We start from the raw sequence: 229,480 nt of genomic DNA, 5'->3' as shown, positions 1-229,480 counted from the left end.
CATGGTGGATTCCGCTGATGGGCACTGGAGTTGCAGGACTTCAGCTCACGGAGAGTTTCACCGTCATCTTCAATGCGCTGATTCGATCAGGGTTTGATCGGCGTCCGGGTATCGCGATCACGATCTCGACCCCTGGACCAGATACCCCAGGGTTCGAGCCGTTATGGGACAGCATCGAAGGGATCGTGGAATCAGCGGAAGAAAACTCCCGGCGATCGTCCACAGCGCCCGCAAACGAGGCCCGTTCTCCCGCCGAAGTCGTGATCGCCGTCGCGGACGCGCTAGCACAATCTCGACAGGACCCTTACCTGACCACCGAGGTATTGCTGTTCGGGATCGTCGACGCCGCGTTTTCCGATGCTCTTGCCAAATTTCAGGGGGATCCAGATACGAGCGCCTTCAGTTCAGCCATTCGCGAACTTGCAGCGGAGCTATACGATTCCGCTTGGCAACAATTGTTCGGGCGCGATCGAGACACGCCGTCGATGTTCACTAGTGTCCGTGAACTTGACCGAACCCGGAACGTGGCCACCATTTTCCGCCGCGCGGAAGCTCGCGCCACGTCAGCGGGGCGCGGCAAACAATACAGCGTGGACGATCTGGTTCGCGCGCTCCTGGAAAGCGAAGGTGAGTACGTCGGCTACCTGAGCATGATGGGAGTGGAGCCTGCCGAGTTGCTCGAAGCCTATGAGGATGTTCGGACCGGCCAGGTGATCATGAATTTGCTCAACGATACGGCGTCGTCCGAAGATCATCTCGGCTACACGGCTTATGCCGACGCCATCTCATCCTTCTTGAAAAGTCCGGGCACTTCGGCACCGCTCAGCATCAGTATTCAGGCACCCTGGGGAGTGGGCAAGTCATCGTTGATGAAGATGATCCGCGATCGCATCGATCGCCAAAAAGCCTCCCCGGAGCTTCGGGACAAGACCACCGAGCGCCAACTCACGCTGGGGCAGGTGATGCGATTTCTCGATCGAAAAAAAGACGCAGATACTCCCGTTTTGCTCGATCCCGCCAACCTGGCAGTAGCCGAGGCCGCTGCTGACGGCTCCTCCCGCCCAACTCCCGCGTCGTGGCGTTGGCGAAATCGCATTCGCGCGGTATTCGCTCCCGTTATTGAGTTTTACCATCAGACCAGCCAGGCGAAAGCCGCCGCAAAGCAGGATTTGCCGGCGCGCAATGCCTTTGCTGCCGGGGACGCCATCCCTTCTGCCTCTCGCGATTCGATGCTCACGATCTGGTTCAACGCATGGAAGTATGAATCTTCCGAGCAGGTGTGGGCCGGATTGGTCGACGCCATCGTCTCGCAGATCAGCGATCGCCTGCCGGTTCGCGAACGCGAGGCGTTCCTGCTACGCCTGCACCTTTCGCGCATCGACGACGGCATCGTGCGCCGCAAGATCTATGACCGAATCGCGACGGTCTGGCTCGCGCAGGCTCGACGGGCCGCGCTGCTCGGGGCGAGCGCCATGCTTTCCTTCCTTGGGTTGGGTGCAGCTCGAGCGGCCTTTCCCGAACTCGGTCCAATCACCAGCCGCCTCAGCCAATACGGTTACCCCGGTGCCATCGCGAGCCTCATCCTGCTGGCGCTCTATCTCGTTGGCCGATATTGGATAACGCAGCGGCAAACGCAAGCGGAACCCGCCAGATTCAGCCTTGCACCATATCTCACCGTCCCCGATTACACGCAATCGGTAGGTGCCATTCATCAGATTCATGCCGATCTGAAGCGCGTTCTGACGGCGGCGCCGAAAGAGAGCTCAGGCGAGCATTCGCCGATCGTCATCTTTGTGGATGATCTTGATCGATGCTCCCCAGCCAAGATCGCCAACGTAGTGGAAGGCGTCAGCATGCTGCTTGCCAGCGACACCTATCGCTGCATGTTCGTGATCGGCATGGACCCGCAGATGATCGCCGCTGCACTCGACAAGGCTCACGAAGACATTCGACAACGCCTGCCGAGCTACGAGCGCGGCGTCCCGCTCGGCTGGCGTTTCATGGACAAGTTCGTCCAGTTGCCCTTCACGATTCCTCCGCAGGCCAAGCTCGACAACTACCTGAAATCGCTCGGCGCATCGGCCAGACATGCGTCGGCGTCAATCACGAAACCGTCCGCATCGGTCGACCCCGATGTCACTCCGCCGGCTGCCTTCATCTCGGCAGCTAGCGACGGCGTCGGCTCCGTCATGCCCTCGGTCTCGCCATCGGCAGCCGTCAAGGCAAGCACACCGGCGGCCGACAGCCGAGATGTCGGTCACATCATTCGAGAGCTTGGACGGCACAGCGCGGGAAATCCTCGTGAAATCAAGAGAATGGTCAATCTCGCGCGGCTCTATCTGTCGCTGCGTAATGCGAGACGGCGCATCGACCCTCAATGGCGCGCGCCGTCCCTAGACCACTACGCCCGATGGATCACACTCACGCTGCGCTGGCCTGACATGATGCGGTGGTTACAGTGGGGGGCAGATGAAGCGCCGCGGCAGGTCGCCGAAGATGCGGCCGCCAATCTGGTCGTGCGCCGGCTCGAAACACTCGAACAAGCCACCCGCGGCACCACCTGCGTAATAGACTGGGCCAGTCAGATCGAGCAGGCGCTCCATCTGAGCCAGGGCGACGCAGTGGAATGGCGCAAGGATTCGAAACTTTTTGAATTCTTTCAGTACTGCGCCCAGCCAGCCTCTGGAAAACGGTTATCGGACTCCGCCCGATCCGGCTTTTGGTGATTTCACGTTAGCGGGTACACACTTTCAAACTTGGGGCAATGGCTTTACTGTGATGCCGCCCCTCAAGGCTGCTTCGCCGTCAGCAGCTCGACGCCAAAACCGACGAACACCAGCCCCGTCATGCGCCGCATCGCCGCCACCGCCCGGCCCGCGCGCAGGCGCCCATGCAGATGGCGCACGCCGGTCGAATAGATCGTGTGCACCACCAGCACCAGCAGCGCGATGGTCAGGTACATCTGCGCGAACTGCAGCGGCAGCGAGCGCTGGTGGTCGATGAACTGGGGCATGAAGGCCGACAGGAAGATCATCGTCTTGGGATTGCTGCCGGCCACCAGGATCGACTCGCGAAACAGCCTGAGGCGGCTGACCGGCACCGCCGCGGGCACGGCCTCGCCCGGGGCCGCCGCGTTCGCCCCGGCGGCGGGGCGCCCGCCCTCGCGCCACTGGCGGATGCCGATCAGGATCAGGTAGGCGGCGCCGGCCAGCTTCAGGGCCACGAACAGCGGCGGCATGGCCGCCAGCAAGGCGCCCACGCCGAGGGCCACCAGCGTCACCACCACCAGTTGCACCAGCAGGTTGCCGAGGATCGAGACCACCGTGCCGCGCGCGCCGTGGCGCACCGTGTTGCGCACCACCAGCAGCACGTTCGGCCCCGGCGTGAGCGTGGTCAGCAGGTAGGCGAAGGCAAACAGCAACCAGGTGTGAACGGACATTCGAGGCTCCAGGCAGGCGATTCGAAACAGGACGGCGAGAATGACAGGTACTGGCAAACGCGACGCGGCAACCGCGGCGCGGCCGGCCTGGCGACGGCATGCGCGCCGGACGGCGCCAGCGCCGATCATGCCACGCCGCCCGATTTCCAAGGCAGCCGGGCCGGCCTGACGTAAAATAGCGCTTTTCCCCAGCGGACACCCTTTTTCTGATATGACGCTCGCCTCCACGCCCGACATCATCGCCGAGCTGAAAGCCGGCCGCATGGTGATCCTCGTCGACGAGGAAGACCGCGAAAACGAGGGCGACCTGGTCGTCGCCGCCGAATTCGTCACGCCGGAAGCGATCAACTTCATGGCCCGCTACGGTCGCGGCCTGATCTGCCTGACGCTCACCCAGGAGCGCTGCAAGCAGCTCAACCTGCCGCTGATGACCTACCGCAACGGCACGCAATACGGCACGGCGTTCACGGTCAGCATCGAGGCGGCCGAGGGCGTGACCACCGGCATTTCCGCCGCCGACCGCGCCCATACCATCGCCACGGCCGTCGCGCGCGACACCCGCGCCGACCAGATCGTGCAGCCGGGCCACGTGTTCCCGATCATGGCCCAGCCGGGCGGCGTGCTGGTGCGCGCCGGCCACACCGAGGCCGGTTGCGACCTGACGGCCCTGGCCGGGCTCACGCCGGCCGCCGTGATCTGCGAGGTGATCAAGGACGACGGCTCGATGGCGCGCCTGCCCGACCTGATCGAGTTCAGCAAGGAACACGGCATCAAGATCGGCACCATCGCCGACCTGATCCACTACCGCAGCCGCACCGAATCGATCGTCGAGCGCGTCTCCGAGCGCACCATGCAGACCGCCCACGGCGCGTTCCAGGCGGTGCTCTATCGCGACAAGCCGACCGGCTCGCCGCACATCGCCCTGGTGCGCGGCACGCCCTCGCCCGAGGTCGACACGCCGGTGCGCGTGCACGAGCCGCTGTCGGTGCTCGACCTGCTCGAGACCGGCGCCTCGACCCACTCCTGGACGCTCGACGCGGCCATGAAGGAAATCGCCGCGCGCGATCTCGGCGCGGTGGTGCTGCTCAATTGCGGCGATACCAAGGAACATCTGGTCGACGTGTTTCTCGCGTTCGACGAAGAGGAGAAGGCGGCCGCGCTCAAGCGCCGGCCGGTCGATTTCAAGACGTTCGGCATCGGCGCGCAGATCCTGCGCGACGTCGGCGTCGGCAAGATGCAGGTCCTCGCGAACCCGCGCAAGCTCGGCAGCATGTCGGGCTGGGGTCTCGAGGTGACGGGCTTCGTGCCGATGCCGGGCGGCGCGGCGTCCGAGCTCTGATGTCGACGCAAGCTGCTGAGCGCCGCTCCCAATCACGCTGAATCCAACCACGGAAAGAACATGGAAATCGGACAATACCAACCGAATCTCGAGGGTGAAGGCCTGCGCATCGGCATCGTGCAGTCGCGCTTCAACGAGCCCGTCTGCAACGGCCTGGCCGATGCCTGCGTCGAGGAACTCGAACGCCTGGGCGTCACCGGCGAGGACGTGCTGCTGGTCACGGTGCCCGGCGCGCTGGAAATCCCGCTGGCGCTGCAGAAGCTCGCGGAAAGCAACCAGTTCGACGCGCTGATCGCGCTCGGCGCGGTAATCCGCGGCGAGACCTACCATTTCGAACTCGTCTCGAACGAAAGCGGCGCCGGCATCTCGCGCATCGCGCTGGACTTCAACACGCCGATCGCCAACGCGGTGCTGACCACCGAGAACGACGAGCAGGCCATCGCGCGCATGACCGAGAAGGGTCGCGACGCGGCCCGCACGGCCGTCGAGATGGCCAACCTCACGATGACGCTCGACCAACTGAGCGACGATGAGGAAGACGAGGACGAGGAAGAAGACGAAGAGGAAAACGAATGAAGAAGAGCGCACGCCGACAATCGCGCGAACTGGCGACGCAAGGCCTGTATCAGTGGCTGCTGTCGAACGCGTCCACCGGCGAGATCGACGCGCAGTTGCGCGGCGCGCAGGGTTACGAGAAGGCGGATCGCGAGCTGCTGGAAACCATCGTGTACGGCGTGGTCCGCGAGCATGCGGACCTGGCCGCGATCCTGGCGCCCAACCTCGATCGCCCGATCGAGCAGCTCTCGCCGGTCGAGCGCGCGGTGCTGCTGATGGCCACCTTCGAGCTCAAGCACCAGATCGAGACGCCCTACCGCGTGGTGATCAACGAAGCCATCGAGCTGACCAAGACCTTCGGCGGCTCGGACGGCCACAAGTACGTCAATGGCGTGCTCGACAAGCTGGCCCTCAAGCTGCGCCCGGAAGAAGCCGCCGCGCGCCGCTCCTGATGTGATCTGCGGCGGGCGCCCCGGCGCCCGCTTTTCTTTACCCCCTCCCCGCTGCCCGACATGAATACCGCTGCCGAATCGCTGATCCGGCTGGCTTCGCGCGTCGACGCGATCCAGCCGTTCTATGTGATGGAAGTCGTCAAGCAGGCCGCGCGGCTCGAACAGGCCGGGCGCGACGTGATCCACATGAGCATCGGCGAGCCGGACTTCACGGCGCCCGAGCCGGTGGTCGAGGCCGCCGCGGCGGCGATGCGGCACGGCGTGACGCAGTACACCAGCGCGCTCGGCATCGCGCCGCTGCGCGAAGCGATCGCCGCGCATTACGCACGCGCCTACGGGCTCGAGATCGCACCCGAGCGCGTGATCGTCACGGCCGGCGCCTCGGCCGCGCTGCTGCTGGCCTGCCTGGCCCTGGTCGGCCGCGACGACGAAGTGCTGATGCCGGATCCGTCCTACCCCTGCAACCGGCACTTCGTGGCCGCCGCCGAAGGCCGGCCGGTGCTGGTGCCGAGCGGCCCCGAGGCGCGCTTCCAGTTGAGCGCGAAGGACGTGCGCGAGCGCTGGGGCGAGCGCACGCGCGGCGTACTGCTGGCCTCGCCGTCGAATCCGACCGGCACCTCGCTCGCGCCCGACGAACTCGGCCGGATCCTGCAGGCGGTGCGCGAGCGCGGCGGCTTCGCGATCATCGACGAGATCTACCAGGGCCTCAGCTACGACGGCCCGCCCGTCTCGGCGCTGTCCTTCAGCGACGAGGTGATCACCGTCAACAGCTTCTCCAAGTACTTCAACATGACGGGCTGGCGGCTCGGCTGGCTGGTGGTGCCGCCGGCGCTGGTCGGCACCTTCGAGAAGCTCGCGCAGAACCTGTTCATCTGCGCCTCGGCACTCGCCCAGCATGCCGCGCTGGCCTGCTTCGAGCCCGACACGCTGGCGATCTACGAGGCGCGGCGGCTGGAATTCATGCGCCGCCGCGACTACATCGTGCCGGCGCTGGCTTCGCTCGGCTTCGAGGTGCCGGTGAGGCCCGACGGCGCCTTCTATGTATACGCGCGCTGCTGCGGCGTCGCCCATCCGGCGGCCGGCGACAGTGCCAAACTGGTCGATGCGATGCTGGAGGATGCCGGCGTGGTGCTGGTGCCGGGGATGGATTTCGGCGTGCATGCGCCGCGCGACTACATCCGGCTGTCGTATGCGACCGCCTACGAGCGTCTCGAGGAAGCCGTCGCGCGGCTGCGCAAGCTGTTCGGCGGCTAAGCGCAGGCCCGCGGCCGGAAACAGAAAGTTGCAAATTCGGGGACGGGAAGCGCCTGGCGCGACCAGCTCCGGAAAACAAACAGGGCGCCCGAGGGCGCCCTGTTTTTTCGTATTCGTCGACCGCGCTTCGCGAGGCGCACCAATAGGCCCGCCCGGCTCGATCAGGTCCCGACTTCCGACGAGCCGTCGTGCTTCGCGCCCGTCTCGTTGCTCGCGTCGGCCTGCGGCGTGGCAGCCGGCTTGGACTCGGCCGGCGCGCTGGTCTTGATGGTGATCGGGTGGGCCCCGTCCAGCGTCGCCTGCACGCGCTTGCCGCCCGAGGAGGCGGTCGAGGCGGTGGTGGTCACCGGCGTGGGCAGCAGCGGCGCGTAGATCGACACGTTGCGGCCGCGCGAGACGTCGCGCAGCCGACCGCGCTCGGCCATCACCTTGGCGCTGTAGCCGCCGTCGTCGGTGCCCGTCACGCCGTTGTAGAGGCGCAGGCCGCCGGCCAGCGAGCCGCCGCGCGCGATGCAGTCCTTCAGCACCAGCGCGCCGACCTGGATATTCACCACCGGGCGCAGCGCTGCATCGGTGCCGCCCGCGTATTCGAACTTGTCGGAATGGATCTTCGACATCACCTGCATCAGCCCTTGCGCGCCGACGCCGCTTTCCGCGTAGGGATTGAAGCCCGACTCGATTGCCATCACCGACAGCAGCAGCAGCGGGTCCAGGCCGATATCGTGGCCGGTCTGGAAGGCGGCCGTGACCAGGCGGCCGACGGGCTCCTGCGCGACGTGGTAACGGCGCGCCAGGTAGTTGGCCACCAGCGACTGCTCGCGGCTGGTGAAGACGCGGTCGCTGCGGGCGTCGAGGGCGACGCGCTGCAGCGGGATCAGCTTGGCCAGGGTGACCGGCGACTGGCTGTTGTGGGCCGCATCGGCGGCGGCCGCGTCGGCAGCGGCGTCAACCGCGTTGCCGCCGGCCTCGTCCGTGGGCTTGTACGAGACCGGCGAGGTGCGGCCGTCGGCGTCGAGGTCCTCGTCGGCATTGCCGGGACCGAAGGCGGGCAGCGGATGCCCGGACAGCAGCCGCGCCGGGCCGGCCTTGACGGCGGCCGACAGCACGGGCATCAGCTTCGCGGCGAGCGTGCCGCGGGCGTTCGGCATCATCCAGAGCGCGAACGCGGTGACGACGGCCAGGCCGCCGACCACGCTGAATAGATGGTGGCTGACACGCGTCCCGCGACGCAGCACTTCGCGCAGCAGCTGCGCATGCCGTTCGTTGGGACGCCACGATAACCAAGCGTTCATTCAGATCTCCCATGAACATGACTCGTGCGGCTCGCTCGACTCGAAGCGAGAAGGACGCGTGGCCGCGGAATCAGGACACCGCTCGCCCGGACGGGGCGGCGACATCGGAGAAACGGTATGTGTACCGTTCGGGGGCCACGGCGGATTGCTTCAGCGCCCGGCGGGCAGGCTGACGCGCGGTGGCTCCCACGCAAAAAACCAGCGTCGCGAAGGCGCTGGCTAGGACGACTACAACCGTCGAGTGCCGTGCAGGTCGCGGCGGACGGCGACGCGGAGCGTCTGAGGAACCGGAGCGGACTGGCTGGCTGCCAGGGCCCGGCGATCAATGTGAGCGGATTCTAGGGACGGTTTTATAGATCGTCAACACTATAAAACCCCGAAATCATAACAAAAAGTAATCATTTATTACGCACCGGATCGAAAAGCCGCGTGCCATCTGGCTTTCACGGACGCTTCACAAATTTTCGGGACACATTCGTCCAAACGCTTCGGCGGGTAGAATCGGTGCTCGATCCGTAGCGCCTGGCGCTGCCTCCCGCATCGCCGGCGCCGCCGGATCCAGCGAACATTTCCATGAAATACAAAGACTTACGCGATTTCACCCAGCGTCTCGAAGGCATCGGCGAGTTGCGCCGCGTCACCCAGCCGGTGTCGCCCGTGCTCGAAATGACCGAGCTGTGCGACCGGGTATTGCGCGCCGGCGGCCCGGCGCTGCTGTTCGACCCGCCCACCGGCTACCGGTTTCCGGTGCTCGGCAACCTGTTCGGCACGCCGCGCCGCGTCGCGCTCGGCATGGGTGTCGACGCCGAGCACGCCGACGACGCCAGCGCCCTCACCTCGCTGCGCGAGGTCGGCCATCTGCTGTCGGCCCTGAAGGAGCCGGACCCGCCCAAGCGCCTGGCCGATGCCGGCAAGCTGCTGTCGATGGCCAAGGCCGTGTGGGACATGGCGCCGAAGACGGTGTCCTCGCCGCCGTGCCAGGAGATCGTCTGGGAAGGCCAGGACGTCGACCTGAACAAGCTGCCGATCCAGACCTGCTGGCCCGGCGACGCCGGCCCGCTGCTGACCTGGGGGCTGACCGTCACGCGCGGCCCGAACAAGACGCGGCAGAATCTCGGCATCTATCGCCAGCAGCTGATCGGACGCAACAAACTGATCATGCGCTGGCTCGCCCATCGCGGCGGCGCGCTCGACTTCCGCGAGTTCGCGCTGGCCAATCCCGGCAAGCCCTATCCGGTGGCGGTGGTGCTCGGCGCCGATCCCGCCACCACGCTCGGCGCGGTGACGCCGGTGCCCGACACGCTGTCCGAATACCAGTTCGCCGGCCTGCTGCGCGGCGCGCGCACCGAGCTGGCCAAGTGCCTGACGCCCGGCGTCGACGGCCTGCAGGTGCCGGCGCGCGCCGAGATCGTGCTCGAGGGCTTCATCCACCCGCAGGACGGCGCGCCCGAGCCGGCGTCGGCCGGCGCGCCGCCGCGCCCGAGCGGCACGCGCGGCGCGGCCGCCTATGAACATGCGCTGGAAGGCCCCTACGGCGATCACACCGGCTACTACAACGAGCAGGAGTGGTTTCCGGTGTTCACCGTCGAGCGCATCACGATGCGCCGCGACGCGCTCTTCCACTCGACCTATACCGGCAAGCCGCCCGACGAGCCGGCCGTGCTCGGCGTGGCGCTCAACGAGGTGTTCGTGCCGCTGCTGCAGAAGCAGTTCGCCGAGATCACCGACTTCTACCTGCCGCCGGAAGGATGCAGCTACCGGATGGCGATCGTGCAAATGAAGAAGAGCTACGCCGGCCACGCCAAGCGCGTGATGTTCGGCGTCTGGAGCTTCCTGCGCCAGTTCATGTATACGAAGTTCATCGTGGTGGTGGACGAGGACGTCGATATCCGCGACTGGAAGGAAGTGATCTGGGCGATCACCACGCGCGTCGATCCGGTGCGCGATACCGTGCTGGTCGACAACACGCCGATCGACTACCTCGATTTCGCCTCGCCGGTGGCCGGCCTCGGCTCGAAGATGGGGCTGGACGCCACCAACAAGTGGCCCGGCGAGACCCAGCGCGAATGGGGTCGCCCGATCGAGATGGACGCCGCCGTGAAGGCGCGCGTCGATACGCTCTGGAGCGAGCTCGGGCTGTCCTGATCTGTCTCGCCTCGACAGGGCCGGCTCGTCCTCTGCCTGGCGCCGGCTCGCTTCATCGCCCGATCCTCGCGGCGAGTGCCTGGTAACAAGCAAGCCGCGGCTCGAGCGCGCTTGCCGAGCCGCGAGCGGCCCTGGTACCGCTCGCGGCCTCGATCATCCACACGTGTTTCCCGAATGACGATGGTGCCTCCCTCCGCTTCCATGCTGTCCGACGGCTTTTTCCTGTCGCTGTCCCTGTGTCTCGACATCGGCCTGGTCAACGTCGCGATCCTCTCGCTCACGCTCTCGCATGGCTTCAAGCCCGGCTTCTGGCTCGGCCTCGGCTCCTGCTTCGGCGACCTCGTCTATGCCGCGCTCGCGCTGGCCGGGATGGCCGTGCTGCTGCAGTTCGAGGCGGTGCGCTGGGTGGTCTGGCTCGGCGGCGGCGCCGTGCTGCTCTACCTGACCTGGAAGATGGCGCGCGAGGCGCTGTTCCCGCCGCCTTCGGCCAACGCAGGCGGCGATGACGCCGACGCCGCGCCCCAGGCCAGCTCGCCGCGCAGTTTCCTGCGCGGGATGTTGCTGGCGATGTCCTCGCCCTCGGCGATCCTGTGGTTCGCCGCCGTCGGCGGCGCGCTGATCGCCAAGGCCGGCGCCACCACGCCCGTCACCGCCTCGGTGTTCCTGGGCGGCTTCTTCCTCGGCGGCCTGGCCTGGACGCTGTTTCTCTGCGGGCTCGCCAGCCAGGGCCGCAAGCGCGCCGGCGCGGGACTGATGCGCGCCTGCCACGTGGTGTCGGCCCTGCTGTTCGCCTATTTCTCCTACAGCGTGATCGTCGGCGGTTATCGCGACCTGATCGTGCACGCCGGCGCCTGATTCCCGCGCCCCAAAAGCAAACGGCGCGGCACGGTTTCCCGTGTCGCGCCGTGTTCACGCGCATCGAGCGCGCGAGGGCTTACCAGCGGCGGCCGTAATAGCCGTGGCCGTAGTAGCCGTGATAGTGGTGCCAGTAAGGCCGGCCGTAGTAACCGCCGACGACCACCGGCGGCGGTGCGTAATAGGCCGGCGCCGGGGCATAGACGACAGGCGGCGGAGGCGGCGCGTAGACGACCGGGGGCGGCGCGGCATAGACCGGGTAGGCCGGGGCGATCGGCAGGCCGATACCGACGCCGATCGAAACGTGAGCCTGGGCGGCGCTCGCGACTCCGAGGCCGAGAGCGGCGGCTGCAACGAAAGGAATGAGCTTTTTCACTTCGATTCTCCTGGCGGCACGTCAAGTTGGCCGGCCACATGAACAGCAAGGAATGCGCTGTTGTATGGGCTCCAATGTAGCGAAATCCCCTCCCGCCGACCAAGCGCATTTGTTGCAAATTGCAATTGCGCCGCGCCCTCGCGCCACGCCCGGCGGGGCTTTTCGCGATGCGGCTTGGCCCGCCGGGCGCGCCGGCCGGACTTCGAACCCTCGATCGACCTGACAAATCGGTCAGGATTTCCGATAGACGGAGTCGAACGATCCTCATCCAGGGTAATGATTGATTACAAATTACCGCCCGATTCGGCACCAATCGCACGGCCGGCGCCGGCGTGGCCGAGGGTTCGGGCGGAATCCCCGGCAGGCGGCACAAATACGGGATACTGACGGCTTGCCGATCTTCGCCGCTTCGCCCATGTCACTTCCGCCCGTTCCCCGTCTCGGTTTCATCGGTGCCGGCCGCCTCGGCCGCTGCCTGGCACGACGCTTCGCGCAGGCCGCTTATCCCGTGGTGGCGGTGGCGAGCCGCTCGCCTGCCCCGGCGCGGGCGCTGGCCGCGCAGATCGACGGCTGCACGGCCGTCGAGAACGCACAGGCGGTGGTCGACGCGGCCGACCTGGTGTTCGTGGCCGTGTCCGACGACGGCATCGGGCCGGTGGCCGCCTCGCTGCGCTTCGATCCCTCGCGCGCGGCCACCCAGGCGCTCGTGCATTGCAGCGGTGCCTCGAGCGTCGACCTGCTGGCACCGGCCGCCGAACAGGGCGTGCAGACCGGCGGTTTCCATCCGCTCTATCTATTTGGCGGCGGCGACGCCGACCTGGCCCGGATCGAGGGCTGCTCCGTGACGATCGAGGCCGGCGGCAGCCTGCGCCCGGTGCTGGAGGCGCTGAGCGGCGCGCTCGGCTGCCATCCGCTGGCGATTCCGGCCGGTGGCCGGATGCGCTACCACGCGGCCGCCAACTACGCGGCGAGCTTCGTGCTGTGCGGCCTGGCCGAAGCGGTCGAGCTGTGGCGCACGCTTGGCATGGACGAGGCAGAGGCCTTGCGCGCCCTGCTGCCGATGCTGTCCGGCACCATCGAGACCGCGCGCGAGAAGGGCCTCTCCAATGCGCTGGCCGGCCCGGTCTCGCGCGGCGACGCCGGCATCGTCGAGCGCCAGCTCGACCTGCTCGACCAGATGGGCGGCGATCACGCCACGCTCTACGCGCTGATGACGCGCCGCGCCGTCGAGCTGGCCAGGCGCCGCGCGACGCCGCCGGCCGGGCTCGACGCGGTGGAACGGGGCGTGGACGCCCTGCTCGATCGGCGGCTCGCGCAGGCTGCCCCCGGGCGCCGCGAGCCGTGATAAGGTGACGCCCGATGCATGCCGCCACGATACGGCGGCCGCACGCTACCCGACTGTCAGACAAGGATTCCAACGATGCTCGGCGAGATCGCCCGCTTTCTGCTCAATACCGTATTCACGCTGTTCGGCGCAGCCCTGCTGCTGCGCGCCTGGATGCAGGCGGTACGCGTGCCGCCGTACAACCCCGTCACGCAGGCCGTGCTGCAGGCGACCAACTGGATCGTGCTGCCGCTGCGCCGCGTCATCACCGGTACGCGCGGCATCGATTGGGCCAGCGTGGTGGCGGCGCTGCTGACCGCCTTCGTCTACGTGGTGCTGATGATGTCGCTGGCCGGCATGGACGTGTTGTCGATCCTGCCGACCATCGTGATCGTCGCGCTGCTGACCATCGCCAAATGGGCGCTCAACCTGGTGCTGTGGATGACGATCCTGATGGCACTGCTGTCGTGGCTGAACCCGCGCTCGCCGGCCATGGCGATCCTGTTCCCGCTGACCGCCCCGCTGCTCAATCCGCTGCGCCGCGTGCTGCCGAATATCGGCGGGCTGGACCTGTCGCCGATCCTGTTGTTCGTGATCGTGCAGGTGCTGCTGATGGTGGTCACGCGCGTGGCGATTTCGATGACCTTGCTGACGATCTGATGGCTGCTTGAGCTGGTTTCGGTTTTGGTGATCGGAAAAGCGCCGCTTCATGCGGCGCTTTTTATTTGTTGCAGGCGCAAGTGCTTGGTCTGCGCTGGGCGCGTTCAGGCCGGGACCAGGAAGGTGCGCGCGGTCCAGATGCCCAGGAAGGTGAGCAGGAAGGAGCCAAGCAGGTGCACGAAGGCGACCACGGCGGCCCAGCCCAGGCGGCCCTCCACGACGTGCGTCATGACCTCGGCGGAATAGGTAGAGAAGGTGGTCAGGCCGCCCATGAAACCGGTGATCACGAACAGGCGCCATTCGGGAGCCAGGCCGGTTTTCGCGCCGAATACGACGATCGCGACGCCGATCAGGTAGCCGCCGATCAGGTTCGAAGCGAGGGTGCCGAGCGGGAGCTCGGGGAGGATGAGGTTCATGCCCAGGCTCAAGGCCCAGCGAAGCAAGGCGCCAAGGCCGGCGCCGATGAAGATCGCGACGAGGGAGAGGAACAAGGGGGCTCCTGGGACGTGGCAGTGAACATGGGTGAAGCAGCGGCTTTCGTCACTTTAGGCGCCCACGGCGGGATATGGCAATCTCGCCGAGAGGGCGACGCACAAGCCGACGCTTAAAGTTGCTCGATTGAGGTCGCGGCGGCCACTTTACTGGTGAGGCCAATCAAACAGCCGCCTGTCATGCATTTTGAAATCGCACTGACAAACCACCGCTTGGCGCGAATGGCTCGAGATGCACTCATCACGAGTAGCCACTGATATGGCTCGCATGGTTCAAGAAAGCTGGCGAAGCGAGTTCATTGTCTTTTACCCTTCGGCTCAGGGCGCTCGTCGACGTACTCCCTGGATGCTTCGGCAAAAGCAGTTCCATCAGGATACACATGCACGGTGAGAACCTTGGCGTTGCCAGGCAACTCCGTCAAAACGGCCGTCGCATGAATTCTCTCGCCAAGCCTTGGCATGCCTTCCGAGCCTCCTAGAGAATATTCGATCCTTATCGGCCCAGGCTTGACTTTGATACAGCAGACAACCGAGCCCCCCGCCCCTCCCGGGTGGTAGGCCATGTAAGCACCGCCGGCGTACTGGCTATTCAGCGCGACATCGTAGATAGCGCGAGGCCAATAGTTATAGATCGCGACATCGAGGTTCATGGATCTTTCGGAACAGGCGGCGAGCAGCAGGAAAGACATCAGAACACTGAGCAAGCGACGAGCCACTGCATTGATTGTGATCCTTGGCCTCGTTTCCATATCGCAAATTCCGTAGGTAGATCGTCAATAAACCGCGCCACCCATCGAAATATCGACGCGATTCCTGGCGAATTGTCGTGTGGCTCCTTGAGTGCGCGGGCATCCCGGAAAACGCGCCACTGACTCGACCGCCTGTCATTCGTCGGGGACAGGTTAACGATCGCCGATTTGGATAGGTGTGACGGTTGCAACGTCCGACTGCGACAGACGCGGCTGCCCTAGAAAGTACTGCGATTCGTCAGGAATGGTGCCATCCGAGTATCGCTTGTCCTCCCACAAAAGCCGCCAGTGCGTCTGGACGACTGTTCTCGATTCATGATTCCTCAGGCCCGGCGCCCTGATATCTCGAATGAAGTAATTGAAGCACCCGCTGCCACGCAAGCTCCGGTTGCCGACTGGTACCATTGATCCTGATCCGCTTGGGTTTTCCAGACCAACCCTAGCGCGAGTTTTCCGGCGTTTTGATCCGCTTGGGTTTTCCAGACCAACCCTAGCGCGAGTTTTCCGGCGTTTCGGGCCCGATGGGGCCCGGCAAAAGCGCCAGCTGACGGGCGAATTCAGCCGGCGCCAAGTCTTTGAGAGCCGAGTGAGGACGGCTCTCGTTGTAGTCCCGCCGCCATGCCTCGATTATCGCTTTGGCTTCGCCCAACGTCTCGAACCAATGTAGGTTCAAGCATTCGTCCCGGAATGATCCGTTAAAGGTCTCAATGTGGCAATTGTCCGTCGGTTTGCCCGGTCGGCTGAAGTCGATTTTGGCCCGATGGTGATACGCCCACATGTCGAGCAGCCGCCCGGAAAATTCACTGCCGTTGTCCACGAACACATGCCGTGGGGCGCCGCGTCGAGCCACGATGCGATTGAGTGCCGATACCACGTGCTCGCCCTTTAGACGCTGTCCGACCTCGATGGCCAGGGCCTCCTTGGTGAATACGTCCACCACGGTCAAGGTACGGAATTTCGAACCATCAGCCAGTTGGTCAGCCACGAAATCCATGCTCCAGGCATCGTTCGGTTTGACTGGCACGATCTTCGCCATCCGGGTCACGACCATCTTGCGACGCTTCGGCAATTTCGAGCGCAACTGCAGTTGTTCCTCGCAATACAGCCTGTAGGCTTGGTTCCTGCCCAACTGCCAACCTTCGCGGCGCAACAGCACGTGGACGCGCCGATAACCATATCGCACCCGGGTGTACGCAATCTCGCGCATGCGCGAACGCAGCTCGGGACGGGGATCCTTGACGCTTCGGTAGTACTGGACGCTACGTGGTTGCTTCAAGAGCCGGCAGGCCCGCCTCATCGTCAATCCGTAGTGGCTCACCACATAGGCCACCACGTCTCGCCTCAGCGCGGGCCGGGCCACTTTTTTGAAGCCACGTCCTGCAGGATCGCCTTGTCCAGGCTCAGCTCCGCAACCAGCTTCTTCAGTCGAGCGTTCTCGTCTTGCAACTGCTTGAGCTCGCGTACCTGATCCGATTGCATGCCTGCGTACTGCTTCTTCCAGCGATAAAACGTCTGCTCCGAAATACCGACCTGGCGGATCAGATCCGCCACCGGCATCCCCAGTTCCGCTTGCTTCAGTACCGCCACAATCTGTTCGATCGAAAAGCGCTTGCGTTTCATGGCAAACCACCTCCTGGTTCAGGGTCAAGTTTGCCGCAAAACTCGCTCTCGGATTGGCCCAGGATTCCTAACGCAGATCACCTTTGCAACCTCTCCGCCTCGTTTACCCGATACCGAATTCGAACGGTTCACAACCTAAGATCACACCGGAAGCTACGCAGCGATACAGGAGCGATTACTAGAAAAATTGTGACATATCCTATGAAGCTGAACCAACTTGAGCAAACAGATCCGAAGGTCGCTGGACAGGCGTGAAAAGCTCATCGTACAGCGCATCGGGCTGAACTTTGAATCGCAATCCGTCCGCAAGACGAGTCAATGCAGAAAGACCAACGATGCACAATCCGAACCGCTCTGTTTCTTCGATAAACGGCTCGATCTCCGCGTCTCCGTGCTTTGTGATGAGAACCCCGTTTACCTGAACGTTTCCGAGTCGCTGTGTGGCAAAGCCGTTCTTTATACGTAGCACACGCTGGTGTAGCTTCGAAAGCTTCTCGGATGAGTTAGTGACGGCAGCCGCGCACTCGATCACTGCGACTCTTCGAGTCGGAGTCTCACAGTAAATATCGGGCGCTTCCTGCAAGTGAGATACCTCGCCAAGATACATACAGTCGAATCCGAGTTCTTCCAAGACGAGCGCCAAAACCCGCTCGAACGAGTGACCACGAGATTCGCGCGACAGCAGTTCTTCACGAAGCTTCGTAAGATCTTTGTCGAATTGCGCAAGAAATGCCGAACGCTGACTTGGCAACCGAGTCGGGTCACCGATCCACCAACGTGAAGCATGATGCCCTGCGTAGCTTAGAAAGACTTGGCATACCGCAGCATCACCAATGTCTTGCTCGACGCGAGCGAAAATCAGGCCATCATCCTGGGCGGTCCAACGGAGTTTAGCCCCGTCTATCGACAACCGCATAGCTCTCTGTGTTTCTGGAGCGAACTTTACGCCGATCTTGAGCAAGAATGGATCAATACGGGGGCTAGCCACGATCTTGGCCGATAGCTTGCTGTCGCTGATCAACGAATCTCCCAGGACAGTCTCGGCCGGTCTCTCGAGCAGTATCTCTATGGCCGCATCCGTACGTTGCACAACAGTGATAGGCAGCAGATGCTCATTCAACAAGTCGGCCATGCCGTCGTATGGAGTGTCGAGAGATCGCACCCGATGTTCAAAGTCTCCAAGCAATCGCTGATCCAAAGTTGGCGACCGGCCGGTTGACAACATCAGCGCGGGCGACCTTGCCTGACTTGGTTGAACTTGAGGGTGATTGTCCACAAAAAAAGTCGCGCTCAACGAATTCCCGTCAGCCTGTGGAAGCACGTAGAACTGTCCGCCGATCTCGATCTCCCCCGCACGAAGGATTCGATCAAGGTCGAAATTTGTACTCGACAAATCGATTGGCAATCGCCCTACAGTAACCTCGTCCAGTTCCACAACGGAAGGTTCGAGCAACGTCGGCCGAACCGTCTCGTAGACGTATCGAACTATCGCCCAATGAAGCCGCTTTGTGCCTGCATCCTCGATAGTCAAGTACGACACAATTACGTGCTGCGCGGCACTCGTCCAATGCTCAGCTAGGGCACGAAATCGATCAATTTCGGATTGCGCGTATGTCGATATTTGGATTGGGACGCTAGTTACCATCATCGCCCGCCACTCATGGCTATAGGTCGTACGATCATACGCCGAATTCTGAAGCTGGCCCCTTCAATGTGGACCACCGGACGTCGTACGGGCGATGCCACCGCTCCACCGAGCGGCCATGCCAGTTTCGCTGCCACCGCCCGAAACCACCTGCTTGCCATCCCCACATCAAACCCTGTAGAATTGCGCGTTCTGCGGGCGTCGTATAATGGCCATTACCTCAGCTTCCCAAGCTGATGACGTGGGTTCGATTCCCATCGCCCGCTCCAGATACGTACCTCTTCGCGGCTCTCTGTCAGGCAACAGATAAAATAGCCCGAAGCGCGCGCGAAGCCGCCTCATGAAGGCGGCTTTTTCGTACCGGGCCGGCGCTCCCGAGCCTCGGCCCCGCCCGGCGGCGAGGCGAAACCGCGCGGCGAGCCGGGCACACCGCGCTGCGCCCCGCACCGGCACCCAGCGCGCGACTCGTCCATTCCGAACACGATGATCCACGATCCCAACGACACCGGCCTGCCGCAAGACGGCACGCCCGACGATGACGGCAGCCATGCCGCTTCCGCCACGCCGTCCAACGACGTCAACCCGCTGCACCTGCGCCGCATCCGCAGCTTCGTGACGCGCGCCGGCCGCGTGTCGACGGGCCAGCGCCGCGCCCTCGACGAGTTCGGCCCGCGCTACGTCCTGCCCTACCAGCCCGAGCAGCCCGACTGGAACGCCGTATTCGGCCGCCAGGCGCCGCGCATCCTCGAGATCGGTTTCGGCATGGGCGGCTCGACGGCCGAGATCGCCGCGCATCGCCGCGACGACGATTTCCTCGGCGTCGAGGTGCACGAGCCCGGCGTTGGCGCGCTGCTGAAGCTGATCGGCGAGCAGGCGTTGAGCAACATCCGCATCATCCAGCACGACGCGGTGGAAGTGCTCGAGAACATGCTCGCGCCCGACAGCCTCGACGGCGTCCACATCTTCTTCCCCGATCCGTGGCACAAGGCGCGCCATCACAAGCGCCGCCTGATCCAGCCGCCCTTCGTCGCGCAGTTGGTGGCGCGCCTGAAGCCGGGCGGCTACCTGCACTGCGCCACCGACTGGCAGAACTACGCGGAGCAGATGCTCGAAGTGCTCGGCGCCGAGCCCCAGCTCGAGAACACCGCCGAGGGCTACGCGCCGCGCCCCGACTATCGCCCCGTCACCAAGTTCGAACGACGTGGCCTGAAGCTCGGCCACGGCGTCTGGGACCTGGTGTTCCGCAAGCGCCCCGGCTGAGCTTCATCCCGGCGCGCCCCTCGAATCGCGAGTAGCCCGAACGAAAAAAGCGGTCATGCATCGACAGGATGCATGACCGCTTTTTCATGTGCGACAACTGCAGCGCCGGCTCAACTCCAGTCGAGCCAACCGCTGTAGCCGACCAGCAGGACCAGCAGCCCGAACACGATCCGGTACCACGCGAACGCCGTGAAATCGTGCGAGGCCACGTAGCGCAGCAGCCAGCGCACGCAGGCGAAGGCACTGACGAAGGCCGCCACCATCCCCACCGCGAACAGCCCGACCGAATCGACCGAGAACGCGTGCCAGTCCTTCACGGTTTCATAGAAGGTCGCGCCGAAGATGATCGGGATCGCGAGGAAGAACGAGAATTCGGTCGCCACGCGCCGGTCGAGGCCGGCCAGCATGCCGCCGATGATGGTCGAGCCCGAGCGCGAGACGCCGGGGATCAGCGCGCAGCACTGGGCGATGCCGACCTTCAGCGCGTCGAGCGGGCTCAGCGCGTCGATCGACATCACGCGTGCCGGCTCGCGACGATCGCGCTGGCGCGCCTCCGCCCACAGGATCACCAGGCCGCCGGCCACCAGCGCGAAGGCCACCGGCACCGGCGAGAACAGCAGGCGCTTGATCGCCTTCTCGAACATCAGGGCCAGCGCGATCGCCGGCAGCGTCGCGATCACCACGTTCAGCGCGAAACGGCGCGCCTCGGGCCGCGTCGGCAGCCCCGCCACCACGGTGCCGATCCGGCGCCGGTATTCCCAGCACACGGCGAGGATCGCGCCGAACTGGATCACCACGTCGAAGGTCTTCTCCTGCTCGGCGTTGAAGTCGAGGAAGCTGCCGGCGACGATCAGGTGGCCGGTGCTCGACACCGGGAGAAACTCCGTCAGCCCTTCGACGACGCCGAGTATCAGCGCCTTGCAGATCAGTATCCAGTCCATCCTTCGCCCGTTCGTCAGAGTTGCAGAAACGGGTCGCCCCCCGTCGATCCAGCACGCGACCCGGCCGGCCGCGCGCTCGATGCCGTCATTTCTCGACGATCTCGACGCGTATGCCGTTTGTAAGGATCGTAATTGTACCGGGTTCGTAGTTAACCCCGGCAAATTGCAATTGTTCGGGCTTGAAGGTGTAGATCGGATAGTTGGTCAGCACCTGCGTGGCGAGCAGCCCGGCAGCCTGCCCGACCTGCGGCGCATAGGCCTGCGCGTCGCCCTGCAGGTTCACGCTGTCCACGGCCGGCGCGCGCAGCACCACCGACAGGCTGGCCGGATCGTAAGCCAGTTGCGCGGATACCGTAAACGTCCCGTTCACCGGCTCGCGCAGGAACGGGCTGGCGAAACGCGCGTCGAGCTGCACGGCGATGCGGTTCTGCTCGGGCAGCAGCCCCACCGCCGGGTTCGCGAGCGCCACGTCGAACACCTGCGAGACGGTGCGCTGGTAAGGGAACTTGCGCGCCACCGCGCGCTGCACGTCGCCCTTCGAGAACGTGTAGTGGTTCGGGATGAACGGAAAGGTGGGCGTCGCGCCGCAGGCGGCCAGCGACGCCGATACGGCCATGGCCGCGAGCGCGGCCGTCACGAAACGACGACGGCCGTTCGCACGGGATGGGGTCATGCCAGATCTCCTGCTCATGAGTCGGGGCGCGTCGCGGTCTCGAGCCGGGTCAGCCAGGCCAGCGCCTCGCCGCGCGAGGCGCCGCACATCTCGGCCTGCGGCTGCAGCCCGGCGCAGCACGCGGGGCGCTCGGGCCGGCCGAAGATCGCGCAGCGCAGGTCCTCGCCCAATTGCACGCAAGGCACGCCGGCCGGCTTGCCGTCGGGCATGCCCGGGATCGGGCTCGAAATCGAGGGGGCGATGCAACAGGCGCCGCATCCCTCGCGGCACGCATGCGCGGCATCCGCCCCTTGCTTGACTGCTACGTTCACGTCGAAAAACCCGCACTGATTCAACCAGGCGGCGAGGGCCGGCCCCAAGACCGGCTCCGCCGCGCGAACCCGCATTGTGCCATCGCAAACTTCGACCAGATCGGCTTATCTCGTTAAGAAGGGAAGCCACTAGACTGAACCGCGTCGCTCGTCGCCTGTCGATTCCTACATGACGTCCTGCTCATCCTCCCCCCTGTTCCGTCCCGATTTGCTGGCGAAATACACGGCGAACGGCCCGCGCTACACCTCCTACCCGAGCGCGCTGCAATTCGACGAGGCCTTCGGGATCGCCGACTACGAGCGCGCGGCGGCCGACCCGGGCGCGGCCTCCAGCGAGCTGTCGCTGTACGTGCACATCCCGTTCTGCGCGACGGCCTGCTTCTATTGCGGCTGCAACCGCATCGCCACCCGCAACCGCGCCCACGCGCGCCCCTACCTGGACCGCCTCAAGCGCGAGCTCGCGCTGCAGGCGCGCTGCTTCGATCCGGATCGCGTGATCACGCAGCTGCACTGGGGCGGGGGCACGCCCACCTTCCTGTCGGACGCGCAGATGGCCGAGCTGATGGCCGCCACCCGCGCCCATTTCCCGATCGCCGCGGACAGCGAGGCCGAGATCTCGATCGAGGTCGACCCGCGCACCGCCACGCCCGCCACCCTCGCCCACCTGCGCATGCAGGGCTTCAACCGGCTCAGCCTCGGCGTGCAGGACGTCGATCCCGAGGTGCAGCGCGCCGTCAACCGCGAGCAGCCGATCGAACTCACCGCCAGCCTGATCTCGGCCGCGCGCCTGGTGGGCTACCGCTCGGTCAGCGTCGACCTGATCTACGGCCTGCCGAAGCAGACCGTCGAGACCTTCGCGCGCACGCTCGCCGCCGTGATCGAGCTGGCGCCGGACCGGATCTCCGTGTTCGGCTACGCGCACCTGCCGCAGTTGTTCAAGATGCAGCGCCGCATCGACGCGGCCGGCCTGCCGCCGCCGGCCGCGCGCGTGGCCCTGCTGGGCCTGGCGATCGAGACGCTCACGCATGCCGGCTACATCTACATCGGCATGGACCATTTCGCGCGGCCGTCCGACGAGCTGGTCGCCGCCCAGCGCAAGGGCACGCTGCAGCGCAACTTCCAGGGCTACAGCACGCGCGCCGACACCGACCTGATCGGCGTGGGCATGTCCTCGATCGGCAAGGTCGGCGACGTCTACGCGCAGAACGCCAAGGATCTCGCCGCCTGGGGCGCGGCGATCGACGCGGGCCGGCTGCCGATCGCGCGCGGCCGGCGGCTGAGCGCCGAGGACCGGCTGCGCCGCGACGTGATCATGCGCCTGATGTGCCATGCCACCCTGCCCTTCGCCGAGATCGAGGTCACCTACGGGATCCGCTTCGCCGATCGCTTCGCCCGCGAACTGGCCGCGCTGCGCGAATTCGAGCGCGACGGCCTGGTCGCGATCGAACCCGGTTGCCTGACGATCCGCCCCGCCGGGCGGCCGTTCGTGCGCAATATCGCGATGTGCTTCGATGCCTACCTGTCGGACGCGATGGCCGGCCGCTGCTCGCGCACGCTCTGAACCGGGCCCGGCGGGCCGCCCGCCATCTGCGCTACAGTGGCGGTTTCCCGCTTTTCGCCGTCCCACCATGCGCACGACCAAAGCGACCCACGCGGTCGAACGCCTGAAGACCCGCACCGGCAATCCGCGTTATGCCGCCGTCAGCGTGCCGGGCGACCTGTTCTACCTGACCGACCGCGCCAGCGGCCGCCTCGAGAAGCTCTGCGCGCCGCTGCCGCCCGACGAGTTCGTGGCCTTCGTCAACAGCCTCTCGCCGCCGGCGCCGCGCAAGGCCAGCAAGCTCGACGAGGCCTTCGAGGACAAGATCCGCAAGGCCAAGGGCTGAGACGGCCGCCGCCGTCGCCCTGCCGATCCGTGGCGCGGGGCCGGCCCGCCGTGGCGTGCCACGGCAGCGCCGCCCGTCTTCCTCGCTCCCCGCCGTCCCGGGCGCCGCGCGGCCTTGCGCGACGGCATCCCACCGCCGCGTCCGGGCGCAGCGATGGCGAGGCGTTTGGTACAATCGGTCACTCAATTTCCCCGCTGACGGCCGCCCTGCGGCAAGACCACCATGAACATCGACAATGCGCGTTTCAACATGATCGAACAGCAGATCCGGCCGTGGGAAGTGCTGGACCCTGAGGTCCTGAGCCTGCTGTCGGTCGTCAAGCGCGAGCTGTACGTGCCGAGCGTCTACCGTGATCTGGCCTTCGCCGATCTGGAACTGCCGCTGCCGGGCGGCCAGAAGATGCTGGCCCCGCGCGTCGAGGCGCGCATGCTGCAGGAGCTGGCGGTCAAGAAGCACGAGAGCATCCTCGAGATCGGCGCCGGCTCGGGCTACATGGCCGCCCTGCTGGCCCATCGCGGCCAGCACGTGGTGACGGTCGACATCGACCCGGCCCTGGTGCAGTTCGCCGCCGACAACCTCCGCGACAACGGCGTGAGCAATGCCGAGGTGGTACTGGCCGACGCGGCGCGCGGCCTGCCCGAGAAGGGCCCCTACGACGTGATCTGCGTCTCGGGCGGCCTGCCGGTGGTGCCGCAGGAGCTGCTGGAGCAACTGAAGGTGGGCGGCCGGCTGGCCGCCTTCGTCGGCTCGCGCCCGGTCATGAAGGCGCAGATCATCACGCGCATCGACGACAAGCAGTTCCGCGTCGCCGACGTGTTCGAAACCTACGTCGACCACCTCGTCAACGCCATGGAGCCGTCGCGCTTCAAGTTCTGATCCACGCCACCCCGATATCCTCATGCCGATGCAGATCCTGACCGCCCCCGCCCTGGCCGCCTGGCTGGCCGATTCGTCCCGCCCCGCGCCGCTCGTGCTCGACGTGCGCGAACCGTGGGAGATCGCCACCGCGAGCATCGCGGGCAGCGTGTCGATCCCGATGCAGCAGATCCCCGCGCGCAGCGAGGAGCTCGACGACGAAGCCGAGATCGTCTGCGTCTGCCATCACGGCATGCGCAGCGCGCAGGTCGCGATGTTCCTCGAATCGCGCGGCTTCACGAAGCTCTACAACCTCCAGGGCGGCATCGACGCCTGGTCGCGCGACGTCGATCCGGCCGTGCCGCGCTACTGATCCGCCAGGCGAGCGCCGGCCCCCTCGCGGGCTTCAGGCAAGCCGTCCCGAGCGCCTCGCTCCCCAACGCCGCTGCCCCAGGCAGCGGCGTTCGTTTTTGTGCGCCGCCGATGCCCGCGCGCGGGGCGCCGCCCCGCCTCTTCCCCTTCCCGATACATCCCGGTGCGTGCGATGCGTCCCGAACGTGCGGGCACCGCACGCATCGCGCACACGCATGATCGTCGGCTGTGCATCGCTCCCCGATGCACCACGATCGGCCGCCCCCTTGCACCGCCGCGGCCCATCGACGTGCCGCGCGCCTGCACCGAGACGGCTCGCCCGGCGAACAAAAAGCCCTGCCGAGCCCCGTCGCCTGGGGATTCCGGGCACGCTGGCACATGCCTTGCGTTATCGCTCTTCGAAGCGCCGGCCCGGCGCAACCATGCCAACACGTCAAGGGGAACTCGATGAAGCGTCGCAGTCTGTTGAAGATCGGATCGATGGCCGGTGCACTCACGCTGGCGGGGCGCCTGCCGCTGGCCAACGCCGAGGACAAGGGGCCGATCAAGGTTGGCGTGCTGCATTCGCTGTCCGGCACGATGGCGATCTCCGAGACCTCGCTGAAGGACACCGCGCTGATGACCATCGCGGAAATCAACAAGGCCGGCGGCGTGATGGGCCGCCAGCTGCAGCCGGTGGTGGTCGACCCGGCCTCGAACTGGCCGCTGTTCGCCGAGAAGGCGCGCGGCCTGCTGACCCAGGACAAGGTGGCGGTGGTGTTTGGCTGCTGGACCTCGGTGTCGCGCAAGTCGGTGCTGCCGGTGTTCGAGGAACTCAACGGCCTGCTGTTCTACCCGGTGCAGTACGAAGGCGAGGAGATGTCGCGCAACGTGTTCTACACGGGCGCCGCGCCGAACCAGCAGGCGATTCCCGCCACCGAATACCTGATGAGCGCCGAGGGCGGCGGCGCCAAGCGCTTCTTCCTGCTCGGCACCGACTACGTGTACCCGCGCACCACCAACAAGATCCTGCGCGCCTTCCTGAAGTCGAAGGGCGTGCAGGACGCGGATATTCAGGAGGTCTACACGCCCTTCGGCCATAGCGACTACCAGACCATCGTCTCGAACATCCGCACCTTCTCGCAGGGCGGCAAGACCTGCGTGATCTCGACCATCAACGGCGATTCGAACGTGCCCTTCTACAAGGAGCTCGGCAACCAGGGCCTCAAGGCCACCGACGTGCCGGTGGTGGCCTTCTCGGTGGGCGAGGAGGAACTGCGCGGCATCGACACCAAGCCGCTGGTCGGCAACCTGGCCGCCTGGAACTACTTCATGTCGCTGCGCAATCCGGAGAACGCCAAGTTCAAGGCGATGTTCGCTGACTGGGTCAAGAAGAACAACCTGCCCGGCGGCGCCAAGCGCGTGACCAACGACCCGATGGAGGCGACCTATGTCGGCATCCACATGTGGAAGCAGGCGGTCGAGAAGGCCAAGAGCACGGACGTCGACAAGGTGCGCACGGCGATGGTCGGCCAGAAGTTCAACGCGCCCTCGGGCTTCGTGCTGGAGATGGACGGCAACCACCACCTGCACAAGCCGGTGATGATCGGCGAGATCCGCGCCGACGGGCAGTTCAACGTGGTCTGGCGCACCAAGACCACGGTGCGCGCCCAGCCGTGGAGCCCGTATATCCCGGGCAACGCGGGCAAGCCCGACGTGGTCAGCTCGATCGGCGACTTCCTGCGCCGCCGCCGCGCCTCCGCGCTGGCGTAATTCGCCGTACCGGGGCATGAGGCTCGGCTCGTGCCGCTCATGCCCCGCGATGTCCTCGCTCGACGGATCCCTCCCATGACACTGCGCCCCTTCCTGCGGATGCTGCTGGTTTGCGCGGCATTCGCGCTCGGCAGCCCCGCCGCCTTCGCCCTAGACGCCGCCGACACGGCCGCGCTGGCCGGCGACGACTTCGACGCGAAACTGGCGGCGATCGATCATCTGGCCGCGGCCGGCGACGCCGCCTCGGTCGGCCTGCTGCACGCGCTGGCCGACGGCACCGCGCTCGCCAGCGACGATGGCAAGCTGCTGCTGCAGGCCGACGACGGCAGCACCAAGGACGCGCTGTCGGGCGCCGCCGTGCAGCCCGGCGATGCCCAGCCGGTGACGCTTAACAACCTGCTGCGCAGCAAGGTCGCCAATGCGCTGTCGGGCCTCGACCTGGCCTCGCCCGATCTCGCCACGCGCACGGCCGCCGTCGATGCCCTGCTGAAGAATCCCGATGCCTCGCTCAAGCCGCTGATCGACAAGGCTCGCGCCAGGGAAAGCGACGCCACGCTCAAGCGCCGGCTCGACGCGCTGTGGGCGATCGCCGCGCTGCACGACGCCGATCCCGCCAAGCGGCTCGAGGCGGTCGAGCTGGTGGCCGCGCGCCACGACCTCGACATGATCGAGCAGTTGCGCCCGCTGGTGGCCAGGCAGGCCGACGGCAGCTACGCCGAGCCCGATGCGCGGGTGCGCGCCGCCGCCCAGCAAGGGCTCGACGCGCTGCACTCGCTGCAGGAGCGCGGCGAGATCGCCAGCACCCTGTTCGCCGGCCTCTCGCTCGGCAGCGTGCTGTTGCTGGCCGCGCTGGGCCTGGCCATCACCTACGGCCTGATCGGCGTGATCAACATGGCGCACGGCGAATTCCTGATGATCGGCGCCTACGCCACCTACGTGGTGCAGACGCTGTTCCAGCGCTACGCGCCGGGCGCCTTCGACTGGTACCCGCTGGTGGCCGTGCCGGCCTCCTTCGTGGCGGCGGCGCTGGTGGGCATCGTGCTGGAGCGCACCGTGCTCAAGCATCTCTACGGCCGCCCGCTGGAAACGCTCCTGGCCACCTTCGGCGTGAGCCTGATCCTGATCCAGGCCACCCGCATGATCTTCGGCGCGCAGAACGTGCAGGTCTCGAACCCGTCCTGGATGAGCGGCGGCGTGACCCTGATGCAGAACCTGATCCTGCCGTACAACCGCATCGCGATCCTGGTGTTCTCGCTGCTGGTGGTGGCGATCGCCTGGGGCGTGCTGACCAGGACCCGGCTCGGCCTGTTCGTGCGCGCCGTCACGCAGAACCGCCGGATGGCGGCCTGCGTGGGCGTGAAGACCGCGCGCGTCGATTCCTATGCCTTCGCCTTCGGCGCCGGCATCGCGGGCCTGGGCGGCTGCGCGCTCTCGCAGATCGGCAACGTCGGCCCCGACCTCGGCCAGAGCTACATCATCGACTCCTTCATGGCGGTGGTGCTGGGCGGCGTCGGCCAGATCGCCGGCACCGTGGTGGGCGGCTTCGGCCTGGGCCTGGTCAGCAAGGCGATCGAGCCGTTCTGGGGCGCCGTGCTCGCCAAGATCGCGGTGCTGGTGATGATCGTGCTGTTCATCCAGAAACGCCCGCAAGGCATGTTCGCCCTGAAGGGCCGCAGCGCGGAGGCCTGAACCATGACCTCGATCACTTCCTCTTCCTCGCTGGCGCCGGCCACGGTGCCCACGCCCGTCGCGGGCGGCGCGCCCGGCTTCGCGCTGGGCCTGCCGCCGCGCGCGGCGCTGCTGTCGCGCCGCGCCTGGCTCGCGCTGATCGCACTGTGCATCGCGATCGGCATCGGCGTGCCGCTGGCCGCGCTGGTGGTACCCGAATCGAGCGCCTTCCACCTGTCCGCCTACGCGATGACGATCGCCGGCAAGTTCATGTGCTACGCGATCGGCGCGCTCGCGCTCGACCTGGTATGGGGCTACTGCGGGATCCTGAGCCTCGGCCACGGGCTGTTCTTCGCGCTCGGCGGTTATGCGATCGGCATGTACCTGATGCGCGAGATCGGCCACGACGGCGTCTACGGCAGCAGCCTGCCCGACTTCATGGTGTTCCTGAACTGGAAGTCGCTGCCCTGGTACTGGAGCGGCTCGGACCACCTCGCGGTGGCGCTCGTGCTGGTGGTGCTGGTGCCGGCCGTGGTCGCCTGGGTGTTCGGCTTCTTCACCTTCCGCTCGCGCGTGAAGGGCGTCTACCTGTCGATCATCACCCAGGCCATGACCTTCGCGGCGATGCTGCTGTTCTATCGCAACGAGACCGGCTTCGGCGGCAACAACGGCTTCACCGACTTCAAGCGCCTCGCCGGCTACGGCATCACCTCGCCCGGCATGCGCACGGTGCTGCTGCTCGCGAGCTTCGCCACCCTGGTGCTGGCCTTCCTCGCCGCGCGCGCGATCGTCACCTCGAAGCTCGGCCGGGTGGTCACCGCCGTGCGCGACGGCGAAACGCGCCTGATGTTCCTCGGCTACAGCCCGCTCGCCTACAAGCTGTTCATCTGGACCGTCTCGGCCGTGCTGTGCGGCATCGCCGGCGCCTTGTACGTGCCGCAGGTCGGCATCATCAATCCCAGCGAGATGTCGCCGGGCAACTCGATCGAGATGGCGATCTGGGTGGCGGTGGGCGGGCGCGGCACGCTGATCGGGCCGATCGTCGGCGCCTTCGCGGTGAACGGCGCGAAGAGCTTCTTCACCGCCTACTTCGCCGAATACTGGCTGTTCTTCCTCGGCCTGATCTTCGTGCTGGTGCCGCTGCTGATGCCGCGCGGCATCGTCGGCCTGGTCGATTCCCTGATCAAACGCGGAGCGCGTCGATGAACGAGAACGGCATGATGCCCGACCTGGCCCAGCCCGACGGCGGCGCCGAGGCGCTCACCCTCAGCGGCGTGGCCTCGATGGCGCGCGTGGTCGAGCCCGGCGCGATCGATACCTCGCACGGCACCATCCTCTACCTGGAGGACGTCGAGGTCAGCTTCGACGGCTTTCGCGCGTTGAGGAAGCTGTCGCTGTCGATCGACGCGGGCGAGCTGCGCTGCGTGATCGGCCCGAACGGCGCCGGCAAGACCACCATGATGGACGTGATCACCGGCAAGACCCGGCCCGACGCGGGCAAGGTGTTCCTCGGCCAGACCCTCGACCTGTCGCGCATGAGCGAGCCCGAGATCGCGCGCACCGGTATCGGCCGCAAGTTCCAGAAGCCGACCGTGTTCGAGGCGCACCCGGTCTGGGAGAACCTCGAGCTGGCGATGAAGACCGACAAGGGCTGGCTGGCCTCGCTGCGCGCGCGGCTCGACCGCTCGGCGCAGCGCCGCATCGAGGAGACGCTCGCGCTGATCAAGCTCGAGGACAGCGCCTACCGCCTGGCCGGCGAGCTGTCGCACGGCCAGAAGCAGCGGCTCGAGATCGGCATGCTGCTGATGCAGCAGCCGGCCCTGCTACTGCTCGACGAACCCGCGGCCGGCATGACCGACCACGAGACCATGGAGCTGGCGCAGTTGCTGAACGCGCTGCGCGGCAGTTGCTCGATGATGGTGGTCGAGCACGACATGGAATTCGTCGCGGCGCTGGCCGGCGAGACCGGCTGCGTGACCGTGATGGCCGAAGGCGCGGTGCTCGCGCAGGGCACGCTCGAGCAGGTCAAGCGCGACGAGGCCGTGATCGAGTCCTACCTCGGCCGTTGACGAATCTGAAGGACAACCTGCTCATGCTGAAGATCGATTCCCTCAACCAGTTCTACGGCGGCAGCCATATCCTGCGCAACGTCAACCTGAGTGCCGAGGAAGGCAAGCTGACCGTTTTGCTCGGCCGCAACGGCGTGGGCAAGACCACCCTGCTGCGCTGCCTGATGGGCGTGGTGGCCGCGAAGAACGGGCAGATCGCCTGGCGCGGCAAGCCGCTCGACGCGCTGGCGCCGCATGCGCGTGTCGCCGCCGGGCTCGCCTACGTGCCGCAAGGCCGCGATATCTTCCCGCGCCTGACCGTGGAGGAGAACCTGCTGGTGGGCGCGGCCAGCCGCAAGGCACCCTCGAAGGTGCCGGATCGCATCTACGAATTGTTCCCGGTGCTGCGCGAGATGCGCACGCGGCGCGGCGGCGATCTCTCCGGCGGCCAGCAGCAGCAGCTCGCGATCGGCCGCGCGCTGATGAGCGAGCCGCAACTGCTGATCCTCGACGAGCCGACCGAGGGCATCCAGCCTTCGATCATCCAGGACATCGGCCGCACGCTGCGGCAACTGGTCGACGAAACCGGGATGACCGTGCTGCTGGTCGAGCAGTATTACGACTTCGCGAAGTCGATCGCCGATCACTACTGGGTGATGAGCCGCGGCGAGATCGTCGCCGGCGGCGCCGCCGACGAGATGGACGCCAAGGGCGTGCGCGAGCTGATCGCCGTCTGAGCCTGCCCCGCCTTCCCCCGCTCCCGGGGCGCCCCCCGCGCCCCGGATTTCCACGACAAGCCCGCCGATCGCGAGCACCTCGCCGGCCGCGACCCCGCCCGCTTCCCCCTTGCCCGTCCCCTCCCCGCCCCGATTCCTTCCCGGGCATTCGGGTTAATGCCAGTTCAATTCCAAATCAATACCACTTGAACACCAATTGGAGTTTTCGTAATATTTCGCGCAAGGCTGACGACAGGCCGCGTCCCACTGAGAGGGGGAGACATGAAGAATTCCGCTTCGGCGCGCCGCGTTGCGCCCCAGGCTTGCCGGCATGCCGGCGGCCGACCCTGCCCCACGCCATTCCCGTAGTTCCGCTGCCGCCGGCACGCGCGCGAGCGCGCCCCGGCGTCCAGCCCGCCTCAGCACCTGCTGCATCCGCCGCACCCGTTTGACGATTGCCGCGCCACCGATCCGCGATGTCCATCGGGCATCGCGCGTGCCGTCGCGCGCCCGTTTCCTGGACACACCGGCCGCCACGATCCCGGGCTCCCGGTCCTTGATTCGCCGCATCCTCTTGGGGAAATCCGATGAACCGAACGCTGCTCCTGAAGGCCGCCCTGATCGCGGCCGCCGTGCTACCGGCCGCCGCCGGCGCGCAATCTGCCCAGACCTTCAACGCGCCGATGCCGGGCGCACCTGCCACGCCCGGCGCGCAGGCCAGGCCGCCGGGCGGCATCCTCAGCCCATTCCTGCTGTCGGCCCAGCTCGGCCGCGACCTGATGCTGCATTACGCGATCGACAACAACAACGCGAACGCGGCCGGCATGCCCTGCGCCGATCTCGGCGCCGATTCGGCCAGCTGCGCCACCGGCCGGCTGATCCTCGAGAATCGCGGCCAGGCGCGCATCAGCGGCGACGGCTGGAAGCTCTACCTGCACAGCATCCGGCGCCTGCTGCGCATCGACCATCCCGGCTTCACGCTGCGCCACCTGACGGGCGACCTCTACGAGCTGACGCCCAAGCCCGGCGCGGTCACGCTCGCGCCCGGCGCGCGCCTGACCGTGCCCTTCGTGGCCGAATACTGGTTCCTGCGCTACAGCGATCTGCTGCCGCGCCCCTACGTGATCGTCTCGGGCGCGCTGCCGACCGTGCTGCGCCACAACGACACCGACGACGAGACGCGCTACGTCGATTCGCTGCCGGCCGACGCGCAGAGCAGCTCGACCGGCAACGCGCCGCCCGCCACGGTCCAGCCGATGGCGTCGCGCGCCCTGCCGAGCGTGAAGCGCGAGCGCCTCGGCAACGACACGGTGGAGCTGCGCGGCGTGCAGCTGGCACTCACCGGCCTCGCGGCCAACCACGTGGCGGCCCTGCGCGAGCGCGCCGGCGAGCTGGGCCTGGGCGGCTCGGGCCTGCCGGTGCGCGGCAGCATCGTGCCGCAGCAACTGCCCGCCGACATCGCGATCCCCGGCGGCTACCGGCTCTCGATCACGCGCCAGGGCGCGAACATCGAGGCCTACGACCAGACCGGCCTCTACTACGGCGTGCAGACGCTGTTCTCGCTGACGCCGGCCGGCGGCGGCCGGATCCCGGCCATGCAGGTGGAGGACGCGCCGCGCTTCCCGCATCGCGGCATGCACGCCGACCTGGCGCGCAACTTCAAGCACGCCGACACGCTGCGCAAGCTGATCGACCAGATGAGCGCCTACAAGCTCAACCGCCTGCACCTGCACCTGTCCGACGACGAGGGCTGGCGCATCGAGATCCCCGGCCTGCTCGAGCTGACGGCGGTGGGCTCGCGGCGCTGCCACGATCCGAGCGAGACGCTGTGCCTGCTGCCGCAGCTCGGCTCGGGGCCGGACAACCGCTCGGGCGGCGGCTACCTGCGCCGCGACGAATACGTCTCGTTGCTGCGCTACGCGGCCGAGCGCTTCGTCGACGTGATTCCCGAGATCGACATGCCGGCCCACGCGCGCGCCGCGGTGCAGTCGATGGAGGTGCGCTACCGGCTGTTCCACGCGCTCGGCCGCGAGCGCGAGGCCAGCGAATACCGGCTGATCGATCCGCAGGACACCTCGAACACGCTGTCGGTGCAGTTCTACGACCGCCGCAGCTACCTCAACCCCTGCGCGCCCGGCTCGCTGAAATTCGCCACCAAGGTGATCCGCGAGATCGCCGCGATGTACGCCGATGCGCAGGCGCCGCTGCCGATCTGGCACTTCGGCGGCGACGAGGCCAAGAACATCCTGCTCGGCGCCGGCTTCCAGCCGCTCAACGGCAACGACCCGAACAAGGGCCGCGTCGACCAGGCCGCGCAGGACCTGCCCTGGGCCCGCTCGCCAATGTGCACCGCCCTGCTGCAGCGCGGCGAGATCAAGTCGACCGAGGAGTTGCCGACGCGCTTCGCGCAGCAGGTCAGCGCGCAGGTCGCGGCCAACGGCATCGGCACCATGGCGGCCTGGCAGGACGGCCTCAAGCATGCCAACGGCCCGCAGGACTTCAGCACCCGCAACACCATGGTGACGCTGTGGGACACGCTGTTCTGGGGCGCCGCCGACAGCGCGCGGGACTGGAGCGCGAAGGGCTATCGCACCGTGCTGGCACTGCCCGACTACCTCTACTTCGACTTCCCCTACACCACCAACCCGCGTGAGCGCGGCTACTACTGGGGCTCGCACGCGACCGACGAGTACAAGGTGTTCTCGTTCGCGCCGGAGAACCTGCCGCAGAACGCCGAGGTGATCGGCGACCGCGACGGCAATCCGTTCGAGGTGACCGGCACCGGCGCCGCGCCGCGCCTGGAAGGCATGCAGGGCCAGGCCTGGGGCGAGGTGATGCGCAACGACAGCGAGTTCGAGTACATGGTGTATCCGCGCTTGCTGGCACTGGCCGAACGCGCCTGGCATCGCGCCGACTGGGAGCGCCCGTACGCGGCCGGCGTGCGCTACAAGCTCGGCGACACGCACCTGGTCGACAAGGACGCGCTGAACAAGGACTGGGCCGGCTTCGCCACCGTGCTCAAGCAGCGCGAGCTGCCGAAGCTGGGGCGCGCCGGGATCGGCTACCGCTCGCCGACCTTCAGCCTGTCCGGCAGTTGATCGGCTCCGATCGGCACGGCGCCGGCCGGCTCCCGGCCGCCGGCGCCGTGCAGGTCACCCCGATGGCGGGCGGCGCCCAATGCCAGCCATCGCGCCCCCGTATTCTTCCCTCACCTGCCCGGCAAGGCCGTCCCGCTTGCCGGGCGCGGTTTTTCCCGCCTCCGCTGTCGTGCATGAAACAGTACCTTGCATAAAACAATACCGGCTGCTACATTGCAGCCCATGGCTCGACGGAACAAGTCCCGCCAACAATCGTGCATTGCAAGGTACCCTGCAATGCACACCAAAGCAGACGGATTCGCATGAAGACCCAGTTGAAAAAGGGAACGCTCGACATGTGCGTGCTGGCCGTGCTGGCACGCGGGGACAGCTACGCCTACGAACTCGTCTCGACGCTGTCGGAAACCATGGAAATCAGCGAGGGCACCATCTACCCGCTGATGCGACGCCTGCAGGCCGAGGCCTGGGTGTCGACCTACTTCGTCGAGTCGAGCTCGGGGCCGCCGCGCAAGTACTACTCGCTGACGGCCGCGGGGCGCAACAGCCTGGCGGGCATGGAACAGGAATGGCGCAGTTTCGTCAATGAGGTCAACGGCGTGCTCGGCTTGCCCGGCGTGCCAACCGCGACAGGGGAGCAGCAATGACGCAGGACGCATTCATCGAGCAATTGCGGCATGAACTGCGGAGTTTGCCGAAGCACGTGGTCGACGAGATCGTCGCCGACTACCGCGAGTACATCGGCGACGCGTTGGCCGCCGGCCGAAGCGAGCCCGAGGTGGTGGCCGCGCTGGGCGACCCCGCCAAGCTCGCCCGCGAGCTGCGCGCGCAGGCCAACTTCCGCCAGTGGGAGACGCGCCGCTCGTTCGGCAACCTGATGCGCGTGTTCGCCTCGATCGCCGGGCTGGGCCTGCTGCAATTGCTGCTGCTGGTGCCCTTCATGTTCTACCTGCTGCTGCTCACCGCCGCATATACGCTGTCGGCGGGGCTGTTCGCCGCGGGCCTGGCGATCGTGCTGATGCTCGGCAGCCATCACCTGTTCGGCTGGCCCTCGGCCGACTTCATCCCGTTCAGCATCGAGGCCGGCTCCGACGACGGCAAGACCGGCGCGAAGGCGGCCGCCGGTCGCGACGTGGATGAAGACGACGACGATGACGACGAGAAATCCGCCGCCGCGAGCGCGCCGCAGGCTCCGCCCGCCCCCGAGGCACCGAAGGTGAGCCAGGCCGGCACCGCCGCGGCGAGCACCGAAGCGCTGCTGGCGCACCTGAACGTGCCCGACCTGCGGGTGGACGGCGAGCGCTTCGTGCTGCGCCCGCAAGCCGGCACGCATGTATCGATCGTCACCACGGCGGGGCCCCTCGAGCTGAACAATCGCGACGGCAAGCTGCGCGTCGAGGCGGTCGGCGGCTCGCGCGCGCTGTTCACCGTCGAGGGAGAAAGCTGGTCGATCCGGCGCGTCGACGTGGTGGCGCTGGAGCTGCGCAACAAGCAGGGCGACAAGGTCTCGGCCGCGCGCGTGGGCAGCAAGCCCGAGTCGATGGCCTGGGACATCCGGGACCGCGACGGCAACATGTCCTTCGTCGCGGGCGACACCCCGCACCTGAGCCTGAAGAGCGGCGAGGACTCGATCGAGATCGACCGCAACCACGTCGCGCTCGGCAGCGGACGCGATCGCCTGGTGATCGTCGGCTCGCACGGCGAGCGCATCGGCACCCTGCTCTACGGCTTCGCGATGCTGGTCAGCGGCCTGCTCGGCCTCTGGCTCTGCCTGCTGCTGACACGCGCCACCTGGCGCGGCCTGGTGCGCTACGTGCGCCGCCAGGCCGAACGCATCACCGAACGACTCGACACCGGCGCGGCCTGACGCGGCGCGCCATCCCCCTGACTCATGCAGTGTTTTTTCATCGAGAGGAAACGGTCATGAACCGGCACATCGCTTCCAGCGCGGCAGCCGTCGCGCGTCCCTACGATCCGCGTCGTCGCGGCACCCCGCGCGGGGTATCGATTCGTCAGTTGCCCGGCTGGCTCGCGCACGGGCTGTCGATCGCGCGCCAGCGGCCCGTCTGGTGGCTGTTCGCGCTGCTCGCCTGCGCCGACGCGGCCACCCTGTTCGAACTCGCGCCGCGCCTCGCGCTGCTCGCGCCGATGGCCGCGCCACTGGCGGCCGCCGTGCTGGTGCTGATGCAGGAACGCGCCACCCATGCGCGAGCCTGGTCGTTCGGCGAAGCCTGGCTGGCGGTGGCCGAGCATCGCAGCACACTGTTCACGATCGGCTGCGCGACGGCCGCGATCGCCGGTGCCGGCTATGCGGCCGCGCATGGCCTGCGCCAGTCGCACCTGATGCCCGCCGACCCGCTCGAGGCCGAAGCGCTGGCGCTGCTGGTGGCGCTGCCCTGCTACGCGCTGGCGCTCGCCCTGTTCTGGTTCGCGCCGGCCCTGGTGGTGCTGCGCCGCGCATCGGCCGGCGAGGCCATGCTGGCAAGCGCGCGCGCCGTGCTGCGCAACCTGCCGATCGCGCTGGTCCATGCCCTCGCGCTGGGCGCCGACGCGCTGGCCGCGCCGTGGCTGCCGGTGGCCCTGCGCGCCCTGGTGGTCACGCCGCTGCTGGCCGCGCTGGTCGTGCTGGGCATGTACGCGAGCTACCGCGCGCTGCTCGGCGATCGCTGGACCGCCTCGCCGGCACGCGGCTGAGCCGGGGCCGCAATATTGATCCGCGCGCGCCGGCATGGCCGCCTGAGGTAGCATGTCGGCGCGCGGCAGGAGCCGCGCCGGAACGCAGTCGAAGCGCAGCAGCCAGGCCGCCGGTTCCGGATTGTCCGGATCGCGCGGCTCGCTCGCCCGGTCCCTTGCCCGATGCCTTCCCGTTCGTTCGATGTCCGCTCACGATCCGCACGCCCCCGCCTCACCCGATAGCGCCACCACCGGTGCCGCCGCGAAGAAATCCTGGCGCGCCACGCTCGAGCTCGGCTTCGAGCGGCAATCCGCGCAGCGCACGGCGCTGGTACACCGCCGCCACGACGGGCCGCTGCGGATCCAGCGGCCCCTCTATCCCGAAGGCGACGCGATCTGCCACGCGGTGATCGTGCATCCGCCCGGCGGCGTGGCCGGCGGCGACCGGCTCGACATCGCGGTGCGCGTCGGCGCCGGCTCGCATGCGGTGATCACCACGCCGGGCGCCACCAAGTGGTACAAGTCCAACGGCCTGGACGCGCGGCAGCGCATCGCCATCGAAGTGGGAGATGACGCCCGCCTGGACTGGCTGCCGCAGAACAACCTGTTCTTCGACGCGGCGCAGGCCTCGCTGGAGTTTTCGCTGACGCTCGGCGAACGCGCCAGCGTGATCGGCTGGGACGTCTCGCAGTTGGGCAGGCAGGCCGCCGGCGAAACCTGGTCGGTCGGGCGCATCGCCTCGTATGCGCGCATCGTCGGCGCCGACGGACAGCCGCTCTGGGTCGAGCGCGCGCACCTGGGCGCGACCGAGCCGCTGCGCGAGACACCGCAAGGGCTGGCCGGCTTCCCCGTGTATGGCACGCTGTGGGCGATCGGTGACGCCTGCACCGACGCGCTGGCGGAATCGCTGGCGCCGACGCTGCCTTTCACCGACACGCTGCGCGCCGGTGCCACCTGCGTCGCGCCGCGCGTGATGCTGGTGCGCGCGCTGGCCGGCTCGGTCGAGGCGCTGCAGCAGTTGTTCGTCGAGCAGTGGACGCGGCTGCGCCCGGTGGTGCACGGCGTCGAGGCGAAACCGCTGCGGCTCTGGCAGACCTGAGGCTCTCGTCCCCTTACCCCTCTTCCCCGCACCATCTCGATGCACCGCACCGGCCCCGCGCACCGGCGCGGTGAGCGCACGCACGCAAACGGGCCGCGCAACGCACTACCGCATGGCACACGGCTTGCATTCAGACAGAACCTCATGCGGGCCACCGGTCGCGATGCTAGGATCGCTTGCCATATCTGCAACACACGCTCGAATCATTACGTCTAGCTAAACATTAGGCTTTCATGAAGCTGACCCCACGAGAGAAGGACAAGCTGTTGATCTTCACCGCCGCGCTGCTGGCCGAGCGCCGCCGCGCCCGCGGGCTGAAGCTCAACTACCCGGAGACGGTCGCGTTCATCACCGCGGCGCTGATGGAAGCCGCCCGCGACGGCAAGACCGTGGCCGAGGTGATGCACTACGGCACCACCCTGCTCACCCGCGAGGACGTGATGGACGGCGTGGCCGAGATGATTCCCGACATCCAGGTCGAGGCGACGTTTCCCGACGGCACCAAGCTGGTCACCGTCCATCACCCGATTCCCTGAGGCCCACCATGATCCCCGGCGAAATCCTCACCGACGACGGCGAGCACGAGCTCAACGTCGGCCGCGCCACGCTCACGCTGGCGGTCGCCAATACCGGCGACCGGCCGGTGCAGGTCGGCTCGCACTACCACTTCCACGAAGTCAACGACGCGCTGTCCTTTGATCGCGCCGCCGCGCGCGGCTATCGGCTCAATATCGCCGCCGGCACCGCCGTGCGCTTCGAGCCCGGCCAGACGCGCACCATCGAGCTGGTCGAGCTGGCGGGGGATCGCATCGTCTACGGCTTCCAGGGCAAGGTGATGGGCAAGCTCTGAGCCCGCCAGGCCGGCCCCCGCGCCCTCTCATCGTTCGCAGCCCGGCCCCGGCCGGGCGCCCCAAGGATTCGACACCATGACACTACGCTTGAGCCGCCGCGCGTACGCGGAAATGTTCGGCCCGACCACCGGCGACCGCATCCGCCTCGCCGACACCGAACTGCTGATCGAGGTCGAGCGAGACTGCACGATCTACGGCGAGGAAGTGAAGTTCGGCGGCGGCAAGGTGATCCGCGACGGCATGGGCCAGTCGCAGCGCGGGGCCGCCGAGGTGGCCGACACGGTGGTGACCAATGCGGTGATTCTCGATCACTGGGGCATCGTCAAGGCCGACATCGCCATCAAGGACGGCCGCATCCAGTCGATCGGCAAGGCCGGCAACCCCGACATCCAGCCCGGCGTGACCATCGCGATCGGCGCGGGCACCGAGGTGATCGCCGGCGAGGGCATGATCGTCACGGCCGGCGGCATCGACACCCACATCCACTTCATCAGCCCGCAGCAGATCGACGAGGCGCTGGCCTCGGGCGTGACCACCATGATCGGCGGCGGCACCGGCCCCGCGGCCGGCACCAACGCCACCACCTGCACGCCGGGGCCCTGGCATATCGAGCGCATGCTGCAGGCCGCCGACGGCTGGCCGATCAACATCGGCTTCCTCGGCAAGGGCAACGTGAGCCTGCCGCAGCCGGCCGAGGAGCAGATCGCGGCCGGCGCAATCGGCCTCAAGCTGCACGAGGACTGGGGCTCCACGCCCGCGGCCATCGACAACTGCCTGACGGTTGCGGACGCAACCGATACGCAGGTGGCGATCCACACCGACACGCTCAACGAGGGCGGCTTCGTCGAATCGACGGTGGCCGCCTTCAAGGGCCGCACGATCCACACCTATCACACCGAGGGTGCCGGCGGCGGCCACGCGCCCGATATCCTGAAGGTCTGCTCGGAGCTGAACGTGCTGCCCTCGTCGACCAACCCGACGCGGCCCTACACGATCAACACGCTCGACGAGCACCTCGACATGCTGATGGTCTGCCATCACCTCGATCCGTCGATCGCCGAGGACCTGGCCTTCGCCGAATCGCGGATCCGCCGCGAGACCATCGCCGCCGAGGACATCCTGCACGACCTCGGCGCGCTGTCGATGATGTCCTCGGATTCGCAGGCGATGGGCCGGGTGGGCGAGGTGATCATCCGCGCCTGGCAGACCGCGCACAAGATGAAGGTGCAGCGCGGCCGGCTGCCCGAGGACGGCGCGCGCAACGACAATTTCCGCGCCAAGCGCTACGTCGCGAAGTACACCATCAATCCGGCGCTCACGCACGGCATCGCGCACGAGGTCGGCTCGATCGAGCCGGGCAAGTGGGCCGACCTGGTGCTGTGGGAACCGGCCTTCTTCGGCGTGAAGCCGGCCATGATCCTCAAGGGCGGCATGATCGCGGTGGCCCAGATGGGCGACCCGAACGCCTCGATCCCGACGCCGCAGCCGGTGCATTTCCGCGAGATGTTCGCCACCCGCGGCGGCGCGCTCGGGCGCACCTCGCTGACCTTCGTCTCGCAGTTGGCGGCCGATCGCGGCGTGGCCGCGCGCTACGGGCTGGCCAAGCAGGTGGTGGCGGTGCGCGGCTGCCGCACGGTGACCAAGGCCGACATGATCCACAACGCCTGGCGTCCGAGCATCACGGTCGACCCCGAAACCTACGACGTGGTGGCCAACGGCCAGTTGCTGACCTGCGAGCCGGCCACGGTGCTGCCGATGGCGCAGCGCTACTTCCTGTTCTGACCGGATTCCGATTACGTTTCATGCGCACTCTCGACAAACGCATTGCCCCGAACGTGAAGCTGGCCGCCTCGCTGGTGGCCCGCGCGCCAACCCTCACGCTGGCCTATGACGCGCGCTGCCGCAGCCGCTTCGCGGCCACGCTCGACAGCGGCGAGGAGCTGGCCGTGGTGCTGCCGCGCGGCACCGTGCTGGCCGATGGCGACGTGCTGGTGGCCGACGACGGCGCGCTGGTGCGCGTGGTGGCCGCCGCCGAGGCGGTGATGCGGGTACGCGCGCCCGACGCGCTGACCTTCACGCGCGCGGCCTACCACCTCGGCAATCGCCACACGCCGGTCGAGATCGGCCTGGACACGCTCAAGCTCGAATACGATCCGGTGCTGGCCGACATGCTGACGCGGCTCGGCGCGCACGTCGAACGCGTCGAGGCGCCGTTCCAGCCCGAGGCGGGCGCGTATGGCGGCGGTCATCGGCACGGCCACGACGCGAGCTTCGCGGAAGACTACGCGCTCGCGCAGCAGGTGTATGGCGAGCATCACGGACATGCGCACGGCCACGATCACGACGATCATGGGCACGGGCACGATCATGCGCATGCGCATGCGCACGGCGCGCACACGCATCAGCATGGCCATGACCACGCCCACCACGGGGCGACTCACGAACACGGCCACACCCATTCGCACGACCACGAACATTCCCACGGCGCGGCCTCGCACGCGCATTCGCACGAACATCGGCACGATCACGAGCACCGGCACGGCGACGACTGCAAGCATTGCCATGACCATGGACACGACTGAACTCGTCGCGCTGCTGCACCTGGCCTCGCCGGCCCTGCCGATCGGCGCCTTCAGCTATTCGCAGGGTTTCGAGGCCGCGCTCGACGCCGAGCTGATCCGCGACGCCGACAGCGCGCGCGACTGGATCGCCAGCGGCCTGGCCGACGTGCTCGCGCTCGGCGAGCTGCCGCTGGTCGCGCACCAGCTCGAACGCTGGCGCCGGCACGACACCGAGGCGCTGCTCGACGCCAATGCGGAATTCATCGCCAGCCGCGAATCGGCCGAACTGCGCCGCGAGACCGAGCAGATGGGCTGGTCGCTCGCCCAGCTGTGCGGCTCGCTCGAATGGGGCGACGCCGCCCGGCGCGCCACGCTGGCCGCGATGCGCCCCATCGCGCTGCCCACCGCCTATGCCTTCGCGGCCGCCGCGCACGATGCGGCGCCCGATGCGACGCTGACCGCCTATGCCTTCGGCTGGGTCGAGAACCAGGCCGCCGCCGCGCTCAAGGCGGTGCCGCTCGGCCAGCTCGCCGGCCAGAAGATCCTGGTCTCGCTGCGCGGCACCATCGCGGCCGCGGTGCGCCGCGCGCTGGCCACGCCGCCCGAGGCGATCAACACCTTCGCGCCGCTGCTCGGCATCCTGTCGGCGCGGCACGAAACCCAGTACTCCCGACTGTTCCGCTCCTGAACGCACGACCATGAACACGCCCTCCGCTTCCTCCCGCCGTACCAAGAAACTGCCGCCGCTGCGCGTGGGCATCGGCGGCCCCGTCGGCTCCGGCAAGACCACCCTGCTCGAGATGCTCTGCAAGGCGATGCGCGAGCGCTACGACCTGGTGGCGATCACCAACGACATCTACACCAAGGAAGACCAGCGCCTGCTGACCGTGGCGGGCGCCCTGCCCGAGGAACGCATCATGGGCGTCGAGACCGGCGGCTGCCCGCACACGGCGATCCGCGAGGACGCCTCGATCAACCTCGAAGCCGTCGATCGCATGCTGGGCCGCTTCCCCGATGCCGACATCGTGTTCATCGAGTCGGGCGGCGACAATCTCGCGGCCACCTTCAGCCCCGAGCTGTCGGACCTGACGATCTACGTGATCGACGTGGCCGGCGGCGAGAAGATTCCGCGCAAGGGCGGCCCCGGCATCACCAAGTCGGACCTGCTGGTGATCAACAAGACCGACCTCGCGCCGCTGGTGGGCGCGAACCTGGAGATCATGGCCTCCGACACGCGCAAGATGCGCGGCGAGCGCCCCTACGTGATGACCAACCTGAAGGCGCTGGAAGGCGTGGCCGAGGTGATCGCCTTCATCGAGAAGAAGGGTTTGCTGAGCGCGTAAACGTGCGAACGGCCGGCAATGCCGGCCGTCTTCGCTCGGGGCGATGCGCCCTCCGATGGCGCGCTCAGGCCGGCTCGACCTCGTCGCGCGCGGCGGTGCCAGGCGGCGGCAGCAGCGCCGTCAGCACGTCGACGGTGCGCGCCGTCGCGCCGCGATGACGCGCGGCGAACGCGGCGCCGGCCGCGCCCATCGCGGCGCGCCGCGCCGGATCGGCGAACAGCGCATCGAGCGTCGTCGCCAGCTCTTCCGGATCCTGGACCTGGGCGGCCGCGCCGGCCGCCACCGCATCGGCCGTGGCCTGCGTGAAGTTGAACACGTGCGGGCCGATCAGCACCGGCACGCCCACCGCGCAGGCCTCGATCAGGTTCTGCCCGCCCAGCGGCAACAGGCTGCCGCCGATGAAGGCCACGTCGGCCGCCGCGTAATAGGCGCCGAGCTCGCCCATCGAATCGCCCAGCAGCACCGTGGTGTCGGCCGCCAGCGCCGCGTGGGCCTGCCCCGCCGCCGCCGCGCCTGCCGCCCACAGCGCCGAGCGGCGTACCACCGCCTGCCCCTCGCGCGCGGCCAGCGAGGCCACCTCGTCGAAACGCTGCGGATGACGCGGCACCAGGATCAGCAGCGCATGCGGCGTGTTCAGCGCCGCGAAGGCGCGCAGCACCAGCGCCTCCTCGCCCTCGCGCGTGCTGGCCGCCACCCACACCGGCCGCGAGCCGATCGCCTCGCGCCAGGCCCGGCCGCGCGCGGCCAGCTCCGGCGGCGTGCTCATGTCGAACTTCAGGTTGCCGAGCACGGCCAGGTTGCGCGCGCCGAGCGCGCCGAGCCGCTCGGCATCGGACGGGCTTTGCGCCAGCACCCGCGAGAAACCGCCGAACACCTCGCGCACCGCCGGGCCGAAACGCGAGGCGCGGCGGAACGAACGCGCCGACATGCGCGCATTGGTCAGCACCAGCGGCACCGAGGCGCGACGACACTCGTCGATCAGCGTGGGCCAGACCTCGGTCTCCATCACCAGCCCGAGCGTCGGCCGCCAGGCGCGCAGGAAGCGGCGCACCAGGTGCGGCATGTCGTAGGGGAGATAGCAGCGCAGCACGCGCGCGCCGAACAACTGCTCGCCGGTGGCGCGGCCGCTCGGCGTCATGTGGGTGAGCAGCAGCTTCGCGTCGGGCCGCGCGGCCAGCAACGCCTCGATCAGAGGCTGCGCGGCGCGCGTCTCGCCGACCGACACCGCATGCACCCAGATCAGCGGCGCCGCGTCGTCGGGCCCGCGTCGCGCGCGCATGGCCGGCGCGAGCTGGCCGAAGCGCTCGCCGATATGCTCGCGATAGCCTTGCTCCTTGCGCGAACGCCAGAACAGCCGCACTACCGCGGCGGGCGCGACGATCCACCAAAGCGCGCGATACACCGCTCTCAACATGACACCACCGTGGTTTGCTCCGTGCCTGCGCGCCCTGCTCAGACGAGCGCGCGCTGCTGCAGCCGCTCGAGGATGCCGAGCGGCGCGCGATCCGGCCGCGCCATCGCCTCGACCGGCAGGAAAAAGGTCTGTTCCATCATGAACTGGCCCGACATGACGGCATGGGACGTCTGGTCCGAGAAGCAGATCCAGACGCTGCCGGGCGGGAACGGCATGGTCTGCTGCGGGCAATCCCGCTGGTAGGCCAGGTCGGCCTTCATCGCGTCGTGCAGGTGCAGCATCAGGTGATCGTAGGCGCTGCGCCTGGACTTGGTGACGTGCAGCAACTCCAGCAGCCAGGCCGCGCCCGGCAACTGCGAGCGAATCCCCGGCAGAAAGCGCCGGGCGACGTCCTCGAACGGCTCGCCGACGCGCCACACGCGCGGCACGCCGGCCGGGTTGACGTTGCTGAACACGCGCAGGATCCGCTCGCCGTAGTTCGGCCGCGAGGGAAAGGCATCGACGTGCAGGCGGCTGTCGTCCTTGCGCCAGGAGCTCTCGCGCGTCTCGACCTGGCGCAGCCGCAGGCTGGTGGGCGCCACGCGCATGCGGCCGCGATACTCGGGGAACAGGCCGTCGACCAGCGAGGCCGCCTGCTGCTGGTAGCGCGCCACCAGCGCGCGCACGGCCGACTGCGTGACCGCGTCGCCGAGCACGCCCGCCACCGCGCCGCCGTTCGGCGCGAGGCTGATGTTCTTGCGCTTGGGATCGGCCAGCGCCGGGTCGAGCAGGGCTTCCTCGCCGCCCTCGATGGCGAAGCGCAGGTTCGGGAAATACAGCACCTTGCCGGTCTCGACGGCGGCGAGCAACTGCTCGCGCGGCATCGACAGTTGCTGCCCGTGCCAGTCGGCCGAGAGGACTTCGAGGATCTGGGATTCGCTCATGATCGCACCGTTACAGGAGGCCGAACGACGCGAGCGCGCCCTTCACCTGGGACAGCGAGGGCGGCGCGCCGGCCGTGCCGAGATTGACGACGTTCGGCGACCAGTAGCCGCCCGTGCGCCATGCGGTGGCGAAATTGTACAGTTCGACCGTCGGGCGCTTGAGCGCCGCCGCGATGTGCACGAGGCCGGTGTCGACACCGACCGTGGCCGCCGCGCCGTCGACCAGCCCCACCACGGCAGGCAGCGACAGCCTGGGCGGCACGATCGCGGCCGCGCCGAACTCCCTGGCCAGCCGCTCGCTGGTGGCGCGTTCGGCCTCGCTGCCCCAGGGCAGCACCAGCGACGCGCCACGCCGCACCAGCGCCTGGCCGAGCTCGATCCAGGCGGCGTCGGGCCATTGCTTGTCGGCGCGCGACGTCGCGTGGACGAAGACCACGTACGGTACCGGAAGATTCAGGTCGGCAGCCGCCAGCGCGCGCGCCGCCTGATGCGTGTCAAGACCGAAATCGAGCGCGTCGTCGGGCGACGGCGCCGGATCGCCCAGCGCCGCGGCCACCAGTTGGCGCGTGCGCTCGACCACGTGGGTGCGCGGCGCGATCGGCACGCGGCGGCGGTAGAAGAAGCGCACCGGCCACTCGTAGCCGGCGCCGTCGGTGCGGTTGGCCAGGCCGGTCAGCGGGCCGCGCGCCCAGCTCGCCACCCAGGCGCTCTTGATCAGCCCCTGGCAGTCGATCACCAGGTCGTAATGCTCGTCGGCGATCTGCCGGCGAAACGCACGGATCTCGCGCCAGGTCCGCGCGCTGCCGAGCGACTTGCGCCAGCGCCGCAGCGAGAACGGCAGCACCTTGCGCACGCCGTGCACCAGCTTCACCAGCTCGACGAAGCCCTCCTCGACGAGCCAGTCGATCTGGGCATCCGGGTGGCGCCGGTGGATGTCGGCGATCACCGGCATGTTGTGCACGACGTCGCCGAGCGACGAGACGCGCACGATCAGAATTTTTTGCACGCTGAAAAAACCGACGAAAGGCCGGTACAGACCAAAAGACGCGATTTTATCGCGTCGGCGGGCTTATCCCGTAAACGGGAGCGGCGGGAGGGGACATGCGGCGGCCGGGGCCGTCGAGCGCGGCGCCGGCGGACATGGCGGGCGGGAGGCCCGGGGTCGCGCGCGGCGCCGGCAAGCCCGACGGAACAACGCGCCGGACCTGCCGGCGCGTCGTCGCGCAAGGCCAGGCCCTCGGCCCGGCCGGCCGTTCATGGCCCGCCAGGCCTCGCGGCCTCAGAACGGCAGCTTCGCGTCGGGCTTGGCGGCCGTCAGCGCGCGGCGGAATTCGCCCTTGATGCGCTCCAGCGCGTCGGCCGAATTCGCCTCGAAACGCAGCACCACCACCGGCGTGGTGTTCGAGGAACGCGCCAGGCCGAAGCCGTCGGGATACTCGACGCGCAGGCCGTCGATCGTGATGACCTCGTCGGCGCCCTCGAACTTGGCGTCCTGGCGCAGCTTCTCGATCAGCGCGACGTTCTCGCCTTCCTCGAGCTTGAGCTGCAGCTCCGGGGTCGATTCGGCGTTCGGCAGGCCGTTGAGCAGCGCGCTCGGATCGGCCACCCGCGCGAGGATCTCGAGCAGGCGCGCGCCGGTGTAGAGACCATCGTCGAAGCCGTACCAGCGATCCTTGAAGAACACGTGGCCGCTCATCTCGCCGGCCAGCGGCGCGCCGGTCTCGCGCAGCTTGGCCTTCACCAGCGAATGGCCGGTCTTCCACATCAGCGGCTCGCCGCCCTTCTCGCGGATCCACGGCGCCAGGTTGCGGGTGCACTTGACGTCGTAGATGATCTGCGCGCCCGGGTTGCGCGACAGCACTTCCTCGGCGAACAGCATCATCTGGCGATCCGGGTAGATGATCTGGCCGTCCTTGGTGACCACGCCGAGGCGATCGCCGTCGCCGTCGAAGGCGAAGCCGATCTCGGCGTCGGTTTCCTTCAGCGCGCGGATCACGTCCTGCAGGTTCTCGGGATGCGCCGGGTCCGGGTGGTGGTTCGGGAAGTTGCCGTCGATCTCGGTGAACAGCTCGACCAGCTCGCAGCCGAGCGCCTTGAACAGGCGCGGCGCCAGTTCGCCGGCCACGCCGTTGCCGGTGTCGACCACGATCTTCAGCGGGCGCGCCAGCTTGATGTCGCCGACGATGCGCTGCAGGTAGGCATCGGCCACGTCGTGCTGCTGGTAGCTGCCGCTGCCCTCGGCGTAATCCTGGGCGACGATGCGGCGGTACAGCGCCTGGATCTGCTCGCCGTAGATCGCCGCGCCGCGCAGCACCATCTTGAAGCCGTTGTAGTCGGGTGGATTGTGGCTGCCGGTCACCACGATGCAGGAATCCACGCGGCGCTCGCCGCTGGCCAGCGGCAGCGGCACGCTGGCCGCGAAATAGCCGACCGGGGTCGGCACCATGCCGACGTCGACCACGTCCACGCCGGCCGCGCGCAGCCCGTCGGCCAGCGCAGCAATCAGTTCCGGGCCGGACAGCCGGCCGTCGCGCGCGACCACCACCGCGTCGCCGCCCTGGGCGCGCACCTCGCTGCCGAAGGCCTGCCCGATCGAGCGGGCGACCGAGGCATCGAGCGTCTTGCCGATCACGCCACGAATGTCGTACGCCTTGAAGATGGATTGGGAAATCATCGATTCACTCTCTGTCGTACATGGAAAAGGGTGCCGCGGCCTCGCACGCCGGCCGGGTGGCGCGTCCTGCGCGAATGTCGGGTTCGGACCCGGACAACTTATAATCGCTGGTTTCGACCCGCCCGGTCGGTGCGGCAGGCATCGCCCACGAGCCGCCCATTCTAATGCGTGCCGGTTGCAGCGCCGCAAATTAGAAAATCGGCGCGGCGGCCGCGGATCGGCGCCGAGCCCTTTTTTTTCGATTTTTTTCATGCTGAAGCTTACGCGCATCGCCAACCCCGATGTCGCCCGGGCCGCCGCCAACCTGGCCTGGCTGGGCCTGGAGCGTCTCACGCAGATCGGCGTCGCGATCGTGATCAGCGGCCTGCTGGCCCGCGCGCTGGGCCCCGACGCCTTCGGCAAGTGGCAGTACGCGAACACGCTGCTGCTGGTGCTGGCGCCGCTGACCTGGGTCTGCGGCGCCGAGATCCTGGTGCCGACCATCGTGCAGCGCGCCCCGGCCGAACTCGGCTCGGTGCTCGGCAGCGCCTTCGCGCTGCGCTTTTCCGTGTCGATCGTCGCGCTCGCGCTGACCTGGGCCGGCATCGCGGCGGGCCTGGTCGATCCGCTGGTCGGCGCGATGCTGGCGGGGCTGGCGGTGACCCTGGTGCTGCGCGAGCCCTTCGTCGGCGTGATCAACGCCTGGCTGCAGAGCATGACCTACAGCAAGCCGCAGTTGATCGCGAGCATGTTCGCCGCGCTCGGCAAGGCCCTGCTGGTGTGGCTGCTGGTGCGCGCGGCCGCCGCGCCGGCCAGCTACGGCTGGCTGTGGGCGCTCGAGGCCGGCGCGATCGCGCTGGCGCTGATGCTCTATTACCGGCGCCGCCACGGCGGCCGGCTCGGCTGGCGCGTGGAAGCGCCGCTGTTCCGGCATTTCGCCTCGGCCGGCACGGTGTTCTGGATCGGCCTGGTCTGCATGTACCTGTTCCTCAAGCTCGACCGCCTGATGCTGGAGCGGCACGTCTCGTTCGCCGAGCTGGGTCGCTACGCCGCCGCCCAGCAGTTGAACGAGAACTGGATCACGCTGGCCCTGCTGCTCGCCCAGACCATCGCGCCGGCCTTCGTCTACCGCGTCTCGGAGCTGCCGCGGCTGCGCCGCAACGTCTGGCGCCTGATCGCCATGACCAGCGCGCTGATGATCGGCGGCGCCGCCGTGCTCGACCTGCTCGCGCCGCTGATCATCGGCCGCGTGTTCGGCCCCGGCTACGAGCAGTCGGTCTCGATCTTCCGCTGGGCGGTCTGGCTCTCGGTGCCGGCCGGCGTCGAGGCGATCGGCAACCTGGTGGTGCTGAAGTTCCAGGCCAGGTTCGTGCTGCTGGCCAAGTGGCTGCTGGCGCTGGCCGTGGCGGCCATCGCCAACGCCATCGCGATCCCCGCGCTCGGCCTGTACGGCGCCCTGGTCGGCCTGGCCGCCGGCTACCTGGCCGCCGCCGCGGTCAATTTCACCTACATCCGCCTGAAGCTGCGCACATGAGCTCCTCCCTCGCCCCCGCCGGCGCCCTCGACGAGGTCGCGGTGCTGATCCCGGCCTACAACGGCCACCACGACCTGGAGCGCAGCCTCGCCTCGCTGGCCGAAACCGCGCCCGTGCACGTGCTGGTGGTCGACGACGGCAGCACGCCGCCGATCGCGCCGGCGCCGCGCGCGGGGCTCGACATCGAGGTGCTGCGCATGCCGCGCAACGGCGGCATCGAGCGCGCGCTGGCGGCCGGCATCGAGGCGCTGGCCGCGCGCGGTTTCCGCTACGCGGCCCGGCTCGACGCGGGCGACCTGGCGGTGCCGGGGCGCCTGGCCAAGCAACGCGCGTTCCTGGCCGCCCATCCGCGCGTGGCCTGTGTCGGCACCTGGACCCAGGTGGTGTCGCGCGACGGCCGCCCGCTGTTCATGCTGACGCCGCCGGCCGATCCGGCCCGGCTGCGCCGCACCCGCTTCCTGCGTTCGCCGCTGGTCCATCCCTCGGTGATGCTCGATATCCAGCGAGTACTGGAGGTCGGCAACTATCGGATCAAATATCCGGCCGCCGAGGACCTGGACATTTTTTTGCGCTTAATGGAACGCTACGATTGCGCGAACCTGCCCGAACTCGGCCTATATTACGAACTGAACGAAGGGGGCATCAGCGCCACCCGGCGGCGCCGGCAGATCCGCTCGACGCTCGCGCTGGTGCTGCGCTACTTCGATGCGCGCAACCCGTATGACTGGGGCGGCCTCGCCAAGTACCTGCTTCATCTCGTGACGCCGTATTCGCTGCTGCACAAGCTGAAACGCCGTTCGTTCGCGCAGCGCCCGCCGGCCTGACGCGCTTCGTCCCGCTTCCCGTCCACTGCTTCGACATGAGTCCTGTTTCCGCGCTGCGCATCGTCCTGGTCTGCAACACCGCCTGGGCGATTTACACCTATCGTCAAGGCCTGATCCGCATGCTGGTCGCCAGCGGCGCCGAGGTCATCGTGCTGGCCCCGCGCGATCGCACGGTCGAGCCGCTCGAGGCGATGGGCTGCCGCTATCTCGAGCTGCGCGTCGCCTCCAAGGGCACCGATCCGCTCGAGGACCTGCGCATGCTGGCCGCGATGCGCCGCCACTATCGCGAGCTGCGCCCGCACCTGGTGTTCCACTACACGATCAAGCCGAACATCTACGGCTCGATCGCGGCCTGGCTCGCGCGCGTGCCCTCGGTGGCCGTCACCACGGGCCTGGGCTACGTATTCATCCGCGAGAGCCGCGCCGCCAGCATCGCCAAGCTGCTCTACCGTTTCGCGTTCCGCTTCCCGCGCGAAGTCTGGTTCCTGAACCGCGACGACCTCGCCACCTTCGAGGCCGGCCGCCTGCTCGCGCATCCCGATCGCGCGCGGCTGCTGCACGGCGAGGGCGTCGATATCGAGCAGTTCGCGCCCGCCCCGCTGCCCGAGCGCGACGGCTTCCAGTTCGTGCTGATCGGCCGGCTGCTGTGGGACAAGGGCGTGCGCGAGTACGTCGACGCCGCGCGAGCGCTCAAGGCGCGTTATCCGCAGGCGCGCTTCGCCCTGCTCGGCCCGGTCGGCGTCGACAACCCCAGCGCGGTATCGAAGACCTACCTGGACGAATGGGTGCGCGAGGGCGTGATCGACTATCTCGGCGAGGCGCACGACGTCCGCCCGCACATCGCGGCGACCGACTGCGTGGTGCTGCCCTCGTATCGCGAGGGCGTGCCGCGCACGCTGATGGAGGCCTCGGCGATGTGCCGGCCGATCGTCGCCACCGACGTGCCGGGCTGCCGCGACGTGGTGGACGACGGCGAGACCGGCCTGCTCTGCACCGCGCGCGACAGCGCGAGCCTGGCCGGTAAGATGGCCGCCATGCTCGACATGCCGGCCGAGGCTCGCCGCGCGATGGGCGAGCGCGGCCGCCAGAAGGTACTGCGCGAATTCGACGAGGCGAACGTCGTCGAGCGCTATCGACAAACCATCCGTGCGCTGACAGGCACGGCACTCTGAGGAGGGCATGACAATGAGCGACAAGGGCACGATTCTGGTGACGGGCGGCGCGGGCTTCATCGGCTCGCATACGGCCGTCGAACTGCTCGGCGCCGGCTACGACGTGGTGATCGTCGACAACCTGGTCAACAGCAAGCGCGAGGCCGTCGACCGGATCGCCAGGATCGCCGGCCGCGCGCCGGCCTTCCACCAGGTCGACGCCTGCGACGAAGCCGCGCTGGCCCGCGTGTTCGACGCGCATCCGATCACCGCCGCGATCCACTTCGCCGCGCTCAAGGCGGTCGGCGAATCGGTCGCCAAGCCCATCGAGTACTACCGCAACAACCTCGACAGCCTGCTGGCCCTGCTCAAGGTGATGCGCGAGCGCCAGGTCAAGCACGTCGTGTTCAGCTCCTCGGCCACCGTCTACGGCGTGCCCGAGCGCTCGCCGATCGACGAGTCGTTCCCGTTGTCGGCCACCAATCCCTATGGCCAGACCAAGCTGATGGCCGAGCAGATCCTGCGCGACCTCGAGATCTCCGATCCGTCGTGGCGCATCGCCACGCTGCGCTACTTCAATCCGGTCGGCGCGCACGAGAGCGGGCTGATCGGCGAGGACCCGGCCGGCCTGCCGAACAACCTGATGCCCTATGTGGCCCAGGTCGCCGTCGGCAAGCTCGAGAAGCTGCGCGTGTTCGGCAACGACTACCCGACCCACGACGGCACCGGCGTGCGCGACTACATCCACGTGGTCGACCTGGCGCGCGGCCACCTGAAGGCGCTCGACGCGCTGCGCCGGCGCGACGCCAGCTTCGTGGTCAACCTCGGCACCGGGCGCGGCTACAGCGTGCTCGACATCGTCAAGGCCTTCGAGACGGCCAGCGGCCGGCCGGTGCCCTACGAGCTGGTGGCGCGCCGCCCCGGCGACGTGGCCGAGTGCTACGCCAACCCGGCGCGCGCCGCCGAGCTGATCGGCTGGCAGGCCGAGTACGACATCGAGCGCATGTGCGCCGACCACTGGCGCTGGCAGGAGCGCAATCCGCGCGGCTTCGCCTGAGGCCCGGCGGCGGATCGATCCGGCAAGGCCCCGCCCCGGCGGGGCCTTGTCGCTTTCCCGGCCGGCAAGCCTCGGCGGCACGCGCGACGCACCTGCCGCCGCTCGGCGCGGCTCGCCGCCGCAGCCGCTTCGAAAGCCTTGCCGCGGCGCCGCAAGGCCTCTCGCAAGTCCTTGTCCGGCAAGGGAAATACCCGCCTCGCCCGCCTTCTGGGACGAACCCGGCTCCGGTATAATCCGCTGTCCCGTTTTCCGGCCCGTCCATGCTCAGCTTCGCCGTTGCGTTCGTCGCCTCCCTGCTCGTCACGCTGCTCATCATCCGTTATGCGCACCTGCACGAGAAATTCTCGATCGACAGCGATCTCGCCGGCGTGCAGAAATTCCACGCCCATCCGGTGCCGCGCGTCGGCGGCCTCGGCATCGTCGCGGGCCTGCTGATCGGCTGCATCCCGCTCGCGCTGCGCTATCCGACCGTGGCCGGCAGCATCGCCGGGCTGGCCGCCTGCGGCATCCCGGCCTTCGCCTCGGGACTGATCGAGGACCTGACCAAGAAGGTCTCGCCGCGCGCGCGCCTGCTCTGCACCATGGCCGCCGCCGCGATCGCGTTCGGCGCGGTGGGCGTGGCGATCACGCGCATCAGCGTGCCGCCGCTCGATTTCCTGCTCGGCTACACGGCGGTCTCGGCGGTGGTGACGGTGCTGGCGGTGGCCGCGCTCGCCAATGCCGTCAACATCATCGACGGCTTCAACGGCCTGGCCTCGATGGTCGCCTTCATGATGCTGGCCTCGCTGGCCTACGTGGCCTTCCAGGTGGGCGAGCCGGTGGTGCTGTCGGCCTCGCTGCTGATGATGGGCGCGATCATGGGCTTCTTCATCTGGAACTTCCCCGCCGGCCTGATCTTCCTCGGCGACGGCGGCGCCTACTTCATCGGCTTCATGCTCGGCGAACTGGCGATCCTGCTGGTGATGCGGCATCGCGAGGTATCGGCCTGGTACCCGGTGCTGCTGTTCATGTACCCGATCTTCGAGACCTGCTTCTCGATCTACCGGAAGAAGTTCATCCGCGGCATCTCGCCCGGCATCCCCGACGGCGTGCACCTGCACATGCTGGTCTACAAGCGCCTGATGCGCTGGGCCGTCGGCACCCAGGTCGCGCACGAGCTGACGCGCCGCAATTCGCTGACCTCGCCCTACCTGTGGCTGCTGTGCCTGATCGCGGTGATCCCGGCCACGCTGTTCTGGCGGCACACGGTGCACCTGTTCGCCTTCGTGCTGGTGTTCGCCTTCACCTACGTGTGGCTCTACGTCAGCATCGTGCGCTTTCGCGCGCCGCGCTGGATGGTGGTGCGCAAGACGCGCGCGCGGCAGCAGCATCGCCATTGAGGCGCCGCGCGCGGCCATGAAAAAAGGCGTCCACTGGACGCCTTTCGTTTTTGCGCATCGACGGCATGTTCGCCGCGGGCTTCGGAGCTTCAGGGTTTCAGGCCTTTGCCCGCCCCGGCACGCTCTGCAAGGTCGGCTTGACGGCCGGCTGGTACTCCGGCACCCAGCGGCGCAGGTCGCGGCGCACCTCGTCGTCGCCGAGCACGCGGTGCTGCATCAGCCAGGGCAGCAACTCGTCGAGCAGGTTGTCGGGCACCTCGCGCGCCTTCGCCGTGCGCAGCTTCGGATGCGGCGTGCGGGTGGTGGTCTCGTCGTCGGCGAGCAGTTCCTCGTAGAGCTTCTCGCCAGGACGCAGGCCGGTGAACTGGATGCGGATCTGATCCTCGTCGAAGCCGTAGAGACGGATCAGGTCGCGCGCCAGGTCGACGATGCGCACCGGCTTGCCCATGTCGAGGATGAAGATCTCGCCGCCCTGCCCCATGCTCGAGGCCTGCAGCACCAGTTGCGAGGCTTCCGGGATGGTCATGAAGAAGCGCGTGATCTCGGGATGGGTGACCGTCACCGGGCCGCCCTTGGCGATCTGCTGCTGGAACTTCGGGATCACGCTGCCGGCGCTGCCCAGCACGTTGCCGAAGCGCACGGTCTCGAACTGCGTGTTCGGGCTGGTCTGCTGCAGCGCCTGGCAGGCCATCTCGGCCAGGCGCTTGCTGGCACCCATCACGTTGGTCGGGTTGACGGCCTTGTCGGTCGAGATGAGCACGAAGTGGCGCACGCCATGCCGGATCGCCGCGCGCGCCACGCGATAGGTGCCGAGCACGTTGTTGCGCAGCGCCTGCCAGGCGTTCAGTTCCTCCATCAGCGGCACGTGCTTGTAGGCGGCCGCATGGAACACGATGTGCGGCGTGTGGCTGGCCATCACGTGATCGAGCAGCAGCGAATCCTTGGCATCGCCGATGATCGGCACCACGTGGCTGGCGGGGAAGCGTTCGCGCAGGTCCTCGGTCAGGCGGTAGATCGCATATTCGGACAGGTCGAATGCAATCAGTTGCGCCGGGGAGAATTTCAGGATCTGGCGGCACAGCTCGGAGCCGATCGAGCCGCCGGCGCCGGTCACCATCACCACGCGGTCATGCAGCAAGGCATCGACGTGAGGGGTGTCGATGCTCACCTCGTCGCGGCCAAGCAGGTCCTCCAGGTCGATCTGGCGTACCTGCGAGAGCATGCCCTGGCCTTGCGGCATGGTGGTCAACGACGGCAGCACCATCGCGTTGACGCCGGCGCGCACGCACAGCGTGGCCACGCGGCGCTGCACCTCGACCGAGGCGGACGGCATCGCGATGATCACGTGCTCGGCCTTGGTGAGCTCGGCCCAGTGGGCGAGTTCGGTGATCGGACCGAGCACCTTGTAGCCATAGACCTCGCGGCCGCGCTTGGCCGGCTCGTCGTCGAGCAGGCCGACCAAGCGCCATTCGCCGGAACGCGACAGCTCGCGGGCCAGGCTCGCGCCCGCGCCGCCCGCGCCCAGCACCAGCACCGGCTTGCCCTGGCCGACCAGGCCGCCGTAGCGGTAGAACTCCTTGGTGGCGCGGTAGAGCGCGCGGGCGCCGCCCATGATCAGGAACAGCAGCATGGGTGAAAGCAGCAGGACGGAACGCGGGATGATCGGCATCGGCTGGAACATCACCGCGCAGGCCATCACGATGCCGCCGCCGCCGACCACGGCCTTCGAGATACGCAGCAGGTCCGGCAGGCTGGCGAATACCCAGAGGCCGCGATACAGGCCGAAGGTCCAGAACATCAGGCCGTAGACCGGCAACACCCAGGCGAGCGCGAGCACGCCCCCCTCGAGGAAGTCGTGCGGAATCATGCCGTTGAAGCGGATCACGTAGGCAACCAGCCAGACGCCCGCAACAGCCAGCAGATCAAACAGGAACGCGCTCAGCGAGAGCCACGACGATTTGAGTCGAACCATGGAGAGCGAGCCTTATTGGAATTGGGATTGCGCCAGAACATGACGCCGCCAGCGAACATCGATCGTCAGCGCCAGCGCGCCAAGCATCGCGTACCACGCCAAAGCGATCAGCCAGGACGTGAGCGCGGAGCGTGACAGCGAGCTCAGCCCGGCAACGGCGCCGGCCGCCATTATCAGATAGGCGCCGCAAGCCAGGCGAATATGTCCTGCTCCCATTCTGACGACACGCTGATAATAATGCTCGCGATGTGGCTGCCAGAATTTCTCACCGCGTAACAAACGTTTCGACAATGTCACAGAGGCATCGAAAATAAAGGGGCCGAATACGATAAGTGGAAATGCGGCGCTCCATGTCCCGGTGCGCCATCCCCAATAACCGAGCGCACCGGCCAGAAAACCGAGCGGAATCGAACCGGCATCGCCCAGGAACAGCCTGGCGGGATGAAAATTGAGCAGCAGGAAACCAGCGGCTGCACCGGCCACGACCGCCGATGCCACCCCGAGCGTCGGTGCGGCCGACGTTCCGAGTGTCGCGACCGTATAGGCACCGAAGCCGCATACCGCCATTCCACCCGCGAGTCCATCGGCTCCGTCCATGAAGTTGTAGAGGTTTATTACCCACAGCAGCGCGATTGCGATGGCGGGCAACATCCACGCCGGCACGGGCGCCGGATAGACGGCCAGCAGTGCCATCACCGCCACGATGTGTCCGCCGAACCTCACCCGCGCCGGCAATCCTCGCCTATCGTCGATCTGCGACATGGCCGCCAGACCGAGCGCCAGCCAGCCAGCCAATGCGAGAGGCGGCGCGGCCAGCACGATCAGGGTGGCCGCCACGGGCACCACGCCCCAGCCGCCCACCCGCGGTGTCGGCCGCTCGTGCAGCGAACGTTCATTGGGTATATCGGTCGCGAGGCGCCAGGCAAGGCCCGTGCGCAACAGCACCCGCAGGATCAACGTGCTGCAGGCACCCGCGACCAGGGCGAACGCCAGGGCGCCGCGCCAGTCCAGATAGGTAAGCGGGAACATGGGGAATTCTACTCGTGACTCATGGTGGATCGATACCATTTGGCAGTGGTCGCAAGGCCCTCCTCAGTGCTCAGGCGAGGCCGCCAATCGAGCGTGCCGGCCAGCGAGGCAGTGCTGACGCGCAGGCTCTGCGTCAGACGGTCAATCTGGGCGCCGCGTCCGCTCAGGCGCCCGATCATGCGCAACACCGGCACCGGAACCGACAGCAGACGCACGGGCCGGTCCAGGTGTCGGCCGATCGCGCGCAACAATTCGGCAATCGTCATCGGATCGTCGTCCGCGACGTGGAAACATCGTCCGGCCGCACGCGCATCGAGCGCGCAACGCGCCAGCGCGTCGGCAAGATTGTCGACGTGGACCAAGCTGCGCCGCGCCTCGATCGCGCCCAGCGGCAACGGCATGCCGCGTGCCACGGCACGCAGCATGCTCTCGAAATTCGCCCGCACGCCGGGCCCGTATACCAGTGGCGGCCGTACGATGACGATCTCCAGGCCGCTGTTCTCGCCGTACTCACGCAATCGCCGTTCGGCCAGCAATTTCGAGCGTCCGTAGGCATCCTCGGGATGCGGCGGCATCTGCTCATCGAGGGGCTGCCCGGCGTCCCGCTCCGCCAGCGCCTTGATGCTGCTCACGAACACCAGACGGCGTACCCCCCGCTCTCGCGCGGCACGCGCCACACGCAGCGCCCCGTCCACATTGCTGGCCTCGAACGCCTGTTGGGCAAGCCCCGGTTCCGATTCGCGCATCACATGCACCCGCGCGGCCGCGTGGATCACCACGTCGACACCTTCGGGAAACGGCGTCGATGCCTCACCCAATCCGGCAAAATCCGCGGCGGGATGCAGCCACTCCTGCACTTTGCCGAGGTTGCCTTGAGGCCGACGCAGCAGCGCCAGCACCTCGACGCCCTGCGCGGCGAGCGTGCCCACCAGCGAGCGCCCGACGAAACCATTCGCCCCGGTCACGACGACGCGCATCACCACCACCGCCAGCCGAAGCGAGTGAAGAAGCGGAACGACGAAGCAGCGAACAGGCGGATATGCAGCCAACCCTTGCGCGCCGCCTGTCCACCGTAATGCGCGGTGCGCACCGACGGCACGTAGGCGATGCGTGTCAGCGCCTGCGTGCGCAGGCTCAGGTCGTAATCCTCGAAATAGAGGAAGTAGCGGGGATCGAAACCGCCCAACGCGGCCAGGATGTCGGCTCGGAACAGCATGAAGCAGCCGCTGACGATGGGCGGATCGAACAGCACATGCTCGCCGTCGACAAGATCCCGCATCTCGTAGTCCGCAAGGCGGGCTGCGAACGGTGCGCGCAGACGCGCCGGCAGGAATCCACGTACAAACAGGCTGAGCACCGTGGGCGGGCGCCGGCAGAGATACTCCATGGCTCCGCTCGGCCCTGCCACATAGGGCGACAGCAATCCGACGTCGGCGTGCGCATCGAGGAACGCGAAGGCCTGCTCCAATGCATCCGGCGCGAGATCGATATCGGGGTTGAGAATCAAGTGGAACCCACTTGCGTCGGGGACGATCGCAAGATTGTGCCCTCGGCCGTAGCCAACATTGCCATGTCCGGCGATCACGCGCGTCTCGATGCCTGCCTCGTCGAGCCGCCGCAGCAAACCGGCGGCGGCCTCGCCCAGGCCCCCGTTGTCCACCAGCACGACGGTGGCCGACAGCGCACCACGGCTCGCGCGCGCCTGCACGATCGCCGCGGCCAGCCGCTCGACGGTGCGCACCAGCACCGGCATGTCGGGCCGGTAGACCACGATCGAGACCCTCAGGTGCGCCGCTGCAGGCGCTGGCTGCTCAAGCTGCCCCGTCATCCCGACCTCTCGGCAAGCTCGATTCGGCGATGGCATGGCCGATGCCCGCCTCAGCCGAGCGCAGCACGAAACGCTTCGGCATGGCGCGGCTCATTCGCGTAGTCATAGAAGGCGGCGCGCGTTGGAAACGCACGTGCCACGGTCTGGAGGAACAGCACCAGCTCCGACAGGTTCTTGTTGGCGAGGAAGCGACGAAACGCGGCGACGTCTTCAGTGCCGAGGCCTGCCGAGAACAGCGCCGGCCCACTCATCTCGAGCGCCTGCGCAATCACGGCCGCGATCTCGATGCGTACCTTGCCGAGATCCTCCTTGATCGTATTGCGCTCGTGGACGCGGTAGACAATGTGTTCGTGACCACGATCGACATGCACCACCGCATGTGCATAGGCGAACATCAGAAAATCCAGATCGTGGCAATAGCGCAGCGGCTGGAAGCCGCCAGCCGCCTCCCACAGGCGACGGCTGAACACCATGTTCGAGGTGGTACCGACGAAATTTTCGTTGAGCAGCGCGAGTTGCGGCAGGCGTGTTTCATCGAGGTAAGCGCGCGCGCGCGCCAGCCAGTCGATCGTCACACCACTGTCCAGACGCGTGCCGTGATCGTCCATGATGCCGATCTCGCCCGCGATCAGTTCGACCTCGGGCGCGGCGGCGAGCACGCGCCGGCAACGCTCGAGCTTGCCCGGCGCGAACACGTCGTCGGAATTCAGCACCGCGAGATATTCGCCGCGGCTGATACCGATCGCGCGATTGATGGTGTTGTGCGCACCGGCGTTTTCCTGACGGAACACCTTGGCATTGGGCATCGACGCGAGTACGCGTTGCGCGATGGCGAAACCGTCATCCGATGAACCGTCGTCGATCAGGATGATTTCGTCGGCGGCCGAGCTTTGCGACAACACGCTCTGCAAGGCGCCCTCGATATAGCGCGCGTGGTTATAGAGCGGGATCACGACCGACAGGGTCACGCCGGACAGTTCACCCGTGTCGGGCACGCTCAGGCCTGCCGGCGCCGCGTCGACGCTTTTGGGCAATGAGCCGGCGACCTGGAAGGAGCGACGGCGAAACGGGAATAGGGACATGATGAGTCATCCGTGAAGACATGAGACGGACCGACGGATGCGAACTCCCGTCACTGAATATCCGTGTCGAAAAACGGGAAGTAGCGCGACCGGTAGCGCAGATCGCGGGAGCGATCCTTGATGAAGCGTGCCGGATTGCCCCCGACGATCGTATAAGGCGCCACGTCGCGCGTCACCACCGAGCCGGCACCGATCACGGCACCTTCGCCGATGCGCACCCCCGGGCAAATGATGGCGCGCGCACCGATCCAGACGTGATCCTCGATCACCACCGGCTTGCACAGGCAGACGAAATCGGGATTCTGCGGATCGTGAGTGAGCGTTTGGATCAGCGTGTAGTGCGAGATGTTGACGTTGTTGCCGATCGTCAGCGGCACCCGGCCGTCCAGATAGGTATAACGGTTCACTACCGTGTTGTCGCCGATCGAGATGTGATATCCGGTGACGAAGCAACCCATCGCGATGCTCGAATCATGGCCGATCCGAACCTGGCAGAAACGCCTCAGGAACGCATGCCGGACCCGGTACGGCATGTAGTTCATGAACAGGTGATTGCCGAGGTAGAAGCATACCGCCGGCTTGAAGCGCCAGCGGACGAAACGATATATCGATTTCAGCCTGGATAGCATGACAGTTCCCTCACCGCGCCGAAGCCCGGACCACGTCCTCGATCAACGCCTCGTAGCGGGCCACGATCTCGGTGAAGTCGTAGTGTGCGTAGATCTTGTCTCGGCCGCGCGCACCGCGCTCTCGCCATTCATCGCGATTCGACGCCATGCGCTCCAGCGCATCGGCCAGGATCGGCGCGGTACGGTACTGATGCGGTGCGTAGGCAAGTTCGTCGAGCCGCTTCGAATTCAGCTCGATGGTATCGCCGTATTCGTTCGGCACCAGGATGCCGATGTCGTCCTGCTCGATCACTTCGGCCGAGGCACCCGTGTCACTGAGCACCATCGGCTTGCGATAGAACATCGCCTCGTTCATCGCGATGCTCCAGCCCTCGATGAACGAAGGCAGCAGGAACGCGTCGGCAATCCGGTGGACCGCGGCGACATCAGCGACGTAACCGGGCATCAGGATGTGGCCGGACAGACCTTGCTCGTCGAGATAGGCGCGCAGCGCATCGACGTGCGGCGGATAAACGACATTGCCGACGCAGAGGATCTTCACGTCGCGTCGACGCGCCAGCAGGTGGCGCATGGCGTCGGCCATCAGATAATGGCCCTTGTGCAGGTTGTAGGACGCGACGTTGGCGAACACGTAGTCCGTGTCGGCAAGCCCGAGTTCCGCGCGCGTCAGCGTTTGCGTCAGCTTTTCGCGTGCCTCGTGCTCCGACAGGATCAGGCCGTTGGGGATGGTCTCGACCTTCGCTTCGGGCACGCCGAGATTGTGGACCGCGAAGCGTGTCGCATTGCGCGACACCGACACGTAGCGTTCCACGTAGCGATCGTTGTCCGCGAACGCGCGCGCCTGGGCCTCTGAGAAGAAGGCATAGACATTGTGGATATAGGTGACGTTCGGAATCCGGAACTTTTCGAACAGCGGATAGCCTGTGTCCGAGAAATGCGACATCGCGATGTCAATGCCGTCCTCGGCCAGCACACGCTCGTAGGCCGACAGCGGATTGCCGGCCGGCAGCCCGACCACGCGCAGGCCTGCATCGCGCGCCACGGTGCCCAGATGCCCGACCTTGCCGGGTGTGACGATCGTCACATCGAAACGGGAACGGTCGAAGGCGATCGCCGAGTCGAGTACGACCTTCTCGAGACCACCCTTGTCGAATGACGCCAGCTCGATCACCACTCCGAGCTTTCCGTCGGTGCGACGGCGACGCTCGGGCGGCGCCTTACGGAACAGGGAAAACAGGGATTGCAGCATGATGGATCCGGAATTCAGGGCAATAGGTCACTGGATGTCGAACACGCCGTCGCGCAACTCGCGCATACCTTCGTTCACGCCGATCGAATCAAGCAGGGTCGCGAGACGGGCCGCCACCGAAGTGACCGAGTATTCGGTCGCCGCGGCCGCGAAGCCGGCGTCGGCGATGCGCTGCCAGAGCGCCGGGTCCTGATAGAGGGCCACGATCGCCGCCGCTATCTCGTCGGCGGTGTCGCCGCTGAGCATCTGCTCGCCCGCTACCAGGCCCATGCCCTCGCTGGCCACCCGGCTGAGTACCGAGGGTAGCCCAGCGAGAAGGCTCGATACCACCTTGCCCTTGATACCTGCGCCGAACCGCAATGGCGCCACCGACAGGCGCGCCACCGAGGTCTCGGTGTCGAGATTCTCGACGAAGCCGACGATCACGACGCCTTGCGTCGGATCCGCGAGCGCCGAGACCTCGGGGGTCACGCCGCTGCCCACGATGCGCAGCTCGATATCGGGCAGCGAACGCCGGACGATCGGCCAGATATCCTTGACCAGGAACAGCACCGCGTCGACGTTCGGGCGATGCGCGAAACCACCCACGAACAACACGCCGGAACGTTCCGCGAAAGTACGCGTGGAACGATTCGGCATGCGCGGGATCGGAATCCGGTGAATATTCGCTGCCGGCACCAGGTCGCGCAGGATATCGGCCTCGATGCGGCTGACGACGATCGTCGCGTCGGCATCGGCAACCGCCTGTAGCTCCGCTCGCTTAAGCATCATCGCCCTATCGAGGGCCTCGGGCGACCGATCGAGCAGTGCCGCGCGCTCCTCGCGCAGGTAGTGCAGGTCGACCGTGCCGAATACCAGCTTGGCCGGCAAAGCCGCGGCATGCAGCGCTTCGAGCGCGTGCCGTGCCACCATGATGCGCTGCGCGATCACCACGCGGGCATCGCTCGCTTCCTCGATCAACAGATCGTGGAAAGACTTCGGGTCCTGGGCGACGCGCACCCGGATGCCCCATCGGCGCAACGCGTTCGCATAGGGATCGTCAACTGCCACCGCCGGCTCGTAGGCCGCCAGGAAGCTGACGTCGAAACCAAATTCGCGCAGGATCCGCAAATACCAGTACACGTCATTCGATCCGGAATCCTGATCGGGTTTCGGCACGAATGCATCGGTGACCACGATCTTCGGACGCGCGGGCAACTCCAGCACGTCGAGGAACGGCCGATCACTGCGGAAAAAGCGCTCGTAGCGCTGACGCACCGCCCATCGCGCATGCGCCATCTCCCATTCGTCCTCGACCGGCGCCTGTTCGGCGGCCGGTGCCTGGACGAAGCGGGCAAACGGCTGCAGCAGCACCTCTTGCGAGCGCGAGGCCAGTTCGAGCGCGGCGGCTGTCAGGTCGAGCCCGTCGCCCACCAAGGTCCCGACCTCGTTGCGCACCTGGCTCCACAGATCCCGCCGGATCGCGACGATCCCCGGGCTCGGCGCCTTCACTCGCTCGACGGCGCCGAGGCGCTCGTCAGCGGGATCTCCCCCTGCCTGATCCGGCGTCAATTGCGCGGTGGCGTCGATACGCGCGCCAGCCGCCTGCACCGAGCCGTCGCTCGCCAGCACGAGGGCCGTGACCGCACTCGCGCCGAAACGGCGAAACGCTTCGTCGAAGGCCTGGATCCAGCCCGGTTGCGGTACCAGATCGGCCGACATCAGCACCACGAAATCGCCCGCCAGATCGGGCAGTTCGAGACGATGCAGAGAGGATTCGATACGCGGGATAACGTCGATACCCGTTCTGGCGACCAGATCAGGATGCGCATCGCCGAGCAAGGCCGCGCGATATGGCACCTCGCTGGTATAGGCGGCGAGCCCGGCAAGCGATTGCGCGGTCGCCGCCGCACTACGCGGGAACACGATGATGGAAGCGCGCGGCGCATCGCTTTGCGCGAGCGGCACCGGCGTATCGCCGGCGGTGGCGAGCCTCGTGGTGTAGCCGGCCGAGGCATGCGCAGGCGCGACAGCGACGCGGCGAAGCGCACGTACTCGGCGCGAGGCGGCGCGCAGCGGCTGCGTCACACGCCAGGACAAGGAGCGCTTGATCAGGTCAAGCTGCTCACGCAATTGATGATTCTCTCGCAGCAATTCGTCCATGGCAGCCTGCGATGGCCCTTGAACGGGCGTGCGCGCCGTCACTCGCCCTTCGCTGAACGCGTCGCGCACCCGTACCGCCAGATCGTCGATGCGGCGTACCAGGGTAGAGGAAATCTGCTTTTGCTCGCCGAGCCGCGTCAGCACGTCAGCAACCGACCCCGAGCGCTCGTCGCGTAGACGCCCTTCGCGCGAATGCGTCTTCGACTCGCTCTCCAGGCGTGCCACGTCGCTTCGCAGCCTGGCGACCTCGGCGTTGCGCTCGGCGACGAATCCGCTCAGGCGTTTCGATTCCGCCGCCAGGCGACTGATCTCGACATCCCGCTTGAGCGTCTCCTCCGTGAGCCGTACCGTCTCGGCCGTCAATCGACCGATTTCCTCACCACGCCCCATCGTCTCGGTGGTCAGGCGCACGATCTCCACCAGTTGTTCACCCAGCTTGGTATTGCGATCGTGGTCGTAGCGAGCGAACGAAACACCGCCGTCGAGCATGTCGTCGTCCGGATTAGGCAATTCCCCGTCCGAAGCGATCGCGATGAAATAGACCGGATCGACCATGCCCGAAGTCGACTGATATTCCCCGACCGTACGCTCGGCCCAGCAGTTGATCTCGCGCAGGCCTTGGCGACCCTCGCGCTGCAGCAGCGAACCCGCCAACGGCTTCTGCTCGTAGAGCACGAAGTTGCGAAAACCGCTGGACAGCCAGGTGGTAAATTCGTCGCGATCGAGTTCACGCACGTGGTACTCGTTCGGAGGCGCGCCCGGCGGCGAATAGATCGGCCGGTTCGGCGTGGAGATGATCATCAGCCCGTTCGGGCGCAGCACACGCTTGGCCTCGCGCATGAAGGCCTCGTGCTCGTGGAAGTGTTCCAACGTTTCGAACGAGTTCAACACGTCGACCGAGGCATCGGGCAACGGAATGCTGGTCGCGCTGCCATGCTCGTAGCGCAGGTTGGCATGCTCCGCATAGCGCACGCGCGCCTTCTCGACGGCAGCGGCATCGATGTCGACGCCGACCACGGAGTGCGCAGCCTGTGCCAGCAGGGCTGATCCGTAACCCTCCCCGGACGCGATGTCAAGCACTTCCTTGCCGGCGACGAGCTCCGTCGAAAACAGGTAACGATGATAGTGCTCGTACTGGATCGGGCCGCCAACCCCCGGCAGATAACGCTCGCCGGTGAATTCGTGGCCGTTTTCCGCACCCTTGAATCGAAATGTCCGAACTGTTTTTGTCATGTCCAAAGATCCTGCTGATACTGATGGCGTGAGGGCGTCCCGCCCCCTGTCGTCGGTAGCCGTGTCGGCCCGGCGAGATCGTCAATGCGCAAGCGGTGATAACTTGACATCCGCCAGCGGCACCCCGACCAGCGCATGCCGCACCCTCGAACTGCTGACTTCGAGCGGTAGCGCGTCGTGAATCCAGTGAAGTTGCACGTGGTCGTACTGCGTGCCTTCGGCCACCGCAACGTTGATGAAGAACTGCCCGATAGGCAGGGTGGGCATCACGAACGAAAACTCGGCGCTCAGCGTATCGCCTGCGCCGCACATGATCGGATCCCCAAGATACGCCGCATAGGTATTTGCTCCGACCAGTTCCTGACCGCGCTCGTTCTTGATGTAAAAGCCCGCGATCGGAGAAATCAGTTCGTCGTCGACCTCGATCGTCACCCGCAGCGTGACCGGCTCGCCACCGACCGCCCATGAGAGTGGATGACGCTCGGCGTCCACCAGCACAGCGTCGACGATCCTGGCGCCGCCGGCGCCGAATGCCTGAGATTCGAGATTGAACGGCAGCACGCGGATATCGTTGCGCAGCGGCGACGCATTGATCGTGTCGCGGCGCACGTCGAGCCGCTGAATGGCGCCCCTGGACCGGCTGTCTTCGGGTATCTGCGCCGGTGCCGGCGCCTCAACGTTGTAACGCGCCTCGAGGTAGGCGGCACAGACCTCGGCAGGCGCGCCCTGCGCGATCACCCGTCCCGCGTCGATCCATACCGCACTGGTGCACAACTTACGGATCGTCGAGGTGTCATGGCTGACGAACAGGATGGTGCCGTGCTGCTTGAACGCATCAAGAAAGCGATAGCACTTCTGATTGAAGAAGGCGTCGCCGACCGCGAGCGCCTCGTCGATCACCAGGATGTCGGCATCGACATGCGCGATCACCGCGAATGCCAGGCGCACGAACATCCCGCTCGAATAGGTCTTGACCGGCTGGTCGATAAATTCACCAATATCGGCAAAGGCCGCGATCGATTCGTAACGAGCGTCAATCTGCGCGCGCGTGAGGCCGTAAAGTTGTGCGTTCAGGTAGATGTTCTCGCGCCCGCTGTATTCGATATCGAAACCCGAGCCCAATTCGAGCAGGGCCGCGACCTTGCCGTTGACGCTCAAACTCCCGGCGGTAGGCGCGAGCGTGCCGCAGACGATTTGCAGCAAGGTGCTCTTGCCCGAGCCGTTGCGGCCGACGATCCCAACCGTTTCGCCGCGACGCACCGACAGGGACACGCCGTTCAGCGCCCAGAAAGTAGCTGCCGGTGCCGTGGCCGGCGCCGCGCCAACGAAGCGGGACGCCACCCTGAGCATACCGCGCTTGAGCCGCTCCGACGGCCTTTCGTACGTGGCAAAACCCTTGGTGATATCGACTGCTTCGATTGCGCTGGCTTCAGACATACCGGTTGTTATGTGCCCGCCCTGGCCCTCGGAATTACACGACGACACCGGCGGCGCGGAGTCAGGTGCGGCTAAGCGGACTAGCTCGTTGTAAAAGTTACGGGATTCTACCTCGTTTTACCTTTTTCACGATGCGAGATGAAACAGTTTTCGGCCACGCGCGCTCGCTCAAAACCCGCTCCGCTCGCCGCCCGCCCCCGCTTCCACGTCGCGCCCTGTCAATCTACCCAATTGCAGTATTTACACTTGGACACACTTGTACGACGCTGTGAAGACAACGGCAAGGAACGAACCGCTGGCGCCGTATGACATAATTCAGCACGCTGCGAACGCGCCGCCCCATTCCAAGATCGCCCGGCGCCTCCGAGGTCCCCGCCAGCCCGATCTCGCCCACGCGGCAACACTTGCGTTCGCGGCCGCGGCACCTGCCGCCTCCGGCCATATTCTTCACTCGATACTATGCAAAGCTTCAGCACCTCGCCGCGCGCCCTTGCCGCGTCGCTGATACGGAATCGCCGTCTGCTGCTGGACCTGGCGCGCCGCGACGCGGTCGGCCGCTACAAGGGTTCGGTCCTCGGCATCTTCTGGTCTCTGCTGACCCCGCTCCTGATGCTGAGCGTCTATACCTTCGTATTCAGCGAAGTCTTCAAATCACGCTGGGGCGGCGCCTCACCGTCTGCCTCGAAGGGCGAGTTCGCCGTGGTGCTGTTCGCCGGCATGATCATGTTCAATCTCTTTTCGGAATGCGCGAACCGCGCACCCTCGCAGATTCTTTCGAATACGAACTTCGTGAAGAAGATCGTGTTCCCGCTCGAAATCCTGCCCTGCGTGACACTGCTTTCCGGGTTGTTTCACCTCTGCGTCAGCGCATTGATCCTGCTGGTCGCCGAATGGCTGATCCGCGGCCATGTGCCGATCACCGCACTGCTGTTCCCGCTGGTACTCGCTCCTCTTTGCGTGTTCATCATGGGCCTGAGCTGGCTGCTGGCAGCCACCGGCGTCTACCTGCGCGACATCGGTCAGACTGTCGGCATCGCGATCACGGCGCTGATGTTTCTCTCGCCCGTGTTTTTCCCAGTGTCTTCACTACCGTCTCGATTCCAGGAATTGGTCTACCTGAATCCGATGACCTATCCGATCGAACAGAGCCGCGACGTGCTGGTGTGGGGCAATCCCATCGACTGGAGCCGCTGGGGACCGTATTGTCTGATGGCGGTGGTCGTCGCCTGGATCGGCTTCGCGTGGTTCCAGAAAACCCGCCGGGGTTTCGCCGATGTCATCTGAGATCGCGGTTCGCATCTCCGGCGTCGCCAAGGGCTTCGAGTCGTATCGCCTGCCTGCCGACCGCCTCAAACGCAGCCTTTATTCGCTACTGGCGGCCGTCACGCCACTGCCCGCGCTGCGGCGTGCCTGGCAAGCCAGGGCGGATAATTGCGTGCGGATGTTCTGGGCGCTGCGCGAGGTCGATTTCGAAATCGCGCGCGGAGAGACGATCGGCATCATCGGCCGCAACGGCTCGGGCAAAAGCACCTTGCTGCAAATCGTCTGCGGCACGCTCGCGCCAACCCGAGGCACGGTCGAGACACACGGGCGCATCGCTGCACTGCTCGAACTCGGCTCGGGATTCGATGCCGAGTACAGCGGGCGCGAGAACATCTACATCAACGGTCAGTTGCACGGTCTCACACGTGATGAAATCGAGGCCCGCGTCGACGACATCATCGCATTCGCCGACATCGGCAAATTCATCGACCAGCCGGTCAAGACCTATTCGAGCGGGATGTTCGTGCGCCTGGCATTCGCGGTGATCGCGCATGTCGATGCCGACATCCTGGTGATCGACGAGGCACTCGCGGTCGGCGACGCCTTCTTCACGCAGAAGTGCATGCGCTTCCTGCGCCGCTTCCAGCAACACGGCACCGTGCTGTTCGTGAGTCACGATTCGGGCGCCGTGCGTAGTCTCTGCGATCGCGCGATCTGGCTCGATCGCGGGGTACTGCGGGAAAACGGTAGTTCGAAGTCCGTCTGCACCCATTATTTCGAGGCCTTCTACCGGCAGCAGCAGGGCGAAGGGCTTGCCTGGGACAAGCAGGCAGGGCACGTCAGGCGAACACACGGCGCACGTCGACGCCTGCCCGCCGTCGACCAGCGCGAGAAAGTCACGGCACGGCCCGCGGTACCCACTCCCGCGTTCGGCGGCACCGACCTCGATCCCCAGGCCTTGCCGGCTCATCGCGAGCGCGAGTTGATCGACGAAGTCGCGTTGCTGGGTGAGTCGGGCAAGCCCATCGCCTGGATCACCGGCGGCGACGCCGTAACGCTGCGCATCGTGCTGCGTGCTCCCGACGTCGGCATGCCGCCCTGTGTCGGCTTCATCGTGAAGGACCGGCTAGGCCAGGCGATTTTCAGCGACGATACCGCGTTCTCACCGGCAAGCGAGGTTACCGCGGGCGATCGCTGGCTGGCCGAATTTTGCTTTGCGATGCCGCTGCTGCCGCCGGGTGACTATGCGATCAGCGCGTACGTGCTGGCCGAAGTCGACGGCGCGGCGCGCGTGGTCGACTGCCTGCACGACGCCTGCATCGTCAAATCCGAATCCGCCCACCTGGCAACGGGGATAGCCGGCACACCGATGACCGCCATCACGCTCGGCATCGACGAACCCGCCGAGCCAGCCTGAGGCCGCCACACGCCTGTCCCGATAGATTCATGACCCACGTCACACCGCCCGATCCGTTCGATCCTCCCGCTGAGCCGACGCGTCCACATGTGCCGGGCAAACTGCAGCGGCTCGCCGCGATCCTGCCGCTCGCGCTGGGAACCGCGCGCCGCCAGGCCAGAACCCACGGCGGCTACGGCCGAGCCCTCGCTTACTGCATACGCACCCTGCGTCGAGAAGGTGTCGCCGGCTTCGCCAGCCGCCTGAGTCGCCTGCCGTTCAGCGCGCGCTATCGCGACTGGGTCGCTCGCTACGACAGCTTCGGCGACGCCGAGAGGGAAGTGGCGCTCGCCGCCATCTCGACCATGCCGACCTTGCCGCGCTTTTCGGTCGTCGTGCCGACCTACAACAGCGATATCGCGTTGCTGGACGCGATGATCGCGTCGATCCAGGCGCAGGTGTATCCACACTGGGAGCTGTGCATCGCCGACGACGCCTCGCCTTCGCCGGCCGTACGCCAGGCGCTCGACGCTCACCGGGCGCGCGACGCGCGCATCCGCGTACTCTATCGCGAGACCAATGGTCATATCTCGGAAGCAAGCAACAGCGCCTTGTCGCTGGCGACAGGCGATTTCGTGGTGCTGGTCGACCACGACGACATCCTGCCGCCGCATGCACTGTTCATGGTGGCGCGATACATCAACCGCTTCCCTCAGGCACGGCTGTTCTACAGCGACGAAGACAAGCTCGACGAGCGGGGCGAACGTACTGCACCCTACTTCAAGTCGGACTGGAATCCGCTGCTGTTTCGCTCGCAGAACATGTTCTCCCACCTCGGCGTGTTCGAGACCACCTTGGTCCGCGAGGCAGGCGGTTTTCGCAAGGGTTTCGAGGGTAGCCAGGACTATGACCTGGCGCTGCGCTGCATCGATCTGGCAGGCGACCACAGCGTGGTCCATATCCCGCACGTGCTCTATCACTGGCGAATCGTGCCCGGCAGCACGGCTGGCGGACGTTCCGCCAAGCCCTATGCAGAGATTGCTGCTCGCCGTGCGCTGCTCGAGCACCTGCAACGCGTGGGCCTGCCCGATGCGACGGTCGAGGAAGTTCATCCCGAGGTCGGCATCATCCGCGTGCGTTATCCGGTACCGAAGCCCGCGCCGCTGGTCTCGATCATCGTCCCGACACGCGACGGCGTCGTCTTGCTGCGCAAATGCATCGATGGCCTGCTGCATCGCACACGCTACCCAAACCTGGAAATCATCGTAGTCGACAACGGCAGCACCGAGCCGGCGACTCTCGCCTATCTCGAGTCGCTCAAGCAGCAAGCGTCGGTTCGCGTCTTCCGCGACGAGTCGCCGTTCAACTTCTCCATGCTGAACAACCGCGCCGCCGCGATCGCACGCGGTAGCTACCTGTGCCTGCTCAATAACGACACCGAGGTCATGAACGAGCACTGGCTCGACGAGATGATCGGTGTCGCTGCCCTGCCCGGGACAGGCGCGGTCGGTGCCGCACTCTGGTATCCCGATAACAGGCTCCAGCATGGCGGCGTGCTGCTCGGCCTGAACGGTATTGCCGGCCATCTGCACCACTTGTTGCACCGCGGCCAGTTCGGTTACGTGAATCGTGCCGTGTCGGTCCAGAACGTCTCGGCCGTCACGGCGGCCTGTCTGCTGGTACGCAAGGCACTCTACGAGCAGGTGGGAGGTTTTGAGGAATCCTTGCGCGTCGCATTCAACGACGTCGATTTTTGCCTGAAGCTGCGCGCGATCGGCTATCGCAATGCATGGACGCCGTTCGCCGAACTCAGACATCATGAATCGGCGAGCCGCGGGTCGGACATGTCCCCCGACAAGCAGGCCCGCTTCGCGGAGGAGGCCCAGTGGATGAAACAACGCTGGGGCGACGCTCTACCGCACGAGCCTGCCTATAACCCGAATCTCTCGCTCGCGGGCGATATGCCGCCATTCTCGTTCGCCGAGCCACCGCGCATCGGCATGCTCGACTGAGCCACCGACGCGAGTACCGCCGCTGCCCGCTCAGCGCGGCCGATAAGCCCCGAGCCTGCCCCGCAAGCCGTCGACGAAACCCTGCCAGGCCATTCGCACATGCTCGCGACGGCGATCGGGGAACAGGCAGTAGATGGCGATACGCACCGGCAACTTGACCAGCTCGGCCGTCTTCCAGGACAGTGGCATCGATCCGCGCATGGCGAGCGCAACGATATTGCGAAACTGGTAGTAATGGCGGATCGGCCCGTGCATGGGATAGTTACGTCCAAGCACGCGCACCGGCTCGCCGCCGAGTTCATGACTCAGACGCAGCCAGGGCACGCCGATCACGCGATAACCGGCCCGCTTGGCCCGCACGCACCATTCAAGATCGACAAAATCGATGAACAGCGCGGCATCCATCGGACCAATCTCACGCCAATAGCGCAGGTTCACGCAGGAACCGGAGGTAATCAGGAAATCAACGTCGATCGGCACCTCGCCCATCGGCGCGATCCGACGGAAACGTCCCCAGCCGAAGCGTACGAACGGGGCCACGCCGCGCAGGCGGGCGTCCTCGTAGGCAGGGCCGCCGAGCGCAACCGGACGCTGCGTCGTATCTGCCGCGGCCACTGCGGCGGGCAGTTCGCCCAGGAGCTTCGAGGTCGGCTCGCTATCCTGATCGAACAGCATCGCCATCGTGAAGCCCTGCTCGATCAACCTCTCGACTCCCTGATTCAGGGCGAGCGCGATACCCAGGTTCTCACCGTTCGGCAGATATTCGATGGCGGGGTCCAGACCGAGCGCGACGGCATCAGCCACCGTTTCCGAATTGTCGACGACCACGCAATGAAGGTTGGCGGCGAGACGATTAGCCCGCGCTACACAGGCGGCATCGGGACGATAAAACACCACCACCGCACCGACACGCGGCGGCATCGGCACCGAGCCGCTCAATCCGTCCTCATACACAAGCGCAATGCCTCTCGCCAATCCGGCACAGTCAAGCCGAAACTGCGTTCGAGCTTGTCCATCGACAGCCGCGAGTTCGAGGGGCGCGTTGCCGGGGTCGGATAGGCGGAAGCGGGAATCGGTCGCACAAGCGGTCGACGTTCGCCGCCCGACTCCGCGAAGATCGCCTCGGCGAAACCATGCCAGGAGGTCTCCCCTGCCGCAGCCAGGTGATAGATGCCGGAGTGGTTTGTCCACCAATCGTCGGACGTGCAGCCCGTCGCGACCGATTGCGCAAGAATCGCCGCCGTCAGGTCGGCGATGGTCCGCGACCACGTCGGCGCGCCGATCTGATCGGCCACCACGTTCAATTCGTCGCGCTCGGCACCGAGGCGCAGCATGGTTTTCAGGAAGTTGCGCCCACGCATGCCATACACCCAGCTGGTACGCAGGATCAGGTGACGGCAACCGGATGCCACGATGGCCCGCTCGCCATCGAGCTTGGTCCGCCCATAGACATTCCGTGGCCCGACGGGATCGGTCTCGACATAGCGCCGCTCGCCTTCGCCGGCATAAACGTAGTCGGTCGAGTAATGCACCAGCGCGGCACCAACCCACTTTGCCTCCTCGGCAAACACCGCCGGTACCTCGACATTCAGGCGCGTGGCGGCTGCCACGTCCGTCTCCGCCTGATCCACGGCGGTATAGGCCGCCGGGTTGACGATCAGTTGCGGCTCGATCTCGCGCACCACGCGGCGAATCGACTCCGGCTCGGATAAATCGAGCGCCTGCCGGTCCAGCGCGATCACGCGCCCCAACCCTTGCAGGCTGCGGGCCAGTTCGTAGCCGACCTGGCCATTGATGCCGGTCAGCAGGATCGTACGTTGCCGTTTTGTCATGGTCGAACTCAGGCGTAAACGTCGGCCTGGGCCAGCCGCGAGCCAGCCGCATCCTTTGCCGCGAGTTGCGGCTCGAAATCGATCTGCCAGTCAATCCCGAGCGCCGGATCGTTCCAGACGATGCTGCGCTCGAATTCGGGGTACCAGTAGTCGGTCGTCTTATAGAGAAATTCGGCTGATTCGCTCAGGGTCACGAAACCATGCGCGAAGCCTGGCGGCACCCATAGCTGGCGAGCATTCTCTGCGCTCAGGCGCACGCCAACCCACTTGCCGAAATTCGGGGAGGACTTGCGGATATCGACGGCAACGTCCAGCACCTCACCTGCAATCACGCGCACGAGCTTGCCCTGTGCATGCTCGATCTGATAATGCAGCCCACGCAGTACGCCACGCGCCGAGCGTGAATGATTGTCCTGGACGAACACCGCCTGCGGGTCGACCTTTTCTGCAAACTCGCGGCCGTTGAAGCTCTCGTAGAAGAAGCCGCGCGCATCGCCGAACACCTTCGGCTCGATGATCTTGACTTCCGACAGTGCCGTTTCGCTTACCTGGATTGCCATGCCACCTGTTCCGTCAAAAGATTCTTCAGATACTGCCCATACGCGTTCTTCGCGAGCGGCTGGGCAAGCTTGAGAACCTGCTCACCGTCGATCCAGCGATGCCGGTAGGCGATTTCCTCGGGGCAAGCGACCACCAACCCCTGGCGCTTCTGCAGTGTCGCGATGAAGGTCGCCGCCTCGATCAGGGAGTCGTGCGTGCCGGTATCGAGCCAGGCATAACCACGCCCCATGATTTCGACGTCCAGCTTGCCGGCCTGCAGGTAGCGCGAATTCACATCCGTGATCTCGAGCTCACCGCGCGGGGAAGGCTTGATGTCGGCAGCGATGTCGCAAACCTGGTTATCGTAGAAGTAGAGCCCGGTAACCGCGTAGTTCGAACGGGGCTTGGCCGGCTTTTCTTCTATCGACAGCGCACGGAAATCCGCATCGAATTCCACGACGCCGTAACGCTCGGGGTCATGCACGTGATAGGCGAATACGGTCGCGCCTTCGATGCGCTCGTCGGCCCGATGGAGCTGCTTGACGAGATCGTGGCCATAGAAAATGTTGTCGCCGAGGATCAACGCCGACGGATCGCTGCCGATGAATTCACGGCCGATCAGAAACGCCTGCGCCAGACCATCCGGCGACGGCTGCACCGCATACTGGATATTCATGCCCCACTGCGAACCGTCGCCGAGCATCGCCTCGAAGCGCGGCGTGTCTTGCGGCGTGGAGATGATCAGCACATCGCGAATCCCCGCGATCATCAGCGTCGACAGCGGATAGTAGATCATCGGCTTGTCGTACACCGGCAGCAGCTGCTTCGACACCGCGTGCGTGATCGGGTACAGACGCGTGCCGGAGCCGCCGGCGAGGATGATGCCCTTGCGTGCCATGGTTTTGCTCCTCGTCACGCGCGCTGCGCGTAGTTCATCTCGACCCACTTGCGGTACTCGCCGGATGCGACTTCCTCGGCCCAGACCTGGTTGTCGAGATACCAGCGCACCGTCTTCGCCATGCCGGTCTCGAAGGTTTCTGCCGGCTTCCAGCCCAGCTCGCGCTCGAGCTTGCGTGCATCGATCGCGTAGCGGCGGTCATGCCCCGGACGATCGGTGACGAAGCTGATCTGCTCGCGGTACGAGGCGCCCGCCTTCGGCTTCAACTCGTCGAGCAGGTCACACAGCACGTGCACCACGTCGAGATTCTTCTTCTCGTTCCAGCCGCCGACGTTGTAGGTTTCACCGGGCACGCCGCGCGCGAGCACTTCGCGAATCGCCGAGCAGTGATCGCCAACATACAGCCAGTCGCGTACGTTCTGGCCATCGCCATAGACCGGCAGCGGCTTGCCCGCCAGCGCATTGGCGATCATCAGCGGGATCAGCTTCTCGGGGAACTGATACGGGCCGTAGTTGTTCGAGCAGTTGGTGGTCAGCACCGGCAGCCCGTAAGTATGGAAATAGGCACGCACCAGATGGTCCGAGCCGGCCTTGGTTGCCGAGTACGGGCTGTTCGGCGCGTACGGCGTGGTTTCCGAGAACTGCGGATCGGTGGCCGACAGCGAACCGAACACTTCATCGGTGGAGACGTGAAGGAAGCGGAACGAGGTCTTCGCGTCGGCATCGAGCGTGTTCCAATACTGGCGTGTCGCCTCGAGCATAGTGAAGGTGCCGACCACGTTGGTCTGCACGAAATCGGCTGGACCGTGGATCGAGCGATCCACATGACTTTCGGCAGCAAAATGCAGGATCGCGCGCGGACGATGTTCGACCAGCAGCGCGTCGATCGCCGCGCGATCGCAGATGTCGACACGCGCGAACACGTGATTCGGATTGTCCTGCAGCGACTTCAGCGTGCCGAGGTTGCCCGCGTACGTGAGCTTGTCGACATTCAGCACCGGCTCGTCGGATTGCGCGAGCCAGTCCAGCACGAAATTGGCGCCAATGAAGCCGGCACCGCCCGTCACCAATATCATGGGATTCCCTTGTCGAAAAACGGAGTCTGATCGAGCCGATGAGCGGAATTTGCCGCCGGCCCCTCGGAGTGTGCGCCGTGAATCGCGTATATCTATTGTTGTTCGGCCATCTGGCGAGCGGCCCCGCCATCAACCCATAGGGACGCAATTATAAGGCCTGTGCCGGCCTAAAAAACATGCCTCTAACATCTTGCAACAGCTTGACAAATGTCGATAAATCAGAGTTTTATGCGAATTTCATTCTAAGAAAATTCCGATTCGCAGGATATTCCCTTCGCATGCTGCGGGAACCGAAGCCCTGAACGACTTGTGGTACCGTGCGTCGGAAGCTTGCGAAACATCGTTAAATCGCACCACATCCATCCCGCAATGACCTTTGCCCCCGGCCCTGTGCCGATCGCCATCGGCGACCTCCAGGGTTGCCACGCCCCCCTCGTCGAGTTGCTGTCCCGCCTGGCGCCCTCCGACGACACCCCGCTCTGGTTCGCCGGCGACCTCGTCAACCGCGGGCCGGCCTCGCTGGCCACGCTGCGCGAGGTGATCGCGCTGGGCGAGCGGCGCGTGGCCGTGCTCGGCAACCACGACCTGCACCTGCTGGCCGCCGCGGCCGGCATCCGCCAGTTGAAGGCGGGCGACACGCTGGCCGAGATCCTGGAGGCGCCCGATGCCGAAGCCCTGCTCGAATGGGTCCGCCAGCGACCCTTCGCGCATTTCGAGCACGGCAAGCTGATGGTGCATGCGGGGCTGCTGCCGCAATGGGATGTCACGCTCGCGCTCGAACTCGCCGACGAACTGCAGCGCGCGCTGCGCGCGCCCGACTGGCGCGAGACGCTGCGCGGCCTGTACGGCAACGAGCCGAATCAGTGGAAGGCGGGATTGTCGAAGCCGGAGCGGCTGCGCGTGGCCTTCAACGCCTTCACGCGGATCCGCTTCTGCACGCCGGACGGCGCCATGGAGTTTCGCGGCAACGGCGGCCCCGATTCGGCGCCGGAAGGTCATCTGCCCTGGTTCGAGGTTCCCGGGCGGCGCAGCGCCGACGTGACCGTGGTGTTCGGCCACTGGGCCGCGCTCGGGCTGATGCTGCGCGACAACCTGGTCGCGCTCGATTCGGGCTGCGTGTGGGGCAATCGCCTGTCGGCCGTCGAACTGAGCGACGATCCGGCCGCGCGACGCGTCACGCAGGTGGCCTGCGAGCGCTGCGGTTCAGGCAAGGACTGAGGAAGGAGGGGCGCCGGGCACGGCGCCTCGCGCGTGATTGGATCGCGCGAGGCGAGGCACATCGATGCCGCCCCGGCCTCGCGCTGCCCGATCGGGCTTCAGGCGTCGCGACGCGCGACCGGCTCGGTCTCGCCCGCGGCATTCGCCGCCACCGTGGACGCCACGGCAGCCTCGGCGGTCTCGGTCGAGGCGCTCGACGCGGCGGCAGCCTCACCACCCGCCGGCACTTCATCGATCGCCAGTTGCGCGAGCGCCTCGGCGCTCGGCCGCCCGCACCCGGCCTGCATCTCGGCCAGCGCATCGGCCACCGCCGCGCGAGCCCGCGCCGACAGCCCGCGCCGGTCCTCACCCGCCTCGATCGGCGCGCCCACGTAGAGATGCGCGACCAGCGGCCGGTCGCGCAGCACGCGATCGAGCGACTTGCCCAGCGACATCTTGCCGGTATAGGCCGGCGCCAGCGACTGCCGGCCCTGCCCGTCCTCGTACATGATGCAGACCGGCTGCACCGGGCTGCCGGCCTCGACGGCGGCCTGGAACAGGTTGGCATGGAAGGGCAGCAGCTCGAGCCCGTTCGAGGTGGTGCCCTCGGGGAACACGCACATCAGCTCGCCGCCGCGCAGCCGCTCGGCCAGCTCGTGCATGATGCGCTTGGCCTCGCTGCGCTTCTCGCGCTGCAGGAAGATGGTGCCGAGCTTCTCGGCCAGCCAGCCCACCACCGGCCATTGCCGCACCTCGGCCTTCGAGACGAAGGGCGTCGGCCGCCAGGCATTGATCACGTAGATGTCCAGCCAGGACACGTGGTTGCCGATCACCAGCGCCCCCGCGTCGAGCCTCGCCTCGTCGTGATGCACGACCAGGCGCATGCCGCACAGCGCCAGCATCTTCAGGGTCCAGCGACGCGTGAGTTCCTGCCGGCGCGCCGGGCTCGCACCGCCGAACCGCAGGGCGATGGTCGCCATGCCGTGCAGCAGGTGCACGATCAGGCGCAGCTTGCGCAACGCTCTCATGATGCCCGCCCCGCTCAGCGACGCTCGAAGGCGACCTGGCCGGCGACGAGGGTCGCGCGCACCCGGGCCGGCAGCTCGTAGCCGAGGAACGGCGTGTTATGGCCCTGGCTCTTCAGGGCACGCGGCTCGACCTGCCAGTGCGCGGCCGGATCGAACACCACCAGGTCGGCCACGCCGCCCGGCACGAGGCGCCCGGCCGGCAGCTTCAGCACGTCGGCCGCGCCGGCGGTGATGCGGTTCAACGCGCGCGCCAGCGGCAGCCCGGCCTCCTGGGCCCACTTGACGGTCAGCGACAGCAGCAGCTCCAGGCCGGTCGCGCCGGGCGTGGCCTCGGCGAAGGGCAGCAGCTTCTCGTCGTCGTCGACGGGGGTGTGATCGGAGCAGATCGCGTCGATCGTGCCGTCCTCGACGGCCGCGCGGATGGCGGCGCGGTCGCGCTCGGCGCGCAGCGGCGGATCGAGGCGGAACTGCGAGTCGAAGTAGCCGATGTCGAGGTCGATCAGGTGCAGGTGGTTGGCGCTGACGTCGCAGGTGATCGGCAGGCCCTCGGCCTTGGCCTGGCGCACCAGCTCGATGCCGGCCGCCGAGGACAGACGCGCGATGTGCACGCGCGCGCCGGTCACGCGTACCAGCTCGCGGAGCGTGTGCAGGGCGATCGTCTCGGCCGAGACCGGCACGCCCGACAAACCCAGCCGCGAGGCGAGCGGCCCGCTGGCGGCGACCCCGCCCTTGGCGAGGAAGGCGTCCACCGGGCGCAGCCAGACCGTGTAGCCATAGGTGCTCGCGTACTGCAGCGCGCGCAGCAGCACCTGGGTGTCGCGGATCGGCACGTTGGCCTGGGTGAAGCCGATGCAGCCCGATTCGGTCAGCTCGACCATCTCGGTGATCACCTCGCCCTTCAGGCCGACCGTCAGCGCGCCGAGCGGATAGACGTGCGCCTGGTGCAGCTTGCTGGCGCGGAACTTCAGCATCTCGACCAGGCCCGGCTCGTCGAGCACCGGGTCGGTATCGGGCTGGCAGACCAGGCTGGTGACGCCGCCGGCCACCGCCGCGGCCATCTCCGATTCGAGCGTGGCCTTGTGCTCGTAGCCGGGCTCGCGCAGCCGCGCCGAGAGGTCGACCAGGCCAGGCGCGACGATCAGGCCGCTCGCGTCGATGGTCCTGGCCGCCTGGAAATCGGCCGGCGCCGCGCCGATCGCGACCACCTTGCCGGCGGCGATGAACACGTCGGACTGTTGTTCGGTGCCGGCGACCGGATCGACCAGCGTGCCGCCCTTGATATGAATCTTCATGTGCTGCCTGCGAATGCGTTGGATGCGTTGAATTCGATGGCCGGCCGGCGTGGCGCCGGGCCGGGCCGGTCAGTCGCTATTGCCCGCGACGATGCCCATCACGGCCATGCGGACCGCGATGCCGAAGGTGACCTGGTTGAGGATCACCGACTGCGGGCCGTCGGCCACCTGCGAGTCGATCTCGACGCCGCGGTTCATCGGGCCCGGGTGCATCACGATCGCGTCGGGCGCGGCCAGCGCGAGACGCTCGGGCGTCAGGCCCCAGCTCTTGAAGTACTCCTGCGCCGAGGGCAGCAGCGCGCCGCTCATGCGTTCGTTCTGCAGGCGCAGCATGATGATCACGTCGACGCCCTTCAGGCCTTCGTCGAGGTTGTGATAGACCTTCACGCCCATCTGCTCGAGCCCGCCCGGCAGCAGCGTGCGCGGGCCGATCGCGCGGATCTCGGGCACGCCCAGCGTGGTCAGCGCGTGGATGTCGGAGCGCGCCACGCGCGAGTGCAGGATGTCGCCGACGATCGCCACGCGCAGCTGCGTGAAGTCGCGCTTGTAGTGGCGGATCGTGTACATGTCGAGCAGGCCCTGGGTCGGGTGCGCATGGCGCCCGTCGCCGGCATTGATCACGTGCACGTGCGGCGCGCAGTGCTCGGCGATCAGGTAGGGCGCGCCGCTCGAGGCATGGCGCACCACGAACAGGTCGGCGTGCATCGCCGAGAGGTTGTTGATGGTGTCGAGCAGCGACTCGCCCTTGCTGGTCGAGGAGGCGTTGATGTTGAGGTTCAGCACGTCGGCCGACAGGCGCGTGGCGGCGATCTCGAAGGTGGTGCGGGTGCGCGTCGAATTCTCGAAGAACAGGTTGAACACCGACTTGCCGCGCAGCAGCGGCACCTTCTTCACCTCGCGGTCCGTCACGCTGACGAACTGCTCCGCGGTATCGAGGATGTGCGTGACGATCGACTTGGGCAGGCCCTCGATCGACAGCAGATGCTTGAGCTCGCCGTTCTTCGTGAGCTGCGGGTTGCCCTTCAGGAAGCCGGGGCGGAAGCGTTGGGCGGGCGCGGCCGCGGCTTGGGCGCCGCTGCGGCCGGAGGTGTCGGTGGTCATGGTGTACGTGAATCCAAGGTGTTGCCGGGGCAGCGCCCGCGCGCGAACACGCGCGGCGGGCGCCGGTCGAGGCGCGCTCAGTGCTCGCGCGCCTCGAGTTCGAAGGTGAAATGGAGGTCGGCGTCGCGGGCCAGCACCAGGGTCGCCTCGGCCGGCACCTCGAGCGTGCCGCCCAGGAAGCGCGCCGCCACCGGCAGCTCGCGCCCACCGCGATCGGCCAGCGCCGCGAGCTCGACCGCGGCGGGCCGGCCGTAGTCGTACAGCTCGTTGAGGGCCGCGCGCACGGTGCGGCCGGTGTACAGCACGTCGTCGACCAGCAGGATGCGGCGGCCTTCCACCGCGAACGGCAGCGAGGTCGGGCTCGCCTGGCTGTGCAGGCCCTTCTTGGCGTAGTCGTCGCGATGCAGGGCCACGTTGACCACGCCGAAGCCCGGCGCCTTCAGGTCGCGCGCCAGCCGCTCGGCCAGCCAGGCGCCGCCGCTGTGAATGCCGGCGATCGCCGGGCCGTCGCTGGCCGCGAAGGCGGCGTCGCCGTAGGCGCCGCGGATCTGGTCGAGCAGCGCGCGGTAGAGCGCTTCGGCGTCAATGGAACTCATGATGGTCGGGCAACTGGTCGAGATAGTGTTGAAGGATCACGCGGGCGGCCTCGGCGTCGATGGCCGCATCGGCCTTCGCGCCGCGCGCGCGCAAACCGGCGCGCGCCTCGACCGACGAATAGCGCTCGTCGATCCAGCTCACGGGAAGGTTGAAGCGGCCGTTCAGTTGATTGCCGAAGCGCTTGGCCTGCTGCGTCATCTCGTGCGGCGTGCCGTCCGGGTGCATCGGCAGGCCGACCACCAGCGCATCCGGCCGCCATTCAGCGATCAGCGCGCCGACGGCCTCGAAACGATATTCGCGATTCAGGTTGGACACGATGACGAGCGCGCGCGCCGTGCGCGTCAGCGTATTGCCGACGGCCACGCCGATGCGCTTCTCGCCATAATCGAACGCGAGCAAGGTGGCCTCGCGCGCGGGGACACCGCTCATGCGTGGCCTGCCTCGCCCGAGAGCATCGTCGAGGACACGCCGAGCAGGCCGAGCGCGGCCTCGAAGCGCTCCTCGGCCGGCGTGTCGAACACCACGCGCGGATCGGCGGCCACCGTCAGCCAGCCGTTCTTGGAGATCTCGTCCTCGAGCTGGCCCGCGCCCCAGCCGGCATGGCCGAGCGTGAGCAGGAAGCGCTTGGGCCCGCTGCCCGAGGCGACCGCCTCCAGCACGTCCTTGGAGGTGGTCATCTCCAGGCCGCCCTCCACCGTCATCGAGGAACTGTAGCTGCTGCCCTCCACCGGCTCGTGCAGCACGAAGCCGCGCTCGGTCTGGACCGGGCCGCCGAAGTAGACGGGGATATGCAGGAGGGGCTCGATCTCGAGCTTGAGGTCGATGCGATTGAACAGCGATTCGAGGTCGATGTCGGTGGGACGATTGATGACGAGGCCCAACGCACCGCGTTCGCTGTGATCGCAAAGGTAGACCACCGTTCCCGAGAAGGTCGGATCCGACATGCTCGGCATCGCGATCAGGAACTGGTTGGTGAGATTGATGCGATCGGAACTCTTTGACATGGTGTGAATTTTAGCAAAGACCTCGCGGCGGGACGCAGCCCGCGAGGGTCGATAAGACGGATCACGTCGCACTCTATCACGCGAGCGGGGCCGGTCGGCAGGCTGGGTGCGAGGCCCGGACGACGCGCCGGGCACGGGCGCAGTCACAAAATGGCCATTGTCCCCGATGTGTTCGAATCGGTTGTGAAACCCGGCCAGATAGCCGCAAACCGATGCGAACGGCGGACCGGGCGAGCCGATGGGGTCCGACGCGATCGAGCCGCAGCGTGCCGGGCCGGTTTGGCTCGGCGGGCACCTCAGGGCCGCGCCGCCTCGAGCGAGGCGCCCAGGGCCGCGCGCGCGGCCGCCAGGTCGGGCGGCGCCACGCCGGCCGCGATCTTGTAGAGCGCCGCGCGCAGCGCATCGGAGCCGGCCGCCAGCGCGGCACCGCCGTCGTCGGGCGGCAGGCTGTGGGTGATGCGCCGCCAGCCCAGCGCCACCGCGTCGGCCATCAGGGCCGTCTGGCCAAGCCCGAGCGCAGCGGCGGCCGAGCCGACGCGATAGGCCGCCGCCGCGGCGCGCCAGGCCTGGCCGGCATCGACAGCGCCCGGCTCGCCGGTGAGCTCGGCCATCGAGGCGTCGGCGGTCTGCAGGAAGTCCTCGTAGGCATGGCCGTTGACGGTCACCACGCCGAGCTGGCGCGTGGCCGCCGCGTCGCGCAGCGCATCGGCCTCGGCGCGCGCGGCGTCGACCTCCCAAAGCATCTCGGATGCCTGCGAGCCGGCCACGTGCCAGTCGACCGTCAAGCCGTAATCGTTGAGCAGCTCGACCTCGGCGGCATCCTCGGCGGCCGCGCCGTACAGCGCGAAATCGCGCCAGACGAGCGCCAGCGTCTCGCGCACCAGCGCCGGGGCGACGACTCGCGCCCCGCCCATCTGCTCGCGCAGCACCAGGTTGCCGCGCGCGAGCCAGCGTCGCGGCGACGTGCCGGACGCGCCCTGCAACGCCCGCAGGCACGCGCGGGCGAGCCGCCAGTAGTCATAGGGATCGGGGCCGGCCAGCGCGGCCAGGCAATTGTCGAGCGCCTCGAGCGCCGCCGCGGGCGGTGCCTCGGGCTCGCGCAGCACGGCCAGCAAGGCCGCCTCGTAGGCCGCGCGCAGATGCGCGAGCCGCTCGGCCGGCAGCGCGGCGAGCGTGGCCGGCGGCACCGGCCGCCCGGCCAGCGCCAGCACCTCGAACGGCGCGGCCTCGGCGGCAGGCGCGCCGGCCAGCCGGCGCAGCGCGCCGTAATGCGCATGCAGCACCGGCGAGCAGGCCAGCTCGCGCAGGTTGCGACGCGCGATCGCCCAGCGGAAGTCGCGCAGGGCCTGGCGAAACTCGGCGGTGATCGTGAGCTGCCCCGCCGCGCCCTCGCTCGCCACCGCGGCCAGCGCCTCGGCGTAACGCAGCCCGGCCAGCCAGCCCGCGTCGCGCAAGGCCGCCGCGACGGTGCGCAAGGCCCGCGGCAGCGCCTCGCCCGACGCCGTGCTGGCCTCGGCGAGCGTCGCCTCCGCCAGCAGCACGGCACCGCCACGCGGATTAGGCAGGGCGTCGGGGATCGGTATTACGGTCGGGGACGTCGTCATGGGCACGCAACCGTCGACGCGGAGAGCTCGAACGCCGCGCGGCCGGACCGCGTGACGGGCCGGCACGCCGGCGCCGCGTCGGACGCGCCGGCTGGCGGCCTCGGGACGTGCCGCGGAAAACCGCTCAGATCTCGCTCAGATCTGCACCATCTCGAAGTCTTCCTTGCGAGCGCCGCATTCCGGACAAGTCCAGTTGATCGGCACATCTTCCCAGCGCGTACCGGGGGCGATGCCCTCGTCGGGCAAGCCCGCCTCTTCGTCGTAGATCCAGCCGCAGATCAGGCACATCCAGCTTTTGTATTCCATCGTTTGCCGCGCAGGGGAAAAAACCATTGTTTGGGGAGACGTGATGGTAACGTGCGGACGGCCGCCCTGCCTAGCACCGCGGCTCTAGCCGGGACTGCGACGTTCTGTCCAGCGGTTTGTCCGGATTCTTGTCCGGGCGCTTGCTCGGGATCGATCGCCGGAGCATCGCCATGGCCAGGCACGCCATCACCGCTCACAGCGATCTTCCCGCCGCCGCTGTGGAGATCCCCGATCCGCACCCGATTGAACTGCCGCGCGGCACGATCGCCGCGATCCTTGCACGGATGCGCGCGCAAGCGTCTCGATCCGCCGCAAACGCCCGCCACACATTGCATTGCGTTAAAAAAAACACTTCATGCACAGGTTTCCAACGCATAATGACCGGCAAGGCGCACCCAGGTGGTGCGCCGCCCGATCGTTCTTCTCTTTCCCCGATTTTTCATGTCCAGCAACGCCCCTCCGATCGTTCTCACCTTCGGTCTGTCCGATCCCACCGGCGGCTCCGGCCTGCAGGCGGACCTGCTGACGCTGGCGAGCATGGGTTGCCACGGCGCCACGGTCCTGACCGGCTACACGGTTCGCGATTCGGCGTCCTGCGATGAAGTGACCGGTCTCGACCCGGACACGGTGGTCGCGCAAGCGCGGATGCTGCTCGAGGACATGCCGGTGGCCGCCTTCAAGATCGGCGCCACCGCGCGCGCCGAGGTGGTCAGCGCGATCGCCGAGGTGGTCGCCGACTACGACGGCGTGCCGCTGGTGCTGGCCCCCGACTTCACGCTCGACGACGAGCATGTGCTGGCCGCCGACGACCTGCGCGAATCGATCGCCGACCTGCTCGCGCCGCAGACCACACTGCTGGTGGCCGACCACGCCACCCTGATCGCGCTGGCCCAGCCCGACGGCGACGCCGAGGCGCCGAATCTCGACACAGCGATCGCCCACCTGCTCTCGCAAGGTTGCGAATACATCCTCGCCACCGAGACCGGCACACACCGGCTGGTCAATACGCTGTACGGCGAGGAAGGGCAGATCCGGCAGGATCTCTGGGAACGCACGCCGCACCGGCTGATGGGCGTGACCGACACGCTCGGCACGGCGATCGCGGCGCTGCTCGCGAACGGGCAGGAGCCGCCCGAGGCGGTGCGCGAGGCGCAGGAATATCTCTACCAGGCCGCGCGCGATGCGTTCCGGCCCGGCATGGGTGCCTGGGTGCCCGACCGCTTCTTCTGGGCACGCAGCAACGAGGAGGCCGCGCAGGCCCAGCCCGCCGCGCCGGCCGCGCCGCCGTTCGGCGCCTCGCGGCACTGAGGCCGACGGCGGGCCGGCCCCGCCCGGGGACCGCAAGCCGCCGCCAGCCGTAAACGACAAAAAACCCGCATCACTGCGGGTTTTTTGTTTTGCAGGACCGGGCGCGCATCGCTGCGCGCCCGTCGATGCGATCGACCGAAGTCGATTACATGTCCATGCCCATGCCGCCCATGCCGCCGGGCATGCCGCCAGGCATCGGAGCATCTTCCTTCGGCAGCTCGGCAACCGCTGCGTCCGTCGTCAGCAGCAGGCCGGCCACCGAAGCGGCGTTCTGCAGCGCGGTGCGCGTGACCTTGGTCGGATCGACCACGCCAGCCTCGACCATGTCGACGTACTCGCCCGTTGCGGCGTTGTAGCCATAGTTACCCGAACCGGCGGCAACCGCGGCGACCACGACGCTGGCTTCTTCGCCGCCGTTCGTGACGATCTGGCGCAGCGGCTCTTCCATGGCGCGCAGCACGATCTTGATACCGGCGTTCTGGTCGGCGTTGGCGCCGGTCAGAGCGGCGATGGCGGTGCGAGCGCGGATCAGCGCGACGCCGCCACCGGCCACGATGCCTTCTTCCACAGCTGCGCGCGTGGCGTGCAGTGCGTCTTCGACACGTGCCTTCTTTTCCTTCATTTCGACTTCGGTCGCGGCACCGACCTTGATCACGGCCACGCCGCCTGCCAGCTTGGCAACGCGCTCTTGCAGCTTCTCGCGATCGTAGTCCGAGGTGGCTTCCTCGATCTGGGCGCGCACTTGCTTGACGCGCGCCTCGATGTTCACGGCTTCGCCGGCGCCATCGATGATCGTGGTGTTTTCCTTGCCCACTTCGATGCGCTTGGCCTGGCCCAGCTCGGCCAGCGTGGCCTTCTCGAGCGTCAGGCCGGTTTCTTCCGCAACCACTTGACCGCCGGTCAGGATCGCGATGTCTTCCAGCATCGCCTTGCGACGGTCGCCGAAGCCCGGAGCCTTGACGGCGACGGTCTTCAGGATGCCGCGGATGTTGTTGACCACCAGGGTGGCCAGCGCTTCGCCTTCGACGTCCTCGGCGATGATCAGCAGCGGACGGCCGGCCTTCGCGACTTGTTCCAGGACCGGCAGCAGGTCACGGATGTTCGACACCTTCTTGTCGTGCAGCAGCACGAACGGGTTGTCGAGGACGGCGACTTGCTTGTCCGGGTTGTTGATGAAGTACGGCGACAGGTAGCCGCGATCGAATTGCATGCCTTCGACGACGTCGAGCTCGTCGGCCAGCGACTTGCCGTCTTCGACCGTGATCACGCCTTCCTTGCCGACCTTGTCCATCGCTTCAGCGATGCGATCGCCGATCGACGAATCGCTGTTCGCCGAGATCGAGCCGACTTGCGCGATTTCCTTGTTGGTGGTGCAGGGCTTGCTGATCTTCTTCAGCTCTTCCACCGCAGCGGCGACGGCCTTGTCGATGCCGCGCTTCAGGTCCATCGGGTTCATGCCCGATGCGACGTACTTCATGCCTTCGCGAACGATCGATTGCGCGAGGACGGTTGCCGTCGTCGTGCCGTCGCCGGCGTTGTCGCTGGTCTTGGAAGCGACTTCCTTGACCATCTGCGCGCCCATGTTCTGGAGCTTGTCCTTCAGCTCGATTTCCTTGGCGACCGACACGCCGTCCTTGGTCACCGTCGGGCCACCGAACGAGCGCTCGAGGACCACGTTGCGGCCCTTCGGACCCAGCGTGACCTTCACTGCATTGGCGAGAATGTTCACGCCTTCAACCATCTTCGAGCGGGCGGAATCGCCGAACACGACGTCTTTAGCTGCCATCTTCTAACTCCTTGGATTCTGGAATGGATTCGCTGGGAAGCGTTACGCGGGCTTACGCCGCGTTGACCACGGCCATGATGTCTTCTTCGCGCATCACGAGCAGTTCCTGGCCGTCGACCTTGACGGACTGGCCAGCGTACTTGCCGAACAGGACGCGATCGCCAACCTTCACGTCGAGCGCGATCGGGGCGCCCTTGTCGTCGCGCTTGCCCGGGCCGATCGCCAGCACTTCGCCTTGATCCGGCTTTTCAGCGGCGGCTTCGGGGATCACGATGCCCGATGCCGTCTTGGTTTCCTGATCCAGGCGCTTGACGATCACGCGATCGTGCAAAGGACGAAGGTTCATGTTCACTCCTCTCTTTCTTGAATGGGACTGAAGTACACAAGGATGCCGACGGGCTGTCGCCCACCGGCGAATTGTTAGCACTCTCGTGCAGCGAGTGCTAATTATATGGACGAGGTTTGACAAATTCAAGAACGGGGGAGCGAGGTTTTTTTATGCAAATATTTAACGATGCGGAGAATATTTTCCCCGCGTCGATCGCGCCCCATTGAGAGGAGGCATGACGGGCGCCGGTTCCGGCGCTGCGTGGTGCTGCGCGGCACGGCTATCGCCGGCACCCGCCGGCAGGGAAATCGAATCCGTTCGAGGAAACGAAGTTGGCGGGCCGGCCAGAAGCCCGTCGGTTTCGAGTCGAGCCGACTGGCCGGCCGCGTGTTCAGTGCGCTTCGTACACGCTCAGCTTGCTGTCCACCGACTGCACGCCCGGCACCTTGGCGGCGATGTCCTGCGCGATCTGGTCCTGCGACGGGTCCATGATCATGCCGGCGAGGATCACCTTGCCGGTACGCGCCTTCGAGAACACCACGATCTCGGTGTCGTTCAGGTCGCTCGACTTGTCGAAGGCCTGGCGCACCTTCTTCGCCAGCGCGTGATTGGCGGCCTTCTCGGCCTTCATCTCGGCGCGGATCTGCTGGCGCGTCGGCGTCGTGGCGTCGCCGGACTGGGCGAAGGCGGTCGAGGAGATCATCAGTACGGCGACGGCGCCGGCGAGGATCGGTTTGCTGAGGGTCATGGCAATCACCTGTGAATGGACCTGCGGTGGGTTGTAATGGCGTGGTACGTCGCGCGTAGGGCCCATCGAGGCCGATTCGCGCTGGTAGACAGCATAGGGCGCCGCCCGTCCCCGCTCCATCGAACCTTCGGTGCCCCGCGCCCATACGAACGGCCATGGCAATACCTACCTTCGGATAGCCCGGCCGCGCCCCGCGCCCTCCCGTCGGCCGCGAACCGCCCGGCTTTTGTATCACAACGTATCCGGCGCGGGCGCCAGACACACGGCCATACAGAAAACGCGCCTCGCCGGCACAAGCCGGATACGTCGGCGCGCTCCAATACCGTCATCGATCGCGCGGCATGCGCCGTCGCTCGCCCTACGGACTCGATCATGACGGAACCCAAGCTCTCCCCGGCCTTCCCCGCCGGCCCAATCAGCAGCGAGATCGCCCGCGACTGCCTGTTTACACGCACACGGCAACTCTCCCGCTTCCTGACCGCGATCTACGACGACGCGTTCCGGCCGTTCGGCATCAACGCGCCGCAGTTCTCGCTGCTGGTGCTGATCGTCGATCTCGGCCCGCTCACGCGCTCCGACCTGGGTCGCAGCAACCAGCACGATCGCTCGACGCTGACCCGCAACCTGCAGCCGCTGATCGCGCAGGGCTGGGTGGAGGAAGCACGCGAGGCGGGCGACCGCCGCATCCGCCTGCTGTCGCTGACCGAGCGCGGCAACGCGCTGCTGCGCGAGGCCGCCTCGGCCTGGCAAGCGGCGCAGGCGCGCGCCAAGGCGCAGCTCGGCGAGCACGGCGCCCGTGCGCTGATGGAGCTGGCGGGCACGCTGCCGCGTCGCGCGGGATAAGCACGTCGCCGTGACTGGTCGAGATGCTCGATCGATAGGGAGACCGAAACGTCATTCGCTCGCGCCTGGCTAGATAGATCGGTCTTATGTAACACGCCACCGGCGAACCCTCGGCCAGGCTCACCACATGGCTCGAATCAGCCCAGCAGTTCGAGCAGCGCGCGCGCCTGCGCGGCGAGTTCGTCCTCGGCCGCCATCGGCCGGAACGCAAAGGCGGTGGCGGTGGCGATCTGGCGGAACGCAGCATGGCTGCTGCGCGTGTAGGCGGGATCGTAATGCTGGTCGATCAGCGACTCGAACAGCTCGCCGCGCGCGCCGACCTCGGCCAGCGCCTGCCAGTCGCGGATCCGCGCATGGCCGTGCAGTTCGGTCAGGCGCGCGAGCTGCTGCCGGAACGCCAGCGGGTCGTCGAACAGATGGCCGTAGTCGCGCAGCAGCAGGGCCACGCGATCCTCGCGCGCGGTCTCGACGGCGACGCAGCGCGCCGCGTGCATGCCGGCCAGCACCGGATCCGGCAAGCTGATGCGCCCGATGCGGCGGCTCTCGGCCTCGACGAACACCGGCCGGGCCGGATCGAAGCCGCGCAGCGCCAGCACCAGCGAGGTATCGAAACCCTTCTGGGTGGGCTGCTGGGCGCCCGGCAAGGCGCCCAGCAGCGAGCCGCGATGCACGGCCAGGCCCTCGAGATCGAGCACCTGCGCGCCGGCCCTGGCCAGCGCACCGAGCAGATGCGTCTTGCCGCTGCCGGTGCGCCCCGTCAGCACGATGTAGCGCAGCCGCGCCGGCAGTTCGTCGAGCTCATCCACCACCCAGCGGCGATAGGCCTTGTAGCCGCCGTCGAGCTGCCGCGCGCGCCAGCCGATCAGGTTGAACCAGGACGTCATCGAGCCCGAGCGCTTGCCGCCGCGCCAGCAGTAGATCAGCGGGCGCCAGTTGATCGGCCGGTCGGCGAAGGTGGTTTCCAGGTGCGCGGCGATGTTGCGCGCCACCCAGGCCGCGCCGACCCGCGTCGCCTCGTAGGGCGAGACCTGCTTGTACATGGTGCCGATGATCACGCGCTCGTCGTTGCTCAGCACGGGGGCGTTCAGCGCGCCGGGAATATGGTCCTCCGCGTACTCGAGCGGCGTGCGCACGTCGATGATTTCGTCGAACTCGTCGACGCGGGACAGCGGAACAAGGAAGGGATTCACGGCGGACAGGCGCGCGCGGCGCGAAGGGCAGCAGACAGCCGCGGATTATCGCATGCGCGCCCGACGCGCCCTGCGCGGCCCGGTCGCGCGGCTGCCGGCGGGCCGGCCCGGGCGCGATCTCGCCAGGGCCGGCCTGACCATGCACGGGCGGGCCGGGATCGGGTTCGAACTCAGTCGCGCAGCGCGTCGCGGATCGCCGCGAGCCACAGGCCGACCGCATGCGCGCCGGGATCGGGATGGCCGAGCGCGCGTTCGCCGAGATAGCTGGAGCGGCCGCGCCGGGGCAGCAGGGTGGCGGTGCCGGCCGCGCCCTCGATCGCGGCCGCGGCGGCCGCGTCGAGCGCCTGCCGCAGGTTGCCGCCGTTCGCGTCGAGCGCGGCGCGCATCGCGCGCGCGGCCGGGTCGAGCGCGTCGACCATGGTGCGATCGCCGGGCCGCGCGCCGCCGATCTCGCTGACGCCCTCGACCGCCGCCACGAAGGCATCGGCCCAGGCCGAGGCATCGGGCCGGGCGGCCGCGTCGAGGCTGGCCGCCGCGCGCATCAGCATCGCCGCGTAAAGCGGGCCCGAGGTGCCACCCACCACGCGCCGCAGCGTCGCCGACATGGCGCGCAGCACCGCGCCCGGGCGCGCCGCGTCGGGCCAGCCGCCGGCCTCGGCCTCGATCGCCTGCGCCGCACGCGACAGGCTGATGCCGAGATCGCCGTCGCCGACCCGCTGGTCCATCTCGGTGAGCAGCGCCTCGGATTCGCGCAGCTTCAGGCAGACCGCCTCGATCACGCGCCGCAGCACCGCGTCGCGCGCGAGCCGCGCGCCCTCACCCTGCGTGCGCCGCGCCGCCTCCGGCGCGGCCGGCACCGGCCTGCTCTCCTGCGGCGCCACGCGGCCGGCCCGCGCCGGCCAGGCCGGCGCCTCGGTCGGCGAGTCGAGCGCGGCAAGACGCGCCTCGTCGACACGCAGCAAGCTCAGCGAGATGCCGGCCATCTCGAGCGCGCTCAGGAAAGTGCCGGCCCAGGCGCGCTCCACCACCGCGCCGCGCGCGGCCAGCGCCCGCAGCGCCGCGTCGGCGACGATATCGAGCTCGCCCGGCGGGGTACCGCCGAGATTGTTGACCAGCAGCGCCACGCGCGCGCCGCGCTCGAGGGCCAGGTCCTCGGCGATGCGCGCGATCAGCCGCGCGGCCACCGCCTCGGCCGATTCGAGTTCGGCGCGCTCCACGCCGGCCTCGCCATGGATGCCGAGCCCCCATTCGATCTCGCGCTCGCCGAGCGTGAAACCGGGCGTGCCGGCGGCCGGCACCGTGCAGGGCGACAGCGCCACGCCCATCGTGCCGAGCGCGGCGGCGGCCTCGCGCGCCTGCCGCGCCACCTCGGCCAGCGGCAGCCCGGCCGCCGCGGCCGCGCCGGCGATACGGTGCACCAGCACCGTGCCGGCCAGGCCGCGCCGCCCCGCATGTTCGCCGCGCGCGGCCAGCGCCACGTCGTCGGCGACGATCACGGTCTCGACGTCGATCCCCTCGGCACGCGCGATCTCCGCCGCGAGCCCGAAATTGAGCCGGTCGCCCGTGTAGTTCTTGACGATCAGCAGCACCCCGGCCGGCCCGGCCACCGCGCGGATCGCGTCGAGCACCGCGTCGACCGAGGGCGAGGTGAACACCTCGCCCGCCACCGCCGCACTCAGCATGCCGGCGCCCACGTAGCCGGCATGGGCCGGCTCGTGACCAGCGCCGCCGCCCGATATCAGCGCGACCTCGCCGCGCGAGGCAGCCTCGGCCGCGTCGGCGCGGACCACGATGGTGCGGCCGGCGAGCAGGGCGAGATGCGGGTTGAGCGCGACCAGCCCGTTCAGCAGGTCGGGCACCACGTGTTCGACATCGTTGATCAGCTTCTTCATTCGGCAGGTCCTCCGGGAGTCTCGCTCCCGTTCGTCTCCAGGGTCGGCGCGGGGAGCGCATGCGGGCGGCGCGGCGCCCGGGCTCGGGTGCGCCACGGGCCGCGCTCGCGCGGGCGTGCGTCACTATAGGACGTTCGCGCGCGGCGCGGTGCCGCACAAACGTTGTGCTTACGCCGGTTCGTAAGCTGCGCCGGCAGCGAGTTCCCCTGATGACAGGCAGCAGCGATGGCACGCGGGCGCGCAAAAAAACGGCACGACCGGAGTCGTGCCGTCCTTGTTGCCGATATCCGCCGCGACGGTCGAGCCATGCGCGCCTGCCTCGACGCGCCGGCCCGCCCTGGCGGCAGGCCGCCCGCTTACTTGTGCGGCACCACGCCGGCCAGCGTCGTGACCAGCGAGGTCACCGGCGAGAGCAGCGTACCAACGCCCGCCGCGCCGCCCGTGCCGGTACCCGTGCCCGAGCCCGACGCGCCGCCCGACGACGGCGTGATCGCGATGCCCGGCAAGGCTGCGCCGACCGCGCCGATGGTCTGCGTCGCCACGTTGCCGACCGCCGCCACCGTGCTCACACCGGTGTTGGCGACCGTGCCGAGCGTCGCCGCGCCGGTGCTCGCCACGTTGCCGAGCGTGGCGCCGGTGGTCGAGGCGAGCGTCGCGCCGACCGTGCCGAGCGCCGTGGTGGCGGCCAGGCCCGTGTGCGCCGCGCTCGACAGCGTGCCCGTTACCGTGTTCGCGACCGTCGAGACCGCGCCCGTCACCGTCGAGACCGGCAGCGCCGTCTGCAGGTTGCCCACCAATGCCGTGATCGGGGCGATCGGGTTGCTCGCGACCACGCCGGTGACCGCGTTGACCACGCCCGTCACCGCCGCCGGCGCGGTGCTGGCGACCGTGCCCGCCACCGTGCCGAGGCCGCCGACCGCCGAGCTCACGCCCGACGAGGCCGCGTTGACCACGCCGGTGACTGCTGCCGTCGGCACCGAAGCCAGGGCGCCGGTGAGCGCCGTGGTCGCATTGCCGAGGCCCGAGGTCGCCGCGCCCAGCACGCCCGTCACGGCCGAGGCCGGATTGACGCTGCCGACCAGGCCGGTGATCGCCGTGGTGGTGGTGCCCAAGCCGCCCGCGACTGCCTGGACGCCGCCCGACAACGCGTTCGCGCCGGCGCCGAGCGCGCCCGAAACCGCCGTCGCGCCGGTGCCGAGGCCGCTGGCCAGTGCGCCGGCCGTGCCGCTCAGCGCCGTGGCGCCGGTGCCCAGCGCACCGGCCACCGTGCCGGTCACCGCGCTCAGGCCGCTGGTCGCCGCGCCGAGACCGCCGGCCAAGGCGCCCGCGCCGTTCGACAGCGCACCGGCTGCCGTGCCCGCCACCGTCGACAGGCCGCCCGCCGCCGCGCCGAGGCCGCCGGCCAGCGCGCCCGCGCCGCTCGACAACGCACCGGCTGCCGTGCCCGCCACCGTCGACAGGCCGCCCGTCGCCGCGCCGAGGCCGCCGGCCAGCGCGCCCGCGCCGTTCGACAGCGCACCGGCGACGGTGCCCAGACCACCGCTCAGCGCGCCCGTTGCAGTGCCGGCGACCGTCGTCAGGCCACCTGCCAGCGACGAGGCGCCCGTGCCCAGCACGCCAGAGACCGCGCCAAGCCCGCTCGACAGACCGCCCGCCACCGCGCCGGCGCCACCCGACAGCGCGCCGGCGGCAGTACCGAGGCCGGTCGACAGGCCGCTGACGACCGTTCCGGTCACCGCGCCCAGGCCGCCCGTCGCCGAACCGAGACCGCCCGCGACTGCACCGAGACCACCGGCGAGCGCACCCGCGCCGCTCGACAGCGCACCGGTCGCGGCACCCAGGCCATTCGACAGACCGCCAGCAACCGTGCCGGCCACCGTGTTCAGGCCGCTCGTTGCCGAACCCAGGCCACCAGCGACGGCGCCGAGACCACCGGCCAACGCGCCCGCGCCGCTCGACAAAGCGCCCGTCGCGGCACCCAGACCGCTCGACAGGCCACTCGTCACCGTGCCAGCCACCGTGTTCAGCCCGCTCGTCGCCGAACCCAGGCCACCAGCGACGGCGCCGAGACCACCGGCGAGCGCGCCCGCGCCGCTCGACAGCGCACCGGTCGCGGCACCCAGTCCATTCGACAGGCCGCTCGTCACCGTGCCGGCCACCGTATTCAAACCACCCGCCGCGGCACCCAGGCCACCGGCCAGCGCACCAGCACCCGATGCCAGCGCGCCCGACACCGCGCCCAGGCCATTCGACAGGCCGCCCGTCGCGGCGCCGAGGCCCGTGGTCAGCGCGCCGGTGGTCGTGCCCAGCCCCGTCGACAAGCCGCTGACGACCGTGCCCGCGACCGCGTTCAGGCCACTCGCCGCCGCGCCCAGGCCGCCGGCCAGCGCACCGGCGCCCGAAGCGAGCGCGCCCGAGGCCGCGCCGAGTCCACCCGCCAGCGCGCCCGCGCCGGCCGAAAGCGCACCGCTCGCGGCGCCCAGGCCATTCGACAACGCCCCCGTCGCGGTGCCCAACCCCGTGGTCAGCGCGCCGGTGGCCGTGCCGGCCACCGTGGTGAGGCCGCCGGCCAGCGCCGTGGCGCCGCCCGACAGGGCACCGGCCGCCGTGCTCGTCACCGTGCCGAGGCCGGTCGTGACGGCCCCGAGGCCGCCCGTCAGGGCGCCCGCGCCGGTCGATAGCGCGCCGGTCGCCGTGCTGAGCACGCCCGTCAACGCGCCGGCGGGATTCGTCACGACGGTCTGCAGTCCGCTGATCACGCCGGCCAGCGGCGTGTTCTGCGCGAGTCCCTCGACCGTGCTCACCAGGCCGCCGAGCGAGGACTTGAGCGGTCCGATGGCGTTGCCCAGCGACAGATCGAGGATGGTGGCGCCATTGGCCGTCAGCCTGAGTTCGGCGCCCACGCTCGGGTTGAGCGCGGCATTCACGCCCAGCGAGGTGCCGGCCAGGCTGCCGAGGGCGCCCAGCGAAGCACCGCTCGCATTGAGCGAGCTGTTCAGATTCAGATTGGCCCCCAGCCCGGTGACGATGTTGCCGACATCGGCCATCGCCGGCGCTGCCGCCGCGAGACCGAATGCCGTCGCCGCCGAAAGCGCGATGCTCGACAACTTGAAGTGTTGTTTCATTTGTGACCCCATGTCAGTTGGTCTTGCCGTCGGGTAAAGCGGTCATGCGGCAGACTGCACTGCAGGGTCCGTGCCAACGCATCGGCGCAATCGACAACTGCGCGTTTCGTCGAACAAATTGCCGGGATTGGACTGCCAAATATCGTCAGAGCAAATTCGCGACGACGAACAGGCCTTGCGCTACGCATCGAGAAATCGTTCGCGTAACGTAACAAGCGAATGGAACGTTACGCCCGGCGCGCGTAACGATTCGAATCCAGGCCGACCAAATTCCCGTAAGAAATTACAGGTCTTTTCCTGGAATTCTCACAAATAATTCATCAAGATCTGCTCATGCACGAGGCTTGACCCGCTCCGCATCGAGGCCAGCCGCCATCTCCCGAGCGCCCGCCCAGTGCGATCGCAGTTCATTCATCAATAAAAAATCCGTGACCGAATAGAATTATTTTTTAAATAAACAACCGAACATACGTTTCAATCATCGCCACCACCTCAATCACGATAATCGACGCGATCAGGCTCCGCCAATTCAAATCGGCGAATTGAATTTTCTTAAACTTCCAACGTTATCGTCGGATCAATAAAGCCGCCCGCCCTTGCGCGAAGCACTCAGGCGGCAGCACGCGAGGCGGCCGCCACGCCGAGCATCGCCTCGACGAAGGCGACGAAGGCCCGCGCGCGCGATGGTGCGAGACGCCCCGCCGGAAACACGGCCCACAGTTCGACGGGCGGCAGCGTCCAGTCATCCAGCACGCTAACCAGGCGAGCGTCACGCAGCGCGTCGGCGAACAGCCATTCCGAGCCGATCGCCAGGCCCAGCCCGGCCAGCGCCGCGGCGCGCACGCCTTCGGCCTCGCGCACGCGCAGCCGGCCCGAGGTCTCCACCGCCAACTCGGTGCCGTGACGCCGGAATTTCCAGGTCGCGCCGCCGGCGCGCCGGTCCAGCACCACCACCTGGTGCCGGGCCAGATCCTCGGGCGTGCGCGGCAGCCCGGCACGCCGTAGATAGGCCTGCGAACCGACCACCCGCCGCGGGCTCTCGCCGATCTTGCGCGAGGCCGCCATGCCGTCGCCCGCGGCATGGCCGATCCGCAACGCGACGTCGACGCGCTCGACAGCCAGGTCGGCACGATGCTCGTCGAGCAGCAGCTCGACCGTGAGATCGGGATGATCGTCGAGGAACCCCTGGATCGCGGGCAGCACGTGCAGGCGCGCGAAGCTGCCCGCCACCAGCACCCGCAGCGTCCCGGTCAGGCCCCCGCCGACGCCGCGCGCGGCCTGCTCCGCTTCCTGCGCGTCGTCGAGCAGGCGGCGCGCGCGCTCGTAATAATGCTGGCCGGCCTCGCTCGGCGCGAGCCCGCGCGGGCCGCGCGAAAGCAGGGCCACGCCGACCTGCCGTTCCAGCCCCGCCACCGCCCGCGAGACCGCGCCCGGGCCGAGCCCGAGCCGGCGCGCAGCCGCCGCGAACGAGCCGGCCTCGACGACGGCGACGAATGTTTCCATGGCGCTCAGACGGTCCATCGAGATGCCCTCCCGCGACGATCGTCAAACCAGCATAGCAGCCGGCCGCGACGATGCACGGCGCGCGCATGCGGGTCCGGCCCCGCCGCCGCGACGGCGATTCCCACGCTGACGCGCCAGTTTTGAGACAATGCCGGGTTCCGACCCGCGCACAACCTTCCGAGCCCCGCCGATGTCGTTTCCCCATATCGATCTGCTGTACACCGTCTCCGGCCTGTTCGTCGGCTTCCTGGTCGGCCTGACGGGGGTCGGCGGCGGCTCGCTGATGACGCCGATCCTGGTGCTGCTGTTCAACGTGCATCCGGCCACCGCGGTCGGCACCGACCTGCTCTACGCGGCCGCCACCAAGGCGACCGGCACCCTGGTGCACGGCGCCAAGGGCACGGTCGACTGGCGCATCACCGGCCGGCTCGCGGCGGGCAGCGTGCCGGCCGCCGCCGTGACGCTGTGGATGCTGCATGCGCACGGCTTCGGCGCGGCCTCCACCAACCGGCTGATCGAGGTGGTGCTGGGCGCCGCGCTGCTGCTGACCTCGGTGGCGCTGGTATTCCGCCCGCAGCTGGCCGCCTTCGCCTCGCGCCACGCGCTCGCCCCCAATCCGCTGCGCACCATCGCGCTGACGGTGCTGACCGGCGTGGTGCTCGGCGTGCTGGTCTCGCTGACTTCGGTGGGCGCCGGCGCGATCGGCGTGACGGTGCTGCTGCTGCTCTACCCGACCCTCGCGACCACGCGCATCGTCGGCTCCGACATCGCGCACGCGGTGCCGCTCACCCTGGTGGCCGGAATGGGCCATTGGCTGCTCGGCTCGGTCGACTGGTCGATGCTGGTCTCGCTGCTGCTGGGCTCCCTGCCGGGCATCGTGGCCGGCAGCCATCTGTCGGCGCGCGCGCCCGAGCGGCTGCTGCGCAACGTGCTGGCCGCCACGCTGGTGCTGGTCGGGCTCAAGCTGGTGACGTCCTGAGGCAGGCACGGCAGGCGGCAAGGCGCGCGAACGTCCGCGGGCAAGCGAAAGGCTGGCGGGACGGAAGCGAGGGGAAACCAGGCGGGAAGCGTGGGCGGGTACTGCGCCCCGAGGGGATCCACGCGGGAAGAAAACTGCAGGGAAGGCCGAGGCCTGAATGAGAGCCGGCGCCCGCCCAGGCGGGCACGGCGCCGGATGCGCAGGCGGAGCGGCCCGGCCGCCCCGCGCGGGAGGCTTACTGCTGCTGCACGGTCAGCTTGTTGTCGACCGAGGTGACGCCCGCCACGCCCTTGGCGGCTTCGCCGGCCTTGTCGATCTGCGACGCGTCGGGCACCGTGCCCTGCAGCGAGATCGCGCCGCCCTTCGAGCGGACGGTGATGTTCGACACGTCGATGCCGCCAGCCTTGGTGATGGCCTTGCGCACCGCGTAACCGAGCTTGCGGTTGTCCTTGCGCGCCGCCTTCTTGGCGGCCTTCGCGGCGGCCGGCGTCGAGGCGCCGGCGGCGGCATCGCTCGCCTGCGCATAGACATTGCCGCAAACCAGCGCTGCCACCACCGCGCTACCCAGTGCCTTCCACACGATCGACTTCATGTTTTCTCCTTGTGATTCCGGAAACGGCCGCACCGAAAAGGCGGCCGCACTACCCCCAGTCAACGGCCGGCGACGAATGCCGTCGGCCGACGTTTTCACGGAGCATGCGAGAGGCGCTGCGTTCGCCCGGCGCGCGCGCGGCGGGCCGGACTGCCGGACCGGCTCCGACGCGCGCCCGGTCTGCTCGAATTTCACGCCGGGTCGCGCCGCGACGGACAGGGTGCGGCTGCGACGCACAATGTAATCCAGCGGCACGCGAAGCGCAAAGGATTTGCGCTCCGGATCAACCCCGCCCCGCCGGGCCATCCGGACCTTCCCGAATCCCGCCACGGGCGTGCCGCAGCGCCGGCGAACTCGGGTACCATCGCAGCCATTCCGGCGCGCCGCGACGCGTCGCGCCATCCCGCCCCCGCATCCAAGCCGATGAACGACCGTTCGCCCCGCTCCCGTCGCCCGCACCGGATCCTGGCCCGCTTCGTCGCGGTGTCGTGGCGCGACCTCGCGATGTCGTTCGGCCCCGCGCTGCTGCTCGGCGCCGCGGCGATCTGGCTCGCGATCCGGCTGATCCAGCCGGCCCCGCCCACCCACCTGACGCTCTCGGCCGGCCCGCCCGGCAGCACCAACTGGTCAGCCGCGCAGAAGTACAAGCACATCCTCGCCAAGAACGGCATCACGCTGGAGGTGCTGCCTTCGGAAGGCTCGGCGCAGAACCTGCAGCGCCTGCTCGATCCGGCCCAGCACGTGGACGTCGCCTTCGTGCAGAGCGGCGTGGAGCAGAAGGGGCAGTCGGACCAACTGGTGTCGCTGGGCAGCGTCGGCTACGTGCCGATCGCGATCCTCTACCGCGGCCCGGTGATCGAGCGGCTCTCGCAGTTCCGCGGCAAGCGCCTCGCGCTCGGCCCCGACGGCAGCGGCTCGCACGAGCTCGGCCTGGCCCTGCTCAAGCTCAACGGCATCGTGCCGGGCGGCGCCACCAACCTGCTGCCGCTGGCCGGCGAGGATGCCGCCCACGCCCTGCTCGACGGCCGCATCGACGCGGCCTTCCTGTCCGGCGACTCGACCCAGATCCCGGTGATGGCCAAGCTGTTCCGCGCACCCGGCATCCATTTCTACTCGTTCGCCCAGGCCGAGGCCTATGCGCGCCGGCTTTCCTACCTGACCGACATCACGCTGCCGATGGGCGTCTACGACCCCGGTACCAACCTGCCCTCGACCAACATCCATACGCTCTCGCCGACCGTCGAGCTGATCGCGCGCGACTCGCTGCACCCGGCACTCTCGGACCTGCTGATCGAGGCCGCGCGCGAGGTGCACGGTCATTCGACGATCCTGCAGCGCGCCGGCGAATTTCCCTCGCCCGTCACGCACAGCAGCATCCCGCTGTCCGACGACGCCGCGCGCTACTACAAGTCGGGCAAGACCTTCCTGTACCGGCAACTGCCGTTCTGGGTGGCGAGCCTGGTCGACCGGCTGCTGGTGATCGTGGTGCCGCTGGTGGTGGTGCTGATCCCGGGCCTGCGCTTCGTGCCGCTGCTGTACGGCTGGCGCGTGCGCTCGCGGATCTACCGCTGGTACGGCGCGCTGATCACGCTGGAGCGCAGCGCGCTGGGCGAGCTGTCGCCGCGCGACCGGCTGGTGCTGCTCGAGAAGCTCGACGACGTGGAGGATTCGGTCAACCGGATGAAGATGCCGCTCGCCTATGCGGGACAGTTCTACGTGCTGCGCGAGCACATCGGCTTCGTGCGCGAGCGCCTGCTCGCGCAGGACGACACGCGCGGCGCGGCGGGCGCCGCCGGGCAGCCGGATGCAACGACGACCGGACCCGAGGCCGATTCCGCGGTCGATTCCCAAGCCGGCCCCGCGCGCGATGCCGTGCCGGCCTTCCCCGCCGCGCCGGGCCCGGCACGGGGCGACGCCTGAGCGGCCATCCCGCCGCGATTGCTGCAATCGCGCTCGCCATTGCGTACCATGACGGCTCGTGGGCCCAGCGGCCCCGCGCCTTTGCACAGGAGATTGCTAGATGACCGTGGGCCACGACGCCAGCCAGCCGCGCTGGTATTACGATTTCCTGTCGCCGTTCACGTACCTGCTGCTCGAGCAGCAAGACAAGTGGCCGAGCATGCCGTTCGAGCCGGTGCCGGTCTCGCTGCCGGTGCTGCAGCATCACTGGGGCCAGCGTCCGATGTACGACGTGCCGGCCAAGCGCGTGTTCACCTACCGCCACGCGCTGTTCCGCGCCGACCAGCTCGGCATCCCGTTCCGCATGCCGCCCGCGCATCCCTTCGATTCGACCCAGGTGCTGCGGCTGGCGGTGGCGATCTCGGCCGATCTCGCCACGGTGCGCGAGATGTTCCGCTTCATCTGGCGCGAAGGGCGCGACCCGACCAGCGAGGAGGGGTTCGCCGCGCTCTGCGAACGGGTGGGCGTGACGCCCGACGATCCGCGCCTGGATTCGGCGCAGACCCGCGAACAGCTCGAGCGCAATACGCGGGACGCGATCGCGCTCGGCGTGTTCGGCGTGCCAACCTTCTGGATGAACCGCCAGTTGTTCTGGGGCGAGGACGCGCTACCGATGGTGCTGTATTGCGCGCGCACGCCGAACTGGCTCGAATCGAAGGAAGTGAAGCGCATCAGCACGCTGCCGCCCGGCCGGCACTGACGCACGCGCGCCCAAGCGCGCCGCCCTGATACTGCGCATAGCGCGTGCCTGGCCGCGCGCGCGAGCGGCTCCGGTATCGTAGGCGCGACGCCCCCCGCTTCCCGCCGATGCCTCCCGACGACGATACCGCCGACAGCCGCACCGCCTCGCTCGACATCTGGCTCGTGCGGGTGCTGCGCACCCTGTTGCTGGAGCGCAGCGTCACCCAGGCGGCGCTGCGCCTGAACCAGACCCAGCCGGCGGTCAGCACCGCGCTGCGACGGCTGCGCGAGATCCTCAACGATCCGATCCTGGTGCGCGGCAAGTCCGGCATGGTGCCGACCGAATACGGCGCCTCGCTGCTCGAGGCATCGCAGCGCGCGCTGCGCGAGGTCGACTTCATCGCCACCCCGCATGGCGAGTTCGATCCCGCCAGCTCGCGCCGCCGCTTCCGGATCGCCGCGCCCGACTACCTGAACGATTTCTTCATGCCGACCCTGATCGCGCGCTTTCGCGAGGCGGCGCCGCTCGCGCAACTGGAGATCGATTCGCTGAATCCGGCGCTCGACCACGCCGCCGCGCTCGACTCGGGCGAGCTCGACCTGGTGATCGCGAACTGGCCGCGGCCGGACCCGCGCTTCGTGCGCAGCAGCCTGTTCTCGGACACGGTGGTCTGCCTGATGCGCGACACGCACCCGCTGGCCGACGCGCCGCTCACCCGCGAAGCCTACGCGGCGGCGGCGCACCTGGCGCCCACGCCCTATACCGGCGCGGCGCGCAATGCGATCGAGATCGGGCTGGCGCGCGCCGGGCTCGAGCGCCGCGTCGTCGCGACCCTGCCCTACTTCGGCGTGGTGCCGCAGGTGCTGCTGCAATCCGACCTGATCTTCACCACCACGCGCCGCTTCGCCACCCACTACGCGCAGATGCTGCCGCTGGTGATCGCCGAGCCGCCGATCCCGTTTCCGCGCATTCAGTGCTACCAGCTCGCGCATCCGCAGCCGGACCGGCCCACCGACCTCGCCTGGCTGCGCGCCCTGGTGCAATCGGTCTCCGATTCGCTGACCGCCGCGCGCAAGCCGCGCCAGCCACGCTCATCGCGCGCCAAGGCCTGATCAGGCCGCAAATCAGGCCGTGACCCAGGTCTCCTGCAGATGGACCCAGCGGATCTCGCTGCCGGCCGATCCGTCGCCCGCCTCGCGCGCGAGCACCGCCGTCGAGCGCCGCGAGCGCAGCGGGCCGCTCGCATCGCGCTGGTGCTCGTCATAGCCGATCGCCGCGCCGCCGTCCCAGGCGGCAATCACGCGCATCGCCGAGAAGCTGATCGCGAGCCCCGGCTTGACGCCGGCCAGCCGCGCGAACAGCGCGCGCGTGGCGGCCCGGTCGAGCTGCGAGCCGTCGGTGCCGACCATCGTGAAGGACGGCGCGAAGCGCGCCATCAGCGCGTCGAGCGCGGCCTCGCCGCGATCGGTGCCGGCCAGCCAGGCCTCGATCTCGGCGCAGCTCGCCGCGATCATGTCGAAGTAGGAAGCGCAATCGCGCATCGGCAGTCCACGGAAAAGACAAGCGGCCGCGCGAGGCGGCCGCCTGGGGTTGAAGGGTACGACAGACGATAGCAGGAATGCGGCGAAGCCTGCGCTCGGCTCAGTGCGCGGCAACCGGATCGAGCCCGGTGGCCTCCACGTCGGCGCGCGCGGCCGGCGAGGCGAGGAACTCCAGCAGCTTGCGCGCCTCGGCCGGATGCTGCGCGCCGACCGGAATGCCGGCCGCGTAGCGGGTCACCGACTGCAGCGATTCGGGAATCCGCCCGGCAAAGCTCACGCCCTGCACCGGCAGCAATTCAGCGACCTGCTGGAAGCCCAGCGCATAGGTGCCGTCGGCCACCTTCGAGGCCACCGGCACGCGCGGCACCTTGGTCGCCTTGGGCTTCATCTGCGCGGCGATGCCGAGCTTCTCGAACAGCTCGCGCTCGATATAGACGCCGCTCGCGCTGTCCGAGTAGGCCACCGAGGGCGCGGCCAGCAGCGCGGCCTTGAGCGCCTCGGGCGTGCTGACATCGGGCACCGGCGCGCCGGCCTTCACCACCGCGCCGATCCGCGAATCGGCCAGCTCCACGCGCGAGTCGGCGCGTACCTTGCCGGCCGCGATCAGCTTGTCGAGCGCGTAGCCGACCATGATCACCACGTCGGCCGGCTCGCCGCGCGCGAGGCGATTCGGGATCGCCTGCGGGGTCTCGCCCATCGAGGGGCCGTAGATGATGTCGAGCGTGTCGCCGCTGGCGGCCGTGAATTTCGGCGCGAGGCGCTGGTAGGCGGCGGTGAAGCCGCCGGAATTCATCACGTGCAGCTCGGCGGCGCCGGCGGAGGAGATCGCGCCGCCGAGGGCGGCGGCCAGGCCCAGCGTCAGCGTGGCGAGAGTAGCGGGCACGGCACGGCCGCGCGGGGAATCGGGATGTTTGGGCATTGTTGTCGGAAGCAGCCGTCGGGGCGGTGTCTGGAAAAGGTGCCGGCTATCTTCGCGAAAATGCGCGGGTTTGAAAAGGGGCGGCTGCGCCGGCATGACAAGCGCCGGCCCGAGCGCGCCGGCCTAGATATCGCCGAGCAGCAAGGCACCCGACAAGTCGGCCGGAACGGCCGCCGTCGGCTTGCGCCAGGCGCGCGCGGCGCCATTGCGGGCCTGCAGCAGCTCGGCGCAGACCGCCACCGCGATCGCCGGCGGCGCCTTGTCGACGATCCCGTTCACGCCGATCGGGCAGACCATGTCGGCCACGCGCTCGGGCGCGACGCCGCGATCGATCAGCCGCCGCTCGAACTTCACGCGCTTGGTGCGCGAGCCGATCATGCCGAAGTAGGCGAAGTCGTCGCGACGCAGGATCCGCTCGGCCAGCGCGAAATCGAGCGCGTGGTTGTGCGTCATGACCAGGAAGCAGCTGCCCGGCGGCGCCGCGTCGACCACCGCGTCAGGCGTGTCGGTCGGCTCGGGCTGCACGTTGGGCGGCACCTCGTCGGGAAAGCACTCGTCGCGCGTGTCGACCCATTGCACCAGGCAGGGCAGGTGCGCGAGCAGCGCGACCAGCGCATGGCCGACATGGCCGGCGCCGAACAGCACCACGTGCATCGGCGCCGGGCGTGCAACCGCGCCGCGCTGCCGGCCGGCCAGCGGCGCCGGCGTCGCGAGGCGAGCGGACGGGTTCATGTGCGCGCCCCCTCGGCCTCGATGCGCGCGGCACGCACCGCCTGCACCGCCTTGAGGATCGCCTCGCCGGTGGCCGGCGCGTTCAGCGGCGGCTGCACGCGATAGTCGCCGACCGCCGCCACCGCGTCGCGCACCGCGAAGAACACCGAGAACGGCAGCAGCAGCGGCGGCTCGCCGACCGCCTTGGAGCGGTGGATGCTGTCCTCGACGTTGCGGTTGCGGAACAGCTCGACCTTGAACTCGGGCGGCGTGTCGTTGACGGTCGGGATCTTGTAGGTCGAGGGGGCATGCGTCATCAGCTTGCCGCCCGCGTTCCACCACAGCTCCTCGGTGGTCAGCCAGCCCATGCCCTGGATGAAGGCGCCCTCCACCTGCCCCTTGTCGAGCGCCGGGTTCAGCGAGGCGCCCACGTCGTGCAGCGCATCGACGCGCAGCACCCGCATCTCGCCGGTCAGCGTGTCGATCACCACCTCGCTGACGGCCGCGCCGTAGGCGTAGTAGAAGAACGGCCGCCCCTGCAGCTTCGCCTGGTCCCAGTACAGCTTGGGCGTGGCGTAGAAGCCGTCGGACCACAGCTGCACGCGCGCCAGGTAGGCCTTGGCCACCACCTCGCCGAACGGCAGCGCGGTGTCGCCGAGCCAGACGGTGTCGTTGACGAAGCGCACCTCCGAGGCGGCCAGCCGGCCCTCGCCGAGCTTCTCGGCGGCGAAGCTCGCCAGCCGTTCGCGCAACTGGCGCGCGGCATCCTGGGCGGCCTTGCCGTTCAGGTCCGAGCCGGTCGAGGCGGCGGTGGCCGAGGTATTGGCGACCTTGCTGGTATCGGTGGCGCTCACCCGCACCCGGCCGAACGCGACGCCGAGCTCATGCGCCACCACCTGCGCGACCTTGGTGTTGAGCCCCTGGCCCATCTCGGTGCCGCCATGGTTCACCAGGATCGAGCCGTCGGTATAGATATGCACCAGCGCGCCGGCCTGGTTGAAGTGCGCGACGTTGAAGGCGATCCCGAACTTGACCGGCGTGATCGCGATGCCCTTCTTCAGCACCGTGTTGGCCGCGTTGAACTCGCGCACCGCGGCGCGGCGCGCGCGATAGCCGCTGGTCGCCTCGAGCTCGCCGAGCAGCTCGTGCAGCACGTTGTCCTCGATGGTCTGCCCGTAGGGCGTGACGTTGTCGGCGTCCTTGCCGTAGAGGTTCCGGTAGCGCACGTCGAGCGGATCGAGATCCAGCGAGCGCGCCACGTTGTCGATGATGTACTCGATCGCGAACGCGCCCTGCGGGCCGCCGAAGCCGCGGAACGCGGTGTTCGACTGCGTGTTGGTCCTGCCGCAATGGCCGGCGATCGTCACGTCGGGCAGCCAGTAGGCATTGTCGAAATGGCAGACCGCGCGCGTCATCACCGGGCCCGACAGGTCGGCCGAGAAGCCGCAGCGCGAGGTCATGTCGACCGACACGCCGTCGATGCGCCCGTTCGCGTCGTAGCCGACCTCGTAGCGGTAATGGAAGTCGTGCCGCTTGCCGGTGATCATCATGTCGTCGTCGCGGTCGGGACGCAGCTTGACCGGGCACAGCAGCTTCCAGGCCGCCACCGCCGCGCAGCAGGCGAAGATGCCCGACTGCGATTCCTTGCCGCCGAAGCCGCCGCCCATGCGCCGGCATTCCACCAGCACGTTGTGCGAGGCCACGCCGAGCACGTGAGCCACCAGGTGCTGCATCTCGCTGGGGTGCTGGGTCGAGCAGTGCACGTGCATGCCGTCGTCGTCCTTGGGCACCGCGTAGGCGATCTGGCCTTCCAGGTAGAACTGCTCCTGGCCGCCCAGCGTCATCTCGCCGGCGTCGTGGAAGGCGGCCGCGGCGGCCCTCGCGGCGGCATCGCCGCGCGCCAGGCGCATCGGCGGCAGCACGTAGGACTGCGCGGCGCGCGCCTCCTGCGCGGTGAGGATCGCCGGCAGCGCCTCGTATTCGATCTTGCCGCGCCGCGCGGCGAGCCGCGCCACCTCGTGCGAGGTGGCGACCACGATGAAGATCGGCTGGCCGACGAACTGCACCAGGCCGTCGGCCAGCACCGGGTCGTCGTGCAGGATCGGGCCGCAGTCGTTGACGCCGGGGATGTCGTCGGCGGTGAATACCGCCACCACGCCCGGGGTGGCGCGCACCGCCTCCAGGTCGGTCGAGACGATGCGCGCGTGGGCCTGGCTGCTGAGCCCGAGCGCGGCATGCAGGGTGCCGGCGGCGACCGGGATGTCGTCGGTATAGGTGGCGCGTCCGCTCACGTGCAGGTGCGCGGATTCATGCGGACGCGAGACATGGACCTGGCGGAAATCGAGATCCTGCAGGAACGGTTCGGCTTGCTGATTCATGATGAAGTCTCCGTATCCTCGGGCTCAGGCGCCGGCCGGCGTGGCGGCCACGCAGCGCACGTTCAGCGCCTCGGGCGCGAGCGGCGCGTCCGGGCGCGTCTCCAGCCAGAAGCGGTAGAGCAGGTTGCGGGCGGCCTCGAGCCGGTAGCTGTTGGTGGCGCGCATGTCGGACAGCGGCGCGTAATCGCGTTCGAAGGCCTGCATCGCGGCCTGGGCGCTGGCCTCGTGCCAGAGCGCGCCGTCCAGCACCGCCTCCACGTGGCCGGCGCGCTTGGGCGTGGCGGCCATGCCGCCGAAGGCGATGCGCGGCTCGCGGATGGTCTCGCCGTCGGCGATGAAGGCGAAGGCCGCGCAGACCGCCGAGATGTCCGAGTCGAAGCGCTTCGAGAGCTTGTAGGTGCGGAACCGCAGCCGCTCGCGCTCGCCGGTGCGCAGCGGCACGCGCAGCGCGGCGACGAACTCGTCGGCGGCCATGTCCTTCTTCTGGTAGGCGAGGTAGAAGTCCTCCAGCGCCAGCTCGCGCGAGGCCTCGGACCCGCGCAGCACCACCCGCGCGCCGAGCGCGATCAGGCCCGGCATCGAGTCGCCGATCGGCGAGCCGTTGGCGACGTTGCCGCCCAGCGTGCCGGCATTGCGGATCGGCAGCGAGGCGAAGCGCTTCCACATCTCGGTCAGTTCGGGATAGTGCCCGGCGAGCGCGGCATAGGCCTGCTCGACGCTCACCCCGGCGCCGATCTCCAGCCAGCCGTCGCGTGCCTCCAGCCGGCGCAACTCGGCCACCTGCCCGAGGTAGATCACGTCGCCGATGTCGCGCAATTGCTTGGTGACCCACAGGCCGATGTCGGTGCTGCCGGCCAGCAGGCGCGCCTCGGGCCTGGCGGCGCGCAGCGCGGCCAGCGCGTCGAGCTCGCGCGGCGCGTCGAAGCTGCGGCCGGCGTGCTCGTAGTGGAAGGTGTCGTCGCGGCGCAGCGTGGCCAGCGTGCGCGCCAGCGCGACCTCGTCGACGGGCGCGGCGGGCGATGCCATCTCGAACATGCGCTCGGCGGCATCGACGATCGGCCGATAGCCGGTGCAGCGGCACAGGTTGCCGGTCAGCGCGTCGGCGATCTCGGTGCGCGTGGGCGCCGCGCAAGCGCCATCGGCAGCCCCGCAGCCACGCGCCGTGCCGCCGTGCTTCTCGTAGAGCGCCCACATCGACATCACGAAGCCGGGCGTGCAGAAGCCGCATTGCGAGCCGTGGCAATCGACCATCGCCTGCTGCACCGGGTGCAGCGAGCCGTCGGGCTGGCGCAGGTCCTCGACGGTGTAGAGCGCGCGGCCGTCGAGGGTGGGCAGGAACTGGATGCAGGCGTTGACGGCCTTGAATTCGACGCCGCCGGCGGCGTTCAGCTCGCCGACCACCACGGTGCAGGCGCCGCAGTCGCCTTCGGCGCAGCCCTCCTTGGTGCCGGTGCAATGCGCATCCTCGCGCAGGTACTGCAGGACGGTGCGGGTCACGTCGGCGCCGCTGACTTCGCGGATCGCCTGGCGATGATAGAAACGGATCGGCTGGCTCATCGGGTGTCGCTGGGTTGGAATCGCGGGGAATCTCGGGCGGCCCGGGCCGGGCCGCAAGGCGGTGGCGCCATTGCCGAGTCTATGCCCCGCAAGCTATCACCGCCGAAATTCGCAACCCATAGCGCGACACGCATGCGGCTCATACTGTCGCGCCAATATCGGGACGCAGCGATCGCGCCACAGCCGGGACGGACGTAACTAAGCGGTCCATGCGCCGGGATCGGTTCCATGCAACAATTCGGGTTTCTACGGACACGCTGTTCTGTCCCTCCCCGCTGGATTCCACCCACATGTCATCCGATTCTGCTTCGACCCCGCGCAGCGGCGCCTCGACGATGCTGCAGATCCTGTCCGTCGTCTCCTTCACCTTCGTCTGCTACCTGACGATCGGCCTGCCGCTGGCGGTCCTGCCGGGCTTCGTGCACGAGGAGCTGGGCTTGTCGGCGGTGATCGCGGGCGCGGCGATCAGCGTGCAGTACCTGGCGACGCTGGCCTCGCGGCCGCTGGCGGGACGCTGCGCGGACACGCTGGGCCCGAAGCGCACGGTGCTGCGCGGCCTGCTCGGCTGCGGCGCGAGCGGCGCGCTGCTGCTGGTGGCGCTGCTGTTCGCGCACTGGCCGGCGGTGAGCCTGGTGCTGCTGGTGGCCAGCCGCCTAGTGCTCGGCGTCGGCGAGAGCCTGGTGGGCACCGGCGCGATCCTGTGGGGCATCGGCCGCGTCGGCGTCAGCAACAACGCGCGCGTGATCTCCTGGAACGGCATCGCCACCTACGGCGCGCTGGCGATCGGCGCGCCGCTGGGCGTGGCGATCGCGCATACGCTCAACGCGGCCCTGCTCGGCGTGCTGATGCTGGCGCTGGCCGCGCTCGGCTACTGGTTCGCGTTGCGCCTGGCGCCGGTGCCGGTGGTGCACGGCGAGCGCATGTCCTATGCCAGCGTGTTCACGCGCGTGCTGCCGCACGGCATCGGCCTGGCGCTCGGCTCGGCCGGCTTCGGCTCGATCTCGACCTTCATCGCGCTCTACTACGCGGCGCGCCACTGGCCCAACGCGGCGCTGTCGCTGACCGTGTTCGGCCTGCTGTTCATCGGCTCGCGCCTGCTGTTCGCCAACACCATCAAGAATTACGGCGGCTTCCGGGTGGCGATCGTCTCCTTCGTGGTCGAGTGCCTGGGCCTGCTGCTGCTCTGGCTGGCCCCGGTGCCGCACGTCGCGCTGGCCGGCGCCGCGCTGACCGGCTTCGGTTTCGCGCTGATCTTCCCGGCGCTCGGCGTCGAGGCCGTGGCCCTGGTGCCGCCGGCCAGCCGCGGCGCGGCGCTGTCGGCCTATTCGGTGTTCCTCGACCTCTCGCTGGGCGTGACGGGGCCGCTGGCGGGCTACGTGGCCGGCGAATTCGGCTATCCGCAGGTATTCCTGTTCGCGGCGGTGGCCTCGGCGGCCGGCGTGGCGCTGTCGATCCTGCTCTACCAGCGGCAGGCGCGTCCCGGCGCACGAACCGGCGCCACCGCCTGACGCGGCGACGGCGGCGGCCCCGAGGGCTCGCCGCCGTTTTTTTTATCGGTGCGCGGGACGGCAGGCGCCGCTCCCTTTACCGCAGGCGCAGGCGCCGGCGCCGGTCATGGCTTACAGGCGGTTCGACAGCGCCTGCTCCAGCGCGGCGACGCCGCCCGACAGGTCCACCGGCACCTTCAGGTCGACCATGGTGCGCCCGAACGCATGCAGCGTGCGGAACAGGTTGTGTTCGCGGCACTGCTCGCCCATCTGGCCGATCCGCACGATTGGCGGCCCGAACGAGCCGGAGATCTCAACCTGGTACTGCTTGGAGATATGGCCGCAGATCAGGCTCGGCGTGAGCCCTTCCGGGGCGCGGATGCCGACCACCGAATTGAGCCGGCAGGCTTCGGGCGCGTAGAGTTCGAGCCCCAGCGCGGTGACGCCCGCCTGCAGCGCCAGCGAGCAGCGCTGGTGGCGCGCGTAGCGGCTTTCCAGGGTTTCCTGGCAGACCAGGCGCAGCGCCTCGTGCAGCGCCAGCACACCCGAGACCGGCGCGGTGTAGTGATAACCGGCCTTGTGCCAGAAGTTTTCGGCCAGCGACATGTCGAGGCACCAGTGCGCGTTCAGCTCGGGGCGCTGCTTGGTGCGTTCCCAGGCGTCCTCGGAGAAGGCCACCAGCGACACGCCGGGAATCGAGGACAGCCCCTTCTGGCCGCCCGTGATCACCGCGTCGATGCCCCAGGCATCCATCTCGAGCGGCATGGTCGACAGCGTGCAGACCGCGTCCACCACCACCAGCGCGCCGGCCGCCTTGGCCAGCGCCGCGATCTCCTTCAACTGGCTGTTCCAGACCGTGTTCGAGGTCTCGCCGTGGACGATGGTGACGATCTCGGGCCGCTCGCGCGCGATCGCCTCGGCCACCGCCTCGAGGCTCGCGGCCTCACGGTCGGGCACGTCAAGGTAGCTGACCTCGGCGCCGATGCGGGTGGCCATCTCGGCCATCCGCGCGCTGAAGAAGCCGTTGCGGATCGACAGCACGCGCGTGCCGCGCCACGCCAGGTTCGAGATCGCCATCTCCATCGCGGCGGAGCCTGGGCCGGCCACGCCGAGCACCCACTTGGAGCGCGTCTGGAACACGTAGCGCGCCATCTCCTTGACCTGTTCGATGATCTTCGACATGGTCGCGCCGAGGTGGTTGATCACGATCGCGTTCGCCTTGGCGACCGCGGCCGGGATCGGCACGGGGCCGGCCCCCATCATCAGGAGCGGTTCCTCGGGCAGGATCGCGTCGAGCGGGACCACCACGGGGCAGGGAATCGGCGAGTAATCGTTATGGGACATGGGCGTTGAGCGGCGGGAACGAGGGAAACATGGCGCAGGCGCGCCGGAACCTTCGATCATTCCGCGAACCGGGCCCGCGTGCAAGCCCCGTGCCGGCGCGCGCCGTTTCCGGGCGCGCGGCGGGCGAGGCGCCGGCCGGCTTCATGCAATCGATGCAGGACCATCATGCGCACCGCGAATGCCTGCGTATGCATGGCGCGAATCCACGCGGCGCCGCGCGCGGGGCGCGCCGAGCCGGGCCGATCGGCCGGCAGCCCCGCCGCGCGCGGCTCGGCGCGCCCCGCGCCGGTGCGTTCGCGCGCCAAGGTACCGATTCCCGATTATCGAAATGGGTGCCGACTCATTTATTTACCTGGCGTCATCGATCCGCGAAGGACCCGCTTGATTCTTTTGCGTGCCACCTCATTCGGAATTGCGCATCCTCGACATTCGCGGCATCACAAAAATCCAAAATTCTCCAAGCCCCCTCAAAATCCCTGGAATTTCCCGCAACAGCCCGCCAGACAAGGCGATAAAGCACTCATTCGGATTTCGAAACCGCGTTTCACTTGATCAAACCTGTTAAAAATACAGGCTAAATCCTCTCATTAATCGGTTGACTGGCTTCCCGATTTTATTGAACAATTTACCGCGCCGTGGGTATTACATAATTCCGACCCGAAGCTGATCCGACAGCGTTCGACGGGTGCTCGCAACACGGCAATTACACAAGCAAAATCATCGAACGGGCCGACAAGCTATGAACCAGATACAAACCATGAGGGTGTTCGTCTGCGTCGCCGAACTGCAGAGTTTCCGGCAGGCCGCGCGCAAGCTCGGCGTGTCGAACGCACTCGTCACGCGGTCGATTGCGATGCTGGAAACGCATCTGAACACTCGCCTGATCCATCGCACCACGCGCAATCTGTCGCTGACCGAGGCGGGTACCCGCTATCTCGACGGTTGCCGCGCCCTGCTCGAGGAATTCGATCATCTCGAGGCCTCGGTCGCGCATACCATTCGCGAGCCGGTCGGCACCTTGCGGATCGTGGTGTCGGGCTCGCTGTCGCCGCAGCGACTCACGCCGCTGGTCGACGGCTTCCGCCGCCAGTACCCCAAGGTGCGCGTGCAACTGACCGTCGCCGACGGCCCGATCGACGGGCTCGACACCGCCTACGACGCGGCCATCATCGCCGGGCGCAAGATCGAGGACGGCGCGGCGCTGGTCAGCCACGCGCTCGCCCCCGATCCGTTCGTCGCGGTCGCCTCGCCGGCCTACATCGAGCAGCGCGGCGAGCCGCATCGCCCGGACGAGCTCGCGCGCCACGCCGCGGTCACCCTGCCGCTCGACTCGCATGGTTTCGCCTGGCGCTTCGTCGACGCGGGCCGCTTCGCGCACCTGGTCACGCTGCAGCCGGCCTACACCATCAACGACGCCTGGCTGGTGCGCGCCGCCGTGATGGCCGGCTCCGGCATCGCGATCCTGCCCGAGAGCTTCGTGGCCGACGCGATCTCGCGCGGCGAGCTGGTTCGCCTGCTGGCCGACTACCGGATCGACGATACCGACGCGCAGCTCGCGGTGGTCTATCCGAACCGCCAGTTCGTGCCGGCGCGCACGCGCAGCTTCGTCGAGCACGCGCTCTACCATTTCGGCGCGCGCTCGAACGGCCGCTACGGCTACGTGCACGACGCGATCGGCGAGCGCAGCGAGGTGGCCACCGGCCTGCAGTGATCGCGTGCGAGGACGGCCGGCGCCCACGCGCCGCCGCCGTCCTCGCTGCCCCAGGATGCGGCCAATAGCCGCAATCGGGGCCGCCGTCCCGCCGTCCGCCATCCGCGGACGACCCGGTGGCGGCCTCGATCGGCGCGGATCGACAGGTCCGCGCCCCGCGGCGGCCGGGTATTCCGGCCGCCGCTTCCAGCGCCCGCGCGCCGCCGCGACGGCGCCCTGCCATCCCTCCCCGTCGATGGAACCGTTCCCCGCCCGCCGACGCGGCCGCGGCGAGGGTCTGCTATCGTTGCGGGCTTCGGTCGCCGCCCCCGGCGCCCCGCAGCCTGCGTCCCTTTCCCATGCGTTTCGACGATTCCTCGATCGCCGCCGTCTATCGCGCGATCTTCGAGCGGCGCGACATGCGCCACTTCACCGCCGAGCCGGTCGATCCGGCCGTGCTCGCGCGCCTGGTCCGCGCCGCGCACCATGCTCCGAGCGTCGGCTTCATGCAGCCGTGGCGCTTCATCCGCGTGACCGAGCCCGCGCTGCGCGAGCGCATCCACGCGATCGTCGAGGCCGAGCGCCGTGCCACCGCCGAGGCGCTTGGCGAGCGCCAGGACGAATTCATGCGTCTGAAGGTGGAGGGCATTCGCGAATGCGGCGAGATCCTGGTGGTCGCGCTCGACGACGATCGCGAACGCCACGTGTTCGGGCGCCGCACCCTGCCGGAGATGGACCTCGCCTCGGCGGCCTGCGCGATCCAGAACATGTGGCTGGCCGCGCGCGCCGAGGGGCTCGGCATGGGCTGGGTCTCGCTGTTCGACGTCGAGGCGCTGCGCAGCCTGCTCGGCATGCCCGAGGGCGCCAAGCCGATCGCCGTGCTCTGCCTGGGCCACGTCGACGCGTTCTATGCGCGCCCGATGCTCGAGGAGACACGCTGGGCCGAACGGCTGCCGCTCGAGGACTGCCTCTACGAAAACGGCTGGAACCAGCCGCCCGGGCCCGCCGAGCCGCAGCCCTGAGCGCCCCGTGGCGCGCCGCGGCCTGCCGTTCGATCCCGGCTGCGCGGCACCCGCGCGTCGCCCGCAAGCAACAAGTAATCGGGCCCCATTCATTGGGGTTTTTACTGAGATAGAATCGCGCCTATCCCTGCCTGGCCGCCCGCGCGCCGCATCCCGCGACGCCCCGACCCGGCCCGTTTCCCCCGGACTTCCCCGATGCCGCTGCCCCTGTTCGCCCTCGCCATCGCCGCGTTTGGTATCGGTACCACCGAATTCGTGATCATGGGGCTGCTGCCCGACGTGGCGCGCGATCTCGCCGTCTCGATCCCGGCTGCCGGCCTGCTGGTTTCCGGTTATGCGCTGGGCGTGACGATCGGCGCGCCGATCCTCGCCGTCGTCACCGCGAAAATGCCGCGCCGCCAGGCCCTGCTCGGCCTGATCGGGGTGTTCATCGCCGGCAACCTGCTGTGCGCGATCGCCCCTGGCTACGGCCTGCTGATGGCCGCCCGCGTGGTGACCGCGTTCTGCCACGGCGCCTTCTTCGGGATCGGCTCGGTGGTGGCCAGCAGCCTGGTGGCGCCCAATCGCCGCGCGCAGGCGATCGCGCTGATGTTCACCGGCCTGACCCTGGCCAACGTGCTGGGCGTGCCGCTGGGCACCGCGCTCGGCCAGGCCTTCGGCTGGCGCTCGACGTTCTGGGCGGTGACCGGCATCGGCGTGCTGGCGGCCGGCGCGCTCGCGCTGTGCCTGCCCCGGCAACTGGAGATGCCGCAGACCAGCATCGCGCGCGAATTCCGCGTGATGCGCAATCCGCAGGTGCTGATGGTGCTCGGCATCAGCGTGCTGGCCTCGGCCAGCCTGTTCTCGGTGTTCACCTACATCACGCCGATCCTCGAGGAGGTCACGCATTTCACGCCGCACGAGGTCACCCTGGTGCTGCTGCTGTTCGGCCTGGGCCTGACGGTGGGCGGCACGCTCGGCGGCAAGCTCGCCGACTGGCGCCGGATGCCCTCGCTGATCGCCTCGCTGGCGCTGATCGGGCTGGTGCAGGTGGTGTTCGCCGGCACCATGCACCTGCCGATCCCGCTGCTGGTGACGATCTTCCTGTGGGGCGTGCTGGCCTTCGCGATCGTGCCGATCGCGCAGATCCTGATCGTCGACCGCGCGATCGAGGCGCCCAACCTGGCCTCGACGCTGAACCAGGGCGCCTTCAACCTCGGCAATGCCACCGGCGCCTGGCTCGGCGGCATGGCGATCGGCGCGGGCGTGCCGCTCACGCAACTTCCCTGGGTCGGCGTCGCGATGGCGGTGGGCGCGCTGGCGCTGACGCTGTGGTCGGCCTCGCTGGAGCGGCGGCCGTTCGCGGGGCCCTCGACGCTGGCCTGAGCTTGAGGCGGCTCGCTGGCGCGGGCCTGACGCGCGCCGCGCCCGTCGAGCGCCAAGCCGCATCGATTCGATTGCCTCCTCGCGCGCATCAATTCAGATCGATGCGCGACGATTCCATCCCGACCGCGTCAGCTCGCGCCGTGCCCCGCCCGGCGCGCCGCACCTCTCCATCGTTCCTCCATCCGGCCTCCACGCCCGTCATGGTCCCGAACCGAGGCCCGGTGTAGCATCTCGGCCGATGAAAACGATCCTCACCCGCGATTTCCTGGCCCTGATCCTCAGCGTCGCCATGGTCGGCCTCGGCACCGGCGCCACGCTGCCGCTGACCGCGCTGGCGCTCACCGAGGCCGGCCATGGCACCGGCGTGGTCGGCATGCTGACGGCCGCGCAGGCCGGCGGGGGCCTAGCGATCGTGCCGTTCGTGACCTGGCTCACGCGCCGCTACGGCGCGCGTGAATCGATCGTGGTGTCGGTGCTGGTGGTGGCCGCGGCCACCGCCGCGATGCAGGTGCTGGACAACCTGGTGGTCTGGGCGGTGCTGCGCGCCTTGTGCGGCGCGGCCCTGATGCTGTTGTTCACGATCGGCGAGGCCTGGGTCAACGAGCTCGCCGACGACGCCACCCGCGGCCGCGTGGTGGCGATCTACGCCACCAACTTCACGCTGTTCCAGATGGCCGGGCCGGTGCTGGTGAGCCGGGTCGCCGAGCTGCACGGCACGCGCTTCGCGCTGTGCGGCGCCCTCTTCCTGCTGGCCCTGCCGACGCTGGCCGCGATCCGCCGGCCGCCCGGCTCGGGCGCCCCGCATCACGAGGAGAGCCACGATCACTGGCGGCGCGTGCTGCCGCTGATGCCGGCCCTGATCGTCGGCACCGCCTTCTTCGCGCTGTTCGACACCCTGGCCCTGTCGCTGCTGCCGATCTACGCGATCGAGCGCGGCGTGGCGGCCGGCGTGGCCGTGCTGCTGGCCTCGATCACCCTGCTCGGCGACACCACCATGCAGTTCCCGATCGGCTGGCTCGCCGACCGGCTCGGCCGCGCCCGCGTGCACCTGGGCGCCGGCATCGTGGTCACCCTGCTGCTACCGCTGCTGCCCTTCGTGATCACCGATCCCTGGCTGTGCTGGCCGCTGCTGTTCGTGATCGGCGCGGCGGCCGGCAGCACCTACACGCTGTCGATCGTGGCCTGCGGCGAGCGCTTTCGCGGCGCCGCGCTGGTCACCGCCAGCTCGATGGTGTCGGCCTCCTGGAGCGCGGCGAGCTTCGGCGGCCCGATCCTGGCCGGCTCGCTGATGAATGCCTGGGGCAGCGATGCGCTGGTCGGCGTGATGGTGGCCGCCTCGCTGGCCTTCGTGCTGGCCGCGCTGTGGGAGCGTCGGCGCATACCGGAAGGCGGCGTGCGCGGCGAGGCCTGAGCGGCCGGCGGGCGGGGCTTGCCGGCTCGTGTGCCGCCATCGAACCCCGCTCCGTTTCCTTTCCCTGAACGCGGCCCGGCAAGCGCTCAGGCCCGACTCGGTCCGACCAGGGCGCCGGCGCGCGTCTCAGGCGGCCCGGCGCGCGGCGCCGTCACGCCCGCGCGTGGCCGCGCCGAGCCCCAGCACGAACAGCGCCGAGGCCAGCACCGGCAGCGCCGCGGCATGGAACAGCGCCTCGTTGCTCCAGTTCAGCGCGATCAGCTGCCCGCCCACCAGCGGCCCGAGCACCGAGCCGATGCGGCCGATGCCGAGGCTCCAGCCGATCCCGGTCGAGCGCAGCGCCGTCGGGTAGTATTGGCCGGCCAGCGCGTTGACGGCCGGTTGCCCGCCCACCACGCAGAAGCCACCGGCAAACACGGCCAGCAGCAGCCACGGCAGCGAGGCCGCGGCCAGCCCGATCGCACCCACCGAGACCGCCGCGCAGACGAAGCAGACGAACAGCACGCGCACGAATCCGTAGCGCTCGATGAAGCTGCCCAGCAACAGCGTGCCGATCACGCCGCCGGTCTGCAGCGCGGTGCCGACGATCACGGCCATCGAGGCGGAATAGCCGGCCTCGCGCATCACGGTCGGCAGCCAGTTCGACAGGAAGTACAGGTCGATCAGGTTCATGAAGCTGATCGACCACAACAGCAGGGTGACGGGCAGGCGCCCGGCGCGGAACAGCTCGGCCACCGGCGCGCCCTCGGCGCCCGCCTCGCGCACCACCAGGCGCGTGCCGGCGTCGATCGGCAGCGCCGGCGCGAAGGCCGCCAGCCAGGTGCGAGCGCGCTCGAGGCGCCCCTTCAGCACCAGGAACTGCAGCGACTCGGGCAGCCAGGCGAGCATCGCCAGCGCCAGCAGCAAGGGCACCGCGCCGCCGACGTAGAACACCGCGCGCCAGCCGAAGGCCGGGATCAGCGCGGCGCTGAGAAAGCCGCCCAGCGCCGCGCCGAGCGTGAAGCCGCAAGACACGAACATCATGCGCCGCACGCGCCGTGCCGGCGGGCTGAACTCGCCGACCAGCGCCATCGCGTTCGGCATGATGCAGCCCAGGCCGAGCCCGGTGACCAAGCGCAGCGCGATCAGGGCGGGAATGGTCGAGACCAGCGGCGTGGCCAGCATGCTCAGCGCGAAGAACAGCGTCGCGCCGATCAGCACCGGCCGCCGGCCGATCCGGTCGGCCAGCACCGACAAGCCAAGCGCGCCGAGCAGCATGCCGAACAGGCTGGCGCTGAACACCGGCCCGAGCGAGGCCTTGGCCACGCCCCATTCGGCGATCACGCTGGGCGCGACGTAGCCCATCGCCTGCGCGTCGAAGCCGTCGATCACCAGGCAGGCGCCGCACAGCACCAGCAGCATCGCGTGAAAGGCGGGCCGGTGCGTCTCGTCGAGCACGCGCTCGACCTCGAGCACCGCCGCGCCGGCTTCGGCCGGGCTTGCCTGCGGCGCGCTCATCGCATGCTCCCTGAAACGATGTTTCGGAGATAGCGCGGCGGCGGGAGGATCGGGATCGGGGACAGGGATGGCATCGAGGGCGGCTCCGGTTCGGCGACGGGCGCACCACGGCCCGACGGCGGCTCGTGGGCGCGCGCAAGGCAGGTTCGGAAGAAGGTGCCGGCACGTCGAGCGTTACGAATAGTAAAACCAATTATGGATATCGTAATCACCGTATACCCTGAGTCGCCGATCCGGGCCGATATCCATATGAGCAAAACGGTGAAACGCGTATCGTGCCCGCTGCTACTATGCTTGAGGTAATCCGGCTGCACGACGGCCGTTCGCCCACCCGACGAATCCATGATCCCGCCCACCATCCCCGAACTGGTCGACCGAGCCGGCAAGCTGCCCTATCTGCGCGAGCACATCGCCCTGGCCGCGGAGGGCGAGCTGGCTGTGGCGCGCCTGCACGAGTTGACGCTCGGCAGTGCCTATCAACCGATCTACGACGTGACGATGCCGGGCGCGCCGCAATCCTCCTCGCTGGCCGACGCGATCGAGCGCTACGGCGACGAGCTCGGCTTCCAGGCGGTGCTGCGCGCCGACGGCGCGCCCTTCGACCCGTTCGAGGCGCTCACCGACGATCCGACGCTGGTGGCGGTGGACCGGCTCTCGCGGGCGCTGCACGCGATCAACTTCTTCGGCGCGCAACGCCACGGGCTGCTGTTCCTGCGCGTGCACGAGCGGCTGCTCAAGAGCGTCAAGTACGATCACGGCAAGCATTTTTCCTCGGTGCTGCGCCACTTCGGCCTGAGCCCCGAGCGCATCGTGATCGAGCTGCCGGCCGCCGCGGTCGCGCACAAGACCTTCCTCGGCTACCTGACCAAGAGCTACCAGCATCACGGCTTCAAGGTCGCCGACAAGCTGCCGGATCCGGGCCGCATCCTGGCCGTCGAATCCGAGATGGCCAGCCCCGACTACATCAAGATGGATGCCGCGATCGCCTTGCGCGACGGCATGGTCAAGGCCCTGGTGGGTTACGCGCAGCGCGTGAAGATCCCGATCATCTTCGACCAGGTGGCCGACGAGACGCAGTTCTCGCTGCTGCGCCAGTACGACGTGCGGCTCATGCAGGGCCCGGTGTTCGCGCAGCCGGCCCACGTTTGACTTGAGCGACGCCGCGGCGGGCGCACCGCTCGCGCCGAGATGAACACCGGCCGGCCTCAGCCCGGCTCGCCCAGTCGTTGCGCGAGCGCGCGCAGCTTCGGGCCGATGCGCCTGCGAAACACCTCCTCCCCCATCGACGACGCCGGCCCGCTGCAGCTGAGAATCAGCCAGCGCCGCTCGCGCGGCTCGCGGTAGGGCACGGCCACCGCGTTGACGTCGTCGTGCCAGTCGCGGAACGAATAACAGCAGCCCTCGCTCGCGTAGTCGGCCAGCGCGCGCTCGGCCGCGGCCACGCGCGCGGCCGCCGCGCGCGCCGGCCTCACGCCGCGCCGCAGCTCCGCGAACAAGGCCTCGCGCTGCTCGGCCGGCTGCACCGCCAGGTAGGCGCGCCCCATCGAGCTGGTCAGCATCGACAGGCGCGAGCCGGGCGCGAGGCCCAGCGTGAGCGCGGTTTCGCTGCGGATCGTCTCCAGGTAGATCATGTCGAGGCCGTCGCGGCAGCCGAGCGAGACGGCCGCGCCGATCTCGCGCGCCAACGCCTGCATGTGCGGCCGCGCCAGATCGAGCGCGCCGCTGCCCGCCAGCAGCGCGTGACCGAGCGACAGCACGCCGGCGTCGAGCGCGTACTTGCCGAGCGCCTCGTCCAGGCGCAGGTAGCCGAGCACGCTGAGCGTGTAGGCGAGGCGGTTCACGGTCGCCTTCGGCAAGCCGGTGCGCTCGACGAAATCGCGATTGCCGAGCAGGGTCTCGCCGGGACGGAAGGCACGCAGCAGGTCCAGGCCGCGCGCCAGCGCGGTGACGAAGCGGCGCTCGTCGTAGGTGGTGGGATCGGGACGGGAAGGATGCATACGATGCTACACTGGACGCCAATTTGCAAAACATTGTTCCGCACAGCGGAACCTCAGTCAAGCAAGGAGAAAACTCATGGGCGCTGCCGCCTTCCATTGGGATGACCCGCTGCTGCTCGACCAGCAGCTCGCCGACGACGAACGGATGGTGCGCGACGCCGCGCAAGCCTATGCGCAGGGCAAGCTCGCGCCGCGCGTGACCGAGGCCTTCCGCCACGAGCGCACCGACGCGACGATCTTCCGCGAGATGGGCGAGATCGGCCTGCTGGGCCCGACCATTCCCGAGCAATACGGCGGCCCGGGCCTCAACTACGTCAGCTACGGGCTGATCGCGCGCGAGGTCGAGCGCATCGATTCGGGTTATCGCTCGATGATGTCGGTGCAGTCCTCGCTGGTGATGGTGCCGATCTTCGAATTCGGCTCCGAGGCGCAGAAGCAGAAATACCTGCCGAAGCTGGCCAGCGGCGAGTGGATCGGCTGCTTCGGCCTGACCGAGCCGAATCACGGCTCGGACCCGGGCAGCATGGTGACGCGCGCGAAGAAGGTGGCGGGCGGTTACGCACTGTCGGGCGCGAAGATGTGGATCACCAATTCGCCGATCGCCGACGTGTTCGTGGTCTGGGCCAAGCTCGACGAGGACGGTAAGGACACGATCCGCGGCTTCATCCTCGAGAAGGGCTGGAAGGGCCTGTCGGCGCCGGCGATCCACGGCAAGGTCGGCTTGCGCGCCTCGATCACCGGTGAGATCGTGCTCGACGAGGTGTTCGTGCCCGAGGAGAACCTGCTGCCGGAGGTGAGCGGCCTGCGCGGGCCCTTCACCTGCCTGAATTCGGCGCGCTACGGCATCGCCTGGGGGGCGCTGGGCGCCGCCGAATCCTGCTGGCACACCGCGCGCCAGTACGTGCTCGATCGTCAGCAGTTCGGCCGGCCGCTGGCGGCCAACCAGCTGATCCAGAAGAAGCTCGCCGACATGCAGACCGAAATCACGCTCGGGCTGCAGGGCGTGCTGCGCCTGGGCCGCATGAAGGACGAAGGCACGGCCGCGGTCGAGATCACCTCGATCATGAAGCGCAATTCCTGCGGCAAGGCGCTCGACATCGCGCGGCTCGCGCGCGACATGCTCGGCGGCAACGGCATCTCGGACGAATTCGGCGTGGCGCGCCACCTGGTCAATCTCGAGGTGGTCAACACCTATGAAGGCACGCACGATATCCACGCGCTGATCCTCGGCCGCGCGCAGACCGGCATCCAGGCCTTCTTCTGAACGCCCGTGCGCCCATGTAAAAAGGGCATCGCGATCACTCGCGATGCCCTTTTGCATTCAGGCGCGCACCGGCGCCCGAGCCATTACTTGTTCGGCTGCGGCGTGAGGCGAAGGTACGGACGCACGGCCTTGTAGCCCTTCGGGAAACGCTGCTTGAGCTCTTCCTCATCCTTCAGCGACGGCACGATCACCACGTCCTCGCCATCCTTCCAGTTGCCCGGCGTGGCGACCTTGTAGTTGTCGGTCAGTTGCAGCGAGTCGATCACGCGCAGCACTTCGTCGAAGTTGCGGCCGGTGCTGGCCGGGTAGGTGATGGTCAGGCGCACCTTCTTGTTCGGGTCGATCACGAACAGCGAGCGCACCGTGAGCGTCTCGTTCGCGTTCGGATGGATCATGTCGTACAACTGCGAGACCTTGCGATCGGCATCGGCCAGGATCGGGAAGTTCACGCTGGTCGACTGCGTGTCGTTGATGTCGCTGATCCAGCCCTTGTGCGATTCCACGCTGTCCACCGACAGGGCGATCGCCTTCACGTGGCGCTTCTCGAATTCGCCCTTGAGCTTGGCCGTCAGGCCCAGCTCGGTGGTGCACACCGGCGTGTAGTCGGCCGGGTGCGAGAACAGCACGCCCCAGCTATCGCCGAGCCATTCGTGGAACTTGATGCGGCCGAGGCTCGAATCCTGCTCGAAGTCGGGGGCGATGTCGCCAAGACGCAGACTCATGTTGCTCCTCCTGGATGGATGAACCGGTGGTGGGCACCGCGCACGGCACGCACGCGGCCAAACCTCAAGCTTACGACAAGCGGCTGTCGGGACAACGATTATTCCGTCAGATCGTCATGAGAAATTGTCATTTTTTCCCTGCCGCTTGAAAGTTTGGGGAAACTTTTTCGTCGGCGATTCACTCCCTCCTTACAATCGCCAAGTCGTTTACCATGGCCCGGCATGCCGTCCGGCAGGCCCGGGCCGGATCCGGCGCTCCGCTCGCCAGCGGGCACGGGTTTCGCTAGGATGTCGGCTACGCGGTACCTCTGCACAAAGGGAGTTGCAATGTCGGAAGTCAACAAGGAGAAACTGATGTCGGATATCAAAACCGTTCTCGCGGATGCGGAAGACCTGCTGAAACAAGCGGCGGCCACCACCGGTGACCGTGCGTCGGAGCTTCGCGAGAAGGCGCTCTCGCGCCTGAAGCAGGCGAAGGAAAAGGCGGCCGACGTCCAGGTGGTGGTCGTCGAGAAGGGCAAGAAGGCGGTACGCGCGACCGACGACTATGTCCACGAGCATCCGTGGACCTCGATCGGCGTCGCCGCCGGCGTGGGCGTGCTGATCGGCCTGCTGATCAACCGCAAGTAAGCGTCGCCCCCGCGGCGCCCGCGAGGGGCGCCGCGTCCCGCCGCCGGGCCCGCCGGCGCACCGCGCCGGCCGGCTCCGGTCACCTCCTGCACGCGCAAGCGCTCCAAACATGACAACCAATACGCCACCGCCTCATCCCGCACACGGCCCCCTGCGCCGCCTGCTCGGTTCCGTATTCGCGCTGCTGCAAACCCGGCTGGAGCTGCTCGGGATCGAACTCGCCGAGGAGAAGGAACGCCTGATCGGCGTGCTGTTCCTCGGGCTCGCCGCGATGATGCTGGCCACCATGGCCTTGATCAGCCTGACCGTGCTGGTCGCGATCGCCTTCTGGGACAGCTACCGCTGGCAGTCGCTGGCCGCGATCACGGCGGTCTACGCGATCGGCGCGCTCGGCTGCGGCCTGAAGGCCCGCGCCGGCCTGCGCGAGGCGCCGAGCGTCTTCGAGGCCACCCTGCACGAGCTCGAAAAGGACCGCGAACTGTTTCGCGGCAAGCCCTGAACCCCGGGTCCCGTAACCCGCCGTACCTTTCACGCCCACGCGCCATGAACCAACCCGCATCGGACGACCTGTTCCGCCAGCCGCGTTCGCGGCGCAAGCTCAGCGCCACGCAGTACCGCGCGCTGCGCAAGGAACTGCTGATCCTGCGCTCGGACGTCGAGCGCCTCGAACTCGCCCAGGCCGGCGGCGAACTGCGCGAAGCCCTGACCCACTTCCGCTGGCTGAAGCTGCTGATGCCCGGTTTCTCGGGCGGCTCGCTCAGCAAGTCGGCGAAAGGGCTCAATGCCAGCCTCGGCTCGCTGGTCAGCCAGTATCCGCTCGTCAGCTCGCTCGCCTCGGCCGTGCTCGCCAAGCCGGTGCGCTCGCTCGTCACGCGCGGCGCCGGCCCCGCCATCAAGTGGGGGTCGATCGGCTTCGCGATCTGGGAGGCCTACCAGATCTGGAAGGGCGCCCAGCGCGAGAAGGCTGCCGCCGAGGCGATCAGGGTGGACGGCGCGACGACCGGCGCCAAAGCCGCCGTCGGGAAGCAGGACTAGCGCGCTGGCGGCCGGCACGCGCCGGCTGCGGGATACCTCGCGCGCTTAGCCGGTTTCGGCCGCGTTCGCCTCATCGCCTCATTGTCCCCGCCTGTCGCGCGCAACCGCGTCAGCGCATCGTCCAGCACTCGGGGCGCGGCACGCCCGGGCCGCTCGCTCCCGGCGGGCGGTTACCGCGCAGGCCATCGGCACGCAGCAGATAGGTGCCGCAGGAATCGTCGCGCATCGGCCCGTTCGGCACCGGTGTCGCGCTCAGCCAGTAGCCGCCGGCTGGTGCCGGCTCCGCCGAGAGCCGATAGACGGGCGGCCCCTGCTCCGGCACCATGCCGAGCTCCATCCCTTTCCCCTGCCCTGTCGTTTCGAAGCCATCGCGCTCGGCGAAATCCTGCGCGACGCGATACAGCGCCGTGACCGCGCCGAGACGATGGCCGCGATCGATCTGGCGCCGGTACGAAGGCACCGCGAACGCCGCGATCAGGGCCGCCACGGCCAGCGCGATCATCAATTCGATCAAGGTGAAGCCGCGCCTGCGCAACGGGCGCTCGATCGTCCCCGGACGAGATACCGGGTGCTTTGGAGCTTGCATCGTCACCTCGTCCCCGCTCACCAAGGCGCCGCCGCGACACGCCGCCAGCGGCGCGCCACCTGGCGTCCGTCCTCGAAGGCGAGCTGCAACTGCAGCCAGACCGTGGTGGCCCGCGTGCTGCCGGTGCCGCGCGCGGTCAGCAGATAGGCCTGCCAGCGCGGCCGCGACGCGATCGGCCAGCGCTCGATCAGGCAGGATGGCGCGGCCGCGGCGCCCTGCCAATACGCGAACGGATGCAAGGCGGCCGGCCCTTCGAGGGCGCCTCGCTGGCGCCAGCCTTCCGGCTCGCCCGCCACCGCGAGAACCTCGCCGCTGGACGCCGACAGCGAGGCCCGCGTCGGCTCGGCGGCAAACGCGACGCGCTCCGCGAGACTGCGCTCGCAGACGGCGAGCGCGGCCTCGGCCGCATGGAACGCGATGCTGCGCGATGCGAATGCCGCCACCGAACGCGCTTCCGACATCGACACCTCGAACCCCGCCGCGCTGGCCACCAGCAGGGCCGAGATAAGCACCAGCACGCCGGGCAGCGCCGCCCCGGACACGCATTCGCGCCGCACGCCGGCGCGCCCCTTCCGGAGCTTCACGACGAAGCGACCGGGACTCGAATGCGCGGCGCATGTGTATGTCGTCATCCGCCGCCTCCGTCCATGAAAGCCGCATTGCGCACCGCCAGCCAGCGGCGCGAGATCCAGCGCGCGCGGCCGTCGTGTACCGGCTGGCTGCGGCCATCGCAATCGGTGTAACGGCGCATCCTCGAACCAGCCGCGCCGCGCGCCTGCACGCAGACCTCGACGGCCTGCACCCGCTGCCACGCGTCGTCGACCAGGGACGAGGCCTCGTCCCATGCCGCGCGGCCACGCAGGCGGTAACGCACACGCAAGCGCTCGACACCTTCGACGAGCGGCTGGGCCGTGCCGCTGTGGCCGCTGCCTTCGCAATACAACTCGGGCTCGCCGGTCACGCTGCTGGCCCGCACGAAGTAGCGATCGACCACCAGCGGCGCCGCGTCGCCGTCGCCAACGCCCTGTCCCAGACAATCGGTGACGAGCCCGCCGCTGGTCGGCCAGGTCGAGATCGTGTCGCCGACGTAGCGCACCAGCAGGCCGTCGGAACTCGCGCCGGCCCCGGCACAGCCCGGCCGCAGCGCTTCGCCGGATGGACGGCCGGCGCTGCAACCGAACAATGGCGCGAACGGCACGCCGCCGCTGGCGTCGAGCGGACTGAATCCCGCCATGCGCACCGATCGGGCGATCAGCGTCAGCGCCGTGGCAGCGGCATCGCGCGCCCGCACGGCCTCGATCGAGCTGACATGTGCCGCGCGCTGGGTCCGGTACAAGGACAGCGCCGTCGTCATCACCAGCGCGGCCAGCACCAGCGCCACCAGTGCCTCGACCAGCGTGTGGGCGCGGCAGCGCCGCCGTCGGCTCATCGCTCGCCTCCTCCGGAGAACGCCAGCGAGACGCAAGTTCGCGGTGCGCGGACCGCCGTGGAGACAGCCGGCTCACACGTGGCGTCCTGCGGCGATGCCGTCGAGCCGCGCGACCAGCGCAGCTCGACGTGTGCCAGGCCATCGCGCGTGGTCTGCTTGAAACGCGGATCGACCAGCACGGTCGAGGCCCGTTCCCAATCGACCATCGTCGTGCCACCGGCACCGGCCAGTTCCGCCCATGAATCCACGAAGCCGAGCGCCGTGGCACGCGCGGCGGAATCCGCCGCGGCGGCACGCATGGCAAGTTGCGCACCGAGCACGGCGATGGTTGCGCTCGCAAGCAACAACAGAGCGATCGTGACCTCGAGCAGGGAGCTGCCGGTGCTGGCACGGGCACGCCTCATGGTTGCGCTCCGCAAGGCCCGGCGGACATGCGCGCTCGACCACCGGCGGCGATCCGGATGCACCGCGAGAAACGCCTGGCCTCGACATCGGCCATCGCCGCGCGCGGCGAAAATTCGAAGCGCCGGAATCCGCCCATCACCTGCCCGACCGGCGGCGTGAATACCACGTCGGCCACCGCGCCATCGACACGCACGTCCCGATCGGCGGGAATCCGGCGCAGCAGCGTGCCGCCGCTGGAAGCATCGAATGCCATCACCGACCATCCGCACGACCAGGCCCCGTCGCCTGCTTGCCCGCACGCGCTGCCGGCCGTGTCGCAGGGCGGCTCGCCGTCGCCCCGGCACAGCACCACGCGCACGCCGCGCGTGAGCGCCTCGATGCGCGCGGCGGCCAGTGCCGCCAGCATCGACGCGGCCCGCGCCTCGACACGATCGCGCTGCCGCCAGGCCACGAACGACGGCACGGCATAGGCGGCCACGATCGCGATCAGCGCGACCGCCACCATCGATTCGATCAGCGTGACGCCCGCCATTCCTTGTGCCCTGCCCATCGTCTGCTCCCGTGCATCACCGTGATGCGAGGACTGTAGCGAGACGAACGCGAGTGCGCCATTGGCCGAACGGCCGAATGGCGCGCGTCGACACCGCCGGTGACAATCGTCACGACGGAATCGAGTTCAGGAGTTCAGGAGGTCGGGAATGAAGCGGGAAAGCGTGGGATCAGCGTTTGCGGACCGGCTTCGGGGGAACGGCGCGGCGAAATTCCTCGATCACATCGGCGAATTCGGAAACATCCTCGAAGCGCCGGTAAACCGAGGCGAAGCGCACATAGGCGATGGTATCGAGCTCGCGCAACTCGTTCATCACGAGCTCGCCGAGCTTTTCGCTGCGCACCTCGCGCTCGCCGGTGGCGAGCAACTGGTACTCGATGCGAGCGACCGCCGCGTCGATCGCGTCCGCTGCAACGGGCCGCTTGCGCAGCGCCAGTTGCATGCTCGCGACGATCTTGCGACGGTCGAATTCGGTGCGGCTGCCATCCTTCTTGACCACCGCCGGCAAGGCCAGCTCGACCCGCTCGTACGTCGTGAAACGCTTGTCGCAGGCCGAGCAGCGGCGGCGCCGACGAATCGCGGCGCCGTCCTCGGACACGCGGGAATCCACTACCTGCGTGTCGTCATGCCGGCAGAACGGGCAGCGCATGGTCGATCAGCGATAGACCGGGAAGCGCTTCGTCAGCTCGGCCACCTGGCCGCGCACGCGCTCGATGGTGGCCGCGTCTTCCGGCGCATCCAGCACGTCGGCGATCAGGTTGCCGACGATCTCGGCTTCCTTCGCGCCAAAGCCGCGCGTGGTCATCGCCGGCGAACCCAGGCGAATGCCCGAGGTCACGAACGGCTTTTCCGGATCGTTCGGGATCGCGTTCTTGTTCACCGTGATGTGCGCCGCGCCCAGCGCCGCTTCCGCCGCCTTGCCCGTGATCTTCTTGGCCTGCAGGTCCACCAGCATCACGTGGCTTTCCGTGCGCCCCGACACGATGCGCAGACCGCGCTTGACCAGCGTCTCCGCCAGCACCCGCGCGTTCTCCACCACCTGCTGCTGGTAGGTCTTGAACTCCGGCGAGGCCGCTTCCTTGAACGCCACCGCCTTGGCCGCGATCACGTGCATCAGCGGGCCGCCCTGGATCCCCGGGAAGATCGCCGAGTTGATCGGCTTCTCGTACTCGGACTTCATCAGGATCACGCCGCCGCGCGGGCCGCGCAGGCTCTTGTGCGTGGTGGTCGTCACGAAGTCCGCGTGCGGCACCGGGTTCGGGTACACGCCCGCCGCGATCAGCCCCGCGTAGTGCGCCATGTCCACCATCAGGTAGGCGCCCACCGCCTTGGCGATCTTCGCCAGGCGCTCGAAGTCGATCTTCAGCGCGAACGCCGAGGCGCCCGCCACGATCATCTTCGGCTTGTGCTCCTGCGCCAGCTTCTCGGCCGCTTCGTAGTCGATGTCCTCGCCTTCGTTCAGGCCGTAGCTCACGACGTTGAACCACTTGCCCGACATGTTCACCGGCGAGCCGTGCGTGAGGTGGCCGCCATGCGCCAGGCTCATGCCCATGATGGTGTCGCCCGGCTTGAGCATCGCGAAGAACACGCCCTGGTTGGCCTGCGAACCCGAGTTCGGCTGCACGTTCGCGGCCTCGGCGCCGAACAGCGCCTTGACGCGATCGATCGCCAGCTGCTCGACCACGTCGACGTATTCGCAGCCGCCGTAGTAGCGCTTGCCGGGGTAGCCCTCGGCGTACTTGTTGGTCAGTTGCGAGCCCTGCGCGGCCATCACGGCCGGGCTCGTGTAGTTCTCGGAAGCGATCAGCTCGATGTGATCTTCCTGGCGCTGGTTTTCCTGCTGGATCGCCTGCCAGAGGTCGGGATCGACGTTCGCGATGGTGCTTTGGGCTCTGTCAAACATACGGTTTCCGTCAAGTGTGTACAGGTTAACCGGGGCGGGCCGAGTACATTGCGCGCTGCTGGCGGACGGCCAGCCCGGCGCGACGGAAGGATCCGGTTACGCAAGGCGGACAGCCACCGGCAATGTACGCAACGGCGCACAACGGCTGCCCAGGCGAACGGCAAAAACGACGCCCTGCGCTTCACGGTGGGGTGCTCCACCTTGAACCCGAGGGTTCTATCGCCAGTCACGCAGGGGCTGATGAGCGCCGTAGTTTATTGGATGGCCGATGAATAGGCAACCGGCCGGCCGGCCCTGTGGAGCAATAAGGGCGCGATCGAAATCACCGCGAACGCCACGCCGGGCCTGCCTCCGGCGCCGCATCCGGGCCTGGAAAGCAGGCCGCCGCCGTGCCCGGGAACGGCCCGTGTCGCCTTGCCGCAACGCGGCATTGTCAGTAGGCTAACGATCCCCCCTTTCGTTTCACCCCACCGACCAGGAGTAGCAGCAATGATCGTGTTCGTCACCGGCGCATCCGCGGGATTCGGCGCCGCCATCGCCCGGACCTTCGTCAAGGGCGGCCATCGCGTGGTCGCCAGCGCGCGCCGCAAGGACCGGCTCGACGCCCTCGCCGCCGAACTCGGCGAGGCCCTGTTGCCCGTCGAGCTCGACGTGCGCGAGCGCGGCGCCATCGAGGCCGCGCTCGCGGGCCTGCCGGCGGACTTCGCCGAGATCGACGTGCTGGTCAACAACGCCGGCCTCGCGCTGGGTACCGAGCCGGCGCAGCGGGCCAGCCTCGACGAGTGGCAGACCATGATCGACACCAATTGCTCGGGCCTGGTCACCGTCACGCACACGCTGCTGCCCGGCATGATCGCGCGCGGCCGCGGCCACATCTTCAACCTGGGCTCGGTCGCCGGCACCTACCCGTACGCGGGCGGCAACGTATACGGCGCGACCAAGGCATTCGTCCGACAATTCAGCCTGAACCTGCGCACCGACCTGCTGGGCACGCCGCTGCGCGTGACCGACATCGAGCCGGGCCTCTGCGGCGGCACCGAATTCTCCAACGTGCGCTTCCGCGGCGACGACGAGAAGGCCGCCAACGTCTACGCCAACGTCGAGCCGCTCACGGCCGAGGACATCGCCGACACGATCTACTGGATCGCCACGCGCCCGGCCCACGTCAACATCAACACCGTCGAAATGATGCCGGTCGCGCAGGCCCCGGCAGGGCTGGCCGTGCACCGCGGCTGAAGGCTGCCGGCAGGCCCGCCCGGAGCGCGCGCAGCCGCGCCGGGCGGGCCGCTGCGCGCGCAACATTCGGTTACGAAACGCCGCGAAACGTTCCGGTAGAATGCGCGCCATGACCGAACCCGAACCTCCGCCCGAAGCCGTGCCCTCGTTTCGCTGGCCGGTTCGCGTGTACTACGAGGACACCGATGCCGGCGGCATCGTGTATTACGCGAACTACCTGCGCTTCTTCGAGCGAGCCCGCACCGAATGGCTGCGGGCCTGCGGCCTCGACCAACGGCGCCTGGCCGCCGAGACCGGCGCGATGTTCGTGGTGCGCGACACGGCGGTCGACTACCGGGCGCCGGCGCGGCTGGATGATCCGTTGACGATCGTCAGCCGGATCGAACGTTTCGGGCGCGCCTCGCTGATCTTCGTGCAGGAAGCCTGGCTCGGCGACCTGCTGCTGGTGTCGGGGCGTACCGGCATCGGCTGGGTCGACCGCGAAACGCTGCGGCCGACCGGCATTCCGCCCTCGGTCCGCGATGCACTGGAACGGGGACCGGTACCAAGCGTGTCAACGGCCGAGCCCTGAGCGCCGTTTAGACAGAGCCGATGAACTTGCGACCCTGATTCGGGACCAACGACGGCACGGCAAGGAGCGACGCGGGCAGCCAAAGGCCGGCCCGCCACGCGCCGCCGGACGCCGGACCCGTAGCGCGCCAGTGGCATCGAAGCGGCGCGGCGGCCAAGAAGGCATGACAACCACACACCTATGAACTCTGCACAAGACCTGTCGATCGTTTCTCTCGTCCTCAATGCGAGCGTGCTCGCCCAGGCGGTGATGGGGCTGCTCCTGCTGCTGTCGCTGATGTCCTGGACGTTCATCTTCCGTAAATGGTTCGCGATCCGTCGCGCGCGCAAGCAGACCGAGCGTTTCGAACGCGATTTCTGGTCCGGCGGCGATCTCCAGGCGCTCTACCAGAGCGCGGCGAACAATCGCCACACGATCGGCTCGCTGGAACGGATCTTCGAATCGGGCATGCGCGAGTTCCTGAAGGCCAAGGAAAAGCGCATCTCCGATCCCTCGCTGATCCTCGACGGCGCCCGCCGCGCGATGCGCGCCTCGTTCCAGCGCGAGATGGACATGCTCGAGGCCAACCTCGCCTTCCTGGCCTCGGTCGGTTCGGTCAGCCCCTACATCGGCCTGTTCGGCACGGTCTGGGGGATCATGAATTCGTTCCGCGGCCTGGCCAACGTGCAGCAGGCCACGCTCGCCAACGTCGCGCCCGGCATCGCCGAGGCCCTGGTGGCCACCGCGATCGGCCTGTTCGCGGCGATTCCCGCGGTGGTGGCCTACAACCGCTACGCGCACGACATCGATCGCCTGGCCAGCCGCTTCGAGACCTTCGTCGAGGAGTTCTCGAACATCCTGCAGCGCCAGGCCCAATAAGGAGCACGCGATGGCCGGCACTCCCCTTCGTTCCAGCATGCGCGGCGGCCGTTCGCGCCGCTCGATGGCCGACATCAACGTCGTGCCCTACATCGACGTGATGCTGGTGCTGCTCGTGATCTTCATGGTCACGGCCCCGCTCGTGGCCCCCTCGATCGTCAACCTGCCGACCGTCGGCAACGCGGCGCCGCAGGACCAGACGCCGCCCGTGGTGGTCAACATCCAGGCCGACGGCCGCATGAGCGTGCGCTACAAGAGCGACGCCGGCGCCTCGCAGGAAGACACCATGAGCAAGGCCGAGCTCGACGACTTCATCGCCTCGCGGCAGGCCGACCATCCCGACCAGCCGGTGGTGATCGCGGCCGACAAGACCGTGCAGTACGACAAGGTGATGACCGTCATGTCGGACCTGAAAGCGCGCGGCGTGAAGCGCGTGGGCCTCCTCGTCAAATCGCAATGAACCAGCGCAAGACCCGCACCGCCTCACCGCTGCAGCCGCCTCGAGAGCGCGGCACGGGACGCGCGTTCCTGCTCGCGGCGCTGATGCACGTGCTGTTGGTGGCCCTGCTCTACCACGGCATCAATTGGCAGAACAGCACGCCGGCCGGCGCGGAAGCCGAGCTGTGGACCGAAGTGCCGGATTCGCCAGCGCCGCGCCCGGTGCCGCCGCCCGCCCCGCCGGTGCGCGTCGCCCCCGCGCCGCCTCCGGCGCGGGACGACGATGCCGAGATCGCCCTGCAGCAGAAGCGCCGCCAGCAGCAGGAAGCAGCCGCGCGCGAGGCGCAGCTCGCCGAGCAGCGCCGCGAGCAAGCGCTGAAGGCCGAGCAGCAGGAAGCCGAAGCCAGGCGCGCCGCCCAGCTGGCGGCGCAGCAGCTTGCCCAGCAGCAGGCAGCGGAAAAGCAGAAGCAGGCCGACAAGTTGCGCCAGCAACAACTCGCCGAACAGAAGAAACTCGAGCAACAGCAGAAGCTCGAGCAGCAACGCAAGCAGGAGCAGGCACAGGCTGAAGCGCAGAAGAAGGCCGAGGCCGAGAAGGCGGCGGCCGCCAAGGCGGAAGCTGCGGCCAAGGCGAAGGCCGACGCGGCCGCGAAGGCCAAGGCCACCGCCGCGGCCAATGCCAAGCTCGACAAGGAGCGTCAGGCGCGCCTCGCGCAGTTGCAGGGCGCGGCGGGCGGCCAGGGCGGCAGCGACGGCCTGGCCAAGAGCGGCACGGGTTCCGGCTCGGGCGGCAATGCCACCTCGCCCGGTTACGCCGACAAGGTCAAGCGCCGCGTCAAGCCGTTCATCGTCTGGAACGGCGCCACCGAAGGGCTGGTGACGAGCGTGGATGTCCGCTGCTCGCCATCGGGCGACGTGCTCAGCGTCTCGGTGGTGAGGCCGAGCGGCAATCCGGCCTGGGACGAAACCGTGGTCGGCGCGGTACGGGCAGCCTCGCCCCTGCCGCCCGATACTAACGGAATCACGCCGAAGAAGATTGCAATTACCTTCCGGGCGGCGGAGTGACACGGAATCGGCATACACTCGCGCCGTCGCCACAAGGAACGAATCGGCTATTGTTAGGTCTTTGCGGTTGCACAGTTACATACGGGAAACAGGACGCATGAGTTTGATGACGAAGCTGGGTTTCAGGGCACTGGTGGCCTCGTGCCTGATCGCGGCGGGCAGCACCGCCAACGCGCAGGTCAATGTGCTCATCACGGGCGTCGGGTCGACGCAGTTTCCGATCGCCACCGCGAATTTCGTCAACGAAGGCGGCTTGCCGCAATCGGTGACGGCCGTGGTGCGCGCCGATCTGGCCCGTACCGGCAAGTTCTCGAATGTCGACGCCGGCAGCACGCCGATCCCCGAGACCGCCCCGGTCGACTACGGTGCCTGGAAGGCAAAGGGCGCGAACGCGCTGGTCGCCGGCACCGTGAACCGTGACGCCAGCGGCCAGGTGAAGGTCGACTTCATGCTGTTCGACACGCTCAAGCAGCAAAGCCTCGGCGGCCTCTCGCTGACGGCCGGGGGCGATGCCGAGAGCATGCGCAAGACCGGCCACAAGATCGCCGACTTCATCTACCAGAAGCTGATGGGCGTGCGCGGCGTGTTCAGCACGCGGCTGTCCTACGTGACGCGCTCGGGCGGCAAGTATCGTCTACTGATTTCCGATTCCGACGGCGAGAACGCGGTGCCGGCGCTGACCAGTTCCGAGCCGATCATCTCGCCGGCCTGGTCGCCGAGCGGAACGAAGGTTGCTTACGTGTCCTTCGAACTGCGCAAGCCGGTGGTCTATATCCACGACCTGCCGACCGGCCGCCGCTACGTGATTTCGAACCAGAAGGGCAACAACAGCGCGCCGGCCTGGTCGCCGGATGGCCAGACGCTGGCCGTGGCACTGTCCCTGACGGGCAATACCCAGATCTACTCGGTCAGCGCGACGGGCACCGGCCTGCGCCGGCTCACCCAGAGCAGTTCGATCGATACCGAACCCTTTTATTCTCCTGATGGCCGGTGGATCTATTTCACCAGCGATCGTGGTGGCGCGCCGCAAATCTACCGGATGCCCGCACAGGGCGAGAGCGCCGGCAGCGCGCAGCGCGTGACGTTCACGGGCAGCTACAACACCAGCCCGCGCGTCAGCCCCGACGGCAAGTTGCTCGCGTACATCTCGCGCACCGGTGGGGGCTTCAAGCTGTATGTCCAGGATCTGCAAACCGGCGCCGCCAACGCGGTCACCAATACGACGCATGACGAATCGCCGAGTTTCGCGGCAAACGGTCAGTACATCCTGTACGCGACCCAAGCCAATGGCCGCAGTGTGCTGGCCGCTGTCCCCTCGGACGGCAGCTCGCCGCCGCAGATTCTGCCCGTCCAGGGCGGCTCCTTCCGTGAGCCGTCGTGGGGGCCATTCATGCAATGACCAACAGGAGATTCACCATGATGACCAATAAAGCTCGCCTGGCACTCGCCGTGATGATGATCAGCGCCCTCGCCGCCTGTAAGTCGGGCGTCAAGCTCGACGACAAGGCGAACCAGCAAGGCAACGCGCTGCAGACGCAACCGAACCCGACCGACGTCGCGCAAGTGAACGTCGATCCGCTGAACGATCCGAACAGCCCGCTGGCCAAGCGCAGCATCTACTTCGACTTCGACAGCTACTCGGTCTCGGACCAGTACCAGTCGCTGCTGGCCCAACACGCCCAGTACCTGAAGAGCCACCCGGCGCGCCACATCCTGATCCAGGGCAACACCGACGAGCGCGGCACCAGCGAGTACAACCTCGCGCTGGGCCAGAAGCGCGCGGAAGCGGTTCGCCGCGGCCTGTCGCTGCTCGGCGTGCCGGATTCGCAGATGGAATCGGTCAGCCTGGGCAAGGAAAAGCCGCAGGCGCTGGGCCACGACGAAGCCTCGTGGGCGCAGAACCGCCGCGCGGACATCGTCTATCAACAGTAAGCAAGGGAACCCAAGCCGTATGACGCACCGCTTCCCCTGGCTGCGTGCAGCCGCCGCGGCCTGTGTCGCCGGTGTCGCGCTCGGCGCGGCGCCGGCCCACGCAGGCATGTTCGACGACGACGAAGCCCGTCGCGCCGTGCTCGACCTGCGTAGCCGCACCGACAACCTGACCAGCCAGTTGTCGGCCGCGCAACGCACGATCCTCGACCAGTCCGGCCGTCTCGACCAGCTCAACCAGCAGGTCGCGACGCTGCGCGGGCAGAACGAGGACCTGACCAATCGCCTGACCACGCTGGAGCGTCAGCAGCGTGACGGCTACAGCGACCTGGACACGCGGCTCAAGAAGTTCGAGCCGCAGCAGACCACGGTCGATGGCGTCGAGGGCACGGTCCAGCCCGGGGAAACGGACGCGTTCAACGCGGCTTCGCAGCAGTTCCGCGCCGGCGACTTCAAGGGCGCGGCGGCCTCGTTCCGCGCCTTCATCGCCAAGTATCCGCAGAGCCCCTACCAGCCGGTGGCGCAGTACTGGCTCGGCAACGCGCAGTACGCGCTACGCGACTACAAGGGCTCGACGGCGACCTGGCAGGCGCTGGTGAAGGCCTTCCCGCAGCACCCGCGCGCCGGCGACGCCCTGGTGGCGATCGGCACCAACCAGTTGGAGCAAGGCCAGAAGGCGGCCGCGAAACGCACCTTCGAACAGGTCGTCTCGCAGTTCCAGGGTTCGAGCTCGGCGCAGGCGGCGCAAGCCAAGATCGATTCGATCAAGTAGGCGAGATGGAGCGGCGGCAAGCCTGTCGAGGGTCGATTCTTGACAGGCTCGAAAAATCTCCGCTATAATCTCGCCTCTTTGGGTCGTTAGCTCAGCTGGTAGAGCAGCGGACTTTTAATCCGTTGGTCACTGGTTCGAATCCAGTACGGCCTACCAAAGAATCTGCTGTGAAAAAGAGGTTACCAAAGCCGCTGTGAAGTGATCTACTTCACAGCGGCTTTGTTCTTTTTGGGTCCTATGCGGGGACCGGGTTGCAGCTCATCCCATGACCATCGGATACTTTCCGAGAATCACGGGCCGCATAGGGTCGTCACCCTGTGTGGGTTTATTCCGAGGATCGCCCCATGATGGAGTCTGACGACTGGACCACCCTGGTCAGGGCGACGCTCAAACCACTCTGTCCGACCTGCTCCTCCTCGAACATTATGGCCGGCGCGTGCGCCATCGGCTCGGCCACGGTCCACCAGGAATTCACCTGCGAGGACTCCCAGTTCGAATTCACCGCGATGTTTATGCTGGTCCGATACTACGAAAGCTTCCCCAAGCAGTAGGGCCGTAGCTGCCGCCGTGCGCAGAGATGGCTATTGCCTGGTCCTCTTGGGGCGCGGGTTGATTCCGTTCTTCTCCAGCAGCTTGCGGAGCCGGGAGTTTTCCGCAAACAGGACGACATACGAAATCACGAGCATGATCGTGGGGAACCACTCACCAGTCGCCCGGATAACAAGCCAGCACGCAGCAGCGCCGATAACGGCGGTGAGAATCAGCAGTAGGCGATCACCAATCCAGCTCATCATTTACCTCGCGGCGCGAATCTCGCCCGCACGCCGTAATTGTTGTAGGTCGTCGGGGAAAGCACCTCGGGGTGCCGCAGCATGTGAGCAATGAGGATGGGCGGGACAGCTAGGCCCATACTCGCCCCCCATGTTGCAATTGCCACGGACGAACGCAGCCCACGCGGGTCTTTGCACGCAGCTACGCATTGGTCGCTACCATCAAACTCCCGACGACGGCCCCGAGGTAGAACACGCCTAACATGCTGCCCGCGACGGTCAGCAATTCGAGGCCCGTGGTGGCGCCGATCAATTCAGCAACTGTCGCCCCAGGCCCGAGGGCTTTAAGCGCTCCCAATGCGGCAGAAGTGCTCGCCAGCGAGGTTTGCAATGTCGCAAACAAAGTGGTCGGCACGGGCAGGTGCAAGCCCGCCATGTTGTCTTGAAACGCTCTCGAAAAACTTACGCACGCTGCCATAAGTCGGCCCTCTCTTTTGTTGTGGCTTCGAGACATTATCAGGAGGGCGTTCCCGGCTGCAACCGGCAGAGTTACCGGGCTGTCACTCTGTGTCGGTTTATTCGGCTCTAGCTCCCGGGACTTCCGACTGACGCCTGGGGAGTCCGGCGCGACGACATACCGCTCTCCCGCCGCGACGCGGACCTGCCGCGCGTCCTCGACGCTCGCCCTAAGCAGGCGCCGCAACGAGATGACCTTCAGGACCAGCCGCTGCACGTCACTCGGCTTGACGCGTTACGGCGTCGCCCACCACTCCCTCATGGACTCGGCGGATAGATCGTCGTGACAAGAAAGCCCGGTCTCACGACCGGGCTTTTTGCTTTTGCGCGTCGGCGAGCCGAACACGCCCACCGCGCTGGCCGCCCTGCGCGTCACCAGACTGATCGACCGTGCTAGCGGGCGGCCCTGGCTGTTCCGCGGCGACACGCCGTTCCAGACGCCCGCCCCGGTCTTCGTCACCGACGACGTCGAGGCCGAGATCGCCGCGACCTGCGCGGGCCTCGGCTTCAGCCAGTGCGCCGAATACCTGGTCCGCCCGCAGCTCGAGAACAGGCGGCTGGTTCGCGTGCTGCGCCGCTTCGAGCCGCAGCCCTGGAAGCTGCACGTCTACCGCCCGCAACGCGGGCCGGTGCCCAGGCGGATCCGCGTGGTGTTCGACGCGCTGGTGGCGGGGCTGGCCGGCGCGACCTGGCGCGGCTGACCCGCGCCAACACCTCAGCCGTTCAACATCCGCCCGCCGTCGACCACGATCTCGCTACCGACGCTCCAGGCCGATTCGTCCGAGGCCAGGTGCAGCACCGCGCTGGCCACCTCCTCGGCCAAGCCGAAGCGACCAGCCGGAATCGAGGCGAGGATCTCGCGCCCGACCTGCTCGCGATACGCATCGGGAATGCCGAGCTTGTCGTAGAGCGGCGTGTCGACGGGCCCCGGACTGACCGCGTTGATGCGCACGCCGCGCTCGAGCAGCTCGCTCGACAGCGTCTTCGACAGCGACAGCAGGGCCGCCTTCGAAGCCGCGTAGACCGAGGAACGCACCGCGCCGACGTGCGCGTTGATCGAGGTATTGAGCACCACCGAGGCCGGATTCGCGAACACCGGCAGCAGCGCTTGGATCAGGAAGAACGGGCCCTTGAGATTGACGTCGAGCGAGCGCGCGAACATCGGCTCGGTCCACTGCTCGATCGGCAGCCAGACCGATACGCCGGCATTGAGGAAGGCGACGTCGAGCTGGCCGTAATGGTCGGCGACGGCCTGCGCGAGCCGCTGCTGCTCGCCGAGCTCGGCCGAATCGGCGCGCAGCGCCAGCACCTCGCTGCCGAGTTCGACGCGGGCGCGCTCCAGGCGTTCCGGATCCTGGCCGGTCACGATCACGCGTGCACCTTCGGCCAGAAACCGCTTGGCCGTGGCCAGGCCAATTCCGCTGGTGCCGCCGGTGATCAACGTGCGTTTGCCTTGCAAGCGGGACATGAATGCTTCTCCTTGATGGGAATGGATGAGGGGCGACGGCGGCCGATCCGCCGTTCGCCACCCATCCAGCATGCCGCCCTGCCTCGAAAAGCATAAGACGTTCGATTTACATACAATTCATGCTCAATTCGCATGAATGAGGTTCGGGATGGATCGCTTCCTGTTGATGAGCTGCTTCGCTCGCGCGGTGGAAACCGGCAGCTTCTCGGCCGCCGCGCGCGACCTCGGGCTCGGCCAGCCCAACGTCAGCCGCCATGTGGCCGCGCTGGAGGCGCATCTGCGCGTGCGGCTGCTGCATCGCTCGACGCGCCGGCTCTCGCTCACGCCCGAAGGCGAGCGCTATTACGCCGAGGTGCGGCGCATCCTCGACGCGGTCGACGAATCGGAATCTTCCCTGCGCGACGAGCTCGCGCCCTCGGGATCCCTGCGCGTGGCCTGCCCGACCGCGCTGGCCCACGCCTTCGTGATGCCGCAGGTGCCGGCCTTCCTCGAACGCTATCCCGGCCTGTCGCTCGAGCTGCAGATCCAGGACCGCTACGTGAACCTGCTCGACGAGGGCGCCGAGCTGGCGATCCGGATCGGCCACCTGGAGGACAGCGCACTGCGCGCGCGGCGCATCGGCCGCTTCGCGCGCGTGTGCGTGGCGAGCCGCGACTACCTCGCGCGGCACGGTGCGCCGGCCACGCCGGCCGCGTTGCGCGAGCACGACTGCATCGTCTATACGCTGCTGGCCTCGCAGGCTGCCTGGCCGTTTCGAGACGGCGAGGTCGCCGTCTCGGGGCGCCTGCGTGTGAATTCCCCGCAGGCGGTACAGGAAGCGGTGCTGGCCGGCGTCGGCATCGCCCACGGCCCGCGCTGGCTGTTCGAGGCCGGCCTCGCGGACGGCCGCCTGCAACTGCTGCTCGACGAGCATGCCGCGCCGCCGGTGCCGATTCACCTGCTGTACGCTGCGAACCGCCTGCTGTCGCGGCGCGCGATCGTGTTCATGGATTTCGTCGCCGAGCTGTTCGCGCGTGTGCCCGCGCTGAACCTGCCCGAGCCGCCACGCCGCTAGCCCGGCGCGGCGCGTCTCACTGCTCGACCACCCCGAGCAGGCTCTGCTTGCCGCCCACGTAGCGGTAGAGCGAGATCACGCCGTGGCGCAGATCGCCTTTCGCATCGAACTGCGTCTCGCCGAGCACGCCCTGGTAGCGCGTGGCCGGCATCGCCGCGAGGATCCTGGCGGGCTCGGTCGACTGCGCGCGCTTCATCGCGTCGACGATGATCCCCACCGCGTCGTAGGCGAACGGCGCGTTGAGCACCGGCGGGTGGCCGAAGCGCGCCTGGTAGCGCTGGACGAAGGCCGGGCCGCCAGCCATCTTCATGAGCGGCGCGCCGGCGATCGAGCAGATCACGTCGTCGGCCGCCTCGCCGGCCAGCTTGGCCAGGTCGTCGGCGCACAGGCCGTCGCCGGCCAGCACCTTGACCGCCATGCCGAGCTGGCGCGCCTGCTTGACGAAGGGGCCGCCGGTGCCGTCCAGGCCGCCGTACATGATCGCGTCGGGCTTCTCGCCCTTGATCCTGGTGAGGATCGCGCGGAAATCGACGGCCTTGTCGGTGCTCGCGTCATGCGAGAGCACGCGGATCCCGTCGGCCTTCGCGCGCTGCTCGAACTCGACGGCCAGCCCCTGCCCATAGGCGGTCGAGTCGTCGACGATCGCCACCGACTTCACCCGCAGCGTATGCGCGGCATAGTCGGCCAGCGTCGGCCCCTGCTGCGCGTCGGTGGCGACCACCCGGTAGGCGGTGGCGAAACCCTGCCGCGTGTAGGCGGGATTGGTGGCAGAGGGCGAGACCTGCACGATGCCCGCGTCGTGATAGATGCGCGAGGCGGGGATGGTCGAGCCCGACTGCATGTGGCCGACCACCGCCACCACCTTGTCGTCGACCAGCTTCTGCGCCACCTGGGTCGCCTGGCGCGGATCGCCGGCATCGTCCTGCGCGTCGAACACCAGGGTGATGCGCCGCCCGCCGATCACCAGGGCGCCGCGGTTGATCTCCTCCACCGCGAGCCGCGCGCCGTTCTCGGTGTCCTTGCCCAGGTAGGAGGCAGGGCCGGTCACGGGCGCGGCCTCGCCGATCCGGACCAGTTCGTCGGCCTGTGCCGCCCGGGCCGGCGGCCAGGCCAGGCCGGCCAGCGCCGTGGCCGTCACCAGCGCCGCCATCGTCACCCGCGCCGCCAGTCGACCCGCGCCTGCCGGCCCCGGCCCGCGATACCCCGCCTTGCTGCTGTGCTTGCTCATGCTCCACCCGCCTGATGTGATCGTTGAATAAGGGAGTTCCGCGCACCGCCGGCGGCGCGCGGGGACTTGTCGACGGGATCGAATGTAGGCAGCCACAAAGCCGTGGCATTGAACCGATCTGCCCGGAAATAGAACAAATGCGTCACGCCTGGGCGGCCCCGGCGCGGCCGGCTACAATCGATCCACCCTCCCCGGATCCGGCATCGGCGCCCGCGCCATCCGCCCGATCCCCCTTCCCCGAGTTCGCGCATGAACCCCTCCGCCCCTGCCTCGCGCTCCAGCGAATCGAGTGCATCCCTGGTCGAGACGCTCGACGCCCGGCAGCGCGCGGGCGAGGCGCGGGCGAGCCGCGCGGGCGGCGGCGCCGAGCTGAGCGTGGCGATCCTGCTGTGGCCGCGCTTCCCCCTGCTGTCGCTGGCCGGCCTCTGCGACGCGCTGCGCCACGCGGCCGACCGCGGCGACCAGAGCCGCCCATTGCGCTGCGCCTGGACCGTGGCCGGCATCGAGGGCGAGACGATCGAGGCGAGCTGCGGGATTCCGGTGCCGGTACAGGAGGCCTTCCCCGATCCGGCGCGCTTCGACTACCTGGTGGTGATCGGCGGGCTGCTGCCGCAGCTCGAGCAGGTCGACCCGCGCTACTGGGCCTACCTGCGGCGCGCGGCGGATGCCGGCGTGCCGCTGGTCGGGCTCTGCACCGGCAGCTTCGTGCTGGCGCAAGCGGGCCTGATGGACGATCGCGTCGCCTGCATCCACAGCTTCCACGTCGACGACTATCGCGAGCGCTTCCCGGCGCTGCGCCTGGTCACGCATGCCGACTACCTGATCGACGGCGAGCGCATCACCTGCGCCGGCGGCATCTCGATCGTCGAGCTGGCCACGCGGCTGATCAGCCTGCACTGCGGCCCCGACCGCGCCTCCAAGGTGATCCACCAGATGACGGTCAGCCGTCGCAAGGGCGCCTCCTTCGTGGAACGGCGCGCCGCGCTCGGCTACCTGTCGGTCGACGACGCGACGGTGCGGCACGCGGTGCTGCTGATGGAGGAGAACCTCGAGGCGCCGCTGACGATCGCCGCGATCGCGCGCATGACGGGCAGCAGCGTGCGGCGCCTGGAGCGCGCCTTCGCGGCCGAGATGGACTGCTCGCCGAACGAGTTCTACCGGCGCATGCGGCTGCGTTACGCGCGCTGGATGCTGGTCAACACCACGCGCCGGATCACCGACATCGCCTACGAATGCGGCTTCGCCGATGCCGCGCATTTCATCCGCGTGTTCCGCGAGGTATATGGCGTGACGCCGGGCAAGCTGCGCGGCGCGCGCGGCGGCAGCGGAAACGGCGCGAACGCGAGCAGCGGAAGCGATGACGAAGCGGAGCCGGATCGCGATGCGGACGAGCCAAGCTGAGCGGTGCCCGGCAAAGGTCTGACGCGAATCTTCTATTTTCCGGCCGGCGCGTGCAATGCGCGCGGCACGGCGCGGTCTACAGTGCACCGGTCGCGGCGATTGCGCCGCCCATCCACCACGGATCACGAGGAGGCGAGAGGCCCGACATGCATATCCTGATCGTCGGCGCGGGCGTGATCGGCCTGTCGAGCGCCTATACCCTGAGCCGGGCCGGGCACGCCGTCACGGTGGTCGAGCGCGGGCCCGAGGTGGCCGGCCAGACCAGCGCCGGCAATGGCGGCCAGCTCTCCTACAGCTACGTCGCGCCGCTCGCGGATCCGGGCGTGATCGGCAAGCTGCCGGGCTGGCTCACGCGGCGCGACTCGCCGGTGCGCTTCCAGCCCTCGCTGGACCCGCGCCAATGGCGCTGGTGCTTCGCCTTCCTGGCCGCCTGCACGCGCTCGCGCAGCGCGCTGACCACGCGCCGGCTGCTGTCGCTGTCGTTCCTGAGCCGCACGCTGATGAACGAGCTGATCGCGGCCGAACCCTCGCTCGATTTCGACTTCGTGCCATCCGGCAAGCTGGTGCTGCATCGCGAGCCCGCCGCGATGCAGGCGGCGATCGCCCAGCTCGAATTGCAGCGCGCACTGGGCTGCGAGCAAGCCGCCCTCGAGATGGACGCCTGCATCGCGCTCGAACCCTCGCTGGCGCGGCTGCGCGGCCGCTTCGCGGGCGGCATCCACACGCCCAGCGAGGACACCGCCGATTGCCAACGCTTCTGCACCGGGCTCGCGGCCCTGCTGCGCGAGCGCGGCGTATCGATCCTGACCGACACCGCCATCGATGCCCTGCATGCCGGACGCGACGGCCGCGTGACGGCGTTGCACGGCGGCGAGCCGCTGGCCGCCGACCATCTGGTGATCGCCGCCGGCGCCGCCGCGCCCGCGCTGCTGCGCCCGCTCGGCATCCAGGTGCCGATCTGGCCGCTGAAGGGCTACAGCCTCACCTACCACCTGCCGCCAGGCGCGGGCGTGCCGCGCGCGAGCCTGACCGACTTCGCGCGCAAGGTCGTCTATGCACGGCTCGGCACGCGGCTGCGCGCGGCCGGCATCGCCGACATCGATGCCTCGCCGGCGCCCGATCCGGCCCGGCTGGCGAGCCTGGAAGCTGAGGTCGCCGCGCTGTTTCCGGAGATCGCGGCCGGCGCCGAGCCGCAGCGCTGGTGCGGCCTGCGCCCGGCCACGCCGACCGGCACGCCGATCATCGGCCCGACCCGCTATCGCAACCTGTGGCTCAACCTCGGCCACGGCGCGCTCGGCTTCACGCTCGCGACCGGCTCGGCCGCGCTGCTGGCCGACTGGCTGGCCGGCGACAGCGGCCAGCCGCTGCACGCGAGCTTCGCGCACTGACGCCGCCCGGATCCGCCCGAACCCGCGGCCTCGACCGCCGCCGAAGCGCGGCGCCGCTTTCCCCACTTCGGACTACGATGCAAACCCTTCCGCACATCGCCGTGATCGGCACCGGCGGCACCATCGCCGGCCAGGGCGCCGCGCCCGCGCAGACCGCCTCCTACGCCTGCTCGGTGCTCGGCATCGAGTCGGTTCTCGCGCTGGCGCCGCAGGCGGCCGGGCTCGCCACGCTGCAGGCCGAGCAACTGATGCAGACTGGCTCCGAGAATTTCGGCAATGCCGAGCTATGCGCGATCGCGCAATGCGTGGCCGCGCGGCTGGCCGATCCCGAGGTGGACGGCGTGGTGCTCGTCCAGGGCACCGACACCATCGAGGAGAGCGCCTACTTCCTGCACCTGACGCTGAAGAACCCCAAGCCGGTGGTGGTGGTCGGCGCGATGCGCCCGCCCTCGGCGCTCAGCTCGGACGCCGCGCTGAACCTCTACGCGGCCATCGCGGTGGCCGCGCATCCGGCTTCCTACGGGCTCGGCACGCTGGTGGTCGCCAACGACGAGATCCACAGCGCGCGCGACGTGGTCAAGCAGCACAGCTTCAAGCTGGAGGCGTTCCGCTCGCCCTATGGCCCGCTGGGGCTGGTGGTGGACGGCCGGCCGCGCTACTACCGCCGGCCCTCGCGCCTGCACACGGTGGCCACGCCCTGGTCGGCGGCGGCCCTGCCCGCGCTGCCGCGCGTGGACATCGTGCTGACCCACGACGATCTCGATCCTGCCTGGCTCGACGCGGCCGCGCCGGCGCGCGGGCTGGTGCTGGCGGGCAGCGGCAACGGCAACGTGCCGGCGCGGCTGGTGACGGCGCTGCGCGAGGCGAGCCGACGCGGCACGCGGGTGCTGCGGGCCTCGCGCACGGGCGCCGGCGTGGTCACGCACAACGGCGCGCAGCCCGACGACGACTACGGCTGGCTCAGCGCCGACGACCAGATCCCGCAGAAGGCGCGCATCCTGCTCGCGCTGGGCCTCAGCGGCACCGACGACCCGGCGGCCCTGCAGGCGATGTTCGGGAGATATTGAGGAAGAAGCGGAAAACGCAAGCCGCGCGGCGCTCAGCGCCCGAGCCGCATGCGGATCGACTCGAGCTCGGCCGGCAGCTTGCGCGAGACCGGCTTCGCGCGCGGCTGCTCGACGAAGCCGAGGCGCCGGTAAAGCGCGGCCGCGCGCGGGTTGCTCAGCAGCACGTCGAGCACCACTTCGCGGCCCTCGCCGTCGGCCAGCGCGCCGGCGCGACGGGCATCCTCGAACAGCGCGGTGAACACGCCGGTGCCGCGCCAGCGCTCGTCGATCGCGCAATGGGCGACATGCGTCTGGGCGCGCTTCGGCGCGGGCAGCTCGCCCTCGAGCACCAGCCCGCGCAGCAGGGCCGCCACCGTGCGGCGCGCTCCGAACACGCGCAGCAGCATCCAGGCCACGTGCGGATCGTCGAGGCTCGTCAGGCGGCCGTCGTGGGCGGCCAGCACGCCGGCGATCCGGCCGTCGGGCGCGATCGCGACGCGATGGCGGCGCCACGAGAAACGGCCGAGCGAGGAGGCGAAGGCCGTCGCCAGGAAGGCCGTCATCGCCTCGGGCACCGCGCCGAGGAAGAAACCGAATTCGCGCACGCCCGAGGCGAGGATCAGCGGCGCGCAGGCCGCCGCATCCTCGGGACGCGCGGCACGGAAGGTCCAGCCGGCAAGCGTGGCCGCCATCGCGATGCCTAGCGCGCGAGCCGCGCCAGCGCGGCCACGGTGCGGGTGATCTGCTCGGGCTCGTGCGTCGAGCAGATGAAGAAGCGCAGCCGCGCGGCCTTCTCCTCGACGGCCGGATAGAAGATCGGCTGCACGTTGATGCCCTCGTCGAACAGCGCGTTGGCCCAGCGCGCCGCCTTCAGCGAGCTGCCGGTGATCACCGGCACCACCGCGTAACCCTCGCTGGTGCCGGTGTCAAGACTGGCCGCGCGGGCCTCGTCGAGGAACTGCTTGCCGCGCTCGCGCAATTGCGCGACCCGCCCGGGCTCGCGCTGCAGTACCTCGAGCGCGGCCAGCGAGGCGGCCGCCAGCGCGGGCGCGAGGCCCACGCTGTAGAGAAAGCCGGGAGCGAGATGGCGCAGCATGTCGACCAGCGGCTGGCAGCCGGCGATGAAACCGCCGCAGCCGGCCAGGGTCTTGGAGAGCGTGCCCATCCAGAGGTCGACGTCCTCGGGCGCGACGCCCGCGTGTTCGCGGATCCCGCGCCCGGTCGCGCCGAGCACGCCGAGCGAGTGCGCCTCGTCGACCAGCAGGAAGGCGCCGTGGCGATTGCGGATCTCGACGAACCTCGGCAGCTCGGGCAGGTCGCCGTCCATGCTGTAGAGCCCCTCGATCGCGATCAGCACGTTGCGATACTCGTGGCGCACGCGCGCCAGCAGCGCATCGAGCGCGCGCCAGTCGTTGTGCGGGAAGCTCAGGCGCTTCGCGCCGCTCAACTGCGCGCCCTGCACGATGCTGTTGTGCGCGAGCGAATCGTGGACGATCAGGTCGCCGGCGCCGAACAGCGAGCCGATCACGGTGACGTTGGTGGCATGGCCGCTGACGAACACCACGCAGTCATCGGTCTCGTAGAAGCCGGCCAGCGCCTGCTCCAGCTCGCGCTGCACGGGCCGCTCGCCCGCCACCATGCGGCTGGCCGAGGCCGAGGTGCCGTAGCGGTCGATCGCTTCCTTGGCGCGCGCCGAGACGCTCGCCTCGCCCGCCAGGCCGAGGTAGTTGTAGTTCGCGTAGTTCAGGTACTCGCGCCCGCCGATGGTGGTGGTGGCGCCGGCCAGCCCCTCATGGACGCGGAAGAACGGCGATTCGACGCCGAGCTTCTCGCCCATCTCGTGCATGATCCGCACCTGCTGGTACTGCGGCATCGATTCGAAACGGCTGCGCGGCGACGCGTGCGCCGTCGAGGCCGGCACCGGCATGGCGGCCGCGCCGCCTTCGGTGACGCGCTCCAGTTGGCGCTTGAGCGCCTTCGCAGCCAGTTGCTGCCGGAGATGATCTCCCAATCCCATCGATTCGTTCGCCCGTCTGTGCTTGGTCAAGCTCGTTATGTTACGCCCTGAGCTCGACCCATTCCCAGGCATCCGGCGTCGACAGCAGCGCGTCGACCAGCCGGAAGTTCATTTCGTGGCTGGGCCGCAACGCCGTGACGCGCGCCAGCAGCGGCGCGCCGGCCATGGCGAGGTCGCCGACCAGGTCGAGCACGCGGTGGCGCACGAACTCGTCGGGCACGCGCAGGCCGCCCAGCACGCGGCTGCCGACGATCGAGGCGGTGCACGAGGGCCGCGCGCCGCGCAGGATCGGCACGCCGCGCAGGTAGCCGGCGAGGATCGCCGGCACCGCCCACTTGACGCGTCCATACGAACGCGAGGGCGCGATCTCGGCCGCGAAGGCCGCGGGCGTGATCGCGCCGCTCCAGTGCATCTCGCCGAAGCCCTTCAGGTCGTTGCGCACGCTCAGCTCGTAGCGCGGCGCCGGCTCGATGCGCATCTCGCGACGCGCGCCGCCCTCGCCATCGGCCACCGTCAGCGGCCGCAGCACGTGGATGAAGCGCTTGGGCGCCGCCAGCGCGCGGCGCCCGCAGGCGCGGATCGCCGCCAGCCAGGGGCTCGCGCTGCCGTCCAGGATCGGGATCTCCTCGGCGTCGAGCTCGACCAGGGCATGGTCGATCTCGCTGGCCAGCAGCGCGGCGAGCAGGTGCTCGACGGTGCGCACGCCCACGCCATCGGGATGCAGCAGCATGGTGCAGAGCGGCTGCGCGCGACGCAGCGCCGGATCGACGCCGAAGCTGGCCAGCTCGCGGCCGCCTTCGAGACGCCGGAAGCGGATGCCGCGCGTGGCCGGCGTATCGCCCTGGGCAGGCAGGATCCGCACCCGCACGCGCCGGCCGGTATGCAGCCCGTGGCCGTCAAGCGCCAGTTCGGCGGCGAGCGTGCCCTCGCTGGCCTGCCAGCCGTCCGGCGCCGCCGTCATTGCACGACCCCGAGCCGGACCAGCTTGCCCTTGTGCTCGGTCGTGGCGCCCTGCGCTGCTTGCGCGGCGACCTGTTCCGCCGCGGCCACCGCCTCGACGGCCGGATCGTTGGCGGCCACCTTGAGCACCGCCTTCGCCTCGCTGTCGAGTCCGTGCCGGGCAGCCAGCGCGGCGACCTCGTCGCGCTCGCCGCCCGAACCCGTATTGACCTCGGCGGCCGCGATCGAATCGACGATGCGGCCCGCCAGCGACTGCACGGTCGCGCCGTCGGCGATCGCCATCACCGACAGCTTCACCTCGAACACCTCCTCGACCGCGAGGCCGAGCTCCATGCCCATCAGCGAATCCATGCCCATCTCGAGCACCGACTTGTCGAGCGCGATGCGATCGGCCGTCATGTGCAGGATCCGCGCGATCTGGGCGCGCAGCGATTCGGACACCAGGGCCACCGCCTCCTCGCGCGGCAGCGCGGCGACCTGGCCACGCAGCTTGTCGCCGCCATCGCGCGAGGCATCGCTGCCGGCGCGCGTCTGCATCTGCGCATAACGGCGCGCGCCGGCCGCCGGCATGCCGCGCGACAGCGCCTGCCAGTCGATCCGCACCACCGCCTCGCCGGCGCCGCCCTCGAGCAGCACGCGTTCGAGCGCGTCGAGCGCCTCGGCCGAGCGGATCGCCGCGCCGCCGATGCGCGCCTGCAGCGCCTCGCGCGTGCCGTCGTGGCGCGCCAGGAAACCGACGTCCTCGAGCGGCCCCCAGGCCATGAAGCTGGCCGGCAGCCCGGCCGCGCGGCGATGCGCGACCAGCGCCTCGAGGAAGCTGTTGGCGGCCACGTAGCTGGCCTGCCCCGGATTGCCGAGGTAGGTGGTGGCCGAGGAATAGAGCACGAACCAGTCGAGCGCCATGCCGCGCGTGGCGCGATGCAGGTTCCAGGCGCCCGCCACCTTGGGCGCCAGCACGGCCGCGAAACGCGCGTCGTCGAGATTGCGCACCAGGCCGTCGTCGATCTGCATCGCCGAGTGCAGCACGCCCTTGAGCGGCGTGCCGCGCGCGACGATCCGCTCGACCAGCGCCGTCACTGCCCGCGCATCGCCCACGTCGCAGGCGGCCACCTCGACCGTCACGCCGAGCGTGTCGCGCCAGCGCGCGACCTCGGCCGCGGCGGCCTCGCCCAGCACGCCGCCGCGGCTGGCCAGGCTCAGGTGGCGGGCGCCGCGCTCGACCAGCCGGCGCGCGGTGGCGAAACCGAGCCCGCCGGTGCCGCCGATCACGAGATAGGCCGCGCCCGCATCGAGCGCGAGCCGCGGCGCCTCGGCCAGGCCATGGGTGGGCGCCGGCGTGCCCAGCGCATAGGTGACCAGCACCTTGCCGATCTGGCGCGCCTGCTGCATGTAGCGGAAGGCATCCTCGGCGCGTTCGGCCGGGAACGCGCGATACGGCAGCGGATGCAGCGTGCCGTCGGCGAACAGCTGCATGACCTCGCCGAACAGGCGCGCGGTCAGCTCGGGCAGCACGCCCATCAGCTGGTCGGCATCGATGCCGAAGTAGCTGATGTTGTTGCGGAACGGACGCAGCCCGATATGGCTGTTCTCGTAGAAATCGCGCTTGCCGAGTTCGAGGAAGCGGCCGAACGGGCGCAGCGTGTCGATGCTGCGCACCATCGCCTCGCCGGCCAGCGAATTGAGCACGATGTCGACGCCCTGCCCGCGCGTGAGGGCGCGGACCTGGTCGGCGAAGGCCAGGCCGCGCGAATCGAGCACGTGGTCGGCGCCGAGCAGGCGCACGAATTCGCGCTTCTCGTCGCTGCCCGCGGTGGCGAACACCTCGGCGCCGAAGTGGCGCGCGATCTGGATCGCCGCGATGCCGACGCCGCCCGCGCCGCCGTGGATCAGCACCCGCTCGCCGCGGCGCAGGCGCGCCAGCTCGACCAGCGCGTACCAGGCGGTGAAGAAGGTGGTGGGGATCGTAGCGGCTTCCTCGAAGCTGAGGCGCGCCGGCTTGGCGGCGATCGCGTCGGCGCGCGTCACCACGCGCGTGGCGAAGCTGGCCGGCGCGAAACCGAGCACCGCGTCGCCCGGCGCGAAGCCGCTCACCTCGCGGCCGACGCGCAGCACGCGCCCGGCCAACTCCATGCCGATGGTGGCGCCGGCGAAGCCGTTCTCGACCGCCTCGTCGGAGAGCAGGCCCATGGCGTACATCACGTCGCGGAAATTGAGGCCGGTGGCGACCGGCTCGATCTCGACCTCGTGCTCGCCGAGCGTGCGCGGCGCCTGCGCGAACCATTCGAGGTTGCGCAACGACCCCGGCGCCTCGAAGGCCAGCACGGCGGGTACCTGGGCCGCCGCCGGCCGGCGCGCGGCCGCGCGCTCGGCGCTCAGCATGCGCGGCACGAGGCGCGCATCGGCCCGCAGCAGGACCTCCTCCTCGGCCACGTCGACCAGCAGTTCGCGCGCGAGCCGCGCCGGCTCGACGCCGCACGCCGGATCGAGATCGATCAACCGGCAGCCGAGCTCGGGATGCTCGTTGGCCAGCACGCGGCCCAGCCCCCATAGGGTGGCGTGGGCCGGCGCCTGCGGCGCGGCATCCTCGAACGGGGCCGCGCCGCGCGTCACTACCGACAGGCGCACGCCGGCCGCGCGATGCTCGGCGTCGAGCGCGCGCACCAGGGCCGCCAGGGCGATCGCACCCGAGGCCTGCGCCTGCATCAGTTGCTCGGCCGGCGCATCCTCGTCGAAGCGCGCGGCGGGCGCGCAGAACACCAGGTGAGTCGCGTCGGTGGCCGGCATGGTGGCGATGAATTCGGCACTGCGCCGCGCATCGACCACCTCGACCACATGGCCCGCGTGCGCGAGCGCGTCGGCCAGGGCGGTGCCGATCGGCTCGGCATCGTCGCCGGCCGTGACCACCACCCACTGCTCGGCACGTTCTAGCGCGTCGAGGCTGTCGTCGTCGGCCTCGGCCGCCGCCTCGGCAACGGGACGGCGCGCCAGCACCAGGCTCGGCGTGCCCTCCAGTTCCAGGTCCTGCTCGGCGTGGCGCACCACCTCGACCAGGCCCGCGCGCTCGCAGAGCGCGCCCAGCTCGGCCGGTGTCAGCGAGGCGGTGCGGCCGTCGGCCGACTGCAGGCCGAACACGATGTCGGCGAAACGGTTGTGGCGCGCCTCGGCCAGCACCACCAGCCCGCCCGGCGCCACCCAGGCACCGATCGAGGCCAGCACGTCGGCCGGATCGCTGCGCCCGGCCAGGGCGCGATCCACCAGCACCAGGTCGTAGAGTTCGTCGGGCTCGGCCTTCAGCGCGAAGCGCTCGCCGGGCAGCTGCACGACCGTCGAGACCGCCGGCATCGCATCGGCATCGAACGCCGCCAGTTGCTCAGGGGTGCCGACGATGGTGCGCTCGCAACGATCGGCCGGCAGGCGCATCGTCAGCGGCCGCAGCATGTCGCCGCGGGTGGATTCGATCTCCAGCAGGCGCAGCCGGCGCGGAGCGGACCAGCCGTCGACGGCCGCCGCCGCGCAGCCGGCCATCACCGCATGCAGGTGCTCCCAGCTCGGCGAGGCGTCAAAGAATTGCTCGACCAGGCTCTTGCCAGTCGGCGACAGCACACGGGAGGCCTCGATCTCGCCCTTGAGCACGCGCGGCAGGGCCGCGCCGCAATGCGCGAGCAGGGTCAGCTCGGCGACGTGATGCGGCGATTCGGCCAGCAGGCCGCGCCAGAGCTCGTCGAGCGGCGGCAGCGCCGCGCAGGCCTGGTCGTCGCGCACCAGGCGTTCGCCGTCGCGATGCGCCAGGCCGTCCTCGATGATCATTTCGGCCAGGCGCGCGATCAGCGCCGCCTGCGGATGGGTCGGCAGCGCCGGCGTCGCGAACGCGTCGATCGCCTCCAGCGCGCGCAGCGCGTAGAGGCTGGCCAGCACGTCGAGCAGCGGCAGCATTTCGGTCAGGTGCTTGCCGCGGCGCGCGCCGTCCTCGTGCGTCGCGGCCCTCGCCACCGCCTCACGCAGCAGTTCCGCCGGCGCAGGCAGCGCCGCGGCGCTGGTCTCGCCGGGCAGCGGCCGGTGTTCGAGCGCATAGACGAAGCGCGAGGGCACATGATGGCGGCCGAGCAGGTCGATGCGGCGGAAGCGACAGGCCGCCAGACGCGCGGTAACGCTGCCGTGCGCATCGAGGAAATCGAACGAGGCCACCACCGAGTGCGGGCTGCGGCGCTCGATGCGCACCAGCACGCGGTCGATCGCGTCGCCGCGCAGGTAGTCGACCCGGCCGATCTGCACCGGCACGTAGGCGGCGCGATCGCCGTCGCCGGCCACGCCGCCAAGCAGCACGAAAAGCGGATGGAAGCCGCTGTCCATCAGCGCCGGATGCAGGCGCCAGGCCGCCAGCGCGGCCGCGTCGCCAGCCTCGGCGGGTGCGGCCAGCTCGGCCAGCGCGGTCTCGCCGGCCACCCTCACCTTGCGCACCCAGCGGAAGGCCGGGCCGTATTCGAGGCCGATCGCCGCCGTGCTCTGGTACAGCGCCGCGCCGTCGAGCGCCGGCTGCGCGCGCAGCGCATGCAGCGTCGCGCTCGGCACCACCGAGTTCGCGTCGAGGGTGGTGCCGCTCGCCAGCAGGCGGCCCGTCACGTTCAGCGTCCAGGGCATGTCGCTCATCCGGTCGCGCGTCTCGATCTGGAACACCGAGGTCTCGGGATCGATGCGCAGGCGAAACAGCTTGGCCTGCTGCGGCTGGAACACCACCGGCGCGCGGATCTCGAGATTCTCGAGCGCCGCCTCGTGCGTTTCGAGGTAGACGCGCGCGGCGGCCAGCGCCATCTCGACGTAACCCGCGCCGGGGAAGGCGACGCCGCCGTCCACCACGTGGTCGGCGAGCAGCGGCAGCTTGGCCGGGTCGAGCTGGTTCTCCCAGCCGAAGGCGTGCTCGTGCAGCCGGTAGCCGAGCAGCGGATGCTCGCGGCGGCGATTGACGAGGTTGTAGCCCTCGACGCTCGACGCCAGCCAATGATGCTCGTGCTGCCATGGATAGGTCGGCAGCGCCACGGCCGGGGCCGCGGGCACGAAGCGGTCGAGATCGACGTTCGCGCCATGCGCGACGGCCGACAGGATCGCGCCGTCGAGCGTGGCCACGCCGCCCTGCTGGCGCTTGAGCGTGGGCAGCACCGCGCCCTGCGCCTGCGCGGCGGCCAGCCCGTGCTTCATGTAGCTGCGCAGGATCGAATGCGGCGCCACCTCGATGAAGACCCGCGCGCCGTCGGCGATCAGGCTCGCGATGCCGTCGCCGAAACGCACCGGCTCGCGGATGTTGCGCCACCAGTAGCGCGCGTCGAGCGCGGTGCCGTCGAGCCTGGCGCCCGTCACGGTCGACACGAAGCTGCCGTCGCCGGACGCCGGCGCGAGCCCGGCCAGTTCCGTCAGCACCAGCGGCTCGATGCTGTTCATCTGGCGGCTGTGGAAGGCATAGTCGAGATCGAGCAGCTGGTAGAAGCGCCCGCTGTCGCGCTGGGCCGCCTCGATCGCCTGCAGGCCCTGCAGGGTACCCGCCAGCGTGACCGCCTCGGCGCTGTTGATGCCGGCCACCTCGACCAGGCCGGCGAGGCCGAGCCGCGCGATGGCTTCGTTGGCGGCGGCCTCGCTCAGTCCCACCGCGGCCATCCGGCCAGTGCTGCGGGTGGTGCCCTGGGCGCGGCTGCGAATCTTGATCACGCTCACCGCATCGGCCAGCGTGAGGATCTTCGCGGCCCAGGCTGCCGCGACCTCGCCGACGCTGTGGCCGATCGTCAGGTCGTGCAGGATGCCGCGCGATGCCAACACGCGCGTGAGGCCCACCTGGATCGCGAACAGCAGCGGTTGGGCGTTTTCGGTGGCGGCCAGCCAGGTTTCGTCGACGCCGACGCGCATCGCCTCGATCAGCGAGGCGCTGCCGTCGGCGCGCCAGAGCGCATCGACCTCGTCAAGCGCGGCGCGGAACAGCGGCGATTCCTCATAGAGCTGGCGGCCCATGCCGGCCCATTGGCAGCCGTTGCCCGAGTAGACCAAGGCCACCCGGCCCGGCTCGGCCGGCGCTTCGCCGCGCACCACGCCGGCGGGAGACGCGGTGGCGTCGGCGGCCAGCGCCGCGAGCGCGGCGCGCCCCTCCTCGACCGAGGCCGGTGCGATCACCAGGCGATGGGAGAACCACTGGCGCCGCCGCGCGGCGGTGGCCGCGACCGACTGCCAGTCGGCACCGCCCTCGAGCACCGCCAGGTAGCGCGCGGCCAGCGCGCCGAAGGCCTGCGGCGAGCGCACCGTCAGCACCAGCGGCGACAGGCGCGCAACCGGCGCCGCCGCGACGGCCGCGGCCCGCGGCATGTCGGCTCCAGCGGGCGCCGAGCTCAGCACCACGTGGGCATTGGTGCCGCCGAAACCGAAGGAGTTGATGCCGACCGTGAGCGGCGCATCCTCGTGCTCGCCGTCGAGCGCGGTGTAGCGCTCGACCACGCGCAGCCGGCCGCCCGCGAAATCGATGGCGGGATTGGGCGTCTGGAAGTGCAGCGAGCGCGGCACCGCGCGGTGCTTCAGGCACAGCACGGCCTTCAGCAGCCCGGCCATGCCCGAGGCGGTTTCCAGGTGGCCGATATTGGTCTTGATCGAGCCGATCAGGAGCGGCTTGTCGGCAGGACGTCCGGCCGACATCACCTCGATCAGCGCGCGCGCCTCGATCGGGTCGCCCACCGCCGTGCCGGTGCCGTGCGCCTCGAGATAGGACACCGCCCGCGGATCGACGCCGGCGCGCGCATAGACGCTGCGCAGCAGCTCGGCCTGGGTGGCCGCGCCCGGCACGCTGATGCCGCCTTGCGTGTAGCCGTCGGAATTGACGCCCGAGCCGGCGATCACGGCGTGGATCGTGTCGCCGTCCGCCAGCGCGCGCTCGAGCGGCTTGAGCAACACGAAGGCGCCGCCCTCGGCGCGCACGTAGCCGTCGCCGCTGGCGTCGAAGGCGCGGCAGCGGCCGCGCGGCGACAGCATCGAGGCCTTCGAGAAGCTGACGAAGCCGAACGGGTGCATCAGCAGGTTCACGCCGCCGGCCAGCGCCATGTCGGTTTCACCCGAGCGCAGCGCCTGCACCGCCTGGTGCAGCGCGACCAGCGAGGACGAGCAGGCCGTGTCGACCGACAGGCTCGGGCCGCGCAGGTCGAACAGGTAGGACACGCGGTTGGAGGCGATGCTGAGGGTATTGCCGGTGGCCGAGTACGGATCGACCGAATTCAGGTCGTCCATGCTGCGATTGCCGTAGTCGGGGCTCGCCACGCCGACGAACACGCCGCAATCGCGGCCGCGCATGTCGAGCGGACGCAGGCCGGCATCCTCGAACGCCTCCCAGGCGAGTTCGAGCAGCAGGCGCTGCTGCGGGTCCATCTGCGCCGCCTCGCGCGGCGAGATGCCGAAAAATGCCGCATCGAATCCCGCGATGTCGTCCAGCACGCCGGCCGCGAACGTGTAGCTCTTGCCGGGCTCGCGCTTGGAGGGATGCTGGTGGAACTCCGTGCCGAAGCGCCCGGCCGGAATCTGCGTGACGGCATCGCGCTCGTCGCGCAGCAGGCGCCAGAGTGCTTCCGGATTATTGACGCCCCCGGGAAAGCGGCATGCGATCCCAACAATTGCAATCTTTCCGTTCATCTTTATGTCGTTTTCTCTGGTGCCCGCGACTGGTCCATGCGACTTCCACCACCCTGCTGTGTCGCTTGCAGCAGCAGGCCCCCCAGCATCTCGGCCTGCAAGTCCCGACGTTCGGGTTTATCGACCCCGAAATTCCGCCAGATGAAATAATCGCTGCGCTCCGGACTCACGTCCAGCCCGTCGAAAATACGCGACAGGGCCGGAACATGATCGCCGTAGAAACAGACCACGGTCCGCCTGTCGCTCGAACGCAAATGATCCAGCAGGCGTCCGAGCATTGCATCTGCATTTTCAATATGTCGCAAATACGCGGTCAGGTCCCGCCATTGGGCATCGTCGCCGAGAGTATGCCGCGAAGCCGCCTCGCCCGGCTGCACTGTTTCGAGATGCAGGGGACCGTGGTTTTCCATCGTCATGGCGAACACGAAACGCGGTCGGTCCGGCCCCGCCGTCTCCAATTCCGCAACGATCGCCTCGCCGACCGCCGCGTCCGCCACGTAAGGGCCGGCGCGCGATGCCGAGGCGAAATGACCGATGTCGAGGAAACGCTCGAAACCAAGCAAGGGAAATACCCGGTTTCGTCCGAAGAAATCGGCGTAATAGGGATGGATCGCGACTGTCTCGTAACCGCCACGGCCGAACCAGGCGGCCAGCGAGGCGAGCGGCCGCCTGACGAAGGCGTAAGGGTAAAAACGCGCGTAACCGAGCGACCGGGAAGCGGTGCCCGTCAACACCGCGAACTCGGTGCGCATGGTGTTCGCCCCCCAGGCCGGCACCGTCATCTCGCCGTGCCAGGCGGCTTCGCTGCGCGCCTGGTCGAAACAGCGCAACAGGCCGGGCTCGATCGCCGTGCCGAGCCGGCGCGCATCGAAGAACGACTCGCTCTGGATCAGCACCACGTCGGGGCACAGGGCCGGTTCGCCGGTCGCGAACGGCGAGGCGGCCAGGCATTCGCGAAAGCGCCGGAAGGTGGCCGGACGCAGGCCATTGAGCAGGTAGGCGACGAATACCGCGAAAAAGCCGTGGCGGCGCTGGTCGATCGAGGGCTCCAGCGTGAGCGGCAGGCGCGCGGCGATCGCCACCGCGAGCGCGAACGACAGCGCCACCGCCAGCCAGGACGGCGCGGCGGCGGCAGGCGGCAAGGGCCGCTCGGCGACGAAGCCCGCGATCACGAGCACGATGCCCGCGCCGATCGCGACAACCTTGCCGGCGCTCAGGAAGGGCAGATAGAGCCGCGGATGGGCAAACAACTGGCTGAACAGGCTCAGGTCCGTGAAGACGAACGGCTCGCGCAAGGACTCGTACTTCGCATTGCTGACGGCCGCCACCAGCCCGACCAGCGCCAGCGCCGCGCAGGCCGAGAAGATCGGCCGCGACGTCAGCGCGAACGCCAGACCGGCGAGCAAGCCTACCGAAAGAATGTGAAGCATTGACGACAGCAACGGCCGCGCCAGCGGCGCGCGCGGCACCGCGATCGCGTCGAGCGCGAACGACAGCGCGATGGCCGGCACCATGGTCAGGATGAGGGCAAGCGACGCGCTCAATTGGCGCGGTCCTTCGCGGGCAGGTAGGACAAGCGGTCGAGGATCGCGTCCGCGAGCGCGACGGGCAGCAGCGGCAGCAGGCGCATGCCGAACGCGAGCAGGACCGGGAAGGCGATCTCGCTGCGGCCCGCCTCGAGCTTGCGCCGGATGTGCGCGGCCGCGCGCTCGGCGCTCCAGAGGAAGGGCTTGTCGCCGGGGAACACGTCGCTCATCGCGGTCTTCACGAAGCCCGGCAGGATCACCGTGACGGCCAGGCCGTCGCGCTTGAGCAGCGGCCGCACGGAGTCGGCCCAGGCCTTGATCGCCGACTTGCTGGCGCAATAGGCGGGCGAGATCGCCATGCCGCGCAAGGCGGCGATCGAGGCCACCACCGCGATCCGGCCGCGACGGCGCGCGCGCATGCGCTCGATCACCGGCAGCACGGTATTCAACATGCCGTAGAGATTGGTGTCGATCACCGCGCGGGTACGTTCGCCGTCCTCCCAATCGTCGGCGGAGGCAATCGTGCTGGCGACGCCGGCATTGGCAACCAGCAGTGTGATCGGGTAGCGCGCATCGAAGGCATCGAGCCAGGCGCCGATCGCCGCCGCGTCGCGCACGTCGACGATGCCGGCCTCGACCGTCGCGCCGCGTGCGCGGCAGGCCGTTGCGGCCGCATCGATACGCTGCGGGTCGCGTCCGACCAGGCCCAGCACCACGCCCGGCGAGGCGTGGGCCAGCGCGAGCGCGAGGCCCAGGCCGGCGCTCGCGCCGGTGATGACGATATGAGCCGGAACGGGGCTACGCATCCGCACGTTCCAGCCGCTCGACCGCGCCGCGCACCGCCATCTCGATGCCAGTGCGCGTGTAGAAATCGCCGTTGATCTGCGTGTGGTGCATCACGTAGTCGAGGAATGCGTGATAGAGGATCATGTCGGGCAATTCACCTTGATGCCAGAAGTCATCGAGCCTGCCCTGCCAAGTCAGTCCCGGCATATTGTAGATCGCCGCACCGAGCGCGATCAGGGGGCGCTCGTGGTGCAGCGCCGACAGGCCGACCGTGCTGTTGACCACTACCACGCCGCGCGAGCGTTCGAGCAGGGTCGGGAGGTGCCCGGAGTTGATGAAACGAATCCGTTCACCGATGCCGGCCTCGCGCGCGATCGACAGCGCGAAGCGGTGATACTCGATCATGCCGGTGTCGAGCGGATGGTTCTTGATCAGCAGAATGGCATCTCGCGGGGCATGCCTGGCGAACGAGCGCACCACGTAGTCGATCGCGTCGCGCACGCCCTCGAACGGCGAGTGCACGACGATCTGCGCATCGGAATTCAACTGCAGCGGAAACAGATAGTAGGGGCGGCCGGCATCGAACAATTCGCGCGTGACCCGCTCGGCCTGCCGGCGATGACGCCCTTGCAGCAGCGCGCGAAACGCCAGCCCCCCATATTCGACGCAGCCGTTGCGCGGCCGGTGGCTGCGGTAGCGGGGAAAACGCCAGGCCAGCAGCGCGTTGGCGACGCGATAGCTGATGTCGTGGAAGACACGTTCGTAGAGATTGTAGCCGGTCGGCTCGCCGGGTTCGGCAGCCGGGGTGAGCTCACGCAGGCGCAGATACTCGGCGGGATCCCTCGGCATGCGCGAGCGGCCGTTGACGCCATGACGCTCGAGCGTGATCCAGTGCGGGCGGACATAGCCCTCCTCGAACACGTGCACGCGCAAGCCGTATTGCTCGGCGATCGGATGCAGGGGCCGATGGACTTCGCGGCAGTCGCCGAACATCAGGACATCGGTGATGTTTTCGCGCTGTACCAGTTCGGTGTACCAGGCCGACAGGTCGGCGGCAGCCCCGCCGTGATTCAAGGCACGCTTAGTTCTGCCATAGAACCAGTCTCCGCCGCAGAAGTTGACGCGATGCACGGCGTGGCCATGCGCGACGAGCGCCTCGGCCAGACAACGGAAAAACGAGGAAGCCGTGCCTTGCAGCACTAAAAATGAGCGAGGCATCGGTATTGAATAACGGACAGTGCGGACTTGCGGGGGCGCCCGAGCGACACTCGGCGGCGTTCGGCGACACCGCTCGGTGAACCTTATTCGAAATCTTGCCGGCGAGTCGAGTCCCGTTTCGGACCGTCACCGAATATAGCATTCTGATACAAACAAAAACAGCCTGACTCAAAAACTTCACCAAACTTGAAGCTTGCGATTGACACGGCCGGCGCGCGGATGGCTAAAGTGGACCAGGCTGGCTATAATCAGCCGCCTCTGGTGAACGATGACACGCGATCGATCGAACGGCACCACATCGCTTGGTGTGGTGAGTACACGGGCCTGCTGCGCACCACCGACACACCCGGCAAGGCAGCGACGCCGGCCCCGCCCCGCTCGCGGATTCGGGCATTTTTGTCCGCCGCTCGTCGGACTACGCAGCCTCTCAACGTGACGGAACAAAGTTGGAAAACGTAACCAGCAGCGACCTGCCCCCCTCCTCCGGCACCAAGCCGAGCCTCGGACAGCGTCTCAAGAAAGTCAATCGCCTGTTCCTCCTGACTGTCGCGTTGCCGACCACGTTGGCCGTGCTGTATTACGGTTTGATTGCATCCGACGTCTATGTGTCGGAATCGCGCTTCGTCGTCAGGAGCCCGCAAAAGCAATCGCAGACCAACCTCGTCGGCGCCCTGCTGCAGGGCACGGGCTTCTCGCGCGCCCAAGACGACACCTACCCGGTGATCGACTACATCGAATCGCGCGACGCATTGCGCGAGCTGAACGTCGGCAACTATGTCGCCGACGCCTATTCGGAGCATGGCGACGTGATCAGCCGTTTCCACCGCTGGCCGGACGGCAGCTTCGAATCGCTGTGGAAATACTACGGCAAGCGCATCGTCGACATCGAATTCGACTCGACGTCCGCGATCGCAAAGCTGCAGATCAGGGCGTATACGGCAGAGGACGCCGAAAAGATCAACGAGCGCCTGCTGGAAATGAGCGAGCGGCTGATCAACCGCATGAATCGCAGGGCGGTGAGCGATACGGTAACGTTCGCCCAGGGCGAGGTCGACGTCGCAGCCGCCAAGGCGAAGGACGCCGCCGCCGCACTGGCGGCCTATCGCCGGACCTATACGGTGTTCGATCCCGACCGACAGTCGGCGCTCCAGCTCCAGCAGGTCACGGCCCTGCAGACACAGATGCTGGCGGCGCAGACCCAATTGGTCCAGCTCCAGTCGATCTCGCCCAAGAATCCGCAGATCCCGGTACTGCAGACCAATATCGCCAACCTGGAAAAGCAGATCACGGCCGCCACCAGCGGAGTTGCCGGAGGCAAGAACTCGCTGGCCGACAAGGCCGCCGTGTATGCGCGCATGCAGCTGGACTCGCAATTTGCCGACAAGCAACTGGCCTCGGCGATGGCAGCCCTGGAGAATGCGCGTGCCGATGCCCAGCGCAAGCAGCTCTATCTCGAGCGCCTGGTCGAGCCGAACACGCCCGATGTCGCCATCGAACCGAAGCGACTGAAGAGCATCCTCGAGGTGTTCGCGCTCGGCATCATCGCCTGGGGCATCCTCGAGTTGCTGCTCGCGGGTGTGCGCGAACACCACGACTGAGGGTTCGGATATCGTGCATCACGACACGCCTCTCGTCTCGTCATTGCGCATTCAGCTTCGGGTCGTCGGTGCCTTGTTGATGCGTGAGATTCTGACACGCTACGGCCGGCATAACGTCGGCTTTCTGTGGATCTTCTTCGAGCCGATGATGTTCACGCTCGGCGTGCTCGCGCTCTGGACGGCCCTCAACGCCACCCATGGCACGACGCTCTCGATCACCTCGTTCGCGGTGACCGGCTACTCGTCCGTGCTGCTATGGCGCAACTGTGCGAACCGTTGCGCCCTGGCCATCCTGCCGAACCAGGCCCTGCTCTATCACCGCAACGTGCGCGTCATCGACCTGTTCTTCGCGCGGTTGCTGCTGGAGATCGCCGGCGCGACCATGTCCTTCGTGTTCCTGACGGTCTTTTTCGTTGCGATCGGCATGATGGATCCGCCGAAGAACATCAGCCTGGTACTGGGCGGATGGCTTCATCTGGCCGCCTTCGGATGCTCGCTCGGCCTCATCGTCGGCGCCCTGAGCGAGCGCAGCGAAACCGTCGAACGCGTCTGGCACACGATTGCCTATCTGCTGTTCCCGCTGTCGGGCGCGGTGTTCATGGTCGAGTGGATTCCCGAAAAATTCCGCGCCGTGGTGCTCTACCTGCCGATGGTGCACGGAACCGAAATGCTGCGCGGCGGCTACTATGGCTCCCTGGTCAAGCCGCACTACAGCATCCCCTATATGGTCGCCTGCGATTCAGTGCTGATGCTGATCGGCCTGTTCCTCGTGCGCGACGCCAGCAAGCGGGTGGAACCCGAATGATCGACCTGCAGGGCGTCTCCAAGGACTACCACACCCGGCAGGGCCGACGCCGGGTACTCAACGACATCAATCTGCGCGTGGCCCCGGGAGAAAAGCTCGGCGTACTGGGCCGCAACGGCGCTGGCAAGTCGACGCTGATCCGCATGATCAGCGGTGCCGAGCTGCCGACCACGGGCAAGATCAACCGCAGCATGAGCGTGTCCTGGCCACTCGCGTTCGGCGGTGCCTTTCAGGGCAGCCTGACAGGCATGGACAACCTGCGCTTCATCTGTCGCGTGTACGGAGCCGATGCGAAGCAGGCCGAACCATTCGTCCAGGAATTCTCGGAACTGGGCTACTACCTCAACGAGCCGGTCAAGAGCTATTCGGCCGGGATGCGCGCTCGCCTCGCCTTCGCGATTTCGATGGCCATCGAGTTTGATTGCTTCCTGATCGACGAAATCGTGGCGGTCGGCGACAGCCGCTTCCACGCGAAATGCCACCACGAATTGTTCGTGCGACGCGCCGATCGCTCGTTGATCATCGTGAGCCACGATGCCGGCTACATTCGCGAGCATTGCCATCGCGCTGCCGTGCTGGTCCAGGGGCATCTGCACAGCTTCGACCAGATCGATGACGCCTACGCGTTCTACCAACAGAACGGCTGACGTTTTCCACGCTCCATGCCAAGCCTGATCAATTGGCGCGCGACACTGCTGCTGCATGCCGCGACGCGGTGGCGCCTGCCTCTGACCGGCGCCGCGCGCAAGGCGATCGCCGCGATCCGTTCCGACGTCGCCCACCAGACATCGCGGCAACCGCGTCAGCTACTGGTCGACGTCTCGATCATCGCCGCACAAGATGCCGGTACCGGTATTCAGCGTGTGGTTCGCTCGCTGCTGGCCGAACTGCTGGAGACACCGCCCGCCGGCTACACGGTCCGCGCGGTCAGGGCAACCCGCAAACGTCCGTATGTCTACGCGGACCGCTACCTGGAAACGATGATCGGCGCCCCGCTCGGTGACCACGATCCCCTCGTCCAGGTCGGCCCCGGCGACCTGTTCCTCGGGCTCGACCTGACCAGCCGCATCTCCCCGGCCAGGCAAACGGACTTCCTGCGCTGGCATGCAGCCGGCGTGCGCTTCGCCTTCGTCGTCTACGACATGTTGCCGGCCCTGCACCCGGCCTGGTTTACACCTCGCGCGGTCCAGTCGTTCGAACGCTGGCTGACGATGCTGGCGATCCATGCGGATGCCCTGTTCTGCATCTCGGCCACGGTGGCCGGACAAACGCGCAGCCAGCCGCGCTTGACGGCGATTCCGACCGGATGGTTTCACCTCGGTGCCGAGCTCGGCGGGAGGCCAGGCGCCGGGCGGACGACAAGGGACGAGCTCGCGCCGGGCTCTGCCGGCCCGTTGCACATCCTGATGGTCGGGACGATCGAACCTCGCAAGGGGCACGCGCTGGTCATCGATGCCTTCGAGCAGCTGTGGCGCACCGGTTCCCAGGTCTCGCTGTCGATCGTCGGCCGTGCCGGCTGGGCCGTCGAGACGCTGACGGCCAGGCTCGCGGCGCATCCCGAATCCGGCAAGCGCCTGCACTGGCTGGCCGACGCCAGCGACGCCGAGCTTACCCAGTGCTACGAAAGCAGCGACGGATTGATTCTGGCCTCCGAGGGCGAAGGCTTCGGCCTGCCGATCATCGAGGCCTGCGCCCAGCGCCTGCCGCTACTGCTGCGCGATTTGCCGGTGTTCCGCGAGATCGCCGGCGACCACGCCAGCTATTTCTCCGCCGTGACGGCGGCCCAACTGGCGCCATGCCTGCAGCAATGGCTCGAAGCCATCGCCGCGGGCACTACACCCGACAGCGGCGCGATCAAGGCACTGAGCTGGCATGAAAGCGCGATGCAACTGAAGTCGCTGATCAGCCGGCTCGACGCGCAGTCATGACCCCACTACCCGGCGATAGACCTCAAGCGTGCGCTGCGCGCATCGCAGCCAGGTCGCTTCGCCGGCCACGCCGAGCCCGAGGCGCGATGCCTCCTCACGCCATGCCGATTCGCTGAGCACGTGCTCGATGCCAGCCCGCAAGGCCTCGTGATCATCGGGCTCGACGAGCCAGGCGGCGCCGCCGGCCACCTCGGGCAGCGACGACGTGTTCGAGGTTAGCGTAGGGACGCCACTGGCCAGCGCCTCCAGGACCGGAAGCCCGAAGCCTTCGTATTTGGACGGCATGAAGAAGGCTCGAGCACCCGCATACAGCACGGGAAGCAGCGCCTCCGGAACGAAGCCGAGATAGCGCAGCCAACCCTCCTGCTCCGCGCTCGCGATTGCGCTATGCAAGGATTCGCTCAACCAGCCCGCGCCGCCGACCAGGACCAGCGGATAGTCCTCGCGCAATGCGCTCGGCAGTTCGGCATAGGCCCCCATCAGGCGGTCGATGCGCTTCCTCGGTTCGAGCGTCGATACGCTCAGGGCATAGCCGCCCGGCACCAGACCGTATTGCGCGAGCGGCTTCGAGATCTCCTCGGCGCCACGTGGCCGGAACTCCGGTCGCACACCGAGCGGAACGGCGGTGATCCGATCCAGCGGCCAACCGAAATACGCGGCCACCTCATGCCGAATCGCCTCGGAATCGGTGAGCAGATGCGAGGCGCGGCGCAGCGTCGAGTCGAAACTTCGCTCGAAGTGCTTCAGGCGCTCCACGGGATGGGTTTCCGGAAATCGGAAAACCGACAGATCATGAATCGTGACGATTCCACGATCGACGGGATAGGGAAGGAAATAGTTCGGCGAGTGAAACAGGTGGCCGCGCAGACGATGCCGCATCCGCAGCCCCCGGAAGCGGCGCGTCGAGGTGATCGACCTCGGCAGCCAGCGCGGACGCCGTCGCCCTTTTTCCGCATCGCCGCCGATGACCCAGGACGGATCCTCGATCGGCTCGTCCGCGAAGAAAAAACGCAAGGACTGCAAGGGCTCGTCGAAGTGCGTGAAATGCCAGGCAAGCTCCCAGGCGTAACGGCCGATTCCGGTCAACGGCGGCGCGATCGCATCCACCGCGAACGCGAGCTTCACCGCCCGCTCTCCAGCATCCACGCCAGCGTCTCTTGCAAGGGCACGATATCGAGGGAGCCGATCGCCGTGGCAAGCCGACGATTGTCGCCGATCAGACGATGGACCTCGTTGGCCCGCACGAAATTCGGATTCACGCGGATCTCGGGATCGTGCTGCGTGAGAGACCGCATCATCTCCAGGATGTCCTGCAGCGAATACCCGTTGCCCGAACAGACATTGAAGGTCTCGCCTGCCCACTTGCCGGCAATCAGATCGGCGTAGGCCCGTACCACCATCCGAACATCGGAGAAATCGCGGATCACGTCTAGGTTCCCGAGCTCGAGTACCGGCGAACGGTTGCGGAAATTATCGACGATCTTCGGCAGAACAAAATTGGCGGCCTGCCCTGCCCCGGTGTAATTGAACGGACGCACTATCGTGATCGGCAAACGATCGCTCCAAAGCGCCGCCACGCGCTCCATCGCAAGTTTGCTGATGGCGTAGTCGTTTGCGGGGTTCGGCGGTACCGACTCGTCGATCACTCCACGGTCGGTGTTGCCGTAGACATTGGCGCTGCTGGCCACCAGCACGGCACGCGGCGGGCAGCCGGCCGACGTGATCGCATCGAGCAGGTTGCGGGTCCCCATGATGTTCGTCTGGTACACCGCCCCGACGTCGCCATGCGCGACGAAGGCGATCGCAGCCAGATGAATCACCACGTCCGGACGCAATGCCGCGATCAGCGCGCCCATTCCGTCGCGATCGAGCAGATCGCAGACATGGGCCGGCCATGCCAATCCGGCAACCGGCCGATGGACGAGCCCCTCGACCTCGCAGCCCCGCCGTTCCAGCTCACGCGCGAGATGGCGGCCGGTGAATCCGCCGATTCCCGTGATGAGTACCTTCGTCATCGGTCAGAATGAAAATCCGGTTTCATTGCGGCGAATATCCGCTTCCACCATCATCTGGCACAGGGCTTCCAGCGTGGTCGCCGGCTCCCAGCCGAGTTCGGCTCGCGCCTTGGCCGGATTGCCGATCAGCAGATCGACCTCGGCCGGGCGATGGAACTTCGGGTTGATCTTCACGATCGCCTTGCCGCTGGCCGTATCGATGCCGCTCTCCTGCAGGCCGCTGCCTTCCCAGGCGAGCTCGAAGCCGGCCGCGCGTGCGGCCATCGCCACGAAATCCCGCACCGTCTCGGTCCGATTGGTGGCGAGCACGTAGGTATCGGGCCGGTCTGCCTGCAGCATCCGCCACATGCCTTCCACATACTCCTTGGCATAACCCCAGTCGCGCTTGGCATCGAGATTGCCGAGTTCCAGCACGTCGGCCTTGCCGAGCCGGATCTTGGCGATGGTATCGGTGATCTTGCGCGTCACGAACTCGCGGCCACGCAGCGGCGATTCGTGATTGAACAGGATGCCGCTGCAGCCGAAGATATCGTAGCTCTCGCGGTAGTTGATCGTCATCCAGTGGGCATACAGCTTCGCCACCCCATACGGGCTGCGCGGATAGAAGGGCGTGCTTTCGACCTGCGGGATCGCTTGTACCTTGCCGAACATTTCCGACGTGCTGGCCTGATAGAAGCGAATCGCGGGATTGACGATGCGAATGGCTTCGAGAAGGTTCACGGGGCCGATGCCGGTGATTTCCGCGGTCGTCACCGGCTGGTCAAACGAGACGCCGACGAAGCTCTGCGCTGCAAGGTTATAGACTTCGGTGGCGCCCGTGCTTTGCAACAGACGGATACTCGAGCTCAGGTCGGTGAGATCGTACTCGACGAGGTGCAGGTCCGGATGACGCTCGACACCGACTTCGGCGATGCGCCAGAAGTTGACCGAACTGGTTCGACGATACGTACCGTAGACGGTGTAGCCCTTCTCCAGCAGCAGCTGTGCGAGATAAGCGCCGTCCTGGCCGGTGATGCCGGTAATGATCGCTTTTTTCACGAACTTCCTTCCTCGAATGAAAATTAAACTTTGACGGCGGATTTGATATCTTCATGCGCGCCGCGCGCATCCTCGCGCTCTCGCGCGAGGGCGACATAGGCATTCACTGCGCGGATTGCCGAATTCCTCGAGCTGAACTTGCGAATCTGCGCCCTGGCGCCATTCGACAGGCGCGCATGCAGGGTCTTGTCGGTCAGGACGCGCAATACCTGGTCAGCCAGCTCGGTTGAATTGCCGGCCTCGAACAACAGCCCCGACTGCCCGTCACCCACTACTTCCGGAATGGCGCCCGCGCGCGAGGCGATCACCGGCTTGCCATGCACGAAGGCCTCCAACGGCACGAGCCCGAACGATTCGTACTGAGACGGGAAGGCCACGCAATGGGCCGCATGCAACAGCTTCTCGCGCAGTTGGTCGTCCACCGAGCCAAGGAAATGCACGCGCTGCATCAGCGATGCGCCGAGCACGTCCTTGGCGCGTTCCGTCCAGTTCTCGATATCGCGCCCGGCCAGGACCAGGTGAGCGTCCGTATCGTCGGCCAGGAAGCGCTTGGCGGCATCGAGCAAGGTGCCGACTCCCTTGCGTCCCTCCAGGCGGCCGACGAACAGGACGAACTTCATGTCCTCCGAGATCTTCAGCGGTTTGCCGGCACTGTCTTCCAGTGCCGAATAACCGTTCTGCGCATCGAAGAAAGGCCAATAGGCAATGCCGCAATGGGATTGCTTCCAGCGCGCGTCACGCCTGACACCATGCTCGGTCTCGATCGTTTTGGCGATCGACTCGCTGATCGGCACGACCAGGTCGGCATGTTCGATCAAGGTCGTTTCGCCGGTCAGGAACAAGTCGGCCTCGCGCGGGGGTACCTGCCAGCCGTTCAGGCGAGCGGCAACCGGGAAAGGCGTGACCAGCCGCACCACCACGGGCGGCCGCTCATGCTTGGGCAACAGGGCTATCGGAAGCGCCTCGGTGTCCCACAAGGCCGATTCGATGACGTCAATTCGATGCTCGGCATGAAGCTCGGCGACGGCCCGCAACGCCGTCAACCCCCAGTTGAGATTGTTCACGAAGCCCGTCGACCCGAGCGTATCGGTGACATTGGTGATCGGCGGCACATGTCGGACCGAGAAACGGCCGCATCGGTAAACGAAGTCGCGGCCACCCGGCGTCACCACGGTGACCTGGTGCCCCATCAACAGCAATTCGCTCGCGAGATGATAGTACAGCGTCCCGATACCGCCGCTGCCGGAAAACGGAGGAAACTCCTTCGTCACGATGCAAACATGAAGCCGCGGCGTGTCGCAACCGACCAGCGGATAGCCGGCCGCGCCCGTGAATACCTCGAATCGTCCGGTGCCCTTCTCCAGCTTGCGCGTCTTCGGAAAATCCGCGGCATCCTTCAGCCCCCGCTCGACGCCCGAGCGAATCGCCTCGAGGTGACGATCGTACTCGTCGCTACTGATCTCGCCCGCCCGTTGTGCCGCCGCCAGCGGCGCGATGCGTTCCGACTGCATGCGCCGATCGAGATATTTCTTTAGTTCCGCCCCCTTCAGGCCGGAGTAGGCGGCGATGAAATAGGCAGTGTTCTTGCAAATCGTGAACCAGTTGTAGTTGTAGCGGCCGCCTCGATTATGGCTTTGCGCAAACTCGTGCCGCAGATGGAGGTCGGGCCGATAGGCGACCAGGTAACCCGCCTGGCGCATCCGGAAGCACAGCTCCGATTCGTCGAGGAAATAATCGAACTGCTCGTCGAAGCCATTCACCGCGCGCACCGCCTCGGCACTGAAGCAGGTGTTGGTGCCCAGTAGCGAACGCTCCCAACCGTTCTCGCCGATCTCCCGCGAATCGATATTGACCTTCGCCTCGGCGAACTTGTTGATGCCGATGTCCTCCGACTGATAACGCAGGGTACCGGCATAGTAGGCCGGCCCCCCAAGTGCGCCGAGAGTCAGCGGCCGGCGGTTGAATTCCTCGAGCAGCGTCTCCACCCAGTCGTCGAACGGCAGCGCGTCGTCGTCGATGAAGGCCAACAGATCGCCATCGGCGAGATCGATACCGATATTTCGCGAAATGGCAAGATTGCGTTGCGGATTGCTGCCGATCTTGATGCGATCCTTGTAGCGTTCGAGCACCGCGTCGGTGCCGTCATTCGACGGACCGTTGACCACCACCACCTCGAAATTCTGATTCGTTTGGTATTGCAGGTAATCGAGGCAACGCTCCAGCAAATCGGCGCGATTGTAGGTGCAGATGATGATCGAGACGGTCGTGAATCGCTTGGCGGCGGGCAGTACCTTGCGCAGCGCATCGACGACGCGTTTGCGCACCGCGTCGGAGGTAAAGCGCTCGGTATTGCGGCGCTGGAACTCGACCAGGTTCCGATATGCAGCTTCATCCCTCGCCAGGCGCGCGATTTCGGCCTTGAGCTTGCCGATCGAATCGAGCGGATTGTCCTTCACCCCGAGCGTCTCGCCAATCGCGGTGTTGTGCAGGCCGACCACCGGCAGGCCGTGCAGCGTCGCCTCGATGAGCGGAACGCCGAATCCCTCGTGGCGGCTCAGCGAGACATACACGAAGGCCTTGCCGAAGTGGTTGCTGATCGCCTCGTCGGGTACCTTGCCGGTGATGTCCACGAGATGTTCGACCTTGTACTTCTTGATCGTGGCGAGCAGCTTCTGGTAGTAGGGATCCTGAGGATTGAAGCCACCGACGATCGACAGGCGCGCCGCGACCTGTGGCGACGACTCGTGCATCTCGGCAAACATCTGCACCAGGTCGACCTGCCCCTTGTTGGCCGCCACGCGCCCCAGGAACAGCCAGTGGCCAGGTTCGCGATTGCGCGAGGCGCGTACGGCTGCGGCGGACTTCGGCGCATCGACGATGATCGGCACCAGACTGCATCGATCGGGGGATACGCCCAGGTCGATGATCTCCTGCAGATTGTATTCGCTGTCGCCCCAGAAGTAATCGAAGCTCGGTGCAATTTCGCGCAACTGTTCACGCCCCATCAGGCAGAACTTGTACAGGTCGGTACCCTTCTCGAAGAAGCTATGCGGGGTGATATTGTGATAAACGCAGATCTTGGTGCAGCGCTTGGTGTGATAAGCCTGCATGACGTGCTCGGAGTACCCGGCAAAGTGAACGATCAGTACGTCATTGTCCTGAATGTCCAGTTCCTCCAGATTCTTGCGGTACTGTCCGACGCTCTGATGATGCCACTTGCTGTAAATCTGCGATTGCAGGCCCAGCCCCTTGAACATCTGATCGAGTGCGACGACCTGATTGGAAACGGCATCGCCGAAATCCAACGCCTCGGTGAGCTGCAGAATCCTGCCGGAAAAGTTGGTATCGAACATCACGGACGATTTTTGCATGACCGAATAATCTCGAAATTATCTCGTGGGGACGGCCGCCTTGCGATGGCAACGATCGATCGAAGTGAGGGCTTAGCGCGCAGCCAGCATGCGTGCCTCGCGAGATGCGCCGACCAGGGAACTCAGGCTGAGCATCACCTGTCGCGCATCCGGCTCGGTCAGGACCACCGGAGCAGCATGCACCGATTTCGGGGAGGTGTCGCCGGGTACGCCCGCGGCGAGGCCGGCCGGTAGATCGGGGTTTCCGGCAGCCGCCGACGCGACATCGGATGCCGCGGCGGCGTAGGAGGTCGAAATATGGGCGCTGAGTGTATCGAAGCGCGCCGACAGCGCGGCGATCGAGACCTGGATATCGGCCGTCTTGCGCTCATGATTCGCCAGCAAGGCAGCCTGATTGGCCGCAATCGACTCCAGGCGCGACTCGATCGACGCGAAGCGCCGCACGGCGAGTTCGCGCTGCTCGTCGTAGCCCCAGATCTTGCCGAAGATCGGGCCGATCACGGGCAACGCCGCGAACTTGAGCCGCGATACCGCGGAACCCAGGCCGATCACCGTGACCTTGTTGAGCTTCCCTTCGTCGGACTCGGCAATCGCATCGAGAATCCTGACACGCGAATCGCCGCGGCGCGCGCGTTCGAGGAAATGGCCAAAACCATCGGGATCGGGATCGCGACGCAGCAGCACACGGTAAGCTAGAACCACGAATCCCGCATCATCGACGGCCATGAAATCACGTAACCGATGCGGGCCGCCGCGCGGCACTTCCCCACTTTCCGTCAGGGCTCGGCTCAAAATATCGCTCATGTTTCGTTCCGTGGATGCAGGTGATTGATTTTCCGCCGTCGAACCATGCGACAGCCGGACTTGCATGGGATGCGACGCATTTTTGTCGGACAAAACACCACGATCGGCGGCGTCGTCCGTGACCAGAGCCGCCATGTCGGCAGCAAGCCTCTTGTCGAACACGGCACGCAATGGCGCCATGATCTTCCAGCCAAACGACAGCCGGATGTCCTCGATCACGCCGGACAATTCAACGGCTTTCGCGTCGGCCCTCGCATAACGGCGCTCGATGTCGACGATTCGCTCGAACGCTTGCGCATCGCGCTGCGTGAAGTCGCGACGCTCCGTTTCCAGAAGCGCTCGCAACCCCGCCAGCTCGTGGCTCATCTGCTGTTTGCTGTCGCTCCATTCTCGAGCTTTGCTCTCGAATTCGCGCCGTGCCGACTCGAGTTCAATGACGAGTCGGGACTCGCGCGCACTGGACTCGATCGCATTGATGCGCAATGCCGCCTCATGGCGCCGATTCACATCAAGCAGTTCATTTTCCAGTTGGCGCTCGCGCTTCAAGGCAAACTGCCGCAGCAATCGGTTGCGGCGCCGGATCAAACGCAGGCGCACCGAAAGCTGCCGCCGCTGCTCGGCGTGGCGCTGCTCGACAGTGCGTCGCGCAGCCCTTGCCTCGTGCAACGCGGCGGCGGCACGCTCCAGCGCCTGTGCATGAAGCGCAGCCGTCACTGCCTCGCGCCGCTCGGCGTGCGCCGCCTGCAGTGCCAATTCGGCCCGATGATCCTGCTGCTGCCGAATCATCTGATCGCGAGTTTGACGCAAGGCGGCCGATTCGCGCGAGGTGGCCGCTTCGGCACCGCGCAGCGCGTCGGCCAATACCGCATCGTGGGCGGCACCCGCCCTGATCAGTCGCGCACATTCATCGCGCAAAGTCTCGAGATGCCCGGCCATCAACCGGTCATCGTCGCGATACGCCTCCCTCTCGCGCGAGTAGAGGCGTTCGAGACGATCCACTTCGTCGATCAGCCGATCATCGTGTCGTCCCGCGCCATCGGCCGACGATACCGTCCCGCGGGCCCGTCGCAGTTGCCCGGCCACCCCCGCAAGCGATTCCAGCGCCGCTGACTCCCTCGACCGAGCGCAGGCAAGCTGCCCTCGCAGTTCGCGAACCGCCGCGGCCGCCTCGTCCCGCAGTTCCGTTTCGCGCACCTGCAGGGTCTTCTGCATCTGCTCGGTGGTTTGCTGAAGGCGCTCATGCAACAAGCCGTGAAACGGCGCATTGGCTGTCCCATTCAGGCGAAACGCATCGAATACATTGGGCGGCGCGCCGAATGCCGCACGCAACTCAGGATGTTCCGCGCTCAGATAGAAACGATTCAGTCCGTCAAAATAGACTGCCTCGTAGCCCCGATCCAGGAGCAGTGCCTCCCACTTCTCGTGACTGAGCGTCTGCGTGAGCGGCAGCGTGCTTTCGATGACCACGATCCAGGGACGAGCCGGCGAATCCGCCCAACTTCGCAGTACCGACGATTCGAAACCCTCGACATCGATCTTGAGCCAGTGCGCCTCGCGACCGGCATGCATCGCGAAGATCTCCGCCAGCGATACACAGGGCACGACGATCTCGGTCAGTTCGAAGCCGCGCTCTCGATGCCCCTCGGCAATCACCGGGTCGGCCGTCGAAATGCCGGTCCCGACGATCTCGAAGAAGTTCAGCACGCCGGATTGAGCCGCGACCGCAGCCTGGACCACCGTCTCGTCGGGCCGATGGGCTCTCAGCGCATTGGCATAGCGAGCCGTCGGTTCGACATGAATACCTCGCCATCCGCGCTCATAGAACACCAGACTGACCGAATCGACCAGCGGGTCCTGTGCACCGATATCGATGTAAAAGCCGCTATCGATGTGCGACAGCGCACGCCAGAGCATGACATCTTCAAAATTCTGGGCATAGGAAGTAATCATCTGTCCGCTTCCCAACCTTGACGAATCGACATCATTTCCAGGATATGCGCCTCCCCTGCGCAGTCATCCGATCCAATCTATCCTGCCGGCAATACCATGCCAGTTGCCCGCCAAGCAAATCGATCGAGAATCACGACCGCCGCGATTCGACAAATCCGGCAATCCATTGGACGTCACGTCAGATGAAAGCATATCGCAGCGAATTTTCGTACCCGTGCGATATGCCGACCCTTAATTCTTATTTGAACGATTGGACACCCGTCACGACAGGATAAGCAACCGAGAACACCAGATTTAAAACTTTCTGAAGTTCGGTAATCGGTGCATTCGATACGTACAGCAGATCCTTGTTATCCATCACGAAACTCTGTGCCGTGAAAAATGCGCTCGGATCTTTCAAATTCATGCGATAGATGACGGGAACCTTGCCATCCGCCGTGGTGCGTACCGGCTTGACGGGCCACGGCAAGGCATTGGCGTCCTCCAGGCGGAAAATGAACACGCCCTGCGCATCCGAGCGCGAATCTTCCAGGCCGCCTGCGCGTGCGATCGCCTGGGCCAGCGAGATGCCCTGTGCCTCGAAATTGATTTCCTGATTCTTGCCCGTCGCGCCGAGCGCGGTGAAGCTGTAGGGCTGGTACAGCGCCGTGACCACGTCGCCGGCATGCAGCGGCACATTCTGGCGCGGATCGCGAATCACGGTCTGCAACGGCAAGGACGCAACCTTGTCGCCGCGCGTGACCTGCAAGGTGATCTTGTCGATCGGCTGACGCACGCCGCCAGCACTGGCCAACGCATCGAGCAGACGCTCGCCCCGCGCCGACAGCTGCATCCGGTTGCTCGAGGCCACGTCGCCCACCACGGTGACGTAGGAAGTTACGTTTCGTGACAGTTTCACCAGCACCTGGGGATCGTGCGCCATATTCTTCAGGCGCAACGTGATGTCGCGTTCGAGCTGCGTCGGTGTCTTGCCCTGAGCCTTGACCGCGCCGACGAACGGTACGTTGATATTGCCGTCGCCGTCGATGGTCTGGTCGGGCAACACCGTCACGTGGGCATTGCTCGGCGAGCTTGCGCCGCTACTGCGCGTGTCGAGTTGCGCGGCGCCGAACAACGTCGCGGGCGGCGCCTCCCAGATCGACACCTCGATCGTGTCGCCGATCCCCAGTTGCTGGCGAAAGTGTGTATCGATACCCAGCGTGGTCGCGAAATCACCCTGCTCACGTTCGGCATACAGCTGACGCGCGATGGAATCGGTCAGGTCGACGACCTGGATTCCTGCCATGCCGGCCGTCGCCTCGGCGGACCCATTGCCGGATTGGACAATCGCGGACCGGCTGGGCCCCGATGTCGGAATGGTCGAGCAGCCGACCAGCGCACCGCTGACAAGGACCGAACACGTAACACAACGGAGCAAAAGCGACATGTGTTGCCAGGGGAACGGAAAATCTACGGATCTGAATTGTCGCACGTTAGTAGATGCAATAAACTAGTTTTTTGCAGACCGGACCGAGCATAACCGTCCGGGCCGACGCGCTTGTAATAATTTGTACAGCAACCGTTTGCCACCCGAAACATCCATTAACGACATTCGAGTGACACAAATACTTCTCGACGTCACGCGTATCGTCACCCGCCGTCACGATGGCTTGATTCCCACCGGGGTCGACCGGGTCGGCCTGGCCTACGTCCGGAAATACGGCAACCACGCACTCGCTGTCCTCAGCGAGCAAGGCCGTTCGATCGTTCTGAACCGGCGAGATTCCGAACGTCTCTTCGACCTGCTGCTCTCGACACCAGGCCCGCGCGACCGCTGGGCGCTGCGCGGCATGGTTGCGCGCGCACTGATGGGCGCGCTAAGCAGAACACGCTTCGAACATGCCGTCCTGCTCCATACCAGCCATTCCGGCATGGAGCACACACGCTACTACAGAGCCATGGCCGGCCGCAACGCTCGGTCGGTGTTCATGGTCCACGACCTGATTCCCTTGACTCACGCGGAATATTGCCGGCCCGGCGTCGAGCAGATGCATCGCCTGCGCATCCGCACGGCATTGCGACATGCAAGCGGGCTCATCGCGAACTCGCGGGCGACGCTGGATTCGATCGAACAGGAGGCACGGGCAGCCGGCCTGCCGACACCACCCTGCACGATCGCCCGTCTCGCGCCCGGCATCACCGCGCACCAGCCCTGCCCCGACCCGATCGGCGAGCCCTACTTCCTCATGCTGGGAACCATCGAGCCGCGCAAGAATCATTGGCTGATGCTGCACGTATGGCGCAGCCTGGTCGAGCGCCACGGCGCGCGCGCGCCGAAACTCGTGATCATCGGACGTCGGGGCTGGGAATGCGAAAATGTCGTCGACATGCTGGAGCGATGCACACCGCTACGGCAGTTCGTCGTGGAGGAGTCCGAATGCAGCGACGAGCGCCTGCATGCGCTGCTCCGGCATGCGCGGGCCCTGTTGTTTCCATCTTTCGTCGAGGGCTACGGCATGCCGCTCGTGGAGGCGCTCGCCTCGCGCGTTCCGGTGCTCGCGAGCAATCTCGACGTTTTTCATGAAATTGCCTCCGACACGCCAGATTATCTCGATCCACTCGACGGCCCGGCGTGGGCCGACCGGATCATGGCGTATGCCGCCCCCGGCAGCGAGGCACGACAGCAGCAGATGTCCCGCATCGAACAATTCGGCGCACCGACATGGAGCACCCATTTCGCGTGCGTCGACAGCTTCATCGGCACACTCAATTAGATGTCCGAATATCCAGCCCCGCTGTCCGGATCGACCGACCCGCAGTTCGATGCGATCTACCTCGCGCACGGCTATCGTCTGCTCGGCTGGTTGACCCGCCGAAGCCGGTGGCTCTGGCCCGAAGCTCGCGGCGGCCGCCTGCTGGCCACGGTCGCACGCCGGCTGCGGCCCGACACCCAGGCCGCCTACGCGGGGCCGATCGCCCCTCGCGCCTCGCTCGGCCTGGCACCGCTGTCCTGGTTCTCGATTCCGCTCGAGTGCGGCCATGAGGACCCGCTCGGCGTTGCAATCGAGCAGGCCCTGTCCGCCTCGGCGCGCCACGATGAAGGGCGCACGCAGGCCCTGATGCAGCGCCTGCTCGACAGCGATGCGCTGCATCCGCGCCGCAAGGCGGCCCAGTTACCCGATGCCGAGTTCATGGCAACGGCTCGGCGGCGCGTCCTCCTGATCGACGAGCGCCTGATTTCAGGCTCCTCGCCACGTGGGTACCAAAGCCGCCGCATTGCCGATTTTCGCGCGATGGTCGACGAAGCGCTTGCCAGCCACCCCGATGCGGAATTCTGGCTGGCCCCCTCGTCGGATCCGGGTCGCGGCCCGTGGTTGTCGTCCAGATGCGGTGTACTCCCACGCGAATTGCGCGTGCTGCGCCCGGAATACTCGCTGCGCGCCTGGTTGCCGTATTTCAGCCAGGTGTATACGGTCGGTGCCGCCGAGGGAATGGGCGCGATTCTCGCGGATCGCCCCACCTTCGTCTACGGCCGCCCCTACTACGCCGGCTGGGGCTTCACGACCGACCTTCATGCATTCCCGAAGCGGCACGCGCGACCGACATTGGCCGCCTGGTTCGACACGACTTTCATGCGGCTGACGCACTATCTCGACACCGAGCGGGAGCAGCTCGGCACGCTGGAGCACGTGCTCGACGCGCTCCAGTTGCAATATCAGGTTGCCGAACGATTCCGCGAGCTCGACCATGTCGTCGGCCTGCGCTTCCAGTGGTGGAAGCGTCGCCTCGCAACCCCTTATCTTTCGGCGGGCGGCGGCACCCTCCGCTGGGCGCGCGGAATCGCCGACATCGGTCGGCATGAATGCGCGGCATTGTGGGGAGCGCGGCTGCGAGATGGCGCGCCACGAGACACGCGCCACTACCGCATCGAGGACGGTTTCATTCATTCCGCCGAACTGGGCTCCGACATGAGCCCGCCGTGCAGCCAGGTCATCGACGGCAGCAATCTCTATTTCGACGCCAGCGCCCCGAGCGACCTGACACGAATCCTGAACACGGCGGGCTTCGACGCCGCCGAACTCGCGCGTGCGGCAGCGCTACGCCACAGCATCGTCGAATTCGGCATCACCAAGTACAACCTGGGTCGACACCGCCCCACCTGGCCCAGGCCGGTGGGGCGCCGCGTGATCCTGGTCCCGGGCCAGGTCGCGGACGACGCCTCGATCCGGCTCGGCACCGGCGCGGTCAACACCGCCGAAGGCCTGCTCGCGGCGGTGCGCGAACGGCGCCCGACAGACTGCATCGTCTACAAGCCCCATCCAGATGTACTCTCGGGCAATCGCAACGGCCTGGTCCAGGCACAACGCCTCGCCGACGTCGTCGACCTCGATTCAGACATCGTCTCCCTGATCGAGGCCGCCGACGAGGTACACACGCTCTCGTCGCTATCGGGTTTCGACGCCCTGCTGCGCGGCAAGCCGGTATTCACCTATGGCCTGCCCTTCTATGCCGGCTGGGGTCTGACCGACGATGCCATCAGCCCCCAGCCGTGGCGAGAGCGTGTCTTGACACTGGACATGCTGACGGCCGGGACGCTGATACGCTATCCGATATATTGGAACTGGCGCCTAGCTCTTTATACTACGCCCGAGGCCGTGGTCCGGCGGCTGGCAACGGCCGCGAGGCGGCCGCTGCGCGCCCAGGGACGCAACTGGCGGCGCCCTGCCCTCAAGGCATTCCGCTGGATCACGAACGCGCTGATTCATCTCGGCTGGCGATATCGGCAAGCCGGGCATCGACGGAATTCACTCGTACGACGCATCGAATAAGACTCGCGTTGCAGCGAAACGACGCATCTGGACAATCCGCAATCGTTGACAGTATTCACATCCGAGATTCAGACATGAGCATCTTCCCGGTAATTTTGTGCGGTGGCAGTGGTACGCGACTCTGGCCGATGTCGCGCGGTGGATATCCCAAGCAATATCTCAAGCTGACCGGCGACGATACGCTGATCCAGCAGACAGCCCTGCGCGTACGTCATTTGCCGGGTATCGCCAAACCCATCATCCTGACGAACAACGAGCAACGCTTCCTGGTCGCCGAGCAACTGCGGCAGGTCGGCATCGAACCGTCATCGATCGTGCTGGAACCCGTCGGCCGCAACACGGCACCCGCGATCGCGGTGGCCGCGCACATGGCCCTGAAGGAGTCGCCGGACGCGCTGCTGCTGGTCCTGCCATCCGATCACGCCATCCTGAACCAGGCCGCCTTCGCCTCGGCGGCGCACGCCGCGGCAGCGGTCGCAAGCGACGGCTACCTGGTCACCTTCGGCATCCCTCCCGACCGTGCTCACACGGGATTCGGCTATATCCGCCGCGGCAAGCCGTTCGACGGTGATGCGCAAGCCCACTGCGTGGACGCCTTCGTCGAAAAACCCGACATGGCGACCGCGGAAGAATTCGTCCGGTCGGGCGAGTACTACTGGAACAGCGGCATGTTCATGCTGAAGGCATCGACCTATCTGCAGGAACTGCAGCGGCTCGAGCCCGAGATTGCACGGCTGTCGCAGGCAGCGCTCGAGGGTGCGTCACACGACAACGATTTCGTCCGGCTCGATCCGGCCGCCTTCGCGGCAAGCCCCAACATCTCGATCGACTACGCCGTGATGGAACGGACCGAGCATGCCGCCGTCGTTGCCACCGACAATCTCGGCTGGAACGACATCGGTTCGTGGGGCGCCTTGGCCGATCTCGCCGAAACCGACGAGAATGGCACCACCGTGATCGGCGACGTGTTCTGCGAATCGACCAGCAATTCGTATGTCCGTGCCGAACACCGGATGGTAGCCACGATCGGCGTCGACAACCTGGTCGTGGTCGAAACCGCCGATGCCGTCCTGGTGGTCCATCGAGATCATGTGCAGGACGTGAAGAAGGTGGTTGAACAGCTCAATGCCTCAGGGCGCCATGAGTCCGTCACGCATCGGCGCGTGGTGCGTCCCTGGGGCGCTTACGAGGGCATCGACGAGGGCGACCGCTTCCAGGTCAAGCGCATCGTGGTGAACCCGTCGGCACAGCTGAGCCTGCAGATGCATCACCATCGTGCCGAGCACTGGATCGTCGTGAAAGGCACGGCGCTCGTCACGAACGGCGACAAGGAAATCCTGTTGACGGAAAACCAGTCCACCTATATCCCGCTCGGCGCGACCCACCGCCTGCGCAATCCCGGCAAGATCCCGCTGGAGCTGATCGAGGTCCAGTCCGGCGCGTACCTCGGCGAGGACGATATCGTTCGCTTCGAGGACAACTACGGGCGCGCGCCCGCGAAGTAAACGCTCGGGCGCATCGCGAGCCGCCCGCCCGGGCTCGCGCGCGGCGACCGACATGACGCCGGGATTCCTGCATACACATCGTGAACGCGCATCCGCGCTCGTCCCCCCACCACCGAACCAGGCAGATTATGAGCACGACACACTACGAAGAACTCGAGCGTCGCATCGCGGCGCTGGAAGCCAATGCAATGTCCCGCACGGCCGTCAAGGAAATGATTCGGGAAAGCATCCTCGTGCCCTCGCTCGAGCGCCCCACGCTGCTGGAGAGCGATCCGTTCATGGCCTATACGAACGTCAGCTCGCTCGACTTCACGCATCCGCGCTACGCGCAGCTCTGCAAGCTCATCTATCAAACGCCGACATGGCACCGCAAGCAGTGGGAATACATCTACATCCTGCACCAGTTGCTGGAGGCAAACATCCTGCGCCCCGGCACCCGCGGCATCGGCTTCGGTGTCGACGCGGAACCACTGCCGTCGGCCTTCGCCCAGCTCGGCTCGGCCGTGCTGGCGACCGATGCGCCCGCAGCAATCAAGATGGCCGGCGGCTGGCTCGCGAACCACGACAATTATCGTCCGCTCGATCGTCTGCATTTCGGCTGGATTCCTGAGTCGCTGTTCCGCGAACGCGTGAACTTCACCGAATGCAACATGAAGGATATCGATTCGAGTTTCTCTGGCTACGACTTCGCTTGGTCGTCCTGCTGCTTGGAGCACCTGGGTACGCTGGAAGCCGGGCTCGATTTCGTCATGAACAGCGTCGAGAAATGCCTGCGCATCGGTGGTATCGCGGTCCACACCACGGAACTGAATCTTTCGTCCGACGTCGATACGGTCGAAGCCAGCGACGAAACCGTGCTCTATCGTCGACGCGATCTCGAAGCCTTCGTCGAACGCATGCGTGAACGCGGCCATGACGTGCAGCCGATCCGCGTCGGACCGGCCGCCACCGCTCTCGATTTTCACGTGGACGTGCCGCCCTACAGCCCGAATCCCCATCTGCGCCTGAAGCTGGCAGGATTCGTCACGACCTCGGCAGGCCTCGTGATTCGTCGCGGCCGCTGATACCAGGCGGACGTCCTGTCTCGTTTCAGACAGGATGTCCGCCGCGGCACGGCGGAACGGATCTCATGCAATGTTGTCGAGCCGCTCCCGCCGTCTGGAACGCAATGCGTCATGCAGGAAGAATCCCATGTGCCGCTGGCTAGCCTACACCGGCAACCCGATCCCGCTCGAGACCGTCCTGTTCCGCGCCCGTCATTCGCTGATCGACCAGAGCCTGCACTCGCGCCTGGGCGCCACCACCACCAACGGAGACGGCTTCGGCATCGGCTGGTACGGACGCCCGGACGAGATCCCGTTCCGCTACCGCTCGGTCCACCCCGCCTGGAACGACCGCAACCTGCGCGAGGCCGCCCGCGCGATCCACTCGCCGCACTTCGTCGCGCATATCCGCGCCGCCACCGACACGCCGATCCAGGAAAGCAACTGCCACCCGTTCCGCCACGGTCGCTGGCTGTTCGTCCACAACGGCCTGATCCGGCGCTACCACCGGCTGCGCCACGACCTGATGATGCGCATCGATCCCGCGCTGTTCCCCTCGGTCGAGGGCTCGACGGACTCCGAAGTGATGTTCCACCTGGCGCTGACCTTCGGGCTTGAACACACGCCTCTGCCGGCGCTGGAGCGGATGGCCGGCCTCATCGAGGAAACCGCGGCACGGCACGGCGTGGCGCAGCCGATCAACATGACCGTCTGCGCCACCGACGGCGAGCAGGTGGTAGCGGTGCGCTACTCCAGCGAGCACCAGTCGCGCACGCTATTTCACAGCACCTCGTTTCGCCATCTGCACGAGCTCTATCCCGACGATCCGCGCATCGCCGCGGTCGGCGACGACGGCTTCCTGGTGCTCTCCGAGCCGCTGGTCGACCTGCCCGACGCCTGGGAGGAGATTCCCGAAAGCACCGCGATCGTCTCGCGCCACGGCGAGGTCGCGCAGTTCCCCTTCGTGCCGCGCGCGCCGCGCAACGGCAACAACGGCAATCACTTCCACCGCGGCTGAAGCGGCATGCGCGGTGCTGGCGCCGGCCCGCGCGAGATGGCGTGGCCGGCTTGCCGCGTGCGCGCCGGGCAAGGTATAAAGGCCGGCCCGGCGCATGTCGCGCCCCTATTTCCCTCTCGGAGAACCCATGCTGGATCTCGCAACCGCTCAGCAGTTCCTGATGACGCGCGGCCTCGACTTCGGCCTCAAGGTGATCGCCGCGATCGCGCTGTGGATCGTCGGCCGCTGGTTGATCCGCCTCGCCACGCGCCTGCTGAGCCGGCTCGTGCAGCGCAGCGGCAAGGTCGACACCACGCTCGCCTACTACCTCTCCTCGGTGGTCAGCGTGCTGCTGACGATCGTGCTGATCCTCGCGATCCTGCAGGTGTTCGGCGTGCAGACCACTTCCTTCGCGGCGCTGCTGGCCGGCATCGGCCTGGCGGTCGGCACCGCCTGGGGCGGCCTGCTGGCCCACTTCGCGGCCGGCGTGTTCCTGCAGGTGCTGCGCCCGTTCAAGGTCGGCGACTCGATCGCGGCGGCCGGCGTGACAGGCACCGTCAAGGAGCTGGGCCTGTTCAGCACCACCATCCTGACCGGCGACAACGTGGTGACCATCGTCGGCAACAACAAGATCTTCTCGGACAACATCGCCAACTACAGCGCGACGCCGCATCGGCGCGTGGACCTGACCGCCAAGATCGCCAACGGCGTCGATCCGGTCGAGGCGATCGCAAAGCTGCGCGCGGCAATCACCGCGATCCCGAACGTGATGTCGGCGCCCGCGCCCGACATCGGCATCCTGCAGCTCACCCCCGAGGGCCCGCTGCTGTTCGTGCGTCCCAACACGCCGCCCGCCACCTACTGGCAGGTCTATTGCGACGCGCATCGCGTGATCATCGAGACCTTCCGCGAGGCCGGCTACCCGACGCCGGAAACGCCGACCATCCAGCGCACGGCGGGCTGAAACCCGCCGCGGCGCCGCGGAAACGACAACGCCCGCTCGATCCACGAGCGGGCGTTGTTTCGAGTACCGCCGCCGCGGGCCGCCGGGGCCCGGCTGACGGGCGGTGGCTCAGCCGCGGCCGCCGCCCGCGCGCTGCGCGCCCGAGCGGCCGCGCAGCAGCTTCCAGACCCCGCCGATCAGCACCGGCACGGCCGCCGCGCCGATCCCCACCAGCACGATCACGTTCAGGTACTGGCGGATGAAGGGAATGTTGCCGAAGAAGTAGCCGAGCAGGACCAGCAGCAGCACCCACAGCAGCGCGCCCGCCACGTTGAAGAACTGGAAGCGCGCGAAACGCATCATCGACACGCCGGCCACGAAGGGCGCGAAGGTCCGCACCACCGGGATGAAGCGCGCCAGCACCAGGGTCTTGCCGCCGTGGCGCTCGTAGAAATCATGGGTCTTCTGCAGCGCGGCGCGATCGAGGAAGCGCTCCAGCACCGGGATGTGCGTATCGAACACCTTGGGCCCGATCGCGCGGCCGATCAGGTAGTTCACGGTATTGCCGGCGGTGGCCGCCACCAGCAACAGCACGATCAGCCCCGCCAGGCTCATTTCGCCCGAGGCCGCGAAGGCGCCCGCGATGAACAGCAGCGAATCGCCGGGCAGGAAGGGCAGGATCACCAGGCCGGTTTCGCAGAACACGATCAGGAACAGCACCAGGTACACCCAGGCACCGTATTGCCGGATGAACTGGCCGAGGAACGCATCGATGTGCAGAACCAGACCGAAGAAGTGAATCAGCGTATCCAAATGCGTTTCCTTCGATTTCGAGACATGACGGGAACGATGGCGCCGGGCTGCGGCGCGACCGCGGAATGATACCGAAAGAACCTGAGGGTTCCGTGAAAAAAGCCCCCGGTGGCGGCGCCCGGTGCGGCGGCGACAGCCTCGTTATAATCGCGGCATGTCCGAATTCACCGATTCCGCCGCCGACGACGCCAGCGCTGCCGAGCCCGCCGCCGCGCCCGCCTCCAGCCCGCGCCCGCTGCGCGCGATCCAGCCGCTGCCCGACCAGTTGATCAGCCAGATCGCGGCCGGCGAGGTGGTCGAGCGCCCCGCCTCCGTGGTCAAGGAGCTGCTGGAGAACGCGATCGACGCCGGCGCCGGCAGCCTGCGCATCGTGCTCGAGGAGGGCGGCGTCAAACGAATCTCGATCACCGACGACGGCTGCGGGATTCCCGCCGACGAACTGCCGCTCGCGCTGATGCGCCATGCCACCAGCAAGATCCGCTCGCTGCACGAGCTCGAGTCGGTCGCCACGCTGGGCTTTCGCGGCGAGGCGCTGGCCTCGATCGCCTCGGTCGCCGAGATGTCGATCACCAGCCGCACCGAGGACGCCGCGCACGCCACCCGCATCGACGCCGATACGGGCGCGCTCTCGCCCGCGGCCGGCACGCGCGGCACCACCATCGAGGTGCGCGAACTCTACTTCAACACGCCGGCGCGCCGAAAGTTCCTGAAAAGCGAGCAGACCGAATTCGGCCACTGCCTGGAAATGATCCGCCGCGCGGCGCTGGCGCGGCCCGAGGTGGCGATCTCGGTGCTGCACAACGGCCGTGCCGTCGAGCACTGGAACGCCAGCGAGCCGGCGGTGCGTGTCTCGAAGATCCTCGGCGAGGGTTTCGCCACCGCCCACCTGCCGCTCGACGAGCGCGCCGGGCCGCTGGCCGTCTACGGCTGCGCGGGCCTGCCGACCGCCAGCCGCGGCCGCGCCGACCAGCAATATTTCTTCGTCAACGGCCGCTTCGTGCGCGACAAGCTGCTGACTCACGCGGTGCGCGCCGCCTACGAGGACGTGCTGCACGGCGATCGCTACCCGTCCTACGTGCTGTTCCTCGACCTGCCGCCCGAGGCGGTCGACGTGAACGTGCATCCTTCGAAGATCGAGGTGCGTTTCCGCGATTCGCGCTCGATCCACCAGTATGTGTTCCATGCCGTGCAGCGCGCGCTGGCGCGGCACGCCGGTGCCTCGCCGGAAACCACCGCGGGCGGGCACGCCGCGCACCTCGCGCCGGCCCAGCCGGGCAGCCCGGCCTCGTTCGAGCGCACGCCGCTCGGCGCGGGCGCCGGCTCGGAAGGCGGCGAGGCGGGCAGCGAGGCTGGCGGCACGGCATCGGCCGACGGCGCGGGCGGCTTCGGCGGCGGCGCCTCGGGCGGCTTTGGCGCCTCCCGCTTCGGCGCTGGGGCCTCCAGCAGCGGTGGTTTCGGCGGTGGAGGTGCTGGTGGCGGCAGCGCCCGCCCCGTATCCGGCAACACCTGGATGCGCCAGTCGCGCATGACGCAAGGCACCCTGCCCGTCGCGCAGCCGCTCGCGCTCTACGACGCGCTGTTCGGTCGCAAGGACGGCCAGGCCGGCGATGGCAGCGCGGGCGCGAGCGTGGCCGAGCCGGCCCCGGCACCGTTCGGCGCGACGCCGGGCAGCCTGCCCGCCGACGGCGCGCACGACCAGCAGCCGCTCGGCTTCGCGCTCGGCCAGGTCCACGGCATCTACGTGCTGGCGCAGAACGCGCAGGGCCTGGTGATCGTCGACATGCACGCGGCGCACGAGCGGATCCTCTACGAGCAGTTCAAGACCGCGCTGGCCAACCGCAGCATCGCGGTGCAGTCGCTGCTGCTGCCGGTGACGATCACGGCCACGCCGGTCGAGATCGGCACCGCCGACGAGGAGCGCGAGACGCTCGACGCGCTCGGCTTCGACCTGGCGATGCTCTCACCCACCACGCTGGCGATCCGCGCCGTGCCGGCCCTCCTGAAGGATGCCGACCTGCCGACGCTGGCGCGCGCGATCCTGGCCGACCTGCACGAATTCGGCGGCTCGCGCGTGCTGACCGAGCGCCAGCACGAACTGCTGGGCACGCTGGCCTGCCATCACGCGGTGCGCGCGAACCGGCGTCTCACGCTCGACGAGATGAACGCGCTGCTGCGCCAGATGGAGGCGACCGAACGCGCCGACCAGTGCAACCACGGCCGCCCGACCTGGTACCAACTCACGCTCGGCGATCTCGACCGCCTGTTCATGCGCGGACAATGAGCATGACGAACCGTCGCGCGCCGCTCACGGTGGCGTGCTTGCTGGGCCCGACCGCCTCGGGCAAGACCGCCGCGGCGCTGGCGCTGGCCGAGCGCCTGCCGATCGAGATCGTCAGCGTCGACTCGGCCCTGGTCTATCGCGGCATGGACATCGGCACCGCCAAGCCCAGCCGCGAGGAACGCGAGCGCGTGCCGCACCACCTGATCGACATCATCGACCCGGCCGCCGCTTATTCGGCAGCCGAATTCCGTGCCGACACGCTGCGCCTGGTCGAGGAGATCATCGCGCGCGGGCGCATCCCGCTGCTGGCGGGCGGCACCATGCTCTACTACAAGGCGCTCACGCAAGGGCTCAACGCCCTGCCGGCCGCCGATCCCGAACTGCGCGCGCGACTCGACGAGGACGCCGCGCGCGAGGGCTGGCCGGCGCTGCATGCGCGGCTCGCCGGGGTCGACGCGGCCACCGCCGCGCGGCTCGCGCCGAACGACGCGCAGCGCATCCAGCGCGCGCTCGAGGTGTTCATGCTGAGCGGGCAGCCGATGTCGGCGCTGCTGGCGGCGCCGCGCGAGGACGCGGCGGCCGCTCGCTACCGTTTCGTGCCGGTGGCGCTCGAACCGTCGGACCGGGCGGTGCTGCACGCGCGCATCGCCACGCGCTTCGACGCGATGCTCGCGGCCGGGTTCATCGACGAGGTGGAACGGCTGCGCCGCCGCGAGGACCTGCACCTGGGCCTGCCCTCGATGCGCTGCGTCGGCTACCGGCAGGCCTGGGAATACCTGGACGGCGCGACCGACCACGCGACCATGCGCGACAAGGGCGTATTCGCGACGCGCCAGCTCTGCAAGCGGCAGCTCACCTGGCTGCGCTCGATGCCGGAGCGGGTGGTGGTCGACTGCTGCGCCGAGGATGCGCCGGCGCGCGCGGTGGCCGCGCTCGAGCGCGTGCTGGAGGCGAACGCCGGCTAGCCGCCTCGATCACCTCGATGCGCTGCGCCAAATGAAAAGGGCCGCGATTCGAAATCGCGGCCCTTCGTATTCCTGCCGGGTGGCTGGACGATCGGCGGCGCCGACACGCGCCGCCCGGTTTGTCCTTCCCTTACCTCAGACAACCACCGTCTGCGCCTCGCCTTCGCGGCTCGCGCGCACGCGGCCGATCTTCCAGACCTGCTCGCCGGCGGCGCTCAGTTCCGCCACGGCCGCGTCGGCATCGGCGGCCGACACGATCACGGCCATCCCGATCCCGCAGTTGAACACGCGGTGCATTTCCGCGTCGGCCACGCCGCCGTGCTCCTGCAGCCACTGGAACAGCGGCGGCAGGGTCCAGGCGCTCTGGTCGAGCTCGGCCGTCAGGCCTTCGCGCAGCACGCGCGGGATGTTCTCGACCAGGCCGCCGCCGGTGATGTGGGCCATGCCCTTGACCGTCAGCTTGGCCATCAGCGCGAGCAGCGGCTTGACGTAGATGCGGGTCGGCGCGATCAGCGCGTCGGCCAGCGTGCGGCCGTCGAACGGCGCGTTCAGGTCCGGGTTGGCGCGCTCGATGATCTTGCGCACCAGCGAGAAGCCGTTCGAGTGGATGCCGCTCGAGGCCAGGCCCAGCACCACGTCGCCCTCGGCGATGGTGCTGCCGTCGATGATCTTGCTCTTCTCCACCGCGCCGACCGCGAAACCGGCCAGGTCGTATTCGCCGTCCGGGTACATGCCCGGCATTTCCGCGGTTTCGCCGCCGATCAGCGCGCAGCCCGACAGTTCGCAGCCCGTCGCGATGCCCTTGATGACGGTGGCCGCAGTGTCGACGTCGAGCTTGCCGCAGGCGAAGTAGTCGAGGAAGAACAGCGGCTCGGCCCCCTGCACCAGGATGTCGTTGACGCTCATCGCCACCAGGTCCTGGCCGACCGTGTCGTGGCGGTTCAGGTGGAAGGCCAGCTTGAGCTTGGTGCCCACGCCATCGGTACCCGACACCAGCACCGGCTCCTGGTAGCGCTTGGGCACCTCGAACAGCGCGCCGAATCCGCCGATCCCGCCGAGCACGCCGTCGCGCAGCGTTTTCTTCGCAAAGGGCTTGATCTTGTCGATGAGGGCATCGCCCGCGTCGATGTCGACGCCCGCGTCACGGTAGGAAAGACCTTGGGCGTCGGGAGCGGATTTCGGAGAAGTCATGGGGGAATGCGAGAAGGTCGGTAAAATGCGATTTTACCCGAAGCCGGACGCCCGGCCGAATTCCCGCGCCGATCTTTCGACGGAAACCATCGTGTCCGAATCGTCCCCGTTTTCATCGCCGTTCGCGCGGCCGCCGGCCAGCACCGGCGCGATGCCGCGCCAGCCAGGGCCGGCCCATGCCGGCGGCATGTCGACGACGACGGACGCGGCCGCGAAACGAAGCCCGGCACGTGCCTGCCGCCGTCGCCCGGCACCCGCCCGGCCCGCCCGACGTTGGGCCGCCACGACAGCCGCGCGGCGCCACGGCCCCGAGCGCTTCCCCCTGCCTGCCGCCGCACGGCGCGAGCCCGACCTCAACCGCCCCGCATCGTGACCGCCACCCGTCAACTGACGCTCGACCTCGGCACCCCGCCGCCGCGTACCTTCGAGAACTTCACCATCGGGGCCAACGACGAGCTCGTCTCGCGGCTGCGCCGGCTCGATCTGGCGCTCGCGGCGGGCCCGGTGGCCGACCGCTCCTTCTATGTGTGGGGCGAGGCCGGCAGCGGCCGCAGCCACCTGCTGCAGGCGCTGGTCTACGACACCTCCTACGGCAGCGCGCGCTACCTGACGCCGCAAAGCCCGCTCGGCGCGATCGCCTTCGACCCGCGCGTCTCGCTGTACGCCGTCGACGACATCGACGCGATGAGCGACAACCAGCAGATCGCCCTGTTCAACCTGTTCAACGAGGTGCGCGCCCACCCGTCCAGCGCCTTCGTCGGCGCGGGGCCGGCCGCGCCGCTCGCGCTCGACGTGCGCGAGGACCTGCGCACGCGCCTGGGCTGGGGCTTGGTGTTCCATCTCGCGCCGCTGTCCGACGCCGACAAGGCGGCGGTCTTCAAGCGCGCCGCGCGCGACCGCGGCATCGCCATCGCAGACGACGTGCCCGCCTACCTGCTCACGCACTACCGGCGCGACATGCCGAGCCTGATGGCCCTGCTCGACGCGCTCGACCGCTTCTCGCTCGAACAGAAACGCGCCGTCACGCTGCCGCTGCTGCGCACGCTGCTGGCCACGCTGGAGCGCGAGGCGGGCGGTTCCGGCCAGATCAAGTAGCTTCAAGTAAAATGCCCCTCCATGACAAATCTGGCACTCTTTGACCTCGATCACACCTTGATCCCGACCGACAGCGACCACGAATGGGGTCGCTTCATGATCAAGCTCGGTCTCGTCGACGCGGAAAGCTTCAAGCGTCAGAACGACCGTTTCTACGCCGACTACAAGGCCGGCACGCTCGACATCCACGCCTATCTGGCCGCCGCGCTGGCGCCGCTGGCCAGGCACCCGCGCGCGCAACTCGACGCCTGGCACGAGCAGTACATGCAGGAAGTGATCCGCCCGGCGATGCTGCCGGCCGCGCTCGAGCTGGTGCGCCGGCATCGCGAGGCGGGCGATCTCTGCTGCATCGTCACCGCCACCAATGCCTTCGTGACGCGCCCGATCGCCGATGCCTTCGGCGTCGAGACCCTGATCGCCTGCGAGGTCGAGACGGTCGACGGCCATCCGGCCTCCGACCTCACCGGCCGTGCCACCGGCGTGCCGAGCTTCCGCGAGGGCAAGATCGCGCGCACCGAGGCCTGGCTCGCCTCGCTCGGCAAGAGCCTGGCCGATTTCGAGCGCAGCTACTTCTACAGCGACTCGCACAACGACATCCCGCTGCTCGCGAAAGTCACCGACCCGGTCGCGACCAACCCCGACGACACGCTGCGCACGCATGCCCGCGAGCAGGGCTGGCGCATCCTCGATCTATTCCAACCTTCGTGATCAAGAAACTCATCCGCAAGCTGCTCGGGCAGGACGATAGCGCCGCCCGCGACGATTCCGCCCCCGCCGAGGCCGCGCCGTCCGAACGCGCCGCCCCGCGCGCGCCGGCCACCGCCACCAAAAAAGCGAGCGCGCAGAAGCAGGCCGCGCGCGACGCCGCGAAAGTGGCCGAGCGGCGCACCGACCCCACCATCGTGCCGGCCGCCGTGCACGGCATCGATCCCTCGCTGATCTCGCGCAACGCGGTCCGCGTGACCGACACGCTGCAGCAGGCGGGTTTTCGCGCCTTCATCGTCGGCGGCGCGGTACGCGACCTGCTGTTCGGCATCGCGCCCAAGGATTTCGACGTCGCCACCGACGCCACCCCGACCGAGGTGCAGCGCCTGTTCCGCCGCGCGCGCCTGATCGGGCGCCGCTTCCAGATCGTGCACGTGCAGTTCGGCCAGGAGCTGATCGAGGTCTCGACCTTCCGCGCGCTGGTCGACGCACCGGCCGAGGCACCGCCCGCCGACGCGCCGCCGCCGCGCCGCATGAAGCGCGACGAGCTGGACCGGCGCACCCACGCGGTGGACGCCAGCGGCCGCGTGCTGCGCGACAACGTCTGGGGCGAGCAGCACGAGGACGCGGCGCGCCGCGACTTCACGATCAACGCGATGTATTACGACCCCGCGACGCAGACCGTGCTCGACTACCACGACGGCATGGCCGACATGCGCGCACGCTTGTTGCGCATGATCGGCGATCCGGCCACGCGCTACCGCGAGGACCCGGTGCGCATGCTGCGCGTGGTGCGCTTCGCGGCCAAGCTCGGCTTCGACATCGAGCCGCACACGCGCGATCCGATCAAGCCGCTGGCCGACCTGATCAACAACGTGCCGGCCGCGCGCCTGTTCGACGAGATGCTCAAGCTGCTGCTCTCGGGCCACGCGCTGGCCTGCCTGAAGCAACTGCGCGGCGAAGGCCTGCACCACGGGCTGCTGCCGCTGCTCGACGTGGTGCTCGAACAGCCCCAGGGCGAGAAGTTCATCACGCTGGCGCTGAACAACACCGACGCGCGCGTGCGCGCCGGCAAGTCGGTCTCGCCCGGCTTTTTGTTCGCGACCCTGCTCTGGCACGACATGCGCCAGCGCTGGAACCAGTACGTCGCCAACGGCGAGTTCCCGGTGCCGGCCCTGCAGCGCGCGATGGACGACGTGCTGGAGATGCAGACCGAGAAGCTGGCGATCCACAAGCGCTACTCGGCCGACATGCGCGAGATCTGGGGCCTGCAACTGCGCCTCGAGAAACGCTCGGGTCGCAGCGCGATCCGGCTGCTGGAACACCAAAGATTTAGAGCGGGGTATGATTTCCTCCTGCTGCGCTGCGAGTCCGGCGAACTGGACGAATCGGTGGCGCAGTGGTGGACGGATTTCATCGACGGCGATGCCGCGGCACGCGAGACGCTGCTCACCCAGGGCACGTCGCGCGACAAGGCGCCGGGCGTACCAGGGGCCGCCGGGCCCCGCAAGCGCCGCCGCCGCGGCGGCGCGCGCAACCGCCGGCCGGAAGACGGCGCCGCGCAGCCGCAACCGGCCGAAGCGCCGGATGCGGACGACTGAGCCGTCGGACGACGCAGGAAGTGGATGCCATGACGCTTGCTTATCTCGGCCTCGGCGCGAATCTCGGCGATGCGCGCCAGACATTGAAGGATGCGGTGGTCTGCCTCGCGCAGCAATGCGCGGTCACCGTGCTCGGCAAATCGAGCCTGTACCGGACGGCGCCGATCGACGCCGGCGGTGACGACTACTACAACTGCGCGGTCAAGATCGAGACGCGTCTGGCGGCCCGCGAATTGCTCAGGCTCTGCCAGCAGATCGAGCACCACTTCGGCCGCGAGCGGCCGTTCCACAACGCGCCGCGCACGCTCGACATCGACATCCTGCTGTACGGCGATCACACCATCGACGAACCCGACCTGGTGGTGCCGCATCCGCGCCTGACCGGGCGCGCCTTCGTGCTGGTGCCGCTGGTCGAGCTCGACCCGGCGCTGGCGATCCCGATCCACGGCCACGCGCAGGCCTTCCTGACCGCGGTGGCCGACCAGCGCATCGAGAAGGTGCAGACCTGCCAGTGCCTGATGGCGATGAAGGCCGCGAACGACAAAAGCCGCTGCCGATGAACGCGACCCCGCTGACCGTCACGCCGCCCGACCCGCGCCCGCCGCATCGCTACATCGCGATCGAGGGGCCGATCGGAGTGGGCAAGACCTCGCTGGCGGCATTGATCGCCGAACGCTGGGCGATGCGCCCCCTGCTCGAGCGACCGCAGGACAATCCTTTTCTCGAACGCTTCTATCGCGAGGGCGCGCGCTACGCGCTGCCCGCGCAATTGTCGTTCGCGCTGCAGCGCGCGCAGCAGGCGCAGGAGCTGGCGGCCGCCCAGGCGGCGGGCCTGGCGATCGTGGCCGACTACATGCCGCAGAAGAACGAGATCTTCGCGCGCCTGACGCTGGGCGACGACGAATGGCAGCTCTATCGCGCGCTGGCCGAGCGCGTCGACGTGCCGGCCCCGGCGCCGGACCTGGTGGTCTACCTGCAGGCCAGCCCCGAGGTCCTCTACGCGCGCATCCAGAAGCGCGGCATCGCGATGGAGCTGCAGATCGGCGACGCCTACCTGCGCTCGCTGTGCGATGCCTACAACGAATTCTTCTATCACTACGACCGCACGCCGGTCCTCACCGTCGCCGCGGAACACCTGAATCCGCTCGACTCGCCGGACGACCTTGCACTGCTGATGACGCGCATCGAGACCATGCGCGGCCGCAAGGAATCCTTCGTCAAGGGCGGCGCCGACCGCTGATCAGCGTCGTCGCGCCGCCTGTCTTTCCTCACGAACCGGATCTCCCATGACCTATCTCCAGGAATCGAGCCGCGCGGCCATCACCGTGCCCAAGCTGCAACAGATGCGCGCGGCCGGCGAGAAGATCGCGATGCTGACCTGCTACGACGCGAGCTTCGCCTCGCTGCTCGATCGCGCCGGCGTCGACGCGCTGCTGATCGGCGATTCGCTCGGCAACGTGCTGCAAGGCCAGACCACCACCCTCCCCGTCACGCTCGACGAGATCGCCTATCACACGGCCTGCGTGGCGCGCGCCCAGCCGCGCGCGCTGATCGTCGCCGACCTGCCGTTCGGCACCTACGGCACGCCCGAGCAGGCCTTCGAGAGCTCGGTCAAGCTGATGCGAGCCGGCGCGCAGATGGTCAAGCTGGAGGGCGGCGAATGGCTGGCCGAGACGGTGCGCTTCCTGGTCGAGCGCGCGGTGCCGGTCTGTCCGCACCTGGGGCTCACGCCGCAATCGGTGCACGCCTTCGGCGGCTTCAAGGTGCAGGGCAAGACCGAGGCGGGCGCGGCCCAGCTGCTGCGCGATGCCAAGGCGCTGGAGCAGGCCGGCGCGCAGCTGATGGTGCTCGAGGCGGTGCCGACCCTGGTGGCCTCGGAGCTGACCGAACTCGTCAGCACGCCGACCATCGGCATCGGCGCCGGTCTCAACTGCTCGGGCCAGGTGCTGGTGCTGCACGACATGCTGGGCATCTTCCCCGGCAAGCGCCCGCGCTTCGTGAAGGACTTCATGCACGGCCAGCCGAGCATCCTGGCGGCCGTCGAGGCCTATGTGCGCGCGGTCAAGGACGGCAGCTTCCCCGGGCCCGAGCACTCGTTCTGAGTTCTCGGCCGGCCGGCACGACGGCGATAAAAAAGCGCGGCACCCTCGAAAGGTGCCGCGCTTTTTCGTTGGCCGGTCGACGCGTCGCGCCGCGCGTTCAGATCCGACGCAATCTCGCCTCGACCGCGCCGCGCAAGGCGTTGCAGATCAGCAGGCCATCAGCGCGCGCCAGCTCGTCCGGCCTCAGGACGCGCTCGCTCGCGCCGAGCGCCGGGTCCGCCAGCAGCGCGCCGCGCATCACGCCCGGCAGCAGACCGCTGGCCAGCGGCGGCGTGAACCAGCGACCGTCGAGTTTCACGAAGACGTTGCTGCGGCCGCCCTCGGTCAGCTCGCCGCGCTCGTTGACGAACAGCATGTCGAAGGCACCGGCCGCCTCGGCCTCACGCCAGGCGCGATCGTATTCGGCGCGGCGCGTGCTCTTGTGCGCGAGCAGCGGGTCCGAGGAGGCAGTCGGCGCGAAACCGTGCTCGGATGCCAGCAGCACCTCGATCACCGGAGCCGCCAGCGGCGCGAGCGGCGCCGACGTCAGTTCGAGCGAGCCGTCCCTCGAGAGCGCCGCGCGCAGGCGATGCGGGCCGTCGGCGTCGAAGCCGTCGACGCGCGCGCGGACCTGCTGCTCGATCGCGGCCGCGTCGAAGGCGAAGCCGAGCGCCTCGGCGCTGGCGCCCAGCCGCGCGAGATGGCGATCGAGATGACGCACGCCCTCGGCGCGCGTCGCGTACAGCGTTTCGAACAGTTGCAGGCCGGGATCGGCGTCGGTCAGAAAACGGGCCTTCAATTCGCACTCCGCGTATTCGTCAGGGGCGCGGCTGTCGAGCACGATGCCCGCGCCGACGCCCATTGTACCGGCGCGATATCCATCGACGCGCGGCGCCTCGAGCGTCAGCGTGCGGATCGTGACCGCCAGGCAGAAGTCGCCGCAAGCGCCCGCCGGCGCCGCGTCGAGCCAGCCCAGCATGCCCGTGTAGAGCCCGCGCGGCGTCGATTCGATCGCGTCGATCAGCGCCATGGTGCTGTGCTTGGGCGCGCCCGTGATCGAGCCGCAGGGGAACAGCGCGCGCAGCAGCTCGGCGAAACCCGCCTCGGGCCGCGCCTCGGCCTCGACGGTCGAGGTCATCTGCCAGACCGAGGCATAAGGCTCGACCGTGAACAACGCCGGCACGCGCACCGAACCGGTACGCGCCACACGCGAGACGTCGTTGCGCAGCAGGTCGACGATCATCAGGTTCTCGGCGCGATTCTTCGCATCGCCGGCCAAGAATTCGGCCGCATGCGCATCGGCGGCCGGGTCGGCCGAGCGCGGCGCGGTGCCCTTCATCGGCCGCGTGCGCAGCCGCGTGCCCTGCTTCTCGACGAACAGCTCGGGCGAGCAGGACAGGATCCAGCGTCCGCCCGGCAGCGCGACCAGCGCGCCGTAGCGCACCGCCTGGCGCGCGCGCAGCCGCCGATACAGCGCCGTCGGCGAACCCCAGGCGTCGAAGCCGAGGCGGTAGGTGTAGTTGACCTGGTAGGAATCGCCGGCACGCAGCGCGGCGTGGATCGCGTCGATCGCCGCATCGAACTCGGCGCGCGTGACACTCTTGCGCAGGCGCGCGATGCCGGCCGGCGAAGGCTCGGCCGCCGCGCCGTCGCGCGCGGCGAGCCAGGCATCGGCCTCGTCGCGCGACAGTCGCGTGAGCGTGGAGAACAGCAGGAAGCGCAGCGGCGCGTCGCCGGCCTGGCCACGTTCGAGATTGCGGCCGAACTCGTAGTCGCCGAGCACCACCGCATGCAGGCCGCGCGCGAGATCCTCGGCCACCGCCGCGCAGCAGGCGTCGAGCCGCGCCGGATCGGTGCACACGCGCTCGTGCGAGAAGCCCATGTACAAACGACTCGACCGCGCAGCCGCGGTCGAGTCGCAATCGTCGAGGAGCGCGAACGGCGCGCCCTCCTGCACGTCCATCATGTCGCCGGCACCGCAGTCGTCACTCGAAGAAGCTCTTCACGCGATCGAACCAGCTCTTGCTCTGCGGGCTGTGGCGCCCGCCGCCCTCGGCCAGCGACTGCTCGAACTGACGCAGCAGATCGCGCTGTCCGTCGGTCAGCTTGACCGGCGTCTCGATCTGCACGTGCACGTAGAGATCGCCGGCGATGCTCGAGCGCAGGCCCTTGATGCCCTTGCCGCGCAGGCGGAAGGTCTTGCCCGACTGCGTGCCTTCCGGCACCGTGAACGAGGCGCGGCCGGCCAGCGTCGGCACCTCGATCTCGCCGCCCAGCGCCGCGGTGGTGAACGGGATCGGCATCTGGCAGTGCAGGTCGTCGCCATCGCGCTCGAACACCGAGTGCTGCTTGATGTGGATCTCGACGTAGAGATCGCCGGAGGGCCCGCCGTTGATGCCGGGCTCGCCGTTGCCGGACGAGCGGATCCGCATGCCGTCGTCGATCCCGGCCGGGATCTTGACCTCGAGCGTCTTGGTTTCCTTCACCTTGCCCGAGCCGTGGCAGTGCACGCAGGGCTCGGGGATGTAGGTGCCGGTGCCATGGCACTTCGGGCAGGTCTGCTGGATGCTGAAGAAGCCCTGCGACATGCGCACCGTGCCCTGGCCGTGACAGGTCGGGCAGGTGTCGGGCTTGGTGCCCGGCTTGGCGCCGCTGCCGTGGCAGATCTCGCAGGAGACCCAGCTCGGCACGCGAATCTGCGTGTCGTAGCCATGCGCGGCCTGCTCCAGCGTGATCTCCATGCTGTAGCGCAGGTCGGCGCCGCGATACACCTGCGGGCCGCCCCGGCCGCCACGGGCGCCGCCGCCAGCGGCCTGGCCGAAGATATCGCCGAAGATGTCGCCGAAGGCATCGGCGAAACCGCCGAAGCCCTGCGCGCCGGCACCGCCCATGTTCGGATCGACGCCCGCGTGGCCGTACTGGTCGTAGGCGGCTCGCTTCTGCTCGTCCGAGAGCATTTCATAGGCTTCCTTCGCCTCCTTGAAACGCTCCTCCGCATCCTTGCTGTCCGGATTGCGGTCCGGGTGGTACTTCATCGCGAGCTTGCGATATGCCTTCTTGATTTCGTCGTCGCTCGCATTCTTCGCGACGCCCAGAACCTCGTAGTAATCCCGTTTCGCCATATCGGTTCAATGCCGCCACGCGCTCGGCACGGGCGGCTCCTCTCGCTTCCAGTAAAGTCTTGCGACCGTGGAACGGCGCTCGCGCGCCGCCCCGCCATAAAACAAATGTGCCCGGAGGGCCGCGAGGCCCGCCAGGCGCAGGGTGATCCGGTCCGTCCGGCAGTGACGGACCGGATCGGTAGCGGCCGTGCCGCGCGGCACGGCCGCGGCCCGACTCAGTCCTTCTTCACTTCCTTGAAGTCCGCGTCGACCACGTCGTCGGCGGCGTTCGCGGCACCCGCCTGGGCACCCTCGGCCGCGCCGGCACCGGCGGCGGCGCCTGCCTGCTGGGCCTGCATGTCGGCGTACATCTTTTCGCCGAGCTTCTGCGAGGCCTGCGACAGCGCTTCCACCTTCGCGTCGATCGTCGCCTTCTCGGCCGAGCCGTCCTTCAGCACGTCTTCCAGCTCCTTGAGCGCGGCCTCGATCTTCTCCTTCTCGCCCGCGTCGAGCTTGTCGCCGTACTCGGCCACCGCCTTCTTGGTGCTGTGGACCAGCGCATCGCCCTGGTTGCGCGCATCGGCACGCTCACGCAGCTTCTGGTCTTCTGCGGCGTTCGCCTCGGCGTCCTTGATCATCTTGTCGATCTCGGCGTCCGACAGGCCCGAGTTCGCCTTGATGGTGATCTTGTTTTCCTTGCCGGTCGCCTTGTCCTTCGCGCCGACGTGCAGGATGCCGTTCGCGTCGATGTCGAAGCTCACCTCGATCTGCGGCACGCCGCGCGGTGCCGGCGGGATGCCTTCCAGGTTGAACTCGCCGAGCAGCTTGTTGCCGGCCGCCATCTCGCGCTCGCCCTGATAGACCTTGATGGTCACCGCGCCCTGATTGTCGTCCGCGGTCGAGTAGACCTGGGCGTGCTTGGTCGGGATCGTGGTGTTCTTGTTGATCATCTTGGTCATCACGCCGCCGAGCGTCTCGATGCCGAGCGACAGCGGGGTCACGTCGAGCAGCAGCACGTCCTTGCGGTCGCCCGACAGCACCTGGCCCTGGATCGCGGCGCCCACGGCGACGGCTTCGTCCGGGTTCACGTCACGGCGCGGTTCCTTGCCGAAGAACTCCTTGACCTTGTCCTGCACCTTCGGCATGCGGGTCTGGCCGCCGACCAGGATCACGTCGTCGATGTCCGAGACCTTCACGCCGGCATCCTTGATGGCGGTGCGGCACGGCTCGATGGTGCGCTCGACCAGGTCCTCGACCAGCGCTTCCAGCTTGGCGCGCGTGATCTTCAGGTTCAAGTGCTTCGGGCCCGAGGCGTCGGCCGTGATGTACGGCAGGTTGATCTCGGTCTGCTGGCTCGAGGACAGCTCGATCTTGGCCTTTTCCGCGGCTTCCTTCAGGCGTTGCAGCGCGAGCACGTCCTTCGACAGGTCGACGCCCTGCTCCTTCTTGAACTCGCCGATGATGTAGTCGATGATGCGCTGGTCGAAGTCCTCGCCGCCGAGGAAGGTGTCGCCGTTGGTCGACAGCACTTCGAACTGCATCTCGCCGTCCACGTCGGCGATCTCGATGATCGACACGTCGAAGGTGCCGCCGCCGAGGTCGTACACGGCGATCTTGCGGTCGCCCTTCTCGGCCTTGTCCAGGCCGAAGGCCAGCGCGGCCGCGGTCGGCTCGTTGATGATGCGCTTGACCTCGAGGCCGGCGATGCGGCCCGCGTCCTTGGTGGCCTGGCGCTGGCTGTCGTTGAAGTAGGCCGGCACCGTGATCACGGCTTCCGTGACCGGCTCGCCGAGGTAGTCCTCGGCGGTCTTCTTCATCTTGCGCAGCACCTCGGCCGACACCTGCGGCGGCGCCAGCTTCTCGTCGTGCGCCTCGACCCAGGCGTCGCCGTTGTCGGCCTTGATGATCTTGTAGGGCATCAGGCCGATGTCCTTCTGCACTTCCTTCTCTTCGAAGCGGCGGCCGATCAGGCGCTTCACCGCGAACAGCGTGTTGCGCGGGTTGGTCACCGACTGGCGCTTGGCCGGCGCGCCGACCAGCACTTCGTTGTCGTCCATGTACGCGATGATCGACGGCGTGGTGCGGGTACCTTCCGAGTTCTCGATGACCTTGACCTGATTGCCTTCCATCACAGCCACGCACGAGTTCGTGGTGCCGAGGTCAATACCGATGATCTTTCCCATTTTTCGTAATCTCCAGAAATGCTGTTTGCTGCGGTTTTCGGGCCGTTTTTGCCCGGTTTGCCGCGCCGAATTCGACTCTGCACACGAAATAGGTGCGACCGCGCCGTTTTCAAGACCCCGAAAGCGATGCGGCCATTCAATTTTTTCAATCGCCGGCGGCGGCCGGCCAGGGAGCGGTAGTCCGATGCCCGCGGGAGCGAATCCCCGGATCGAACCCCGTTATTGACACCCCTGAGTCGATACTTGTCTGATGCTTTCCTGGCGCGGCTCGCGGCGGCCATCATGGACGCGGCCCGCCGGGATGCCGGAGGGCCGTGGACAGGAGGCGGCGGGCGCGGCGCCCGGCCGGCGCCTTACTTCGGCTGCGCGACCGTCACGAGCGCCGGTCGCAGCACGCGGTCGGCGATCGTGTAACCCTTCTGCAGCACGCTGACGACGGTATTCGGCTCCTGCTCGGCCGGCACCATCGAGATCGCCTGGTGCTGATGCGGATCGAATTTCGCGCCGACCGGGTCGATCACGTTGACGCGGCCCTTCTCGAGCGCGCTCTGCAGCTGGCGCAGCGTCAGCTCGACGCCTTCGCGGATCTTGGCGATGTCGTCGGACTTGTCGCCGACGGCGGCTTCCAGGCTGTCGATCACGGGCAGAAGGTGCTCGGCGAAGCCCTCGATGGCGAACTTGTGCGCCTTGGCGACGTCGTCCTGCGCGCGCCGGCGCACGTTCTCGGTCTCGGCCTTCGCCCGCAGGAAGCTCTCCTGCAGCTCGGCGACCTTGGCTTGCGCTTCGGCGAGCGCGGCGTCGGCGGCCGCTGCCTGCGGCGCGTCGCCGGCCGGTGCCTGGGCAGCCATTGCGTCGCGGCCGGTCTCGTCGGCCGGTTGACCAGCCGGATTCTCTTGCGTGTTTTCCATGTCGCTGAAATCGAATTGAATGATGAAAGCCGGATCGACGATACGCGCCGCGTGACGGGCACGGGGCACGCATCGCCGGACAACGGCGACGTAGTTGGGGCCGAAGACAACAACTTCAAGAGGGTCTTTCGGCCAGGGCTGCGGCGTCGAGCCGCGGATCGGCCCGGCATTGGGCTTGGGCGCCGCCCGCTCGGCCAATCGTGGCGGGCTGTCGCGCCGTGGCGCCGAAACTGCCGGTAACAACCGTTACCGCGGTCCCACTGGATCGGCTTCGGGCGCTGCACTACACTGCCATCAGGCTGCCCGAACGCAGGTTAACCCTGAGCTATCGTCAGACTTTCCACTGCCTGACGATCGGCGCGAAACCCGCCCCGGCCGCCGCCCATCGCCCTCGGCTCACGCCGGCCTCGTTCCCCAGGGGAGTACCGTGAAACTGACCTTTGCCATATCGGTGGTCGCGCTGGTACTCGTGGCCGGCACCACCACCATCTGCCTGTCGGGCGCCGTCACCGACCGCACCACCGAATACGGCAGCGCGCGCGCCACCTTCGAGCAGATCTTCAGCGTTCACCCGAAAGTTTGTCGATGATGCGGCGATCGCGCTTGGTCGGCCGGCCATGCAGCTCGGCGGCCGGCTCGCGATAATGCCGCCGCCGCTCGAGTTCGGCAAGCCGTTTCGCCCGCCCTTGCGCGGTTTCCGCATACAGCGTCTGGGCGATGCTGGCTGGCCCGCGCGTGTCGCAGATGCCGAGCACGTCGAGCTCCCAGACCACGGTCTCGATGGTGATTTCCACGCGGTCGCCCACCCGCACGTCCTTCGAGGGCTTGACCGTCGCCCCGCCGATCCGCACCCGCCCCTTCTCGACGGCATCGGCCGCCAGCGAGCGCGTCTTGAAGAAGCGCGCGGCCCACAGCCACTTGTCGATGCGCAGCTTGGCGCCGGGTTCGGTCGAAATCCGGTAATTCATCAGCTTAATCCCGTTTCGTGACGCTCATGCGGCCGTCTCCGCGGGCACGGCCACGCGCACCGGCCAGCCCTGCAGGTTTTCCGCGACGATCTGGCCCAGCGCCGAAATCCAGGCAGGCGAGGCGTTCAGGCAGGGAATCCGGTGGAAGCTCCCGCCGCCGCCGTGCAGGAACTCGTCGCGCACCTCCATGCCGATCTCCTCGATGGTTTCCAGGCAATCCGAGGTGAAGCCGGGGCAGAACACGTCGGCTCGCTTCACCCCGGCCGCGCCCAGCTCGCGCAGGGTGGGCGCGGTATAGGGCTGCAGCCACTCGGCCTTGCCGAAGCGCGACTGGAAGGTCACCCGGCATTCGAGCGGCCCCAGCCCCAGCTCGGCCATCAACAGCGCGGCGGTTTGCTGGCACTGGTCGTGGTAGGGATCGCCCAGGTCGAGCGTGCGCTTGGGCACGCCGTGGAAGCTCAGCACCAGCTTGTCGCCGGCCGCGAAATCGGGGCTGCCGTGCTCGGCCCAGTAGTGCCGCACCTGCTCGGCCAGCGCGTGGATATAGGCCGGGTGGTCGGCGTAGTGCCGCACCGTGCGGATCTCGGGCTGGTTGCGCATGCGGGCCAGCGCGGCGAAGGCCGCGTCGAAGGCGGTGGCCGTGGTCGAGGCCGAGTATTGCGGATAGAGCGGCATCAGCAGCACGCGCTCGACGCCCAGACGCTTCAACTGCCCGAGCACGGTGCCGATGTCGGGCGTGCCGTAGCGCATCGCGTAGTCGACCAGCACCTGGTAGCCGTTGGCGGCGAACAGCGGCCGCAGCCCCTCGACCTGGCGCTCGGTGAACACGCGCAGCGGCGAGCCTTCCGGCATCCAGACCGTGGCGTACTTCTTGGCGGAGGCGCGCGAGCGGAACGGCAGGATCAGGCCGCGCAGGATCGGCTGCCAGGCCAGGGCCGGAATTTCGACCACGCGCGGGTCGGACAGGAATTGCGCGAGATAGCGGCGCACCGCGCCCGCGGTCGGCTCGTCGGGCGTGCCGAGATTGATCAGCAGGACCGCCGTGCGATGCGCCGCGGCCTGCTGCGAAGGGGGTTCGAGATCAAAACGCATGAACGGGGATGTGCATGGGCACCGGATCGAACGGCCCCCATTATAACGAGGGCACTCGCCGCGGCACCGCAGCCGGCAGAATGCCCGCCGCGCCGATGAGGACAATAGCCGGGCTCGATCGGCCCGGCCGGCGGCCACCGACCTACTGGTTGCCGCTCAAGGTCAGCGACAGCAGGCGCGCGGTGATGTCGACGATCGGGATCACCCGGTTGTAGGCCATCCGGGTCGGCCCGATCACGCCGAGCGTGCCGACGATCTGGCCGTTCACCTCGTAGGGCGCGGTCACCACGCTCATTTCGTCGATCGGCACCAGGGTCGACTCCCCGCCGATGAAGATCTGCACGCCCTGGGCATGGCTGGACACGTCGAGCAGCTGCAGCAGGCTGGTCTTCTGGTCGAACACGTCGAACAGCTTGCGCAGCCGCGCCATGTCGGAGGACAGGTCGGCCACCTCCAGCAGCTTGCGCTCGCCGGAGATCAGCACCGTGTCCTCGTCGTCGGACGTCTCGGTGCTGGCCGTGACGGCCGCGTGCATCAGCGCCGTCATGTCGTCGCGCAGGGTGTCGATCTCCTCGCGCAGCCGGCGCCGCACCTCGTCGAAGGACAGCCCCGCGAAGTTCGCGTTGATGTAGTTCGAGGCCTCGGTCAGCTGGGACGGGGAGTAGTCGCGCTGGGTCGCCATCATGCGGTTCTGCACGTCGCCCTCGGGGGTGACGATGATCAGCAGGATCCGCTTGTCGGACAGCCGCATGAACTCGACCTGCTTGAACACATGGCTGCGGCGCGGCGTGAGCACCACGCCGGCGAACTGGGACAGGTTGGACAGCACGCTGGCGGCCGCGGCCACCACCTTCTGCTGCGGCTCGCCGGCCTGCAGGGTGGTCTGCACCAGGCGCGTGACGGCCGCGTCGTCGATCGGCGACTCCACCGTCAGCATGGTGTCGACGAACAGGCGGTAGCCGCGCGGGGTGGGAATCCGCCCCGCCGAGGTATGCGGGCTCGACACCAGGCCGAGCTCCTCGAGGTCCGACATCACGTTGCGAATGGTGGCCGGGCTCAGTTCGAGGCCGGAATACCGCGACAGCGTGCGCGAGCCGACCGGCTGACCGTCGGCGATATACCGTTCGATCAGGGTCTTGAGGAGGGTTCGGGCGCGGGGATCTAACATGGTCGAAAATTCTAGCCTAAGCGGGCGGCGCCCGCGAGCGTTCCGGCACCAGGCCATGCCTGGCCTCCCGGACGGTTCCTTTTCGTCATCCAGCTATGGTGTAATGCCGCCATGACTACCGGCAACCAGTTCCAGACCGTCGCGCTCGTCGGGCGCAGCAATACGCCCGGCATCGCCGAACCGCTCGCCGCGCTCGCCGCCGCCATCGCGCAACGCGGGCTCGAGGTCGTGTTCGAGGCCGCCACGGCGACAGAATACGGCATCACCGGCCATCCGGCGCTGACCCCCACCGAAATCGGCGCGCGCGCCGACGTCGCGATCGTGCTCGGCGGCGACGGCACGATGCTCGGCATCGGCCGCCAGCTCGCCCCCTACAAGACCCCGCTGATCGGCATCAACCACGGCCGGCTCGGCTTCATCACCGACATTTCCGCCTCGGAGATGCTCGAGCTGGTGCCGCTGATGCTGGCCGGCAGCTTCGAGCGCGAGGAGCGCACCCTGCTGGAGGCGCGCATCGTGCGCAACGGCGAGCCGATCTATCACGCGCTGGCCTTCAACGACGTGGTGGTGAACCGCAGCGGCTTCTCCGGGATGGCCGAGCTGCGCGTCCTGGTGGACGGCCGCTTCATGTACAACCAGCGCTCGGACGGCCTGATCGTCGCCACCCCGACCGGCTCGACGGCCTATGCGCTGTCCTCGGCCGGCCCGATCCTGCATCCGCAGCTGCAGGGCATCGTGCTGGTGCCGATCGCCCCGCACGCGCTGTCGAACCGGCCGATCGTGCTGCCCGACGACGTCAAGGTCGGGATCCAGATCATCGGCGGGCGCGACGTCAACGTGAATTTCGACATGCAGTCGTTTACCGCGCTGCAACTGAACGACACCATCGAGGTGCGCCGCTCGCGCCACACCGTGCCGTTCCTGCACCCGGTCGGCTACAGCTACTACACCACGCTGCGCAAGAAGCTGCACTGGAACGAGCATCCGTCGCATGACGACGATCCCGAATCCTGACGCGGCGGCGCCCTCCATCATGCTTCGCCATCTCTCGATACGCGACTTCGTCATCGTCGCCGCGCTCGACATCGAATTCGACAGCGGCTTCACCGTGTTCTCCGGCGAGACCGGCGCCGGCAAATCGATCCTGATCGACGCCCTGGCGCTGGCGCTCGGCGAGCGCGGCGACGCCAGCGTGGTGCGCACCGGCTGCCAGCGCGCCGACCTGTCCGCCGAATTCACGCCGCACGACCGCGTCGCGCAATGGCTCGACGCGCATGCCTTCGAGGCCGAGGACAGCGTCATGCTGCGCCGCGTGATCGACGCCAACGGCCGCTCGCGCGCCTTCATCAACGGCACCAGCGCGACGCTCTCGCAACTGCGCGAGCTCGGCGAGATGCTGGTCGACGTGCATGGCCAGCATGCCCACCAGTTGCTGATGCGGCCCGACGCGCAGCGCGAGCTGTTCGACACGCATGCCGGCCTGAGCGCCGACGCGGCCGTAGTGGCGCGCGGCTGGCGCGCCTGGCGCGACGCGCTGCACCATATCGAGGTGGCCCAGACGCACGAGCGCGAGCTGCAGCTCGAACGCGAGAAGCTGGCCTGGCAACTGGCCGAGCTCGACAAGCTGGCGCCGCAGCCCGGCGAATGGGACGAGGTGAACGCCGAGCACCAGCGCCTGACGCATTCGGCGAGCCTGATCGACGGCGTGCAGGGCACCCTGCTGGCGATCTCCGAATCGGACGAGGCGATGCTGAGCCAGCTGGGCGCGATCATCTCGAAGGTCCGCCAGTTGGCCGCGATCGATTCGACGCTCAACGACGTGCTGGCCTCGCTCGATCCGGCCGAGATCCAGCTGCGCGAAGCCTCCTATTCGCTGTCGCATTACGCGCAGCGGCTCGAACTCGATCCCGAGCGGCTGGCCCAGGTGGAGGCGCGGCTGGACGCGCTGCATACGGCCGCGCGCAAGTTCCGCCTGCCGCCGGAGACGCTGCACGACGAACACGCGGCGCGCCGCGAGCAGCTCGCGGCGCTCGACGCGGCGGCCGACCTGTCGGCGCTGCAGGAAACCGCCGAGCGCGCCCGGCAGGCCTACCTGGCCGATGCGCGCACGCTGTCGGAGGCGCGCGCCCAGGCCGCCGACGCGCTGGGCGGCGCGGTGACGGCCGCCATGCAGGAATTGTCGATGGCGGGCGGCAGCTTCGAGGTCGGCCTGCTGCCGCTGGCCGAGGGCGGCGCGCACGGGCTCGAGCAGATCGAGTTCCGCGTCGCCGGCCACCCCGGCGTGCCGCTGCGCCCGCTGGCGAAGGTCGCCTCGGGCGGCGAGCTGGCGCGCATCAGCCTGGCGCTGGCGGTGATCGCCAGCGCGGCCAGCCTCACGCCCACCCTGATCTTCGACGAAGTGGATACCGGCATCGGCGGCGGCGTGGCCGAGGTGGTCGGCCGCCTGCTGCACCAGCTCGGCCGAGACCGCCAGGTGCTGTGCGTCACCCACCTGCCGCAGGTGGCCGCGCGCGGCGACCATCACTTCCAGGTCGCGAAGGCGCAGGACCCGGGCGGCGGCACCGTGTCCTCGGTCACCCCGCTCGACCGCGCGAGCCGCGTCGAGGAAGTCGCGCGCATGCTTGGCGGGCTCGAGATCACCGCCACCACGCGCAAGCACGCCAAGGAAATGCTGGCCGCCTGAGGCCTGCCTGCCCCGCGTCGCGCGGATGTTTGCCGCTGTCAGGCGTGTCGTGACGACCGCCCCCTCCCTGGCACCGCGGCAACTCCCGTGATCCTGGCCGGCACCCTCCGGCGGCGGCTCGGCGCTTTCCCCGCTCAGGCCGGCCGCGCCGCGATCGGCTCGACCTCGTCGAGCCCGGCGCGCGCGAGCCAGTGGCAATAGCCACCCAGGCTGCCGCGATCGATGGTGGCCGGGTCGATGCCGTCGTACTCGCCGGCGCGGAACGCGTGCTTCGAGAAATATTCCTCGATATGCCACGCATGGATGTGCAGCACGTCCCCGCCCAGGCGCCGCGTCGCATGCGGGAAATGGTCGAGCAGGCCGATCGAGCAGCGCTGCGGGTAGGTCTGCCGCAAGGCCAGCTCGCCAGCGTACATGGTCAGCACGTTCTTGCACCAGCCCGGCCACTGCCCCTCGTGCTCGGCGAATTCCTCGGCCAGCAGCCGCCTGCAGTAATCCATCTGCGCCACCAGGAAGTGCCGCACCATCTCCGACGGGCCATACACCGAGGCGCCCACGTTGTGCAGGCCCGCATGCGGAAAGCCCCAGCGCGCGCTGCACTCGACCAGCTTGCGGCGCACCGAATCCTCGTAGGCATAGGCGCCGAACCCGAAGCACAGGCCGCTCGGCACGAAGCTCGCGAAGGCCGGCGTGACGAAGGTATCGCAGTCGGTCTTGAGCACCAGCTCGAAGCCGGCGCAGGCATCCAGCACGTCCGGCGCGCACAGGTTGGCGACCGAGTTGATATAGGGGTAGCCGGCCCATTCGGCATGCGTTCGAGCATGAGGCAGCGCGGGTATCACGACCAGGCGCGAATCGGCCGGCAGATGGCCGACCACCTCGGGATGACAGACCACGATCAGCGCGCCGCCGTCCAGCGAGCGCGTATGGATCAGGCTCTTGTAGAGCCAGAAGAACTCCTCGACCATCTGGCTGTTGTGGTCCACATAAACCAGGATCGCCTTTTTCATTTTGAATTCTGGATCGGGAGAAGGTCGCCGCATCGTATCACCGGCCTTTTGCGCCCGCCAGCGGCCGCGCCGTCCGGCAGCAGACCCATCCGACCAGAGGAATCGGGCCTCGCGCCGATCCCGACGCGAGGCCCGATGCTTCCTGCCCGCCGGCCTTCAGCCGGCCGCGCTCACTGCGGCTCGACCGGCGTCACGCCGCCGAACACGCGCTCCCACAGCGCCGCCACGGCGGCCCGCTCGGCCGCGACGGTCTCGCCCGGCACGCGTGCCTTCTCCATCCCGTCGAGCCGCAATTGATGCTGGCGCTTGCGATAGAGCCGGTAGGCAGCGCCCACCGTCTCGGCCTCGGTGTCGTCCATCAGCCCGAAACGCGCCACCTCTCGCAGCAGCGCGATGTTGCCGGTGTTGCGAATCAGCTCGGGGTCGCGCGCCGCGTGCAGCAGCACCCAGTACTGCACGATGAACTCGATGTCGACCATCCCGCCGCGGTCGTGCTTCAGGTCGAACAGCTCGGTATGGTTCGGATGGCCGGCCGCCACCTTGTCGCGCATGCCGACGATCTCGCGCGCCAACATCTCGCCCTCGCGCGGCATGGTCAGCACCTGCTCGCGGATCGCCTCGAAGGCCGCGCCGATTTGCGCGTCGCCGGCACTGAAGCGGGCCCGCGTGAGCGCCTGGTGCTCCCAGACCCAGGCCGTGTTGGCGCCGTCGCCCTCGCGCAGCTGGTAGCGGCGGAACGCGTCGAGATCGGTGACCAGCAGGCCCGCCTCGCCGTTCGGCCGCAGCCGCAGGTCGAGGTCGAACAGCGCGCCCGCGCCGGTGGGCGTGGTCAGCCAGGTGATCAGGCGGCGCGTGTAGGTGGTGTAGATGTCGGCGGCGCGCTCGTCGGGATCGTCGTAGAGGAAGATCACGTCGAGGTCGGAGGCGTAGCCGAGCTCCTTGCCGCCGAGCTTGCCGTAGGCGATCACCGCGAAGCGCGGCCGCTCGATGTGCCGCTTGGCGAGCTGCGACCAGACCACCTCGAGCGTGACGTCGAGCACCGCGTCGGCCAGTTCCGAGAGCCGGTCGCTGACGTGCTCCACCGAGAGCTTGCCCGCCAGATCGATCAGCAGGATCCGGAACACCTCGGCGTGCTGCGCGTGGCGCAGCAGGTCCATCTGCTGTTCCATGCCGTCGGCCGCGGCCAGCCGCGCGCGCAGCGCGTCCTTGAAGGCGGGCCAGTCGAACGGGCTGGCGATCGCCTCGTCGTCGAGCAGCTCGTCGAGCAACTGCGGATGGCGGATCAGGTAGCCGCCGCCCCAGCGCGTCGCGCCCAGCACCGACAGCACGCGATCGAGCGCGGCGGGATACTCGGTGAGCAGCGCCAGGTAGGCGCCGCGCCGCCCGACCGTCTCCAGCAGGTCGAAGAAGCGGATCACGGTGTCGTCGCGATGCGCGGCGTCGATGCCCGAGGCGGCGTCGAGCGCGCGCTGCGCGACGCGGTCGAAGCGCTGCCGGCTGCTTTCGGGCAGGCCCGCGTAGCGCGAGGAGCGCCACACGCCGCGCAGCCGCGCCAGCACCGCGTCCGGATCGACGAAGCCGAGGCCGGCCAGGCGCGCGTTCAGCGCCTCGTCCTCGCCGTCGTCGGCCAGCGCGCCGCTCCAGACCCAGGCCGCCGCGCCCTCCTCGCCATTGCCGTTGCCGCAGGGATCGCCCGCCAGCCGGTTCGAGAAGATCTGGTCGAACTGCGCCTCGACGAAGCCACGGTGCCGGTCCAGCTCGGCGAGCAGCGCGGCGTAGTCGGCGAAACCGAGCGAGGCGGCCAGCGCCGCGCGATCCTCGGCCTCGACCGGCATCGCGTGGGTCTGCGCATCGTTGCGGTATTGCAGGCGGTGCTCGATCACGCGCAGGAAGCGATAGGCCTCGGCGAAGCGCTCGGCCACCTCGGCCGCGATCAGGCCGCGCGCGCTCGCATGCTGCAGCACGGCCAGCGTCGGGCGCACCCGGAAATCGGCGTCCTGGCCGCCGCGGATCAGCTGGAACACCTGCGCGCTGAACTCGATCTCGCGGATTCCGCCGCGCCCGAGCTTGATGTCGTCGGCCTTGTCGGGGCGCATCGAGGCGCGGCGCTGCGCCTCCTGGCGGATCTGGCGGTGCAGCGAGCGAATCGCGCCGATCACGCCGAAGTCGAGATAGCGCCGGTAGACGAAGGGCTTGACGATCGCGTCGAGCTGCCCGGCCAGGCGCCGCGCCGACTCGCTGCCGGGCTCCGACACCAGCCGCCCCTTGATCCAGGCGTAACGCTCCCACTCGCGCCCCTGCACGTAGAAATACTCCTCCAGCATGCCGAGGCTGCACACCAGCGGGCCGGAGTCGCCGTTCGGGCGCAGTCGCATGTCGACGCGGAACACGTAGCCGTCGGCGGTGGTGTCGGACAGCACGCCGATCAGGCGCCGGCCCAGCCGCGTGAAGTATTCCTGGGTGGCCAGGGCCGCGCGCGTGCCGCCGGCGGTCTCGCCGTCGTCCTCGTAGACGAAGATCAAGTCGATGTCGGAGGAGACGTTCAGTTCGCGCCCGCCCAGCTTGCCCATGCCGACCACGCCGAGCGTCAGGCGCTCGCCCCCGGGCCCGCGCGGCTCGCCGTAGAGCGCCTCGAGCTCGGTCGAGAGCACCGCCAGCGAACGCTGGATGGTGGCCTCGGCCAGGTCGGTCATGGCGCCGGTCACCTCGGCGACGTCGGCCGTGCCGGCCAGGTCGCGCTCGGCCACCGCGCCGAACACCTCGATGCGCAACTGCCGCAGGGCGCGGCGCAAGGGCTCCTCGCCGATCGGCGCGGCCGCGCCCTCGGGCCGGCCGAGCAGCTCGTCCAGGCGTGCGTCGATCGACGCGCGCGTGATCGGCGCGGCGGCCCAGGCGGCGATCCGCGCGGCCAGCTCGGGGCGCGCGGCGACCGCGCGCGCCAGGTAACGGGAATAGGCAGTGCTGCTCAGGGCGGTGGCGTCGGTCATGGCGGCGGCACGATGGGAAGGCGGTGGGGGCGCGACAGGCGCGCGAAAAATGCCGGCAGTAACAGGCCACGGCAAGGCAACGGCAGGGCCGCGGCAGCTTCGGTGCCTCGCAGCAAGTGCTTAACGGCAGGGGGCTTCACGGCAAGGCTCCCGGCGGGCTTCACGCTGCCCCGCGCGACGCGGCAGGCGTGAAGCGTCGCCGGCCGCAACGGCTTCGGCGGCACGCGCCACGCCCGGCAGCCTGCTTCGCGAAACCGCCGCCGACTCGCGACCACGCCAGCCCGCAAGCCGGCCAAATGGGCGCGTCGGCAAACCCCTGTGTTACATTTCAGCGTCAGTCCGCAACGCTACCACATCGCCGCCCGTCCGCCGCATGCCCGACCGTCAGGAATCCGCCGCCAGCAGTCAAGAAGCCGGACCTCCCAAGCACGATCATCCGGTGCTGCGCCGCGTGTTCCGCGTCGTCCTGATCGGCGGCGCGACGCTCTACTTCGTGGCCGCCGGCAGCTACCTGGGCCTGCGCTACGCGCTGCTGCCGCAGGTCGACAAGCTGCGCCCCCGCATCGAATCCTTCGTTTCCGACAAGCTCCACGCCGAAGTCCGGATCGCCCGCCTGGCGCCGCACTGGTCCGGCATGCAGCCCGGCGTCGACGTCACCGCCCTGAGCATCCGCGGCAAGGACGGCGTCACCGCCCTGACCATCCCGCATGCCACCGCCGCGATCTCCTGGCGTTCGCTGGTGCGGCTCTCGCCGACGCTCTCCAGCCTGGTGGTGGACGCGCCGGACCTGCTGATCGCGCGCCGGCGCGACGGCACGCTGAGCATCGCCGGGGTGGACGTGCCGACCACCCGCAAGGGCGGCAACGACGCCTTCAGCACCTGGCTGCTGCGCCAGCAGGCGATCGTGCTGCGCGAAGGCACGCTGCGCTGGCGCGACGCCGAGCGCGACGCGCCCGAGCTGACGCTGACCGGGATCCGCCTGGCGGTGCTCAACGACGGCCTGGTGCACCGCCTGGCGCTGCAGGCGCCCGCCAACGGCACCCTGCTGGCCGGCCCGCTCGATTTCCGCGCGCGCTTCACCCACAAGCCGCTGGCCGCGATCGGCCGGCCCGCCAACTGGACCGGCGACGCCTACGTCTCGACCGGCCCGGTCGACCTGCCGACCCTGGCGCGCTACGCGCCGCTGCCGCTCAAGGCCTATGCCGGGCACATCGACAACACCATCTGGATCGGCTTTCGCGACGGCCGGCTGCTCGACGCGCACGGCAGCCTGAGCGGCGCCGACGTCGCGCTGCGGGTACGCCCGACCCAGCCGCGCCTGGACATCCCGGTGGCCGGCTTCGGCTGGGACCTCGCGCTGGCGCCGGGCCGCGACTACACCCTCAAGCTCTCGAACCTGCACGCCGAGCTGGGCCAGCCGCCGCTCGACGACGGCACGCCGCTGTCGCGCGCGCTGTCCTTCGCCACCCTCACGGCGCGCTACCGCGTGCCCGACGCCAGCCACGGCCAGTTGATCCAGGTGGCCGGCGACCGCGTCGACCTGGGTATCCTGGCCGAATTCATCCGCGGCCTGCCGCTGCCTGCGCGCTTTCGCAACGAGCTGGTGCGGGTCGACCCGCGCGGCCTGATTGCCAACTACGTGATGGAGGCCGAGCGCGCCGCGCCGAGCAAGGCCGAACTGGCCGACGACGAGACCGCCCATGCCACGCCGATCGTGCGCTACCGCCTGACGGGCGACCTGCAGGGGATCAGCGTCGAGGCCCAGGAACCGGGGCCGGGGCTGTCGCCGCGCGGCCATCCGCGCGCCGGGATCCCCGGCTTCGAGAACGTCTGGGGCCACGTCGACGCGAACGAGCGCGGCGGCAGCGCCAGCATCGACACGGTCAAGGCGGCCGTCACCGTGCCCGGCGTGTTCGAGGACCCGCGCCTGTCCTTCGACCGCCTGCGCGCGCAGACCTCCTGGACCATCGCCGCGGCCGCCGCGCCGGGCGAGCGGCGCCCGCGCGTCGACGTCAAGCTGCCGCTGCTCTACGTCGAGAATCCCGATGCCGAGATCACCGTCAGCGGCGGCTATTCGAACCCCGGCCACGGCCGCGGCACGCTCGACCTGAAGGCCGATTTCGGCCGCGCGGCGATCCCGCGCATCGTGCGCTACCTGCCGACCAGCATGTCCGAGCACCTGCACCAGTATCTCGGCCACGCGCTGCAGGCGGGCGTGGTCTCGAAGGGCGCGACCATCATCGCCCAGGGCCCGCTCGAGACCTTCCCCTACGAATACGCGCCGAACGACGGCGTGTTCCACATCGTCGCGCCGTTCACCGGCGGGCGCTTCGAGCCGACCCCGCAGCCGCCGCGCAAGCTCGCCAACGGCACGCCCAGCGTCTGGCCGGCGCTGGACGGCATCGACGGCGTGTTCGAGCTGCGCAACAACAAGCTGCGCTTCGACATCCCGCGCGCCCACTACAAGGGCGTGCAGCTGAGCAAGGTGATCGGGCGCATCGACGACCTCGGCCACCCGGCCGAGTCGCCGCTGCTGATCGAGGGCCGCGCGCACGGCCCGCTGGCCGACCTGATCGACTATACGAACCACAGCGCGCTGGGCGGCCTGTCGGGCCATGTCGGCGAGAAGCTGCGCGCGCAGGGCCCGGCCTCGCTGGCGCTGAAGCTGACCATCCCGCAGCACGTCAAGCACCCGCATACGCTGGTCGAGGGCGCGCTCGCGTTCGGCGGCAACACGCTGGAATCGGACGGCCTGCCGCCGCTCTCGCAGTTGCGCGGCACGGTGCGCTTCACCCAGCAGAGCGCCGAGCTGGACCGGCTCTCGGCGCGCCTGCTCGGCGGCGCGGTGCACGCCAACGGTCGGTTCCGGCGCAACGACGGTTATGCCTTCGACGTGGACGGCCGGATCGCCGTCGATTCGGCGCGCGGGCTCAACCTGCACGGGCCGGCCGCCGCGCTGCTGGGCCGCGTGGTGGGCGACGCGCCGTACCGGCTGTCGGTGCGCGGCGCCAAGGGAGGCCTGCCCGAGATCACCGCCTCCTCGGACCTGACCGGGCTCGCGCTGGACTTCCCGGCGCCCTTCACCAAGCCGGCCGGCACGCCGATGCCGTTCGGCTTCACGCTCGCGCCGCTGCCGCCCGAGGAGGGCCGCGCGCTGGAGCAGGCCGAGCTCAAGCTCGGCCCGGTGGCCGCCACCTACGTGCTCGACGCCACCCGTGGCGAACCGGTGCGGGCCGTGCGCGGCGCGCTCGGCATGAACCGCATGCCGGACCTGCCGCGCGAGGGCGTGACGGCCGCCGTCGACGCCACCGCGCTCGACGCCGACGCCTGGATCGCCTTCGCCAAGACCTTGCGCGGCACGCCGGCATCGGCCGCGGCACCCGCGGCGGCCGCCACGCCGTCGGCCGCGCTGCCGCGGCAGGCGCCGCGCATCGACCTGGCGAGCTTCGCGCCGAAGCGCTTCGCCCTGCACTTCGGCACGCTCAAGCTGATCAAGCGCAACTGGGAGAACGTGATCGTCGGCGCCTCGCATGTCGACGATCTCTGGCAGGCCAACGTGGCCTCGAACCAGGTTTCGGGCTACCTGTCCTGGTCGCCGCACGGCGACGCCGGCGCGGGCCAGGCCGGCGCCCCGGGCGGTGCGGGCGTGCTGAACGCGCGCCTGGCCAAGCTGGTGGTGCCCGACAGCGCCGACCACGACCTGGTGGGCGGCGCCATGACCATGCCGACCGATCGCGCGATGCCCGCCATCGACCTGGTGGTCGACCAGGTGGTGGCGCGCGGCCACGACATCGGCCGGCTGCAGGTCAATGCGCACAACTTCGAGGAAAACGGCGTGCCGGTCTGGCAGCTCGACAAGCTCGAGCTGGCCAACCCGGCCGCCAAGCTGACCGCCACCGCCAACTGGCGCACCTCCCGGCGCGCGCTGGCGCGCGGCGCCGACGAGGACGACGCGCCGCGCCGCACGGTGTTCGACTTCAAGCTGGCGGTCGACGACGCCGGCGCCCTGCTCGACCGGGTCGGGCTGCCGCGCACGGTCGCCAACGGCAAGGGGACGCTGGCGGGCAAGGTGGGCTGGCGCGGCGGCCCGACCGCGATCGACTATCCGAGCCTGGGCGGCCAGCTCTCGCTCGACCTCGAGCACGGCCAGATCCTCAAGGTCGACCCGGGCGCGGCCAAGCTGCTCGGCGTGCTGAGCCTGCAGGGGCTGGCGCGCTTCCTGACGCTCGATTTCCGCGACGTGATCGGCAAGGGCCTGCCCTTCGAGACCATCGAGGGCACCAGCCAGATCACCAACGGCATCGCCACCACCGACGACTTCCGCATGATCACCGCCCCGGCGCGCGTGACCGTGAAGGGCAAGGTCGACCTCGCCCACGAAACCCAGGATCTGCACGCGCACATCGCGCCCAAGGTCAGCGCCAGCGCCGCGGCGATCGGCGCGGCGGTGATCAACCCGCTGCTCGGCCTGGGCGTGCTGGCCGCCAACCTGGCGCTGTCGCAGACGCTCTCGCACGCCTTCGCGTTCGATTACGTGATCACCGGCTCCTGGGCGCATCCGCGGATTCAGCGGGTCGGGGGCGATCGCGGTAAGATGGACCGCACGCCCGCCGACGCGGACGCGGCCCGCCCCTGATTGCGGCACGCGCCCGACCCGAGCCTGCGGCGGGACGCACCCTTATTTCATTGCGACATTCACCGATGACCGACCGAACCGATCGCCCGGCGCAGTTGACGGTCGCCGCGCTGCAGATGGTCAGCACACCCGACGTGGTGCGCAACCTCGACGAGGCCGGCCGCCTGATCGCCGAGGCCGCGGCCGGCGGCGCGCAGCTGGTGCTGCTGCCCGAATATTTCTGCTTCATGGGCCGTCGCGACACCGACAAGCTGGCGATCGCCGAGCCCTACCAGGACGGCCCGATCCAGCGCTTCCTCGGCGACGCCGCGCGGCATCACGGGGTCTGGGTGATCGGCGGCACGCTGCCGCTGGCCGCGCCCGAACCCTCCCGCGTGCTGAACACCACCCTGGTGTTCGATCCCGAGGGCCGCGAGGCGGCGCGCTACGACAAGATCCACCTGTTCAATTTCGAGAAGGGCGAGGAATCCTTCGACGAGGCGCGCACCATCCGCCCCGGCGAAACGGTCCAGGCCTTCGAGGCGCCGTTCGGCCGGGTCGGTCTGTCGGTCTGCTACGATCTGCGCTTTCCGGAGCTGTACCGCCGGCTCGGCGACTGCGCGCTGATGGTGGTGCCCTCGGCCTTCACCTACACCACCGGCCGCGCGCACTGGGAAACCCTGCTGCGCGCGCGGGCCGTCGAGAACCAGTGTTACGTGCTGGCCGCCGCGCAAGGCGGCACGCACGAGAACGGCCGCCGTACCTGGGGCCACAGCATGCTGATCGATCCGTGGGGCGAGATCGTCGCCGTGCGCGACGAGGGCCCGGGCGTGGTGGCCGGCGCGCTCGACCCGGCCCGGATCGCCGAGGTGCGCCAAAGCCTGCCGGCCTGGCGGCATCGCGTGCTCGGCTGACGCCGCCCGCGCCCCGAATTCGAGAACTCCCCCGAGACACCCGTTAAGAACCCCGACACCGCATGAACATCATCGAACCCGGCATCCGCAATCTCGCCCTCGCCAAGGACATCCTGCTCACGCCCTACGGGCTCGACGAATCCCTGCTCACGCGCACGCTCGCCGACATCTTCACGCATCGCGTCGACTATGCGGACCTGTACTTCCAGGCCACCCGCAGCGAGGCCTGGAGCCTGGAGGAAGGGATCGTCAAGTCGGGCAGCTTCAGCATCGACCAGGGCGTGGGCGTGCGCGCCGTGGCGGGCGAGCGCACCGCCTTCGCCTATTCGGACGACCTCTCGCCCGAGGCGATCCGCCAGGCGGCCAGCGCCACCAAGGCGATCGCCGCGGCCGGCGGCGGGCGCCGCAAGATCCAGGTGGCCTCGTCGCTGACCGGCGTGTCGGGCCGCGACCTCTACCTGCCGTCCGATCCGCTCGCCTCGCTCGACGCGACCGCCAAGGTCAAGCTGCTGGAGCGCATCGAGCAGATGGCGCGCGGCCGCGACCCGCGCATCACCCAGGTGATGGCGGGCCTGGCCGGCGAATACGACGTGGTGCTGGTGGCGCGCAGCGACGGCGCGCTGGCCGCCGACATCCGCCCGCTGGTGCGCGTCTCGGTGACGGTGATCGCCGAGCAGAACGGCCGCCGCGAGATCGGCTCGGGCGGCGGCGGCGGGCGCTTCGACTACGGCTACTTCAGCGACGAGGTGCTGTCGAAGTACGTCGACGACGCGGTGCACGCGGCGCTGGTCAACCTCGACGCGCGCCCGGCCCCGGCCGGCGCGATGACGGTGGTGCTCGGCTCGGGCTGGCCCGGTGTGCTGCTGCACGAGGCGATCGGCCATGGCCTGGAGGGCGACTTCAACCGCAAGGGCTCGTCGGCCTTCGCCGGCCGGATCGGCGAGCAGGTGGCCGCCAAGGGCGTGACCGTGGTCGACGACGGCACCCTGCCGAACCGCCGCGGCTCGCTGAACATCGACGACGAGGGCAACCCGACCCAGTGCACCACGCTGATCGAGGACGGGATCCTGAAGGGCTATATCCAGGACACGCTGAACGCGCGCCTGATGAAGATGCCGGTGACCGGCAACGCGCGCCGCGAATCCTACGCGGCGCTGCCGATGCCGCGCATGACCAACACCTACATGCTCAACGGCGACAAGGACCCGCAGGAAATCATCGCCTCGGTCAAGAACGGCCTGTACGCGGTGAACTTCGGCGGCGGCCAGGTCGACATCACCAACGGCAAGTTCGTGTTCTCGGCCTCCGAGGCCTACATGATCGAGAACGGCAAGATCACCTACCCGGTCAAGGGCGCCACGCTGATCGGCAGCGGCCCGGAATCGCTCAAGTATGTCAGCATGATCGGTAACGACATGAAGCTCGATTCCGGCGTCGGCGTGTGCGGCAAGGAGGGTCAGAGCGTGCCGGTCGGGGTCGGCCAGCCGACGTTGCGGATCGATTCGATGACGGTCGGCGGCACCGCCTGAATCCGCGGGAAATTTGCGCCGCCTTGCGGATTTTCCGCAGCGCGGCGCAGCTTATCCGCAGGAAATCGTGATCGAGCGCGGATCATCCGCGTTTTTCATCGCACCCGCTTGCATTGTCCGTGCCACCCGGGTATAAAGTTTCAATCACTTCCACGACGCAAATCCGCACCGTCATGTCCGCCAAGTTTTACTTTTACTTTTTTTGGTATCTCAGACCGTTGGCGGATCGAGAGGAGTGATGGCGCGCAAAGCGCAAACCGAATTCCCAGAAAACCGCCGGCGAACCCGGCGGTTTTTTTTCGTCCCGCCGGTTCCGCAGTCCGGCTCCCGATGAACCACCGGCCGCCCAAACCACACCGATATCCGCAACGGCCGAACGCACGCCCGAACCGGCGACGCCACACTGGAGAACAAGCATGCCCCCGCACAACACCGACGATGTCCGTATCCGCGAACTGAAGGAACTGACGCCGCCCGCCCACCTGATCCGCGAATTCCCCTGCTCGGAAGCCGTGGCGGAGCTGATCTACTCGACGCGCCGCTCGCTGCACCGGATCCTGCACGGCATGGACGATCGTCTGGTGGTAGTGATCGGCCCCTGCTCGATCCATGACCCCGCGGCCGCCGTCGACTACGCGAAGAAGCTGATCGAGCTGCGCCGCCAGCACCGCGACGATCTCGAGATCGTGATGCGCGTCTACTTCGAGAAGCCGCGCACCACGGTGGGCTGGAAGGGCCTCATCAACGACCCGCACCTCGACAACAGCTTCAAGATCAACGAAGGCCTGCGCACCGCGCGCGAGCTGCTGCTGCAGATCAACGAGCTGGGCCTGCCGGCCGGCACCGAGTTCCTCGACATGATCAGCCCGCAGTACATCGCCGACCTGGTCTCTTGGGGCGCGATCGGCGCGCGCACCACCGAATCGCAGGTGCATCGCGAGCTGGCTTCGGGCCTGTCCTGCCCGGTCGGCTTCAAGAACGGCACCGACGGCAACGTCAAGATCGCGGTCGACGCGATCAAGGCCGCCTCGCAGCCGCACCATTTCCTGTCGGTCACCAAGGGCGGCCACTCGGCGATCGTCTCGACCGCCGGCAATGAGGACTGCCACGTGATCCTGCGCGGCGGCAAGGCGCCGAACTACGACGCCGAGAGCGTCAACGTCGCCTGCGGCGACATCGGCAAGGCCGGCCTCGCCGCGCGCCTGATGATCGACGCGAGCCATGCCAACAGCTCGAAGAAGCACGAGAACCAGATTCCCGTGTGCGCCGACATCGGCCGCCAGCTCGCCGCCGGTGACGAGCGCATCGTCGGCGTGATGGTCGAGTCGCACCTGGTGGGCGGCCGCCAGGATCTCACGCCGGGCTGCCCGCTGACCTACGGCCAGAGCATCACCGACGCCTGCATCGGCTGGGACGAGAGCGTCAAGGTGCTCGAAGGCCTCGCCGAGGCGGTGCGCGCGCGGCGCGTGGCACGCGGCAGCGGCAACTGATGCCGCGGCGCGCCGGTGCAGCTTGTCGGCGCGCGGATGAACGAGAATCGCCCGGGCGTGCCATTGGCCGCCCGGGCGATTTTTTTGCCGGCATTGCGGCGCCGGGTTTCAGGCCGACGCCGCCGCAACCGTCGCGATCACTCGATCGCGCCGGAACCGAAGATCTCCGTGTGGACGCGCTCCGGCGCGACGCCGAGCGCCACCAGCGCATCGCGCTGTGCCGTCATGAAGGCGACCGGGCCGCAGAGATAGTAGTCGGCATCGGGCAGGATCGCCGCGCGCAGCAGCTCGGGTGTGAGCCGGCCTTCGCGATCGTGATCGACGCCGGGCCGGTCGTCCGGGCCCACCAGCTCGTAGACCACCTGGCGCGTCGCGTTCGAATGACGCGCCACCAGCGCGTTGAGCCAGTCGCGGAACGCGTGGACACGCCCCGAGCGGCAGGCATGCAGGAAGTGGATCCTGCGCGGGCTGCCGGCTTCGCTCAGCGCCGAGGCCATCGACACCATCGGCGTGATGCCGACCCCGCCCGAGATCAGCACCACCGGCGTGGCGGCCTCGCGCGCCAGCGTGAAGTCGCCCATCGGCGCCGTCACCTCGACGATCGCGCCCTCCTCCACGCCCTCATGCAGCAGCGTCGAGACCTTGCCGGCCGGCACCGGCTGGCCGCCGCCCTCGCGCCCGGCCTCGCGCTTGACCGAGATCCGCAGCCACTTGCCGTGCGGCGCGTCGGACAGGCTGTACTGGCGCGGCTGATCCACGCCGAGATCGCCGACGTAGCGCTTGACCGTGAGGTACTGGCCCGGCTCGAAGCGCGGTGCCGCGCCGCCGTCGGTCGGCTCCAGGTAGAACGAGGTGATCTCGTCGCTCTCGCGCACCTTGCGCGCGACCCGGAACGGCCGATAGCCGCTCCAGGGCGCGGCCTCGTAGAGCTTCGCCTCGACGCCGGCGAGCACCTGGGCGAGCTGCGCATAGGCCGCCTGCCAGGCCTCAAGCGTGGCCGCGTCGACGGCATCGCCCAGCACCTCGACGATCGAGGCCAGCAGGTGCTCGCCGACGATCGGGTAATGCTCGGGCCGCACCGACAGGCTCACGTGCTTGTTCGCGATGCGCGACACCGCGCTGCCGAGCGCGCCGAGATTGTCGATATTGGCGGCGTAGGCGTAGACGGCCCTGGCCAGCGCCTCGGGCTGGCTGCCGCCGGCTCGCTGGTGCGTCTGGTTGAACAGGTTCTTCAGTTCGGGGTGGTGGCGGAACATGCGGGCGTAGAAATGCCGCGTGATGGTGCTGCCATGGGTAGCCAGCACCGGGGCGGTCGCCTTGACCCGGGCCATCTGTTCGGCGGTGAGCGTCGTCATCTTCTTCTCCGTGGGGACTCGTTTAAAGATGTTTTTACAATACATCTTTAAAGTCGCACGTCGATGTGGACAAATTGACGCACCATTCAAGCCGGTGCAACGGCGGCGGCAGGCCGATCAGCCAGCCGCCGCTTCGGGTTCACTCGGGCCGGCCACGCTCCCAGAGCACGTCGCTGCCGCCCGCCACGCGGTTCAGCACGCGCGCCAGCACGAACAGCAGGTCGGAAAGCCGGTTCACGTAGCGGCGCGGGGTAGCCGCGACCTCGCCGACGGCGCCGAGCGCGACAATCGAGCGCTCGGCGCGCCGGCAGACGGTGCGGCAGACGTGCGCGAGCGCGGCCGGGCGCGAGCCGCCCGGCAAGATGAACTCCTTGAGCGGCGGCAGTTGCGCGTTGTAGTGCGCCAGCCAGTCGTCCAGCCGCGCAAGGTGCGCATCGGTCATCGCGACGTGCCCCGGAATGCAGAGCTCGCCGCCCAGGTCGAACAGGTCGTGCTGGATCGCCGCCAGCGCGCCGCGGATCTCCTCGGGCAGCGGCTCGGCCAGCAGCACGCCGAGCTGCGAATTCAGCTCGTCGACATCGCCGATCGCGGCAATCCGCGCATCGTCCTTGGCGACCCGGCTGCCGTCGCCCAGGCCCGTGGTGCCGTCGTCGCCGGTGCGGGTCGCGATCTTGCTCAGGCGGTTGCCCATGATGGTGGTCCTCGTCGTGTCGGGCCGCGCGGCACGAGCGTGCGCGGCCATGGATGGTGGCATCGATCCCGGCTCGGGACCGGCGCGACGGCGCGGGCTGCGCCCGGCGCGCCGCCGGGCGAGCTCGGCCGCCATGCCGGGATTATCCCAGCGCGGGCGGCTGGCCGCGCGCCGCCGGGCTTTGCGCGTAGAATGATTCGCCAGTCGTCGAGGCGGCCTCATGCCGCAGGGCATCGCGCCCCTTGCCCGTGGCGGATGACGCCGGCAGCCCGGTTGCGCCGCGGCAGGACCTAGGCCGGCACGCGCCACGGCCGCCGGAGCCGGCCGTCACACGCCGCGCGCCGCTCGCCTCGCACGCCACGAATCGACAAGCCGCCCCAGGAGACACGCGTGAACCACCCCGCCCCGCCGGCCTCGCTGCGCCGCCCGTTCCCCGATGCGCTGCGCGAGGCGCTCGCCGCCGCCTTCGGCGAACGCGTCTCGACCTCCGAGGCGGTGCGCGCCCACCACGGCCGCGACGAATCCCCCTTCGATCCCGAACTGCCCGACGCGGTGGTATTCGCCGAGAACGCCGACGAGGTCCGCACCGTGGTCACGCTGTGCGCGCAATACGAGGTGCCGGTGATCCCCTACGGCGCCGGCTCCTCGCTCGAAGGCCACCTGCTGGCAGTACGCGGCGGCGTCTCGCTCGACGTCTCGCGCATGAACCGCGTGCTGTCGATCGACGCCGACGACCTGACCGTCACGGTCGAACCCGGCATCACGCGCAAGGCCCTCAACGAAAGCCTGCGCGACACCGGCCTGTTCTTCCCGATCGACCCCGGCGCGGACGCCAGCATCGGCGGCATGACGGCCACCCGCGCCTCCGGCACCAACGCCGTGCGCTACGGCACCATGCGCGAGAACGTGCTGGGCCTCACCGCCGTGCTCGCCGACGGCCGCCAGATCAGGACCGGCAGCCGCGCCCGCAAGTCCTCGGCCGGCTACGACCTGACGCGCCTGCTGGTCGGCTCGGAAGGCACGCTCGGCGTGATCACCTCGATCACGCTGCGCCTGCACCCGCTGCCCGAGGCGGTATCGGCGGCGATCTGCACCTTCCCCTCGATGGGCGACGCGGTGCGCAGCGTGATCGAGACGATCCAGACCGGCGTGCCGATCGCGCGCGTGGAGTTCATCGACGCGCTCGGCATCCGCGCCATCAACCGCCATTCGAACTTCACGCTGAACGAGGCGCCCACCCTGTTCTTCGAATTCCATGGCACCGAGGCCGGCGTGCGCGAGCAGGCCGAGCGCGTACAGGAACTGGCCGCCGCCAACGGCGGCCGGGACTTCGAATGGGCCACCCGCCCCGAGGACCGCACGCGGCTGTGGTCGGCGCGGCACAACGCCTTCTTCGGCATGCTGCAGCTCAAGCCGGGCTGCCGCGCGGTGACCACCGACGTCTGCGTGCCGATCTCGCAACTGGCCGCCTGCGTCGAGGAAACCGAGATCGACCTGCGCGCCTCGACCCTGCCCTGCCCGATCGTCGGCCATGTCGGCGACGGCAACTTCCACGTCGCTATCCTGCTCGACCCGGACAAGCCCGAGGAGCTGGAGGAAGCCGAGCAGATCAACCAGCGCATCGTCGAGCGCGCGCTGCGCATGGGCGGCACCTGCACCGGCGAGCACGGCGTGGGCCTGCACAAGATGCGTTTCCTGGCCGCCGAGCACGGCGAGGAGGCGATCGACGCGATGCGCGCGATCAAGCTCGCGCTGGACCCGCGCAACCTGATGAATCCCGGCAAGATCTTCAGCCTCGACCGCGCATGAGGCGCGCACCCGCCGACCAGGAGCCGAGATGAACACGATCGCCCAAGGCCAGGCCCAGGCAGGCGGCGCGAGCAGCGGTGCCGCGCATGCGGCCGGCAGCAACGCAATGGCCGACGCCGCCACCCGCGCGCAACGCCAGCGGGAGGTGGTGCAGGCGCTGATGGCGGTGCTGCCGAGCCATTGCCTGCTGTACCGCGACGAGGACACCGCCGCCTACGAATGCGACGGGCTGGCCGCCTACCGGCGCCTGCCGCTCGCGGTGGCGCTGCCCGAGACCGAATCGCAGGTGCAGCGCATCGTGCAGATCTGCCGCCGCCTGAACGTGCCGATCGTGCCGCGCGGCGCCGGCACCAGCCTGTCGGGCGGCGCGCTGCCGAACCAGAGCGGCATCGTGGTGTCGCTGGCGCGCTTCACGCGCATCGTCGAGGTCGACTCCTACGCGCGCACCGCCACGGTCCAGCCCGGCGTGCGCAACATCGCCATCTCCGAGGCCGCCGCGCCTTACGGGCTCTACTACGCGCCCGATCCGTCCTCGCAGATCGCCTGCACGATCGGCGGCAACGTCGCCGAGAACTCGGGCGGCGTGCACTGCCTCAAGTACGGCCTGACGGTCCACAACGTGCTACGCGTGCGCGCCGTGACGATCGACGGCGACGTGGTGGAGTTCGGCTCGCTGGCGCTCGACACGCCCGGCCTCGACCTGCTGGCCGTGATGATCGGCAGCGAGGGCATGTTCGCAATCGTCACCGAGATCACCGTGAAGCTGATCCCCAGGCCGCAGACGGCGCAACTGGTGATGGCCGGCTTCGACGACGTGGTGAAGGGCGGCGAGGCGGTGGCCGCGATCATCGCCGCCGGCATCGTGCCGGCCGGGCTGGAGATGATGGACAAGCCGGCCACCCGGGCCGTGGAGGCCTTCACGCAGGCCGGCTACGACCTGGACGCGGCCGCCATCCTGCTGTGCGAATCGGACGGCACGCCCGACGAGGTGGCCGAGGAGATCGCGCGCGTCACCTCGGTGCTGCGCGCCAGCGGCGCGACGCGGATCCAGGTCTCGCGCTCGGAGGCGGAACGGCTGCGCTTCTGGTCGGGCCGCAAGAACGCCTTCCCGGCCGCCGGGCGGATCTCGCCCGACTACTACTGCATGGACGGCACCGTGCCGCGCCGCGCGATCGGCCCGCTGCTGGCGCGCATCGAGCAGATGGAGGGGCAATACGGGCTGCGCTGCATCAACGTGTTCCATGCCGGCGACGGCAACATGCATCCGCTGATCCTGTTCAACGCCAACGATCCCGACGAGCTGCACCGCGCCGAGCTGTTCGGCGCCGACATCCTGGAGAGCTGCGTCGAGCTGGGCGGCACGGTGACGGGCGAGCACGGCGTGGGGGTCGAGAAGCTGAACTCGATGTGCGTGCAGTTCTCGCCGGAGGAACGCGATGCGTTCTTCGCCGTGAAGCGCGCCTTCGACCCGGCCAGCCTGCTCAATCCCGACAAGGGCATCCCGAGCCGCGCGCGCTGCGCCGAATACGGCCGCATGCACGTGCGCGGCGGGTTGCTGCCGCGCCCGGATCTGCCGCGTTTCTGAGGAAAGCGGCCGGCCGGGCTGCTGGACGGCCGGCCCGGGTCGCGCTGCCGGCCGGGATTCCGGCCCTGGAGAGCGAACCTGCCGATCCGCCCGCGCCTGGCGGCCGAACCGGCGTGTCGCGCCGCCAGGCGCCAGGTGCGCCCGGCCCTTCGCAAGCTCGCCACCGCGCCGAGCGAGCGCCAAACCCGGCCGGCGCCGGGCCACCCGCCCCGCCGCCCTCGCGCGCTGTCTCTAGGGGGATCGCCCGACTGTCGCCGCTTATGGCGCCGGTACAATCGAAGCACAAGAAATTTCAGGACGAGGCGACACCGGATGGAACAGGACGAGATCGTCGCGCACTGGGCCGAACGCATCCGCAGCGCGGGCGCGCAGGGCCGCTCGCTGCGGATTCGCGGCGGCGGCACCAAGGACTGGTACGGCCAGTCGCTCGACGGCGAGATACTCGATACGCGCGCCTGGCACGGCATCGTCTCCTACGACCCCGCCGAACTCGTGATCACGGCACGCGCCGGCACGCCGCTGGCGGCCATCGAGGCGGAGCTGGCCGCGCACAACCAGATGCTGCCCTTCGAGCCGCCTCACTTCGGCCGCCACGCCAGCTTCGGCGGCGCCATCGCGGCCGGCCTGTCGGGCCCGCGGCGCGCCAGCGCCGGCGCGGTGCGCGACTTCGTGCTCGGCGTCACGCTGATGAACGGGCGCGGCCAGGTGCTGCGCTTCGGCGGCCAGGTGGTGAAGAACGTCGCCGGCTACGACGTGGCGCGCCTGATGGCCGGCTCGCTGGGTACGCTCGGGCTGATGCTGGACCTGTCGGTGAAGGTGCTGCCGGTGCCGGTCGCCGAGCTGACGCTGAAGTTCGACATGAGCGCGACCGACGCGGTGCGCAAGCTCAACGAGTGGTCGGGCCACCCGTTCCCGGTCAGCGCGAGCGCCTGGCGCTTCGGCACCCTGGTGCTGCGCCTGTCGGGCGCCGAGGCGGCCGTCAAGGCGGCCAAGGGCGCGCTGGGCGGCGAGGCGGTGGACGCGGTCGAGGCGCAGCGCTTCTGGCACGGCGTGCGCGAGCAGAACGACCCGTTCTTCAACGCGATGCTGCCCGGCCACGCGCTCTGGCGCCTGTCCCTGCCCTCGATCACCGAGCCCATGCACCTGCCCGGCTCGCAGATGATGGAATGGGGCGGCGCGCAGCGCTGGTGGATCACCGACGCCGACGCCACCACGGTGCGCATGAGCGCCAAGCAGGCCGGCGGCCACGCCACGCTGTATCGCGCCAGCGCCGGCTACGATCGCGGCGGCGGCGTGTTCACGCCGCTGGCCGGGCCGCTGCTGGCGATCCACCGTGGCCTGAAGGCCGCCTTCGATCCGGACCGCGTGTTCAACCGCGGCCGGCTCTACCCCGATTTCTGAGCCGCCCATGCAGACCAAGCTCGCCGATTTCATCCGCGACACGCCCGACGGCGCCGAGGCCGAATCGATCCTGCGCAAGTGCGTGCACTGCGGTTTCTGCACCGCCACCTGCCCGACCTACCAGTTGCTCGGCGACGAGCTCGACGGCCCGCGCGGGCGCATCTACCTGATCAAGCAGATGCTGGAAGGCGCGCCGGTGACGCGCAGCACCCAGCAGCATCTGGACCGCTGCCTGACCTGCCGCAGTTGCGAGAGCACCTGCCCGTCGGGCGTGCAGTATGGACGGCTGGTCGAGATCGGCCGCCAGCAGCTCGAGACGCGCGTGCCGCGCACGCTGTCGCAGCGCCTGATGCGGCGCGCGCTGGCCAGCTTCGTGCCGAACGGCGCGCTGTTCGCGCCGGCGATGCGGATCGGCCAGCAGCTGCGCCCGCTGCTGCCCAAGCGTCTGCGCGACAAGGTCCCGCCGCGCACCCGACCGCTGGCCTGGCCCACCGCGCACCACGAGCGTCGCATGCTGATGCTGGCCGGCTGCGTGCAGCCCTCGATGATGCCGAACATCAACATCGCCACGGCGCGCGTGCTCGACGCGCTCGGCATCGAGACCGTGATCGCGCCCGAGGCGGGCTGCTGCGGCGCGATCCGTCTGCACCTGAACTACCGCGACGAGGCGCTGGCCGACGCGCGCCGCAACATCGACGCCTGGTGGCCGCACATCGAGGCCGGCGCCGAGGCGATCGTGATGAACGCGAGCGGCTGCGGCGCCACCGTGCTCGAATACGCGCACCTGCTGCGCGACGATCCCGCCTATGCCGACAAGGCCCGCCGCGTGGTCGAGCTGACCCGCGACGTGTCCGAGCTGCTGGCCGGCTTCGAGACGCGCCTGGTGGCGCTGGCGAAACGGCGCGGCATGCAAACCGTCGCCTACCATCCGCCCTGCACGCTGCAGCACGGCCAGCAGTCGCGCGGCAAGGTCGAGCGCCTGCTCGAGGCGCTCGGCGTCGAGCTGCGCGTGCCGGCCGACAGCCATCTGTGCTGCGGCTCGGCCGGCACCTACTCGCTGACCCAGCCCTCGCTGTCCTACAAGCTGCGCAAGCAGAAGCTGGCCCGGTTGGCCGAGCTCGATCCGCAACTGATCGTCTCGGGCAACATCGGCTGCCTCGCTCACCTGCAAAGCGGCACCGCGACGCCGGTGATGCACTGGATCCAGCTCGTCGAGCAACTGCTCGACGACTGAGGCGCCGCCGCCCCGGCTCGCCCCCCCAGCCGGCCCCGGTTTGCGCGCCCTCTCGCCGGCCGTGTTCCGGCGCGGCGGCGCCAGGGCCGGGCATCCTCCACCGGCCGCGAGGCGATCCGTATAATGAGGCGCGCCATGCCTTGCATGGCCTCACCGTCCATCGTCCGCCCTGCCCCGCGTATGTCCGATCTCGCCGCCAGCCTCGCCTCCGTTCACCGCCGCATCGACGACGCGGCCCGCTCCGCCGGCCGCGCGCCGGGCGAGGTGGTGCTGCTCGCGGTGTCGAAGACATTCCCAGCCGAAGCCGTGCGCGAAGCGCATGCGGCCGGCCAGCGCGCGTTCGGCGAGAATTACGTGCAGGAGGCGTTCGACAAGATCGCCGCGCTCGCGGATCTTCGCGCCTCGCTCGACTGGCACTTCATCGGGCCGCTGCAATCGAACAAGACGCGCGTGGTGGCCGAGCAGTTCGACTGGGTGCACTCGGTCGACCGACTCAAGATCGCGCAGCGCCTGGCCGAGCAGCGCCCGGCGCACCTGCCGCCGCTCAATGTCTGCGTGCAGGTCAACGTGAGCGGCGAGGACAGCAAGAGCGGCGTCGCGCCGGCCGAGGCGGCAGCGCTGGCGCGCGAGGTGGCCGCCATGCCCACGCTGCGGTTGCGCGGCCTGATGGCGATCCCCGAGCCGGCCGGCGAACTCGCGGCGCAGCGCGTGCCGCACCGGCTGCTGCGCGAGCTGTTCGACACGCTCAAGGCCGAGGGCCTGGCGCTCGACACGCTGTCGATGGGGATGTCGGCCGATCTCGAGGCGGCCGTGCTCGAGGGCGCCACCATCGTGCGCGTCGGCACCGCGATCTTCGGCGCGCGCGACTACGGCACGCCGCGCGCGTCCTGACCGATTTACGAACCTTCCTGTTTCCTGGTCCAACCATCATGAAAATTGCATTCATCGGCGGAGGCAACATGGCAGCCGCCCTGATCGGCGGTATCGTCAAGCGCGGCACCGCGGCGCCCGACGATCTCTACGTGATCGATCCCAACGCGGATATCCGCACGCGCCTGCGCGAGGAACGCGGCGTGGCCACCGGCGAGACCATCGACGCCACGCTGGCCGGCTACGACGCGATCGTGCTGGCGGTCAAGCCGCAGGTGCTCAACGAGGTGGCCAAGGCGCTCGCGCCGCATCTCGGCCAGGCGCTGGTAATCAGCATCGCGGCCGGCATCCGCGCCACCGACCTGTCGCGCTGGCTGGGCGGCTACGCGCGCATCGTGCGCACCATGCCGAACACGCCGGCACTGGTCGGCATGGGCGTGACGGGCCTGGCCGCGCTCGGCGGGGTCGACGCGGCCGGCCGCGAGCTGGCCTCGGCCGTGCTCGGCGCGGTCGGCGAGACGGTCTGGTTCGACGACGAGGCGCGCCTGGATGCCGTGACGGCGATCTCCGGCAGCGGCCCTGCCTACGTGTTCTATTTCATCGAGGCGCTACAGGAAGCGGCACGCCAGCTCGGCCTGAACGAGGAACAGGGCCGCGCGCTGGCGGTGGCGACCTTCACCGGCGCCGCGCAACTGGCCGCGCAATCGGGCGAGCCGGCCGGCGTGCTGCGCGAGCGCGTGACCTCCAAGGGCGGCACCACGGCTGCGGCGCTGGCCGCCTTCGACGCGCAGCAGCTCAAGGACCGGATCGTGAGCGGCGTGCTGGCCGCCGATGCGCGGGCCCGCGAACTCGGCGACGAACTCGGCCGCAACTGAGCCCGGCCTTCGAGTGAGGCGCCGATCTTCGGAGCGGCGCGTCCGTCAACGACAAAGCGGCCTCATGGGCCGCTTTGTCGTTTCCGGGACACGCGCGGGCGCTGCGCTCAGAACGCCGTCACCGCGTAATGCAGGGCGATCCCGACGAACAGCGCGCCGCCGAGCCAGTTGTTATGGCGGAATGCCGCGAAGCACTTCATGCGGTCGCGATCCTTGATCAGCGTGTAGTGATAGACCGCGCAACCCACCGCCGCCGCCCAGCCCAGCCAGTACACCGGGCCGAACTGCTGGGTGAGGCCGATCCAGGCATAGATCGCGAACACCGCCGCGTAGCAGAGCATGATCGCCAGCACGTCGTAGCGGCCGAAGGTGATCGCCGAGGTGCGCATGCCGATCTTGAGGTCGTCGTCGCGATCGACCATCGCGTAGGCCGTGTCGTAGGCGACCGACCAGAACACGTTCGCGGCCAGCATCACCCAGGCGATCAGGGGCACGGTGTTCTGGATCGCGGCGAAGGCCATCGGGATGCCGAAGCCGAAGGCGATGCCGAGATAGGCCTGCGGGATCGCGAAGAAGCGCTTCAGGAAGGGGTAGGTGCCGGCCACGAACACGGCCACCACCGACAGCCACTTGGTCAGGCCGTTGAGCGGCAGGATCAGCAGGAAGGAGACGATCGCCAGGCCGACCGCGATCGCCACCGCCTCCCAGGCGCGGATCTTGCCCGAGGTCAGCGGTCGGTCGACGGTGCGCTTCACGTGGCGGTCGAAGTCGCGATCGGCGTAGTCGTTGATCGCGCAACCGGCCGAGCGCATCAGCAGCGTGCCGAGGATGAAGATCACCAGCAGCGACGGCGCCGGGCGCCCTCCCGAGGCAATCCACAGCGCGTTGAGCGTGGGCCAGAGCAGCAGCAGGCTGCCGATCGGCTTGTCCATCCGGACCAGCTTCAGGTAGAGGGGGAAACGGGCAAACATGGGGAATTCCGCATCTCGAGCAATGGCGGCATTGTAGAGCGCGGCCCCGGATGCCGCAAAAACGCCAGCTTCACGCTCGCCTGCCGACGTGGCGCGACACCGCGCCGCCTTTCAGCCGTATCTACCAAGGCGGGCGATTTGGCCCCGACCGACTCGTCCGAAAAGCTGAAACTGATACCAAAAACACAATAACAATCGGAGCCTATTATTTCTTTGCAATTCCGCGCTCGACCCGGAATGAAACGCCTACGCCTCGGCAGCGCTATCGCCAGTCAATTTCCTACCCAAAAACCATGACGGGGCAAAATTCAACTCGAAAATTTCCTATCGAGAATTAATTTTGCGGTAATCTATCGCAACATAATATGCTAACTATTATCCGATGGAGATAACAATGGATCGTGATTTCCCAGAATTGGCCGCCAAACATATTGCCGGAGCGCGCCTGTATGCAAATCGGTTCGATCTGATTTCGGATCTCCGCCTCGCCCCTGATTCCCATATCGCGGAAGTCGGCGTTGCATTGGGTACATTTTCGAAATTCATGATCGAAAAATTCAAACCCAAGCAATTTTGTGCGTTCGACCTGTTCCAGATTCATACCGCCGACACATTGTGGGGACGACCCACTCGCGAAGTCCTGCGCGGCATGACGCATCGTCAATTTTACGAGGCGGAAATGCAGAACAGCACCTCGCCGGTCATCACTCACGAGGGCTTGAGTTCGGAAACGCTACCGCGCTACCCCGACGAGTATTTCGACATGATCTACATCGACGCTGCTCATACCTTCGACGAAGTCAAGCTGGATGCCGAAATCTCTGCGGCCAAGATCAAGAAGGACGGGGTCTTGATCTTCAACGATTACATCATGCATGACCCGTTCATCCACGCGGACTACGGCATCGTTCCCGTGGTAAATGAAATGGTCGTCAATCATGGCTGGAGAGTGATCGGCTTCGGGCTGCAGAAGCACATGTTCTGCGACATCGCGATTCAACGCGGCTGACGCCCAGACATTCGGAGCGGATACCAAACTGGCCGCTGCGCAAGCGTGGGCCGGCGCCGCCGCCTCTCTCGAGCGATATGCTTGGCCCAATTGTCAATTGTCAATTGCCAATGCAAAGCAAGCCGACAAGATCGCTCGCGGCCCCTCGCACACGAACCTCGGCTCCTGAAATCTGGTCGATCCTGGCTCCGTCGGGGGCCTTGGACGCGGTAACGACACAGGTAAAGCTCCGGGCGGATGTATAGGCCGCCCTCCCCTTAAGCAGCAGTGTCGCGCCCCCGCCCTTCAACATCACGTTCTCGGCTACGACGTGGGCCGCGGCAAGAGCGGCTCCCGATGCTCGATATACCGGCAGCGCCCCCACCCCGGTCGCGAAGATATCGCCATGGATCCTCGCATCGCCTTCGACCTGCAACTTGCTGACACCGTCGTCGGTTCCGCCGAGCAGCACGCGCCCGCCATACTTCGCAAGATTCATATTGAGTTTTGCCAAGGGATTCACGGCGTCATAGGCGTCGATCGCGACTTCCGACGCGCGATCCGAATACATAGCCATCGTCGCGCGGTGGTCCAACTCCAGTTGCACGGCGCCACCGCCCTTGGGTTTCAGCGTGACCGGGATCGAGGCATCACTGCCGGTCGCGTTCAAGGATGGGGACTGTCTGGCAGAAGCTCCCGCGATGTTGAGGGCATTTCCGCTGTTGACGGCCTGGAAAAAACTGTTCGCTCCCGTCAGATCGAAAGGTCGCGCGTAATTCGACTCGCTATCGACCTGAGCTCCGAAAATCCGGTTCTGGTCCGCGCCGTTGATCTCGGCCACGCAGGCCTCGGCGTCGCGAATGCCGTTGGTCGAACAGTTGAGTCCAAGCACCACGGAGTCCGAGGAATGATCGAAAACCAGCCCCCGGCGGCGACTATTGATGGATTCGATCCAAGTCGACGAAATTCTCGTGTTGGCCGAGTTGCGGATGTCGATCACGTCGCCGATTGAGTTATCGATGACATTTCCAAGAAACGAGAAATTCCCGGTGCCGTCGAGATGAATCACATTGATCGCGGCATTGTATGGATGCGAATTCTGCAACATCGTGGTTTGCGCTCCCGGCTCGGCCAGTAGGGCATATTTGACCGCGAACCCGCCGTCCATTTGAAAGCCGTCGATCGTCGAATCCGATGCATGCGGCCCGAGCACGATGCCGGCCAGACCGGCAGTCGCCGAATAAACACGGATGTTCTTGATCCGTACGTCGTGCATATACGTCGCCGTCCGTGGATTGCCGTCCAGTCGCACCGAGACATGATTGATCGGCACATTGCGAAACGACAGGTTGAGCAAGTCCAGCGTTTGCGAGTACGAAGTGTCGAGCGTGTCGGCACGGCCCTCCGTGCCATCGAAGCTCAGGTCCCGGATCGTTGCGTGCGAGTCGAAGTTCAGGGCGCGGGTGATCTCCGGATAACGGATCGAGCCCCCAGTTTGAATCAGGACGCTGTTCGGTCCGTCACCGTAGAGCGTGAAGCCCGTCAGTTGCGGAAGCACGAGTCCACTCTGCCGGTATCGGCCCGCCGGCACGTACACGCTCTTCGCCCCGGAATGGAGGGCGGCCTGAATGCACCCAGTGCTGTCGGTGCGACCTGTCCTGTCGCATCCGGGGAAATCGAGGATGCTCACCGTGTCCTGCAGCTTGTCGGAAATCGATCGAGAGAATGCACCGGAATACCGCTGCGTGACGGTCGAGTCAAGCTGGGCGTGTACCTGCCCGGCAGCAAGAACCCACAGCATCGCCGCCAGGCGGATCAATCGATCACGTACCGCTCGGGCTCCAACTCGACTCATGGCAAATGCGCTCCTTGGTTTCAGACCTGTTCTATCAGCGAAAGACGCTACGACCCGGTGCAACCTCGTCGGTTCGCTCGCCTCGACGAATCGGCTGTAAATGTGGCACCGATCTGAACCGGCATTCCATCTACACAAAAAAAACCTCCCGTCGAACGGGAGGTTTCGCTGACCGCCGGCGCATCCGCGCCCGGCTGGTCGAACCGCTTGCCGCGATATGGGTCGCAAGCAATCACTGCAGCAGCGATCGCAGCATCCAGGCAGTCTTCTCGTGCGTCTGCAGACGCTGCGTGAGCAGATCGGCGGTCGGCTCGTCGCCTGCCGAATCGGCATCGGGGAAGATCCCGCGCGCGGTGCGCACCACCGCTTCGTGGCCTTCCACCAGCTGGCGGATCATTTCCTCG

194 protein-coding genes, 2 tRNA genes, 2 pseudogenes and 1 riboswitch (2 of these 199 cut by a window edge) are annotated in these 229,480 nt (G+C 68.2%); of the genes and pseudogenes, 103 read left to right on the top strand and 95 right to left on the bottom strand.

From position 1 onward, the window contains the following. A protein-coding gene (locus tag BM43_RS27870; protein ID WP_158380929.1) for a KAP family P-loop NTPase fold protein crosses the window boundary here: on the top strand, positions 1–2,726 show its 3' portion. Its footprint begins 325 nt before the window's first position; only the last 2,726 of its 3,051 coding nucleotides appear in the window; its start codon lies beyond the left edge, outside the window; it ends in the stop codon at positions 2,724–2,726. A 62-nt stretch (positions 2,727–2,788) separates the two neighbouring features. Here BM43_RS27870 and BM43_RS27865 read toward each other — a convergent pair whose 3' ends face one another. Then, a complete protein-coding gene (locus tag BM43_RS27865) occupies positions 2,789–3,439 on the bottom strand; it encodes a LysE family translocator (RefSeq protein ID WP_036052511.1) in 651 nt (216 codons plus the stop codon). Between the two features lie 211 nt (positions 3,440–3,650). Here BM43_RS27865 and ribBA point away from each other — a divergent pair, with 211 nt between their 5' ends. Genes ribBA through BM43_RS27845 form a run of 4 tightly spaced genes read left to right on the top strand, consistent with a single transcriptional unit; the run spans position 3,651 to position 7,039 of the window. Beyond that, a complete protein-coding gene (gene ribBA, locus BM43_RS27860; RefSeq protein ID WP_013696889.1) occupies positions 3,651–4,778 on the top strand; it encodes a bifunctional 3,4-dihydroxy-2-butanone-4-phosphate synthase/GTP cyclohydrolase II in 1,128 nt (375 codons plus the stop codon). Positions 4,779–4,838: 60 nt separating this feature from the next. Then, positions 4,839–5,354 (top strand): 6,7-dimethyl-8-ribityllumazine synthase, encoded by a 516-nt coding sequence (gene ribH, locus BM43_RS27855; RefSeq protein ID WP_036052516.1) that lies wholly within the window; start codon positions 4,839–4,841, stop codon positions 5,352–5,354. Beyond that, positions 5,351–5,785: a transcription antitermination factor NusB gene (gene nusB / locus BM43_RS27850; RefSeq protein ID WP_013696887.1), complete on the top strand. Its 435-nt coding sequence runs from the start codon at positions 5,351–5,353 to the stop codon at positions 5,783–5,785. Before ribH ends, nusB begins: the two co-directional genes overlap by 4 nt. A gap of 60 nt (positions 5,786–5,845) precedes the next feature. After that, positions 5,846–7,039 carry a pyridoxal phosphate-dependent aminotransferase gene (locus BM43_RS27845; protein ID WP_036052519.1) on the top strand — a complete coding sequence of 398 codons (1,194 nt, stop codon included), beginning with the start codon at positions 5,846–5,848 and terminating at the stop codon, positions 7,037–7,039. A 161-nt stretch (positions 7,040–7,200) separates the two neighbouring features. On the opposite strand, the gene BM43_RS27840 is transcribed toward BM43_RS27845, so the two are convergent. Continuing rightward, positions 7,201–8,331 (bottom strand): transglycosylase SLT domain-containing protein, encoded by a 1,131-nt coding sequence (locus BM43_RS27840; protein ID WP_013696885.1) that lies wholly within the window; start codon positions 8,329–8,331, stop codon positions 7,201–7,203. 573 nt (positions 8,332–8,904) lie between these two features. Here BM43_RS27840 and BM43_RS27835 point away from each other — a divergent pair. Continuing rightward, positions 8,905–10,476, top strand: coding sequence for a UbiD family decarboxylase (locus BM43_RS27835; protein WP_036052521.1), 1,572 nt, complete (start codon positions 8,905–8,907; stop codon positions 10,474–10,476). 174 nt (positions 10,477–10,650) lie between these two features. Further along, on the top strand, positions 10,651–11,331 hold the full coding sequence (locus BM43_RS27830) for a LysE family translocator (protein ID WP_036052523.1): 681 nt from the start codon (positions 10,651–10,653) through the stop codon (positions 11,329–11,331). 79 nt (positions 11,332–11,410) lie between these two features. On the opposite strand, the gene BM43_RS27825 is transcribed toward BM43_RS27830, so the two are convergent. Further along, positions 11,411–11,707, bottom strand: coding sequence for a hypothetical protein (locus BM43_RS27825; RefSeq protein WP_017920475.1), 297 nt, complete (start codon positions 11,705–11,707; stop codon positions 11,411–11,413). A 415-nt stretch (positions 11,708–12,122) separates the two neighbouring features. Here BM43_RS27825 and BM43_RS27820 point away from each other — a divergent pair, with 415 nt between their 5' ends. Beyond that, the gene (locus BM43_RS27820) at positions 12,123–13,052 is read left to right on the top strand and encodes a Rossmann-like and DUF2520 domain-containing protein (RefSeq protein WP_036053695.1); all 930 of its coding nucleotides are present in this window, start codon (positions 12,123–12,125) and stop codon (positions 13,050–13,052) included. A 75-nt stretch (positions 13,053–13,127) separates the two neighbouring features. Then, positions 13,128–13,691 carry a YggT family protein gene (locus tag BM43_RS27815; protein WP_025101546.1) on the top strand — a complete coding sequence of 188 codons (564 nt, stop codon included), beginning with the start codon at positions 13,128–13,130 and terminating at the stop codon, positions 13,689–13,691. 104 nt (positions 13,692–13,795) lie between these two features. On the opposite strand, the gene crcB is transcribed toward BM43_RS27815, so the two are convergent. The 5 genes and pseudogenes from crcB to BM43_RS40835 all read right to left on the bottom strand — a co-directional run bounded on the left by crcB (position 13,796) and on the right by BM43_RS40835 (position 17,986). Beyond that, positions 13,796–14,182, bottom strand: coding sequence for a fluoride efflux transporter CrcB (crcB, locus tag BM43_RS27810; protein WP_013696879.1), 387 nt, complete (start codon positions 14,180–14,182; stop codon positions 13,796–13,798). A 296-nt stretch (positions 14,183–14,478) separates the two neighbouring features. Further along, positions 14,479–14,832 carry a hypothetical protein gene (locus BM43_RS39460; RefSeq protein ID WP_158380928.1) on the bottom strand — a complete coding sequence of 118 codons (354 nt, stop codon included), beginning with the start codon at positions 14,830–14,832 and terminating at the stop codon, positions 14,479–14,481. A 252-nt stretch (positions 14,833–15,084) separates the two neighbouring features. Then, positions 15,085–15,336: pseudogene (locus tag BM43_RS39455) on the bottom strand (Imm72 family immunity protein); the annotation flags it as partial. Positions 15,337–15,421: 85 nt separating this feature from the next. Continuing rightward, positions 15,422–16,551 (bottom strand): IS3 family transposase gene (locus tag BM43_RS27805; RefSeq protein ID WP_370448974.1). Its coding sequence is split into 2 segments (ribosomal slippage): positions 15,422–16,290 and positions 16,290–16,551, totalling 1,131 coding nucleotides; the frame shifts between segments, so codons are not numbered across the junction. Between the two features lie 199 nt (positions 16,552–16,750). Further along, complete coding sequence (locus BM43_RS40835; protein WP_144417698.1) at positions 16,751–17,986, bottom strand: hypothetical protein; 1,236 nt, start codon at positions 17,984–17,986, stop codon at positions 16,751–16,753. Between the two features lie 404 nt (positions 17,987–18,390). Between BM43_RS40835 and BM43_RS27795 the strand changes: the two genes are divergently transcribed. Continuing rightward, positions 18,391–18,465, top strand: a tRNA-Gly gene (locus BM43_RS27795). A gap of 214 nt (positions 18,466–18,679) precedes the next feature. After that, positions 18,680–19,456, top strand: coding sequence for a tRNA (guanosine(46)-N7)-methyltransferase TrmB (gene trmB, locus BM43_RS27790; protein ID WP_036052528.1), 777 nt, complete (start codon positions 18,680–18,682; stop codon positions 19,454–19,456). Positions 19,457–19,566: 110 nt separating this feature from the next. Here the strand turns inward: trmB and BM43_RS27785 are convergent, their stop codons facing one another. From BM43_RS27785 to BM43_RS27775, 3 genes are all read right to left on the bottom strand, one after another. Continuing rightward, positions 19,567–20,397: an undecaprenyl-diphosphate phosphatase gene (locus tag BM43_RS27785; RefSeq protein ID WP_036052530.1), complete on the bottom strand. Its 831-nt coding sequence runs from the start codon at positions 20,395–20,397 to the stop codon at positions 19,567–19,569. Positions 20,398–20,482: 85 nt separating this feature from the next. Continuing rightward, positions 20,483–21,070, bottom strand: a complete 588-nt coding sequence (locus BM43_RS27780) for a DUF1439 domain-containing protein (protein ID WP_036052532.1) — start codon at positions 21,068–21,070, stop codon at positions 20,483–20,485. 14 nt (positions 21,071–21,084) lie between these two features. After that, positions 21,085–21,381, bottom strand: coding sequence for a YkgJ family cysteine cluster protein (locus BM43_RS27775; protein ID WP_036053697.1), 297 nt, complete (start codon positions 21,379–21,381; stop codon positions 21,085–21,087). Positions 21,382–21,550: 169 nt separating this feature from the next. On the opposite strand from BM43_RS27775, the gene hemN reads away from it, so the two are divergent. The 20 genes from hemN (at position 21,551) to ureG (ending at position 42,300) form a co-directional block, all read left to right on the top strand. After that, on the top strand, positions 21,551–22,942 hold the full coding sequence (gene hemN, locus BM43_RS27770; protein WP_036034268.1) for an oxygen-independent coproporphyrinogen III oxidase: 1,392 nt from the start codon (positions 21,551–21,553) through the stop codon (positions 22,940–22,942). Between the two features lie 67 nt (positions 22,943–23,009). Next, positions 23,010–23,267, top strand: a complete 258-nt coding sequence (locus BM43_RS27765; protein WP_017921320.1) for a hypothetical protein — start codon at positions 23,010–23,012, stop codon at positions 23,265–23,267. A 222-nt stretch (positions 23,268–23,489) separates the two neighbouring features. Then, positions 23,490–24,143 carry a protein-L-isoaspartate O-methyltransferase family protein gene (locus BM43_RS27760; RefSeq protein ID WP_036052534.1) on the top strand — a complete coding sequence of 218 codons (654 nt, stop codon included), beginning with the start codon at positions 23,490–23,492 and terminating at the stop codon, positions 24,141–24,143. 28 nt (positions 24,144–24,171) lie between these two features. Next, on the top strand, positions 24,172–24,495 hold the full coding sequence (locus BM43_RS27755) for a rhodanese-like domain-containing protein (RefSeq protein ID WP_025102060.1): 324 nt from the start codon (positions 24,172–24,174) through the stop codon (positions 24,493–24,495). 446 nt (positions 24,496–24,941) lie between these two features. After that, positions 24,942–26,246: an urea ABC transporter substrate-binding protein gene (gene urtA / locus BM43_RS27750; RefSeq protein ID WP_013696870.1), complete on the top strand. Its 1,305-nt coding sequence runs from the start codon at positions 24,942–24,944 to the stop codon at positions 26,244–26,246. A 75-nt stretch (positions 26,247–26,321) separates the two neighbouring features. Beyond that, positions 26,322–27,935 carry an urea ABC transporter permease subunit UrtB gene (gene urtB / locus BM43_RS27745; RefSeq protein WP_080742153.1) on the top strand — a complete coding sequence of 538 codons (1,614 nt, stop codon included), beginning with the start codon at positions 26,322–26,324 and terminating at the stop codon, positions 27,933–27,935. A 3-nt stretch (positions 27,936–27,938) separates the two neighbouring features. Continuing rightward, positions 27,939–29,120, top strand: a complete 1,182-nt coding sequence (urtC, locus tag BM43_RS27740; protein WP_013696868.1) for an urea ABC transporter permease subunit UrtC — start codon at positions 27,939–27,941, stop codon at positions 29,118–29,120. Next, a complete protein-coding gene (gene urtD, locus BM43_RS27735; RefSeq protein WP_017919637.1) occupies positions 29,117–29,983 on the top strand; it encodes an urea ABC transporter ATP-binding protein UrtD in 867 nt (288 codons plus the stop codon). Before urtC ends, urtD begins: the two co-directional genes overlap by 4 nt. Positions 29,984–30,006: 23 nt before the next feature. Beyond that, complete coding sequence (gene urtE, locus BM43_RS27730; RefSeq protein ID WP_013696866.1) at positions 30,007–30,699, top strand: urea ABC transporter ATP-binding subunit UrtE; 693 nt, start codon at positions 30,007–30,009, stop codon at positions 30,697–30,699. A gap of 566 nt (positions 30,700–31,265) precedes the next feature. After that, entirely contained in the window at positions 31,266–33,776 is a 2,511-nt protein-coding gene (locus tag BM43_RS27725) for a family 20 glycosylhydrolase (protein ID WP_036047999.1), read from the top strand. A 302-nt stretch (positions 33,777–34,078) separates the two neighbouring features. Then, positions 34,079–34,420 carry a PadR family transcriptional regulator gene (locus BM43_RS27720; protein ID WP_036048002.1) on the top strand — a complete coding sequence of 114 codons (342 nt, stop codon included), beginning with the start codon at positions 34,079–34,081 and terminating at the stop codon, positions 34,418–34,420. Beyond that, a complete protein-coding gene (locus BM43_RS27715) occupies positions 34,417–35,640 on the top strand; it encodes a DUF1700 domain-containing protein (RefSeq protein WP_036048004.1) in 1,224 nt (407 codons plus the stop codon). Before BM43_RS27720 ends, BM43_RS27715 begins: the two co-directional genes overlap by 4 nt. A gap of 56 nt (positions 35,641–35,696) precedes the next feature. After that, the gene (locus tag BM43_RS27710) at positions 35,697–36,467 is read left to right on the top strand and encodes a BPSS1780 family membrane protein (RefSeq protein ID WP_036048007.1); all 771 of its coding nucleotides are present in this window, start codon (positions 35,697–35,699) and stop codon (positions 36,465–36,467) included. Between the two features lie 181 nt (positions 36,468–36,648). Further along, complete coding sequence (locus tag BM43_RS27705) at positions 36,649–37,545, top strand: urease accessory protein UreD (RefSeq protein WP_036048009.1); 897 nt, start codon at positions 36,649–36,651, stop codon at positions 37,543–37,545. A 233-nt stretch (positions 37,546–37,778) separates the two neighbouring features. Further along, a complete protein-coding gene (ureA, locus tag BM43_RS27700; RefSeq protein WP_013696860.1) occupies positions 37,779–38,081 on the top strand; it encodes an urease subunit gamma in 303 nt (100 codons plus the stop codon). 8 nt (positions 38,082–38,089) lie between these two features. Beyond that, positions 38,090–38,395, top strand: coding sequence for an urease subunit beta (locus BM43_RS27695; RefSeq protein ID WP_036048012.1), 306 nt, complete (start codon positions 38,090–38,092; stop codon positions 38,393–38,395). A 76-nt stretch (positions 38,396–38,471) separates the two neighbouring features. Beyond that, positions 38,472–40,178 carry an urease subunit alpha gene (ureC, locus tag BM43_RS27690; protein ID WP_036048015.1) on the top strand — a complete coding sequence of 569 codons (1,707 nt, stop codon included), beginning with the start codon at positions 38,472–38,474 and terminating at the stop codon, positions 40,176–40,178. A gap of 20 nt (positions 40,179–40,198) precedes the next feature. Then, positions 40,199–40,978 (top strand): urease accessory protein UreE, encoded by a 780-nt coding sequence (gene ureE / locus BM43_RS27685; protein WP_036048017.1) that lies wholly within the window; start codon positions 40,199–40,201, stop codon positions 40,976–40,978. After that, positions 40,965–41,645 (top strand): urease accessory protein UreF, encoded by a 681-nt coding sequence (locus tag BM43_RS27680; RefSeq protein WP_036052851.1) that lies wholly within the window; start codon positions 40,965–40,967, stop codon positions 41,643–41,645. The genes ureE and BM43_RS27680 overlap by 14 nt, the downstream gene beginning before the upstream one ends. Before the next feature lie 10 nt (positions 41,646–41,655). After that, positions 41,656–42,300, top strand: a complete 645-nt coding sequence (gene ureG / locus BM43_RS27675; protein ID WP_013696855.1) for an urease accessory protein UreG — start codon at positions 41,656–41,658, stop codon at positions 42,298–42,300. A 64-nt stretch (positions 42,301–42,364) separates the two neighbouring features. Here the strand turns inward: ureG and waaA are convergent, their stop codons facing one another. From waaA to BM43_RS27655, 4 genes are all read right to left on the bottom strand, one after another. After that, a complete protein-coding gene (gene waaA, locus BM43_RS27670) occupies positions 42,365–43,714 on the bottom strand; it encodes a lipid IV(A) 3-deoxy-D-manno-octulosonic acid transferase (RefSeq protein ID WP_036048019.1) in 1,350 nt (449 codons plus the stop codon). Positions 43,715–43,752: 38 nt separating this feature from the next. Continuing rightward, positions 43,753–44,637 carry a Kdo hydroxylase KdoO gene (gene kdoO / locus BM43_RS27665; RefSeq protein ID WP_036048022.1) on the bottom strand — a complete coding sequence of 295 codons (885 nt, stop codon included), beginning with the start codon at positions 44,635–44,637 and terminating at the stop codon, positions 43,753–43,755. 10 nt (positions 44,638–44,647) lie between these two features. Beyond that, a complete protein-coding gene (waaC, locus tag BM43_RS27660) occupies positions 44,648–45,688 on the bottom strand; it encodes a lipopolysaccharide heptosyltransferase I (RefSeq protein WP_080742154.1) in 1,041 nt (346 codons plus the stop codon). Between the two features lie 228 nt (positions 45,689–45,916). Next, complete coding sequence (locus tag BM43_RS27655) at positions 45,917–47,311, bottom strand: phosphomannomutase/phosphoglucomutase (RefSeq protein ID WP_036048025.1); 1,395 nt, start codon at positions 47,309–47,311, stop codon at positions 45,917–45,919. A 250-nt stretch (positions 47,312–47,561) separates the two neighbouring features. Between BM43_RS27655 and BM43_RS27650 the strand changes: the two genes are divergently transcribed. The 5 genes from BM43_RS27650 to BM43_RS27630 all read left to right on the top strand — a co-directional run bounded on the left by BM43_RS27650 (position 47,562) and on the right by BM43_RS27630 (position 53,235). Continuing rightward, positions 47,562–48,824 (top strand): oligosaccharide flippase family protein, encoded by a 1,263-nt coding sequence (locus BM43_RS27650; protein ID WP_036048027.1) that lies wholly within the window; start codon positions 47,562–47,564, stop codon positions 48,822–48,824. Further along, the gene (locus BM43_RS27645; RefSeq protein ID WP_036048029.1) at positions 48,821–49,648 is read left to right on the top strand and encodes a glycosyltransferase; all 828 of its coding nucleotides are present in this window, start codon (positions 48,821–48,823) and stop codon (positions 49,646–49,648) included. Before BM43_RS27650 ends, BM43_RS27645 begins: the two co-directional genes overlap by 4 nt. 35 nt (positions 49,649–49,683) lie before the next feature. After that, positions 49,684–50,820: a glycosyltransferase family 4 protein gene (locus BM43_RS27640; protein ID WP_036048031.1), complete on the top strand. Its 1,137-nt coding sequence runs from the start codon at positions 49,684–49,686 to the stop codon at positions 50,818–50,820. Positions 50,821–50,833: 13 nt separating this feature from the next. Continuing rightward, the gene (galE, locus tag BM43_RS27635; protein ID WP_036048032.1) at positions 50,834–51,856 is read left to right on the top strand and encodes a UDP-glucose 4-epimerase GalE; all 1,023 of its coding nucleotides are present in this window, start codon (positions 50,834–50,836) and stop codon (positions 51,854–51,856) included. A gap of 260 nt (positions 51,857–52,116) precedes the next feature. Continuing rightward, positions 52,117–53,235, top strand: a complete 1,119-nt coding sequence (locus BM43_RS27630; RefSeq protein ID WP_036048034.1) for an MraY family glycosyltransferase — start codon at positions 52,117–52,119, stop codon at positions 53,233–53,235. Positions 53,236–53,332: 97 nt separating this feature from the next. Here the strand turns inward: BM43_RS27630 and BM43_RS27625 are convergent, their stop codons facing one another. From BM43_RS27625 to BM43_RS27585, 9 genes are all read right to left on the bottom strand, one after another. Next, positions 53,333–55,207, bottom strand: a complete 1,875-nt coding sequence (locus BM43_RS27625) for a polysaccharide biosynthesis protein (RefSeq protein WP_036048036.1) — start codon at positions 55,205–55,207, stop codon at positions 53,333–53,335. 12 nt (positions 55,208–55,219) lie between these two features. Next, a complete protein-coding gene (locus BM43_RS27620; protein ID WP_042285613.1) occupies positions 55,220–56,236 on the bottom strand; it encodes an MraY family glycosyltransferase in 1,017 nt (338 codons plus the stop codon). An 8-nt stretch (positions 56,237–56,244) separates the two neighbouring features. Further along, positions 56,245–57,216, bottom strand: coding sequence for an NAD-dependent epimerase/dehydratase family protein (locus BM43_RS27615; protein WP_088555513.1), 972 nt, complete (start codon positions 57,214–57,216; stop codon positions 56,245–56,247). Beyond that, entirely contained in the window at positions 57,213–58,064 is an 852-nt protein-coding gene (locus BM43_RS27610) for a glycosyltransferase (RefSeq protein ID WP_036048039.1), read from the bottom strand. The genes BM43_RS27615 and BM43_RS27610 overlap by 4 nt, the downstream gene beginning before the upstream one ends. A 50-nt stretch (positions 58,065–58,114) precedes the next feature. Beyond that, on the bottom strand, positions 58,115–59,059 hold the full coding sequence (locus BM43_RS27605) for a glycosyltransferase family 2 protein (protein WP_232484006.1): 945 nt from the start codon (positions 59,057–59,059) through the stop codon (positions 58,115–58,117). 137 nt (positions 59,060–59,196) lie between these two features. Then, positions 59,197–59,775 carry an acyltransferase gene (locus tag BM43_RS27600; protein ID WP_013696840.1) on the bottom strand — a complete coding sequence of 193 codons (579 nt, stop codon included), beginning with the start codon at positions 59,773–59,775 and terminating at the stop codon, positions 59,197–59,199. Between the two features lie 10 nt (positions 59,776–59,785). After that, positions 59,786–61,024: a glycosyltransferase family 4 protein gene (locus BM43_RS27595; protein ID WP_036048046.1), complete on the bottom strand. Its 1,239-nt coding sequence runs from the start codon at positions 61,022–61,024 to the stop codon at positions 59,786–59,788. A gap of 27 nt (positions 61,025–61,051) precedes the next feature. After that, positions 61,052–64,399, bottom strand: coding sequence for a methyltransferase domain-containing protein (locus tag BM43_RS27590; protein WP_036048048.1), 3,348 nt, complete (start codon positions 64,397–64,399; stop codon positions 61,052–61,054). 81 nt (positions 64,400–64,480) lie between these two features. Continuing rightward, positions 64,481–65,836 (bottom strand): ABC transporter ATP-binding protein, encoded by a 1,356-nt coding sequence (locus BM43_RS27585; RefSeq protein ID WP_036048050.1) that lies wholly within the window; start codon positions 65,834–65,836, stop codon positions 64,481–64,483. A 459-nt stretch (positions 65,837–66,295) separates the two neighbouring features. Between BM43_RS27585 and BM43_RS27580 the strand changes: the two genes are divergently transcribed. Genes BM43_RS27580 through BM43_RS27570 form a run of 3 tightly spaced genes read left to right on the top strand, consistent with a single transcriptional unit; the run spans position 66,296 to position 70,507 of the window. Then, positions 66,296–67,120: an ABC transporter permease gene (locus tag BM43_RS27580; protein WP_013696836.1), complete on the top strand. Its 825-nt coding sequence runs from the start codon at positions 66,296–66,298 to the stop codon at positions 67,118–67,120. Then, positions 67,110–68,516, top strand: coding sequence for an ABC transporter ATP-binding protein (locus BM43_RS27575; protein ID WP_036048052.1), 1,407 nt, complete (start codon positions 67,110–67,112; stop codon positions 68,514–68,516). The genes BM43_RS27580 and BM43_RS27575 overlap by 11 nt, the downstream gene beginning before the upstream one ends. A 29-nt stretch (positions 68,517–68,545) precedes the next feature. Further along, positions 68,546–70,507 (top strand): glycosyltransferase family 2 protein, encoded by a 1,962-nt coding sequence (locus tag BM43_RS27570; protein ID WP_036048054.1) that lies wholly within the window; start codon positions 68,546–68,548, stop codon positions 70,505–70,507. A gap of 30 nt (positions 70,508–70,537) precedes the next feature. On the opposite strand, the gene BM43_RS27565 is transcribed toward BM43_RS27570, so the two are convergent. The 5 genes from BM43_RS27565 to rfbB are packed head-to-tail and all read right to left on the bottom strand — an operon-like array spanning position 70,538 to position 74,853. After that, the gene (locus tag BM43_RS27565; protein ID WP_036052856.1) at positions 70,538–71,428 is read right to left on the bottom strand and encodes a glycosyltransferase family 2 protein; all 891 of its coding nucleotides are present in this window, start codon (positions 71,426–71,428) and stop codon (positions 70,538–70,540) included. Positions 71,429–71,442: 14 nt separating this feature from the next. After that, positions 71,443–72,339 carry a dTDP-4-dehydrorhamnose reductase gene (rfbD, locus tag BM43_RS27560; protein WP_036048055.1) on the bottom strand — a complete coding sequence of 299 codons (897 nt, stop codon included), beginning with the start codon at positions 72,337–72,339 and terminating at the stop codon, positions 71,443–71,445. 8 nt (positions 72,340–72,347) lie between these two features. After that, positions 72,348–72,899: a dTDP-4-dehydrorhamnose 3,5-epimerase gene (gene rfbC / locus BM43_RS27555; protein ID WP_013696831.1), complete on the bottom strand. Its 552-nt coding sequence runs from the start codon at positions 72,897–72,899 to the stop codon at positions 72,348–72,350. Next, complete coding sequence (gene rfbA / locus BM43_RS27550) at positions 72,884–73,777, bottom strand: glucose-1-phosphate thymidylyltransferase RfbA (RefSeq protein ID WP_036048056.1); 894 nt, start codon at positions 73,775–73,777, stop codon at positions 72,884–72,886. The genes rfbC and rfbA overlap by 16 nt, the downstream gene beginning before the upstream one ends. Before the next feature lie 14 nt (positions 73,778–73,791). After that, the gene (gene rfbB / locus BM43_RS27545; protein WP_036048057.1) at positions 73,792–74,853 is read right to left on the bottom strand and encodes a dTDP-glucose 4,6-dehydratase; all 1,062 of its coding nucleotides are present in this window, start codon (positions 74,851–74,853) and stop codon (positions 73,792–73,794) included. Positions 74,854–75,222: 369 nt separating this feature from the next. On the opposite strand from rfbB, the gene BM43_RS27540 reads away from it, so the two are divergent. Further along, positions 75,223–76,071 carry a symmetrical bis(5'-nucleosyl)-tetraphosphatase gene (locus BM43_RS27540; protein ID WP_036048058.1) on the top strand — a complete coding sequence of 283 codons (849 nt, stop codon included), beginning with the start codon at positions 75,223–75,225 and terminating at the stop codon, positions 76,069–76,071. 98 nt (positions 76,072–76,169) lie between these two features. On the opposite strand, the gene BM43_RS27535 is transcribed toward BM43_RS27540, so the two are convergent. The 8 genes from BM43_RS27535 to BM43_RS27500 all read right to left on the bottom strand — a co-directional run bounded on the left by BM43_RS27535 (position 76,170) and on the right by BM43_RS27500 (position 82,982). Further along, positions 76,170–77,078 carry a lysophospholipid acyltransferase family protein gene (locus BM43_RS27535; protein ID WP_036048059.1) on the bottom strand — a complete coding sequence of 303 codons (909 nt, stop codon included), beginning with the start codon at positions 77,076–77,078 and terminating at the stop codon, positions 76,170–76,172. A 14-nt stretch (positions 77,079–77,092) separates the two neighbouring features. Beyond that, complete coding sequence (locus tag BM43_RS27530; RefSeq protein ID WP_036048060.1) at positions 77,093–78,370, bottom strand: dihydroorotase; 1,278 nt, start codon at positions 78,368–78,370, stop codon at positions 77,093–77,095. 69 nt (positions 78,371–78,439) lie between these two features. Beyond that, positions 78,440–79,471: an aspartate carbamoyltransferase catalytic subunit gene (locus BM43_RS27525; protein WP_013696825.1), complete on the bottom strand. Its 1,032-nt coding sequence runs from the start codon at positions 79,469–79,471 to the stop codon at positions 78,440–78,442. A gap of 77 nt (positions 79,472–79,548) precedes the next feature. Beyond that, positions 79,549–80,067: a bifunctional pyr operon transcriptional regulator/uracil phosphoribosyltransferase PyrR gene (gene pyrR, locus BM43_RS27520; RefSeq protein ID WP_013696824.1), complete on the bottom strand. Its 519-nt coding sequence runs from the start codon at positions 80,065–80,067 to the stop codon at positions 79,549–79,551. Then, positions 80,054–80,497, bottom strand: a complete 444-nt coding sequence (ruvX, locus tag BM43_RS27515) for a Holliday junction resolvase RuvX (protein WP_025098733.1) — start codon at positions 80,495–80,497, stop codon at positions 80,054–80,056. The genes pyrR and ruvX overlap by 14 nt, the downstream gene beginning before the upstream one ends. Then, entirely contained in the window at positions 80,494–81,072 is a 579-nt protein-coding gene (locus BM43_RS27510; RefSeq protein ID WP_013696822.1) for a YqgE/AlgH family protein, read from the bottom strand. Before BM43_RS27510 ends, ruvX begins: the two co-directional genes overlap by 4 nt. A gap of 296 nt (positions 81,073–81,368) precedes the next feature. Next, positions 81,369–82,676 carry a hypothetical protein gene (locus tag BM43_RS27505; RefSeq protein ID WP_036048061.1) on the bottom strand — a complete coding sequence of 436 codons (1,308 nt, stop codon included), beginning with the start codon at positions 82,674–82,676 and terminating at the stop codon, positions 81,369–81,371. A gap of 135 nt (positions 82,677–82,811) precedes the next feature. Then, positions 82,812–82,982 carry a rubredoxin gene (locus BM43_RS27500; RefSeq protein WP_006400971.1) on the bottom strand — a complete coding sequence of 57 codons (171 nt, stop codon included), beginning with the start codon at positions 82,980–82,982 and terminating at the stop codon, positions 82,812–82,814. Between the two features lie 441 nt (positions 82,983–83,423). Here BM43_RS27500 and thiD point away from each other — a divergent pair, with 441 nt between their 5' ends. After that, positions 83,424–84,290, top strand: a complete 867-nt coding sequence (thiD, locus tag BM43_RS27495; protein ID WP_013696820.1) for a bifunctional hydroxymethylpyrimidine kinase/phosphomethylpyrimidine kinase — start codon at positions 83,424–83,426, stop codon at positions 84,288–84,290. Between the two features lie 145 nt (positions 84,291–84,435). On the opposite strand, the gene groL is transcribed toward thiD, so the two are convergent. The 3 genes from groL to BM43_RS27480 all read right to left on the bottom strand — a co-directional run bounded on the left by groL (position 84,436) and on the right by BM43_RS27480 (position 87,152). After that, complete coding sequence (gene groL, locus BM43_RS27490) at positions 84,436–86,076, bottom strand: chaperonin GroEL (protein ID WP_013696819.1); 1,641 nt, start codon at positions 86,074–86,076, stop codon at positions 84,436–84,438. Between the two features lie 52 nt (positions 86,077–86,128). Next, positions 86,129–86,422 carry a co-chaperone GroES gene (locus BM43_RS27485; protein ID WP_025098731.1) on the bottom strand — a complete coding sequence of 98 codons (294 nt, stop codon included), beginning with the start codon at positions 86,420–86,422 and terminating at the stop codon, positions 86,129–86,131. A gap of 373 nt (positions 86,423–86,795) precedes the next feature. Continuing rightward, complete coding sequence (locus BM43_RS27480) at positions 86,796–87,152, bottom strand: BON domain-containing protein (protein WP_013696816.1); 357 nt, start codon at positions 87,150–87,152, stop codon at positions 86,796–86,798. Positions 87,153–87,524: 372 nt separating this feature from the next. Between BM43_RS27480 and BM43_RS27475 the strand changes: the two genes are divergently transcribed. Beyond that, complete coding sequence (locus tag BM43_RS27475) at positions 87,525–87,995, top strand: MarR family winged helix-turn-helix transcriptional regulator (RefSeq protein ID WP_025098730.1); 471 nt, start codon at positions 87,525–87,527, stop codon at positions 87,993–87,995. Between the two features lie 137 nt (positions 87,996–88,132). Here BM43_RS27475 and mnmH read toward each other — a convergent pair whose 3' ends face one another. The 4 genes from mnmH to BM43_RS27455 form a co-directional block, all read right to left on the bottom strand. After that, positions 88,133–89,185, bottom strand: coding sequence for a tRNA 2-selenouridine(34) synthase MnmH (mnmH, locus tag BM43_RS27470; RefSeq protein WP_036048063.1), 1,053 nt, complete (start codon positions 89,183–89,185; stop codon positions 88,133–88,135). A 170-nt stretch (positions 89,186–89,355) separates the two neighbouring features. Beyond that, positions 89,356–91,077, bottom strand: coding sequence for a dihydroxyacetone kinase subunit DhaL (dhaL, locus tag BM43_RS27465; RefSeq protein ID WP_036048065.1), 1,722 nt, complete (start codon positions 91,075–91,077; stop codon positions 89,356–89,358). Positions 91,078–91,433: 356 nt separating this feature from the next. Beyond that, positions 91,434–94,202 (bottom strand): beta strand repeat-containing protein, encoded by a 2,769-nt coding sequence (locus tag BM43_RS27460; protein ID WP_036048066.1) that lies wholly within the window; start codon positions 94,200–94,202, stop codon positions 91,434–91,436. Positions 94,203–94,811: 609 nt separating this feature from the next. Next, positions 94,812–95,723, bottom strand: coding sequence for a LysR family transcriptional regulator (locus BM43_RS27455; protein WP_036048067.1), 912 nt, complete (start codon positions 95,721–95,723; stop codon positions 94,812–94,814). Between the two features lie 172 nt (positions 95,724–95,895). Here BM43_RS27455 and BM43_RS27450 point away from each other — a divergent pair, with 172 nt between their 5' ends. Further along, a complete protein-coding gene (locus tag BM43_RS27450; protein ID WP_036048068.1) occupies positions 95,896–96,684 on the top strand; it encodes a sulfite exporter TauE/SafE family protein in 789 nt (262 codons plus the stop codon). A gap of 235 nt (positions 96,685–96,919) precedes the next feature. On the opposite strand, the gene BM43_RS27445 is transcribed toward BM43_RS27450, so the two are convergent. Beyond that, positions 96,920–97,276: a BON domain-containing protein gene (locus BM43_RS27445; RefSeq protein ID WP_036038124.1), complete on the bottom strand. Its 357-nt coding sequence runs from the start codon at positions 97,274–97,276 to the stop codon at positions 96,920–96,922. A gap of 423 nt (positions 97,277–97,699) precedes the next feature. Here BM43_RS27445 and BM43_RS27440 point away from each other — a divergent pair, with 423 nt between their 5' ends. The 3 genes from BM43_RS27440 to BM43_RS27430 all read left to right on the top strand — a co-directional run bounded on the left by BM43_RS27440 (position 97,700) and on the right by BM43_RS27430 (position 101,029). Beyond that, on the top strand, positions 97,700–99,196 hold the full coding sequence (locus BM43_RS27440) for a TAXI family TRAP transporter solute-binding subunit (RefSeq protein WP_036048070.1): 1,497 nt from the start codon (positions 97,700–97,702) through the stop codon (positions 99,194–99,196). A gap of 100 nt (positions 99,197–99,296) precedes the next feature. Further along, positions 99,297–99,935, top strand: coding sequence for a 2-hydroxychromene-2-carboxylate isomerase (locus tag BM43_RS27435; protein WP_036048071.1), 639 nt, complete (start codon positions 99,297–99,299; stop codon positions 99,933–99,935). A gap of 107 nt (positions 99,936–100,042) precedes the next feature. Then, on the top strand, positions 100,043–101,029 hold the full coding sequence (locus BM43_RS27430) for a LysR family transcriptional regulator (RefSeq protein ID WP_013696806.1): 987 nt from the start codon (positions 100,043–100,045) through the stop codon (positions 101,027–101,029). 12 nt (positions 101,030–101,041) lie between these two features. On the opposite strand, the gene BM43_RS27425 is transcribed toward BM43_RS27430, so the two are convergent. The 5 genes from BM43_RS27425 to xdhA form a co-directional block, all read right to left on the bottom strand. Further along, positions 101,042–101,458 (bottom strand): polyketide cyclase, encoded by a 417-nt coding sequence (locus BM43_RS27425; protein ID WP_036048073.1) that lies wholly within the window; start codon positions 101,456–101,458, stop codon positions 101,042–101,044. A 100-nt stretch (positions 101,459–101,558) separates the two neighbouring features. After that, the gene (locus BM43_RS27420) at positions 101,559–102,377 is read right to left on the bottom strand and encodes a substrate-binding domain-containing protein (protein ID WP_230676232.1); all 819 of its coding nucleotides are present in this window, start codon (positions 102,375–102,377) and stop codon (positions 101,559–101,561) included. A gap of 123 nt (positions 102,378–102,500) precedes the next feature. Beyond that, positions 102,501–103,109 (bottom strand): xanthine dehydrogenase accessory protein XdhC, encoded by a 609-nt coding sequence (gene xdhC / locus BM43_RS27415; protein ID WP_036048074.1) that lies wholly within the window; start codon positions 103,107–103,109, stop codon positions 102,501–102,503. Beyond that, complete coding sequence (xdhB, locus tag BM43_RS27410) at positions 103,106–105,466, bottom strand: xanthine dehydrogenase molybdopterin binding subunit (protein WP_036048075.1); 2,361 nt, start codon at positions 105,464–105,466, stop codon at positions 103,106–103,108. Before xdhB ends, xdhC begins: the two co-directional genes overlap by 4 nt. A 24-nt stretch (positions 105,467–105,490) precedes the next feature. Then, positions 105,491–107,023 (bottom strand): xanthine dehydrogenase small subunit, encoded by a 1,533-nt coding sequence (gene xdhA, locus BM43_RS27405; RefSeq protein ID WP_036048077.1) that lies wholly within the window; start codon positions 107,021–107,023, stop codon positions 105,491–105,493. A 290-nt stretch (positions 107,024–107,313) separates the two neighbouring features. On the opposite strand from xdhA, the gene BM43_RS27400 reads away from it, so the two are divergent. Continuing rightward, positions 107,314–108,531, top strand: a complete 1,218-nt coding sequence (locus tag BM43_RS27400; RefSeq protein ID WP_036048078.1) for an MFS transporter — start codon at positions 107,314–107,316, stop codon at positions 108,529–108,531. A gap of 111 nt (positions 108,532–108,642) precedes the next feature. Here the strand turns inward: BM43_RS27400 and BM43_RS27395 are convergent, their stop codons facing one another. Together BM43_RS27395 and BM43_RS27390 are read right to left on the bottom strand one after the other, a co-directional pair. After that, positions 108,643–109,854 (bottom strand): pyridoxal-phosphate-dependent aminotransferase family protein, encoded by a 1,212-nt coding sequence (locus tag BM43_RS27395; RefSeq protein WP_036048080.1) that lies wholly within the window; start codon positions 109,852–109,854, stop codon positions 108,643–108,645. A 56-nt stretch (positions 109,855–109,910) separates the two neighbouring features. Then, positions 109,911–110,159 (bottom strand): hypothetical protein, encoded by a 249-nt coding sequence (locus BM43_RS27390; RefSeq protein WP_036048081.1) that lies wholly within the window; start codon positions 110,157–110,159, stop codon positions 109,911–109,913. Positions 110,160–110,593: 434 nt separating this feature from the next. On the opposite strand from BM43_RS27390, the gene BM43_RS27385 reads away from it, so the two are divergent. The 4 genes from BM43_RS27385 to BM43_RS27370 all read left to right on the top strand — a co-directional run bounded on the left by BM43_RS27385 (position 110,594) and on the right by BM43_RS27370 (position 115,342). Next, a complete protein-coding gene (locus BM43_RS27385) occupies positions 110,594–111,565 on the top strand; it encodes a LysR family transcriptional regulator (protein ID WP_013696798.1) in 972 nt (323 codons plus the stop codon). A gap of 338 nt (positions 111,566–111,903) precedes the next feature. Beyond that, a complete protein-coding gene (gene bluB, locus BM43_RS27380) occupies positions 111,904–112,566 on the top strand; it encodes a 5,6-dimethylbenzimidazole synthase (protein ID WP_036048082.1) in 663 nt (220 codons plus the stop codon). Between the two features lie 195 nt (positions 112,567–112,761). Further along, positions 112,762–113,931: an MFS transporter gene (locus tag BM43_RS27375; protein WP_017921032.1), complete on the top strand. Its 1,170-nt coding sequence runs from the start codon at positions 112,762–112,764 to the stop codon at positions 113,929–113,931. A 238-nt stretch (positions 113,932–114,169) separates the two neighbouring features. Then, the gene (locus tag BM43_RS27370; protein ID WP_036048083.1) at positions 114,170–115,342 is read left to right on the top strand and encodes an MFS transporter; all 1,173 of its coding nucleotides are present in this window, start codon (positions 114,170–114,172) and stop codon (positions 115,340–115,342) included. 126 nt (positions 115,343–115,468) lie between these two features. On the opposite strand, the gene BM43_RS27365 is transcribed toward BM43_RS27370, so the two are convergent. After that, a complete protein-coding gene (locus tag BM43_RS27365; protein WP_036048084.1) occupies positions 115,469–116,839 on the bottom strand; it encodes an MFS transporter in 1,371 nt (456 codons plus the stop codon). 342 nt (positions 116,840–117,181) lie between these two features. Here BM43_RS27365 and BM43_RS27360 point away from each other — a divergent pair, with 342 nt between their 5' ends. Next, positions 117,182–117,988, top strand: coding sequence for an EAL domain-containing protein (locus BM43_RS27360; protein WP_025101886.1), 807 nt, complete (start codon positions 117,182–117,184; stop codon positions 117,986–117,988). A gap of 56 nt (positions 117,989–118,044) precedes the next feature. Here BM43_RS27360 and BM43_RS27355 read toward each other — a convergent pair whose 3' ends face one another. After that, positions 118,045–118,836 carry an IclR family transcriptional regulator gene (locus BM43_RS27355; protein WP_013696792.1) on the bottom strand — a complete coding sequence of 264 codons (792 nt, stop codon included), beginning with the start codon at positions 118,834–118,836 and terminating at the stop codon, positions 118,045–118,047. Positions 118,837–118,912: 76 nt separating this feature from the next. Between BM43_RS27355 and BM43_RS27350 the strand changes: the two genes are divergently transcribed. Next, on the top strand, positions 118,913–120,100 hold the full coding sequence (locus BM43_RS27350; protein WP_025101888.1) for an acyl-CoA dehydrogenase: 1,188 nt from the start codon (positions 118,913–118,915) through the stop codon (positions 120,098–120,100). Positions 120,101–120,183: 83 nt separating this feature from the next. Here the strand turns inward: BM43_RS27350 and BM43_RS27345 are convergent, their stop codons facing one another. Then, positions 120,184–120,822: a peroxiredoxin gene (locus tag BM43_RS27345; protein WP_013696790.1), complete on the bottom strand. Its 639-nt coding sequence runs from the start codon at positions 120,820–120,822 to the stop codon at positions 120,184–120,186. 327 nt (positions 120,823–121,149) lie between these two features. Here BM43_RS27345 and BM43_RS27340 point away from each other — a divergent pair, with 327 nt between their 5' ends. The 3 genes from BM43_RS27340 to BM43_RS27330 all read left to right on the top strand — a co-directional run bounded on the left by BM43_RS27340 (position 121,150) and on the right by BM43_RS27330 (position 122,487). After that, on the top strand, positions 121,150–121,452 hold the full coding sequence (locus BM43_RS27340) for an ElaB/YgaM/YqjD family protein (RefSeq protein ID WP_013696789.1): 303 nt from the start codon (positions 121,150–121,152) through the stop codon (positions 121,450–121,452). A 109-nt stretch (positions 121,453–121,561) separates the two neighbouring features. Next, on the top strand, positions 121,562–121,951 hold the full coding sequence (locus tag BM43_RS27335; protein WP_017921553.1) for a phage holin family protein: 390 nt from the start codon (positions 121,562–121,564) through the stop codon (positions 121,949–121,951). 44 nt (positions 121,952–121,995) lie between these two features. Next, positions 121,996–122,487, top strand: a complete 492-nt coding sequence (locus BM43_RS27330; protein WP_036038154.1) for a DUF3318 domain-containing protein — start codon at positions 121,996–121,998, stop codon at positions 122,485–122,487. Positions 122,488–122,596: 109 nt separating this feature from the next. Here the strand turns inward: BM43_RS27330 and BM43_RS27325 are convergent, their stop codons facing one another. The 7 genes from BM43_RS27325 to glyA form a co-directional block, all read right to left on the bottom strand. Then, positions 122,597–123,073, bottom strand: a complete 477-nt coding sequence (locus BM43_RS27325) for a type IV pilin protein (RefSeq protein ID WP_226284962.1) — start codon at positions 123,071–123,073, stop codon at positions 122,597–122,599. Between the two features lie 17 nt (positions 123,074–123,090). Then, positions 123,091–123,705, bottom strand: coding sequence for a pilus assembly PilX family protein (locus BM43_RS27320; RefSeq protein WP_080741963.1), 615 nt, complete (start codon positions 123,703–123,705; stop codon positions 123,091–123,093). Next, positions 123,702–124,502: a PilW family protein gene (locus tag BM43_RS27315; RefSeq protein ID WP_036048085.1), complete on the bottom strand. Its 801-nt coding sequence runs from the start codon at positions 124,500–124,502 to the stop codon at positions 123,702–123,704. Before BM43_RS27315 ends, BM43_RS27320 begins: the two co-directional genes overlap by 4 nt. Further along, on the bottom strand, positions 124,499–124,906 hold the full coding sequence (locus tag BM43_RS27310; protein WP_036048087.1) for a hypothetical protein: 408 nt from the start codon (positions 124,904–124,906) through the stop codon (positions 124,499–124,501). The genes BM43_RS27315 and BM43_RS27310 overlap by 4 nt, the downstream gene beginning before the upstream one ends. Beyond that, on the bottom strand, positions 124,903–125,457 hold the full coding sequence (locus BM43_RS27305; protein WP_036048088.1) for a GspH/FimT family pseudopilin: 555 nt from the start codon (positions 125,455–125,457) through the stop codon (positions 124,903–124,905). Before BM43_RS27305 ends, BM43_RS27310 begins: the two co-directional genes overlap by 4 nt. A gap of 169 nt (positions 125,458–125,626) precedes the next feature. Next, entirely contained in the window at positions 125,627–126,106 is a 480-nt protein-coding gene (nrdR, locus tag BM43_RS27300) for a transcriptional regulator NrdR (RefSeq protein ID WP_013696781.1), read from the bottom strand. 6 nt (positions 126,107–126,112) lie between these two features. Next, positions 126,113–127,360 carry a serine hydroxymethyltransferase gene (glyA, locus tag BM43_RS27295; protein WP_036048089.1) on the bottom strand — a complete coding sequence of 416 codons (1,248 nt, stop codon included), beginning with the start codon at positions 127,358–127,360 and terminating at the stop codon, positions 126,113–126,115. 140 nt (positions 127,361–127,500) lie between these two features. Further along, positions 127,501–127,600: riboswitch (ZMP/ZTP riboswitch) on the bottom strand. Positions 127,601–127,849: 249 nt separating this feature from the next. Here glyA and BM43_RS27290 point away from each other — a divergent pair. From BM43_RS27290 to BM43_RS40825, 10 genes are all read left to right on the top strand, one after another. Continuing rightward, a complete protein-coding gene (locus tag BM43_RS27290) occupies positions 127,850–128,596 on the top strand; it encodes an SDR family NAD(P)-dependent oxidoreductase (RefSeq protein WP_013696778.1) in 747 nt (248 codons plus the stop codon). Between the two features lie 100 nt (positions 128,597–128,696). After that, positions 128,697–129,167: a tol-pal system-associated acyl-CoA thioesterase gene (ybgC, locus tag BM43_RS27285; RefSeq protein ID WP_036048091.1), complete on the top strand. Its 471-nt coding sequence runs from the start codon at positions 128,697–128,699 to the stop codon at positions 129,165–129,167. Positions 129,168–129,347: 180 nt separating this feature from the next. Next, positions 129,348–130,025, top strand: a complete 678-nt coding sequence (gene tolQ, locus BM43_RS27280; RefSeq protein ID WP_013696776.1) for a protein TolQ — start codon at positions 129,348–129,350, stop codon at positions 130,023–130,025. A gap of 10 nt (positions 130,026–130,035) precedes the next feature. Next, a complete protein-coding gene (tolR, locus tag BM43_RS27275; protein WP_013696775.1) occupies positions 130,036–130,485 on the top strand; it encodes a protein TolR in 450 nt (149 codons plus the stop codon). Continuing rightward, positions 130,482–131,528 carry a cell envelope integrity protein TolA gene (gene tolA, locus BM43_RS27270; RefSeq protein WP_036048093.1) on the top strand — a complete coding sequence of 349 codons (1,047 nt, stop codon included), beginning with the start codon at positions 130,482–130,484 and terminating at the stop codon, positions 131,526–131,528. Before tolR ends, tolA begins: the two co-directional genes overlap by 4 nt. Before the next feature lie 97 nt (positions 131,529–131,625). After that, positions 131,626–132,927, top strand: coding sequence for a Tol-Pal system beta propeller repeat protein TolB (tolB, locus tag BM43_RS27265; RefSeq protein WP_013696773.1), 1,302 nt, complete (start codon positions 131,626–131,628; stop codon positions 132,925–132,927). Positions 132,928–132,944: 17 nt separating this feature from the next. Continuing rightward, positions 132,945–133,460, top strand: coding sequence for a peptidoglycan-associated lipoprotein Pal (gene pal / locus BM43_RS27260; RefSeq protein WP_013696772.1), 516 nt, complete (start codon positions 132,945–132,947; stop codon positions 133,458–133,460). 19 nt (positions 133,461–133,479) lie between these two features. After that, the gene (gene ybgF, locus BM43_RS27255; RefSeq protein ID WP_025101561.1) at positions 133,480–134,229 is read left to right on the top strand and encodes a tol-pal system protein YbgF; all 750 of its coding nucleotides are present in this window, start codon (positions 133,480–133,482) and stop codon (positions 134,227–134,229) included. A gap of 80 nt (positions 134,230–134,309) precedes the next feature. Continuing rightward, positions 134,310–134,385: transfer RNA gene (locus BM43_RS27250), tRNA-Lys, on the top strand. A gap of 188 nt (positions 134,386–134,573) precedes the next feature. After that, positions 134,574–134,780, top strand: a complete 207-nt coding sequence (locus BM43_RS40825) for a hypothetical protein (protein ID WP_036048096.1) — start codon at positions 134,574–134,576, stop codon at positions 134,778–134,780. A gap of 30 nt (positions 134,781–134,810) precedes the next feature. Here BM43_RS40825 and BM43_RS27245 read toward each other — a convergent pair whose 3' ends face one another. Continuing rightward, entirely contained in the window at positions 134,811–135,023 is a 213-nt protein-coding gene (locus BM43_RS27245; protein ID WP_226284964.1) for a hypothetical protein, read from the bottom strand. Between the two features lie 178 nt (positions 135,024–135,201). Then, complete coding sequence (locus BM43_RS42360; protein ID WP_230676233.1) at positions 135,202–135,435, bottom strand: hypothetical protein; 234 nt, start codon at positions 135,433–135,435, stop codon at positions 135,202–135,204. A gap of 394 nt (positions 135,436–135,829) precedes the next feature. Between BM43_RS42360 and BM43_RS27235 the strand changes: the two are divergent. Then, positions 135,830–136,216, top strand: a pseudogene (locus BM43_RS27235) (LysR substrate-binding domain-containing protein); the annotation flags it as partial. A 14-nt stretch (positions 136,217–136,230) separates the two neighbouring features. Here BM43_RS27235 and BM43_RS27230 read toward each other — a convergent pair. Then, the gene (locus BM43_RS27230; RefSeq protein WP_036048099.1) at positions 136,231–136,983 is read right to left on the bottom strand and encodes an SDR family oxidoreductase; all 753 of its coding nucleotides are present in this window, start codon (positions 136,981–136,983) and stop codon (positions 136,231–136,233) included. A 148-nt stretch (positions 136,984–137,131) separates the two neighbouring features. Here BM43_RS27230 and BM43_RS27225 point away from each other — a divergent pair, with 148 nt between their 5' ends. Beyond that, a complete protein-coding gene (locus tag BM43_RS27225; protein ID WP_036048101.1) occupies positions 137,132–138,037 on the top strand; it encodes a LysR family transcriptional regulator in 906 nt (301 codons plus the stop codon). 16 nt (positions 138,038–138,053) lie between these two features. Here the strand turns inward: BM43_RS27225 and BM43_RS27220 are convergent, their stop codons facing one another. Further along, on the bottom strand, positions 138,054–139,187 hold the full coding sequence (locus BM43_RS27220) for a branched-chain amino acid ABC transporter substrate-binding protein (protein ID WP_013696763.1): 1,134 nt from the start codon (positions 139,185–139,187) through the stop codon (positions 138,054–138,056). Between the two features lie 327 nt (positions 139,188–139,514). On the opposite strand from BM43_RS27220, the gene BM43_RS27215 reads away from it, so the two are divergent. From BM43_RS27215 to BM43_RS27205, 3 genes are all read left to right on the top strand, one after another. Further along, entirely contained in the window at positions 139,515–140,666 is a 1,152-nt protein-coding gene (locus tag BM43_RS27215) for a GlxA family transcriptional regulator (protein ID WP_042283757.1), read from the top strand. Positions 140,667–140,812: 146 nt separating this feature from the next. Next, positions 140,813–142,054 carry a D-amino acid dehydrogenase gene (locus tag BM43_RS27210; protein ID WP_036048104.1) on the top strand — a complete coding sequence of 414 codons (1,242 nt, stop codon included), beginning with the start codon at positions 140,813–140,815 and terminating at the stop codon, positions 142,052–142,054. A gap of 77 nt (positions 142,055–142,131) precedes the next feature. Continuing rightward, positions 142,132–143,121, top strand: coding sequence for an asparaginase (locus BM43_RS27205; protein ID WP_036048105.1), 990 nt, complete (start codon positions 142,132–142,134; stop codon positions 143,119–143,121). Between the two features lie 32 nt (positions 143,122–143,153). Here the strand turns inward: BM43_RS27205 and BM43_RS27200 are convergent, their stop codons facing one another. Genes BM43_RS27200 through BM43_RS27170 form a run of 7 tightly spaced genes read right to left on the bottom strand, consistent with a single transcriptional unit; the run spans position 143,154 to position 157,257 of the window. Next, entirely contained in the window at positions 143,154–143,792 is a 639-nt protein-coding gene (locus tag BM43_RS27200) for a GNAT family N-acetyltransferase (protein ID WP_036048107.1), read from the bottom strand. Between the two features lie 8 nt (positions 143,793–143,800). Then, complete coding sequence (locus BM43_RS27195) at positions 143,801–145,117, bottom strand: aminotransferase class I/II-fold pyridoxal phosphate-dependent enzyme (protein ID WP_036048109.1); 1,317 nt, start codon at positions 145,115–145,117, stop codon at positions 143,801–143,803. 40 nt (positions 145,118–145,157) lie between these two features. Beyond that, a complete protein-coding gene (locus BM43_RS27190; RefSeq protein ID WP_036048111.1) occupies positions 145,158–146,078 on the bottom strand; it encodes a UDP-3-O-acyl N-acetylglycosamine deacetylase in 921 nt (306 codons plus the stop codon). Then, positions 146,075–153,727 carry a type I polyketide synthase gene (locus BM43_RS27185; RefSeq protein WP_036048114.1) on the bottom strand — a complete coding sequence of 2,551 codons (7,653 nt, stop codon included), beginning with the start codon at positions 153,725–153,727 and terminating at the stop codon, positions 146,075–146,077. Before BM43_RS27185 ends, BM43_RS27190 begins: the two co-directional genes overlap by 4 nt. Before the next feature lie 2 nt (positions 153,728–153,729). Continuing rightward, positions 153,730–155,241, bottom strand: a complete 1,512-nt coding sequence (locus tag BM43_RS27180) for an LTA synthase family protein (RefSeq protein ID WP_036048117.1) — start codon at positions 155,239–155,241, stop codon at positions 153,730–153,732. Between the two features lie 26 nt (positions 155,242–155,267). Continuing rightward, on the bottom strand, positions 155,268–156,059 hold the full coding sequence (locus tag BM43_RS27175; protein ID WP_036048120.1) for an SDR family NAD(P)-dependent oxidoreductase: 792 nt from the start codon (positions 156,057–156,059) through the stop codon (positions 155,268–155,270). Further along, a complete protein-coding gene (locus BM43_RS27170) occupies positions 156,052–157,257 on the bottom strand; it encodes a capsule biosynthesis protein (protein WP_036048122.1) in 1,206 nt (401 codons plus the stop codon). Before BM43_RS27170 ends, BM43_RS27175 begins: the two co-directional genes overlap by 8 nt. 446 nt (positions 157,258–157,703) lie before the next feature. Between BM43_RS27170 and BM43_RS27165 the strand changes: the two genes are divergently transcribed. From BM43_RS27165 to BM43_RS27150, 4 genes are read left to right on the top strand one after another with little or no spacing between them, the layout of a single operon-like run. Beyond that, on the top strand, positions 157,704–158,855 hold the full coding sequence (locus tag BM43_RS27165) for a KpsE/RkpR family capsule polysaccharide export protein (protein ID WP_036048123.1): 1,152 nt from the start codon (positions 157,704–157,706) through the stop codon (positions 158,853–158,855). Between the two features lie 10 nt (positions 158,856–158,865). Beyond that, positions 158,866–159,660 (top strand): ABC transporter permease, encoded by a 795-nt coding sequence (locus tag BM43_RS27160; RefSeq protein ID WP_172535097.1) that lies wholly within the window; start codon positions 158,866–158,868, stop codon positions 159,658–159,660. Continuing rightward, positions 159,657–160,307 carry an ABC transporter ATP-binding protein gene (locus tag BM43_RS27155; RefSeq protein WP_036048125.1) on the top strand — a complete coding sequence of 217 codons (651 nt, stop codon included), beginning with the start codon at positions 159,657–159,659 and terminating at the stop codon, positions 160,305–160,307. The genes BM43_RS27160 and BM43_RS27155 overlap by 4 nt, the downstream gene beginning before the upstream one ends. Positions 160,308–160,322: 15 nt before the next feature. Continuing rightward, positions 160,323–161,588: a glycosyltransferase family 4 protein gene (locus BM43_RS27150; protein ID WP_036048128.1), complete on the top strand. Its 1,266-nt coding sequence runs from the start codon at positions 160,323–160,325 to the stop codon at positions 161,586–161,588. Here the strand turns inward: BM43_RS27150 and BM43_RS27145 are convergent. The 6 genes from BM43_RS27145 to BM43_RS27120 form a co-directional block, all read right to left on the bottom strand. Then, on the bottom strand, positions 161,583–162,713 hold the full coding sequence (locus tag BM43_RS27145) for a glycosyltransferase family 4 protein (protein ID WP_036048131.1): 1,131 nt from the start codon (positions 162,711–162,713) through the stop codon (positions 161,583–161,585). The genes BM43_RS27150 and BM43_RS27145 overlap by 6 nt on opposite strands. After that, entirely contained in the window at positions 162,710–163,603 is an 894-nt protein-coding gene (locus tag BM43_RS27140) for an NAD-dependent epimerase/dehydratase family protein (protein WP_017918981.1), read from the bottom strand. Before BM43_RS27140 ends, BM43_RS27145 begins: the two co-directional genes overlap by 4 nt. A gap of 3 nt (positions 163,604–163,606) precedes the next feature. Next, the gene (gene gmd / locus BM43_RS27135) at positions 163,607–164,641 is read right to left on the bottom strand and encodes a GDP-mannose 4,6-dehydratase (RefSeq protein WP_017918982.1); all 1,035 of its coding nucleotides are present in this window, start codon (positions 164,639–164,641) and stop codon (positions 163,607–163,609) included. Between the two features lie 23 nt (positions 164,642–164,664). Continuing rightward, on the bottom strand, positions 164,665–168,012 hold the full coding sequence (locus BM43_RS27130) for a glycosyltransferase (protein WP_036048133.1): 3,348 nt from the start codon (positions 168,010–168,012) through the stop codon (positions 164,665–164,667). A 72-nt stretch (positions 168,013–168,084) separates the two neighbouring features. Next, positions 168,085–170,766, bottom strand: a complete 2,682-nt coding sequence (locus tag BM43_RS27125; protein WP_036048135.1) for an FkbM family methyltransferase — start codon at positions 170,764–170,766, stop codon at positions 168,085–168,087. 238 nt (positions 170,767–171,004) lie between these two features. Next, entirely contained in the window at positions 171,005–172,192 is a 1,188-nt protein-coding gene (locus tag BM43_RS27120; RefSeq protein ID WP_172535095.1) for a polysaccharide biosynthesis/export family protein, read from the bottom strand. A gap of 169 nt (positions 172,193–172,361) precedes the next feature. Here BM43_RS27120 and BM43_RS27115 point away from each other — a divergent pair, with 169 nt between their 5' ends. The 6 genes from BM43_RS27115 to BM43_RS27090 all read left to right on the top strand — a co-directional run bounded on the left by BM43_RS27115 (position 172,362) and on the right by BM43_RS27090 (position 180,083). Then, positions 172,362–173,519: a glycosyltransferase family 4 protein gene (locus BM43_RS27115; RefSeq protein ID WP_036048141.1), complete on the top strand. Its 1,158-nt coding sequence runs from the start codon at positions 172,362–172,364 to the stop codon at positions 173,517–173,519. Beyond that, complete coding sequence (locus BM43_RS27110) at positions 173,520–175,574, top strand: capsular polysaccharide export protein, LipB/KpsS family (RefSeq protein WP_036048144.1); 2,055 nt, start codon at positions 173,520–173,522, stop codon at positions 175,572–175,574. It begins immediately after the preceding gene. 74 nt (positions 175,575–175,648) lie between these two features. Next, the gene (locus BM43_RS27105; protein WP_036048146.1) at positions 175,649–177,079 is read left to right on the top strand and encodes a mannose-1-phosphate guanylyltransferase/mannose-6-phosphate isomerase; all 1,431 of its coding nucleotides are present in this window, start codon (positions 175,649–175,651) and stop codon (positions 177,077–177,079) included. A gap of 128 nt (positions 177,080–177,207) precedes the next feature. Beyond that, positions 177,208–178,143 (top strand): class I SAM-dependent methyltransferase, encoded by a 936-nt coding sequence (locus BM43_RS27100; protein ID WP_052143055.1) that lies wholly within the window; start codon positions 177,208–177,210, stop codon positions 178,141–178,143. A 127-nt stretch (positions 178,144–178,270) separates the two neighbouring features. Further along, entirely contained in the window at positions 178,271–179,140 is an 870-nt protein-coding gene (locus BM43_RS27095) for a class II glutamine amidotransferase (protein ID WP_013696738.1), read from the top strand. Positions 179,141–179,267: 127 nt separating this feature from the next. After that, positions 179,268–180,083: a mechanosensitive ion channel family protein gene (locus tag BM43_RS27090; RefSeq protein ID WP_036048148.1), complete on the top strand. Its 816-nt coding sequence runs from the start codon at positions 179,268–179,270 to the stop codon at positions 180,081–180,083. A gap of 108 nt (positions 180,084–180,191) precedes the next feature. Here the strand turns inward: BM43_RS27090 and BM43_RS27085 are convergent, their stop codons facing one another. Continuing rightward, positions 180,192–180,875, bottom strand: coding sequence for a VTT domain-containing protein (locus tag BM43_RS27085; RefSeq protein WP_013696736.1), 684 nt, complete (start codon positions 180,873–180,875; stop codon positions 180,192–180,194). 154 nt (positions 180,876–181,029) lie between these two features. Between BM43_RS27085 and mutL the strand changes: the two genes are divergently transcribed. Both mutL and miaA read left to right on the top strand, forming a co-directional pair. Then, positions 181,030–183,156 (top strand): DNA mismatch repair endonuclease MutL, encoded by a 2,127-nt coding sequence (gene mutL / locus BM43_RS27080; RefSeq protein ID WP_036048150.1) that lies wholly within the window; start codon positions 181,030–181,032, stop codon positions 183,154–183,156. Further along, on the top strand, positions 183,153–184,121 hold the full coding sequence (gene miaA, locus BM43_RS27075) for a tRNA (adenosine(37)-N6)-dimethylallyltransferase MiaA (RefSeq protein WP_036048153.1): 969 nt from the start codon (positions 183,153–183,155) through the stop codon (positions 184,119–184,121). The genes mutL and miaA overlap by 4 nt, the downstream gene beginning before the upstream one ends. A 135-nt stretch (positions 184,122–184,256) precedes the next feature. Here the strand turns inward: miaA and purM are convergent, their stop codons facing one another. After that, positions 184,257–185,312: a phosphoribosylformylglycinamidine cyclo-ligase gene (gene purM, locus BM43_RS27070; protein ID WP_013696733.1), complete on the bottom strand. Its 1,056-nt coding sequence runs from the start codon at positions 185,310–185,312 to the stop codon at positions 184,257–184,259. A gap of 369 nt (positions 185,313–185,681) precedes the next feature. Here purM and hda point away from each other — a divergent pair, with 369 nt between their 5' ends. The 6 genes from hda to panB are packed head-to-tail and all read left to right on the top strand — an operon-like array spanning position 185,682 to position 190,815. Then, on the top strand, positions 185,682–186,407 hold the full coding sequence (gene hda / locus BM43_RS27065) for a DnaA regulatory inactivator Hda (protein WP_013696732.1): 726 nt from the start codon (positions 185,682–185,684) through the stop codon (positions 186,405–186,407). 21 nt (positions 186,408–186,428) lie between these two features. Then, positions 186,429–187,115: a histidinol-phosphatase gene (locus BM43_RS27060; RefSeq protein WP_036029622.1), complete on the top strand. Its 687-nt coding sequence runs from the start codon at positions 186,429–186,431 to the stop codon at positions 187,113–187,115. Continuing rightward, the gene (gene pcnB / locus BM43_RS27055; protein WP_036048159.1) at positions 187,112–188,713 is read left to right on the top strand and encodes a polynucleotide adenylyltransferase PcnB; all 1,602 of its coding nucleotides are present in this window, start codon (positions 187,112–187,114) and stop codon (positions 188,711–188,713) included. The genes BM43_RS27060 and pcnB overlap by 4 nt, the downstream gene beginning before the upstream one ends. A gap of 29 nt (positions 188,714–188,742) precedes the next feature. Continuing rightward, a complete protein-coding gene (gene folK / locus BM43_RS27050) occupies positions 188,743–189,273 on the top strand; it encodes a 2-amino-4-hydroxy-6-hydroxymethyldihydropteridine diphosphokinase (protein ID WP_036048161.1) in 531 nt (176 codons plus the stop codon). Continuing rightward, a complete protein-coding gene (locus BM43_RS27045) occupies positions 189,270–189,953 on the top strand; it encodes a deoxynucleoside kinase (protein ID WP_013696728.1) in 684 nt (227 codons plus the stop codon). Before folK ends, BM43_RS27045 begins: the two co-directional genes overlap by 4 nt. Positions 189,954–189,999: 46 nt before the next feature. Next, complete coding sequence (gene panB / locus BM43_RS27040) at positions 190,000–190,815, top strand: 3-methyl-2-oxobutanoate hydroxymethyltransferase (RefSeq protein WP_013696727.1); 816 nt, start codon at positions 190,000–190,002, stop codon at positions 190,813–190,815. 97 nt (positions 190,816–190,912) lie between these two features. Here the strand turns inward: panB and pabB are convergent, their stop codons facing one another. From pabB to grpE, 4 genes are all read right to left on the bottom strand, one after another. Further along, positions 190,913–192,757, bottom strand: a complete 1,845-nt coding sequence (gene pabB, locus BM43_RS27035; RefSeq protein ID WP_063769134.1) for an aminodeoxychorismate synthase component I — start codon at positions 192,755–192,757, stop codon at positions 190,913–190,915. A 22-nt stretch (positions 192,758–192,779) separates the two neighbouring features. Then, positions 192,780–193,916, bottom strand: coding sequence for a molecular chaperone DnaJ (gene dnaJ / locus BM43_RS27030; protein WP_036029634.1), 1,137 nt, complete (start codon positions 193,914–193,916; stop codon positions 192,780–192,782). Positions 193,917–194,131: 215 nt separating this feature from the next. After that, positions 194,132–196,078 (bottom strand): molecular chaperone DnaK, encoded by a 1,947-nt coding sequence (gene dnaK / locus BM43_RS27025; RefSeq protein ID WP_036029636.1) that lies wholly within the window; start codon positions 196,076–196,078, stop codon positions 194,132–194,134. A 353-nt stretch (positions 196,079–196,431) separates the two neighbouring features. Continuing rightward, positions 196,432–196,986 carry a nucleotide exchange factor GrpE gene (grpE, locus tag BM43_RS27020; RefSeq protein ID WP_036048164.1) on the bottom strand — a complete coding sequence of 185 codons (555 nt, stop codon included), beginning with the start codon at positions 196,984–196,986 and terminating at the stop codon, positions 196,432–196,434. 427 nt (positions 196,987–197,413) lie between these two features. On the opposite strand from grpE, the gene BM43_RS41775 reads away from it, so the two are divergent. Continuing rightward, the gene (locus BM43_RS41775; RefSeq protein WP_013696722.1) at positions 197,414–197,575 is read left to right on the top strand and encodes a hypothetical protein; all 162 of its coding nucleotides are present in this window, start codon (positions 197,414–197,416) and stop codon (positions 197,573–197,575) included. Here the strand turns inward: BM43_RS41775 and BM43_RS27015 are convergent. The 3 genes from BM43_RS27015 to hrcA all read right to left on the bottom strand — a co-directional run bounded on the left by BM43_RS27015 (position 197,547) and on the right by hrcA (position 200,214). Continuing rightward, positions 197,547–197,954: an RNA-binding S4 domain-containing protein gene (locus tag BM43_RS27015; protein WP_036048167.1), complete on the bottom strand. Its 408-nt coding sequence runs from the start codon at positions 197,952–197,954 to the stop codon at positions 197,547–197,549. The two genes, BM43_RS41775 and BM43_RS27015, sit on opposite strands and share 29 nt — an antisense overlap. 24 nt (positions 197,955–197,978) lie before the next feature. Next, a complete protein-coding gene (hemH, locus tag BM43_RS27010) occupies positions 197,979–199,046 on the bottom strand; it encodes a ferrochelatase (protein WP_036048170.1) in 1,068 nt (355 codons plus the stop codon). A 142-nt stretch (positions 199,047–199,188) separates the two neighbouring features. Then, positions 199,189–200,214, bottom strand: coding sequence for a heat-inducible transcriptional repressor HrcA (gene hrcA / locus BM43_RS27005; RefSeq protein ID WP_013696719.1), 1,026 nt, complete (start codon positions 200,212–200,214; stop codon positions 199,189–199,191). Positions 200,215–200,325: 111 nt separating this feature from the next. Between hrcA and BM43_RS27000 the strand changes: the two genes are divergently transcribed. Beyond that, positions 200,326–201,228, top strand: a complete 903-nt coding sequence (locus tag BM43_RS27000; protein WP_017918968.1) for an NAD kinase — start codon at positions 200,326–200,328, stop codon at positions 201,226–201,228. A gap of 19 nt (positions 201,229–201,247) precedes the next feature. Next, positions 201,248–202,897, top strand: a complete 1,650-nt coding sequence (recN, locus tag BM43_RS26995; protein ID WP_036052871.1) for a DNA repair protein RecN — start codon at positions 201,248–201,250, stop codon at positions 202,895–202,897. Between the two features lie 134 nt (positions 202,898–203,031). On the opposite strand, the gene BM43_RS26990 is transcribed toward recN, so the two are convergent. Next, positions 203,032–203,907 (bottom strand): DUF7164 domain-containing protein, encoded by an 876-nt coding sequence (locus BM43_RS26990; RefSeq protein WP_036048172.1) that lies wholly within the window; start codon positions 203,905–203,907, stop codon positions 203,032–203,034. A 170-nt stretch (positions 203,908–204,077) separates the two neighbouring features. Next, on the bottom strand, positions 204,078–206,894 hold the full coding sequence (glnE, locus tag BM43_RS26985; protein ID WP_036048175.1) for a bifunctional [glutamate--ammonia ligase]-adenylyl-L-tyrosine phosphorylase/[glutamate--ammonia-ligase] adenylyltransferase: 2,817 nt from the start codon (positions 206,892–206,894) through the stop codon (positions 204,078–204,080). A gap of 373 nt (positions 206,895–207,267) precedes the next feature. Here glnE and BM43_RS26980 point away from each other — a divergent pair, with 373 nt between their 5' ends. From BM43_RS26980 to aroG, 4 genes are all read left to right on the top strand, one after another. Continuing rightward, complete coding sequence (locus BM43_RS26980; RefSeq protein ID WP_036048178.1) at positions 207,268–211,530, top strand: YhdP family phospholipid transporter; 4,263 nt, start codon at positions 207,268–207,270, stop codon at positions 211,528–211,530. A 65-nt stretch (positions 211,531–211,595) separates the two neighbouring features. After that, positions 211,596–212,423 carry a carbon-nitrogen hydrolase family protein gene (locus tag BM43_RS26975; RefSeq protein WP_036048181.1) on the top strand — a complete coding sequence of 276 codons (828 nt, stop codon included), beginning with the start codon at positions 211,596–211,598 and terminating at the stop codon, positions 212,421–212,423. Between the two features lie 62 nt (positions 212,424–212,485). Continuing rightward, positions 212,486–213,952: a metalloprotease TldD gene (gene tldD / locus BM43_RS26970; protein ID WP_036048183.1), complete on the top strand. Its 1,467-nt coding sequence runs from the start codon at positions 212,486–212,488 to the stop codon at positions 213,950–213,952. Positions 213,953–214,368: 416 nt separating this feature from the next. Next, complete coding sequence (aroG, locus tag BM43_RS26965) at positions 214,369–215,442, top strand: 3-deoxy-7-phosphoheptulonate synthase AroG (RefSeq protein WP_036048186.1); 1,074 nt, start codon at positions 214,369–214,371, stop codon at positions 215,440–215,442. A 137-nt stretch (positions 215,443–215,579) separates the two neighbouring features. On the opposite strand, the gene hmpA is transcribed toward aroG, so the two are convergent. Beyond that, positions 215,580–216,797, bottom strand: a complete 1,218-nt coding sequence (gene hmpA, locus BM43_RS26960) for an NO-inducible flavohemoprotein (protein ID WP_036048192.1) — start codon at positions 216,795–216,797, stop codon at positions 215,580–215,582. A 139-nt stretch (positions 216,798–216,936) separates the two neighbouring features. Next, positions 216,937–217,488 carry a cob(I)yrinic acid a,c-diamide adenosyltransferase gene (locus BM43_RS26955; RefSeq protein ID WP_036052873.1) on the bottom strand — a complete coding sequence of 184 codons (552 nt, stop codon included), beginning with the start codon at positions 217,486–217,488 and terminating at the stop codon, positions 216,937–216,939. Positions 217,489–217,878: 390 nt separating this feature from the next. Here BM43_RS26955 and BM43_RS26950 point away from each other — a divergent pair, with 390 nt between their 5' ends. From BM43_RS26950 to proC, 6 genes are all read left to right on the top strand, one after another. Next, on the top strand, positions 217,879–219,297 hold the full coding sequence (locus tag BM43_RS26950) for an FAD-binding oxidoreductase (RefSeq protein WP_036048195.1): 1,419 nt from the start codon (positions 217,879–217,881) through the stop codon (positions 219,295–219,297). A 106-nt stretch (positions 219,298–219,403) separates the two neighbouring features. Continuing rightward, positions 219,404–220,882 (top strand): FAD-linked oxidase C-terminal domain-containing protein, encoded by a 1,479-nt coding sequence (locus BM43_RS26945; RefSeq protein WP_036052876.1) that lies wholly within the window; start codon positions 219,404–219,406, stop codon positions 220,880–220,882. Positions 220,883–221,194: 312 nt separating this feature from the next. After that, complete coding sequence (gene glcE / locus BM43_RS26940) at positions 221,195–222,283, top strand: glycolate oxidase subunit GlcE (RefSeq protein ID WP_017920429.1); 1,089 nt, start codon at positions 221,195–221,197, stop codon at positions 222,281–222,283. 7 nt (positions 222,284–222,290) lie between these two features. After that, complete coding sequence (gene glcF, locus BM43_RS26935) at positions 222,291–223,517, top strand: glycolate oxidase subunit GlcF (RefSeq protein WP_036048197.1); 1,227 nt, start codon at positions 222,291–222,293, stop codon at positions 223,515–223,517. 180 nt (positions 223,518–223,697) lie between these two features. Further along, complete coding sequence (locus BM43_RS26930; RefSeq protein ID WP_036048199.1) at positions 223,698–224,408, top strand: YggS family pyridoxal phosphate-dependent enzyme; 711 nt, start codon at positions 223,698–223,700, stop codon at positions 224,406–224,408. Positions 224,409–224,446: 38 nt separating this feature from the next. After that, on the top strand, positions 224,447–225,262 hold the full coding sequence (gene proC, locus BM43_RS26925; RefSeq protein ID WP_036048200.1) for a pyrroline-5-carboxylate reductase: 816 nt from the start codon (positions 224,447–224,449) through the stop codon (positions 225,260–225,262). Positions 225,263–225,369: 107 nt separating this feature from the next. Here the strand turns inward: proC and ubiA are convergent, their stop codons facing one another. Next, positions 225,370–226,233 (bottom strand): 4-hydroxybenzoate octaprenyltransferase, encoded by an 864-nt coding sequence (ubiA, locus tag BM43_RS26920; protein WP_036048206.1) that lies wholly within the window; start codon positions 226,231–226,233, stop codon positions 225,370–225,372. 394 nt (positions 226,234–226,627) lie between these two features. Here ubiA and BM43_RS26915 point away from each other — a divergent pair, with 394 nt between their 5' ends. Then, complete coding sequence (locus BM43_RS26915; protein ID WP_080741965.1) at positions 226,628–227,242, top strand: class I SAM-dependent methyltransferase; 615 nt, start codon at positions 226,628–226,630, stop codon at positions 227,240–227,242. Between the two features lie 100 nt (positions 227,243–227,342). Here the strand turns inward: BM43_RS26915 and BM43_RS26910 are convergent, their stop codons facing one another. Both BM43_RS26910 and BM43_RS26905 read right to left on the bottom strand, forming a co-directional pair. Next, the gene (locus BM43_RS26910) at positions 227,343–229,076 is read right to left on the bottom strand and encodes a right-handed parallel beta-helix repeat-containing protein (RefSeq protein WP_036048208.1); all 1,734 of its coding nucleotides are present in this window, start codon (positions 229,074–229,076) and stop codon (positions 227,343–227,345) included. 232 nt (positions 229,077–229,308) lie between these two features. Further along, positions 229,309–229,480 carry the final stretch of a Dps family protein gene (locus BM43_RS26905; RefSeq protein WP_013696698.1) on the bottom strand. The gene runs 317 nt beyond the window's last position, so the window shows 172 of its 489 coding nt (coding positions 318–489); its start codon lies beyond the right edge, outside the window; it ends in the stop codon at positions 229,309–229,311.

This window comes from Burkholderia gladioli, assembly GCF_000959725.1.
In the GTDB taxonomy this organism is placed as follows: Bacteria; Pseudomonadota; Gammaproteobacteria; order Burkholderiales; family Burkholderiaceae; genus Burkholderia; species Burkholderia gladioli.
Note: the sequence above shows the minus strand (reverse complement) of the source record. Positions and strands in the feature narration are given on the sequence as shown.

What these genes read in the sequence shown, in the direction of transcription:
- ybgC (WP_036048091.1), top strand. Translation starts at nt 128,697, where the DNA reads ATGCGCGCCATGACCGAACCCGAACCTCCGCCCGAAGCCGTGCCCTCG.
- rfbC (WP_013696831.1), bottom strand. Translation starts at nt 72,899, where the DNA reads ATGGCAATCCAGGTAAGCGAAACGGCACTGTCGGAAGTCAAGATCATC.
- BM43_RS27290 (WP_013696778.1), top strand. Translation starts at nt 127,850, where the DNA reads ATGATCGTGTTCGTCACCGGCGCATCCGCGGGATTCGGCGCCGCCATC.
- BM43_RS27835 (WP_036052521.1), top strand. Translation starts at nt 8,905, where the DNA reads ATGAAATACAAAGACTTACGCGATTTCACCCAGCGTCTCGAAGGCATC.
- glcF (WP_036048197.1), top strand. Translation starts at nt 222,291, where the DNA reads ATGCAGACCAAGCTCGCCGATTTCATCCGCGACACGCCCGACGGCGCC.
- purM (WP_013696733.1), bottom strand. Translation starts at nt 185,312, where the DNA reads ATGACTTCTCCGAAATCCGCTCCCGACGCCCAAGGTCTTTCCTACCGT.
- BM43_RS27140 (WP_017918981.1), bottom strand. Translation starts at nt 163,603, where the DNA reads ATGACGAAGGTACTCATCACGGGAATCGGCGGATTCACCGGCCGCCAT.
- BM43_RS27655 (WP_036048025.1), bottom strand. Translation starts at nt 47,311, where the DNA reads ATGATTTCCCAATCCATCTTCAAGGCGTACGACATTCGTGGCGTGATC.
- folK (WP_036048161.1), top strand. Translation starts at nt 188,743, where the DNA reads ATGACGCTTGCTTATCTCGGCCTCGGCGCGAATCTCGGCGATGCGCGC.
- BM43_RS27060 (WP_036029622.1), top strand. Translation starts at nt 186,429, where the DNA reads ATGACAAATCTGGCACTCTTTGACCTCGATCACACCTTGATCCCGACC.
- tldD (WP_036048183.1), top strand. Translation starts at nt 212,486, where the DNA reads ATGAACATCATCGAACCCGGCATCCGCAATCTCGCCCTCGCCAAGGAC.
- BM43_RS27720 (WP_036048002.1), top strand. Translation starts at nt 34,079, where the DNA reads ATGAAGACCCAGTTGAAAAAGGGAACGCTCGACATGTGCGTGCTGGCC.
- BM43_RS27485 (WP_025098731.1), bottom strand. Translation starts at nt 86,422, where the DNA reads ATGAACCTTCGTCCTTTGCACGATCGCGTGATCGTCAAGCGCCTGGAT.
- ubiA (WP_036048206.1), bottom strand. Translation starts at nt 226,233, where the DNA reads ATGTTTGCCCGTTTCCCCCTCTACCTGAAGCTGGTCCGGATGGACAAG.
- BM43_RS27830 (WP_036052523.1), top strand. Translation starts at nt 10,651, where the DNA reads ATGACGATGGTGCCTCCCTCCGCTTCCATGCTGTCCGACGGCTTTTTC.
- tolR (WP_013696775.1), top strand. Translation starts at nt 130,036, where the DNA reads ATGGCCGGCACTCCCCTTCGTTCCAGCATGCGCGGCGGCCGTTCGCGC.
- urtE (WP_013696866.1), top strand. Translation starts at nt 30,007, where the DNA reads ATGCTGAAGATCGATTCCCTCAACCAGTTCTACGGCGGCAGCCATATC.
- BM43_RS27305 (WP_036048088.1), bottom strand. Translation starts at nt 125,457, where the DNA reads ATGGGCAGGGCACAAGGAATGGCGGGCGTCACGCTGATCGAATCGATG.
- dnaK (WP_036029636.1), bottom strand. Translation starts at nt 196,078, where the DNA reads ATGGGAAAGATCATCGGTATTGACCTCGGCACCACGAACTCGTGCGTG.
- dnaJ (WP_036029634.1), bottom strand. Translation starts at nt 193,916, where the DNA reads ATGGCGAAACGGGATTACTACGAGGTTCTGGGCGTCGCGAAGAATGCG.
- ribH (WP_036052516.1), top strand. Translation starts at nt 4,839, where the DNA reads ATGGAAATCGGACAATACCAACCGAATCTCGAGGGTGAAGGCCTGCGC.
- BM43_RS26910 (WP_036048208.1), bottom strand. Translation starts at nt 229,076, where the DNA reads ATGAGTCGAGTTGGAGCCCGAGCGGTACGTGATCGATTGATCCGCCTG.
- proC (WP_036048200.1), top strand. Translation starts at nt 224,447, where the DNA reads ATGAAAATTGCATTCATCGGCGGAGGCAACATGGCAGCCGCCCTGATC.
- BM43_RS27095 (WP_013696738.1), top strand. Translation starts at nt 178,271, where the DNA reads ATGTGCCGCTGGCTAGCCTACACCGGCAACCCGATCCCGCTCGAGACC.
- BM43_RS40825 (WP_036048096.1), top strand. Translation starts at nt 134,574, where the DNA reads ATGATGGAGTCTGACGACTGGACCACCCTGGTCAGGGCGACGCTCAAA.
- BM43_RS27715 (WP_036048004.1), top strand. Translation starts at nt 34,417, where the DNA reads ATGACGCAGGACGCATTCATCGAGCAATTGCGGCATGAACTGCGGAGT.
- urtD (WP_017919637.1), top strand. Translation starts at nt 29,117, where the DNA reads ATGAACGAGAACGGCATGATGCCCGACCTGGCCCAGCCCGACGGCGGC.
- BM43_RS27600 (WP_013696840.1), bottom strand. Translation starts at nt 59,775, where the DNA reads ATGCTATCCAGGCTGAAATCGATATATCGTTTCGTCCGCTGGCGCTTC.
- BM43_RS27705 (WP_036048009.1), top strand. Translation starts at nt 36,649, where the DNA reads ATGTCCGCTCACGATCCGCACGCCCCCGCCTCACCCGATAGCGCCACC.
- BM43_RS27620 (WP_042285613.1), bottom strand. Translation starts at nt 56,236, where the DNA reads ATGTTCCCGCTTACCTATCTGGACTGGCGCGGCGCCCTGGCGTTCGCC.
- rfbA (WP_036048056.1), bottom strand. Translation starts at nt 73,777, where the DNA reads ATGGCACGCAAGGGCATCATCCTCGCCGGCGGCTCCGGCACGCGTCTG.
- ruvX (WP_025098733.1), bottom strand. Translation starts at nt 80,497, where the DNA reads ATGAGCGGTGTCCCCGCGCGCGAGGCCACCTTGCTCGCGTTCGATTAT.
- BM43_RS27205 (WP_036048105.1), top strand. Translation starts at nt 142,132, where the DNA reads ATGCAAACCCTTCCGCACATCGCCGTGATCGGCACCGGCGGCACCATC.
- BM43_RS27310 (WP_036048087.1), bottom strand. Translation starts at nt 124,906, where the DNA reads ATGAGGCGTGCCCGTGCCAGCACCGGCAGCTCCCTGCTCGAGGTCACG.
- trmB (WP_036052528.1), top strand. Translation starts at nt 18,680, where the DNA reads ATGATCCACGATCCCAACGACACCGGCCTGCCGCAAGACGGCACGCCC.
- BM43_RS27245 (WP_226284964.1), bottom strand. Translation starts at nt 135,023, where the DNA reads ATGATGAGCTGGATTGGTGATCGCCTACTGCTGATTCTCACCGCCGTT.
- rfbB (WP_036048057.1), bottom strand. Translation starts at nt 74,853, where the DNA reads ATGATATTGGTGACGGGCGGTGCCGGCTTCATTGGCGCCAATTTCGTG.
- BM43_RS27475 (WP_025098730.1), top strand. Translation starts at nt 87,525, where the DNA reads ATGACGGAACCCAAGCTCTCCCCGGCCTTCCCCGCCGGCCCAATCAGC.
- BM43_RS27210 (WP_036048104.1), top strand. Translation starts at nt 140,813, where the DNA reads ATGCATATCCTGATCGTCGGCGCGGGCGTGATCGGCCTGTCGAGCGCC.
- pabB (WP_063769134.1), bottom strand. Translation starts at nt 192,757, where the DNA reads ATGGACGTGCAGGAGGGCGCGCCGTTCGCGCTCCTCGACGATTGCGAC.
- BM43_RS27330 (WP_036038154.1), top strand. Translation starts at nt 121,996, where the DNA reads ATGAACCAACCCGCATCGGACGACCTGTTCCGCCAGCCGCGTTCGCGG.
- rfbD (WP_036048055.1), bottom strand. Translation starts at nt 72,339, where the DNA reads ATGACAAAACGGCAACGTACGATCCTGCTGACCGGCATCAATGGCCAG.
- BM43_RS27120 (WP_172535095.1), bottom strand. Translation starts at nt 172,192, where the DNA reads ATGTCGCTTTTGCTCCGTTGTGTTACGTGTTCGGTCCTTGTCAGCGGT.
- BM43_RS27150 (WP_036048128.1), top strand. Translation starts at nt 160,323, where the DNA reads ATGCCAAGCCTGATCAATTGGCGCGCGACACTGCTGCTGCATGCCGCG.
- waaA (WP_036048019.1), bottom strand. Translation starts at nt 43,714, where the DNA reads ATGTTGAGAGCGGTGTATCGCGCGCTTTGGTGGATCGTCGCGCCCGCC.
- BM43_RS27425 (WP_036048073.1), bottom strand. Translation starts at nt 101,458, where the DNA reads ATGCGCGATTGCGCTTCCTACTTCGACATGATCGCGGCGAGCTGCGCC.
- pal (WP_013696772.1), top strand. Translation starts at nt 132,945, where the DNA reads ATGATGACCAATAAAGCTCGCCTGGCACTCGCCGTGATGATGATCAGC.
- BM43_RS27570 (WP_036048054.1), top strand. Translation starts at nt 68,546, where the DNA reads ATGACCCACGTCACACCGCCCGATCCGTTCGATCCTCCCGCTGAGCCG.
- hemH (WP_036048170.1), bottom strand. Translation starts at nt 199,046, where the DNA reads ATGCGTTTTGATCTCGAACCCCCTTCGCAGCAGGCCGCGGCGCATCGC.
- BM43_RS27580 (WP_013696836.1), top strand. Translation starts at nt 66,296, where the DNA reads ATGCAAAGCTTCAGCACCTCGCCGCGCGCCCTTGCCGCGTCGCTGATA.
- BM43_RS27395 (WP_036048080.1), bottom strand. Translation starts at nt 109,854, where the DNA reads ATGTCCCATAACGATTACTCGCCGATTCCCTGCCCCGTGGTGGTCCCG.
- tolQ (WP_013696776.1), top strand. Translation starts at nt 129,348, where the DNA reads ATGAACTCTGCACAAGACCTGTCGATCGTTTCTCTCGTCCTCAATGCG.
- BM43_RS27220 (WP_013696763.1), bottom strand. Translation starts at nt 139,187, where the DNA reads ATGGCGGCGCTGGTGACGGCCACGGCGCTGGCCGGCCTGGCCTGGCCG.
- BM43_RS27435 (WP_036048071.1), top strand. Translation starts at nt 99,297, where the DNA reads ATGACCGTGGGCCACGACGCCAGCCAGCCGCGCTGGTATTACGATTTC.
- nusB (WP_013696887.1), top strand. Translation starts at nt 5,351, where the DNA reads ATGAAGAAGAGCGCACGCCGACAATCGCGCGAACTGGCGACGCAAGGC.
- BM43_RS27725 (WP_036047999.1), top strand. Translation starts at nt 31,266, where the DNA reads ATGAACCGAACGCTGCTCCTGAAGGCCGCCCTGATCGCGGCCGCCGTG.
- BM43_RS27595 (WP_036048046.1), bottom strand. Translation starts at nt 61,024, where the DNA reads ATGCTGCAATCCCTGTTTTCCCTGTTCCGTAAGGCGCCGCCCGAGCGT.
- BM43_RS27575 (WP_036048052.1), top strand. Translation starts at nt 67,110, where the DNA reads ATGTCATCTGAGATCGCGGTTCGCATCTCCGGCGTCGCCAAGGGCTTC.
- groL (WP_013696819.1), bottom strand. Translation starts at nt 86,076, where the DNA reads ATGGCAGCTAAAGACGTCGTGTTCGGCGATTCCGCCCGCTCGAAGATG.
- BM43_RS27430 (WP_013696806.1), top strand. Translation starts at nt 100,043, where the DNA reads ATGCCTCCCGACGACGATACCGCCGACAGCCGCACCGCCTCGCTCGAC.
- glnE (WP_036048175.1), bottom strand. Translation starts at nt 206,894, where the DNA reads ATGACCGACGCCACCGCCCTGAGCAGCACTGCCTATTCCCGTTACCTG.
- BM43_RS27370 (WP_036048083.1), top strand. Translation starts at nt 114,170, where the DNA reads ATGAAAACGATCCTCACCCGCGATTTCCTGGCCCTGATCCTCAGCGTC.
- BM43_RS27500 (WP_006400971.1), bottom strand. Translation starts at nt 82,982, where the DNA reads ATGGAATACAAAAGCTGGATGTGCCTGATCTGCGGCTGGATCTACGAC.
- ribBA (WP_013696889.1), top strand. Translation starts at nt 3,651, where the DNA reads ATGACGCTCGCCTCCACGCCCGACATCATCGCCGAGCTGAAAGCCGGC.
- kdoO (WP_036048022.1), bottom strand. Translation starts at nt 44,637, where the DNA reads ATGAGCGAATCCCAGATCCTCGAAGTCCTCTCGGCCGACTGGCACGGG.
- hrcA (WP_013696719.1), bottom strand. Translation starts at nt 200,214, where the DNA reads ATGTTAGATCCCCGCGCCCGAACCCTCCTCAAGACCCTGATCGAACGG.
- grpE (WP_036048164.1), bottom strand. Translation starts at nt 196,986, where the DNA reads ATGGAAAACACGCAAGAGAATCCGGCTGGTCAACCGGCCGACGAGACC.
- BM43_RS27585 (WP_036048050.1), bottom strand. Translation starts at nt 65,836, where the DNA reads ATGTCTGAAGCCAGCGCAATCGAAGCAGTCGATATCACCAAGGGTTTT.
- BM43_RS27155 (WP_036048125.1), top strand. Translation starts at nt 159,657, where the DNA reads ATGATCGACCTGCAGGGCGTCTCCAAGGACTACCACACCCGGCAGGGC.
- glcE (WP_017920429.1), top strand. Translation starts at nt 221,195, where the DNA reads ATGGAACAGGACGAGATCGTCGCGCACTGGGCCGAACGCATCCGCAGC.
- BM43_RS26955 (WP_036052873.1), bottom strand. Translation starts at nt 217,488, where the DNA reads ATGGGCAACCGCCTGAGCAAGATCGCGACCCGCACCGGCGACGACGGC.
- xdhC (WP_036048074.1), bottom strand. Translation starts at nt 103,109, where the DNA reads ATGAACCCGTCCGCTCGCCTCGCGACGCCGGCGCCGCTGGCCGGCCGG.
- BM43_RS27540 (WP_036048058.1), top strand. Translation starts at nt 75,223, where the DNA reads ATGACCTTTGCCCCCGGCCCTGTGCCGATCGCCATCGGCGACCTCCAG.
- BM43_RS27590 (WP_036048048.1), bottom strand. Translation starts at nt 64,399, where the DNA reads ATGACAAAAACAGTTCGGACATTTCGATTCAAGGGTGCGGAAAACGGC.
- panB (WP_013696727.1), top strand. Translation starts at nt 190,000, where the DNA reads ATGACCTATCTCCAGGAATCGAGCCGCGCGGCCATCACCGTGCCCAAG.
- BM43_RS27510 (WP_013696822.1), bottom strand. Translation starts at nt 81,072, where the DNA reads ATGTCAAAGAGTTCCGATCGCATCAATCTCACCAACCAGTTCCTGATC.
- BM43_RS27865 (WP_036052511.1), bottom strand. Translation starts at nt 3,439, where the DNA reads ATGTCCGTTCACACCTGGTTGCTGTTTGCCTTCGCCTACCTGCTGACC.
- BM43_RS27335 (WP_017921553.1), top strand. Translation starts at nt 121,562, where the DNA reads ATGACAACCAATACGCCACCGCCTCATCCCGCACACGGCCCCCTGCGC.
- ureA (WP_013696860.1), top strand. Translation starts at nt 37,779, where the DNA reads ATGAAGCTGACCCCACGAGAGAAGGACAAGCTGTTGATCTTCACCGCC.
- BM43_RS27350 (WP_025101888.1), top strand. Translation starts at nt 118,913, where the DNA reads ATGGGCGCTGCCGCCTTCCATTGGGATGACCCGCTGCTGCTCGACCAG.
- BM43_RS27650 (WP_036048027.1), top strand. Translation starts at nt 47,562, where the DNA reads ATGCTGAAGCTTACGCGCATCGCCAACCCCGATGTCGCCCGGGCCGCC.
- BM43_RS27815 (WP_025101546.1), top strand. Translation starts at nt 13,128, where the DNA reads ATGCTCGGCGAGATCGCCCGCTTTCTGCTCAATACCGTATTCACGCTG.
- BM43_RS27375 (WP_017921032.1), top strand. Translation starts at nt 112,762, where the DNA reads ATGCCGCTGCCCCTGTTCGCCCTCGCCATCGCCGCGTTTGGTATCGGT.
- BM43_RS27530 (WP_036048060.1), bottom strand. Translation starts at nt 78,370, where the DNA reads ATGAAGATTCATATCAAGGGCGGCACGCTGGTCGATCCGGTCGCCGGC.
- BM43_RS27105 (WP_036048146.1), top strand. Translation starts at nt 175,649, where the DNA reads ATGAGCATCTTCCCGGTAATTTTGTGCGGTGGCAGTGGTACGCGACTC.
- BM43_RS27355 (WP_013696792.1), bottom strand. Translation starts at nt 118,836, where the DNA reads ATGCATCCTTCCCGTCCCGATCCCACCACCTACGACGAGCGCCGCTTC.
- BM43_RS27360 (WP_025101886.1), top strand. Translation starts at nt 117,182, where the DNA reads ATGATCCCGCCCACCATCCCCGAACTGGTCGACCGAGCCGGCAAGCTG.
- BM43_RS27680 (WP_036052851.1), top strand. Translation starts at nt 40,965, where the DNA reads ATGGACACGACTGAACTCGTCGCGCTGCTGCACCTGGCCTCGCCGGCC.
- BM43_RS27760 (WP_036052534.1), top strand. Translation starts at nt 23,490, where the DNA reads ATGAACATCGACAATGCGCGTTTCAACATGATCGAACAGCAGATCCGG.
- urtB (WP_080742153.1), top strand. Translation starts at nt 26,322, where the DNA reads ATGACACTGCGCCCCTTCCTGCGGATGCTGCTGGTTTGCGCGGCATTC.
- BM43_RS27340 (WP_013696789.1), top strand. Translation starts at nt 121,150, where the DNA reads ATGTCGGAAGTCAACAAGGAGAAACTGATGTCGGATATCAAAACCGTT.
- BM43_RS27195 (WP_036048109.1), bottom strand. Translation starts at nt 145,117, where the DNA reads ATGGGATTGGGAGATCATCTCCGGCAGCAACTGGCTGCGAAGGCGCTC.
- BM43_RS27840 (WP_013696885.1), bottom strand. Translation starts at nt 8,331, where the DNA reads ATGAACGCTTGGTTATCGTGGCGTCCCAACGAACGGCATGCGCAGCTG.
- BM43_RS27215 (WP_042283757.1), top strand. Translation starts at nt 139,515, where the DNA reads ATGAACCCCTCCGCCCCTGCCTCGCGCTCCAGCGAATCGAGTGCATCC.
- xdhA (WP_036048077.1), bottom strand. Translation starts at nt 107,023, where the DNA reads ATGAGCCAGCCGATCCGTTTCTATCATCGCCAGGCGATCCGCGAAGTC.
- tolA (WP_036048093.1), top strand. Translation starts at nt 130,482, where the DNA reads ATGAACCAGCGCAAGACCCGCACCGCCTCACCGCTGCAGCCGCCTCGA.
- BM43_RS27780 (WP_036052532.1), bottom strand. Translation starts at nt 21,070, where the DNA reads ATGACCCCATCCCGTGCGAACGGCCGTCGTCGTTTCGTGACGGCCGCG.
- BM43_RS27610 (WP_036048039.1), bottom strand. Translation starts at nt 58,064, where the DNA reads ATGACGGGGCAGCTTGAGCAGCCAGCGCCTGCAGCGGCGCACCTGAGG.
- urtC (WP_013696868.1), top strand. Translation starts at nt 27,939, where the DNA reads ATGACCTCGATCACTTCCTCTTCCTCGCTGGCGCCGGCCACGGTGCCC.
- thiD (WP_013696820.1), top strand. Translation starts at nt 83,424, where the DNA reads ATGTCCAGCAACGCCCCTCCGATCGTTCTCACCTTCGGTCTGTCCGAT.
- BM43_RS27180 (WP_036048117.1), bottom strand. Translation starts at nt 155,241, where the DNA reads ATGGTGCCGGCCATCGCGCTGTCGTTCGCGCTCGACGCGATCGCGGTG.
- BM43_RS27440 (WP_036048070.1), top strand. Translation starts at nt 97,700, where the DNA reads ATGAACGACCGTTCGCCCCGCTCCCGTCGCCCGCACCGGATCCTGGCC.
- aroG (WP_036048186.1), top strand. Translation starts at nt 214,369, where the DNA reads ATGCCCCCGCACAACACCGACGATGTCCGTATCCGCGAACTGAAGGAA.
- BM43_RS27125 (WP_036048135.1), bottom strand. Translation starts at nt 170,766, where the DNA reads ATGATTACTTCCTATGCCCAGAATTTTGAAGATGTCATGCTCTGGCGT.
- BM43_RS27785 (WP_036052530.1), bottom strand. Translation starts at nt 20,397, where the DNA reads ATGGACTGGATACTGATCTGCAAGGCGCTGATACTCGGCGTCGTCGAA.
- BM43_RS27630 (WP_036048034.1), top strand. Translation starts at nt 52,117, where the DNA reads ATGCTCAGCTTCGCCGTTGCGTTCGTCGCCTCCCTGCTCGTCACGCTG.
- ureE (WP_036048017.1), top strand. Translation starts at nt 40,199, where the DNA reads ATGCGCACTCTCGACAAACGCATTGCCCCGAACGTGAAGCTGGCCGCC.
- BM43_RS26990 (WP_036048172.1), bottom strand. Translation starts at nt 203,907, where the DNA reads ATGAAAAAGGCGATCCTGGTTTATGTGGACCACAACAGCCAGATGGTC.
- BM43_RS27225 (WP_036048101.1), top strand. Translation starts at nt 137,132, where the DNA reads ATGGATCGCTTCCTGTTGATGAGCTGCTTCGCTCGCGCGGTGGAAACC.
- BM43_RS27695 (WP_036048012.1), top strand. Translation starts at nt 38,090, where the DNA reads ATGATCCCCGGCGAAATCCTCACCGACGACGGCGAGCACGAGCTCAAC.
- nrdR (WP_013696781.1), bottom strand. Translation starts at nt 126,106, where the DNA reads ATGCGCTGCCCGTTCTGCCGGCATGACGACACGCAGGTAGTGGATTCC.
- BM43_RS42360 (WP_230676233.1), bottom strand. Translation starts at nt 135,435, where the DNA reads ATGGCGGGCTTGCACCTGCCCGTGCCGACCACTTTGTTTGCGACATTG.
- BM43_RS26915 (WP_080741965.1), top strand. Translation starts at nt 226,628, where the DNA reads ATGGATCGTGATTTCCCAGAATTGGCCGCCAAACATATTGCCGGAGCG.
- xdhB (WP_036048075.1), bottom strand. Translation starts at nt 105,466, where the DNA reads ATGAATCAGCAAGCCGAACCGTTCCTGCAGGATCTCGATTTCCGCCAG.
- BM43_RS27230 (WP_036048099.1), bottom strand. Translation starts at nt 136,983, where the DNA reads ATGTCCCGCTTGCAAGGCAAACGCACGTTGATCACCGGCGGCACCAGC.
- BM43_RS27525 (WP_013696825.1), bottom strand. Translation starts at nt 79,471, where the DNA reads ATGACCACCGACACCTCCGGCCGCAGCGGCGCCCAAGCCGCGGCCGCG.
- BM43_RS27455 (WP_036048067.1), bottom strand. Translation starts at nt 95,723, where the DNA reads ATGGACCGTCTGAGCGCCATGGAAACATTCGTCGCCGTCGTCGAGGCC.
- BM43_RS27505 (WP_036048061.1), bottom strand. Translation starts at nt 82,676, where the DNA reads ATGACGACGTCCCCGACCGTAATACCGATCCCCGACGCCCTGCCTAAT.
- BM43_RS27460 (WP_036048066.1), bottom strand. Translation starts at nt 94,202, where the DNA reads ATGAAACAACACTTCAAGTTGTCGAGCATCGCGCTTTCGGCGGCGACG.
- BM43_RS27090 (WP_036048148.1), top strand. Translation starts at nt 179,268, where the DNA reads ATGCTGGATCTCGCAACCGCTCAGCAGTTCCTGATGACGCGCGGCCTC.
- pyrR (WP_013696824.1), bottom strand. Translation starts at nt 80,067, where the DNA reads ATGAGTTCCATTGACGCCGAAGCGCTCTACCGCGCGCTGCTCGACCAG.
- BM43_RS27765 (WP_017921320.1), top strand. Translation starts at nt 23,010, where the DNA reads ATGCGCACGACCAAAGCGACCCACGCGGTCGAACGCCTGAAGACCCGC.
- BM43_RS27640 (WP_036048031.1), top strand. Translation starts at nt 49,684, where the DNA reads ATGAGTCCTGTTTCCGCGCTGCGCATCGTCCTGGTCTGCAACACCGCC.
- BM43_RS27445 (WP_036038124.1), bottom strand. Translation starts at nt 97,276, where the DNA reads ATGAAGTCGATCGTGTGGAAGGCACTGGGTAGCGCGGTGGTGGCAGCG.
- BM43_RS27315 (WP_036048085.1), bottom strand. Translation starts at nt 124,502, where the DNA reads ATGAGCCGACGGCGGCGCTGCCGCGCCCACACGCTGGTCGAGGCACTG.
- BM43_RS27200 (WP_036048107.1), bottom strand. Translation starts at nt 143,792, where the DNA reads ATGGCGGCCACGCTTGCCGGCTGGACCTTCCGTGCCGCGCGTCCCGAG.
- BM43_RS27110 (WP_036048144.1), top strand. Translation starts at nt 173,520, where the DNA reads ATGTCCGAATATCCAGCCCCGCTGTCCGGATCGACCGACCCGCAGTTC.
- BM43_RS27190 (WP_036048111.1), bottom strand. Translation starts at nt 146,078, where the DNA reads ATGACGGCGGCGCCGGACGGCTGGCAGGCCAGCGAGGGCACGCTCGCC.
- BM43_RS27100 (WP_052143055.1), top strand. Translation starts at nt 177,208, where the DNA reads ATGAGCACGACACACTACGAAGAACTCGAGCGTCGCATCGCGGCGCTG.
- BM43_RS27385 (WP_013696798.1), top strand. Translation starts at nt 110,594, where the DNA reads ATGAACCAGATACAAACCATGAGGGTGTTCGTCTGCGTCGCCGAACTG.
- ureG (WP_013696855.1), top strand. Translation starts at nt 41,656, where the DNA reads ATGAACACGCCCTCCGCTTCCTCCCGCCGTACCAAGAAACTGCCGCCG.
- glyA (WP_036048089.1), bottom strand. Translation starts at nt 127,360, where the DNA reads ATGTTTGACAGAGCCCAAAGCACCATCGCGAACGTCGATCCCGACCTC.
- BM43_RS27420 (WP_230676232.1), bottom strand. Translation starts at nt 102,377, where the DNA reads ATGCCCAAACATCCCGATTCCCCGCGCGGCCGTGCCGTGCCCGCTACT.
- BM43_RS27015 (WP_036048167.1), bottom strand. Translation starts at nt 197,954, where the DNA reads ATGAATTACCGGATTTCGACCGAACCCGGCGCCAAGCTGCGCATCGAC.
- BM43_RS27565 (WP_036052856.1), bottom strand. Translation starts at nt 71,428, where the DNA reads ATGCCGCCGCGTGTCGGTGCGGTGGTGGTGTTTTATCGTCCCGATGCC.
- bluB (WP_036048082.1), top strand. Translation starts at nt 111,904, where the DNA reads ATGCGTTTCGACGATTCCTCGATCGCCGCCGTCTATCGCGCGATCTTC.
- BM43_RS27365 (WP_036048084.1), bottom strand. Translation starts at nt 116,839, where the DNA reads ATGAGCGCGCCGCAGGCAAGCCCGGCCGAAGCCGGCGCGGCGGTGCTC.
- dhaL (WP_036048065.1), bottom strand. Translation starts at nt 91,077, where the DNA reads ATGAAGAAGCTGATCAACGATGTCGAACACGTGGTGCCCGACCTGCTG.
- BM43_RS27820 (WP_036053695.1), top strand. Translation starts at nt 12,123, where the DNA reads ATGTCACTTCCGCCCGTTCCCCGTCTCGGTTTCATCGGTGCCGGCCGC.
- hemN (WP_036034268.1), top strand. Translation starts at nt 21,551, where the DNA reads ATGACGTCCTGCTCATCCTCCCCCCTGTTCCGTCCCGATTTGCTGGCG.
- BM43_RS27755 (WP_025102060.1), top strand. Translation starts at nt 24,172, where the DNA reads ATGCAGATCCTGACCGCCCCCGCCCTGGCCGCCTGGCTGGCCGATTCG.
- BM43_RS27170 (WP_036048122.1), bottom strand. Translation starts at nt 157,257, where the DNA reads ATGCCTCGCTCATTTTTAGTGCTGCAAGGCACGGCTTCCTCGTTTTTC.
- hmpA (WP_036048192.1), bottom strand. Translation starts at nt 216,797, where the DNA reads ATGACGACGCTCACCGCCGAACAGATGGCCCGGGTCAAGGCGACCGCC.
- mutL (WP_036048150.1), top strand. Translation starts at nt 181,030, where the DNA reads ATGTCCGAATTCACCGATTCCGCCGCCGACGACGCCAGCGCTGCCGAG.
- BM43_RS27450 (WP_036048068.1), top strand. Translation starts at nt 95,896, where the DNA reads ATGTCGTTTCCCCATATCGATCTGCTGTACACCGTCTCCGGCCTGTTC.
- miaA (WP_036048153.1), top strand. Translation starts at nt 183,153, where the DNA reads ATGAGCATGACGAACCGTCGCGCGCCGCTCACGGTGGCGTGCTTGCTG.
- BM43_RS27710 (WP_036048007.1), top strand. Translation starts at nt 35,697, where the DNA reads ATGAACCGGCACATCGCTTCCAGCGCGGCAGCCGTCGCGCGTCCCTAC.
- BM43_RS39460 (WP_158380928.1), bottom strand. Translation starts at nt 14,832, where the DNA reads ATGAACCTCGATGTCGCGATCTATAACTATTGGCCTCGCGCTATCTAC.
- BM43_RS27325 (WP_226284962.1), bottom strand. Translation starts at nt 123,073, where the DNA reads ATGCAAGCTCCAAAGCACCCGGTATCTCGTCCGGGGACGATCGAGCGC.
- BM43_RS27045 (WP_013696728.1), top strand. Translation starts at nt 189,270, where the DNA reads ATGAACGCGACCCCGCTGACCGTCACGCCGCCCGACCCGCGCCCGCCG.
- BM43_RS26930 (WP_036048199.1), top strand. Translation starts at nt 223,698, where the DNA reads ATGTCCGATCTCGCCGCCAGCCTCGCCTCCGTTCACCGCCGCATCGAC.
- BM43_RS27185 (WP_036048114.1), bottom strand. Translation starts at nt 153,727, where the DNA reads ATGAACGGAAAGATTGCAATTGTTGGGATCGCATGCCGCTTTCCCGGG.
- BM43_RS27175 (WP_036048120.1), bottom strand. Translation starts at nt 156,059, where the DNA reads ATGCGTAGCCCCGTTCCGGCTCATATCGTCATCACCGGCGCGAGCGCC.
- BM43_RS27625 (WP_036048036.1), bottom strand. Translation starts at nt 55,207, where the DNA reads ATGGTTCGACTCAAATCGTCGTGGCTCTCGCTGAGCGCGTTCCTGTTT.
- BM43_RS27845 (WP_036052519.1), top strand. Translation starts at nt 5,846, where the DNA reads ATGAATACCGCTGCCGAATCGCTGATCCGGCTGGCTTCGCGCGTCGAC.
- BM43_RS27400 (WP_036048078.1), top strand. Translation starts at nt 107,314, where the DNA reads ATGTCATCCGATTCTGCTTCGACCCCGCGCAGCGGCGCCTCGACGATG.
- BM43_RS26945 (WP_036052876.1), top strand. Translation starts at nt 219,404, where the DNA reads ATGGCCGACGCCGCCACCCGCGCGCAACGCCAGCGGGAGGTGGTGCAG.
- tolB (WP_013696773.1), top strand. Translation starts at nt 131,626, where the DNA reads ATGAGTTTGATGACGAAGCTGGGTTTCAGGGCACTGGTGGCCTCGTGC.
- BM43_RS27000 (WP_017918968.1), top strand. Translation starts at nt 200,326, where the DNA reads ATGACTACCGGCAACCAGTTCCAGACCGTCGCGCTCGTCGGGCGCAGC.
- ureC (WP_036048015.1), top strand. Translation starts at nt 38,472, where the DNA reads ATGACACTACGCTTGAGCCGCCGCGCGTACGCGGAAATGTTCGGCCCG.
- galE (WP_036048032.1), top strand. Translation starts at nt 50,834, where the DNA reads ATGAGCGACAAGGGCACGATTCTGGTGACGGGCGGCGCGGGCTTCATC.
- recN (WP_036052871.1), top strand. Translation starts at nt 201,248, where the DNA reads ATGCTTCGCCATCTCTCGATACGCGACTTCGTCATCGTCGCCGCGCTC.
- ybgF (WP_025101561.1), top strand. Translation starts at nt 133,480, where the DNA reads ATGACGCACCGCTTCCCCTGGCTGCGTGCAGCCGCCGCGGCCTGTGTC.
- BM43_RS27535 (WP_036048059.1), bottom strand. Translation starts at nt 77,078, where the DNA reads ATGAGAGCGTTGCGCAAGCTGCGCCTGATCGTGCACCTGCTGCACGGC.
- BM43_RS27645 (WP_036048029.1), top strand. Translation starts at nt 48,821, where the DNA reads ATGAGCTCCTCCCTCGCCCCCGCCGGCGCCCTCGACGAGGTCGCGGTG.
- BM43_RS26980 (WP_036048178.1), top strand. Translation starts at nt 207,268, where the DNA reads ATGCCCGACCGTCAGGAATCCGCCGCCAGCAGTCAAGAAGCCGGACCT.
- urtA (WP_013696870.1), top strand. Translation starts at nt 24,942, where the DNA reads ATGAAGCGTCGCAGTCTGTTGAAGATCGGATCGATGGCCGGTGCACTC.
- BM43_RS27320 (WP_080741963.1), bottom strand. Translation starts at nt 123,705, where the DNA reads ATGACGACATACACATGCGCCGCGCATTCGAGTCCCGGTCGCTTCGTC.
- BM43_RS27130 (WP_036048133.1), bottom strand. Translation starts at nt 168,012, where the DNA reads ATGCAAAAATCGTCCGTGATGTTCGATACCAACTTTTCCGGCAGGATT.
- BM43_RS27480 (WP_013696816.1), bottom strand. Translation starts at nt 87,152, where the DNA reads ATGACCCTCAGCAAACCGATCCTCGCCGGCGCCGTCGCCGTACTGATG.
- BM43_RS27345 (WP_013696790.1), bottom strand. Translation starts at nt 120,822, where the DNA reads ATGAGTCTGCGTCTTGGCGACATCGCCCCCGACTTCGAGCAGGATTCG.
- BM43_RS26975 (WP_036048181.1), top strand. Translation starts at nt 211,596, where the DNA reads ATGACCGACCGAACCGATCGCCCGGCGCAGTTGACGGTCGCCGCGCTG.